This window comes from Pseudomonas sp. G11, from assembly GCF_029457515.1.
In the GTDB taxonomy this organism is placed as follows: Bacteria; Pseudomonadota; Gammaproteobacteria; order Pseudomonadales; family Pseudomonadaceae; genus Aquipseudomonas; species Aquipseudomonas gorinensis.
Window position 1 is genome coordinate 6869385 of sequence record NZ_CP120377.1, and the last position, 230686, is coordinate 7100070.

The 230686-nt window shown below is 60.2% G+C and carries 199 protein-coding genes and 5 pseudogenes; 105 read left to right on the forward strand and 99 right to left on the reverse strand.

Annotated elements, in window-relative coordinates:
* The first annotated feature begins 18 nt into the window (after positions 1 to 18).
* From P2T68_RS31680 to P2T68_RS31695, 4 genes and pseudogenes are all read left to right on the forward strand, one after another.
* Positions 19 to 2385 (forward strand): DEAD/DEAH box helicase family protein, encoded by a 2367-nt coding sequence (locus P2T68_RS31680; protein ID WP_277378758.1) that lies wholly within the window; start codon positions 19 to 21, stop codon positions 2383 to 2385.
* An 88-nt stretch (positions 2386 to 2473) separates the two neighbouring features.
* Positions 2474 to 3943 (forward strand): class I SAM-dependent DNA methyltransferase, encoded by a 1470-nt coding sequence (locus P2T68_RS31685; protein ID WP_277378759.1) that lies wholly within the window; start codon positions 2474 to 2476, stop codon positions 3941 to 3943.
* The gene (locus P2T68_RS31690; RefSeq protein ID WP_277378760.1) at positions 3940 to 6288 is read left to right on the forward strand and encodes a restriction endonuclease subunit S; all 2349 of its coding nucleotides are present in this window, start codon (positions 3940 to 3942) and stop codon (positions 6286 to 6288) included. The genes P2T68_RS31685 and P2T68_RS31690 overlap by 4 nt, the downstream gene beginning before the upstream one ends.
* A 454-nt stretch (positions 6289 to 6742) precedes the next feature.
* Positions 6743 to 6868: pseudogene (locus P2T68_RS31695) on the forward strand (integrase); the annotation flags it as partial.
* Between the two features lie 40 nt (positions 6869 to 6908).
* Here the strand turns inward: P2T68_RS31695 and P2T68_RS31700 are convergent.
* Entirely contained in the window at positions 6909 to 8078 is a 1170-nt protein-coding gene (locus tag P2T68_RS31700; protein WP_277378762.1) for an MFS transporter, read from the reverse strand.
* A 902-nt stretch (positions 8079 to 8980) separates the two neighbouring features.
* Here P2T68_RS31700 and P2T68_RS31705 point away from each other — a divergent pair.
* From P2T68_RS31705 to P2T68_RS31730, 6 genes are all read left to right on the forward strand, one after another.
* Positions 8981 to 9847, forward strand: coding sequence for a transporter (locus P2T68_RS31705; protein WP_102623730.1), 867 nt, complete (start codon positions 8981 to 8983; stop codon positions 9845 to 9847).
* Between the two features lie 164 nt (positions 9848 to 10011).
* Positions 10012 to 10536, forward strand: coding sequence for a group 1 truncated hemoglobin (locus P2T68_RS31710; RefSeq protein ID WP_024077479.1), 525 nt, complete (start codon positions 10012 to 10014; stop codon positions 10534 to 10536).
* 726 nt (positions 10537 to 11262) lie between these two features.
* Positions 11263 to 12195, forward strand: coding sequence for a chemotaxis protein CheV (locus P2T68_RS31715; RefSeq protein WP_024077482.1), 933 nt, complete (start codon positions 11263 to 11265; stop codon positions 12193 to 12195).
* Between the two features lie 75 nt (positions 12196 to 12270).
* Positions 12271 to 13422: an HD-GYP domain-containing protein gene (locus P2T68_RS31720; protein ID WP_277378763.1), complete on the forward strand. Its 1152-nt coding sequence runs from the start codon at positions 12271 to 12273 to the stop codon at positions 13420 to 13422.
* A 131-nt stretch (positions 13423 to 13553) separates the two neighbouring features.
* Positions 13554 to 15716: a methyl-accepting chemotaxis protein gene (locus P2T68_RS31725; RefSeq protein ID WP_024077484.1), complete on the forward strand. Its 2163-nt coding sequence runs from the start codon at positions 13554 to 13556 to the stop codon at positions 15714 to 15716.
* 147 nt (positions 15717 to 15863) lie between these two features.
* Complete coding sequence (locus tag P2T68_RS31730) at positions 15864 to 17303, forward strand: phospholipid carrier-dependent glycosyltransferase (protein ID WP_024077485.1); 1440 nt, start codon at positions 15864 to 15866, stop codon at positions 17301 to 17303.
* A gap of 15 nt (positions 17304 to 17318) precedes the next feature.
* Here the strand turns inward: P2T68_RS31730 and P2T68_RS31735 are convergent, their stop codons facing one another.
* Positions 17319 to 17807, reverse strand: a complete 489-nt coding sequence (locus tag P2T68_RS31735; RefSeq protein WP_024077486.1) for a TIGR00645 family protein — start codon at positions 17805 to 17807, stop codon at positions 17319 to 17321.
* A 163-nt stretch (positions 17808 to 17970) separates the two neighbouring features.
* On the opposite strand from P2T68_RS31735, the gene P2T68_RS31740 reads away from it, so the two are divergent.
* Positions 17971 to 19794, forward strand: coding sequence for a hypothetical protein (locus tag P2T68_RS31740; RefSeq protein ID WP_277378764.1), 1824 nt, complete (start codon positions 17971 to 17973; stop codon positions 19792 to 19794).
* Between the two features lie 6 nt (positions 19795 to 19800).
* Here the strand turns inward: P2T68_RS31740 and P2T68_RS31745 are convergent, their stop codons facing one another.
* Both P2T68_RS31745 and P2T68_RS31750 read right to left on the reverse strand, forming a co-directional pair.
* Complete coding sequence (locus P2T68_RS31745; RefSeq protein WP_041161302.1) at positions 19801 to 20118, reverse strand: hypothetical protein; 318 nt, start codon at positions 20116 to 20118, stop codon at positions 19801 to 19803.
* Between the two features lie 553 nt (positions 20119 to 20671).
* The gene (locus P2T68_RS31750; RefSeq protein ID WP_277378765.1) at positions 20672 to 23110 is read right to left on the reverse strand and encodes an AAA family ATPase; all 2439 of its coding nucleotides are present in this window, start codon (positions 23108 to 23110) and stop codon (positions 20672 to 20674) included.
* A 268-nt stretch (positions 23111 to 23378) separates the two neighbouring features.
* Here P2T68_RS31750 and P2T68_RS31755 point away from each other — a divergent pair, with 268 nt between their 5' ends.
* The 6 genes from P2T68_RS31755 to P2T68_RS31780 all read left to right on the forward strand — a co-directional run bounded on the left by P2T68_RS31755 (position 23379) and on the right by P2T68_RS31780 (position 28822).
* On the forward strand, positions 23379 to 23867 hold the full coding sequence (locus P2T68_RS31755) for a DUF3015 domain-containing protein (RefSeq protein WP_016973832.1): 489 nt from the start codon (positions 23379 to 23381) through the stop codon (positions 23865 to 23867).
* Positions 23868 to 23958: 91 nt separating this feature from the next.
* Complete coding sequence (locus P2T68_RS31760; RefSeq protein ID WP_277378766.1) at positions 23959 to 25812, forward strand: DUF4105 domain-containing protein; 1854 nt, start codon at positions 23959 to 23961, stop codon at positions 25810 to 25812.
* Between the two features lie 91 nt (positions 25813 to 25903).
* On the forward strand, positions 25904 to 26215 hold the full coding sequence (locus P2T68_RS31765; RefSeq protein WP_024077491.1) for a chorismate mutase: 312 nt from the start codon (positions 25904 to 25906) through the stop codon (positions 26213 to 26215).
* 237 nt (positions 26216 to 26452) lie between these two features.
* Positions 26453 to 27538 (forward strand): type I restriction endonuclease, encoded by a 1086-nt coding sequence (locus P2T68_RS31770; protein ID WP_193689860.1) that lies wholly within the window; start codon positions 26453 to 26455, stop codon positions 27536 to 27538.
* 359 nt (positions 27539 to 27897) lie between these two features.
* Positions 27898 to 28254 (forward strand): hypothetical protein, encoded by a 357-nt coding sequence (locus tag P2T68_RS31775; RefSeq protein ID WP_277378767.1) that lies wholly within the window; start codon positions 27898 to 27900, stop codon positions 28252 to 28254.
* A gap of 70 nt (positions 28255 to 28324) precedes the next feature.
* A complete protein-coding gene (locus P2T68_RS31780) occupies positions 28325 to 28822 on the forward strand; it encodes a GreA/GreB family elongation factor (RefSeq protein ID WP_024077493.1) in 498 nt (165 codons plus the stop codon).
* Here the strand turns inward: P2T68_RS31780 and gdhA are convergent.
* Both gdhA and ettA read right to left on the reverse strand, forming a co-directional pair.
* Positions 28819 to 30156: an NADP-specific glutamate dehydrogenase gene (gene gdhA, locus P2T68_RS31785; RefSeq protein ID WP_024077494.1), complete on the reverse strand. Its 1338-nt coding sequence runs from the start codon at positions 30154 to 30156 to the stop codon at positions 28819 to 28821. The two genes, P2T68_RS31780 and gdhA, sit on opposite strands and share 4 nt — an antisense overlap.
* A 459-nt stretch (positions 30157 to 30615) precedes the next feature.
* Positions 30616 to 32280 (reverse strand): energy-dependent translational throttle protein EttA, encoded by a 1665-nt coding sequence (gene ettA / locus P2T68_RS31790; RefSeq protein WP_024077495.1) that lies wholly within the window; start codon positions 32278 to 32280, stop codon positions 30616 to 30618.
* Between the two features lie 285 nt (positions 32281 to 32565).
* Here ettA and P2T68_RS31795 point away from each other — a divergent pair, with 285 nt between their 5' ends.
* The 3 genes from P2T68_RS31795 to P2T68_RS31805 all read left to right on the forward strand — a co-directional run bounded on the left by P2T68_RS31795 (position 32566) and on the right by P2T68_RS31805 (position 39129).
* The gene (locus P2T68_RS31795) at positions 32566 to 36417 is read left to right on the forward strand and encodes a bifunctional diguanylate cyclase/phosphodiesterase (RefSeq protein WP_024077496.1); all 3852 of its coding nucleotides are present in this window, start codon (positions 32566 to 32568) and stop codon (positions 36415 to 36417) included.
* Between the two features lie 224 nt (positions 36418 to 36641).
* Positions 36642 to 37895 (forward strand): serine hydroxymethyltransferase, encoded by a 1254-nt coding sequence (gene glyA, locus P2T68_RS31800; RefSeq protein ID WP_024077497.1) that lies wholly within the window; start codon positions 36642 to 36644, stop codon positions 37893 to 37895.
* A gap of 208 nt (positions 37896 to 38103) precedes the next feature.
* Positions 38104 to 39129 carry an IS110 family transposase gene (locus P2T68_RS31805; RefSeq protein WP_024074122.1) on the forward strand — a complete coding sequence of 342 codons (1026 nt, stop codon included), beginning with the start codon at positions 38104 to 38106 and terminating at the stop codon, positions 39127 to 39129.
* 261 nt (positions 39130 to 39390) lie between these two features.
* Here P2T68_RS31805 and yjiA read toward each other — a convergent pair whose 3' ends face one another.
* The 3 genes from yjiA to P2T68_RS31820 all read right to left on the reverse strand — a co-directional run bounded on the left by yjiA (position 39391) and on the right by P2T68_RS31820 (position 42765).
* Positions 39391 to 40350: a GTPase gene (yjiA, locus tag P2T68_RS31810; RefSeq protein WP_277378768.1), complete on the reverse strand. Its 960-nt coding sequence runs from the start codon at positions 40348 to 40350 to the stop codon at positions 39391 to 39393.
* A gap of 135 nt (positions 40351 to 40485) precedes the next feature.
* Entirely contained in the window at positions 40486 to 40683 is a 198-nt protein-coding gene (locus P2T68_RS31815; RefSeq protein WP_003176208.1) for a YbdD/YjiX family protein, read from the reverse strand.
* 15 nt (positions 40684 to 40698) lie between these two features.
* The gene (locus tag P2T68_RS31820) at positions 40699 to 42765 is read right to left on the reverse strand and encodes a carbon starvation CstA family protein (RefSeq protein WP_024077499.1); all 2067 of its coding nucleotides are present in this window, start codon (positions 42763 to 42765) and stop codon (positions 40699 to 40701) included.
* A 173-nt stretch (positions 42766 to 42938) separates the two neighbouring features.
* On the opposite strand from P2T68_RS31820, the gene P2T68_RS31825 reads away from it, so the two are divergent.
* Positions 42939 to 43307: a PilZ domain-containing protein gene (locus tag P2T68_RS31825; RefSeq protein ID WP_150054042.1), complete on the forward strand. Its 369-nt coding sequence runs from the start codon at positions 42939 to 42941 to the stop codon at positions 43305 to 43307.
* Positions 43308 to 43311: 4 nt separating this feature from the next.
* Here P2T68_RS31825 and P2T68_RS31830 read toward each other — a convergent pair whose 3' ends face one another.
* From P2T68_RS31830 to katB, 4 genes are read right to left on the reverse strand one after another with little or no spacing between them, the layout of a single operon-like run.
* Positions 43312 to 44037: a hypothetical protein gene (locus P2T68_RS31830; protein WP_277378769.1), complete on the reverse strand. Its 726-nt coding sequence runs from the start codon at positions 44035 to 44037 to the stop codon at positions 43312 to 43314.
* Positions 44038 to 44053: 16 nt separating this feature from the next.
* On the reverse strand, positions 44054 to 45421 hold the full coding sequence (gene radA, locus P2T68_RS31835; protein WP_069077072.1) for a DNA repair protein RadA: 1368 nt from the start codon (positions 45419 to 45421) through the stop codon (positions 44054 to 44056).
* 35 nt (positions 45422 to 45456) lie between these two features.
* Positions 45457 to 45996 (reverse strand): ankyrin repeat domain-containing protein, encoded by a 540-nt coding sequence (locus P2T68_RS31840; protein WP_024077503.1) that lies wholly within the window; start codon positions 45994 to 45996, stop codon positions 45457 to 45459.
* Positions 45997 to 46050: 54 nt separating this feature from the next.
* A complete protein-coding gene (gene katB, locus P2T68_RS31845; protein ID WP_024077504.1) occupies positions 46051 to 47592 on the reverse strand; it encodes a catalase KatB in 1542 nt (513 codons plus the stop codon).
* 287 nt (positions 47593 to 47879) lie between these two features.
* Between katB and mscL the strand changes: the two genes are divergently transcribed.
* A complete protein-coding gene (mscL, locus tag P2T68_RS31850) occupies positions 47880 to 48296 on the forward strand; it encodes a large-conductance mechanosensitive channel protein MscL (RefSeq protein ID WP_017737414.1) in 417 nt (138 codons plus the stop codon).
* A gap of 44 nt (positions 48297 to 48340) precedes the next feature.
* On the opposite strand, the gene P2T68_RS31855 is transcribed toward mscL, so the two are convergent.
* Complete coding sequence (locus tag P2T68_RS31855; RefSeq protein WP_024077505.1) at positions 48341 to 49117, reverse strand: ferredoxin--NADP reductase; 777 nt, start codon at positions 49115 to 49117, stop codon at positions 48341 to 48343.
* A gap of 405 nt (positions 49118 to 49522) precedes the next feature.
* Here P2T68_RS31855 and P2T68_RS31860 point away from each other — a divergent pair, with 405 nt between their 5' ends.
* A complete protein-coding gene (locus tag P2T68_RS31860; protein WP_024077506.1) occupies positions 49523 to 50233 on the forward strand; it encodes a LuxR family transcriptional regulator in 711 nt (236 codons plus the stop codon).
* A gap of 173 nt (positions 50234 to 50406) precedes the next feature.
* Positions 50407 to 51531, forward strand: coding sequence for a methyltransferase (locus tag P2T68_RS31865; protein ID WP_069077070.1), 1125 nt, complete (start codon positions 50407 to 50409; stop codon positions 51529 to 51531).
* Positions 51532 to 51601: 70 nt separating this feature from the next.
* Here the strand turns inward: P2T68_RS31865 and P2T68_RS31870 are convergent, their stop codons facing one another.
* Genes P2T68_RS31870 through P2T68_RS31880 form a run of 3 tightly spaced genes read right to left on the reverse strand, consistent with a single transcriptional unit; the run spans position 51602 to position 54230 of the window.
* Positions 51602 to 51769 (reverse strand): DUF2474 domain-containing protein, encoded by a 168-nt coding sequence (locus tag P2T68_RS31870; RefSeq protein WP_069077069.1) that lies wholly within the window; start codon positions 51767 to 51769, stop codon positions 51602 to 51604.
* Positions 51770 to 51781: 12 nt separating this feature from the next.
* On the reverse strand, positions 51782 to 52789 hold the full coding sequence (gene cydB, locus P2T68_RS31875; RefSeq protein WP_024077509.1) for a cytochrome d ubiquinol oxidase subunit II: 1008 nt from the start codon (positions 52787 to 52789) through the stop codon (positions 51782 to 51784).
* A 1-nt stretch (position 52790) separates the two neighbouring features.
* Positions 52791 to 54230, reverse strand: coding sequence for a cytochrome ubiquinol oxidase subunit I (locus P2T68_RS31880; protein WP_024077510.1), 1440 nt, complete (start codon positions 54228 to 54230; stop codon positions 52791 to 52793).
* Positions 54231 to 54548: 318 nt separating this feature from the next.
* On the opposite strand from P2T68_RS31880, the gene P2T68_RS31885 reads away from it, so the two are divergent.
* The gene (locus tag P2T68_RS31885) at positions 54549 to 55799 is read left to right on the forward strand and encodes an MFS transporter (protein ID WP_024077511.1); all 1251 of its coding nucleotides are present in this window, start codon (positions 54549 to 54551) and stop codon (positions 55797 to 55799) included.
* Between the two features lie 174 nt (positions 55800 to 55973).
* Here the strand turns inward: P2T68_RS31885 and P2T68_RS31890 are convergent, their stop codons facing one another.
* The 4 genes from P2T68_RS31890 to P2T68_RS31905 form a co-directional block, all read right to left on the reverse strand.
* Positions 55974 to 58157, reverse strand: a complete 2184-nt coding sequence (locus P2T68_RS31890) for a xanthine dehydrogenase family protein molybdopterin-binding subunit (protein WP_277378771.1) — start codon at positions 58155 to 58157, stop codon at positions 55974 to 55976.
* Positions 58154 to 59143, reverse strand: coding sequence for a xanthine dehydrogenase family protein subunit M (locus P2T68_RS31895; RefSeq protein ID WP_069077067.1), 990 nt, complete (start codon positions 59141 to 59143; stop codon positions 58154 to 58156). Before P2T68_RS31895 ends, P2T68_RS31890 begins: the two co-directional genes overlap by 4 nt.
* Positions 59140 to 59664 carry a (2Fe-2S)-binding protein gene (locus tag P2T68_RS31900; protein ID WP_024077514.1) on the reverse strand — a complete coding sequence of 175 codons (525 nt, stop codon included), beginning with the start codon at positions 59662 to 59664 and terminating at the stop codon, positions 59140 to 59142. Before P2T68_RS31900 ends, P2T68_RS31895 begins: the two co-directional genes overlap by 4 nt.
* 96 nt (positions 59665 to 59760) lie before the next feature.
* The gene (locus P2T68_RS31905) at positions 59761 to 60207 is read right to left on the reverse strand and encodes a DUF4879 domain-containing protein (protein ID WP_069077066.1); all 447 of its coding nucleotides are present in this window, start codon (positions 60205 to 60207) and stop codon (positions 59761 to 59763) included.
* Between the two features lie 188 nt (positions 60208 to 60395).
* On the opposite strand from P2T68_RS31905, the gene P2T68_RS31910 reads away from it, so the two are divergent.
* Positions 60396 to 61691 (forward strand): NCS2 family permease, encoded by a 1296-nt coding sequence (locus tag P2T68_RS31910; protein WP_024077516.1) that lies wholly within the window; start codon positions 60396 to 60398, stop codon positions 61689 to 61691.
* Complete coding sequence (gene trmA, locus P2T68_RS31915) at positions 61688 to 62767, forward strand: tRNA (uridine(54)-C5)-methyltransferase TrmA (protein WP_024077517.1); 1080 nt, start codon at positions 61688 to 61690, stop codon at positions 62765 to 62767. Before P2T68_RS31910 ends, trmA begins: the two co-directional genes overlap by 4 nt.
* Before the next feature lie 142 nt (positions 62768 to 62909).
* On the opposite strand, the gene P2T68_RS31920 is transcribed toward trmA, so the two are convergent.
* The 7 genes from P2T68_RS31920 to P2T68_RS31950 all read right to left on the reverse strand — a co-directional run bounded on the left by P2T68_RS31920 (position 62910) and on the right by P2T68_RS31950 (position 72594).
* Positions 62910 to 64226: a TolC family outer membrane protein gene (locus tag P2T68_RS31920; protein ID WP_193689864.1), complete on the reverse strand. Its 1317-nt coding sequence runs from the start codon at positions 64224 to 64226 to the stop codon at positions 62910 to 62912.
* Positions 64223 to 65548 (reverse strand): HlyD family type I secretion periplasmic adaptor subunit, encoded by a 1326-nt coding sequence (locus P2T68_RS31925; protein WP_277378772.1) that lies wholly within the window; start codon positions 65546 to 65548, stop codon positions 64223 to 64225. Before P2T68_RS31925 ends, P2T68_RS31920 begins: the two co-directional genes overlap by 4 nt.
* The gene (locus P2T68_RS31930; protein ID WP_069077063.1) at positions 65545 to 67281 is read right to left on the reverse strand and encodes a type I secretion system permease/ATPase; all 1737 of its coding nucleotides are present in this window, start codon (positions 67279 to 67281) and stop codon (positions 65545 to 65547) included. Before P2T68_RS31930 ends, P2T68_RS31925 begins: the two co-directional genes overlap by 4 nt.
* A 162-nt stretch (positions 67282 to 67443) precedes the next feature.
* A complete protein-coding gene (locus P2T68_RS31935) occupies positions 67444 to 68064 on the reverse strand; it encodes a heme acquisition protein HasA (protein ID WP_150055899.1) in 621 nt (206 codons plus the stop codon).
* Positions 68065 to 68145: 81 nt separating this feature from the next.
* Positions 68146 to 70803 (reverse strand): TonB-dependent receptor, encoded by a 2658-nt coding sequence (locus P2T68_RS31940; protein WP_277378773.1) that lies wholly within the window; start codon positions 70801 to 70803, stop codon positions 68146 to 68148.
* A gap of 207 nt (positions 70804 to 71010) precedes the next feature.
* Positions 71011 to 72009: a FecR family protein gene (locus P2T68_RS31945; protein ID WP_102624483.1), complete on the reverse strand. Its 999-nt coding sequence runs from the start codon at positions 72007 to 72009 to the stop codon at positions 71011 to 71013.
* A gap of 63 nt (positions 72010 to 72072) precedes the next feature.
* A complete protein-coding gene (locus P2T68_RS31950; RefSeq protein ID WP_024077524.1) occupies positions 72073 to 72594 on the reverse strand; it encodes an RNA polymerase sigma factor in 522 nt (173 codons plus the stop codon).
* 206 nt (positions 72595 to 72800) lie between these two features.
* On the opposite strand from P2T68_RS31950, the gene aroQ reads away from it, so the two are divergent.
* Both aroQ and P2T68_RS31960 read left to right on the forward strand, forming a co-directional pair.
* On the forward strand, positions 72801 to 73250 hold the full coding sequence (gene aroQ, locus P2T68_RS31955) for a type II 3-dehydroquinate dehydratase (protein ID WP_024077525.1): 450 nt from the start codon (positions 72801 to 72803) through the stop codon (positions 73248 to 73250).
* On the forward strand, positions 73247 to 74113 hold the full coding sequence (locus P2T68_RS31960; protein WP_277378774.1) for a shikimate dehydrogenase: 867 nt from the start codon (positions 73247 to 73249) through the stop codon (positions 74111 to 74113). Before aroQ ends, P2T68_RS31960 begins: the two co-directional genes overlap by 4 nt.
* A 161-nt stretch (positions 74114 to 74274) precedes the next feature.
* On the opposite strand, the gene P2T68_RS31965 is transcribed toward P2T68_RS31960, so the two are convergent.
* Positions 74275 to 74940 carry a TetR/AcrR family transcriptional regulator gene (locus P2T68_RS31965; protein WP_041161028.1) on the reverse strand — a complete coding sequence of 222 codons (666 nt, stop codon included), beginning with the start codon at positions 74938 to 74940 and terminating at the stop codon, positions 74275 to 74277.
* An 80-nt stretch (positions 74941 to 75020) separates the two neighbouring features.
* Entirely contained in the window at positions 75021 to 76922 is a 1902-nt protein-coding gene (quiC, locus tag P2T68_RS31970) for a 3-dehydroshikimate dehydratase QuiC (RefSeq protein ID WP_069077060.1), read from the reverse strand.
* 222 nt (positions 76923 to 77144) lie between these two features.
* Between quiC and P2T68_RS31975 the strand changes: the two genes are divergently transcribed.
* A complete protein-coding gene (locus tag P2T68_RS31975; RefSeq protein WP_024077529.1) occupies positions 77145 to 78479 on the forward strand; it encodes an MFS transporter in 1335 nt (444 codons plus the stop codon).
* Here P2T68_RS31975 and P2T68_RS31980 read toward each other — a convergent pair whose 3' ends face one another.
* Positions 78480 to 79358, reverse strand: a complete 879-nt coding sequence (locus tag P2T68_RS31980) for a DMT family transporter (protein ID WP_024077530.1) — start codon at positions 79356 to 79358, stop codon at positions 78480 to 78482. It lies immediately after the preceding gene.
* Between the two features lie 199 nt (positions 79359 to 79557).
* Between P2T68_RS31980 and P2T68_RS31985 the strand changes: the two genes are divergently transcribed.
* From P2T68_RS31985 to P2T68_RS32000, 4 genes and pseudogenes are all read left to right on the forward strand, one after another.
* Entirely contained in the window at positions 79558 to 79971 is a 414-nt protein-coding gene (locus tag P2T68_RS31985) for a lipoprotein (RefSeq protein WP_277378775.1), read from the forward strand.
* 23 nt (positions 79972 to 79994) lie between these two features.
* A pseudogene (locus P2T68_RS31990) lies at positions 79995 to 80099 on the forward strand (outer membrane lipoprotein carrier protein LolA); the annotation flags it as partial.
* Between the two features lie 26 nt (positions 80100 to 80125).
* On the forward strand, positions 80126 to 81013 hold the full coding sequence (locus P2T68_RS31995) for a neutral zinc metallopeptidase (RefSeq protein WP_024077532.1): 888 nt from the start codon (positions 80126 to 80128) through the stop codon (positions 81011 to 81013).
* Positions 81014 to 82000: an alpha/beta hydrolase gene (locus tag P2T68_RS32000; RefSeq protein WP_277378776.1), complete on the forward strand. Its 987-nt coding sequence runs from the start codon at positions 81014 to 81016 to the stop codon at positions 81998 to 82000.
* Positions 82001 to 82144: 144 nt separating this feature from the next.
* Here P2T68_RS32000 and P2T68_RS32005 read toward each other — a convergent pair whose 3' ends face one another.
* Positions 82145 to 82732, reverse strand: a complete 588-nt coding sequence (locus P2T68_RS32005) for an HAD family hydrolase (RefSeq protein WP_069077057.1) — start codon at positions 82730 to 82732, stop codon at positions 82145 to 82147.
* Complete coding sequence (gene tesB, locus P2T68_RS32010) at positions 82729 to 83598, reverse strand: acyl-CoA thioesterase II (protein WP_069077056.1); 870 nt, start codon at positions 83596 to 83598, stop codon at positions 82729 to 82731. The genes P2T68_RS32005 and tesB overlap by 4 nt, the downstream gene beginning before the upstream one ends.
* On the opposite strand from tesB, the pseudogene P2T68_RS32015 reads away from it, so the two are divergent.
* Positions 83597 to 83755, forward strand: a pseudogene (locus tag P2T68_RS32015) (outer membrane lipoprotein carrier protein LolA); the annotation flags it as partial. The gene tesB and the pseudogene P2T68_RS32015 overlap by 2 nt on opposite strands.
* Before the next feature lie 3 nt (positions 83756 to 83758).
* Here the strand turns inward: P2T68_RS32015 and P2T68_RS32020 are convergent.
* Positions 83759 to 84328 carry a GNAT family N-acetyltransferase gene (locus tag P2T68_RS32020; RefSeq protein ID WP_024077536.1) on the reverse strand — a complete coding sequence of 190 codons (570 nt, stop codon included), beginning with the start codon at positions 84326 to 84328 and terminating at the stop codon, positions 83759 to 83761.
* 76 nt (positions 84329 to 84404) lie between these two features.
* Between P2T68_RS32020 and P2T68_RS32025 the strand changes: the two genes are divergently transcribed.
* Both P2T68_RS32025 and P2T68_RS32030 read left to right on the forward strand, forming a co-directional pair.
* Positions 84405 to 85325 carry a histone deacetylase gene (locus P2T68_RS32025; RefSeq protein ID WP_024077537.1) on the forward strand — a complete coding sequence of 307 codons (921 nt, stop codon included), beginning with the start codon at positions 84405 to 84407 and terminating at the stop codon, positions 85323 to 85325.
* 171 nt (positions 85326 to 85496) lie between these two features.
* Positions 85497 to 86723, forward strand: coding sequence for a TIGR03862 family flavoprotein (locus P2T68_RS32030; RefSeq protein ID WP_277378777.1), 1227 nt, complete (start codon positions 85497 to 85499; stop codon positions 86721 to 86723).
* A gap of 122 nt (positions 86724 to 86845) precedes the next feature.
* Here P2T68_RS32030 and P2T68_RS32035 read toward each other — a convergent pair whose 3' ends face one another.
* Complete coding sequence (locus P2T68_RS32035; protein WP_024077539.1) at positions 86846 to 88183, reverse strand: DEAD/DEAH box helicase; 1338 nt, start codon at positions 88181 to 88183, stop codon at positions 86846 to 86848.
* Positions 88184 to 88231: 48 nt separating this feature from the next.
* Positions 88232 to 89128: a drug/metabolite exporter YedA gene (yedA, locus tag P2T68_RS32040; RefSeq protein WP_024077540.1), complete on the reverse strand. Its 897-nt coding sequence runs from the start codon at positions 89126 to 89128 to the stop codon at positions 88232 to 88234.
* 161 nt (positions 89129 to 89289) lie between these two features.
* Between yedA and P2T68_RS32045 the strand changes: the two genes are divergently transcribed.
* Positions 89290 to 89745, forward strand: a complete 456-nt coding sequence (locus tag P2T68_RS32045) for an Lrp/AsnC family transcriptional regulator (protein WP_024077541.1) — start codon at positions 89290 to 89292, stop codon at positions 89743 to 89745.
* On the forward strand, positions 89738 to 90433 hold the full coding sequence (locus tag P2T68_RS32050) for a cyclase family protein (protein WP_277378778.1): 696 nt from the start codon (positions 89738 to 89740) through the stop codon (positions 90431 to 90433). Before P2T68_RS32045 ends, P2T68_RS32050 begins: the two co-directional genes overlap by 8 nt.
* 207 nt (positions 90434 to 90640) lie before the next feature.
* Here P2T68_RS32050 and P2T68_RS32055 read toward each other — a convergent pair whose 3' ends face one another.
* The 3 genes from P2T68_RS32055 to P2T68_RS32065 all read right to left on the reverse strand — a co-directional run bounded on the left by P2T68_RS32055 (position 90641) and on the right by P2T68_RS32065 (position 92665).
* Positions 90641 to 91252, reverse strand: a complete 612-nt coding sequence (locus P2T68_RS32055; protein ID WP_024077543.1) for a 3'-5' exonuclease — start codon at positions 91250 to 91252, stop codon at positions 90641 to 90643.
* Positions 91253 to 91298: 46 nt separating this feature from the next.
* On the reverse strand, positions 91299 to 91775 hold the full coding sequence (locus P2T68_RS32060) for an NYN domain-containing protein (protein WP_024077544.1): 477 nt from the start codon (positions 91773 to 91775) through the stop codon (positions 91299 to 91301).
* 128 nt (positions 91776 to 91903) lie between these two features.
* Positions 91904 to 92665 (reverse strand): DUF2076 domain-containing protein, encoded by a 762-nt coding sequence (locus P2T68_RS32065; protein WP_024077545.1) that lies wholly within the window; start codon positions 92663 to 92665, stop codon positions 91904 to 91906.
* Between the two features lie 181 nt (positions 92666 to 92846).
* Between P2T68_RS32065 and P2T68_RS32070 the strand changes: the two genes are divergently transcribed.
* A complete protein-coding gene (locus P2T68_RS32070) occupies positions 92847 to 93506 on the forward strand; it encodes a YciC family protein (RefSeq protein WP_024077546.1) in 660 nt (219 codons plus the stop codon).
* Positions 93507 to 93546: 40 nt separating this feature from the next.
* Positions 93547 to 94635, forward strand: a complete 1089-nt coding sequence (locus P2T68_RS32075) for an endonuclease/exonuclease/phosphatase family protein (protein WP_024077547.1) — start codon at positions 93547 to 93549, stop codon at positions 94633 to 94635.
* 10 nt (positions 94636 to 94645) lie between these two features.
* Here the strand turns inward: P2T68_RS32075 and hrpB are convergent, their stop codons facing one another.
* The gene (hrpB, locus tag P2T68_RS32080) at positions 94646 to 97153 is read right to left on the reverse strand and encodes an ATP-dependent helicase HrpB (protein WP_277378779.1); all 2508 of its coding nucleotides are present in this window, start codon (positions 97151 to 97153) and stop codon (positions 94646 to 94648) included.
* A gap of 183 nt (positions 97154 to 97336) precedes the next feature.
* Between hrpB and P2T68_RS32085 the strand changes: the two genes are divergently transcribed.
* Positions 97337 to 97756 (forward strand): hypothetical protein, encoded by a 420-nt coding sequence (locus P2T68_RS32085; RefSeq protein WP_024077549.1) that lies wholly within the window; start codon positions 97337 to 97339, stop codon positions 97754 to 97756.
* 15 nt (positions 97757 to 97771) lie between these two features.
* Positions 97772 to 98665 carry a cation diffusion facilitator family transporter gene (locus P2T68_RS32090; RefSeq protein WP_024077550.1) on the forward strand — a complete coding sequence of 298 codons (894 nt, stop codon included), beginning with the start codon at positions 97772 to 97774 and terminating at the stop codon, positions 98663 to 98665.
* On the opposite strand, the gene P2T68_RS32095 is transcribed toward P2T68_RS32090, so the two are convergent.
* Positions 98662 to 99750 (reverse strand): DUF6515 family protein, encoded by a 1089-nt coding sequence (locus tag P2T68_RS32095; RefSeq protein WP_024077551.1) that lies wholly within the window; start codon positions 99748 to 99750, stop codon positions 98662 to 98664. The genes P2T68_RS32090 and P2T68_RS32095 overlap by 4 nt on opposite strands.
* A gap of 430 nt (positions 99751 to 100180) precedes the next feature.
* Between P2T68_RS32095 and P2T68_RS32100 the strand changes: the two genes are divergently transcribed.
* Entirely contained in the window at positions 100181 to 100660 is a 480-nt protein-coding gene (locus P2T68_RS32100) for an Lrp/AsnC family transcriptional regulator (RefSeq protein ID WP_003194418.1), read from the forward strand.
* Positions 100661 to 100884: 224 nt separating this feature from the next.
* Entirely contained in the window at positions 100885 to 101094 is a 210-nt protein-coding gene (locus P2T68_RS32105; RefSeq protein WP_025858220.1) for a DUF2788 domain-containing protein, read from the forward strand.
* Here the strand turns inward: P2T68_RS32105 and P2T68_RS32110 are convergent.
* The 4 genes from P2T68_RS32110 to P2T68_RS32125 all read right to left on the reverse strand — a co-directional run bounded on the left by P2T68_RS32110 (position 101089) and on the right by P2T68_RS32125 (position 107965).
* On the reverse strand, positions 101089 to 101724 hold the full coding sequence (locus P2T68_RS32110) for a pseudouridine synthase (protein ID WP_024077552.1): 636 nt from the start codon (positions 101722 to 101724) through the stop codon (positions 101089 to 101091). The two genes, P2T68_RS32105 and P2T68_RS32110, sit on opposite strands and share 6 nt — an antisense overlap.
* Positions 101725 to 101795: 71 nt before the next feature.
* Positions 101796 to 103268 (reverse strand): AMP nucleosidase, encoded by a 1473-nt coding sequence (gene amn, locus P2T68_RS32115; RefSeq protein WP_024077553.1) that lies wholly within the window; start codon positions 103266 to 103268, stop codon positions 101796 to 101798.
* A gap of 452 nt (positions 103269 to 103720) precedes the next feature.
* Positions 103721 to 105376, reverse strand: a complete 1656-nt coding sequence (locus P2T68_RS32120; RefSeq protein WP_277378780.1) for an acyl-CoA dehydrogenase family protein — start codon at positions 105374 to 105376, stop codon at positions 103721 to 103723.
* A 189-nt stretch (positions 105377 to 105565) separates the two neighbouring features.
* Entirely contained in the window at positions 105566 to 107965 is a 2400-nt protein-coding gene (locus P2T68_RS32125) for a hybrid sensor histidine kinase/response regulator (RefSeq protein WP_277378781.1), read from the reverse strand.
* A gap of 288 nt (positions 107966 to 108253) precedes the next feature.
* On the opposite strand from P2T68_RS32125, the gene P2T68_RS32130 reads away from it, so the two are divergent.
* The 4 genes from P2T68_RS32130 to P2T68_RS32145 all read left to right on the forward strand — a co-directional run bounded on the left by P2T68_RS32130 (position 108254) and on the right by P2T68_RS32145 (position 111773).
* Positions 108254 to 109051, forward strand: a complete 798-nt coding sequence (locus tag P2T68_RS32130) for a hydroxymethylpyrimidine/phosphomethylpyrimidine kinase (RefSeq protein WP_024077557.1) — start codon at positions 108254 to 108256, stop codon at positions 109049 to 109051.
* 18 nt (positions 109052 to 109069) lie between these two features.
* Positions 109070 to 109699: a thiamine phosphate synthase gene (thiE, locus tag P2T68_RS32135; RefSeq protein WP_024077558.1), complete on the forward strand. Its 630-nt coding sequence runs from the start codon at positions 109070 to 109072 to the stop codon at positions 109697 to 109699.
* A gap of 11 nt (positions 109700 to 109710) precedes the next feature.
* On the forward strand, positions 109711 to 110994 hold the full coding sequence (hemL, locus tag P2T68_RS32140) for a glutamate-1-semialdehyde 2,1-aminomutase (protein ID WP_024077559.1): 1284 nt from the start codon (positions 109711 to 109713) through the stop codon (positions 110992 to 110994).
* Between the two features lie 224 nt (positions 110995 to 111218).
* Entirely contained in the window at positions 111219 to 111773 is a 555-nt protein-coding gene (locus tag P2T68_RS32145) for a tetratricopeptide repeat protein (RefSeq protein ID WP_024077560.1), read from the forward strand.
* Between the two features lie 144 nt (positions 111774 to 111917).
* On the opposite strand, the gene P2T68_RS32150 is transcribed toward P2T68_RS32145, so the two are convergent.
* Entirely contained in the window at positions 111918 to 112244 is a 327-nt protein-coding gene (locus P2T68_RS32150) for a DUF1820 family protein (protein WP_003194436.1), read from the reverse strand.
* A 131-nt stretch (positions 112245 to 112375) separates the two neighbouring features.
* On the opposite strand from P2T68_RS32150, the gene miaB reads away from it, so the two are divergent.
* From miaB to lnt, 5 genes are all read left to right on the forward strand, one after another.
* The gene (gene miaB, locus P2T68_RS32155) at positions 112376 to 113704 is read left to right on the forward strand and encodes a tRNA (N6-isopentenyl adenosine(37)-C2)-methylthiotransferase MiaB (RefSeq protein ID WP_024077561.1); all 1329 of its coding nucleotides are present in this window, start codon (positions 112376 to 112378) and stop codon (positions 113702 to 113704) included.
* A 155-nt stretch (positions 113705 to 113859) separates the two neighbouring features.
* Positions 113860 to 114864, forward strand: a complete 1005-nt coding sequence (locus tag P2T68_RS32160) for a PhoH family protein (RefSeq protein WP_024077562.1) — start codon at positions 113860 to 113862, stop codon at positions 114862 to 114864.
* Positions 114857 to 115315 carry an rRNA maturation RNase YbeY gene (gene ybeY, locus P2T68_RS32165; RefSeq protein WP_024077563.1) on the forward strand — a complete coding sequence of 153 codons (459 nt, stop codon included), beginning with the start codon at positions 114857 to 114859 and terminating at the stop codon, positions 115313 to 115315. The genes P2T68_RS32160 and ybeY overlap by 8 nt, the downstream gene beginning before the upstream one ends.
* 42 nt (positions 115316 to 115357) lie before the next feature.
* A complete protein-coding gene (locus tag P2T68_RS32170) occupies positions 115358 to 116197 on the forward strand; it encodes an HlyC/CorC family transporter (RefSeq protein ID WP_010206772.1) in 840 nt (279 codons plus the stop codon).
* Positions 116198 to 116205: 8 nt separating this feature from the next.
* A complete protein-coding gene (lnt, locus tag P2T68_RS32175) occupies positions 116206 to 117729 on the forward strand; it encodes an apolipoprotein N-acyltransferase (protein ID WP_024077564.1) in 1524 nt (507 codons plus the stop codon).
* Between the two features lie 121 nt (positions 117730 to 117850).
* On the opposite strand, the gene P2T68_RS32180 is transcribed toward lnt, so the two are convergent.
* Both P2T68_RS32180 and P2T68_RS32185 read right to left on the reverse strand, forming a co-directional pair.
* Complete coding sequence (locus P2T68_RS32180) at positions 117851 to 118612, reverse strand: YdcF family protein (protein ID WP_277378782.1); 762 nt, start codon at positions 118610 to 118612, stop codon at positions 117851 to 117853.
* 107 nt (positions 118613 to 118719) lie between these two features.
* Positions 118720 to 119037 (reverse strand): hypothetical protein, encoded by a 318-nt coding sequence (locus P2T68_RS32185; protein WP_024077566.1) that lies wholly within the window; start codon positions 119035 to 119037, stop codon positions 118720 to 118722.
* A gap of 262 nt (positions 119038 to 119299) precedes the next feature.
* Here P2T68_RS32185 and leuS point away from each other — a divergent pair, with 262 nt between their 5' ends.
* From leuS to P2T68_RS32210, 5 genes are all read left to right on the forward strand, one after another.
* Complete coding sequence (gene leuS / locus P2T68_RS32190; RefSeq protein WP_024077568.1) at positions 119300 to 121906, forward strand: leucine--tRNA ligase; 2607 nt, start codon at positions 119300 to 119302, stop codon at positions 121904 to 121906.
* 89 nt (positions 121907 to 121995) lie between these two features.
* Complete coding sequence (lptE, locus tag P2T68_RS32195) at positions 121996 to 122601, forward strand: LPS assembly lipoprotein LptE (RefSeq protein WP_024077569.1); 606 nt, start codon at positions 121996 to 121998, stop codon at positions 122599 to 122601.
* A 39-nt stretch (positions 122602 to 122640) separates the two neighbouring features.
* Positions 122641 to 123678: a DNA polymerase III subunit delta gene (gene holA, locus P2T68_RS32200; protein WP_024077570.1), complete on the forward strand. Its 1038-nt coding sequence runs from the start codon at positions 122641 to 122643 to the stop codon at positions 123676 to 123678.
* 226 nt (positions 123679 to 123904) lie between these two features.
* Complete coding sequence (arfA, locus tag P2T68_RS32205; RefSeq protein WP_003176285.1) at positions 123905 to 124069, forward strand: alternative ribosome rescue factor ArfA; 165 nt, start codon at positions 123905 to 123907, stop codon at positions 124067 to 124069.
* A gap of 61 nt (positions 124070 to 124130) precedes the next feature.
* The gene (locus P2T68_RS32210; RefSeq protein WP_024077571.1) at positions 124131 to 125456 is read left to right on the forward strand and encodes a lytic murein transglycosylase; all 1326 of its coding nucleotides are present in this window, start codon (positions 124131 to 124133) and stop codon (positions 125454 to 125456) included.
* Between the two features lie 68 nt (positions 125457 to 125524).
* Here the strand turns inward: P2T68_RS32210 and P2T68_RS32215 are convergent, their stop codons facing one another.
* The 13 genes from P2T68_RS32215 to P2T68_RS32275 form a co-directional block, all read right to left on the reverse strand.
* Positions 125525 to 126445, reverse strand: a complete 921-nt coding sequence (locus P2T68_RS32215) for an LD-carboxypeptidase (protein ID WP_069077078.1) — start codon at positions 126443 to 126445, stop codon at positions 125525 to 125527.
* A gap of 139 nt (positions 126446 to 126584) precedes the next feature.
* Positions 126585 to 127586 (reverse strand): lipoyl synthase, encoded by a 1002-nt coding sequence (gene lipA / locus P2T68_RS32220; protein WP_162163623.1) that lies wholly within the window; start codon positions 127584 to 127586, stop codon positions 126585 to 126587.
* Positions 127587 to 127612: 26 nt separating this feature from the next.
* Positions 127613 to 128260, reverse strand: a complete 648-nt coding sequence (gene lipB, locus P2T68_RS32225) for a lipoyl(octanoyl) transferase LipB (protein ID WP_024077574.1) — start codon at positions 128258 to 128260, stop codon at positions 127613 to 127615.
* Entirely contained in the window at positions 128260 to 128535 is a 276-nt protein-coding gene (locus P2T68_RS32230; protein WP_024077575.1) for a DUF493 domain-containing protein, read from the reverse strand. The genes lipB and P2T68_RS32230 overlap by 1 nt, the downstream gene beginning before the upstream one ends.
* Positions 128536 to 128620: 85 nt before the next feature.
* Positions 128621 to 129778: a D-alanyl-D-alanine carboxypeptidase family protein gene (locus tag P2T68_RS32235; RefSeq protein ID WP_010562459.1), complete on the reverse strand. Its 1158-nt coding sequence runs from the start codon at positions 129776 to 129778 to the stop codon at positions 128621 to 128623.
* Between the two features lie 183 nt (positions 129779 to 129961).
* Entirely contained in the window at positions 129962 to 130960 is a 999-nt protein-coding gene (locus tag P2T68_RS32240; RefSeq protein WP_024077576.1) for a septal ring lytic transglycosylase RlpA family protein, read from the reverse strand.
* Positions 130960 to 131970, reverse strand: coding sequence for a lytic murein transglycosylase B (gene mltB, locus P2T68_RS32245; RefSeq protein ID WP_277378783.1), 1011 nt, complete (start codon positions 131968 to 131970; stop codon positions 130960 to 130962). Before mltB ends, P2T68_RS32240 begins: the two co-directional genes overlap by 1 nt.
* A 17-nt stretch (positions 131971 to 131987) precedes the next feature.
* Positions 131988 to 133091, reverse strand: a complete 1104-nt coding sequence (rodA, locus tag P2T68_RS32250; protein WP_051448934.1) for a rod shape-determining protein RodA — start codon at positions 133089 to 133091, stop codon at positions 131988 to 131990.
* 31 nt (positions 133092 to 133122) lie between these two features.
* Positions 133123 to 135021: a penicillin-binding protein 2 gene (gene mrdA, locus P2T68_RS32255; protein WP_024077579.1), complete on the reverse strand. Its 1899-nt coding sequence runs from the start codon at positions 135019 to 135021 to the stop codon at positions 133123 to 133125.
* Positions 135022 to 135036: 15 nt separating this feature from the next.
* The gene (rlmH, locus tag P2T68_RS32260) at positions 135037 to 135504 is read right to left on the reverse strand and encodes a 23S rRNA (pseudouridine(1915)-N(3))-methyltransferase RlmH (RefSeq protein WP_003176297.1); all 468 of its coding nucleotides are present in this window, start codon (positions 135502 to 135504) and stop codon (positions 135037 to 135039) included.
* 9 nt (positions 135505 to 135513) lie between these two features.
* Positions 135514 to 136008 carry a ribosome silencing factor gene (rsfS, locus tag P2T68_RS32265; RefSeq protein ID WP_003176298.1) on the reverse strand — a complete coding sequence of 165 codons (495 nt, stop codon included), beginning with the start codon at positions 136006 to 136008 and terminating at the stop codon, positions 135514 to 135516.
* 69 nt (positions 136009 to 136077) lie between these two features.
* A complete protein-coding gene (nadD, locus tag P2T68_RS32270) occupies positions 136078 to 136722 on the reverse strand; it encodes a nicotinate-nucleotide adenylyltransferase (RefSeq protein WP_277378785.1) in 645 nt (214 codons plus the stop codon).
* Positions 136722 to 137987, reverse strand: coding sequence for a glutamate-5-semialdehyde dehydrogenase (locus tag P2T68_RS32275; protein ID WP_150295771.1), 1266 nt, complete (start codon positions 137985 to 137987; stop codon positions 136722 to 136724). Before P2T68_RS32275 ends, nadD begins: the two co-directional genes overlap by 1 nt.
* 174 nt (positions 137988 to 138161) lie before the next feature.
* On the opposite strand from P2T68_RS32275, the gene P2T68_RS32280 reads away from it, so the two are divergent.
* On the forward strand, positions 138162 to 138845 hold the full coding sequence (locus P2T68_RS32280; RefSeq protein ID WP_277378786.1) for a DNA-3-methyladenine glycosylase: 684 nt from the start codon (positions 138162 to 138164) through the stop codon (positions 138843 to 138845).
* Between the two features lie 134 nt (positions 138846 to 138979).
* Positions 138980 to 140296: a bifunctional DedA family/phosphatase PAP2 family protein gene (locus P2T68_RS32285; protein ID WP_024077583.1), complete on the forward strand. Its 1317-nt coding sequence runs from the start codon at positions 138980 to 138982 to the stop codon at positions 140294 to 140296.
* On the opposite strand, the gene P2T68_RS32290 is transcribed toward P2T68_RS32285, so the two are convergent.
* Genes P2T68_RS32290 through P2T68_RS32300 form a run of 3 tightly spaced genes read right to left on the reverse strand, consistent with a single transcriptional unit; the run spans position 140290 to position 141980 of the window.
* The gene (locus P2T68_RS32290) at positions 140290 to 140883 is read right to left on the reverse strand and encodes an LON peptidase substrate-binding domain-containing protein (RefSeq protein ID WP_277378787.1); all 594 of its coding nucleotides are present in this window, start codon (positions 140881 to 140883) and stop codon (positions 140290 to 140292) included. The two genes, P2T68_RS32285 and P2T68_RS32290, sit on opposite strands and share 7 nt — an antisense overlap.
* Before the next feature lie 21 nt (positions 140884 to 140904).
* Positions 140905 to 141621 (reverse strand): LrgB family protein, encoded by a 717-nt coding sequence (locus P2T68_RS32295; protein WP_193689873.1) that lies wholly within the window; start codon positions 141619 to 141621, stop codon positions 140905 to 140907.
* Positions 141618 to 141980 (reverse strand): CidA/LrgA family protein, encoded by a 363-nt coding sequence (locus tag P2T68_RS32300; RefSeq protein ID WP_277378788.1) that lies wholly within the window; start codon positions 141978 to 141980, stop codon positions 141618 to 141620. Before P2T68_RS32300 ends, P2T68_RS32295 begins: the two co-directional genes overlap by 4 nt.
* A 288-nt stretch (positions 141981 to 142268) precedes the next feature.
* Between P2T68_RS32300 and P2T68_RS32305 the strand changes: the two genes are divergently transcribed.
* From P2T68_RS32305 to P2T68_RS32315, 3 genes are all read left to right on the forward strand, one after another.
* A complete protein-coding gene (locus P2T68_RS32305) occupies positions 142269 to 142724 on the forward strand; it encodes a MaoC family dehydratase (RefSeq protein ID WP_024077587.1) in 456 nt (151 codons plus the stop codon).
* Between the two features lie 105 nt (positions 142725 to 142829).
* Positions 142830 to 144548, forward strand: a complete 1719-nt coding sequence (locus P2T68_RS32310; protein WP_024077588.1) for a C13 family peptidase — start codon at positions 142830 to 142832, stop codon at positions 144546 to 144548.
* A 31-nt stretch (positions 144549 to 144579) separates the two neighbouring features.
* Positions 144580 to 145221, forward strand: a complete 642-nt coding sequence (locus P2T68_RS32315; protein ID WP_024077589.1) for an oxidoreductase — start codon at positions 144580 to 144582, stop codon at positions 145219 to 145221.
* Between the two features lie 140 nt (positions 145222 to 145361).
* Here P2T68_RS32315 and P2T68_RS32320 read toward each other — a convergent pair whose 3' ends face one another.
* The 4 genes from P2T68_RS32320 to P2T68_RS32335 form a co-directional block, all read right to left on the reverse strand.
* Positions 145362 to 145646, reverse strand: coding sequence for a YceK/YidQ family lipoprotein (locus P2T68_RS32320; RefSeq protein WP_024077590.1), 285 nt, complete (start codon positions 145644 to 145646; stop codon positions 145362 to 145364).
* A complete protein-coding gene (gene ubiX, locus P2T68_RS32325; RefSeq protein WP_010206807.1) occupies positions 145639 to 146268 on the reverse strand; it encodes a flavin prenyltransferase UbiX in 630 nt (209 codons plus the stop codon). The genes P2T68_RS32320 and ubiX overlap by 8 nt, the downstream gene beginning before the upstream one ends.
* Complete coding sequence (gene mpl, locus P2T68_RS32330) at positions 146265 to 147614, reverse strand: UDP-N-acetylmuramate:L-alanyl-gamma-D-glutamyl-meso-diaminopimelate ligase (RefSeq protein ID WP_069077093.1); 1350 nt, start codon at positions 147612 to 147614, stop codon at positions 146265 to 146267. The genes ubiX and mpl overlap by 4 nt, the downstream gene beginning before the upstream one ends.
* A gap of 74 nt (positions 147615 to 147688) precedes the next feature.
* A complete protein-coding gene (locus P2T68_RS32335; protein ID WP_277378789.1) occupies positions 147689 to 149593 on the reverse strand; it encodes a sigma-54-dependent Fis family transcriptional regulator in 1905 nt (634 codons plus the stop codon).
* Positions 149594 to 149866: 273 nt separating this feature from the next.
* Here P2T68_RS32335 and P2T68_RS32340 point away from each other — a divergent pair, with 273 nt between their 5' ends.
* The 9 genes from P2T68_RS32340 to P2T68_RS32380 all read left to right on the forward strand — a co-directional run bounded on the left by P2T68_RS32340 (position 149867) and on the right by P2T68_RS32380 (position 159189).
* Positions 149867 to 151387 (forward strand): aldehyde dehydrogenase family protein, encoded by a 1521-nt coding sequence (locus P2T68_RS32340; RefSeq protein ID WP_024077593.1) that lies wholly within the window; start codon positions 149867 to 149869, stop codon positions 151385 to 151387.
* Between the two features lie 145 nt (positions 151388 to 151532).
* Positions 151533 to 152966 (forward strand): ethanolamine permease, encoded by a 1434-nt coding sequence (gene eat, locus P2T68_RS32345; RefSeq protein ID WP_024077594.1) that lies wholly within the window; start codon positions 151533 to 151535, stop codon positions 152964 to 152966.
* A gap of 52 nt (positions 152967 to 153018) precedes the next feature.
* Positions 153019 to 154413 carry an ethanolamine ammonia-lyase subunit EutB gene (locus tag P2T68_RS32350; RefSeq protein ID WP_024077595.1) on the forward strand — a complete coding sequence of 465 codons (1395 nt, stop codon included), beginning with the start codon at positions 153019 to 153021 and terminating at the stop codon, positions 154411 to 154413.
* Positions 154410 to 155243, forward strand: coding sequence for an ethanolamine ammonia-lyase subunit EutC (gene eutC / locus P2T68_RS32355; protein WP_150095509.1), 834 nt, complete (start codon positions 154410 to 154412; stop codon positions 155241 to 155243). The genes P2T68_RS32350 and eutC overlap by 4 nt, the downstream gene beginning before the upstream one ends.
* A gap of 90 nt (positions 155244 to 155333) precedes the next feature.
* Complete coding sequence (locus tag P2T68_RS32360; protein ID WP_069077089.1) at positions 155334 to 155792, forward strand: GNAT family N-acetyltransferase; 459 nt, start codon at positions 155334 to 155336, stop codon at positions 155790 to 155792.
* Positions 155793 to 156083: 291 nt separating this feature from the next.
* Positions 156084 to 156743, forward strand: coding sequence for a DedA family protein (locus P2T68_RS32365; RefSeq protein WP_069077088.1), 660 nt, complete (start codon positions 156084 to 156086; stop codon positions 156741 to 156743).
* A 6-nt stretch (positions 156744 to 156749) separates the two neighbouring features.
* Positions 156750 to 157565, forward strand: coding sequence for a M90 family metallopeptidase (locus P2T68_RS32370; RefSeq protein ID WP_277378790.1), 816 nt, complete (start codon positions 156750 to 156752; stop codon positions 157563 to 157565).
* 108 nt (positions 157566 to 157673) lie between these two features.
* Positions 157674 to 158201 carry an inorganic diphosphatase gene (gene ppa / locus P2T68_RS32375; RefSeq protein WP_003176323.1) on the forward strand — a complete coding sequence of 176 codons (528 nt, stop codon included), beginning with the start codon at positions 157674 to 157676 and terminating at the stop codon, positions 158199 to 158201.
* Positions 158202 to 158415: 214 nt separating this feature from the next.
* Positions 158416 to 159189, forward strand: a complete 774-nt coding sequence (locus P2T68_RS32380; RefSeq protein WP_081329255.1) for an XRE family transcriptional regulator — start codon at positions 158416 to 158418, stop codon at positions 159187 to 159189.
* Positions 159190 to 159673: 484 nt separating this feature from the next.
* Here the strand turns inward: P2T68_RS32380 and P2T68_RS32385 are convergent, their stop codons facing one another.
* From P2T68_RS32385 to P2T68_RS32420, 8 genes are all read right to left on the reverse strand, one after another.
* Positions 159674 to 160831, reverse strand: a complete 1158-nt coding sequence (locus tag P2T68_RS32385) for a glutathionylspermidine synthase family protein (RefSeq protein WP_024077624.1) — start codon at positions 160829 to 160831, stop codon at positions 159674 to 159676.
* 11 nt (positions 160832 to 160842) lie between these two features.
* Positions 160843 to 161556, reverse strand: coding sequence for a DUF1190 domain-containing protein (locus P2T68_RS32390; RefSeq protein ID WP_024077625.1), 714 nt, complete (start codon positions 161554 to 161556; stop codon positions 160843 to 160845).
* 18 nt (positions 161557 to 161574) lie between these two features.
* The gene (locus tag P2T68_RS32395) at positions 161575 to 162003 is read right to left on the reverse strand and encodes a DUF350 domain-containing protein (RefSeq protein WP_024077626.1); all 429 of its coding nucleotides are present in this window, start codon (positions 162001 to 162003) and stop codon (positions 161575 to 161577) included.
* A 15-nt stretch (positions 162004 to 162018) separates the two neighbouring features.
* Complete coding sequence (locus P2T68_RS32400) at positions 162019 to 162693, reverse strand: DUF2491 family protein (protein WP_168233270.1); 675 nt, start codon at positions 162691 to 162693, stop codon at positions 162019 to 162021.
* Positions 162680 to 163714 (reverse strand): ion channel, encoded by a 1035-nt coding sequence (locus tag P2T68_RS32405; protein WP_277378791.1) that lies wholly within the window; start codon positions 163712 to 163714, stop codon positions 162680 to 162682. Before P2T68_RS32405 ends, P2T68_RS32400 begins: the two co-directional genes overlap by 14 nt.
* A 72-nt stretch (positions 163715 to 163786) precedes the next feature.
* Complete coding sequence (locus tag P2T68_RS32410; RefSeq protein ID WP_069077085.1) at positions 163787 to 164347, reverse strand: rhomboid family intramembrane serine protease; 561 nt, start codon at positions 164345 to 164347, stop codon at positions 163787 to 163789.
* Between the two features lie 56 nt (positions 164348 to 164403).
* On the reverse strand, positions 164404 to 165102 hold the full coding sequence (locus P2T68_RS32415; RefSeq protein ID WP_024077630.1) for a PspA/IM30 family protein: 699 nt from the start codon (positions 165100 to 165102) through the stop codon (positions 164404 to 164406).
* Between the two features lie 17 nt (positions 165103 to 165119).
* Positions 165120 to 165701 (reverse strand): YjfI family protein, encoded by a 582-nt coding sequence (locus tag P2T68_RS32420; RefSeq protein ID WP_081730367.1) that lies wholly within the window; start codon positions 165699 to 165701, stop codon positions 165120 to 165122.
* 369 nt (positions 165702 to 166070) lie between these two features.
* Between P2T68_RS32420 and ycaC the strand changes: the two genes are divergently transcribed.
* The 11 genes and pseudogenes from ycaC to P2T68_RS32475 all read left to right on the forward strand — a co-directional run bounded on the left by ycaC (position 166071) and on the right by P2T68_RS32475 (position 180852).
* Positions 166071 to 166703, forward strand: coding sequence for an isochorismate family cysteine hydrolase YcaC (ycaC, locus tag P2T68_RS32425; protein WP_024077632.1), 633 nt, complete (start codon positions 166071 to 166073; stop codon positions 166701 to 166703).
* Between the two features lie 131 nt (positions 166704 to 166834).
* Positions 166835 to 167479, forward strand: coding sequence for an NAD(P)H-dependent oxidoreductase (locus tag P2T68_RS32430; protein ID WP_150295757.1), 645 nt, complete (start codon positions 166835 to 166837; stop codon positions 167477 to 167479).
* Positions 167418 to 167798 (forward strand): MerR family transcriptional regulator, encoded by a 381-nt coding sequence (locus tag P2T68_RS32435; protein ID WP_024077634.1) that lies wholly within the window; start codon positions 167418 to 167420, stop codon positions 167796 to 167798. Before P2T68_RS32430 ends, P2T68_RS32435 begins: the two co-directional genes overlap by 62 nt.
* A 134-nt stretch (positions 167799 to 167932) precedes the next feature.
* Positions 167933 to 172651, forward strand: a pseudogene (locus P2T68_RS32440) (RHS repeat-associated core domain-containing protein).
* A gap of 361 nt (positions 172652 to 173012) precedes the next feature.
* The gene (locus P2T68_RS32445; RefSeq protein WP_024077637.1) at positions 173013 to 173327 is read left to right on the forward strand and encodes a hypothetical protein; all 315 of its coding nucleotides are present in this window, start codon (positions 173013 to 173015) and stop codon (positions 173325 to 173327) included.
* Between the two features lie 96 nt (positions 173328 to 173423).
* The gene (locus P2T68_RS32450) at positions 173424 to 173867 is read left to right on the forward strand and encodes a hypothetical protein (protein WP_277378792.1); all 444 of its coding nucleotides are present in this window, start codon (positions 173424 to 173426) and stop codon (positions 173865 to 173867) included.
* Positions 173868 to 174464: 597 nt separating this feature from the next.
* The gene (locus P2T68_RS32455) at positions 174465 to 175604 is read left to right on the forward strand and encodes a Fic family protein (RefSeq protein ID WP_277378793.1); all 1140 of its coding nucleotides are present in this window, start codon (positions 174465 to 174467) and stop codon (positions 175602 to 175604) included.
* 74 nt (positions 175605 to 175678) lie between these two features.
* On the forward strand, positions 175679 to 175921 hold the full coding sequence (locus tag P2T68_RS32460) for an exodeoxyribonuclease VII small subunit (protein ID WP_003176346.1): 243 nt from the start codon (positions 175679 to 175681) through the stop codon (positions 175919 to 175921).
* Positions 175918 to 176805, forward strand: coding sequence for a (2E,6E)-farnesyl diphosphate synthase (ispA, locus tag P2T68_RS32465; RefSeq protein WP_069077095.1), 888 nt, complete (start codon positions 175918 to 175920; stop codon positions 176803 to 176805). The genes P2T68_RS32460 and ispA overlap by 4 nt, the downstream gene beginning before the upstream one ends.
* A gap of 110 nt (positions 176806 to 176915) precedes the next feature.
* Positions 176916 to 178814: a 1-deoxy-D-xylulose-5-phosphate synthase gene (gene dxs, locus P2T68_RS32470; RefSeq protein ID WP_024077641.1), complete on the forward strand. Its 1899-nt coding sequence runs from the start codon at positions 176916 to 176918 to the stop codon at positions 178812 to 178814.
* 142 nt (positions 178815 to 178956) lie between these two features.
* On the forward strand, positions 178957 to 180852 hold the full coding sequence (locus tag P2T68_RS32475; protein WP_277378794.1) for a TonB-dependent receptor: 1896 nt from the start codon (positions 178957 to 178959) through the stop codon (positions 180850 to 180852).
* A gap of 21 nt (positions 180853 to 180873) precedes the next feature.
* Here the strand turns inward: P2T68_RS32475 and P2T68_RS32480 are convergent, their stop codons facing one another.
* The 11 genes from P2T68_RS32480 to ltrA all read right to left on the reverse strand — a co-directional run bounded on the left by P2T68_RS32480 (position 180874) and on the right by ltrA (position 190230).
* Positions 180874 to 181674 (reverse strand): cobalamin-binding protein, encoded by an 801-nt coding sequence (locus P2T68_RS32480; RefSeq protein ID WP_277378795.1) that lies wholly within the window; start codon positions 181672 to 181674, stop codon positions 180874 to 180876.
* Positions 181671 to 182090: a nuclear FMR1 interacting 1 family protein gene (locus P2T68_RS32485; protein WP_069077098.1), complete on the reverse strand. Its 420-nt coding sequence runs from the start codon at positions 182088 to 182090 to the stop codon at positions 181671 to 181673. Before P2T68_RS32485 ends, P2T68_RS32480 begins: the two co-directional genes overlap by 4 nt.
* Entirely contained in the window at positions 182087 to 182704 is a 618-nt protein-coding gene (gene ribA, locus P2T68_RS32490) for a GTP cyclohydrolase II (RefSeq protein ID WP_024077645.1), read from the reverse strand. The genes P2T68_RS32485 and ribA overlap by 4 nt, the downstream gene beginning before the upstream one ends.
* A gap of 266 nt (positions 182705 to 182970) precedes the next feature.
* Complete coding sequence (thiL, locus tag P2T68_RS32495; protein ID WP_150295752.1) at positions 182971 to 183936, reverse strand: thiamine-phosphate kinase; 966 nt, start codon at positions 183934 to 183936, stop codon at positions 182971 to 182973.
* 18 nt (positions 183937 to 183954) lie between these two features.
* Positions 183955 to 184455, reverse strand: coding sequence for a transcription antitermination factor NusB (gene nusB, locus P2T68_RS32500; RefSeq protein ID WP_024077647.1), 501 nt, complete (start codon positions 184453 to 184455; stop codon positions 183955 to 183957).
* On the reverse strand, positions 184452 to 184928 hold the full coding sequence (gene ribE / locus P2T68_RS32505) for a 6,7-dimethyl-8-ribityllumazine synthase (protein WP_003194576.1): 477 nt from the start codon (positions 184926 to 184928) through the stop codon (positions 184452 to 184454). The genes nusB and ribE overlap by 4 nt, the downstream gene beginning before the upstream one ends.
* Positions 184929 to 185016: 88 nt before the next feature.
* The gene (gene ribBA / locus P2T68_RS32510; RefSeq protein WP_024077648.1) at positions 185017 to 186108 is read right to left on the reverse strand and encodes a bifunctional 3,4-dihydroxy-2-butanone-4-phosphate synthase/GTP cyclohydrolase II; all 1092 of its coding nucleotides are present in this window, start codon (positions 186106 to 186108) and stop codon (positions 185017 to 185019) included.
* A 15-nt stretch (positions 186109 to 186123) separates the two neighbouring features.
* The gene (locus P2T68_RS32515) at positions 186124 to 186786 is read right to left on the reverse strand and encodes a riboflavin synthase (protein ID WP_024077649.1); all 663 of its coding nucleotides are present in this window, start codon (positions 186784 to 186786) and stop codon (positions 186124 to 186126) included.
* 47 nt (positions 186787 to 186833) lie between these two features.
* Positions 186834 to 187970, reverse strand: a complete 1137-nt coding sequence (gene ribD / locus P2T68_RS32520) for a bifunctional diaminohydroxyphosphoribosylaminopyrimidine deaminase/5-amino-6-(5-phosphoribosylamino)uracil reductase RibD (RefSeq protein ID WP_024077650.1) — start codon at positions 187968 to 187970, stop codon at positions 186834 to 186836.
* A complete protein-coding gene (gene nrdR / locus P2T68_RS32525; RefSeq protein WP_041161032.1) occupies positions 187967 to 188431 on the reverse strand; it encodes a transcriptional regulator NrdR in 465 nt (154 codons plus the stop codon). Before nrdR ends, ribD begins: the two co-directional genes overlap by 4 nt.
* A 92-nt stretch (positions 188432 to 188523) precedes the next feature.
* The gene (gene ltrA, locus P2T68_RS32530; RefSeq protein WP_042853748.1) at positions 188524 to 190230 is read right to left on the reverse strand and encodes a group II intron reverse transcriptase/maturase; all 1707 of its coding nucleotides are present in this window, start codon (positions 190228 to 190230) and stop codon (positions 188524 to 188526) included.
* Between the two features lie 1182 nt (positions 190231 to 191412).
* Here ltrA and P2T68_RS32535 point away from each other — a divergent pair.
* The 3 genes and pseudogenes from P2T68_RS32535 (at position 191413) to trxA (ending at position 193758) form a co-directional block, all read left to right on the forward strand.
* Positions 191413 to 191869 (forward strand): annotated as a pseudogene (locus tag P2T68_RS32535) (YbaY family lipoprotein).
* The gene (locus P2T68_RS32540) at positions 191866 to 192519 is read left to right on the forward strand and encodes a 50S ribosomal protein L11 methyltransferase (RefSeq protein ID WP_024077653.1); all 654 of its coding nucleotides are present in this window, start codon (positions 191866 to 191868) and stop codon (positions 192517 to 192519) included. The pseudogene P2T68_RS32535 and the gene P2T68_RS32540 overlap by 4 nt, the downstream one beginning before the upstream one ends.
* Before the next feature lie 366 nt (positions 192520 to 192885).
* Entirely contained in the window at positions 192886 to 193758 is an 873-nt protein-coding gene (gene trxA / locus P2T68_RS32545) for a thioredoxin (RefSeq protein ID WP_024077654.1), read from the forward strand.
* Between the two features lie 101 nt (positions 193759 to 193859).
* Here trxA and P2T68_RS32550 read toward each other — a convergent pair whose 3' ends face one another.
* Positions 193860 to 194210: a hypothetical protein gene (locus P2T68_RS32550; RefSeq protein ID WP_024077655.1), complete on the reverse strand. Its 351-nt coding sequence runs from the start codon at positions 194208 to 194210 to the stop codon at positions 193860 to 193862.
* A gap of 131 nt (positions 194211 to 194341) precedes the next feature.
* Between P2T68_RS32550 and P2T68_RS32555 the strand changes: the two genes are divergently transcribed.
* The 5 genes from P2T68_RS32555 to P2T68_RS32575 all read left to right on the forward strand — a co-directional run bounded on the left by P2T68_RS32555 (position 194342) and on the right by P2T68_RS32575 (position 198318).
* Complete coding sequence (locus P2T68_RS32555; RefSeq protein ID WP_024077656.1) at positions 194342 to 194941, forward strand: DUF2796 domain-containing protein; 600 nt, start codon at positions 194342 to 194344, stop codon at positions 194939 to 194941.
* A 70-nt stretch (positions 194942 to 195011) separates the two neighbouring features.
* Positions 195012 to 195722, forward strand: coding sequence for an ABC transporter ATP-binding protein (locus P2T68_RS32560; RefSeq protein ID WP_193689878.1), 711 nt, complete (start codon positions 195012 to 195014; stop codon positions 195720 to 195722).
* Between the two features lies 1 nt (position 195723).
* Positions 195724 to 196989, forward strand: coding sequence for an ABC transporter permease (locus tag P2T68_RS32565; protein WP_024077658.1), 1266 nt, complete (start codon positions 195724 to 195726; stop codon positions 196987 to 196989).
* Positions 196990 to 197000: 11 nt separating this feature from the next.
* On the forward strand, positions 197001 to 197522 hold the full coding sequence (locus P2T68_RS32570; protein ID WP_041161033.1) for a DUF3299 domain-containing protein: 522 nt from the start codon (positions 197001 to 197003) through the stop codon (positions 197520 to 197522).
* A 94-nt stretch (positions 197523 to 197616) separates the two neighbouring features.
* Positions 197617 to 198318 (forward strand): OmpW family outer membrane protein, encoded by a 702-nt coding sequence (locus tag P2T68_RS32575; protein ID WP_024077660.1) that lies wholly within the window; start codon positions 197617 to 197619, stop codon positions 198316 to 198318.
* Between the two features lie 137 nt (positions 198319 to 198455).
* On the opposite strand, the gene P2T68_RS32580 is transcribed toward P2T68_RS32575, so the two are convergent.
* The gene (locus P2T68_RS32580) at positions 198456 to 199340 is read right to left on the reverse strand and encodes a sugar nucleotide-binding protein (protein WP_277378796.1); all 885 of its coding nucleotides are present in this window, start codon (positions 199338 to 199340) and stop codon (positions 198456 to 198458) included.
* Between the two features lie 210 nt (positions 199341 to 199550).
* On the opposite strand from P2T68_RS32580, the gene P2T68_RS32585 reads away from it, so the two are divergent.
* Positions 199551 to 203798 carry a DEAD/DEAH box helicase gene (locus P2T68_RS32585; RefSeq protein ID WP_277378797.1) on the forward strand — a complete coding sequence of 1416 codons (4248 nt, stop codon included), beginning with the start codon at positions 199551 to 199553 and terminating at the stop codon, positions 203796 to 203798.
* A 117-nt stretch (positions 203799 to 203915) separates the two neighbouring features.
* Here the strand turns inward: P2T68_RS32585 and P2T68_RS32590 are convergent, their stop codons facing one another.
* Complete coding sequence (locus tag P2T68_RS32590; protein WP_069077103.1) at positions 203916 to 206021, reverse strand: mechanosensitive ion channel domain-containing protein; 2106 nt, start codon at positions 206019 to 206021, stop codon at positions 203916 to 203918.
* Positions 206022 to 206448: 427 nt separating this feature from the next.
* On the opposite strand from P2T68_RS32590, the gene P2T68_RS32595 reads away from it, so the two are divergent.
* The 3 genes from P2T68_RS32595 to P2T68_RS32605 are packed head-to-tail and all read left to right on the forward strand — an operon-like array spanning position 206449 to position 209448.
* Complete coding sequence (locus tag P2T68_RS32595) at positions 206449 to 207225, forward strand: endonuclease/exonuclease/phosphatase family protein (RefSeq protein WP_024077664.1); 777 nt, start codon at positions 206449 to 206451, stop codon at positions 207223 to 207225.
* Positions 207222 to 208502, forward strand: coding sequence for a cardiolipin synthase ClsB (gene clsB / locus P2T68_RS32600; RefSeq protein WP_277378798.1), 1281 nt, complete (start codon positions 207222 to 207224; stop codon positions 208500 to 208502). Before P2T68_RS32595 ends, clsB begins: the two co-directional genes overlap by 4 nt.
* Complete coding sequence (locus P2T68_RS32605) at positions 208492 to 209448, forward strand: lysylphosphatidylglycerol synthase domain-containing protein (RefSeq protein ID WP_277378799.1); 957 nt, start codon at positions 208492 to 208494, stop codon at positions 209446 to 209448. The genes clsB and P2T68_RS32605 overlap by 11 nt, the downstream gene beginning before the upstream one ends.
* A gap of 287 nt (positions 209449 to 209735) precedes the next feature.
* Here P2T68_RS32605 and P2T68_RS32610 read toward each other — a convergent pair whose 3' ends face one another.
* The 3 genes from P2T68_RS32610 to P2T68_RS32620 form a co-directional block, all read right to left on the reverse strand.
* Positions 209736 to 210491: an alpha/beta fold hydrolase gene (locus P2T68_RS32610; RefSeq protein WP_024077667.1), complete on the reverse strand. Its 756-nt coding sequence runs from the start codon at positions 210489 to 210491 to the stop codon at positions 209736 to 209738.
* Positions 210481 to 211590: a DUF3182 family protein gene (locus tag P2T68_RS32615; RefSeq protein ID WP_277378800.1), complete on the reverse strand. Its 1110-nt coding sequence runs from the start codon at positions 211588 to 211590 to the stop codon at positions 210481 to 210483. Before P2T68_RS32615 ends, P2T68_RS32610 begins: the two co-directional genes overlap by 11 nt.
* A 171-nt stretch (positions 211591 to 211761) precedes the next feature.
* Positions 211762 to 212733: a GlxA family transcriptional regulator gene (locus P2T68_RS32620; protein ID WP_041161034.1), complete on the reverse strand. Its 972-nt coding sequence runs from the start codon at positions 212731 to 212733 to the stop codon at positions 211762 to 211764.
* 96 nt (positions 212734 to 212829) lie between these two features.
* Between P2T68_RS32620 and P2T68_RS32625 the strand changes: the two genes are divergently transcribed.
* A complete protein-coding gene (locus P2T68_RS32625; RefSeq protein ID WP_024077670.1) occupies positions 212830 to 213393 on the forward strand; it encodes a cysteine hydrolase family protein in 564 nt (187 codons plus the stop codon).
* A gap of 24 nt (positions 213394 to 213417) precedes the next feature.
* On the opposite strand, the gene tam is transcribed toward P2T68_RS32625, so the two are convergent.
* Complete coding sequence (gene tam, locus P2T68_RS32630; RefSeq protein WP_277378801.1) at positions 213418 to 214179, reverse strand: trans-aconitate 2-methyltransferase; 762 nt, start codon at positions 214177 to 214179, stop codon at positions 213418 to 213420.
* Between the two features lie 117 nt (positions 214180 to 214296).
* On the opposite strand from tam, the gene P2T68_RS32635 reads away from it, so the two are divergent.
* Positions 214297 to 215205 carry a LysR family transcriptional regulator gene (locus tag P2T68_RS32635; RefSeq protein ID WP_277378802.1) on the forward strand — a complete coding sequence of 303 codons (909 nt, stop codon included), beginning with the start codon at positions 214297 to 214299 and terminating at the stop codon, positions 215203 to 215205.
* Positions 215206 to 215755: 550 nt separating this feature from the next.
* On the opposite strand, the gene P2T68_RS32640 is transcribed toward P2T68_RS32635, so the two are convergent.
* Entirely contained in the window at positions 215756 to 217129 is a 1374-nt protein-coding gene (locus P2T68_RS32640; protein WP_042910153.1) for an IS1182 family transposase, read from the reverse strand.
* Between the two features lie 320 nt (positions 217130 to 217449).
* Between P2T68_RS32640 and P2T68_RS32645 the strand changes: the two genes are divergently transcribed.
* Positions 217450 to 218832, forward strand: coding sequence for an AAA family ATPase (locus P2T68_RS32645; RefSeq protein WP_277378803.1), 1383 nt, complete (start codon positions 217450 to 217452; stop codon positions 218830 to 218832).
* Positions 218833 to 219717, forward strand: a complete 885-nt coding sequence (locus P2T68_RS32650; RefSeq protein WP_277378804.1) for a DUF4435 domain-containing protein — start codon at positions 218833 to 218835, stop codon at positions 219715 to 219717.
* 613 nt (positions 219718 to 220330) lie between these two features.
* Here the strand turns inward: P2T68_RS32650 and P2T68_RS32655 are convergent.
* From P2T68_RS32655 to P2T68_RS32670, 4 genes are all read right to left on the reverse strand, one after another.
* On the reverse strand, positions 220331 to 221704 hold the full coding sequence (locus P2T68_RS32655) for an IS1182 family transposase (RefSeq protein ID WP_042910153.1): 1374 nt from the start codon (positions 221702 to 221704) through the stop codon (positions 220331 to 220333).
* Positions 221705 to 221856: 152 nt separating this feature from the next.
* Entirely contained in the window at positions 221857 to 222186 is a 330-nt protein-coding gene (locus P2T68_RS32660) for a hypothetical protein (protein WP_277378805.1), read from the reverse strand.
* 197 nt (positions 222187 to 222383) lie between these two features.
* On the reverse strand, positions 222384 to 223055 hold the full coding sequence (locus tag P2T68_RS32665; protein WP_277378806.1) for a hypothetical protein: 672 nt from the start codon (positions 223053 to 223055) through the stop codon (positions 222384 to 222386).
* Positions 223048 to 223563 carry a hypothetical protein gene (locus P2T68_RS32670; protein WP_277378807.1) on the reverse strand — a complete coding sequence of 172 codons (516 nt, stop codon included), beginning with the start codon at positions 223561 to 223563 and terminating at the stop codon, positions 223048 to 223050. Before P2T68_RS32670 ends, P2T68_RS32665 begins: the two co-directional genes overlap by 8 nt.
* Before the next feature lie 293 nt (positions 223564 to 223856).
* Here P2T68_RS32670 and P2T68_RS32675 point away from each other — a divergent pair, with 293 nt between their 5' ends.
* The 5 genes from P2T68_RS32675 to P2T68_RS32695 all read left to right on the forward strand — a co-directional run bounded on the left by P2T68_RS32675 (position 223857) and on the right by P2T68_RS32695 (position 230652).
* Complete coding sequence (locus P2T68_RS32675) at positions 223857 to 224885, forward strand: IS30 family transposase (protein WP_019818564.1); 1029 nt, start codon at positions 223857 to 223859, stop codon at positions 224883 to 224885.
* Between the two features lie 455 nt (positions 224886 to 225340).
* Positions 225341 to 226372, forward strand: coding sequence for a CBASS cGAMP-activated phospholipase (locus P2T68_RS32680; protein ID WP_277378808.1), 1032 nt, complete (start codon positions 225341 to 225343; stop codon positions 226370 to 226372).
* Positions 226356 to 227525 (forward strand): CBASS cGAMP synthase, encoded by a 1170-nt coding sequence (locus P2T68_RS32685; RefSeq protein ID WP_277378809.1) that lies wholly within the window; start codon positions 226356 to 226358, stop codon positions 227523 to 227525. The genes P2T68_RS32680 and P2T68_RS32685 overlap by 17 nt, the downstream gene beginning before the upstream one ends.
* Positions 227526 to 227533: 8 nt before the next feature.
* The gene (locus P2T68_RS32690; RefSeq protein WP_277378810.1) at positions 227534 to 229201 is read left to right on the forward strand and encodes a ThiF family adenylyltransferase; all 1668 of its coding nucleotides are present in this window, start codon (positions 227534 to 227536) and stop codon (positions 229199 to 229201) included.
* An 827-nt stretch (positions 229202 to 230028) separates the two neighbouring features.
* The gene (locus P2T68_RS32695; protein WP_277378811.1) at positions 230029 to 230652 is read left to right on the forward strand and encodes a hypothetical protein; all 624 of its coding nucleotides are present in this window, start codon (positions 230029 to 230031) and stop codon (positions 230650 to 230652) included.
* Positions 230653 to 230686: the final 34 nt, after the last annotated feature.

Sequence of the window (230686 nt, forward strand, 5' to 3'; positions counted from 1 at the left end):
TGAAAGGGAATTGGGGTTATGGACAAAAAGTCGCTTTCCGAGCGGGACATCTGCAGCAAGTACATTGCCCCAGCCGTTCAGCAAGCTGGATGGGACATGCACAAGCAGGTGCGCGAGGAAGTCAGCTTTACCAAAGGCCGCATTATCGTCCGGGGCAAACTGCACAGCCGTGGTGAAGCACGCCGCGCAGACTTCATCCTCTACCACCAAGCCAACCTGCCTATCGCAGTGATCGAGGCGAAGGACAACAAGCACTCCGTTGGCTCCGGCATGCAGCAAGCCCTGGGATATGCAGAGGCGCTGGACGTACCGTTCGTGTTCTCCAGCAATGGCGATGGCTTCCTGTTTCACGACCGCAGCGGCACAGGCGGCCAGGTAGAAACCGAACTTACCCTTGATCAATTCCCCAGCCCTGCCGAACTTTGGCACCGCTACTGTCAGTGGAAGGGGCTGGATGCAACAGCCCAACACAAGATCGAAGCGCCCTACTACGACGACGGCTCCGGGCGCATGCCTCGCTATTACCAGATGAATGCCATCAACCGCACCGTCGAGGCTGTGGCGCGCGGCCAAGACCGTATCCTGCTGGTGATGGCTACGGGCACCGGTAAGACATACACAGCCTTCCAAATCATCTGGCGGCTGTGGAAATCGAAACAGAAGAAACGCATCCTGTTTCTGGCCGACCGCAACATCCTGGTCGACCAGACCAAAAACAACGACTTCAAGCCCTTCGGCCAGGCGATGACCAAAATTGCCAAACGCCAGATCGATACCTCCTATGAGATCTACCTGTCGCTCTATCAGGCCGTCACCGGCACTGATGAAGAGATGAACATCTACAAGCAGTTCTCCCGCGACTTCTTCGACCTGATCGTGATCGACGAATGCCATCGTGGCAGCGCCTCCGAGGATTCAGCCTGGCGTGAAATCCTCGACTACTTCTCCAGCGCCACCCATGTCGGCCTTACCGCCACACCGAAGGAGACCAAAGAGGTATCCAGCATCACTTACTTCGGTGAACCGATTTACAGCTACACCTTGAAGCAAGGCATCGAAGACGGCTTTCTCGCCCCCTACAAAGTGGTGCGCATCGACTTCGACAAAGACCTGCAAGGCTGGCGGCCCCCCAAAGGCATGCTCGATAAAAATGGCGAACTGATCGAAGACCGCATCTACAACCTCAAGGATATGGACCGCACCCTGGTGATCGAGGCACGCACCCAACTGGTGGCGCAGAAGGTTACCGAACTCCTCAAGGCCACGGATCCGTTTCAGAAAACCATCGTCTTCTGCGACGACATCAACCACGCCGAGCGCATGCGCCAGGCCCTGGTCAACCTTAACCCTGAGCGCGTGGCCGAGAATCGCAAATACGTCATGCGTATCACCGGCGATGATCAGGAAGGCAAGGCTGAGCTGGATAACTTCATCAACCCGGAAGAGCGCTACCCGGTGATTGCCACTACCAGCAAACTGATGACCACCGGGGTGGATGCTCAAACCTGCAAGCTGATAGTGCTCGACCAGCACATCAAATCGATGACCGAGTTCAAGCAAATCATTGGTCGCGGCACTCGCATCAACGAAGACTATGGCAAGTACTGGTTCACCATTATGGACTTCAAAAAGGCCACCGAGCTGTTTGCCGACCCTGCCTTCGACGGCGACCCGGTGGTGATCTACGCCCCAGAAGGTGATGACTCTCCCGTACCACCGGATGACCCGCTTGCCGACGAAGATGGCATCAGCGCAGGCAACGATAACGAGGGCGATGATCTAGATTTTACCGGCGAAGATGAGGGCAAAAAACGCATCAAGTACGTCATCGACAACGTCCCGATTTATGTCATCGCCGAGCGTGTGCAGTACTACGGCCCGGATGGCCGACTGATCACCGAATCGCTGCACGACTACACCCGCACCTGCGTGAAAAAGCAGTTCGCCTCACTGGATGATTTCCTCCGACGCTGGAGTGATTCCGAGCAAAAGAAAGTCATCATCGAGGAAATGGCCGTCCAGGGTGTGATGTGGGAAGCCTTGGCCGAAGAGGTGGAAAAGAAACAGGGCAAGCCGCTCGATCCGTTCGACCTGATCTGTCACGTCGCATTCGATCAGCCTGCCCTATCACGCCGCGAACGAGCCGAGCAGGTGAAAAAGCGCAACTATTTCGCCAAGTATTCTGGCGCAGCACGCCAGGTACTAGAGGCATTGCTGGATAAATACGCCGATACCGGTATCGAACATATTGAGGACATCAAAATCCTCCAGCTCGACCCTTTTAGCCAGTTCGGTGCACCCATCGAGCTGGTCAAGGCCTTTGGCGGTAAGGCTGGCTACAACAAGGCTATCCATGAGCTGGAAGACGAACTTTACGCAAGCTAAGGGCTAAACACTGACGACATGCTAAAGCAGTCGCCCCCACTATCCGGTAGAATTTCGCCCCCCTTGCGGTACGCGTTGAGAGAACTTCATGTCCATTAGCTCCACCATCAAGTCCATTCAGGACATCATGCGCAAAGACGTTGGCGTAGACGGCGACGCCCAGCGCATCGGCCAGTTGGTTTGGCTACTGTTCCTGAAAATCTTCGATGACCGCGAGCTGGAATGGGAGCTGATGGACGACAACTACCGCTCGCCCATTCCCGACAGTTGCCGCTGGCGTACCTGGGCCGCTGATCCGGAAGGCATGACTGGCGATGCGCTGAAGGACTTTATCGACAATAACCTGTTCCCCCAGTTGCAGAGCCTGAACGAGTACAGCAACACACCGTCAGCCTTCGTGGTGCGCAGCGTGTTTGAAGACGCCTACAACTACATGAAGTCCGGGCAGTTGCTGCGCCAGGTGATCAACAAGATTCAGGAAGGCGTGGACTTCAACAAGGCCCAAGAGCGCCATGAGTTCGGTAATCTCTACGAGCAACTGCTGCGCGACCTGCAGAACGCAGGCAACGCTGGCGAGTTCTACACCCCGCGTCCGGTCACCGAGTTTATGGTGCGCATGGTCGATCCGAAGCTGGATGAAAAGGTTATGGACCCGGCCTGCGGCACCGGCGGCTTCCTCACCTGTGCCATCGAACACAAGCGCAGTCGCTATGTAAAAACCGCCGAGGACGAGCGCACACTGCAGGCCAGTATCTTCGGCGTGGAAAAAAAGCCGCTGCCACACCTGCTGGCTACCACCAATATGATCCTGCACGGCATTGAGGTGCCCAACCAGATCCGCCACGACAACACTCTAAGCAAGCCGTTGATCAGTTGGGGGCCGAGCGAACGCGTACATTGCATTGTTGCCAACCCGCCGTTCGGTGGTATGGAGGAGGATGGCATCGAAACCAACTTCCCCGCCGCTTTCCGCACCCGAGAAACCGCCGATTTGTTTTTGGTGCTGATCATGCAGCTACTGAAAGACGGTGGCCGCGCAGCCGTGGTACTGCCCGATGGCTTTCTGTTTGGTGAAGGAATTAAAAGCCGGATCAAGGAAAAGCTGCTGACCGAGTGCAACTTGCACACCATCGTTCGCCTGCCCAACGGCGTTTTCAACCCCTACACCGGCATCAAGACCAACTTGCTGTTCTTCACCAAGGGCACACCGACCAAACAGGTGTGGTTCTACGAGCACCAGTACCCGGCCGGGGTAAAGAACTACTCCAAGACCCGCCCCATGCGCTTCGAAGAATTCGCCGTGGAAGAAGCTTGGTGGGGCAACGAAGCCGATGGCTTTGCTGCGCGGGTGGAGAATGAGTTCGCCTGGAAGATCAGCCTCGAAGAACTGCAGGGACGCAACTGGAACCTCGACTGCAAGAACCCGCATATCGGCGAGCAGATCAGCCACGACCCGGAAGAGCTGCTGCGCAACTACGCCAGCCTGCAAAGCGAAATCAGCGACCTACGCGATCAGCTTAAAGCTGTGCTGACCGCAGCTTTGGAGCGTCAGGTATGACGGCGTTACTCACCGACAACCTACAGCTGCTGGCTGGTGCACCCAGTGGCATCAAAAAACTGCGCGAGCTAATTCTGGAGTTGGCGGTGCGCGGCAAGCTGCTTGAGCAGAAATCCAGTGATGAGCCTGCCAGTGAGCTGCTGAAGAATATTGCGAAAGAGAAAGCATTACTCATTGAAAATAAGACCATTCGAAAGGGCAGGCAGTTACCCGATATCGAACAAAATGAAATGCAGTTCAAGCTACCCATTGGCTGGGAGTGGATACGGCTAGGCCAGATTGGTGACTGGGGAGCTGGGGCAACTCCGGCTAGGGGAAACTCAAGTTACTACGGCGGTGAAATGCCTTGGTTCAAATCGGGCGAGCTGATTGCAGACTTCATTTCAGATTCGGAAGAGTCGGTAACTGAGCTAGCGCTTAAAGAGTGCTCATTGCGTCGAAATAAGCCGGGCGACGTACTCATTGCGATGTACGGCGCGACCATTGGTAAAACAGCAATTTTGAGCGTGGAAGGCACAACAAATCAGGCTGTCTGTGCCTGCACGCCGTTCAATGGTGTATTCAATAGATATTTGCTGCTTACCCTAAAAGCGCTTAAATCGAATTTCATTGGCCAAGGAGCTGGTGGGGCGCAGCCAAACATCTCACGAGAGAAAATTATCGCCACCGTAACGGGGCTTCCACCACTCGCTGAACAACACCGCATCGTCGCCAAAGTCGATGAGCTGATGGTCCTGTGCGACCGCCTGGAAGCCCAGCAGACCGACGCCGAAAACGCCCACGCCAAACTGGTACAAGCGCTGCTCGAAAGCTTGACCCAAGTCAGCGACGCCACCGACTTCGCCACCAACTGGCAACGCCTGGCCGACCACTTCCATACCCTGTTCACCACCGAACCCAGCATCGACGCCCTCAAACAAACCCTGCTGCAACTGGCCGTGATGGGAAAATTGGTGCAGCAAGATCCCAACGATGAGTCGGCGAGTGAGTTTGTAAAACGTATCCAAGCCGAAAAACAAATTTATCTAGCCAAATCGAAGGCTCGTAAACAAAAGGATCTGGCTGCCAATTTGCAACCGGAACCGCCTTTTGACGTCCCTGCCGGCTGGGAATGGCAAACCATTGATGATGTTTTACATGTGACTGGCGGCGTCACCCTTGGACGAAAACTTGGCGACCGCAAGCTGTTATCCAAGCCGTACCTCCGCGTGGCGAATGTCCAGCGTGGACGCTTGGAAATGGAGCAGATTAAGGAAGTCGAAGTTCCAGAAGACGAAGTCGGAAAGTACCTACTTCGGAACGGTGACCTGCTGATTACAGAAGGTGGTGATTGGGACAAAGTCGGTCGTACGGCAATTTGGCGTGATGAGTTGCCAGAGTGCCTTCACCAAAATCATGTTTTCCGGGCTCGTGCAGTAGTTGCGGATTGGGAGCCACGCTGGGCAGAGATGTATCTGAATTCGGCCTCAGCAAGAGAGTATTTTGCGGGTTCATCAAAACAGACCACCAACCTTGCTTCCATCAACATGACCCAACTTCGAGCATGCGCGTTCCCATTACCGCCGCTCGGAGAACAACAACGCATCATCGCCAAAGTCGACCAACTAATGGCCCTCTGCGAGCAACTCAAAACCCGCATAACCCAGGCCTGCCAGTTGAACGAACAGTTGGCCAGTACCCTGGTCGAACGCTCCCTCGCTGAAGATGCCCAGCAGGGCCCCATTGCCACGGACCGGCAAGTAGCCCGTACCCTCCTCGCCGCAGAAATCACTCATCAGCTACATAGCCAACGCACCTTCGGCCAACGCAAGCTGCAGAAGGTAATTTACTTGGCCGAACACACGGCCAGGCTCGCCGCTATCCAAGGTAATTACCTGCGCGACGCCGCCGGCCCCCACGATCGCCAGTTGATGAATAAGGTCGAATGCGAGATGCAGAACCACCAGTGGTATGAGCGCATCGAGCGCGAGACTGTTGGCCATGCCTACCGCCCGCTTTCCCAAGCAGGTCAGCATCGGCAGGCGTATAGCAGCGCCTGGTCGGTCGCTGAGCGCGTCACCATTGAGCAGGTCATTGAGCTTATGCGGGACTGGGATACGGATCGTTGCGAAATGACTGTGACGCTCTATGCCGCCTGGAACGACTTTATTCTCGAAGGCCGCCCGATTTCCGATGAAGCCATCGTGGGCGAAGTCATGCATAGCTGGAACGACACCAAGCTGCGCTTTGGCAAAACCGAATGGTTGGCGGTACTCGCAGAGATGAAAAAACACAAAACCCTAATGCCCACCGGCTTTGGTGAGCGCACCAAGGGCGGCATGCTCAGCTTGCCCGGCTTCGAGTAAACAGGTGATCCTTTTGGTCGTCCTTTTCAAGATACGGAATCGAAGCAAATTGCTCACTCCAGCTTCTCTCGGTATTCCAATCAGTATTCCAAAGAGATTTACAAAATCACATTAATGAATTGAATCAGATACCTAACAATCCAATTCAGATTACCCCGGCCCACTTCATCATCTAAAGACGTCCACGGACGTCTTTTTTTGTGCCTGAAATCCAGTGAATACGGCGGTTTCAGGGCTATTGGGGCTTTCGAAGTTTTTTGAGTTCCAGGCGGTTTGATATTCCCAACGGTATTCCCAACTCCCCAGCGCAAATGCTGGGAATACCAAAAGGTGTCAAGGACTACCTCTCATGTACGCCCCCTCCGACCGCCGCTCAAGGCAGTCAAACCAAAAGACCAGGACTACGCCCTCACCGATGGCAACGGGCTCCAACTGCGAGTCAGGGTCAATCGCTCGATGGGCAGACATCGACGTCAACAAACGCATCTGGACCATCCCTGCGGAGAGAATGAAAAAGCGTCGTCTGCATACCATCCCGTTGACCGAACATGCACTCTCGCTATTGGAAACGCCTAAGCCCCTGCCCGCCTATGCCCTTCAAACAAAGCCCCTGGCGCAATTCACTCTTGTACGGGGGCTCTGCGCAAAACCAACATCGCAATGAAAACCGCACCGACGCCCCCCACCGTGATCATCAATCCATGCTCGCTGATGTAGGACACTGTGGCCCCCGTGGCAATGGGCCCCAACACGCTGCCCAAGGTATAGAACATCGCAATGGCCGTCATGGCGGTGGACACTTGATGTTCTCCAACCCGGTCTCCCGCCTCGATCACTGCCAGGGTGTTCATGCCGCCAATGGCGCCTCCCCACAGGAACACGATAATCGTCGCCAACCACGGAAGCGGCTGGCTGAACGGAATGGCCAGGGTGCCCAACAACAGTATCAAGCCGCAGACTAATTGGCCGACTTTGTACGAACTGCGGTCGGCCATCCAGCCGATCGGCAGTTGCAGGACGGTGCCGCCAATGCCGAACACCGATATCAGCAAGGTGGCGGCGGTCAACAGATAACCGGCCGAGAGGCTGTAGCCTGCCAGGAACGATACGGATGAGGTTTCCGAAAAGCCTGCGATAAACGCGCCACACAACGCCGTGGGGATGACGCTGAACAACTTGCCATGGCGTTTTTCCGCCGGAGTTTGCGGTCGCGTATCGTAGCCCCTGAGGGTAAAGGCCAGCGCACCGGATAACAACACGATCACGGCACAGGCGTAGTAAGGCGCGGCACTCCCGACGCCGAACACAACCAACAGCAGCGGGCCAACCGCAATACCCAGGCCCATCAAGGTCTCATGTATGCCGATCGCCCGGCCGCGCTCGTCTTTCGAGGCGACCGCGACGATCCACGTATCGCAGGCAATCCAGCGCAGGATCAAGCCAATACCGAGCACGAAGTTCAGCAAAAAAATCAGTACCAAATGGGTAGTCAAGGTCATGCCGATCAGCGCAGCAATCGTCAGCGCTGCGCTGAGGATATTCGTCTTGATGAGCCCCAGATGGGCCAGCAAACGCGGAACCCATTTGTAGAGCAACAGGATCGCCAACCATGAGGCACTGACAATCACCCCGATCTTTGCCGGCTCGACGCCTTGCTGTTCCAGCGAAAGCGACAGCAGCGGAGTGACGGTACCAATCTGCACGATCTGCGACAGGGCCGAGAGGATGTTTATCTTGGTGAGCGCAAACCAGCGTTGTTTGTCGGTGTACTCAATACTGGCATTTTCCATTCGTGACCGACCTTGGCTAGACAGCGGTAAAGTGTTCGAACTGCCACGGGCAGAGCTCACCTTCGGGCTTGTGGAATAGAGCATTAATGGTGTCCAGAGGCGTCCAGTCGGTCTGGATGCCTTCGAGACTTCCGAGGAAGGGTAGAGCAATTTCCAGCACCCGACGATGATCCATCTGTTCCGGCTCGACGATCCCGCGGTCGGGGTCCCCTTTCCACTATGGTGACACTCACATTGATGCAACTACTTGAGACAGCTGGGCACTGTTACCAAGATTCTAATAAGTAATAGCTACGCCATGGATGTTTGCGGGCGTTGACCTCTGTGGCCCGTGGCTACGACTTAGTTACGCCAACTCCCGCTGTTAAATACCGCCAACACCCGTCCTCATTTCAGAGCAGAAACTCTCGCTGCTGCTGTGCGACGCACCCACGCGAATCGTGCACAAGCAGGTGTTTGTGCACTGTCTTTTCCAACCAAACGGTTGTCCTTTCGAACAAAGCGACGCTATTCCGTTCTGCCTAACTTTGACCTTACGGCATATCCAGCAAACTGCGCCGATGAGGTAGCCCATGCATCTTGAACAACAGCAAGTGACCGACGACTTCAGGTTGCTGCATATGCGCGACCTGGCACCTGAAGAGTTCGTTTCGTGGCTGCTCGAGTGGGGGGCATGTGCACTTCGGGCTCGGCAGGCGAGTGCCGCAGGTAAACCTGAGCGTGTGCCTGATCCCAAAATAAAGTGTTCGAATACATCAACTTCCATCAGCAGACAGGGATGTTTCGCGACGCACTACCGGCACGAAGCTGAAAGTAACCTGCACCCACTTCATCACATTCAATAAGCCGCAGCCTGTGACCCGAAAAGTTCGCACAGCCGCCCTATGCAAAGGAACTCCATAATGAAAAAGGTACGTCTGCTGACACTCACCACTGTATTACCGGCACTTCAAGCACAAGCTATCGAAGTGGCTCCTGGAGACTACGAGCAATATCCGGTAGGCGCCACCATCGGCGTCATTTACTACCAACACTCCACGACAGACTCGGCGTATGCAAACGGTCACAAAGTCAGTTCGGACTTCAAACTGACCTCCGACGTCGGCATCCTGCGTTTGCTGCATGTGTACGGGTTGACCGACACCGTCACAATCGATCCGCAATTCCTGCTGCCATTCGGGCACGTTTCCAGCGGCGGAGATGCTTCAACGCTTGGCAATACGAATGGCGTTGGCGACCTAACGCTGGCAGCCCCGGTCAGGTTAAGACTCAACGACGCCCGTGACACTCTTAGCTTCACACCCTACCTGTTCGTACCCACTGGCAACTACGACAGAGACGATCCGCTGAACATCGGTGAGAACCGCTGGAAATTCGAGCTACAAGGCGCTTACGTCAAACACTTCACTCAACAATGGGCCATTGACCTGGTTGGCGGAGCTACCTGGTATGGCGATAACAATGACTATGGCGCCAACGCAGACCGGCTCAAGCAGAAGGTTTCTTACGCTACACAGGTGATGGGGCGCTATATGCCCGATGCCACAACGGCGTTCGCCTTAGGCTTCGGGCATCTCTGGGGCGGGGAAACCCGCGTCGATCAAGTCAACCAGAATAACGAAATCGGAACCACAAACTTCCGTGTGACAGCAACTAAGTTCTTCACCGCTAAAGACCAAATCCAACTGCAGCTGGGCAAGGACCTCTCCGTAGATAACGGGACCAAGGAAGACTTTCGAATGAACTTGCGTTACGCGCACGTTTTTTAAGCGCCTGTCCCTCTAGACCAAATGCGTGGCGTTGCTAACCAAGCGTGTGCCCGACGGCAGACCTAACCTCGATACTTCGTAAGCCCTTGCAACCTTATCAACCGCGCCGAATCCGGCATTGAGCCAACAAGAATCGCCCTCACACGAAACGGAGAAATCGCATCATGACCGATCAGCAACCATCTATTGAACAACAACCCTCCCTCTATACACGTCTTGGTGGTTATGACGTTATTTATCAGTTCGCGGGCGCAGTTTTGAGGAAAACAATGGCACATCCTGTCATTGGCCACATTTGGGCGCATATGTCCGAGTCGACTTTCCAAAAGGAACATATCAACTTTGTCGACTTTCTTTCCCAACACTGGGGGGGCAGCGCCAAGTACCGCGGGAGAGACATGGTTACCGCCCATCGAGGCATGGGACTTACCGAGGAGCACTGGCAAGCCACGCTCGATTGTCTGGAGGAGTGCTACAACGACTACGACCTGGCGCCGGAGCTACGCAAGGAGGTCAACGACTTTTTGGTCAAGTTCAAACCCGCCGTGATCGGCAGCCCGTCCTATCGAGACGTGGTTCTCGCTCACCCTGAAATGGACCCGGCCAAGGGCATGAAAAGCGTTGGCGTTATCTGGCCCAAACACGGCAAGTCCGCTGAACAGGAAACCGTCCCCAAGTTGGAACAGTAAGCCTGCTCGGCCACATGAGCATCGATACCCCCTGGGGCGAAGCAGTCCTCCACAACCAAGTGCCGCTCGGTCACTGGCGCCAGCTTAGGACCAGGCCCCGCAGCGGCGAGCCTCTCGAACAGTCAAATGATCAGAAAAAGACGTCCACGGGCGTCTTTTTTTTGCCTGAAATCCAATAAATACGAGGGTTTCAGGGCTACTGGGGGCTTTTCAGATTTTTTGAGTTCCAGGCCGATGGCCGTGTTGAACGGGGCAATCTGCCGCGCCTCGTCGATGCGTAAACCACTCGCAGCTCACGAAAGCCTTTCAATCCATTGTCTCGGTGCCCGTACGGCCTAAGACCTGCGCGAGATGGCCGCGCCGTGGCGGATGGAGGACCTGTTCAACCTCACGCTTCGGCTGACTCATCGATTCATCCAGGATAAGCAGGCGATTTTCCGCGAGCGGATCGCTTCTAAAGGCCGGCTCTAGCGCGGACTTTGTTGTGCCTCGCTTAACCCGACAGGCCGTATAAAATTGTTTTTCTAAATCATTCTCAACAATAAAAATAGCAAGTTAGCCAACTAACTACTTTCAAACACTCGTCCAAATAGACAATCATTCCGCCCCCATCGCTTAAACAGCAAACCCACCCACAATTTTATTTTCACATATATTTTACATTCCCCTACATATGCTAATGTCATTACGACATCAACGCTGTTCAGCCAGGTTCAAGGAGTGTGTATGACCGGCGTATTGGCATCCGTTAACAGCCGCACCCAGCTGGTCGGTCAGAACCGACTTGAACTGCTGCTATTCCGTTTCAACAATCACCAGCTGTATGGGATCAACGTATTTAAAGTCCGGGAAGTTATACGCTGCCCGAAGTTATCATCGATACCAAAGTCTAATAGCAACATTTGTGGCGTCGCCAACATCCGAGGTGTCTGCATTCCTATTCTTGACCTGGCCATGGCCACTGGGTTGCCCGGCGTCGAGGATCAGGAAAGCGCTTTTATAATACTTACGGAGTACAACAACCGCGTTCAGGGTTTTCTGGTCTATGCGGTCGAGCACATCGTCAATTTGAACTGGGAAGACATCCATCCGCCCCCCAAGGGCAGCGGCGAGAACAATTACCTGACTGCCGTTACACGCACGGATGATCGCCTGGTCGAGATCATCGATGTGGAAAAGGTGCTGACAGAAATCTCGCCATCCTCCGAGGAAATCTCCAGCGGCGTGGTGGAACACGAGGTCAGCCAGCGGGCTAAGCACCTGCGGGTGCTGACCGTGGATGACTCGATGGTCGCGCGTAAGCAAGTGACCCGCTGCCTGGAGACCGTGGGCGTCGAGGTGGTGGCCTTGAACGATGGGCGCCAGGCGCTTGATTACCTGCGGGCCATGCTCGACGAGGGGCGCAAGCCGGAGGAGGAGTTCCTGATGATGATCTCCGACATCGAAATGCCAGAGATGGACGGTTACACCCTGACCGCTGAAATCCGCCACGACCCGCGCATGGCCAAGCTGCACATCGTGCTGCACACCTCACTCTCGGGCGGGTTCAACCAGGCGATGGTCAAGAAAGTCGGTGCCGATGACTTCCTCGCCAAGTTCCGCCCCGATGACTTGGCCGGCCGCGTGGTCTCACGAATCAAGGCGGCCACCCCGAACTGACGCTTTACGACAACAACACTCAAGCCAAGGAGGCTGTAGGGAAACGAATAAGAACAAAATGACAGAGGGCTAATCATGTTGAAATGCAATGAGCTCTACCACCTGACCACCGGCAGTGAAGAAAGACCGTTCTGGAAGGACCGCGCGAATGAAGCTCAGCCTGATATCCAGTGCGCCATGGGCTGTGGCGCGCAACCTTCCGATCCGGGGCCGCAACCAGACTCAGGCCTGCCGCAAGAAACGCTGACCGCAGCGATTTCGACCACCCCCACCAGCATGAAAGACGAGCTGGCCGCCGCCCAGGAAATCTGTTCTCGGGCCAAGACCGCCGTTGTCGAGATGTTCAGCCACGCCCGCATGGGCCGCTCCCTGGAGCTCGAACAGGTCGGCGCGTTGGTCGACGACATTTCTGCTTCGATCGCACGCCACCCCAATGCCTTTATCAGCCTCGCACGCCTTAAAAGCATCGACGATTACACCTATATGCACTCGGTCGCCGTGTGTGCCCTGATGATTGCCCTGGGTAATCAATTGGGCCTGCCGGCGCCATTGATTCGCCGGGCGGGGCTGGCCGGGCTGCTGCACGACATCGGCAAAATGGCCATCCCGGGCGCCATCCTCAACAAGCCGGGGCGCTTGAGCGGCGACGAATTGCAGCTGGTTCGCACCCATCCGCTGGAAGGTGAGAAAACCCTGGTGGCGACAGCGCAGATGTGCGAAATGGTCGTGGACGTGTGCCTGCATCATCACGAAAAAGTCGACGGCACGGGCTACCCCCATCAACTGGCGGGAGAACAAATCAGTCTTTTTTCTCGAATGGCCGCGGTGTGTGACGTCTATGACGCGATCACCTCGGACCGTTCCTATAACCAGGGTTGGGACCCTGCGGTCGCCATCCAGCAAATGTCGACCTGGGACGGGCATTTCGATGATGAGGTATTCCGGGCATTCCTGAAGTCCGTGGGTATCTACCCCGTCGGTTCTATCGTGCAATTGAAAAGCGGCAGTATTGGCGTCGTCATCGAACAACATGCCGACTCATTATTGACGCCAAAAATAAAGTTATTCTTTCTTCCGGTTTTAAATATTTACATAACCCCCCGAATAATCGACTTGAGTGATCCGGCACAAACCGACCGAATCATTGCGCGGGTGCCCCCGCAGCGCTATGGCTTTAAAAATACCGAGCGTTTATGGCTCGACGATACCGCTCACGAACAGCACTGAACCAATAAGCTGTACCGCATATATCTATGCGTAAGCAGCCCATGATTAAGCGTTAAGCCTTGCGTGCAAAACAACACTCGAATACCGACATCCCATTATGTTGGTAACTACTAGCACGGGCAGGAAATACCATGAAATTCAACTCATTGCAGACGCGCATATGCTTCACCGCCGGACTCTGCCTGTTTATCTCGTGCGCGAGTCTGGTCTTATATGGGCTTTATTCCTCGAATGCCAACCAGGCCTATGTGGGCACTGAAGTTTCCGCATTGATTGAAAGCGCCACCATCCGTGAAGTGCAAAACCTCGCGGAGTCCCGCGCCAACGTCATTAAGGCAAAGTTGCAGAATGCCTTGAATGCCGCGCGCGCACTGGCTGATGTGCTGGGGGCCAGCAAGGCTGCACAAAGCCCGTTGACGCTGGGCCGGGATCAAATCAATACGATGCTACTGAGCGTGCTCAAGGACAACCCCGACTTCAACGGTACCTATTCGTGCTGGGAACCGGATGCGTTGGACGGCCAGGATCAGGCATTTCGTAACAACGAGGGTGGTAACAACCCGTTGACCGGCCGTTTCACTCCTTATTGGACGCGCAGTTCGGATGGCCACATTGCCGTGCAGCCACTGGTCGAGTATGACTCCGATGCCCGTCATCCCAACGGCGTGCCCAAGGGCGGCTGGTACTCGGGCCCTCGGGATACCCAGAGGGAAAGCGTGCTGGACCCGATCCCCTACGTGGTGCAAGGCAAGAATGTATGGCTGACAACCCTCTCGGTGCCGATCACCGCGAACGGCAAGTTTTACGGGGTGGTGGGCGCTGACTTCGATATCTCGTTCATCCAGAAACTCAGCGAGCAGATGTCCGCCGACCTGTATGGCGGCAACGGCTCCGTATCGATCCTGAGCCATCAAGGGTTGGTGGTGGCTGACAGTAAACGGCCGGAACTGATCGGCCAACCGTTGAAGACGCTGCTGCCCGACACCTGGGACAAGGTGCTGGCCAATGTGCAGAAAGGCCAGGGGGACAGCCGACTCAACCAGGACTCCCAGGAAATCGAAGTGCAGATGCCCATCACCCTGGGCCGCAGCGAAAAACCTTGGGCCATCCTGATCCACTTGCCCAAGGCCGTGGTCATGAGCCAGGCCATAGCCCTGGAAAAGGAACTGCAATCACGCGGCGTCAAGAGCAGCATCTGGCAGGTGTCGGTTGGCGTGGCCATTTCCCTGCTGGCGCTGCTTGCACTGTGGTTTGCCACCGCGAAAATCGTCGGGCCGATTCGTGAAGCCGCCGCCTTGGCGGCCAACATCAGCCTGGGGGACTTCTCGCGTCGTCTGGTGCAAAAATCCGAAGATGAAGTCGGCCAATTGTCCTTTGCCTTGAACGATATGTCGGAAAGCCTGCAACGCCAGGTGCGGGTGGCCGAACGCATCTCCGAAGGAGACCTGGACCTGGAAGTGCGCCTGTCCTCGCCCAACGACACCTTGGGCAAATCCCTGGAGAAAATGGTCGGCAACTTGAACGCCTTGATCTCCCAGGTGCAGGCCAGCGCCACGCAAATCACCGGCAGCTCGGCGCAGGTCACCGAATTGAGCCAGTCACTCTCCGACGGGGCCTCCAACTCGGCGTCATCCATCACCGAAATCAGTGCGGTCATGACCCAAATGGCAGCGCAGACCAGCGACAACGCCGCCAACGCCAAAAAGGCCGATGAGCAATCCCAGGCGTCGCGTGCCGACGCGGGGGAAAGTGACAAGCTGATGAGTGAATTGATTGCAGCCATGGCCGAGATCGACAATTCGGGCAAGGACATCACCGCCATCATCACCACCATCGATAACATCGCCGCCCAGACCAACCTGTTGGCCCTGAACGCTGCGATCGAGGCGGCACGCGCCGGGGAACTGGGCCGCGGTTTCGCCGTGGTCGCCGACGAGGTCAGGAGCCTGGCCGCCCGTAGCGCGGAAGCAGCCCAGCAAACAGCCGCGCTGATTGCCGACTCGTCGACCAAGACCCAGCGCGGCATGGTGATTGCCGGTCGTACCGCCGACTCACTGAGGAACATTGTCAGCGGTACCAGTGCTGTCTCAAGCCTGGTGTCGCTGATCTACCAAGCCTCCAGTGAACAGGCGTCCGGTTTGCAACAGGCCAGTATCGGCCTGGAGCAGATCGATGAAGTCACCCAGCAGAACCAGGTCAACTCCCAGCAATGCGCGGTGGCTGCCAGGAACCTGTCAGAACGGGCCAACTCCATGCAGCAAGGGTTGAGCCGCTTTAAAGTCAAAGCCTCGTAGCACCTGCAACGGCGCCAGGGGGGCACTGTTCCCCTGGCCCGATACAAGAAACTCCTTCCCTATTCATGAAATATTAAGATTTGCCTCCCTATACTCACCGATTGCGCGCCGTTCCCCCGAACGGCCACTGCTCCGGTAGCCCGCCCCATGACGCGTCCCGTTCCTCTGCTACTCCTGCTGGCTGGTCTGTTGTTCTTCTTTGCGCTGGGTAACCATGAATTGCAAGGCTCCACCGAAGCCCGCGTCGCCGGGATCGCCATGGCCATGCATTTGGACAATGATTGGGTGGTGCCCCGGCTGTTTCGCGAGCCCTTCCTGGAAAAACCACCCCTGAGCCTTTGGCTGGACGCCGGGGCGATTCGCCTGTTCGGCGGCACGCCTGGGGCGGTGCGCCTGGCGTCCGCGTTTGCCGGATTGTTCAGCGTGATGCTGCTCTACGGGATGCTGCGCAAGTTCGGGCGGCCGAAAACACTGGCGTTCTGCGCGGCGTTGATCCTGGCGACCATGGCCAGTTACTGGAGCAATGTGCGTGGGGTGGGTGAGGATGCCTTGCTCAGCCTGGGCGTGACCACCGCACTGCTGGCGTTCTACCAGGCGATGCGCCCCGAATCCGAGCGGCCAGGCTCCACAGCCTGGGCTTGGGCGTTGTTTACCGTTGGGATGGCAATCGCCACCCTGAGCAAAGGCGTGCTGGGCCTGGCGATGCCCGGCATTGTGATTTTTGTCTACCTGGCCAGCACCAGCCTGATGGACAAACGCCTGCGCATCGGTGATTGGCTCCGCCCGGCGCTGTTCACCTTGCTGGCATTGGTACCGTTGCTGATCTGGCTGGGCTTCCTGTTCCAGCGCGGCGGCATGCAGGCCGTGGGCGAAGTGCTGTGGACCAACAGCGTCGGGCGGTTCAGCGGCTCGTTCGTCGAAGCCGGGCACTACGAACCCTTCTACTACTACCTGGTGAAACTGCCGGAAGCGTTTTTGCCGTGGAATATCCTAGTGTACCTGGGCCTGTGGCACTTTCGTAAAAGCCTGGTGCGCAACCGTTACCGCCTGTTCTTCAGCGTGTGGCTGGTGGCGCAATTCACGCTGCTGACCCTGGCCTCAAGCAAACGCACGGTTTACCTGATGGCGTTGACGCCGGCCGCCGCGGTGCTGGCGGCGGAATATGCGCGAGTGCTGCTCGAATGGCTGAAGGCTAACAAGCCGGCGCTGTACCAACACCATCGGCGCGTGGTTGGCGGTGCCTTCACGTTGCTCATCGCCTGCTACCTGGGCGCTGCATTCTGGTACGCGCCCAAGGCTGACGAGCGCCAGTCATTCGTGCCGGTGATCAGTCAGATCCAGGCACTGCAAGCCGAGGGTAAAGAGGTGGTGTTGTTCCAGCCCAACGAGCGGATCGACGGGGCGAGTGTGTTCTACCTGCAGGCTTACTTGCCGATCCTGCAAACCGAGCCGCAGCTGCGCAGTTACCTGGCCGCCAAACCCGGCAACGTTGCGTTGCTGGATCGCACCGAGCAACTGAGCGGCAAGGTGACGGTGATCAAGGAGATGGCAATCAATCGCCAGCCTTACTACTTCATCGAGCAGTAAGGCCGGCACGGGGCATCAATGCTTGGTGAGTTTGTCCAGGTAACCCATGGCAAACGCCGAGACCACGAAGGTCATGTGGATGATCACGTACCACATCAGGTGCTGCGGATCGACGTTCTTGGCGTCCATGAAGATGCGCAGCAAGTGAATGGAGGAAATCGCCACGATGGAAGCCGCCACTTTCATCTTCAGCGACGAAGAGTCCATGGTGCCCAACCAGTTGAGCTTTTCCTTGTTGTCATCGATATCCAGCTGCGAGACGAAGTTCTCGTAGCCGGAAATCATCACCATCACCAGCAAGCCGCCGACCAGGGCCATGTCGATCAACGACAGCAGCACCAGGATCAGTTCGGACTCGGCCATCGAGAACACGCTCGGCAGCAGGTGAATCACTTCCTGGAAGAATTTCAGCGCCAGCGCCAGCAACCCCAGGGACAAGCCGAAATAGATCGGCGCCAGCAGCCAACGCGAGGCGTACATAGCATTTTCGATAAAGCGTTCCATTGGTTCTCACACAGCTTGGCTAGAAATGGCGGCGAGTATACCAGCCGCCACCAAGCACCTGTAACCGCGAGAAAACTGACCTGGGCGGCATCTGTAAGAGAATTTTTCTGCTAGTGTCGAGCCCATCAACTCGGCTTCGATGATGTCGGACAGGAAAATTCAAATGATGGATGTGCGATCCCCTTTGGCCCGTTTTGGCCTGTGTGCGGCGTTGCTGATGATCGGCGGCTGCTCACCCAGTGATGAGCAGAAGCAGGCCACCCTCGAAGAGAAAACCGCAAAGTTCGAACAGTCGCTCGACAGTATCCAGGACCCCAAGCTGCGCGACGCCATCGCCGACCTCGGCGGCTCGCTGCTGTTGCTCGAACGGGCGCGCGCCAAGCTCGCCAGCAAGCCCATCGAGACCGAATACGGCGAAGACAGCCTCGCCCTGCTCAAGCACTACCCCACGCCCCAGGCCCTGGTCGACACCTATATCAACGGCTTGTTCGTGCTGCGCAAGACCTCCCACTCCGACTACCTGACCGATCTGCAGCCGATCTTCCCGTTCAATTTCAATACACCGGACCAGTTCCCGTTCCCTCACAGCCTGGAGTGGCAGTCCGTCACCTTGAGCAACAACAAAGTCATCCCGTTCCAGCCGGAATGGTCGGAGACCGATCCCGGCATCCAGTTGAGCCCCAGCAGTTCCAACCTGACCAACCCCGATGACCTGACGGTGACCTACCCGTTCATCGATGGCATCGAGACCGAAAACAAGAGCCAGCCGCAGCCCGTCCGCCTCAAGGGCATGGTGGAAGTGATCGCGCCGGGCAAGGTGTTGACGTTCGATTTGTCGAAGCAGGACGTGGGCCACAAGCGCACTGAAGGCAATATCACCGTCAACCTGATGTTGCTTGAGAAGAACTACGCCGAGATCGAACTGACCAACAGCGAACCGCTGGCGCCACAGGTCGGTGAGGATTCCCCCAACCCCTTGCTGGTGCAAGCACGTGACAGCACCGGGCAATTTCTCACCCGTTCCGGCTCGATCAATGAAAGCAACGCGCAGGTGGCCTTCTACGAGAAACAATTGGCGCAGATGCAAAAGCAGAAGGTCTGGTCGGATGCGTTTGAAAAGCAGCTGACCGAGGAGCAGAAAGCCTTCGAACACAAGCAGAGCAGTCATTACGCCAAGGTGTATTTCAATGGCCTGATCGACAACCTGCAAATCAACGTGCTGGATTTCTCCACCGCCACCGTCACCCGCAAGGACCTCGACCTGCCGGTACTGCGCTTCGACAAGAACAGCCTGCAACAAACCGTACAGGCCCTGCCGATGCCGGTCACCGTGTATGACGACGGCGCCGCCGCCTGGCTCAAAGGCGCGACGATGACCGAGGAGCAACTGAAAAACAGCGTCACCATCAGCCAGTCCGTCGACGACGCCAGCGCCGCGCATATCGTGTTCGATCACCCGTTCACCTTTAATGACGAACTGGTGGGCAACGAGCGCAATAGCAGCGAGTCGCCAGTGACGTTCTTCGCCGCCGATGAGAAAGGCGAACGTGGGGAGCCCATCGAGTTGCCGACCGAAGCGTATGAATTGAACCCGGCGCGCGGCACGCTCACCTACGACCTTAACCTGTTCCCGGAAAACCCGGCCTATGTGGTGGGTTCGATCCCGCTGTTCCTGGCAACGATCGAGAAAGGCGAGATCGATGTGACCAAGCTGCCCAAGGGCCTCTCTCTGAAGGACAACGCGCTGGTTGTCGACCAGAAAGAATTCCCCGCCGACAGCTGGCGCTTCTACGCCAAGGACGCCAGCGGCAATTACCTCAAGGAAATTCTCGGCGTGAGCCACCGCGCCGAGGAATACGGCACGGCGTTGTTCGATGTGCATTACTTCTATGGCCAGCCGACCGCACTGGAAAGCTATCAGCGCACCGACCTGAGCACCGTGCAATACGGCTTCGAGGTCAAGCTGGACAAGCCCGAGGGCAAATGACCGAGCTTACAGGGCCAGACACTCCTGGCTGCCATTGAGCTGGCGTAAATGAGCCTGCATATGCAGACACCATATTTGCGGATCTGGCACCAGCTCATAGCCATGCAGGGTGAGGCTATCCACAATCGATTGCAGCATGTTTTCTGCCACGAAGGGCCCATGGAACGGGCCCTGGGACTTGATGGTGGAAGGCTGCTCGCCGGTCATTCCGGCGGCAAATAGCAAGGTCCACATCCCGTTATCCCCCGCGAGAGGGCGAATGGAACATTCAATACGGGTAACCAGGCCCAGGCACTGGCGGGTAAGGCAAAGGTTGCGCGGCATGGCGGCGACCCTCGGTAGATCGGTGTTCAGCCCCGATGACACGGCGAGACTGTCTCTATCCTGCGACTCCTGTGGATATCCCTAAGCTCAGAATAGAAGAAAACCACGACAAACCAAGGTTGTAGGGACCAACGGCGTTGCGCTCTCAGGCGGAGTCAATTTAGTGACGAACCTGCTTAACCCGTGGCGAGCGGGCCTGCTGTGGCAAGCAGGCTTGTTGCGGCGGTTTTTTGTGGAGGCTTTTTGTGGCGAGCGGGCTTGCCCTAATGCCGTTCAGTTAAGGCTTTTTTGTAGGAGCGAGCTTGCTCGCGAAGAACTTACAGGCGCCGCGTTCATTCAGGAAACACGCGTTATCGTTGACGTTTTTCGCGAGCAAGCTCGCTCCTACAGAAGGCGATGTACGCTTAACTGAATGGCATTAGGGCTTGCCCCGCGTTGGGCTGCGCAGCAGCCCCAGTAAGACCGCCGCGGTGTGCCAGTCAGGTTGCGTCGTTTGGTTTTGGGGCTGCTGCGCAGCCCAACGCGGGGCAAGCCCGCTCGCCACAACAGCCCATTAAGTCGGCTTGGCTTCCGCCAGTGCATGCTGCGCCAGCTCTTTCTCAGCCTCCTTCAAGTCCTCCTCGCTGATCATCTCGGCAATCGCACGCAAACGCTCGACCACCCGCGCATTCACCGAGCCCTCGGGGAATTGCCCTTCAGCGTCCGGCTCGCCAGCCGGCTCGCCCACCAGCAGGCTCAAGGCCTCATCCGCCTGACGCACCGCGTAGATGTGGAATTGCCCGGCACGCACGGCCTGCAACACCTTCTCATCGAGCATCAGCGTGGCGACGTTGGCCTGGGGAATGATCGCCCCTTGCTGGCCGGTCAAACCGCGTGCCTCACACAGGCGGAAGAAGCCTTCGATCTTCTCGTTGACCCCGCCCACCGCCTGCACTTCACCAAACTGGTTGATCGAGCCGGTGATGGCAAAGCACTGCTTGAGCGGCGTCTTCGACAGCGCCGAGATCAAGGTGCACGCCTCGCCCAGGGACGCACTGTCGCCGTCCACGTAACCGTAGGACTGCTCCAGCGCGATACTCGCGGAAATCGCCAGCGGGAATTCCTGCGCATAACGGCTGCCCAGGTACCCGGTCAGGATCATCACGCCCTTGGAGTGAATCGGCTGGCCGAGGTTAACTTCACGCTCGATGTCGACAATGCCGCTGCCGCCTGGGTAGACCGTGGCGGAAATCCGCGCCGGCACGCCAAACGCCGAATCACCGACCTCCAGCACCGTCAACCCGTTGCACTTGCCGACGGCCGCGCCGGCGGTGTCGATCAGGATCACCCCGGCGAGCATGTCGTCGAGAATCCGCGCCGACACCCGCCCGGTGCGCGTGGCCTTGGCCTTCAGCGCGCGTTCGATATGGCCGGCATCGGTCATGTCGTCACCCGCCAGGTGACGAATGAAATCCGCCTCGCTCACCAACTGGAACAAGTCACCAATGCGCGCCGACAAGCGCCCCTGATGCTCCGCCAACCGAGCACTGTAGGTAGCCAGCCGCGCCACCGCGTCCGACGTCAAAGGCGCCATGCCTTCTTCCGAAGTACGGGTTTTGAGCAACTGGGCGAACTGCTCAAGGCTTTCGTCGACCATCGGGATGTCTTCATCGAAATCCACCAGGACGCGGAACATCTCCTGGAAGTCCGGATCGGCGTCCTGCAACGCGTAGTACAGCTGGCGTGAACCGATGATAATCACCTTGACCTGCAACGGGATCATCTGCGGGTTAAGGGTCACGGTCGCCAGGCGGCCCAGCTCACCCAGGGGCGACTCCATCTTCAACTTGCGCGACTGCAGGGAACGCTTGAGGGCGTCCCACACAAACGGCTCGCTGAGCATTTTCTCGGCTTCCAGGATCAGGAACCCGCCGTTGGCCCGATGCAAGGCACCCGGGCGCAACTGGCGATAGGTGGTGTAGAGCGCGCCCTGGTCGGTGCTGTATTCGATACGGCCGAACAGGTTGTCGTAGGTCGGGTGCGGTTCGAACACCACCGGCGCGCCGCCATTGACCGGATGCCCCACCACCAGGCTCGGGCAGTACTGCTCTTCGAGCAGCTTGCGGGCCTGGGCGTCGGTCTTGGCGTCGTCCACCAATTGCTCGACCACGGTCTTCAACAAGTACACCTGCATGGCTTGCAGGTAGCCGCACACAGCGGCGTTCTCCGCGTACTTTTCCGACAACGGCGACAGCAACGGCTGGAGGGCCAGGGTGATGGTTTCTTCGTTGAACTGGCGCAGTTGGTTGTTGGACTCGCGCTTCCATTGCGGCAGGCTGGCCAACTCTTCGTTGAGGCGTTCTTCCAGTTCGGAAATATCGGTGTGGAAACGCTCGCGATCGACTTCCGGCAGCTGCGAGAACTCGGCCTCGTCCAGCGCCTTGCCGTCGAGCATAGGGGTGAAGGCGATGTTGGAGCTGTCGCGGTACAGCGCCACGTCTTTTTCCAGGGCCAGGCGTTCAATCACGTCCAGGGCCTTGTCGTAGCGCTGGTTGAAGGCACGGTCGATCGCGCTTTTGCGCTGCTGGTACGTCGGGTGCTCAAAGACCGCCGGGAAGGTCGCCACCAGGTTGTCGATCAAGCCGTTGATATCGCTGATGAACGCCGCCGCGCCGCCCGCAGGCAGTTCCAGCGCACGCGGTTCGCGGGGCTCATCGAAGTTGTTCACGTAGACCCAGTCTGCCGGGGTCTGCAGGCGTTTGCCTTCGGCCTTCAGGTAGCGTTTGACGAACGAAAAGCGGCCGGTGCCCGGCTCGCCCATGACAAACACGTTGTAACCGGGGCGTGGCATGGCCACGCCAAATTGCAAGGCTTCAACCGCACGTTCCTGGCCAAGCACACCGCGAAAGGGCTCCAAGTCATTGGTGGTCGAGAAGCTGAACTGTTCAGCGGAGAAAGGGCGAGTCAGCGCTTCGGGCGCTAGACGCAGGCTGGCAGCAACAGGATCAGGCATCGGGCTTCCTTACATCAGGCGGGGCAGATGACGGCATTCTGGCTCCCGGTTGCGCGCTCTGGCAAGGCGCGCTTTTTGTGAAAGCCTGGACACGGCATGCGTCCTACAAAAAAAACGCGACAACTCTGATTGTTTTATAAAAAATCACGGAACCCCTGGAACCTGCCTAAACTCCAAACTGCGCGGGCCGGACTAATAACTGGCCCCTAAGGCGCTATGAAGTGCCTGAACCCTTGTCCATTGGTTTGCACACAAAGAGAAAAAAGCTATGAAACGGATCCTTCTCGGTACTCTCTTCACCGTCGTCTCCCTCAATGCAATGGCTGAAGCACCAGGCGGCCCGAACTGCGGTTGGGGCAACATGCTGTTTGAAGGCCAGCGCGGTACTCCAGCGCACTTCCTGGCGTCCACCACCAACGGTACTTCGGGTAACGCCACCTTCGGCATGACCTCGGGCACCAACGGTTGCAGCACCAACAGCGCCCTGACCTACGGCGGCAAGTCCTGGATTGCCATGAATGGCATGATGAACGAGCTGTCCGAAGACATGGCCAAGGGCAATGGTGAAGCACTGACCACCTACGCCGTGGTACTGGGCGTTGCCCCAGAAGATCGCGAACACTTCGCGGCCGTGACCCACGAGCACTTCCAGCAAATCTTCAGCAAGGCTGACGTCACCGCTGACGACGTGCACAACAACACCCTGGCTGTACTGAAAAGTGATGCCCGTCTGGCGAAATACGCTACCCAGGCTTAAGCTCGACCTGCCCGCGCCCTCCAAGGCGCGGGTTTTAATTTTGGACCCGCCCCCCCCTTGGGTCTTACTTTTCCCGACTTAAGTTGCCCCTATGCTCAAACGCTTTGCCTGGATGGCACTCTTCGCCTGCGCCCCGCTGTACGCGGCCCCGCACATTGATGACCAACGTTTGCAGCAACTGGCCAATGATCCGTTCTGGTTGTCCCTGGGCCATTACGAAGCCGGCAAGATCAGCGGCTGGCGCAGCTATGTCAGCGACAAGAAATTCTTCCTCGCATCCGACGGCGCCCACCACCCGGACGCCGAACTCAAGGCCACCGTTGAAGCGCTGTACGCTCCGGCCAGCCTGGGTGAAAAACACGCCCAATGCGTTTACCCCGCACGTACCCGCTGGCTCAAGGATCAGTTGCAACTGACCGACCTGCCCGCGCTGGACTGCACCGAATTCAAGCAATGGTTCAAGGATGTCGCCCCCCACAGCGCGGTGATGATCTTCCCGGCGGCCTACCTCAACAGCCCGTCCTCCATGTTCGGCCACACCTTGCTGCGCATCGACCAGGCGGATGTACAAAGCAACAACACCGCCCTGCTCAGCTACGCGATCAACTTCGGCGCCTATATCGAAGGCTCGGACAACAGCATCCTCTATGCCTGGAAGGGCCTGATGGGCGGCTACCCAGGCCTGTTCGCACTGGTGCCCTACCAGGAAAAACTCTCCGAATACCGCAGCCTGGAAAACCGTGACCTGTGGGAGTACCGCCTGAACCTCACTGAAGTCGAGACCAAGCGCATGGTCGAACACGTGTGGGAACTCAAGCAGATCCAGTTCGACTACTTCTTCTTCGACGAAAACTGCTCTTATCGCCTGCTCGAACTGCTGCAAGTGGCCCGACCCGGCCTGCGCCTGACTGAACAGTTCCCGCTCACCGCGATCCCGACCGACACGGTCAAGGCGGTGAAAGAGGCCGGGCTGGTCGAGAAAATCGACTACCGGCCGTCCCGTGAGCGCGAGCTGCTCGAACGCGCCAAGCCGCTGGACAGCGATGAACAGCAATGGGTACTGAAAGTCAGCGATGACCAGAAGCAATTGCAGGAGCCTGCGTTCAAAGCCCTGCCCCACGAACGCCAGGCCCTGATCATCGACGCCGCCTACCGCCTTGGCCGCTACCGCGCCAACGGCCTGGAGCGCGACACCGAACGCTCCCAGCGCAGCTTCGAATTGCTGCGCGCGATCAACCAGAACCCCGCGCCCGACCTGAAGGTCGAGCGCCCCGGCCTGCCCGAGAACGGCCATGAGTCGCGCACCTGGCAGGCCGGCATCGGTACCCGGGGTGACAAGACCTTCGGCGAATACGGCCTGCGCATGGCCTACCACGACCTCAACGACAACGCAGAAGGTTTCCCTCTCGGCGCGCAGATTGAAATCCTGCAAATGAAACTGCGCCAGTACGAAGGCAACCACTGGCAACTGCAGCAACTGGACCTGGCCACCATCCGCTCGCTGACGCCTCGCAACGCGTTGCTGCAACCGTGGTCATGGCAAGTCACCGGCGGCCTGGAGCGCGTACCGGGCAAACACGACGACGAAACCCTCGTGGCCCACGTCAACGGTGGCGCCGGTGGCACCTGGCAACTGAGCGATGACATGCTCGGCTTTGCCCTTGGCACCGTGCGCGTGGAACACAACAACGACTTCAGCGAAGCCATCTCCCCCGCTGCCGGCTTCAATACTGGCGTGCTGTGGAAAAACCCGCTGGGCAACCTGAGCCTGGAAGCCAAGGGTGATTTCTTCACCAATGGCGAAGTGCGCCGCAGCCTCAGCTTGAACCAACAGTGGGAACTGTCACGCAACCTCGGCCTGCGCCTGAGTGCCCAGCGTGAGTACAGCCACTTATCGACGCCGGTGAATGAAGTGATGCTTGAGGTGAAGTGGTATCACTACTGATTAAAGCCTGGCGATGCTCAAAAATGTGGCAGGGGATTGGCCCCCAGATTTTTTTGTTAGCATGGCCCGCACAATCAGGAGTTCACTCAACATGGCCGTTACCTGCACCACCCTTGAACAAGTCCGCGACAACATCGACCGCCTCGACCAGCAAATCGTCACCCTGCTGGCCGAGCGCGGCCGCTACGTCTCCCAGGCCGCACGCTTCAAAAAAGACACCGATGGCGTCAAGGCCCCGCAGCGGGTGGAACAGGTGATCGCCAAGGTGCGGGACCTGGCGCAGACCGTGGACGCCAATCCCGAGGTGACCGAACAGGTCTATCGCGCGATGATCGCGGCGTTTATACAGCAGGAATTGGCGGAACATGCGGTCCTGACAAAAGCGGCAGAGCCGCACAGCTAATCAATCAATCTGACCTACTCAGAATTTTCAGGCTTTTGCCTGCAAGTACAAATTACAATTCGGCTTCCAACCTATTGATAAATAGGCAAGAAATTTCCGAGATTTTTTTAGCTTTTTTCAGTCGAAACAAACTGCCTCTCACTCCATTCTCTTTGTGAGGATTTGTGTCTAGTATCAAATGGCAGTCAATTTGCCATCACATCTATACACGGATTCGAATAGGGTAAGAGGCTTAATATGGAATTTTTTGAAAAGCTCACCAGTCTGGCAGCAAAAGTCCGGTTGCAAGGCCCCGCCATCCAAACAGAAGAAGCAACAAAGAATGCTTTTGTAATGCCTTTTATCAATACGGTTTTGGGTTACGACGTATTTGATCCACAGGAAGTAACGCCTGAGTTTGTCTGTGACATAGGAACGAAAAAAGGCGAAAAAATCGACTACGCGATTATGAAAAACGGTGAGGTTCAAATACTCATCGAATGCAAAAAAATCGGCGAGTCATTGAGCATTAATCACGCATCGCAGCTGTTTCGATACTTCCACGTCACGAGCGCAAGGATCTCAATTCTCACCAACGGCCAGGTCTACAGATTTTTTACTGACCTGGACGCTCCTAATAAAATGGACGAAAAGCCATTTCTAGAATTGGATCTACTGGACATTGATGAGTACTCCGTGCCCGAGCTGATAAAGCTCACCAAGTCAGCCTTTGACGTTGACTCAATCATCAATGCTGCGGGAGAGTTGAAATACGTCAGCCAGCTAAAAAAGCTCATTGGTGCCCAAGTCGGCAAACCAGAAGATGACTTCGTGAAGTTCTTCGCGTCCCGTGTTTATGAGGGAGCAATCACGCAGAAAGTCCGTGAGCAATTTTTTGATTTGACACGAAAAGCATTAGCTCAATTTCTGAATGACCAAATCAATGATCGGCTCAAGTCGGCTATGAGCGGCGCTATTCCGCCACCCACAGCGTCATTGACTGTCGCGAATAGCGCAGATGCCGCTACTCAGGATCGAGACGAGTCAGAAGATAAGATCCTGACAACCCTTGAGGAATTGGAGGGCTATCACATCGTCCGAGCTGTCGTCCGTTCCGTTGTCGATGCCAAACGGATCGTTCAACGTGATACCCAAAGCTATTTTGGGATATTACTGGACGACAACAATCGCAAGCCCATTTGCCGCCTCCACTTCAATCGCAGCCAAAAATACCTCGGGATATTCGACCAGGAAAAAAATGAGACCCGACACGCCATTTCATCCATTGATGATATTTATGAATACGCTGATCAACTTAAAAAAACAGTGGGTTATTACGAATGAAGACTGCATCCAGACACCGGAATCACCGATAATCCCGTGGCGAGCGGGCTTGCCCCGCGTTGGGCTGCGAAGCAGCCCCAATAAGGCCACCGCATTTATCCAGGCATATTAAATCGCCAGGTTTTGGGGCTGCTGCGCAGCCCAACGCGGGGCAAGCCCGCTCGCCACAGGTTACTTAGTGTTTGCTCGTTCTATCTCTTAACTGACAGGCATTAGGGCTTGCCACACGGGCAGCGCTTCTCGTTGCCATCGACGTCATCCCCTACCGCCAACACATTTCTCACCGCCCTTTCACACCGCCCCGACAAATCCCTATCTAGACTTCCCGTATCAGCCGTGAAACGGCCAGGGAGCAAGCGATGTGGCGGTATGCAGTGATGCTGTGTGCAGTGGTGGTGATGTCGGGTTGCCAATCAACCCATCAGGAGTTGCTGGCCAAGGGGTATCCACCGGCATTTGCCGATGGTTTTGATGACGGTTGCAGCAGCGGTCGCCAGGCTGCCGGGGCGATCACCGGGGAATTTCGCAAGAACGTGCCGCGCTATTTGAAAGACCGTCTGTATGCAGAAGGCTGGGAAGATGGTTTCCGCCAGTGCAAGGCCATGCGCGAAAACGAAGAGTTACGTGACTACAAGGACAATCACTGGGATGACCGCGAGCGCGCCTGGCAGCAGGAGAAAGACCGCGACGCGGGCAGGGCTTATCGCTCGCAATAGGTCGCTTTCAGATATCCATCGAAACTAAAGCGCGGCGACCATGGCCCAAGCTCCATAGAGGGAGAACGTCATGAGCCGAGCTTTTGTAAACGAAGACAACGCAGCCGCCCAGGCCGATCTGCCGGTAGAACGCCAGGTCAGCGCGCAACCCAACCGCCTCACCGCGCAAGGGTTGGCGCAGTTGCAGACCAAGGTCGCGCAGTTGCAGCAGGCATACAGCATCGAATCCGCCAAGGGCGAACAGGCCGACAAGCAGCGCCAGGCTGACCTTGAGAGGGATTTGCGTTATTTCAACCAGCGGGTGCAGAGCGCCCAAGTGGTTGCGCCGGCCACCTCCACCGACAAGGTGCAGATCGGCAGTTGGGTCACCTTCGCCAATGAACAGGACCAACAACAACGCATCCAGCTGGTGGGCGAAGACCAGGCCGATGCCCACGCTGGCTTGATCAACTGGGGTTCGCCCCTGGGCCGCGCCTTGCTCGGCGCCCAGGTGGGCGACGAGGTACTGTGGCAGCGCCCCGTCGGCGACCAGTTGATCGAAGTAGTGCTTATCGAGCCCGAAGCCTAGACGATGCCCTGCGCCAGCATCGCGTCGGCAACTTTCACGAAGCCCGCGATGTTTGCACCCTTCACGTAGTTGACTCGGCCGTTCTCCTCACCGTAATGCACGCAGGCGTGGTGGATCGACTGCATGATGTTGTGCAGCTTGCTGTCCACTTCGCCAGCGGTCCATAGCAGGCGCATGGCATTCTGCGACATTTCCAGGCCACTCACCGCCACGCCACCGGCATTGGACGCCTTGCCAGGGGCGAACAGGATGCCCGCCTCGATAAAGATATCCACAGCCTCCAACGTCGCCGGCATATTGGCGCCTTCGGCCACGCAGATGCAGCCGTTGCGCAGCAGGGTGCGGGCCGCTTCGGCGTCGAGTTCGTTCTGGGTGGCACAAGGCAACGCGATATCGCAGGCCAGCTCCCAAGGGGTTTTGCCTTTGCGGAATTCCAGGCCAAAGCGTTCGGCCAGTTCACTGATACGACCGCGCTGGACGTTTTTCACTTCCAGCAGCGCCAACCATTGTTCCTCGGTCAAACCGCTTTCGGCGTACAGGGTGCCTTCGGAGTCGGACAGGGAGATCACCTTGCCGCCCAGGTCCATGACCTTGCGCGCCGCGTATTGCGCCACGTTGCCAGAGCCAGACACCGCCACACGCTTGCCTTCAACCCGCAGGCCGTCGCGCTTGAGCATTTCTTCAGCAAAGTAGACACAACCGAAACCGGTGGCTTCAGGGCGGATCAGGCTGCCGCCGTAGGTCATGCCCTTGCCGGTCAGCACCGAGGTGAACTGGTTGCTCAGGCGTTTGTACTGGCCGAACAGGAAACCAATCTCGCGAGCGCCCACACCGATGTCGCCAGCCGGAACGTCCACGTCAGCGCCGATATGGCGGTACAGCTCGCTCATGAACGCCTGGCAGAAACGCATGACTTCAGCGTCGCTCTTGCCCTTGGGGTCGAAGTCCGAGCCACCTTTACCGCCGCCCATGGGCAACGAGGTCAGGGAATTCTTGAAGGTCTGCTCGAAGGCGAGGAACTTCAGCACGCCCAGGTTTACCGACGGGTGGAAGCGCAGGCCGCCCTTGTAGGGGCCGATGGCGCTGTTCATCTGGATGCGGAATCCGCGGTTGACCTGGACCTTACCGTGATCATCCACCCACGAAACCCGAAAGGTAATCGCGCGCTCCGGCTCGCAGATGCGCTCCAGGATGCCCGAAGCCAGGTAGTGAGGATTGGCTTCGAGAAACGGCCACAGGCTGCGCAGGACTTCTTCTACCGCCTGGTGGAATTCCGGCTGGTCGGGGTCGCGTTTTTTGAGGCGGGCAAGGAAGGATTCGACGGATTCGATCATGAAAAGTCTCGGCAAATTGATTGTTTTTGAATGAGATTGAGCCGGACTTTATCAATTCATGTCGCACCGCGACAGGGCAAAATGTCGCCTTTGTGAATTTAAATGGTGCATTAGATATAAATAAACCGCGAAAACGGGTTTTTTTCGCACTTAAAAAGGGATTTAAAAGTCCGGTTATGCACCAACAGGAAAACAGCTATCGGGTGGAGGCGTGCCCTAACGCCGGTAGGAGCGAGCTTGCTCGCGAAAAACGTCAACGATAACGCGTACTTCCTGAATCAACGCGGCGCCTGTGCGTTTTTCGCGAGCAAGAACTAGGCGTCCCCCTCGCTCCTACAAAAAAGCCTTAACTGACTGGCACCAGGGCAAGCCCCTGCCACATTTGATCGGTGTGGGTCAGGAAAAATGCGCAAAAAAAAGCGGAGCCCGAGGGGCTCCGCTTTTTTCAAACCAGCCGGATCAGGCCAGTTTTTTGTGCCGTACACGGTGCGGCTGGGCAGCAGCTTCACCCAAACGCTTTTTACGGTCCGCTTCGTACTCGGTGTAGTTGCCTTCGAAGAACACTGCTTGCGAGTCGTCTTCGTACGCCAGGATGTGGGTCGCGACGCGGTCAAGGAACCACCGATCGTGAGAGATCACAATGGCGGCGCCTGGGAAGTCCAGCAGGGCTTCTTCCAGGGAACGCAGGGTTTCAACGTCGAGGTCGTTGGACGGTTCGTCGAGCAGCAGCACGTTGCCGCCCTCTTTCAAAGTCAGGGCCAGGTGCAAGCGACCGCGCTCACCACCGGACAGGTCCTTGACGAACTTCTGCTGGTCGCCGCCCTTGAAGTTGAAACGGCCAACATAGGTACGCGACGGAATTTCATAGTTGCCGATGCGGATCTGGTCGGAACCATCGGAGATTTGCTGGAACACCGTCTTGCTGCCATCCAGGTCTTCACGGCTCTGGTCGACACATGCCAGTTGCACGGTTTCGCCGACTTCGATGGTGCCCGAATCCGGAGTCTCCTTGCCCATCAGCATGCGGAACAGCGTGGATTTACCCGCACCGTTACCACCAATAACGCCGACGATCGCGCCTTTTGGCATGGAGAACGACAGATTGTCGATCAGCACGCGGTCGCCATAGCCTTTGGAAACGTTCTTGAATTCGATGACCTTGTCACCCAGGCGCGGGCCGGCCGGGATGTAGATTTCGTTGGTTTCGCTGCGCTTCTGGAATTCCTGCGACTGCATTTCTTCGAAGCGTTGCAGACGGGCCTTGGATTTGGACTGGCGGGCCTTGGCGCCTTTGCGCACCCACTCCAGTTCTTCCTTCATGGCTTTTTCGTGGGCCGATTGCTGCTTGGATTCGGCGGCCAGACGGTCGGACTTGGCTTCCAGCCAACCGGAATAGTTGCCCTCGTAAGGGATACCGGCGCCACGGTCGAGCTCGAGGATCCAGCCGGCCACGTTGTCCAGGAAGTACCGGTCGTGCGTGATCGCAACCACGGTGCCGGGGAAGTCATGGAGGAAGTGTTCCAGCCAGGCGACAGAATCGGCGTCCAAGTGGTTGGTCGGTTCGTCGAGCAGCAGCATGTCGGGGGCCGACAGCAGCAGGCGGCATAGGGCCACGCGACGTTTTTCACCGCCGGACAGGTGCTCGACCTTGGCGTCCCACGCCGGCAGGCGCAGCGCATCGGCGGCGACTTCCAGCTGGCGCTCCAAATTGTGACCGTCGCCGGCCTGCAGGATGGCTTCGAGCTTGGCCTGTTCGGCAGCCAGCTTGTCGAAGTCGGCATCCGGTTCGGCGTAGGCGGCGTAGACCTCGTCCAGGCGAGCCTGGGCGTCCTTGATCACGCTGACGGCTTCTTCAACCACTTCACGCACGGTCTTGGTCGGGTCCAGGATCGGCTCTTGCGGCAGGTAGCCGATGTTCAGGTCGGGCATCGGGCGGGCTTCGCCCTCGAACTCGGTGTCGACGCCAGCCATGATTTTCAACAGGGTGGACTTACCCGAACCGTTGAGGCCGAGCACGCCGATCTTGGCGCCGGGGAAAAAGGACAGCGAAATATTTTTCAGGATTTCCCGCTTCGGAGGGACAACTTTGCCCAGCCGATGCATGGTGAAGACGTATTGAGCCATGGTGAACCTAGCGTCAGTGACTGATGAATTGAGCGGGCGAAGCCCGTGCCAGGCCATGCGCCGCGCGGGCCGTTGACTATCATCAATGCCAGCGAGCGGAAAAAGCCTGAATATCTGGGGCTGGAACGCCCCCGCGTAACCGGCAAAGCTACCTGAATGCGTCTGGCCAGTCCAGCCAGGCGGGGCTGGCACTTTGCCACAACTCAAGGCATGCTAGCCGCCCTCCGGGCGTCCGGCTTATAGTGCACGTCGCGCGCCAGTCCAGCCAAACCGCAGGATCACAGCTTGTCCAAAGTCACGCCGCCCACTCCTCTGCGCGCCGCTCATATAGCGCCGGGAGCGCCCCTGCACGGCACCCTCAAAGGCGCTTTGGCGACGCTCGTCCTCATGCTGCTTGCGCTATTGTTCTGGCAACTGCTCGACCAACTGCAGCAAAACCAGAAAAACCAGCAGCAATACACCATCGACTACAGTGCCGACCTGGCTGAACAGATCAGCCTGAACATGGCCCTGAGCGCAAAGATCGCCTTGAACCTGCTGCCGATGGTCGAGCCGCCGCGTGACAGCGAACAGCAACAGGTGCTGATGCGCACCTTGCAGCGCTCGTTGCCGGAATTGCGCAGCATCGCCCTCCTCGCCCCCAGCGGTGCACTGATCAGCGACAGTGCCACGGATAGCCAGGACAGCGCCTGGCTGGAGGAACTGGTGCAACGCAGCCACGCCCAGTCCTACTATTTGAGCAACAACAACGACGGCACCCTCATCTATCTGTTGCTGCATCAGCCCAGCGGCGGCTCGAGGATGTACTGGGTCCTGCGCCTGGACCCCAGCTACCTGGTCAACCTGACCCGCCAGGACGGCCAAGGCCAGCGCCCCATGTGGGTCATCGAGAACCGCCTGAACCACCGCGTGGTCGGTCGCGACAGCGGCATGCCGACACAATGGGCCAGCACCCTGACGCCGGATGAGTTGAATAAAAGCGTGCTGGTCACGCCCCTGAGCAAAAGCGACTGGCAATTACGTGGCCTGTTCGACCGCAACGCGGTGCTGGAACAACTGCTGCCCGCGTTTATCGGCAAGTGCCTGCTGGGCCTGGCCTTCTCGCTGGTGCCGGTGATCGTGCTGCTGAACATGCGTCGTCGTCAGCGCCAGGTGCATGAGGGCCGGCGGCGCTACCAGGATATTTTCGAAGGCACCGGCGTGGCCCTCTGCGTGCTCGACTTGTCGGGCCTCTACACGTTTTTTGACAAGGCCAGCGTGCACACCCGCGAGCAGTTGCACGCCTGGCTGCGCGACCATCCCGAGGAGCGCCGGCAACTGCTCAAGGAGCTGCGTATCACCGAGGTCAACCAGGTCGCCGTGCGTCTGCTGAACGTGACCTCGTGCGAGCAAGCCTGGGAACGCCTGATTGACGACTGCCCGCGTAACGCCACGGCCATCGGTTACCAGGTGCTCGAAGCGGTCCTGACCCAGCAAAACCAGCTGGAGCTGGAGATCCAGCTCAGTGATGTCGCAGGCAATGAGCAATACCTGTGGCTGGTGATGCGCTTGCCGGAGCAGCAGGACGACTTCAAGGCGGTGATCCTCAGCATCAGTGATATCACCAGCCGAAAGCTGATCGAATTGTCGTTGGTGGAGCGTGAAAGCTTCTGGTCGGACGTGGTGCGCACCGTGCCGGATCACCTGTATGTGCAGGACGTGATCAGCCAGCGCATGATTTTCAGCAACCACCACTTGGGCCACACCCTCGGCTACAACAAAGCCGAATTGCAGCAAATGGGTGAGTACTTCTGGGAAATCCTGCTGAACCCCGAAGATGCCGAGCATTACCATGACTTGCGCCAACAGCAGCGCCAGGCCGGCTATTCAACGCAGTTGCAATGCCAACTGCGCTTCCGTCACCGCAATAACCAATGGCGGCGTTTCGATATACGTGAACAAGCCTTGGCGCGTGACAAATCCGCACAAGTCACACGCATCATCGGCGTGGCCAAGGACATCACCGACCAGATCGAAGCCAGCGAATCCCTGCGTGACAGCGAACAGCGCTACCGCATGCTGGCTGAAAGCATCAGCGACGTGATCTGCTCCACCGACAGCCAATTGGCGCTCAACTACATCAGCCCCTCGGTCAATGCCGTACTGGGCTATGACGTGGACTGGGTGTTCAAGAACGGCTGGCAGTCGATCATCGCCAACCCGCAGCAACTGGCCGGCATCTATAGCCTGGTCGAACAGGTCAGCCGTGCCTTGGGCGACGCCGAGGCGCTGACCCGCTTGCGTGACGACGTGCAGACCCAACTGTTCCTGTTCGACTGCCTGCGCGCCGATGGGCGCAAAGTGCCCATCGAACTGCGCCTGGTGCTGGTGTGGGACGACCACGGTGCGTTCGAGGGCATCCTCGGCGTGGGCCGTGATATCAGCCAGCAACGCCGCGCCGAGAAAGACCTGCGCATGGCGGCCACGGTCTTCGAACACTCCACGTCGGCGATCCTGATCACCGATCCGGCAGGCTACATCGTGCAAGCCAACGAGGCATTCAGCCGAGTCAGCGGTTATGAGGTGGCGGATGTGCTCGATCAACTGCCGAACATGCTCACCGTCGACGAACAACAGGAAGCGCACCTGCGCTACGTGCTCAAGCAACTGCACCAGCACAGCACCTGGGAAGGCGAGGTGTGGCTCAAGCGCCGCAACGGCGAGCATTACCCGGCCTGGGTGGGCATTACCGCCGTGTTCGACGATGAAGGCGACCTGGCCAGCTATGTGTGCTTCTTCAGCGATATCAGCGAGCGCAAGGCCAGCGAACAACGCATCCACCGCCTGGCGTACTACGACGCCCTGACCCACCTGCCCAACCGCACCCTGTTCCAGGACCGCCTGCACACCGCGCTGCAGTCGGCGGAACGGCAAAAGTCGTGGGTGGTGCTGATGTTCCTCGACCTCGACCGTTTCAAGCCGATCAACGACTCCCTGGGCCATGCCGCTGGCGACCGCATGCTCAAGGAAATGGCCACCCGCCTGCTTGGCTGCGTCGCCGAAGACGACACCGTGGCGCGCATGGGCGGCGACGAGTTCACCTTGCTCCTGCAACCGCGGGTCAGCCGTGAAATGGCGCTGAACCGCGCCATCCATGTCGCCGAACAGATCCTCGCCAGCCTGGTGAAGCCATTTGTGCTGGAGGGTCGCGAGTTCTTTGTGACCGCCAGCATCGGCATCGCCCTCAGCCCCCAGGACGGCAACGAGCTGAGCCAGCTGATGAAAAACGCCGACACCGCGATGTATCACGCCAAGGAACGTGGCAAGAACAACTTCCAGTTCTACCAGGCCGACATGAACGCCAGCGCCCTGGAACGCCTGGAGCTGGAAAGCGACCTGCGCCACGCCCTGGACCAAAACGAATTCGTGCTCTATTACCAGCCGCAGTTCAGCGGCGACGGCAAACGCCTGACCGGGGCCGAAGCCCTGCTGCGTTGGCGCCACCCGCGCCGTGGCCTGGTGCCGCCAGGGGACTTCATTCCGGTGCTCGAAGAGTTGGGCCTGGTAGTGGACGTGGGGGACTGGGTGATCAGCGAAGCCTGTCGCCAGCTCAAGACCTGGCACCAGAACAAGGTGCGCGTGCCGAAAGTCTCGGTGAACATCTCCGCGCGGCAGTTCTCCGACGGCCAACTGGGCACGCGCATCGCCACCATCCTCAAGGACACCGGCCTGCCGCCGGCGTGCCTGGAGCTGGAGCTGACCGAAAGTATCCTGATGCGCGAAGTCAACGAAGCCATGCACATCCTCGACAGCCTGAAAAACCTGGGCCTGAGCATTGCGGTGGACGACTTCGGCACCGGTTATTCGTCACTCAACTACCTCAAGCAATTCCCCATCGATGTGCTGAAGATCGACCGCACCTTCGTCGACGGCCTGCCGTCCGGCGAGCAGGATGCGCAAATCGCCCGGGCAATCATCGCCATGGCCCACAGCCTCAACCTGGCGGTAATCGCCGAGGGCGTGGAAACCCATGAGCAGCTGGACTTCCTGCGTGAGCACGGTTGCGACGAGGTGCAGGGTTACCTGTTCGGGCGGCCGATGCCGGCGAATCGGTTCGAGGCACAGTTCAGCAACGACGCGCTGTTCATGTTCGACTGAAATTTTGTGGTGAAGCCACTGGCCTCATCGGGGGCAAGCCCCCTCCCACAGGGGAATGCGCTCCAGATGTGGGACGGGGCTTGCCCCCGATGAGGCCGGTAATGACACCGCTCATCCCTAAGTGAATCCCACTTGTCCGCGACATGATGTCCTTTCATATGCCATCTAAAACCCATTGGGTTAGAATGCCCTCCTTTTCTGCCCCCCGATCCTTGAGGACCGCCATGTTCAGCCGTGATTTGACTATTGCCAAGTACGACGCCGATCTCTTCGCCGCCATGGAGCAAGAAGCCGTGCGCCAGGAAGAGCACATTGAGCTGATCGCTTCGGAAAACTACACCAGCCCTGCGGTGATGGAGGCTCAAGGTTCGGTTCTGACCAACAAGTACGCCGAAGGCTACCCAGGCAAGCGCTACTACGGTGGCTGCGAGTACGTCGACGTGGTTGAGCAACTGGCCATCGACCGTGCCAAAGAACTGTTCGGCGCCGATTACGCCAACGTCCAGCCACACGCCGGCTCCCAAGCCAACAGCGCCGTGTACCTGGCCCTGCTGCAAGGCGGCGACACTATCCTGGGCATGAGCCTGGCCCACGGCGGTCACCTGACCCACGGCGCCAGCGTTTCCTCCTCCGGCAAGCTGTACAACGCCGTTCAATACGGTATCGATGCCAACGGCCTGATCGACTACGACGAAGTCGAGCGCCTGGCGATCGAGCACAAGCCAAAAATGATCGTCGCCGGTTTCTCTGCTTACTCGCAGATCCTCGACTTCCCACGCTTCCGCGCCATCGCTGACAAAGTCGGCGCGTACCTGTTCGTCGACATGGCCCACGTGGCCGGTCTGGTCGCCGCGGGCGTCTACCCGAACCCGGTACCGTTTGCTGACGTGGTCACCACCACCACCCACAAGACCCTGCGCGGTCCACGTGGCGGCCTGATCCTGGCACGCGCCAACGCCGAGATCGAGAAGAAGCTGAACTCCGCCGTATTCCCAGGCGCCCAGGGTGGCCCGCTGGAGCACGTGATCGCCGCCAAGGCCATCTGCTTCAAGGAAGCGCTGCAGCCTGAGTTCAAGGTCTACCAGCAACAAGTGGTGAAAAACGCCAAGGCCATGGCCGACGTGTTTATCGCACGCGGTTTTGACGTGGTATCCGGCGGTACGGAAAACCACCTGTTCCTGCTGTCGCTGATCAAGCAGGACATTTCCGGTAAAGATGCTGACGCTGCCCTGGGCAAAGCCTTCATCACCGTGAACAAGAACTCCGTGCCGAACGATCCACGTTCGCCGTTCGTCACCTCCGGCCTGCGCTTCGGCACCCCGGCTGTGACCACTCGTGGCTTCAAGGAAGCAGAGTGCAAGGAACTGGCGGGCTGGATCTGCGACATCCTGGCAGACCTGAACAACGAAGCCGTGATCGACGCGGTTCGTGAGAAGGTCAAGGCCATCTGCAAGAAGCTGCCGGTGTACGGCGCTTGATTGCAGTTGCTTGACTGAGAAGCCCGCTGTAGGAGCGAGCTTGCTCGCGAAAAACGTCAACGATAACGCGTGCATCCTGGATACACGCGGTGCCTATGAGTTCTTCGCGAGCAAGCTCGCTCCTACAAGCGGGCTAATGAGATGGTCACCCCCACACCCTGCGAGGGCTACGCTTTCGCAGGGTGTTTTGTTTTTGGAGGCCATCATCATGAGCGAGTCAGCACTGATCGGGATCGATCTCGGCAAACATAATTTCCACCTTCTGGGCCAAGACAAATCGGGCCGCGAGGTGTTTCGCAAAAAGCTCTCGCGAGCGCAGATGATGCGGTTCTTCGGCAACTTGCCGAGCTGCGTCGTGGTAACGGAAGCCTGTGCCGGCTCTCACTTCATCGCCCGTCAGCTTGCGGCGATGGGGCATACGACCAAGTTGATTTCACCGCAGTTTGTCCGCCCTTTCGTCAAGGGCAACAAAAATGACTTTATCGACGCAGAGGCCATTTGCGAGGCGGCTTCCCGTCCGTCCATGCGCTTCGTTACGCCTAAAACCGAGTCTCAGCAAACCCTGTCTGTCCTGCATCGCATGCGCGAGTCGTTGGTGCATGACCGCACCAAGACAGCCAATCAGATGCACGGTTTCCTGCTGGAATTTGGCATCAGCCTGCCCAAAGGCTCAGCCATCATGAAGCGTTTGGCAGCTGTTTTGGCCGAGCATGAGCTGCCTGTGCGGCTGACAGTGCTGTTGCAACGCCTGCACGATCACTTCGTTTACCTGGATGAACAGATCAAGGAACTGGACAAACAACTGGCTTGCCAGCTGGCCGACGATGATCTGGGGAGCCGTTTGCTTAGCATGCCGTGTGTCGGTCCGATCACCGCCAGCCTTCTGGCTGTAGAAATGGGCGATGGCAAGCAATACCGATGCAGTCGCGATTTTGCGGCTTCAGTGGGCTTGGTGCCGCGACAGTACAGCACGGGCGGCAAAGCCAATTTGTTGGGGATCAGCAAGCGGGGTGACAAGCACCTGCGGCAACTGCTGGTGCAATGCTCCAGGGTTTACATGCAGAGGCTGGATCATCAGAAGGGGGCTTTGGCCGACTGGGTGCGAGCGCTGCTGCGCCGACGACACTCGAATGTGGTGGCCTGTGCCCTGGCCAACAAACTGGCGCGTATCGCTTGGGCGATAGCGGCTCACCATGCGCAATATGAAGCAGGGCCAGACGCCTTGAACGCCTGACCCTGCGGTTGTTGCAGTACCACAATTCACCCTTCAGGTTTTGCGATAGCTGAACAACGGATGACGTGAACGGCCTACCGGCCTGGCGAAGATCCTGACATAAAAATCGGCTTCAGAAGCCGACGGGCTTTTAAGGATCGTCAGGCGCGACTCTCATCGTGGCGCTGGGGCAAGCCCCAAACAGACGCCGGATAGATTTAAGCAAGCCAACCACATCGCCCGTTAATCAGTATTGCAAAAATGGGGGGGACCATAGATTTTTTACGCCTGGTAAATCCGCTTAAAGCCTTCGCGGATTTTGTCTTCCGGCAACTCATCGGCAATAAACACAATCACACTCTCCCGCGCCTCACCCTCGGTCCATTCGGTGTCCCAATCGAACCCGTAGAGCTTGAGCACGCCCTGGAACACCATGCGCCGATCCTCCCCGGCGATGTTGAGCACGCCCTTGTAGCGCAGCAGTTGCTTGCCATGGTCTTCCAGCAGTTCGTTCATGAACTCACTGAGGCGGTCGATATCCAGCGGCTGGTCAGTGCGCAGTACCAGGCTGGAAATACGGTCGCTGGACGGCGCCTTGCTCACCGGGCGCAAGCTCATGCCGGCGTTAAGGTTGAAGCCGCGCACATCGAGCAGTTCGGCTAACTCAATCTTGCCGTGCTCGACCACACGGATCGGCGCGCGGCGGTTGATGTGTGTGAGGCGCTCACTGAGAGCCTCGAAGGTGGCGTCGTCCACCAGGTCACGCTTGCTCACCAGCAGGCGGTCGGCGAAACCGATCTGCGCCTGGGCGATGGTCTGGGTCAGGTGGTGCTCGGCGTGGGCCGCGTCCACGAGGGTGATGATGCCGTCAAGGATGTAGCGCTCGCGCAGTTCCTCATCGATGAAAAAGGTTTGGGCCACCGGCGCAGGGTCAGCGAGGCCGGTGCACTCGATCACCAGGCGGTCGAAGGCGATCTCGCCGCTGTCCAGGCGTTCGAGCAGCAGGTAGAGGGCCTTGGTCAGGTCGGTGTGGATAGTGCAGCACACGCAGCCGTTGGACAGGGTCATGACTTGCACCGGTTCTTCGCCCAACAGCTGGGTGTCGATACCGGCATCGCTGAATTCATTTTCGATCACGGCGATTTTCAAGCCGTGCTCGGCCTTGAGCAGGTGGCGCAGCAAGGTGGTCTTGCCGGCGCCGAGGAAGCCGCTGAGGACGGTCACTGGAATGGGAGAGGACAAAAAATTCTCCTTGAAGGAACACTGAAACAAATGTGGGAGGGGGCTCCCCCCCGATAGCAGTGTGTCAGGCACTTATCTGTCACTGACGCACCACTATCGGGGGCAAGCCCCCTCCCACAGGAGAGTTACGTTAAATCAACAGCACTTGGGCCCACCCTTGCCACCGTAACGGGCTTCCTGGCGCTCTCGGAAGAACGCCTTGTAGTCCATCATCGGTTTGTCCGGGTGTTTGGTTTGCATATGCTCGACGTAGGTGTCGTAGTCGGGCATGCCGACCATCAGACGCGCGGCCTGACCGAGGTATTTACCGAGGCGACTGATGTCATTGAACATGGCTGCAATCCTCGATCAAGCGTCCGGTACAGCCTGGAACGGGGCTTCTTTATCCGTACGTTCTTTGTTGCCCCAGGCGGCGACACCGACCTTGAGCGCATAGAACAGGATGCTGAACACCACGAACAGGAACAGCGCCGTCAGCGTTGCGTTGGTGTAGGCGTTCCAGATCACGTGTTGCATCTGGTCGATGCTCTTGGCCGGGGCCAGGATCTGGCCGTTGGCCAGGGCATCGCTGTATTTCTTCGCCAGCGACAGGAAGCCGATCGCCGGGTTGGCGTCGAACAGCTTGATGAAGCCTGCGGTGGTGGTGCAGATCAGCAGCCAGACAGCCGGCAGCATGGTCACCCAGATGTAGCGTTGGCGTTTCATTTTGATCAGCACAACGGTCGCCAGCATCAGCGCGATACCCGCCAGCATCTGGTTGGAGATACCAAACAGCGGCCACAAGGTGTTGATCCCGCCCAGTGGGTCGATCACGCCTTGGTACAGCAGGTAGCCCCACATGGCCACGCAACCGGCAGTCGCGATCAGGTTGGCGGTCCACGATTCGGTGCGTTTGAGCGCCGGTACGAAGGAGCCCAGCAAGTCTTGCAGCATGAAGCGCCCGGCACGGGTGCCGGCGTCGACAGCAGTCAGGATGAACAGCGCTTCGAACAGGATCGCAAAGTGGTACCAGAACGCCATGGTGTTTTCACCAGGCAGCACACTGTGCAGGATCTGTGCGATCCCCACCGCGAGAGTCGGCGCACCACCGGCACGGGCCAGGATGGTGGTTTCACCGATGTCATGGGCGACGGCCGACAACGCCTCGGGGGTAATTGCAAAGCCCCAGCTGCTGACGGTTTGCGCCACGGTGACCACGTCGGTGCCGACAATCGCTGCCGGGCTGTTCATGGCGAAATACACGCCAGGCTCGATCACCGAAGCGGCAACCATCGCCATGATGGCCACGAACGACTCCATCAACATGCCGCCATAACCGATGTAGCGGGCGTGGCTTTCACTGGCAAGCAGCTTGGGCGTAGTGCCCGAGGAGATCAGCGCGTGGAAGCCGGAAACCGCACCGCAGGCAATGGTGATGAACAGGAACGGGAACAGGCCGCCCTTCCATACCGGGCCGGTGCCATCGATGAACTGGGTCAGCGCGGGCATTTTCAGGTCGGGCATGGTCACCAGGATGCCGATCGCCAGGGCGATGATGGTGCCGATTTTCAGGAAGGTGGAGAGGTAGTCACGTGGCGCCAGGATCAGCCACACCGGCAGTACCGCGGCGACGAAACCGTAGCCGATCAGCATCCAGGTGATCTGGATCCCGGTGAAGGTGAAGGCCTTGGCCCAGACCGGGTCAGCGGCAATCTGCCCGCCCAGCCAGATCGACCCCAGCAGCAGCAACACGCCGAGGATCGAAATTTCACCGATGCGGCCCGGGCGGATGTAGCGCATGTAGATGCCCATGAACATCGCGATCGGGATGGTCGCCATCACCGTGAAGATACCCCACGGGCTCTCGGCCAGGGCCTTGACCACGATCAGCGCCAGTACCGCGAGGATGATGATCATGATCAGGAAGCAGCCGAACAGCGCGATGGTCCCGGGAATGCGGCCCATCTCTTCGCGAACCATATCTCCCAGGGAACGGCCGTTGCGACGGGTGGACAGGAACAGGACCATGAAGTCCTGCACCGCACCGGCCAGCACCACACCGGCAATCAGCCACAAGGTGCCAGGCAGGTAGCCCATTTGCGCCGCCAATACCGGACCGACCAACGGGCCTGCACCGGCAATCGCCGCAAAGTGGTGACCGAAAAGGATGTGTTTGTTGGTCGGCACATAGTCCAGACCGTCGTTGTTGACCACTGCGGGGGTGGCCCGCCGAGGATCGAGCTGCATCACATTGTTAGCGATGAACAGACTGTAGTAACGGTAAGCAACCAGATAAATGGCCACAGCGGCGACCACGATCCACAAGGCGTTTATCGCCTCGCCGCGGCGCAAGGCCACTACGCCCAGGGCGCACGCTCCTACGATTGCCAGCACCAGCCAGGGTAAGTGGCGTAGCAGGCTATTATTATTTTTCATTTTTATATTCCAGCCAGGGTGGACAGAAAGGACAGCCACCCGGAGTTTAGCGCTACTGGCCTTAAAGGCCACCCCCCTACGTTGGTCTAGAGCCTTCCCAAGGCAAAAAAGCAGAAAAAACAGCCCAGTGATGGCGTACGGCTACAATCCTTCTATCCACAGAGGGTTTCACCATGACCGAGCAAGCGTCTGATCGCCGCCGTTTTCGCCGGATCGCCTTTGATGCCAAGACCAAACTTCAGCAAAACGGCCAGGAATGGCCGGTGCAATTGGTGGATCTGTCGCTAAAGGGCCTGTTGGCGCAACGGCCTGAAGATTGGAAGGGAAATATAAAGCTGCCGTTCACCGTCGACATACGCCTGGATCCCGAGGCTCATATAAAGATGCAAGTAGAACTGACCCACGAAGCAAATGGCCAACTGGGATTTGTGTGCACAAACATCGACCTGGACTCGATCAAACACTTGCGGCGGCTGATCGAGCTGAACCTGGGCGACCAGGAAGAACTTGAGCGGGAGCTGGGCGCGTTGCTGGAAGTGTGATGGCTCAGGGAAACGCCGTACGTGCGGGAAATGCGCTTTCCATGTCCCAGTAGCCCTTTTTCTGACTTGAGGCGCCGTGCCACTGTCCGTCAACAAACCGATAAGTCTGATAACGCGTGGCAAAGTCATCCTCACCGTCGCCATCCATGAAGGACGACACCTGCAGCAGTTCATCCGCGCCGCCACTGGCTGGCGTCGCTATCATCCACGCAGCCTTGCCCGTCTGTGCCAGAGTCAACGCCTGGGCTTTGCCGTCGGTGCCCTGGTAACTCAGCGGTTTGAGTTGCTGTTTGTCAGGCAGCAACAGTTGCGTGGCAGGCCCGCTGTAACTGCCCATGGGGGCGGTCTGATCGATGGTCAAAAAATACACAGGTTCGGGCAGCCCTTTGAGCGGGGCTTTCTCGACCTGGGCCAACGGGTAGCCGAGGTTTTCGTGAGCTATCACCTCGCCAGAGGCTGATACCAACCGCACCTGGGCTTCGCGCAGCGGGCTGTCGACCAAATCGCCAGGCTCGTCGAACGAGTCTTCATCCAACCCATTGCCCCAACTGTCGCTGTGCAGTTGGGCGCTGATGCGCTGGTCTTCCAGCACCTGCAGCACACTGCCGTCGGGTGTCACCAGCTTCTGCGCCAGCCGATAACCGGCTGGCAGCTCAGCCCACGCCATGGCGGACGAGCCGGCCAAAGCGATAAACAGGGCGAGCGCGCCCCAGCGATTCGATCGTTGCATGGCGTCCATCCCTGAGTTATTCGAAAAGTGCATCCAATGCCTGTTCCAGGCGCGTTACTCCGATCACCTGCAACCCTGGCGGCGCTTCCTTTGGCGCATTGCCCTTCGGCACAATTGCGCGTTTGAAGCCGTGCTTGGCGGCTTCCTTGAGGCGCTCCTGGCCACTGGGCACCGGGCGCACTTCGCCCGACAGGCCGACTTCGCCAAACACCAGCAAGTCATGGGGCAGCGGCCGGTTGCGCAGGCTGGACATCACCGCCGCCATCAACGCCAGGTCGGATGCGGTTTCCAGCACCTTGACCCCGCCCACCACGTTGAGGAACACGTCTTGGTCATGGGTCGGAATGCCACCATGGCGGTGCAATACCGCCAGCAACATCGCCAGGCGGTTCTGATCCAGGCCCAGGGTGACTCGACGCGGGTTGGCCAAATGGCTGTCATCCACCAGCGCCTGGACTTCCACCAGCATCGGCCGGGTGCCTTCCCACGTCGCCATCACCACACTGCCGGGGACTTCTTCCTGGGCACGGGTGAGAAAAATCGCCGATGGATTGGAGACTTCTTTCAGCCCCCGGTCGGTCATGGCGAACACACCCAGCTCGTTCACCGCGCCAAAGCGGTTCTTCACCGCGCGCAGCAAACGCAGGCGGCCATCGGATTCGCCTTCGAAATACAGCACGGTGTCGACCATATGCTCCAGCACGCGTGGCCCGGCCAATGCACCTTCCTTGGTCACGTGGCCAACCAGGAAGATCGCCGTGCCACTCTGCTTGGCATAACGCACCAGCAGCGCCGCACTTTCGCGCACCTGGGACACGCCACCCGGCGCCGATTGCAGTTGTTCGGTGAAAATCGTCTGGATCGAGTCGATCACCATGACCTTGGGTTTTTCGATGCGGGCCGTGGCGATGATGCTTTCGATGCAGGTTTCCGTCATGACCCGCAGTTGATCCTGGGGCAGGCCCAAGCGACGGGCGCGCATGGCCACTTGCTGCTGGGATTCTTCACCCGTGACGTACAGCGCCGGCATGCGGCTGGCGATGCTGCACAGGGTTTGCAGCAGGATCGTCGACTTGCCGATGCCCGGGTCGCCGCCGATCAGCACCACCGAACCATCCACCAGGCCGCCGCCGAGCACACGGTCCAGCTCGCCGGACGCGGTGGAGAAGCGCGGAATCTCTTCGACACTGACTTCAGCCAGGGTCTTGATCTGCGCCTGTTGCCCGGTCCAGCCGGCGCGGCCGGTAGGGGCCGAGGCGCCGCCGCTTTCGATCATGGTTTCCGTGAGGGTATTCCACGCACCGCACTCGGTGCATTGGCCGGCCCACTTGGGAAAGGTCGCGCCGCACTCCGTGCAGCCGTACATGCGCTTGGCCTTTGCCATTCGAGAACCTCCAACCGAAAAACCGCGATGATAGCTCAGCGCGACGCCGGGGTCCGGATTTCACCGCTGGCCAACCGTGAAGCACTGTTGCCGACCGGGTCTTCGGCGTTGAGATCGGCGCCCTTGGCTTTGAGTGCGTCGAGCAACTCGATCCGTTTGAACAGGCCGGCGTACATGGCTGCCGTCTGCCCGGCGCCGTTACGTTGGTCGGGGTTGCAGTCGGTGGCCAGCAGGCGCTGGGCGATTTTCAATTCCCCCTTGAAGATCGCGCCCATCAACGCGGTGTTGCCGCGCTTGTCCTGCACACAGGCGTCGGCGCCGGCGGCGAGCAAACGCTCCACGTAGGCGCTCTCGCCGTGGTAGGCGGCGAGGATCAGCGCGGTGTAGCCCTTGTCGTCCTGGGTGTTGAGGGGGAAACCGGCGTCGATAAAGGTGTTGAGCATGTCGAGGTCGCCACGGCGAGCGGCGTCGAAGTAGTAATCCTGAAGCTGTGCCTTGAGCGCGACCGGGTCGGGGGACTCGGCATGGGCGAAAAAGGCCAGCATGGCCATCAGTAAGCCGATAGAAACACGCATGGGTTCTCTCCTGCCAGAGGTCGACGCCCACAAGGACGTCGACCGAAACCAACGTCAGTCGGTGAGTTTTTCGGCCAGCGCCTTCACGCGAGCCAGGTCACCCTTGGCGACCTTGGCCACGCCGGTACCGTATTCCGGGTCGGCTTTGTAGAGGAACGACAGGATGATGTGCTTGCTCTCGTCATCGGTAGTGGCCAGGGAGCCGCCGAAGTTGTCGATCAAGTCCTGACGCTCTTTCTTGCTGTAGGAGCGATACAGGTCACCCGCTTGTTTGAAGTTCTGCTCACGCTGGATCTTCGCCTGCTGGGTGCTGCCCGACAGTGCCGTCTGGCTGTAGCGCGCGGTTTGCGGCTCTTCACGGTTTTCCAGGCGGCTTGGCTGGTAGTTCACGCCGCTGGTGGTTTTGCCGAAGTTCAGCGCACCGTCCTGGTTCCCGTTGTTGACGGTGACCCGTGGGGCGTTGATCGGCAATTGCAGCGCATTAGCGCCCAGGCGATACATTTGCGTGTCCGCATACGAGAACACCCGGCCTTGCAGCAGGCGGTCTTCCGACGGTTCGATACCCGGTACCAGGTTGGCCGGGGCCATGGCGACTTGCTCGGTTTCCTGGAAGACATTCGCCGGGTTGCGGTTCAGTACCATCTGCCCGACTTTACGCTCGGGCACATTCGGCCAGATCTTGGTGGCGTCCAGTGGGTCGAAATCAAACTTGGCCAACTCTTCCGGCTTGAGTACCTGCACATACAGGTCCCACTTGGGGAAATCGCCCTTATTGATGTGGGTAACCAAGTCATTGGTCATATGACTGTAGTCACGCCCCTGCACCTCGGTAACTTGCTTGGGATCGAGGTTCTTAATGCCCTGCAGGCTCTTCCAGTGGAACTTGACGTAGTGCACTTCGCCCTTGGCGTTAATCAACTTGTAGGCATGTACGCCATTGCCATCCATTTCCCGATAACTTGCCGGGGTACCGGAGTCGGAATACAACTCGGTGAGTGTACGAGTGGCCTCGGGAACATGGGAGAAGAAGTCGAAACGACGGGAGTCATCGTCCAGGTTAGTGCGTGGGTCCGGCTTGAAGGCGTGGACCATGTCGGGGAACTTGATGGCGTCGCGGATAAAGAACGTCGGGAAGTTGTTGCCCACCAGGTCCCAGTTGCCATCAGCGGTGTAGAACTTGGTGGCGAAACCGCGCGGGTCACGCAAGGTTTCCGGGGAGTGGTTGCCGTGCACCACGGCCGAGAAGCGCACGAACACCGGGGTGGCTTCGCCTGCCGCAAAGACCTTGGCCTTGGTCAGGTCGCTGAGGGTGTCGGTGACGGTAAAGGTGCCATGGGCACCAGTGCCACGGGCATGCACCACGCGCTCGGGGATGCGCTCTCGATCGAAACGCTGCAGCTTCTGGATCAGTTGCACGTCTTGCAGCAGCACTGGGCCATTGGCACCCGCGGTTTGCGAGTTCTGGTTGTCGCCGACGGCAGCGCCGTTATCGCGGGTCAGGTTGGCGGCTTGCACAGAAAGGGAAAGCAGGCTGGCGGTCGCCAGTACCACTGCATGTCGCGCCAGGCCTGGGCCGCGCTTAATGGGGTTCTTCATCGAGGTTTCCTCTGGTTTTTTTAGCGCACATTCAGTTGTGCTTGCCAGAGGCTAGTGACCCGCGAGTCAGAAGATAAATAGAAAAACACCACTAGGGCGATTAAGAAATTAATGTGGTAAGCCACTGAAATGGCGCGTATTTCGCGCGCGACTGGTGGCACTTTGCAAACTATTTGCGTTTTAATGTGTCGATAAAAACCAAGAGTGTGAACAGTTGTGTCAGGCAAGCCCTCCACGACTGACTTACACTGAGCAGCACCCTTCTAATCTGTAACAAGGAATAACCTATGGGCGTGATCAGTGAGTTCAAGGCCTTCGCGGTCAAAGGTAATGTGGTCGACATGGCCGTCGGTATCATCATCGGCGCCGCCTTCGGCAAAATTGTTTCCTCGTTCGTAGGCGACGTGGTGATGCCGCCCATTGGTCTGTTGATCGGTGGCGTAGACTTCGGCGACCTGGCGATAACGCTCAAAGCCGCGCAGGGTGACGTGCCCGCGGTTGTGCTGGCGTACGGCAAGTTCATCCAGAGCGTGATCGACTTTGTGATCGTCGCGTTTGCGATCTTCATGGGTGTGAAGGCCATCAACCGCCTCAAGCGCGAAGAAGCCGTGGCGCCGAGCCTGCCACCGACGCCAACCAAGGAAGAAGTGTTGTTGGGTGAGATCCGTGATCTGCTCAAGGCACAGAACGACAAGCCGCTGTAACCCCATCGACTTGCAGAAAGGCGCCTCGAGGGGCGCCTTTTTTGTTACCAGTAATTCTCCACGGCCACCTGGCCAGGGCGCCGGGACAGGCTCAATTGCATGTCGCGCTGTTTGAGCAATTGGCGGGTGTCGTCGATCATCTGGGGGTTGCCGCAAATCATCACGCGCGAATGCTCCGGGCTCAGCTCGACGCCGGCCGCGCGCTCCAACTCGCCATTCTCGATCAAGGTGGTGATACGCCCATTCAACGCGCCCGGATGCTGCTCACGCGTGACGAGCGGCAGGTAGGTCAGTTTGTGCGCATATTCAGCCAGGTACTCGCGCTCGCCCAAGCCCTGGATAAGCGACTGATAGGCCAGCTCCCTGGCTTCCCGCGCGCTGTACACCAGGATGATGCGCTCGAATTTTTCCCACACCTCGAAGTCCTGCAGGATCGACAGGAACGGCGCCACCCCGGTGCCAGTGCCCAGCAGCCAAAGGTCGCGGCCATCGACGAAACGGTTCAGGGTGAGGAACCCCGTAGCCTGGCGCTCGACCAACAGCGTGTCGCCCACACGCAGGCGACTCAGTTCGCTGGTGAACTCGCCGCCGGGCACAACAATCGAGAAAAAATCCAAGTGCTCATCGAACGGTGAAGACACCACAGAGTAAGCGCGCCATACGGTGCTGCCATCCGCCTTGGTGACCCCCAGGCGCACGAACTGGCCGGCGACAAACCGAAAGCCGGGGTCGCGGGTGGTCCGCAAGGTGAAGAGGCTGGGGGTCAGCGATTGCACGTCGAGCAAGGTCTGGCGGGTAAATTTCTCAGCACTGGCCGTCATGGGGAACTCCGTTCTACAGGTGCCCTAGTGTCCCTCAAAGTCACGCGCGGAAACACCTGCAGTCGGTAGTGACATCCTGAATGCCCCTTGGGGGACCAAAGCTAATGGCACTTTAATTGCTCGTCTAATTATTTCGCTATAACACAACACCGCGCCATTACATTGAAGCGCGGCCCATTTGTTAGTTGGGTGTTACAGGTAGTGCACTGCCCTCGTGAAATGGAAGGGGCAACCTCCATCGAACGCTTGATGGCAAATTAATATTACTGCTGAAACTATCTTTCCCCTCTCCCTACCAAGAAAGAAATTTCCGACATTGATGTAGATCATGTCCTACACTCATTTGCGTGCAGCACTGGGGCTCAGGATGTACCCATGCCGCCGACACGTTATGGAGAGTTACCAATGGTTAACTGGCGAAATACACGGATTCCCAAACTGGAAGGCGAGGACAAGATCACCAGCGTATTTGAAATGGTTATCAACAGAACCCTTGAACTCGGCTTCCAATTCTGTTCCTTCACCATGAGTTCTCAACTACCGACAAACTCAACCAAACCGATTCATCTCAACAACTATCCGAATGAATGGAACCTGCAGTATGACCAGGCCCACTACTTCGAAGTAGACCCGGTCGTCAACCATTGCAAACATTGCGTATTACCCATTGTCAGGGAGGAAAAACTCTTCACCGCCGTGCCAAGCCTGTGGGAACTGGCCCGGTCACAGGGTGTGCATCTGGGGTGGACCCAATCGGTCCACGACTTCCAGGGTGTGTTCAGCATGCTGTCCCTGGGACGCAGCGAGGGCGCAGTCAGCCCGGAAGAACTGTATGAAAAGGCCGGCCATGTCTTGTGGCTCTGCCATGCGATGCACGCGGTTGTCGCACAAAAATTTGCCGACAACCCAAGCATTACCCCGCCCTGCAAATTGACCGAGCGGGAAACGGAAGTCCTCAGATGGTCAGCCCTGGGCAAGACCGCCGCCGACATTGCCGGCATCCTCTGCCTGTCGGAGCGTACGGTGGGTTTTCATATCAGCCGTACGTTCAAGAAACTGGGGGTCAATAACAAGATTGCCGCTGTACTGAGGGCATCAAAAGCCGGGCTGTTTTAACCGCCCCGGAAACGCTGCATGTAATCCTTGCAAAAAATAAGTAACATTTACGACCAACTCTGAGTGTTGATGCCGCCGCCAAGGCGCCGCCTCGCAGTTCACTCAGACGGTTCGACCAGCGCGCCTCACGCCCCCTGCCGAACACCCATCGATTACCCAGAGCCTCCCCTGCCATGCCCCTGCTCGACAGTCCATTCGCCCAGCTCGATCTGATCCGCCAGCCAGAGCAACACAATGATCCGCTGCAGGCCTTCGACGCCGCCGACGAGTACCTGCTCAGTCACTTGGCTGAGCAACAGCCGGGCGCAACGACCCGCGTGCTGGTACTCAACGACAGTTTTGGCGCCCTGGCGGCCAGCCTCGAAGGCCGGGTGCAGGTGACGTCCAGTGGTGATTCGTTTCTTGCCGCCCAGGGCCTGGAGAAAAACCTGGTGCGCAACGGCAAGGCGTTCGATGCAGTGAGTTTTGTCCCGGCCAGCCAGGTGCCCATCGGGCCATTCGACCGGGTGCTGATACGCGTCCCGAAAACCCTGGCCTTGCTGGAAGAACAGCTGATTCGCCTGCAAGGCCAACTGGCCCCGGGCGCCGAAGTGGTCGCGGGGGCGATGATCAAGCATCTCCCACGGGCCGCCGGTGAATTGCTGGAACGCTATATCGGACCGATGCACGCTTCATTGGCGGTAAAAAAGGCACGTTTGCTGATCGCAACATTGGCAGACCGCCCGGCAGCGGTGTCGCCCTACCCGACACGCTATACCCTGGAAACACCGCCCATCGAGCTGCTCAACCACGCCAACGTGTTCTGCCGCGAAGGACTGGACATCGGCACCCGTGCGTTCCTGCCCCACTTGCCCAAGGGCCTGGGCGCCGCGCGCGTCGCGGACCTTGGATGCGGCAACGGCGTATTGGCGATTGCCAGCGCCCTGCAAAACCCGCAGGCGCAGTACACCTTGGTGGACGAGTCCTACATGGCCGTGCAATCAGCCGCCGAGAATTGGCAAGCGGCCCTCGGCGCGCGCGCGGTGAGTGTCCATGCCGGCGACGGCCTGGCAGGCCAGGCGCCGGAGTCCCTCGACGTGGTGCTGTGCAACCCGCCGTTCCACCAGCAACAGGTGGTCGGCGACTTCCTCGCCTGGCGCATGTTCCAACAGGCGCGCGAGGCCTTGGTGGCAGGCGGCGCCCTCTATATCGTCGGCAACCGCCATCTGGGCTATCACAGCAAGTTGGCGCGGCTGTTCCGAGGCGTCGAGCAAGTCGCCGCCACACCGAAGTTCGTAATCCTCAAAGCGCGCAAATAAAAAAAGACCCCGCCCCTCCAAAGAGGGAACAGGGTCAAAAAACCGTGCCGCAAGGCAACGGGATGGGATGTCAGTGAGTGGTCAGGCCGGCCGCGCTCATGAACATGCGCATCAGGCTGGCCACGATGAACAGGGCCAGCACGCTGGCGCTCCAGATCATCGCCAACCACCCCAGGCGCCGCCACAACGGCTGTTTCTCGGCCTGTTCAATCTCGTGCAACGAAGGTTTGCCAGACATGGAACGACCCTCCTAGTGATAGCCGTCTTCGTGGGTGACCTTGCCGCGGAACACGTAGTAGCTCCAGAAGGTGTAGCCCAGGATGAACGGAATGATGAACAGCGTACCCACCAGCATGAAGCCCTGGCTTTGCGGCGGTGCAGCCGCATCCCAGATCGATACCGAGGGCGGGATGATATTGGGCCACAGGCTGATCCCCAGGCCGCTGTAGCCAAGGAAGATCAGCACCAGCGTCAGCAGGAACGGCGTGTAGTGCGCATTACGCGCCACGGCGCGGATCAACCCGTACATGGTCACCAGCACCAGGATCGGTACCGGCAGGAACCAGAACAGGTTCGGCAGGGTGAACCAGCGCGAGGCGATTTCCGGGTGCGCCAGCGGCGTCCACAGGCTGACGATCCCAATCACCGCCAGCACCACAAAGGCCAATGGCTGCGCCAGGTTGTGCATCTTCTCCTGCAACGGGCCTTCGGTTTTCATGATCAGCCAGGTGCAGCCGAGCAACGCATAGGCCACGATCAGCGCCACCCCGCAGAACATCGTGAACGGCGTGAGCCAATCCAGCGAGCCGCCGGCAAATTGGCGATTGACCACCGGGATGCCGTCGATAAACGCCCCCAGCGCCACGCCCTGGAAGAAGGTCGCCGCCAGTGAGCCGCCGATAAACGCCTTGTCCCACAGGTGACGCTTGTGGTCCTTGGCCTTGAAGCGAAACTCGAAGGCCACGCCGCGAAAGATCAGCCCGATCAGCATCAGCATCAACGGCAGGTACAGGGCCGACAACACCACCGAGTAGGCCAGCGGGAAGGCGCCGAACAACGCCGCGCCCCCCAGCACCAGCCAGGTTTCGTTACCGTCCCAGACCGGGGCGACGGTGTTCATCATCACGTCACGGTCGGTCTTGCCCGGAATAAACGGGAAGAGGATGCCGATGCCCAGGTCGAAGCCGTCCATGACCACGTACATCATGATGCCGAAGATGATGATCACGGCCCAGATCAGCGGAAGATCAATACCCATCTCAATTCCCCTTGTGCTGGATGTGGGCGTGGTCGTCATCGCCGCCATCATCGGCGGCGGACAATGGACGGGCCGGTGTGCGTTTCTGGCCAGGGCCACCGTGGGTCGGCTCGGTGCTTTCGTGGGTCACAGGGCCTTTGCGTACCAGGCGCATCATGTAGCCCAGGCCTGCGCCGAACAGCGCGAAGTACACCACCACGAACAGCACCAGGGTGATGGTCATCTGCGCCAGGCTATGCCCGGAGGACGCATCCGCCGTGCGCATCAACCCGTAGACGACCCACGGCTGGCGACCGATTTCGGTGGTGAACCAGCCCGCGAGGATCGCGATCAGGCCGGACGGGCCCATCCACAGGGCCAGGTACAGGAACGGCCTGGAGGTGTACATCTTGCCGCCCCGGCGCAGCCAGAGGCTGAACAGCCCGGTGAAGATCATCAGCAAGCCCAGGCCGACCATGACCCGGAACGACCAGAACACAATGGTCGAGTTGGGGCGGTCTTCAGGCGCAAACTCCTTGAGCGCCGGCACCTGTTTGTCCAGGGAGTGGGTCAGGATCAGGCTGCCCAGGTAGGGAATTTCCACCGCGTATTTGGTTTTTTCGGCTTTCATGTCCGGCCAGCCAAACAGGATCAACGGCGTCGGCTCATTGCCGATATTTTCCCAGTGGCCTTCAATCGCGGCGATTTTCGCCGGCTGATGCTTGAGCGTGTTGAGGCCGTGGAAGTCACCGATCACCGCCTGGATAGGCGCCACGATCAGGGCCATCCACATCGCCATCGACAACATGGTGCGGATCGCGGGGGTGTCCTTGCCACGCAACAAATGCCAGGCCGCCGAGGAGCCGACGAAGAAGGCCGTGGCGACAAACGCGGCCGTGGCCATGTGCATCAGGCGGTAGGGGAACGACGGGTTGAAGATCACCGCCAGCCAGTCGGTGGGAATCACGCGGCCGTCGATGATTTCAAAGCCCTGGGGCGTCTGCATCCAGCTGTTGGACGCCAGGATCCAGAAGGTGGAGATCAACGTACCGACTGCCACCATCACCGTGGCGAAGAAGTGCAGCTTGCGCCCCACCTTGTTCCAGCCGAACAGCATCACCCCGAGGAAACCGGCCTCGAGGAAGAAGGCCGTGAGCACTTCGTACGTGAGCAGCGGCCCGGTGACGGAGCCGGCGAAGTCCGAGAAGCGGCTCCAGTTGGTGCCGAACTGGTAGGCCATGACCAAGCCGGAGACCACGCCCATGCCGAAGTTGACGGCAAAGATCTTCGACCAGAAGTGGTAGAGGTCACGGTAGGTGTCGTTATGGGTCTTGAGCCACAGACCTTCCAGCACCGCAAGGTAACTGGCCAGGCCAATGGTGATCGCCGGGAACAGGATGTGAAACGAGATGGTGAACGCAAATTGAATTCGGGCGAGATCTAGCGCCTCCAAACCGAACATAAGTCTTCCTCTGTCAGGTAATACCGAATGCTGGCTGGAGGCCGCATCCACTGCCCCCACGGATATGGAGTGTGGCGAATTTCAATTCGTTTCTTTTTTTAACCAACCACGCAGGGATCCTGGCCTTGCGGCCGCCAGAACAAATTCTGAAATGACTTTGATCTGGATCAATCACAGTCAAAAGAGTAGTCCCATTTTCGCGATTGGCCTGTGTGGTCTTTTGCCGCGTGACAGCTTGCCTCAGCCCTCTTCTCGCAACTAATTGTTACAGCTTGATGCTAATCTCACCCTTCCCTCCGGCCTTGACCAGAATTTCCGATGCCCAGTGAACCCGCGTTGCTGTTACGTCACCACCGCCCTTTCATCGCGTTCTGGCTGGCGCGGATCTTCACCGCCAGCGGCTTCCAGATGCTTACCGTGGCCATCGGCTGGAACCTCTACCAACTGACCGGCAACGTACTCGACCTGGGCCTGGTCGGCCTGGTGGAATTCGTCCCACGCGTGCTGTTCATGCTGCACACCGGGCATGTGGCCGACCGCTATGAGCGGCGTAAAGTCGCGGCCATCTGCCAGACCGTGCAGGCGCTGATCGCCTTGTCCCTGGCCATCGGTGGCCTGACTGGCAACGTAACCCGCGAGATGATCTTTATCCTCGCCTTCGTGCTGGGTGCCGCGCGGTCCTTCGAGATGCCCACCACCCAGGCGCTGCTGCCGAGCATCGTGCCCAGCGCGCTGTTCCCGCGCGCCGTGGCTTCGTCACAATCGGCCCAGCAACTGGCGACTATCGTCGCGCCGGCCCTCGGTGGGTTGCTCTACGCCTTTGGCAGCGTGTGGGTGTATGGCCCGACCGTGGTGCTGTACCTGATTGCCTGCGTCTTGACCCTCAACCTGCCCGCCCGCCAGACCCCGCTCAATACAGGCAAGGCAACGTTGGATTCGCTGCTCGCCGGCATCCGCTTTATCCGCAGCCGCCCGGACATCCTCGGCGCGATTTCCCTCGACCTGTTCGCCGTGCTGCTCGGCGGCGCCACTGCGTTGCTGCCGGTGTTTGCCAAGGACATCCTGCTGACCGGCGCCTGGGGCCTGGGCCTGCTACGCTCGGCACCCGCTGTCGGTGCCTTGCTGATGTCGCTGTGGTTGGCACGGTTTGCGGTGGACCGACAGGTCGGCCGGGTCATGTTTACCGCCGTCGGGGTGTTTGGCGTGGCGACCATTGCCTTCGGCCTCTCCACTTCGTTCTGGTTTTCCCTGGCCGTGCTGGTGGTGCTGGGCGCGGCGGACATGATCAGCATGGTGATCCGCGCCTCCTTTGTGCAACTGGAAACCCCGGATGAAATGCGCGGGCGGGTCAGTGCGGTCAATGGCCTGTTTATTGGTGCCTCGAATCAATTGGGCGAGTTCGAATCCGGGATTACCGCCCACTGGTTCGGCACTGTGCCGGCGGTGGTGATGGGCGGTATCGGCACGTTGGTGGTGACGGGGGTGTGGATCAAACTGTTCCCGACCCTGGCCAATCGCGACCGTATGCATGTGCCGGTGGAAGAGCCCGCTCAAAAAACTACCGCATAACCCATGTGGGAGGGGGCATGGGTATCTACACAACGTTGGCTCAATACTGAGCACCCGACAGACAGGGCAGTTGTGGGTGATTTGTCAGGGGCTGAACAGTCGTGCAGATACCCATGGCTGCCGGGGGCAAGCCCCCTGCCACATCTGGATCGCCATGGGTTTGAAAGAACCGCGTTAGAGCACCTTATCCAGGGTGATCGGAAACTCCCGCACCCGCTTGCCGGTGGCGTGATAAATCGCATTGGCCACTGCCGCCGCCACTCCGACAATGCCAATCTCGCCCACGCCCTTGGACCCGAGGGCGTTGACGATCTCGTCGTGCTCTTCGACAAACAGCACGTCAATCTCGCCAATATCGGCATTCACCGGGATGTGGTACTCCGCCAGGCTGTGGTTCATGCCGCGCCCCAGTTGATGGTCGACCTGGGTCTCTTCATGCAGGGCCATGCCGATGCCCCATACCACCCCGCCGAGGATCTGGCTGCGCGCCATCTTCGGATTGACCACACGCCCAGCGGCAATCGCGCTGACGACACGGCTGACCTTGATCGTGCCCAGGTCCTCATCCACACGCACTTCAACGAACACCGCTGAATGGGTGGCGGTAGCGTAGCCCTCACGTTTTTTATCCGGTTCGCTGTCGACCTGCACCTCCAATGCGTCTTCGCCGCTGTCCTTGACCAACTGCGCCAACGTCACACTCACGTCACCGGTGTGCAACTGGCCGTCTTCAAAGCGTACGGATTCGGCCTCCTTGAATACCGGATAAGTCTGCCGGGCAATGCTCAGCAACTTGCTCGTCAACGCTTCGCAGGCCTGCTGCACGGCGGTGCCGACGGACGAGACGGTAAACGAGCCGCCCTGCAATGGCGCGGTGGGTAACGAAGAGTCGCCGAGCAGAAAACGCACATCCTCCACCGCCACACCGCTGGCCTGCGCCGCGATCTGGGTCATCACCGTGTAAGTCCCGGTGCCGATATCGGTGGTGGCACTGCTCACGGTCAGCTTGCCATCGGCGTCGATCCGCGCTTTGGCGCTGGCCTTCATCTGCATGGCTTCCCATACCCCGCCGGCCATGCCCCAGCCGATCAATTGACGGCCGTCGCGCATGCTGCGCGGTTCCGGGTTGCGCTCGCGCCAGCCGAAGCGCTCGGCGCCGTCGCGGTAGCACTCGCGCAGGGCTTTGCTCGACCAGGGTTTGTCTTCGTTCTGGTTGCGCTCGGCGTAATTGATCAAGCGCAGTTGCACCGGGTCCATGCCTAAGGCGCAGGCGAGTTCGTCCATGGCGCACTCCAGGCCGATCACGCCGAGGGCAGCGCCCGGTGCGCGCATGTCCAAGGGGGTGAACACGTCCAGGGGCACCAATTGGTAGGTCAGTTGGACGTTGTCGCAGTGGTAGAGCATGCCGCTCCACTCCACCACATGCTCGCTGAAGTCCTCGAAGCGCGAGGTCTGGCCAATCGCGGTGTGCCCCAGGGCCAGCAGGCGACCGTTGGCCGCGGCGCCCATCTGCAAACGCTGCAAGGTGCGCGGGCGGTAACCGAAGGTGAACATCTGTTGCCGGGTCAGGGTGACACGTACCGAACGCTTGAGCGCCAGGGACGCCATCACCGCCAACGGCAATTGGTATTGCGGGCGCAGGCCCGAGCCGAAAGCGCCGCCGACGAAGGCGGCAAAGATGCGCACCTGGCTTTTATCCAAGCCGAACACTTTTTGCACATAGGCTTGGCAGTTCTGCGGCCCCTGGGTCTTGTCATGGATATGCAGGGTGCCATCCGGCTGATACAGCACGGTACTGGCGTGGGGCTCCATGGGGTTGTGGTGTTCGATGGGAGTGATGTAGTGCAGGTCGAGGCTGACGGCGGCGGCGCTCCATTGGGCCTGAAAGTTTCCGCGCGGCTCGGGCGGGGTCTGCGGCGAAGGATAAGCGTGTTCCTGCCGGGCCAGCAGGTCGGTGTCGAAGGGTTCGGTTTCGTACTCGATTTCGACCAGGGAACCGGCATGCCGCGCCAGTTCCAGGTTGTCGGCGATCACCAGGGCCAGGGGCTGGCCGTTGTAGAGCACGCGGTCGTTGTACAGCGGGCGAAACGGCGAGCCATCCGCCGCGTCGGCATCGGCGAAGGCGTCATCGTAGCTGGCGATTGTCGGCCGGTTGAGGTGATCGAGCACCCTGACCACGCCCGGCAGCGCCAGGGCTTTGGTCGCATCGATCTTGATGACGCGCCCTTTGGCGATGGTGCTGGAGACCACGCTGCCATGAAGCAGGCCGTCCTCGGGAAACTCACCGGCATATCGTGCCTGGCCGGTGACTTTGAGCAGACCGTCGACACGGTCCAGGGGTTTGCCGATAGCCGTCATGGGCGTTCTCCTGCGACAGCGGCATCACTCAGTGCGCGAATGATTGCGCGGCGCGCCAGTTTGATCTTGAAGCCGTTGTGTTGCAGCGGCTCGGCGTCTTGCAGCAAAGCGTCGGCAGCGTTGCTGAAGGTTTCGCGGCTGACCGCCTGGCCGATCAGCGCGGTTTCCACCGCGCGATCACGCCAGGGTTTATGGGCCACGCCGCCCAGGGCCAGGCGGGCGTCGACGATACGATCGCCGTCCAGTTCCAAGGCCGCAGCGACGGAGACCAGGGCAAAGGCGTACGACGCGCGGTCGCGAATTTTCAGGTAGTGGCTGTGGCGTGCCAGGTGGTCGGCGGGCAACTCGATAGCGGTAATCAGTTCATCGTCGGCCAGCAGGTTGTCGCGCTGCGGCGTATCGCCGGGCAAGCGATGGAAGTCGGCAAACTCGATGACGCGCGCGCCGCCACGCCCTTGCACATGCACCCGCGCCGCCAGGGCGGCGAGGGCCACGCACATGTCCGACGGATGGGTGGCCACGCATTGCTCGCTGGCACCGAGGATCGCATGGATGCGGTTCAACCCGGTGCGCGCCGGGCAACCGCTGCCGGGCAGTCGTTTATTGCAGGGCACGGCGGCGTCATAGAAGTAGTAGCAACGGGTGCGCTGCAACAGGTTGCCGCCGGTGCTGGCCATATTGCGCAATTGCGGCGAAGCGCCGGCGAGGATGGCCTGGGACAGCAGCGGGTAGCGCTGCTCGATCAAGGGGTGCCAGGCCAGGTCGGCATTGCTGACCAGCGCACCGATCCGCACGCCACCCTCGGCCGTTTCTTCAACCGCGTGCAGCGGCAGCCCGGTGATATCGATCAGGTGCTCGGGCCGGCTGATGTTTTCTTTCATCAGGTCGAGCAGGTTGGTACCACCGGCAATAAAGCGCGACGCCGCGCTGCTCAGGTGCACCGCCTCATGCACATCGGCCGGCTTGCTGTAGTGGAAGGGATTCATCGCTGACCTCCCCGGGCACGGCAGGCCGGCAGTGCGTCTTCGATGGCTGCGCGGATGTTGGTATAGGCACCGCAACGGCACAGGTTGCCGCTCATCAGCTCCTGGATCTGCGCGCTGTCGTGGGCGCGGCCTTCATTGGCCAGGCCAACCGCGGAACAAATCTGGCCAGGGGTGCAGTAACCGCACTGGAAGGCATCGTGGGTGATAAAGGCTTGCTGCATCGGGTGCAGTTGCTCCCCGTCGGCCAGGCCCTCGATGGTGGTCAGCTCGGCGCCGTCGCACATCACGGCCAGGGTCAGGCAGGCGTTGACGCGTTTGCCGTCGCGCAACACCGTGCAGGCGCCGCATTGGCCGTGGTCGCAGCCTTTTTTGCTGCCGACCAGGTCCAGTTGTTCGCGCAGCAGGTCCAGCAGCGTGGTCCAGGGCAACACGTCCAGTTGGCGAGCCTGGCCGTTCAGGGTCAAGCGTATCGAGTGGGCGACGAACGGTTGGGTCGCCGCGCCATTGGGGGTCGCGCTCATAAACACCTCACGGGTTGGTGGACATCCGCGGCGTTCAGGAAAGTCGCCGTCTCAGGGGTACGACTTCCCGGGGTTTTGAGCGTTCAAGCTGATTGATCAGCGGATATTGAGCTGTGTCTTCAAGGTGTTCTGCGGGCCGTTGATCGAGGAGTTGCTGTATTCGAACCAGCCTTGGGCTTCGACATTCAGGTCAAATACATAGATGTAGCCCATCAGGGTGCCTGCCCCGTTGCAGGCTTGGCTGATGTTGCCGACCTGGCACACGGGCGTACGTTGCCCGTTCAGCTCGGCACCATTGAAGCGGCCCATGGGGTTGTGGCCCAGGCCGACTTCCATCACCGACACCTTGGTAGGCCCGCGATGCGTGCACATCTGCGTACTTTGCGCGCGTTCCGGGATGGTTTCGCTGCAACCCGCCGACTCAACCTTGAACACGCGCACCTCGCTCAAGGGCGGTGCAGTCGCGCCCCACACCGGTGCCGCGCCCAACCACAGGCCGAGACAAGTGATCAGGGCTAGACTCCACGCGTTGGCTTTTTTCATGCTGTCGATGACCCGCTATTGAACGTCGCCGCAGTATGCCTCAAGGCCATGCGCCACACAGCCTCGGCTGCTGGTATGATGCGCCGCTTTTTCCGATCCTCTCTGGAACCACAGGCGCTTGGCGCAGTTTGTGCTTTGACTTAGAGGTCAACAAATAACGACGCAACATAGCGTCACAGGGAGCAGGCATGCTGGAAAAGCTGTTTCAACTCAAGGCACACAACACCAACGTGCGCACCGAGATTCTCGCGGGCATCACGACATTCCTGGCCATGGCCTACATCTTGTTCGTGAACCCGAGCATCCTCGGCGAGACCGGCATGGACAAGGGCGCCGTCTTCGTCGCGACCTGCCTGGCCGCCGCCATCGGTTCGACCGTCATGGGCCTGATCGCCAACTACCCGATCGCCCTGGCGCCGGGCATGGGCCTCAACGCCTTCTTCACCTACACCGTGGTCCTGCACATGGGCCATACCTGGCAAGTGGCGCTGGGTGCGGTGTTTATTTCGGCGGTGTTGTTCTTCCTGCTGTCGATCTTCCGCATCCGTGAATGGATCATCAACAGCATCCCCCTGCCCCTGCGCTCGGCGATTGCCGCCGGTATCGGCCTGTTCCTGGCGCTGATCGCCCTGCACAACGCCGGGATCGTGGTCAGCAACCCGGCCACCATGGTGGGTCTGGGCGACTTGAAACAACCGGCACCGATTCTCGCCACCCTCGGTTTCGTGCTGATCGTGGCCCTTGAAGCCCTGGCCGTGCGCGGCGCGGTGCTGATCGGCATCCTGGCGGTGACCGTCGTCTCCATCCTGCTGGGTGTCACGCCCTTTGGCGGCGTAACGTCGATGCCACCGTCCCTGGCCCCGACCTTCCTGCAGCTGGATATCAAGGGCGCGCTGGATATCGGCCTGGTCAGCGTGATCTTCGCCTTCCTGTTCGTCGACCTGTTCGACAACTCCGGCACCCTGATCGGCGTGGCCAAGCGCGCCGGCCTGATGGGCAAGGACGGCCACATGCCGAAAATGGGCCGTGCGCTGATCGCCGACAGCACCGCGGCGATGGCCGGTTCGCTGCTCGGCACCTCGACCACCACCAGCTACATCGAATCCGCCGCCGGCGTGAGTGCCGGTGGCCGTACCGGCTTGACCGCCATCGTGGTGGCAATCCTGTTCCTGCTGGCGCTGTTCTTCTCGCCACTGGCCGCCAGCGTTCCGGCCTTCGCCACCGCACCGGCGCTGCTGTTCGTCGCGGTGCTGATGACATCGGGCCTGGCGGAAATCGACTGGGAAGACATTACTGTTGCAGCGCCAGTGGTGATTACCGCCCTGGCGATGCCCTTCACTTACTCCATCGCCAACGGCATTGCCTTCGGTTTCATCGCCTGGACCGCCATCAAGCTGCTTTCGGGCCGCTACCGTGAGCTGAACCCGGCACTGGTGATTCTGTCGATTCTGTTTGTGATCAAGCTGGGCTGGTTCAACGCATGACTTTTGATGCCGCACGCTACACCGTTCAACTGCAAGACAAGGTCACGCGCTTGCGTGACCTGCTGGCACCGTTCGACGCCCCCGAGCCGCAGGTCTTCGACTCGCCGCTGCAGCACTTTCGCCTGCGCGCGGAGTTTCGCCTGTGGCGCGAGGGTGGCGAGCGCCACTATGCGATGTTCTCCCAGGATGACAAACGCACGCCGATCCTGATCGAAGAATTTCCCATCGCCAGCCAACGCATCAACCAGCTGATGCCCCAGCTCAAGGCCGCCTGGCAAGCCAGCGCCGCCCTGAGCCACAAGCTGTTCCAGGTGGAATTCCTCACCACCCTGGCGGGCGACGCGATGATCACCCTGTGCTATCACCGCCCGCTGGACGAGCATTGGCACACGGCCGCGAACCAACTGGCTGCGGATCTGAACGTGAGCATCATCGGCCGCTCCAAGGGCAAGCGCGATGTGATCGGCCATGACTACGTGGTGGAAAAACTCGACGTCGGCGGCCGCACGTTCAGCTACCGCCAACCCGAAGGTGCGTTCACCCAGCCCAACGGCACGGTGAACCAGAAGATGCTCAATTGGGCGTACGAAGCCCTGGGCGATCGCGCCGATGATTTGCTGGAGCTGTATTGCGGCAACGGCAACTTCACCCTGCCGCTGGCTACCCGCGTGCGTAAAGTGCTGGCTACCGAGATCAGCAAGACCTCGGTGAATGCGGCGTTGAGCAACCTCGATGAAAACGCGGTGGATAACGTCACCCTGGTGCGCCTCTCCGCCGAAGAACTCACCGAAGCGCTGAACGAAGTGCGCCCGTTCCGTCGCTTGCAGGGCATCGACCTGAAAAGCTACGAATTCGGCAGCGTCTTCGTCGACCCGCCCCGCGCCGGCATGGACCCGGACACCTGCGAACTGACCCGGCGCTTCGAGAACATCCTGTACATCTCCTGCAACCCGGAGACGCTGGCGGCGAACATTGCGCAACTGCATGACACGCACCGCATTACACAGTGCGCGATGTTTGATCAGTTTCCATGGACCCATCATATGGAGTCCGGGGTGTTGCTGACCCGGCGATAAATCTGCCAGACACCACAGATTCCCTGTAGGAGCTGGCTTGCCAGCGATGACGGTGCATCAGTCAGCACATGTGTTAACTGAACCACCACCCTCGCCGCTAAGCCGCCCCCTACGGGGGCCTGTGTATTGGCAAAGACCCTACTCATGCCGACGGCTGGAAATACCGCGCCAACGCGCGCAAATCCTGCTCGCTCAGCACCCCCGCGTAATACTTCAACTGAATCCTCGCCAGCAGATACGCATGCCGCGCATTCGCCAGGTCGCGGCGAGCGGTGAACAGTTGTTGCTCGGCGTCGAGCACGTCGAGGTTGACCCGCTCACCGCCGGCAACACTTTTTTTCGTCGCAGTAACCAGCGCAGTGGCAGAGCTGACCGCCATTTCATAAGCACGCACTTTGGCCGCGCCGCTGGTATTGAGGTTGAACTGCTTACGCAACTCCACCAGCGTGGCCGAGGTTTGCGCATCCAGTTCGTATTGGGCCTGGGACAGTTGATTGGCCGCCTGGCGCGTAGAGGCCGATACTCCGCCGCCAGCGAACAGCGGCAGGCTGACCTGGATGCCGACCGTGTTGGTGTCGTACTTCTGGTTGTAGCTGCTTTCCGAGTCGGAGTTGGTCTGGCGGCTGGTGGCGTACAGGCTGACCTTGGGCATGTGCCCGGCGCGCTTGCGCTCCACTTCATAGGACGCCACGTCCAAGGCATGGTGCTGGGACTGGAGCTCCGGGTTGTTGGCCATGGCCAGTTCGCGCCAGGTTTCGAAACGGTTGGGTTCCAGCGGCGGGATCTCGAATTGGCGCGTCAACGGCGCCAGTTCTTCGATCTGCAGCGGTTGGCCGACGATGGCTTCCAACTCACGCAGGGCGCTGTCCTGGGCATCCAGGGATTCGATTTCTTCGGCCTGGGCCAGGCTCAGGCGTGCCTGGGTTTCCAGCACATCGGTGCGCGTGCCTTCGCCACCTTTGAGCAGGCGATCATTGAGTTGCAGGCGCTCGGCGTACGCACGTTTCTGCGCACGGCTCAGCTCGATGCGCTCTTGGGCCAACAAGGCCTGGCTGTAGGCGTTGAGAACCCGCACCGCCAGTTCCTGGCTCTTGCCGCGAAAGCGTTCATCGGCCATCAAGGCCTGGGCAGTGCCCTGGCGAAAGCGCGCGTAGGCTTCATAATCCAGCAGCGGTTGTTGCAAGGTCAGGGTCGACGCATAACTGCGGTAGTCACGGTCGCTGGTGACATCACCCGCCGTCACTTCGGACTCATTGCGCGAGTTGTTGTAACTCCACGACAGGTTCGGCAACAACGCCGCTCGGCCGATCAGGCGATTTTCTTCACCGCCTTCACGCGCCTGAATGGCTGCCTGAAAGGTCGGATCATTGCGCAGGGCCAAGTCGTAGGCATCCAGCAAACCCAAGGCCTGGGCCGCCGAGGAACACGCGAAACACAGGGTAAACAACAGCGCCTTCATTCTTCCACCAGGGCCATGTGGGTGCGATCCATCAGGGGTTTGAACAGGTAGTTGAGCATTGAGCGCTCACCGGTCTTGACGAAGGTTTCCACCGGCATGCCTGGGCGGATCTGCACGCCGTCCAGTTGCTGCACGCCCGCCGCACTGACCTGGGCACGCAGCGTGTAATACGGCTCGTCGGTGCGCTCATCGACCTGGCGGTCCGCCGAGACCAGCGTCACCTCGCCGGCGACCCGTGGCGTGGTGGATTGGTTGAACGCCGAGAACATCAATTCCACCGGCAAGCCCGGGTGCACTTTGTCGACCATCTGCACCGGGACCCGCGCTTCAACCAGCAAGGGCTCGCCCTGAGGCACGATATCCATCAACGCCTGGCCGGGCTTGATGACGCCGCCTTCGGTGTACACGTCCAGCCCCACCACCACGCCCGACACCGGCGCTCGCACCAGGCTATTGGCCAGTTCGAACTCGGCCGAGGCCAGCCGATTGCGCAGGTCGTCGCTGCGGGTGCGGGCCTCTGCCAACTGGCCGCGCAGGTCTGTCTGGAAATCTTCGCCAAGCTGGCGGATGCGCAGGCGCAGTTCGAGAACCTGGCGCTGCAATTGGCCGATGCGGCCGTAGTCCTCGGCGATGGCGCCGTCGATCTGTGAATACAGGCGCTCGCTGTCGAGCAGGCGATTGCGCGGGATGTAACCGTCACGAGCCAACTCGCGCAGGCCTTGCAGTTGCTCATTCAACGCCGCGCGCTGCTGGACTTTGCTCGCTTGCGAATCCCGTGTGCCACGCAACTGCGCCTCGGCCCCGGCGATGGTTTCGCGCAGGCCTTGTTGCTCCGTGGCCAGTGCCTGGGCGCGACTCTTGAACAATTGCCGTTGCAGGTCCAGGGTGCCCGCCGCCTCAGGATCGTTGAGCAGTTCAGGACCGAAGTTGATCACCGCTAAACCTTCGCTTTCGGCGCTCAAGCGCGCCTCGCTGGCCAGGGACGCCAGGTACTGGCTGCGCAGGGACTGCATCTGCCCGCGCAACGGGGTTTCCTTCAAGCGCAGCAGCACCTGGCCGGCGTTGACCACATCACCGTCGCGCACCTCGATACGCTCGACGATGCCCCCGGCCGGGTGCTGCACGGTCTTGCGATGGCCCGAGACCATGACCTTGCCCGGCACCGCCACGCCCTTGTCCAGTGGCGCCAACGCTGCCCAGCCGAGGAACCCGGCAAAGCCACCGAGCACCAACAGCCAGCCCAGGCGCGAATACTTTTTGTCATCCAGCGCCAGCACATTGTTCGGCGCATCACTGATCAGCACGGGTTTGCTCTGGCTCATGCCTGTTTTCCTTCACCGAGGCGGTAACTCATGCTCATGGTCGATACCGGCTTGGCCGCAGCCGGTTTCTGCCGCGCTTCCAACACGCGCGCGGTTGGGCCGAAGGCCTGCAACTGGCCTTCCCTGAGGATCAGCAGTTGGTCAGTCAGGGTCAGCAGATTGGGCTTGTGGGTGATCAGGATCACCGTGCGGCGCTGTTGCTTGAGCTGGGTGATGGCCTGGAGCAGAGCCTGCTCGCCCACTTCATCGAGGTTGGCGTTGGGCTCATCCAGCACGATCAGCGCGGGCACGCCGTACAGCGCACGCGCCAGGGCGACACGCTGTTTCTGGCCGCCAGACAACCCGGCGCCGCCCTCCCCCAACTGCGTGTCGTAGCCCTGGGGCAGTTGCAGGATCAACTCATGGACGCCGGCCATTTGTGCGGCGGCGAGGACTTTGTCCGCATCGACCTCGACAAACCGTGCGATGTTATCCGCGATGCTGCCGGCGAACAGTTGAATGTCTTGCGGCAGGTAGCCGATGTGTGGGCCCAATTGCTGTTTGTCCCACAGGGCCAGGTCGGCACCGTCCAGCCGCACCTTGCCGGCCAAGGGCGCCCAGGCACCTACCAGTATTCGAGCCAGGGTGGATTTGCCGCAGCCCGACGGCCCGATCACCCCCAGCACCTCACCCGCGGCCAGAGTAAACCCAAGGTTGGCCAGCGCCGGCCGACGGCTGCCGGGAGCACAGGCACTGATTTGCTCGACGCTCAGTTGGCCTTTGGGCACCGGCAGGCTCATCCTTTCGGGCCGCGCCGGGTTGGCCTCCAGCATCTGTGACAAGCGATCAAACGCCAGGCGCGCCGAGCCCCACTGTTTCCACACACCGATCAACTGGTCGATCGGGCTGAGCACGCGGCCCATGAGGATCGAGCCGGCAATCATCATCCCCGGCGTGATATCGCCCTGCACCGCGAGTAACGCACCCAGGCCCAGCACCAGCGACTGCAACGCCAGGCGCACACCCTTGGACCAGGCGGTGACGGTCGCAGTCTTTTCACTCGCCAGGTTCTGCTGTGCCAGAAAGGCCTGGTGCTGGCCGAACCAACGCGCACGCAAGGTGGCGAGCATGCCCATGGCTTCGATGGCGTCGGCATTGCGCAGGTTGGCCGTGGCCTGCTGGCTGGCGCTGATGGACAGTTGGCTGGCCAGGGACATCGGGACCTGGCTGACGTGATGGTTGACCCACGCCAGCACGATCAGCAGCACTGCGCCAATCAGGGCCAGCAGCCCGAGCCAAGGGTGGAACAGGAAGATCACCAACAGGTACACCGGAAACCATGGCGCGTCGAAGAACGCGAACAACGCCTGCCCGGTGGCGAACTGGCGCAGGGTGGTCAGGTCATGCAGTGCCTGGCCGGCCGCCTGGATGCCGCCCTTGAGTTGCGCTTCGAACGCAGCGTCGTACACCCGCTGGTTCAGGCGCATGTCCATCTGCGTGCCGAGGCGGATCACCACCTGGCTGCGCACCCACTCCAATGCCCCCATCAGGCCGAACAGGCCGAGGATCATAAGCGTCAGCATGAGCAGGGTCATCTGGTTGCCCGAGGCCAGCACCCGGTCGTACACCTGCAGCATGTACAGCGCCGGGGCCAGCATCAGCAGGTTGATCACCGCCGAGAACAGGCCGATGTTGAAGAAGCCACTTTTATAAGCCGTGAGGGCGGCCAGGGTTTCGTTGCCGGCGTGGCGCATCTGGGGATTCTCAAAGGGTTGAGCGGGCAGCGTCGTTGCGTTGACAGGCTGTACGACGCTGCGCAGAATTCGGCACCGCCGTCGCTGAAGAAGTAGAAGGCTTGGGCGACGGCGGTGTGTCACGCGGCGAATGGGAGAGCGATCTTCCATTCGCTTTTTTGCTTAGGCGGCCAGGGCGAAGTCCTGGGGCACGTCTTGCACGCCAACCAGCGCCACATCGGAGGCTGCGACCGAAGCCGAGTCCACATGCGCCACACCGGCAGCGGCCAGTTGGTCGAACGTCGAGTTGATCGACAGGCTTGGGTCAATGTCCTTGAGCAAGGAGTCGATCGCCGAAGCCAGCGCCGAGCTGTCGCCACTCATCAAGCCGTAGACAATTTTGTGCACCTGGCCGTCGCGGCCTTCGGACTGCAGGCTCGACAGGCCCAGGTTGGTGAAGCTGACTTCCTGGCTGGCAATGGTGTAGCCACCGCTGGCTGCGCCACCGGCGAGGGTATCGCCAAAGGTCAGTGCGTCGAGCGAACCCCAGAGCGTATGTGAAGGCGGATTGAACAAGGTGTAATGCAGGTTGCCCTCGGCCACTACCGCTGCATCGCTGACGGTGCTTGATACGCCATATTGAGTGCCGTCGAACGGCCCAGGATTGAAACCACCGGTGTTCACACCCTCTTTGACCGACCCTTCACGGTGGTTCAGGTCACCAAAGTAAGCCGACCAGTCGCTCAAGTACTGGGCAACGGTGTTCGTGGCGTAGCTCGTGCTGTATGAAATAGAAATGCTCATGCAAAACTCCAAGTCATGGGGTGGTAACTCCGCAGCAAGCCGGTGCCCGCTGTGGTTTTGCCCGTCACTGGGCAAAATCGGTCAGAACTGATATTCAACGGTGCCCTGCAAGGTGCGCCCACGGCCCAGGGTGAAGGCCAGCACATCGCCCAGGGGCACCAGGTAGGCGCGGTCGGTGACGTTCTCCATGGCCAGGCGCAAGGTCAATTGGTCGGTAGCGCGGTAGCTGCTGTACAGGTCATAGACGGTGTAAGGCTTCCAGTCGGCGGGGTAGACGCCGGTCTGTGAAGTGGTCACGCCGACGCCGCCTTTCACGTAATAACCAGCGCTATAACGGGCGCGAACCCCCACATCCAACTTGCGCTCCAAGAAACGCGCCCCCAGGGTCGCGGTGCCGCGATCCATCGGCATGTGCTCGGAGGAGCCGAGGATGGCATTGCAGCCCACGGCGGCATTGGCCGCGTCGTCCGGCACCATCGCGTCCACCGGCGTGCGGTTGCCCGGCCGCTTCTGGGTCTTGGTAACGCCCCCCAACCACGCAGTCTTGCTGCAGAACTTGTTGCTGCCGAGCATGCGCGTGTAGTTGACCTGGCCGTAGGCGAAACCCGCGTCGTAATCCAACTGGTATTCGAGGCCGCGAAAACGCGTGGTCTCCAGGTTGTTGACGTAAGCCGCATTGCCGATATTGGCAATGCCATAACCGGGTGGCTGCACGCCCAGGGCCATGTAGGAAAAATCATCGACGCGGGTATTGAAGTAGGACACCTTCATGCCCGCCCGGTCTTCCGCGAACAGCAGGTCTTCCTTGAGCACATTGAAGCCCACCTCCCACGCCGTGGACGTCTCGGGTTTCAAGTAGGGGTTAGGAAGAATCGACTCCGAACCGCCTCCATGGGGCCGGCCGCTGACCAGGCTTTCGGTGACTGCCGGCGGTCGCCAGCCCTTGCCGTACGTGGCGAACAGTTGCAGCCAATCCACGCCTGGCTTGACCGACAGACCGACGGTGGGCGAAAAATGCCCTTCTTCCCGATCCACGTCATAGGTCATGGGCAAGCCGATTTGCCGCGTAGTGCCGATGATGAAGGTGCGCGTGTTCAAGCCCGTTTCGCCGCGTAGCCGATAGCGGTCGTAGCGCAACCCGGCATTGAGGTTCAGCCAGTTGTCGTAGTCGTAATCCAGGCGCGCGAACAGGCTGCCCATCGCCCGATCCCCCCTGGGCGTGATGCTTTCCGCCGCCGAGGCCGTCACCGCCGAATCGGCGGCCACCATCTGGTTGGAGTCCGGCCGCACCTTGTCGTAGAAAAACTCCAGCCCATAGTTGGCCTTGATCACGGACAGCTCGCTCAAGGCAAAGGTCGAGATGTTCTGCGCCTGGAAACCATAGGTGTTGGTCTGATAGGTAACGTCGTAGCCCTTGCTGCTGCCACGGGTCAGCGTGGTTTGGTCATTGCGGGTATCGACGTAGTAAAGCTTGGCCTTGAAATCGATCAGCGGGTTGTCCGGCGTGTAGCTGTAGTCCAGTGCGAAGTTCTGCGCCGTGACGTTGCTGCTGCCGAGTTTTTCCCATAGCTGGGCTTTTTCGGCGGTCATCATGTTGACGTCGTCGTAGTCGACTTCGGTGGTCAGGTAGCTCAGTTGCAGACGCTGATCCACCGGCAGGTTGATACCGAGCTTGAGCAGGCGCGAGCGCATCACCGAGCCGGTGTACTCGACGGTGGAGTTCTTGATCCGATCCTCGCTGGCCGGCAGGAAGGAACTGCCGGTGCGCAGTTCACCGATGCTGCCTTTAGTCCCGGGTTTGTAATCACCGAGATGACGCTCACTGGCGGCCACCAGCATGTCCCACACGTCCGTCCCCACGGCAAACGCCGAACTGCCAATAAAATGCGTGCCGTTGCTGCGCCCGCCCAGCCCCGTGGTCAAGCGGATGCGCCCGCCGATTTCCTTACCGCCCTTGAGCAGGTCGGCCGCTTCCACGGTGCGAAAGTTGGCCACCCCGCCGATCACCCCGGCGCCGCCCATCGTGGAAGTGGCGCCCTTCTCGATCACCACCTCCGACAGCAATTCCGGGTCGACATACAGCGTGCCATTGCGTTGCTGGTGACCACTTTGCTGGTAGTTCTGGCGCATGCCGTCCACCGACATATTGACCCGGCCGTAGTCCTGGATACCGCGAATATTCACCGACAGCCCAGGGTCTTGCTGGCTGACCGCCGAGTAGACGCCCGGCGCCTCCTCGAGCATCTCAGCGGCATGCCGTGGCGGGTTGCGATCCAATTGCTCACGCCCCACCACACTCACCGAACGTGGCGATGAATACACCCAGTCGTTGGGGTGCAGGCCGGTGATTGTGGTGGTCGCCAGCGCCAAAGCGGCGCCGCTCTGCTCTACGCGGGTCAGGGTGACTTGGCGCTCGCCATTGAAGCGATACTCCACGGGCGCATTCCCCAGCAAATACGCCAGGCCTTCCTGCACGCCGTACTGCCCCTTCACCGTAGTGCTTTGCAAACCCGCCAGGCGCTGGCTGTCGAATAGCACTTGCAGACCGGCCTGGTCGGCGAACGCCAGCACCGCACTGCCCAGGGATTGTGCAGGGATATCCAGCATCAGCACCGCCGGTTGCGCAGCACTCGCCTGAGACTGAGCGGCGAATACTGGAGCCACTGCGGCGAACAGGCCAACGTGGATGGCCAGGGCTAACCGGCTTGCGGTGATACGCCCCTTGTTGAGTGCTGACATTTCTGTTGTTCCCTGCGCTGAGCGTTTTTGTTTATGCGAATGCTTCTCACCTAGCAAGACGTGCGACGCGCAGGAAGTCAGTAAGACTTTTTCAAAAGTTTCTAAAGGGCGGGTTTCAAGGCGAGGTATGTGTAGGAGCCGGCTTGCGGGCGATGACGTCAGAAAGACCACCGCACATCGCTCGGCAAACCGGCTCCTACAGGGCAATCAATAGATCAGGCTGAGGCCTGCCAGGTCAAAGCGTTGCACTTGAAGTTCCTGGGTGAGGGTGCCGAGGGCGGTGTCGAGCATGTCGAGGCGGAACACGCCGCTGACTTCGCGATCGCCCAGTGCCGAGTCTGTCAACACCACACGCCCGGGGCGGTAGAGGTTGAGTTGCTCGATGACTTTGGCCAGGGGCTGGTGATCGAAGATCAGTACGCCGCGTCGCCAGCTGGTGGCGCGTTCCACATCGAAGGGGTCCATGGCCACGATGCCTTCCTGGAGGTTGTAGCGTGCGGCCAGGCCTTCCTTGACCACCCTGTCGGCCGGGCCTTTTATCGGGATGGCTTGCAGGGAAACCTCGACACTGTGCTCCAGCACGCCGACCCACGCCTGGCTGTCGCTCTCGCGTGCCACCACAAACCGCGTGCCCAGCGCCCGGGTTTGCCCCCCGGCGCTCTGCACCACAAAAGGCCGGGTTTCCTCGCCCACCATCGGCGCCACGTCGAAGATCGCCGAGCCCTGGAGCAGGCGGATACGGCGTTGCACACCGTCGTAATCCAGGCGAATGGCACTGCCGGAGTCCAGCTCGACCTTGCTGCCATCGGCCAGTTGCACGGTGCGCACCTCGCCTTTCTCGGTGAGGTAATCCGCTTGCATGCGCAGCAACACCTCTGGCCCGCGCACCCAGCCGACACCGGCCACCACCACGACCAGCGCGACGGCCGCCGCACGTTGCCAAGACCTGCGCCGTTTGGCCCGGCGCACGGGCATCGTCGTCGCTGATGAGCGCTGGCGGTTCACCGGCGGTTCCTTGTACACGTCGCCCAGTGCCGCCCACGTCTGTTCGGCAAAGCGCAATGCCGCTTCATGACGGCTGTCGCAGGCAATCCAATGCTGCAGTTCGGCCTGCTCCTGATCGGTCAGGGCACCGGCGTGCAGGCGCACCGCCCACTCGGCGGCCGCCTCGGTAATGCTGTGCTGTTGCGGACCCTGGCTATTCACGTGTGAATCTCGAATTTTTCGTTATGTAACGCTGTGACGTCTGACGTGGCGCATTTCGGTAACTCATTCGTCGGATGGCGCCCTCTCGCCTTCCTGCAAGCGTTGCATCACGTAGGCCAACGCTTTGGCCAGGTGCTTTTGTACGGAACTGTCAGAGATGTCCAGGTGCCTCGCGACCTGAGCGTGGGTCATGCCTTCGATGCGGTTGAGACGGAAAATCTGCTGGGTGCGCTCCGGCAACTCCGCCAGTGCCTGCTTCAATGCCTGTCGCTGTTGCTGCGCCATTGCCTGAGCCTCCAACCCGGCCACTTCATCTTCAATCTCGGCCAACGCCTCATGGGGCACGGAGTCTGTCTTGCGCCGCGCTTCCTGGCGAATATGGTCGATCAGCAGATTGCTCGCCGTTCGATAGAGATAGCCCTGGGAGTTGTCGATGCGCTCGCCGGCCGGCTTTTCCGCCAGGCGCAGGAAGCTCTCCTGCACCAGATCTGCGGCCAACTGCGGGTCCCGTACCTTGCGCGCCAGATACCCGCGCAAGGTATCGGCATGCTTGAGAAACAGGCCTTTGAGATCCACGTCCGACAAACCGACTCCCTGGAATGTTAAGGAAACAGGCAAGCATCTTAAGCGTTGTCGAGAATGATTTTCAATTGATATCTAATCTGATCCAGCCAGGTGAAGGGTCGGATTAACTGTTCGATAATCGAACACATCCTCTGCCGCCAATTGACCAAATTAACCATTCAGTACATTTTATCTCCACAACCAACAATAACTGTGGAGAGACCCTTATGCCGCCCATCGTGCTGGTGCTCAACGGCCCCAACCTCAACCTGCTCGGCACCCGCGAGCCCGCGACCTACGGCCATGAAACCCTGGCCGACGTGGCCGCCCTGTGTGGTCGCAGCGCCGAGCAACTGGGGTTGAAAATCGAGTTTCGCCAGACCAACCACGAAGGTGAATTACTCGACTGGATCCACGGCGCCCGCACCCGTTGCGCCGGTATCGTGATCAACCCGGCGGCCTGGACCCACACTTCAGTGGCGATTCGTGACGCTCTGGTGGCCAGTGAAGTGCCGGTGATCGAAGTGCACCTCTCCAACGTGCATGGCCGTGAAGCCTTCCGCCATCATTCCTTTGTGTCGCCCATCGCCAAGGCGGTGCTCGCGGGTTTCGGCAGCCATGGCTATCACCTGGCCCTGGAACATTTCAGCCAGTTGCTCAAGGGGGCGGCTCGATGAAACCGCGCGTCCTCGCTGGCCTGATCGGCGCCGGTATCCAGGCTTCCCGCACGCCAGCCCTGCATGAACAGGAAGGCGATGCCCTGGGCTTGCGCTACCTCTACCGACTGATCGATCTGGAACCGCTGCAACTGACTCTCGACGCCCTGCCCGACCTGCTGGACGCCGCCGAGCGGATGCACTTCACCGGTTTGAACATTACCTACCCGTGCAAGCAAGCGATCCTGCCGCTGCTTGATGAATTGTCTGACGAAGCGCGGGGCATTGGCGCAGTCAATACCGTGGTGTTCAAGGCTGGCAAACGTATTGGCCACAACACGGATTGCCTGGGGTTTGCCGAGGGCTTTCGCCGTAACCTCAACGATGTGCCGCGTCAGCGCGTGGTGCAGATGGGCGCCGGTGGCGCTGGCGCAGCAGTGGCGCACGCGTTGCTGGCCGAGGGTGTCGAACAATTGAGTGTGTTCGATGTGGACGCCAGCCGCGCCCGGGACCTTGTGGATAACCTGGCGCAACATTTTGGCAGCGGTCGCGCCCAGGTGGGCAGTGACCTGCAAAACGCCATGGCCGAGGCCGACGGCTTGGTCAACACCACGCCAATGGGCATGGCCAAGCTGCCCGGCACGCCGGTGCCCGCTGCTTTGCTGAGAGCCGAACTGTGGGTGGCTGAAATCGTGTATTTCCCGCTGGAAACCGAACTGCTGCGTGATGCCCGCGCCTTGGGCTGCCGCACCCTGGATGGCGGCAATATGGCGGTGTTTCAGGCGGTAAAAGCGTTTGAGCTGTTCAGTGGTGAGGTGGCGGATGCGCAGCGGATGCTGGCGCACTTCCAAAGCATGAATGGCTCAATGAGTGGACTGAACTAACCCCTGTAGGAGCGAGCTTGCTCGCGAAAAACGTCAACGATAACGCGTGCTTCCTGAATCAATGCGGTGCCCGTGAGTTCTTCGCGAGCAAGCTCGCTCCTACAAAAAAAGCCTTAATTGAACGGCATTTAGGGCAAGCCACAACGATTTCTGCGCTGACTTCAGGCCTGCAGGTAACGCAGCACCGAATCACAAATCATGTCCCGATGCCGCTGCTTAACCGCCTCATCCGACAGGTCGATCTGAAAAATCTCACTGAACGTATGGCGGTTGGACACCCGGTAAAAGCTGAACGAGTTGATCAGCAGGTGCACGTCCAGCGGCTCCAACCCGGCCCGGAACACCCCCATCTCAGCCCCACGGCGCAACGTCGCACCCAGCGCTTCCAGGATGTTGCTGTTCATCGCCTTGATCGAGTCGGAACGCTTCACGTACTCGGCATTGTGGATATTTTCGATGCTGACGATGCGCACGAAATCCACGTTCTGGTCATGGTGATCAAAGGTGAACTCCACCAGCCGCCGGATCGCCTCACGGGGTTCCAGGGCGGTGAGGTTCATGCGGGTTTCGGTGTTGCGGATATCACCGTAGAGCTTCTCCAGCACCTCGACGTACAACTGCTCCTTGCTGCCGAAGTAGTAATAGATCATGCGCTTGGAGGTATGGATGCGCTCGGCGATGGCATCCACGCGAGCGCCGGACAGACCCTGCTGAACAAACTCGACAACGGCTTCCTGGAGAATGTTCTCGCGGGTCTTTTCCGGATTGTTCTTGCGACTCTTGCGCGGTGCATCTGACACAGCGGAGAGATCGGGAGTCAGGGTCATGGTGCGCTCACGGCCGGTTTTATTGTGCAGGCCGCGATTATGGGCCGAGGCGCTCCCCGAAGGAAGCACCTGGCCACCGGTTACAACCGAGCCTGGCGTACCGCGCCGCTGCGCGACTTGGCCATCGCCGCCAGGCGCACCGCCACGTTGGCCGCACCGTAGCCGGCATAGCCGTTCTTGCGCTGGATGATTTCGAAGAAGAACCGCCCTTCGAACGGCTCGGTGTACACATGAAACAACTCACCGCCCTGGGCATCGCGGTCATACAGCACGTTGTAGTACGCCAACTCGCTGAGGAACTCATCGTCGAAGTCAAAGCGCGCCGCCAGGTCGTCGTAGTAGTTGAGCGGGATATCCAGCAACGGCACGCCCGCCTCCTTGGCGCGGCGTACCTCGGCGAAAATATCCGCGCAGTCGAAGGCAATGTGATGCACACCCGAGCCGCGATAGCTCGACAGTGCGTGGGAAATGGCGGTGTTGCGATTCTCGGAGATATTGAGCGGCAGGCGAATCGAGCTGCAGCGGCTGCGCAACGCGCGGCTTTTCACCAGGCCGTAAGGGTCGGGCAACACCACTTCATCATCGGCTTCGAAATCCAGCAGGCTCTTGTAGAACAGCACCCAGCTGTCGAGGCTGTCGGCGGGCAAAGCCATGGCCATGTGGTCGATACGCAGCAGGCCACCGCTGGAGGCGCTGACCGGTTGCAGGTTGAAATCGGTGTCGTACAACCCGCCTTCGCTGGGGTCTACCAGGTAGATCAGGCTGCCGTCCGGCGCACGGACAGCCGCCAGTTCCAGCTCATTGGGGCCCACCAGGCCGCGATAAGGTTGGCCCTTGTAGGCCACCGCGCGCTGCAATGCCTTGGCGCTGTCCTTGACCCGAATCGCGGTGGCGCACAACGACGGGCCATGGGCCTCGAAGAAGTTGTGGGCAAAGGAATAGGGTTCGCAATTGAGGATCAGGTTGATATCGCCCTGGCGCAACAGGCTGACGCTCTTGGAGCGGTGCTGGCCGGCCTTGACGAAGCCGAGGCGCTCCAGCCATTGGGTCAGCTTGGCGCCGAGGCTTTCATCCACCGCAAATTCGAGGAACTCGATACCGTCGTACTCGCTGGCGGCAGGGGTTTCGAACAAGATATCGACCGGCGCGGCGGGTTGTTCCCGCGCCAGGCGCTGGCGGGTTTTCTCCTCCAGGTACAGCAACGAGCGCAGGCCATCGGCAGCATTCGCCCGGGTCGGTGCCGCGCGGAACCCGTCGTTGAAAATCTCCAGGGACAGCGGCCCGGTGTAGCCGCTCTGGATGATCGGTGCCAGAAAACCCGCCAGGTCGAATTCACCCTGGCCGGGGAAGCAGCGAAAATGCCGGCTCCACTCCAGCACATCCATGGCCAGGATCGGCGCGTCGGCCATTTGCACAAAGAAGATCTTGTCGCCGGGAATCTCGGCGATGCCACTGGGGTCGCCCTTGAGCGACAAGGTGTGGAAACTGTCGAGCAGCACGCCAAGGCTCGGATGATCGACCTGACGCACCAGGTTCCATACCTGCTGCCAGGTGTTCACGTGCTTGCCCCAGGCCAGCGCTTCATAACCGATACGCAGGCCACGGCGGCCGGCGTGCTCGGCTAGAAGGCTCAGGTCGTCCAGCAGAATCCGTTCATCGCCTACGCAGTCGGCCGAGGCATTGCTGCACACCAGCACCAGGTCGGTGCCCAGTTCCTGCATGAGGTCAAACTTACGCTCGGCGCGCTCCAGGTTGCGGGCCAGGCGGTCACGGCGGCAACCTTCAAAGTCACGAAACGGCTGAAACAAGGTGATAGCAATGCCCAGGTCGGCACACATTTGCCTGACTTCTCGCGGGCTGCCGTCGTAATACAGCAGATCGTTTTCGAAGATTTCAACGCCATCAAACCCGGCAGCCGCGATGGCTTCGAGTTTTTCCGGCAGGGTTCCGCTCAAGGAAACAGTGGCAATAGAGCGTTGCATGGGGCGACTCCCGGCATTTGAGGCTCGTCTTATTTAGGGCAAATTATTGGCTGCTAAACTGCTCACAGCAATTGAAATGTACGAACCGGTTAGTTTTTAGGGCGATTATCGAACACAATGGTGGTTGGCGAATTGACGATTTTTTAGCCACTGCGCACCATCGATCACGCAACAAGACCCAGACCACACCATAAAAATTTCAAAAAAAACGGGTACTCCCTCATGCCTTCGCAAAACTCCGTCCTGGCCGCGCGCCCGGCCACCCCGCACGCCGGTATCGGCGATAAGATCCGCGGCGCACTGGCCGTCGGTAAAACCCGCTGGGGCATGCTGGCCCTGGTGTTCTTCGCCACCACCCTGAACTACATCGACCGCGCCGCCCTTGGCGTGATGCAACCGATCCTGGCCAAAGAGATGAGCTGGACGGCGATGGACTACGCCAACATCAACTTCTGGTTCCAGGTCGGTTATGCGATTGGCTTTGTGCTGCAAGGCCGTCTGATCGACCGCGTAGGCGTCAAGCGCGTGTTCTTCTGCGCGGTACTGTTGTGGAGCCTGGCCACCGGTGCCCACGGCCTGGCCACCTCGGCGCTGGGCTTTATGGTCTGCCGCTTTATCCTCGGGCTGACCGAAGCCGCCAACTACCCGGCCTGCGTCAAGACCACCCGCCTGTGGTTCCCGGCCGGCGAACGCGCAGTAGCCACCGGCATCTTCAACGCCGGCACCAACGTCGGCGCGATGATGACGCCAATGTTGCTGCCATTGATCCTGCACGTGTGGGGCTGGCAGGCGGCGTTCCTGTGCATGTCGGCACTGGGCGCCATCTGGCTGCTGTTCTGGGGCTTGAAGTACTTCAACCCGGAAGACCATCCAACGGTCAAGCAATCCGAATTGGACTACGTGCAACAGGAAGTCGAACCGGAACAACCCCGCGTGCCCTTCAGCCGTATCCTGCGCATGCGCGGCACCTGGGCCTTCGCCCTCGCCTACGCGCTGACGGCGCCGGTGTTCTGGTTCTACTTGTATTGGCTGCCGCCGTTCTTGAACCAGCAATACAACCTGGGCATCAACGTGACCCAGATGGGCATTCCGCTGATCATCATCTACCTGACCGCCGACTTCGGCAGCGTAGGGGGCGGGATTCTGTCGTCGTTCCTGATCGGCCGTGGGATGAACTCGATCAAGGCGCGGCTGCTGTCGATGCTGCTGTTTGCCTGCTGCATCGTCGGCGTGATCATGGCGGCCGGTTCCAGCCAGCTGTGGGTCGCGGTGTTCGCCATCTCCCTGGCCATCGGCGCACACCAGGCCTGGACCGCGAATATCTGGAGCCTGGTGATGGACTACACGCCCAAGCACATGATGAGCACGGTGTTCGGTTTCGGCGGCATGTGCGCGGCCATCGGCGGTATGTTCATGACCCAGATCGTCGGCCACATCCTGACTGTGACCAACAACAACTACACCGTGTTGTTCACCCTGATCCCGGCGATGTACTTCATCGCGCTGACCTGGATGTACTTCATGGCACCGCGCAAGATTCCTACCGTCGCCGTGTAATCAACGCCGCCGCTGCTGCCAGGCAGCGGCCAACCCGCTCATGCAGATCACCCCGATGCCGACCACCGTGGTCATATCGGGGGTATGGTTGAACACCAGCCACCCCAACAACCCCGCGAAGACGATCTGGCAATAGCCGAACGGCGCCAGCAAGGCCGGTGCCGCAAAGCGGAACGCCTGGGTCAGCATCAAGTGTGCAGTCATCCCGCAGGTACCCAGTGCCAGCATCAACGCGCCGTGCCACAGGCTCGGCACCTGCCAGAAGAACGGCACCATCGCACTCATCACCAAGGTATTGCACAGCCCGGCGAAGAAGTTGCTGGTGGTCGGCGTGTCGTATTGGCTGAGAATGCGCGTCAGCAGTTGGTAGAAACAGAAGAACAGCGCCGAGCACAACGGCAGCAGCACCGCAGGCGTGAACAACTCACCGCCGGGGTGGATGATCACCAGCACGCCGACAAACCCGCAGACCACCGCCAGCCATTGGCCGCGGGTCACGTGTTCACCCAGCAGCGGCACCGAGAGCGCGGTCACCAGGATCGGCGCGAGGAAGTTCACGGCCGTGGCTTCGGCCAATGGGATGAAATGCAGCGCCGAGGTGAAAAACAGGCTGGTGCCCAGCAGGCACAAGGCCCTGACGACCTGCATCCCCGGGCGTTTACTGCGCAGCACGCGTAGCCCCGATTGCGGCAGGAAAATCCCGGCCATCAGCAAGGTGTGCACCAGGTAGCGCGCCCACACCACCATCACGATCGGGTAGAACCCGGCCAGGTATTTGGACAGGGCGTCATGGCTGGAGAACAGAAACGTCGCCAGCACAATCAGCAGGATGCCTTTGAAGGGATGGTTGACGCCGGAAAGCGGGGTACTGACAGTCATTGAATTCTCTGGCTTGGCGAGCGGAACGCTGAGCACTGAACGAAGTGGCGCTCAACCCGGTAATCTAGCAGCCGGGCGGGAGTCTGCCCCAAGAGCATAACCAAACAACGTGCGAACAGCGCACTAAATCACGGGAATCGAGTCCAACGCTGCACGCTCGCTCCCGCGTTGCACACTTTTTAACCAAGGCCCTGCCGTCATGAAAAAAAACCTCTTTCTTCTCTGCGCCGTTGCGCTGCTCGCCGCTTGCAACCAGGAAGCCAAGGACGCCCCCAAACCTGCCCCGGCCTCCGTGCAGGCCACGCTGGTGCCGCAAACCCCGCCCACTGACCAGTGGGTCGGCAAGTGGATCGGGGTGGAAGGCTTGAACCTGACCATCGCCAAAGACGACAGCATCGGCCGAGGCCACTACGTTCTAACCATGCAATACGGCCTTGACGCTGGCGACTCCGGCACCTTTAAAGGGGAAGCGGCCGACGGCGGTATTGCCTTCACCCGCCCGGATGGCCCGCAACTGCTGCGCGCCGGAGATGGCGAAGCGACCGGGCTGAAATGGCTGGCGGATAAAAAGGACTGCCTGATCGTCGCCACCGGCGAAGGCTATTGCCGTTAATACCGACCATAATCAGACACTAAATTAGTGTAGGAGCGAGCTTGCTCGCGAAATTCGTTAACGATAACGCGGGCAATCTGGTTAAACGCGGTGTTTGTGCGTTTTTCGCGAGCAAGCTCGCGCCTACAGCAGGTTTATCAAGAGGATTGCTCCCATGCTATGGAAAAAAGGCCGACGCAGCGACAACGTGGTGGACGCCCGCGACGACAGTGGCGGCGGCGGTGGGGGCATGCGTTTTGGCGGCGGCAAGGGCCTGAGCCTCACGGCGATTGTGCTGATCGTCGGCATCGGTTGGCTGACCGGCCAGGACCCGCTGCAGATCCTTGGCCAGTTGACCGGCCAAATGGACCAGGCCCCCTCGGTGAGTACACAGTCGCGCCAGGCGCCACCGGCCAATGACGAGCAAGCCGATTTTGTAAGGGCCGTACTGGGCGATACCGAAGACACCTGGGGCCAGGTGTTCCAGGAAAACGGCCTGGCCTACAAGAACCCGAAATTGATTCTGTTCCGTGGCCGGGTCAATTCCGCCTGCGGTGGGGCGACCTCGGCCAGCGGCCCGTTCTATTGCCCGGCCGACCAGCAGGTGTACCTCGACCTCGACTTCTTCCGGGAGATGTCGCAACGCTTCCAGGCCGCGGGTGATTTCGCCCAGGCCTATGTGATTGCCCATGAAGTCGGGCACCACGTGCAGACCTTGCTCGGCATCTCGGCGAAGATCCAGGCTGCACGCCAGCAAGGCCGACAGATGCAAGGCGACGGCGGCCTGCTGGTCCGCCAGGAACTGCAAGCCGACTGCTTTGCCGGGGTATGGGCCAACCGTGCGCAAAAGCGCCTGAACTGGTTGGAGCCCGGCGATATTGAAGAAGCATTGAATGCGGCCAACGCCATCGGCGATGACCGTTTGCAGCAACAGGGTCAAGGGCGCGTGGTGCCGGACTCGTTTACCCACGGCACCTCGGCACAGCGGGTTCGCTGGTTCAAGACCGGCTTCGCCCAGGGCCAGATCACTCAATGCGACACGTTTACGGCCAAGAGTCTTTAGATGAATAACCGATTGGGATTGCTGCTGGGCGTATGGCTGACCTGCTCCACCACCACTTGGGCGGCCGAGAAAGAGCATGGCGTCAAGGTGGTCAGTCCCGATCGTTTTCACCTGCCGGCCGGCGACCTCAGCCTGGGCCTGAGCCAGGACTGGGCCAGCCCCCTGCCCCAGGTCACCCGAGCCCTGATCATCGTGCATGGTCGGCTGCGCAATGCGCAGACCTACCTGCAAAGTGGCGAAGACGCTGCTGAACACGCCGGGGTTGGAGCCACGACGCTGGTGATCGCGCCGCAGTTTCTCAATGATTCAGACGTAAAACGCAACCATCTGGACAATCAGGTCCTGCGCTGGAGGGGCAACGACTGGATGGCTGGCAAGCCCTCGGTGGGGCCGGGAGCTGTCAGCTCCTTCGGCGCCTTGGACCAGATCATCAAGCACCTGGGCAACCGCACACTGTTCCCGGCGCTCAAAGAGATCGTGGTAGCCGGCCATTCCGGCGGAGGCCAGGTGGTACAGCGCTTCGCCCTCACCGGCCACGACCACCCGGCCCTGCACACCGAAGGCATCCGCCTGCGGTATGTGGTGGCTAACCCGTCGTCCTACGCCTACTTCAGCCCGCAACGCCCGGTGAAATTCAACGTGGCCGACTGCCCTGGATTCAACGACTGGAAATACGGCATGCAACACCTGCCCGCCTATGCTGAAGGCCAAGGCGTCGAGCAGCTTGAGCGGGCCTACGTGTCACGCGACATTACCTACCTGTTGGGCCAGCAGGACACCGACCCGAACCACCCGGCACTGGATAAAAGCTGCGAAGCCGAGACCCAGGGCGCGTATCGGCTGATTCGTGGGCACAACTATTTTGACTACCTCAAGCAACGCCATCCGCAGTTGAGCCAGACGCTGGTGGAAGTGCCGGGGGTTGGGCATGACGGGGATGGGATGTTTACTTCGCCAGAAGGCCAGAAAGTACTGTTTAAGCGATAACTGACGAAACCTGTTCAAAATGTGGGAGGGGGCTTGCCCCCGATAGCGGTGGATCAGTTACAGATGCTGAGACTGACACACCGCTATCGGGGGCAAGTCGAATCGTCGCACCGCCCCTCCCACATTTGATATTCGTCGCTTGGGCTAGATCATCCGGCGCAATGCCGCACAATCCTGCGCATGCCAATCCGCCAACGCGGGCCACGGGTTCTCCAGCAGGTTGACCAACACCGTTCGGGTCCCCGCCGCTCGGCCGCAGTCGAGGTCGAAGCGGTAATCCCCGACCATCACCATCTCGCTCGGCGATACATCCCACGCCGCCGCCAATTTCAATAACCCACCCGGATCCGGCTTGGGCGGCGCATCGTCACGTCCCAGCACATCCTCGACCGCAAAGCAGTCCGCCAGGCCAATAGCCTCCAGGGTGATATGCGCCAACTCCCGCGCATTGCGGGTCAGGATCCCCAGGCGATAACCCCGCCCGGCCAGCTCGCGCACCAGCTCCACCGCACCGTCCGCCGCGACGGAACCCAGCGCCAGCTCGCGCTCATGTTCCAGCAACCAGGCATGTTTGGCTGCGGCGATGTCCGCCGGCAACGCGGCGAGATGGGTGAGGATGTCATCCTCGGGTGGAATCTCCAGGGCCACGCGAATAGCCGCAAAGTCATGCACGGCCACCGTGAGGGTGCCGTCCATGTCGAACACCCAATGCTTAACGTCGGCCAGGCTCATGCCCAGTCCTTGCGGTGGCGAATCAGGCCTTCCTGGGTCACCGACGCCACCAGTTGCCCGGCGCGGTTGTACACACTGCCCCGGGAGAAACCACGGGAGTTGCCGGCCCATGGGCTGTCCATGGCGTAGAGCAACCAGTCATCGGCGCGCAGGTCGGCGTGGAACCACAGCGCATGGTCAAGGCTGGCGACCTGCATGTCTTTCTGCCACACCGTCTTGCCATGGGGCAGCAGCGAGGTGGTCAGCAGGCCGAAGTCCGACGCGTAGGCCAGCAGGTATTTATGCAGCGCCGGCGCGTCGGCGAGCGCCCCGTCGGCGCGGAACCACACGTACTTGACCGGGTCCGACGGCTGCGGGTTGAACGGGTCTTTTTCGGTCACCGGGCGCACTTCGATCGGTTTGGGGCACAGCAACTTTTCGCGCATGTGTTCGGGGATCAGGTGCGCACGCTGCTTGGTCAGCTCCAGCTCCGACGGCAAGTTCTCCGGGCCGACCACCACCGGCATGGTGGTCTGGTGTTCGAAGCCTTCTTCGTCGTACTGGAACGAAGCGCTGCAGGTGAAAATCGGGTGGCCCTTCTGGATCGCCGTGACCCGACGCGTGCTGAAACTGCCGCCATCACGCACGCGGTCCACCGAATACACCACCGGCAAGGCCGCGTCGCCAGGGCGCAGGAAATAACCGTGCAGGGAATGCACGTGGCGCGCTTCTTCTACGGTCTGGCTGGCGGCCGACAGCGACTGGCCGAGCACCTGGCCACCGAACAGTTGGCGAAAACCCAGGTCCTGGCTGCGGCCGCGAAAGAGGTTTTCCTCGATCGGTTCCAGGGTCAGCAAGTCCACCAGATCTTCCAATACTTGGCTCATTCAAACTCTCCTCAGAGCAAAACGGTATCTACCTGTAGGCGCGAGCTTGCTCGCGAAGGTGGTTAACGATAACGCCGCGCTTCTGGTCTACCGCAGCGCTCTTGGGTTCTTCGCGAGCAAGCTCGCGCCTACAGGGGGTCTATTGGGCATTCCGGGCTGCTTATCCGTGCAGCGTGTCCAACCATTGGGCGCGGGTGATGCGGTACAAAACATGATGGCGCAGCGTGTTATCGGCTGCGACCTTGGGGTGTTCGAAATCCGCCTGGGGATCGTAATGCATCCCGATGGCCTGCATGACTTTTTGTGATGGCAGATTGGCTTCGGTGGTGAACGCGACGATTTCATCCAGCTGCAAGCGGTCGAAACCACAGCGCAGCGCCGTCCAGGCCGCTTCACTGGCGTAGCCCAGGCCCCAATGCTCGCGGGCCAGGCGCCAGCCGATTTCCACGGCGGGGGTAAAACCGGCTTCGAAACTGACATTCTGCAACCCGGTCAGGCCGATGAATTCGCCACTGTCCTTGCGCTGCAAGGCCCACAGGCCAAAGCCGTATTCAGCGAAGTGCCCACGAATCCGGCCGATCAGCGCGGCGCTTTCCAGGCGGTCCAGCAGGCCGGGAAAATAGCGCATCACCTGCGGGTCGGCGCACATTTGCGCAAACGCCGGCAGGTCGCTGTCACGCCATTGGCGCAGCACCAGGCGCGCGCTTTCCAATTCCAGTATCGGCTCCACGGGTCCCCTCCCCTTGCCATGTGCGTGAGTGTACAGCGCTGTTAAGATCCCTCGCAGGTTCCCGTCAGAAAATCCCATGCCTTTGCCATTGATCTACCACGATGACTACAGCCCTGAGTTCCCCGCGGATCACCGCTTTCCCATGGACAAGTTCCGCCTGTTACGCGACCACCTGGTGGCCAGCGGCCTGACCGAAGACCGCCAGTTGCTGCGCCCGCAACTGTGCCCGCCAGAGATTCTGGGCCTGGCCCATGAACCTGGGTATATCGAACGCTACATGAGCGGCAAGTTGTCCCGAGAAGACCAACGGCGACTCGGCCTGCCCTGGAGCGAAGCGCTGGCCCGGCGTACCGTGCGCGCGGTCGGCGGCTCGATACTCGCGGCAGAACAGGCGCTGGAACACGGCCTGGCCTGCCACCTGGCGGGGGGTACCCATCACGCCCATTATGATTATCCGGCCGGCTTTTGCATCTTCAACGACCTGGCGGTGATCAGCCATTACCTGCTGGCCAGCGGGCGGGTCAACCGCGTGCTGATCTTCGACTGCGACGTGCACCAGGGCGACGGCACCGCGCGCATCCTCCACGACACGCCGGACGCAATCACCGTGTCGCTGCACTGCGAGAAGAACTTCCCGGCCCGCAAGGCCCAGAGCGACTGGGATATCCCGCTGCCCATGGGCATGGGCGATGCCGAGTACCTCAAGGTGGTGGACGATGCGCTGAACTACCTTTTGCCGTTGTACCAGCCGGACCTGGTGCTATACGACGCCGGCGTCGATGTACACAAGGACGACGCCCTCGGTTACCTCAAGCTGACCGACGAAGGCGTCGCCGCCCGCGATGAAAGCGTGATGCGCCACTGCCTGGGTCGCGACATCCCGGTGATGGGAGTGATCGGCGGCGGCTACAGCAAGGATCGCCCAGCCCTGGCGCGCCGTCATGGCATCCTGCACCACAGCGCGCAACGGGTGTGGACGTCATCAGGTTGTCATTGAACCCTGGGCGTTACCCACAATGCCTGTGGAACGGGCTGTGGATAACTTGAGCGTAAGGGGCTGAAAGCGAGTAGCCGCATGGCCTGTAGGAAAGTGTACGTTTTTTGATCAGGCAGCCACGCTGCCGTCGGGTAGAATGCTCGGCCTATTCAAGCGACCGTAGCCCTGCCCATGCCTCAGACCTCTCCTCAACACGTCACCATCATCGGCGGCGGCCCCACCGGGCTGATGGCCGCTGAAGTCTTGAGCCAGGCGGGGGTGCGGGTCGACCTGTACGACGGCATGCCGTCGGTGGGGCGCAAATTCCTGCTGGCAGGCGTGGGCGGCATGAACATCACCCATTCCGAAGCCTACCCGGCTTTCCTCTCGCGCTATGCCGAACGGGCCCCCCACCTGGCGCCGTTATTGCGGGCATTTGGCGCTGAAGCACTGTGCGAATGGATTCATGGCCTGGGCATCGAGACGTTTGTCGGTACCTCCGGCCGCGTATTTCCTACCGACATGAAAGCCGCCCCGCTGTTGCGTGCCTGGCTCAAGCGCCTGCGCGACCAAGGTGTGGTTATCCACACCCGGCATCGTTGGCAGGGCTGGAATGCGCAGGGGGATTTACTTATCCACAGCCCGGACGGGGAAAAAACCATCCACAGTGCTGCCGTGTTGCTGGCGCTGGGCGGCGGCAGCTGGTCGCGCTTGGGTTCTGACGGCGCCTGGCTCAAATTGCTGGAAGATAAAGGCGTGCCCTGCGCCAGGTTGCAACCGAGCAACTGCGGGTTTGAGGTGTCGGCCTGGAGCCCATTGATGGTCAGCAAATTCGCCGGCGCACCGTTGAAAAATGTCGCCATCGGCCTGGGCGATGACAAACCCCGCCTCGGCGAATGCGTGGTCACCGCCAGCGGTATCGAGGGCAGCTTGATCTACGCGCTGTCGGCGCCGATTCGTGAGGCGATCAACCGGAAAGGTTCGGCCACGGTGCATATCGATTTGCTGCCCAGCAAGCCGTTGGACAAGGTCCATGCCGCGTTGGCCAAGCCACGTGGTTCGCGCTCGATGAGCAAGCACTTGCACAGTCAGTTGGGGTTGGATGGGGTCAAGGCGGCGTTGTTGCGCGAGTTGGCACCCGCCGAACACTTCAATGATCCGGCGCAGTTGGCGGCGGCTATCAAGGCGCTGCCGCTGACCTTGGTGAAGACACGGCCGATGGATGAAGCCATCAGCACGGCCGGTGGTGTGCCGTTTGAAGCGTTGGATGAGCGGTTGATGCTCAAGCAATTGCCAGGGGTGTTTTGTGCGGGGGAGATGCTGGACTGGGAAGCGCCGACCGGCGGGTATTTGCTGACGGGGTGTTTTGCCAGTGGCAGGGCGGCTGGGCGGGGGATGTTGGAGTGGCTCAACCGCTGATATTTGTGGTGAATTCAAAGCCGCCATCGGGGGCAAGCCCCCTCCCACAGTTTGAATGTATTCACACATCAAAATGTGGGAGGGGGCTTGCCCCCGATGAGGCCATCAGCCACACCGCAAAATCACTTTTTCTTACGCGGCCCAGTATTAAACACCGGCACCTTACGCACCGGCTTGATCGAAGGCTCCGACGGCGCCACTTCGCCACTGTCCACCCACTTGCCCAGGTTGCGCTTACCACCGCCACCACCTGACGCCTTGGGCTTCTTCGGTTTTTTCGGTTTCTTCACCACCTGGCCGCTGGCATCGGTGTCGGGCACGCGGTGTTCCGGTTCGAAATCCGGCTCCATCTTGCGGGTCAACGTCTGGCGGGTCAGCATCTCGATGGCCGACAGCATGTTCACTTCATCGGCGCACACCAGGGAAATCGCCTCGCCGGTGTTGCCCGCGCGACCGGTACGGCCGATACGGTGGATGTAGTCCTCGGCCACGATCGGCAGGTCAAAGTTGACCACCAGCGGCAGGTCTTCAATGTCCAGGCCGCGGGCCGCCACATCAGTGGCCACCAGGATCTGCACATCGCTCGATTTGAAACGATCCAGCGCACGTTGGCGCGTGGCCTGCGGCTTGTCGCCGTGGATGCCATCGGCATTGATGCCCAGGCCCTGCAACTTATCCACCAGCGCATCCACGCCGTTACGGGTCTTGGCGAATACCAGCACCTGCTTCCAGCGGCCCTTGCGCATCAGGTGCACAAACAACTCCGCCTTGCGCTTCTTGTCCACCGGCACCACCCATTGCTTGACGGTGTTGGCGGCCACGTTGCGCGGGCTGACTTCGATGCTCAGCGGGTCGTTGAGCATCTGCCCGGCGAGCAGGCGGATGTCATCGGAGAAGGTCGCGGAGAACAGTAGGGTCTGACGCTTTTTCGGCAGCATGCGGTAGATGTTCGCCAGTTCTTCGGAGAAGCCCAGGTCGAGCATACGGTCGGCCTCATCCAGCACCAGGGTTTGCAGCTGATTGAGTTTCAGCGCGTTCTGGCGGAACAGGTCGATCAGCCGGCCAGGGGTGGCGACCAGCACGTCGACCCCCTTGCGCAGCTTCATCATCTGCGGGTTGATGCTCACGCCGCCGTACACCGCGTAGGTGGTGAGCGGCAGGTTCTGGGCGTATTCGGCAACGCTGGCGTGAACCTGCTCGGCCAGTTCGCGGGTCGGGCACAGGATCAGCGCGCGCACCGAGTTGGCGGCGACTTTCGGTCCTTCCATGGTCAGCAGTTGCAACAGCGGCACGGCGAAACCGGCAGTCTTGCCGGTGCCGGTCTGGGCCGCCGCCATCAGGTCGCGGCCAGCCAGCACCGCCGGAATGGCTTGCGCCTGCACCGGCGTCGGGGTCTGGTAGCCAAGCGTCTCAAGGGCGCGCAGCAAGGGTTCGATCAGGCCAAGGGTGGCGAAAGTCATGTAGTTACCGTAGGAAAAATTCAGCGCAAGGGCGTAATGCGCGGCAGTTTACCTTATTTCCGGCTTGGGCTTGCGCCACTGGGGCAGGCTGATCAATAGCACGGCACTGATGATCACCAACATCGCCAAGGCTTCTTCCAGGCCGATGGTCTCGCCGACGAACACAATCCCCAACAACACCGCCACCGCAGGGTTCACATAGGCATAGCTGGTCGCCGCAGCCGGGCGGACGTGCTTGAGCAGGTACATATAGGCGTTGAAGGCGATGATCGAGCCGAACACCGTCAGGTAGGCCAACGCCAGCCAACCCTCCAGTGGCGGCATGGCCTGCAGGTGCTCACCGGAAAGCGCGCTGCCGATCAACAGGGTCACGCCCGCCACCAGCATTTCCGCAGCACTGGCCATGGCGCCCTGGGGCAGCGATAACTGCCGACTCCACACCGACCCGAATGCCCACGATGCCGCCGCGAACAACAACAAGGCGGCGCCCACCGGACTCGATTGCAGGGTGCTGCCCATGTTGAGCATGGCGATGCCGACAATCCCCAGGATCACCCCGGCCCATTCCAGCCGCGTATTGCGCGCGCCCCAGAAATACCCGCACAGCAAGGTGAACAGCGGCACGGTCGCCACCGCCAAGGCGGCCACCCCGGATGACACGCCCGCGTGTTCGGCCAACGTGACGCCGCCATTACCGAAGGTGAGCAGCAAAATGCCGATCATCCCGGCGGCCTTCCATTGTGGCCATGTCGGCGCTGGCACCCCGCGCCATCTGAGGTAGCCATACATCAGCGCACCCGCCGTGCAGAACCGAATCCCCGCCAGCAACAATGGCGGCCAGTAGTCCACGCCGATGCGAATCACCAGGTAGGTAGACCCCCAAATCACATACAGCGCAAAAAAGGCGGCGATCAACGGTAAGGAAAAGCGACGTGGGCCAGGCATTGGGCGGCTCGAAGGCAGATATAAGAGATGCTTATTCTAAAAAGGCATGTGCTTAAACATAAGTTACAAAACCTGTTTAAACCGCCCATACACTTTTCAAAGCATGGTTATGAGGGCTATAAACCATGCTTTCGAAAGCCACCTGGCGTTGGAGCCTTTTCATGGACAAATATGACCGCATGCTCCTCAGCGCCCTGCTCGAAGACGGCCGTGCCTCTTACGCGCAACTGGCCCGCACAGTAAACCTCTCCGCCCCCGCCGTGGCCGAACGCGTGGCCAAGCTTGAGGCCAGCGGCGTGATCACCGGTTATCAGGCCAAGGTAGACCTGTCCAAAGTGGGTTTGCCGATTCAGTGTGTGATCGAACTGCGGCTGACCAACCATGGCAGCCAGAAGGTTTACGACGCCCTGGCGGAAATTCCCGAACTGACCGAGTGCCACCGCGTCACGGGCGATCCGTGCGTGATCATGCAAGCGGCGGTGGGGTCGATGCCGGAGCTGGAGAACCTGATCAACCGGATAGCGAAGTTCGGGTTCAGCAAGACCTCGATTATTTTGTCGAGCGCGATAGAGCGGCGAGTGCCGCTGGCGCAGTTGGAGGGCAAAAACGGTGGTTAAACATAGCCAGGTCGTCAGCCTCAGCCACCCGATCAGCCGGCGTATTCCGCTGTGGCCGGGCGATCCCCCCGTGGTGTTTGAAGACGTCGCGTCGCTGGATAAGGACGGCTATTTCCTGAGGCGTTTCAGCCTGGGCGAACATAGCGCCACCCATATGAATGCGCCGAACAGTTTTTATGCCGGCGGGATGGGAATTGATGGTTATCAACCCGAAGACTTGGTGCGGCCCGCGGTAGTGATCGATGTGCACGGTAAAACCCGGAGCAATCCAGATTACGAAATCAGCCCACAGGATATTGAAGCGTGGGAACGTCAACACGGTCTTATCGAACCTGGCTCGGTGGTGCTGATGTACACCGGCTGGCAACACCTCTGGAACGATCCGATAGCGTTTTTTGGACAGGACGCGCAAGGCTCACACTTCCCTGGGATTGGTGAAGCGGCGATTCGGTTTTTGCTTGAACAGCGCCAGATTGCCGGGGTTGGCATTGATACCCACGGGGTTGATCCAGGGCAAAGCACCGCCTTCGCGACAAACCATGCGGTATTGGCCGGAAATGGGATTGTGCTCGAATGCCTGACCCACCTCGACCGGCTTCCGGCCAAGGGCGCCACGTTAGTGATAGGGATACTAGGGCTGGAAGGCGGTTCGGGATCACCCGCATCGGTAATGGCATTTATTCCCTGACTTGCAGGCAGGCCCTGCCGACGCCATCGCAGGCAAGCCAGCTCCCACAATAGACCGCATGCAGTACGGGCTACTCGGTCAACTGTGGGAGGGGGCTTGCTCCCGATAGCGGAGTGTCAGTCACCAGATGTACCGGCTGACCCGCTGCATCGGGGGCAAGCCCCCTCCCACACTTGGAACTTCGGTGTTCTTGGAGTTGTGGCTGGCTCAAAACCCGCGATGCTTCTTCAAATGCTCATTGATCTTCGCCGCCGGCACTTTCTGCAGGGTGCACAGCAGGTCGTGGGACAGTTCGCGCAAGCCATGGGTGCGCCGCAGTTCCTGGGCCAGGTGCGCCGTGAGGTTGGCGGCCATTTCCGCATCCGCCAGCGCTCGGTGAGCCTGGCCGGTGTGGGGCAGTTGGGCGTAGGCGTTGAGGGTGCCGAGCTTGTGGTTGGGCGCAGACGGCATCAGGCGGCGGGCCAGCAGCAGGGAGCAGGCGAATTTTTGCAGGCGGGTGCGGCGGATCAGGCCGAGTTCGAAGTCCCAGAACTTCTGGTCGAACGCAGCGTTGTGCGCCATCAGCGGCGTGGTACCGACGAACTCGTTGACTTCGTTCATCACCCGCTCGGCCGGCGGGGCACTGCGCAGCATGGCGTTGCTGATGCCGGTCAGTTGTTCGATAAAGCCCGGCACTCTGACGCCGGCGTTCATCAGGCTCTGGTAGCGGTCCACGATCTGCCCGCGCTCGAGGATAACCACCGCGATTTCCGTGGCCCGGCAGTGGCTGCTCGGGGTGATGCCAGTGGTTTCAAAGTCGATGACCGCTATACGTTCCAAACCTGTTCCAACTCCGTCTAACTATTCATTTATTGAGCCGCAGCGCTTATTTGAGTAGCAGCGCGCCTTCGATCGGCACGTAGCGGCTGGCGGCGCGTATCAATGAGTTGGCCGTCAGCCCCGGTACGCCATAGGCCACGGCTTCGACGCCGTGCTTGTGGATGATGCGGTCGAGCAGCATGTCGAAATCACCGTCGCCGGAGGCCAGTACGATTTCGTCGACGTGGTCGGCGGCGTCCATGATGTCGATGGTAATGCCCACGTCCCAGTCGCCCTTGGCCGAGCCGTCGCTGCGCTGGATATACGGCTTGAGCTTTACGGTAAAGCCGAGGTTGCGCAGGATCTGCTGGAACTGCTGCTGTTTGCTGTCGCCACGGTCGATGGCATAGGCGTACGCCTCGACAATCTGCCCGCGAGAGCTGATGTCCGCCCACAAGGCGGCGTAGTTGAAGTGGCAGCCGTACGCCTGGCGCACGGTGTAGTAGAGGTTTTGTACATCGGCGAACACTGCAATTTTCTTCACCGCACTTCCCCATGACTGCCACTTGGACCCCGGACCCAAAGGCCCGGAAAGGTTGCCAGTATGCCAGCCACAGGAAAATTTCCGGGAAAAATCAGACCGGGATGTTCAAGCACCCCGGTCTGGTTGCGTCAGACAAAGGAATCGTCGTCGCCGAAGGAGGAGTCGTCGTCGGAATAATCGTTGTCGGCGAAGCTGTCGGAGTTTCCGCCGCCCCAGCTGTCATTGCCGGCGAACTTCTGGTCATCGTTGCCCCAGTTGCTGTTATCGCTGGCCGGTGCCGGCTCTTCACGGATAATTTCTTCCACGACTTGCGGCTGTTGCGAGTTGTGGTTGAACAGGCTGCTGATCCCTTCGGCCAACATCACACCACCGGCCACGCCTGCGGCGGTTTTCAGCGCGCCACCGAGAAAACCACTGCCAATCGGCGCGGCAGGCTGTTGAGGCTGCTGATAGTTCTGCTGCGGTGCGCCGTAGTTCTGTTGTGGCGCAGGCTGGCCAAACGAAGGCCGTGCCGGTTCACGCCAGCCGCCGCCCGAAGATGCCGGGGCGCTCGGGGCCGGTTGGGCATCCCGGGAACCGCCGCCAAAGATGCTCGACAGGAAGCCACCGCTGCTCGGGGCCGGCTGCGCGGCCTGGGACTTGGCGCGCTGCAACTCATCCTGCAGTTGCTGGATCTGCTGTGCCTGCTGCTTGTTCTGCTCGTCGAGACTCTTGAGTGCGTGTTCCTGTACCAGGATCGACTGGGTCATGTAATACCCGGCGGCCGGTTGGCGAGTCATGTGCTCCTTGATCCGCGCTTCGGCCTGGGCGTCGCGGGGGGCTGAGTCCGTTTCGGCTTGCTGCAACCGTGAAAACAGTCCATCGATCAGGGTTTGCTCTTCGCTATTCATGGCGACCTCGTTAGATTGCCGGTAAAAAACAGGGGCCGGCCTATGATCGGGCCGGTGTATGTCAGTTATGGGGGTGTTACCAGTTGTTTCAATGATCTTTACTCAAGGTTTACGTTTGCTTGCCTACGGCACCTATCGGTTAAAGTGTGCCCCTGCTTTTTTTCGGCCTGTGATGACTCTGATGAATCCGTTAGACGTACTGCGCGACTCTTTCCGTTTTACCCAGCGCAACCTGGGTGCCATCGTCCAACTGTGCCTGCCGTTGGTGATCCTCGAAGCCCTGTTGCAACAGGTACTCGACCACACGCTCGGCCCGGATGCCTTCCCCGGCTATAGCGTGGTGGTGGGGTTACTGGTGTACCCGCTCTACACCGGCGCGCTGATCCTGTTCCTCGACGCCCGCACCCGTGGCGAGTCGCCGCGCACCAAGGATGTATGGGCCATGGCCCTGACCCTGTGGCCGCGCTTCGCCTTGCTGACGGCGATGAGCACCCTGCTGATCTTGCTCGGGCTGTCACTGTATTTCCTGCCGGGCCTGTGGCTGATGGTGGTGCTGGCGTTTGCCGAGTACCTGCTGGTGCTGCGCGGTATGTCGGCGCTGGAGGCGATGAAGGAAAGTTTCCGCCTGACCCGTGGGCATTTCTGGCGAATCCTGGTGTGCCTGCTGTGCGTCATGACGCCACTGTGGCTGCTCAAGGGCGCCAGCGTGGCGGCGTATCCCGAGCCCGCGCCGTTGCTGGGCCTGCTGATCGACAGTGCCCATAGCTTCCTGCAATTGTTTACCAGTGTGGTGCTGTTCCGTTTATTCATGCTGATCGGTGGCGATGCCGACGCGCGGTGATATGCTCCGTGTCACCCCTGAAACGCTATAAGCCGAGCCGATGACCCGTTTATTGCGCATCACCCTGCTGAGCCTGCTGATCCTTGCGGGCCTGCTGACGGCCCTGATCTACAGCCTGACCTGGCGCCCCGCCGACAAGGAAATCCTGCCCGTAAGCTGTGTCGCGCCCCGTGCGCCGACCCTGCTGCCGGGGCAGGCGCTCAAGGTCATGACCTGGAACGTGCAATACCTGGCCGGCAAGAACTACGTGTTCTGGTACGACACCGCTGACGGCAGCGGACCGGACGAGCGCCCCACCGTCGAAGACATGGCTTTCAGCCTCGACGAAGTGGCGCGGGTCATCCGCGACGAGCAACCCGACATCCTGTTGTTGCAGGAACTTGACGAAGGCGCCAAGCCCTCCCACTACCAGGACCAGGTGGCGCTGCTGCAAGAGCGACTCGTCGACCTCTACCCGTGCAGTGCCCAGGCCTTCGACTGGAAAGCCGACTTTATCCCCAACCTGCATATCTTCGGCAGCGTCGGCCGCAAGCTGGTGACATTGAGCCGCTACCAGATCGAACACGCCGAGCGCCTGCAATTGCCGGTACCGCCCGCCAATATCATCAGCCGGCAGTTCCAACCCAAGCCGGCGTTGCTGCTGACCTACCTGCCGCTGAGTGATGGCGGCCAACTGGCGGTACTCAATACCCGCCTGGATGGCGACGCCCCGGGGCGTTCAGCCGTGCTGGAGCAAGTGCAGGCAACGGTGAAGCTGCTGGATAAGTTCGAAAGCCGTGGCACGCCGTGGTTGATTGGTGGGGATTTCAACCTGCTGCCGCTGGGGCAGTTCCTGCGCCTGGACGCCGGCAAGCGCGGCCAGTATTCGCCGGACAGTGAGCTGCATTTGCTGTGGGATAAGTACCCGATGATCCCAAGCAACAGCGAATCCAGCGGGATTGATCGTGAGAAATGGCTGACGCATTTTCCCAATGACCCGAATATCGATGGCCCGGATCGCACCCTGGATTACCTGTTCTACAGCTCGCGGATCAAGCGAGTGGAGGCCAAGGTACGGCAGGAGGATACGTTGCGTATTTCCAACCATCTGCCGGTGATTGCACGGTTCCTGCTGCCGGCCGCGCAATAATCTGCCACGCTTACTTTCGGGGTTTGATCCGCGCGGTCGGCTCGGCTATCAGCGGGTCGTCCGGCCAGTAATGCTTGGGATAGCGCCCCTTCAGATCCTTCTTCACGTCGGCGTAGGTACTGCGCCAGAAGTTCGCCAGATCCTGGGTCACCTGCACCGGCCTGCGCGCTGGGGACAATAGGTGCAACTTCACCGCCTGCCGGCCACCGGCGATGCGCGGCGTGTCCGCCAGCCCGAACAGTTCCTGCAAACGCACCGCCAGGATCGGCGGCTGTTCGCTGTAGTCCAAACGCACCGATGAGCCCGACGGCACTTTCACATGCTGCGGCGCCAGTTCGTCCAGGCGTTGGGGTAGCGGCCAAGGCAACAGGTTGTGCAGGTAGCTGGAGATATCCAGGTTGGCGAAATGGCTCAGGCGCGAGACTTTGCCCAGGTAGGGCATGAGCCAGTGCTCCAGGCTGGCCAGCAGGGCGCTGTCGCTGACATCGGGCCATTCGCTGGTTTTGCCGGCGTCGAGCTGGCGCAGCAACAGGACGCGGGCCTGCCATTGACGCAATTCCGGGGTCCAGGGCAACAGCTCCAGGCCCTTGCGGCGCACCAGGTTGACCAGCGCCTGGTTGCGCGCGGCTTCATCCAGGCCCGTCAGGGGTTCGCGGCTGAGCACCAGCTCGCCGACTTTGCGCTGGCGTTCGGCGCGCAACACGCCTTCTCGCTCATCCCAGTCCAGTTGGTCCACGTTGCGCACTTGCTCGGCGAGCACTGTCTCGAACAGCGCCGGATCAAAGTCGGCCGCCAGGTAGATGCGTTCTTCGCGCTGGCCCTGGCGGCTGCCCAGGTCAGCGATCACCAGCCAGGGTTGTTTCATCAGGCTGTCAGCCTCGGCGAACAAGGCCGCACGGCCGTTGGCCAGGCGGTATTCAGCGCCACCGGGGCGACGTTGTTGGGCAACGCGGTCGGGGTAGGCCAGCGCCAGCAAGGCACCGAGCCAACGCGGGTGGTCGGGATCGGCCACCGGTTGGGTCGCCTGGCCACGTAAATAGCCGCGGTATTGCCGAGCCAGTTGCTTGGCGCGCTGCACCCCGCCTTGGGTACCCCGCGCACGTTCTTCGCCAGACATTAATGCCAGGCGACTGTGCAAATCGGCGCCGCCACCGCGCAGGATATCGCGCTCGCCTAACAGCGCGGCGACGTCACACGCAGTGGCCGCCAACCCCAAATCCTGACCGCGCAACAGCAGATGGGCGATCCGTGGGTGGGCGGGCAACTCGGCCATTTTCTGGCCATGGGCGCTCAGTTTTTCGTCATTCAAGGCGCCCAGCCGTTGCAGCAGGTCCTGGGCCTGGGCATAGGCCGCGGACGGCGGCACATCCAGCCACACCAACTGCGTGGGCGTGACGCCCCAGCGCGCCAGTTGCAGAGCCAGGCCAGCGAGGTCGGCCGCGAGGATTTCCGCACTGCCATAGGCGGCCAGGCCGTCGTGCTGGTCTTCGGACCACAAGCGATAGCACACGCCCGGTTCCAGGCGCCCGGCCCGGCCCGCGCGCTGGGTCGCGCTGGCGCGGGAAATGCGCTGGGTATCGAGACGGGTCATGCCGCTGCCGGGGTCAAAGCGTGGGACCCGCGCCAACCCGGCATCGATCACCACGCGCACGCCGTTGATGGTCAGGCTGGTCTCGGCGATGTTGGTGGCCAGCACCACTTTGCGCTTGCCCGTGGGCGCCGGGTCGATGGCCGCGCGCTGGGCGTTGAGGTCGAGTTCGCCATGCAACGGGCACAGCAGCACGTCACTGCGCTCCCCCAGGGCGTCGGCCAGTTGCTGGTTGACCCGGCGAATCTCCGCCTGCCCCGGCAGAAACACCAGCACGCTGCCGGTTTCGTCATGCAGGGCGTCGAGGATGGTTTGCACCACACGCGGCTCGATAAACTCACCGGCCTGGTACGGCCGCCCCCAGCGCATCTGCACCGGGAACATGCGCCCTTCGCTGCGCAGGATGGGGGCGTTGTCCAACAAGTCGGCCAGGCGCTCGCCTTCGAGGGTCGCGGACATCAACAGGATTTTCAGCGGCTGCTCGTCGCGAAACAGGTCGCGGCCGTTCAGGCTCAAGGCCAGCGCCAGGTCGGCGTCGAGGCTGCGCTCGTGGAATTCATCGAAGATCAGCAAACCCACGCCGTCCAGCGCAGGGTCGTCCTGCAGGCGGCGGGTGAGGATGCCTTCGGTGACGACTTCAATGCGGGTGTTGGGGCCGACCTTACTGTCGAGACGGATGCGGTAGCCGACCGTTTCACCGACCTTTTCCCCCAATTCGCTCGCCAGGCGTTCGGCCGCGGCACGGGCCGCGAGGCGCCGAGGTTCGAGCATCAGGATGGTTTGCCCGGCAAGCCACGGCTCATTCAATAAGGCCAAGGGCACGCGGGTGGTTTTACCGGCGCCGGGGGGCGCTTCCAGCACGGCTTCATGGCGATTCGCCAAGGCGTCACGCAGGGCGGGTAAAACATCATCGATCGGCAACGAATTCATACTGGCTCCAAAGCAGAGCGGCGAGTATAACGGCGAACTGCCGGGTGCCGGTGGTGGTCTCCTATAGGCGCGAGCTTGCTCGCGAAAAACCACAGCGCACCACACACATTCACGCAGTACGCGTTATCGTTAACGTCTTTCGCGAGCACGCTCGCGCCTACAGTGACTGACAGGAGATTTTCCATGCGTATCGCTTCCCGTGTTATCGGCGGTGTCCTCGCCGTCACCCTGCTGAGCCAACTGACGGCCTGCGGCTCGATTTTCTACCCCGACCGCCGTGGCCAGATCGACGGCAAGATCGACCCGACCATCGCCGTACTCGATGCCGTGGGCCTGCTGTTCTACGTCATCCCTGGCCTGATCGCCTTCGGCGTCGACTTTGCCACCGGCGCGATCTACTTCGAACCGGGCAAGACCGCCCAGGTTGCCCCGGAAAAACTGCGCGAAGCCATCGGCGCGGACGGCAAGGTCGACAACGCCAAGTTGCAAACCATCATCCAGAAAGAAACCGGCCGCACCCTCCCGCTGGACGACCCGCGCATGATCCAGTTCAAGGGCAGCGTGCAGCAGTTGGCCGCCCTTGGCCTGCAACCGTCCGCCTAAGGATTTGACCCCCCTATGACCAGCAATCCCGAACACGCCCGGCTGTTGCGCCTGGCCACCCGCGCCTCCGTCGGCGTGGCCAGTGTGCTGATTATCACCAAGGCTATTGCCTGGTGGCTCAGCGGCTCGGTGAGCATGCTCGCCGGCTTGACCGACTCGTTGCTCGATGGGGTGACCTCGCTGCTCAATTTGCTGGCGGTGCACTACGCCCTGCGCCCGGCCGATGACGATCACCGTTACGGCCACGGCAAGGCGGAGTCCCTGGCGGGCATGGCGCAAGCGTTGTTTATCGCCGGCAGTGCGGTGCTGATTGCGTTGCAGGCATTTGAACGGATCAAGCATCCCGAACCGGTGGGCGCGCCGTGGCTGAGCATCGGGGTGATTATTTTGTCCCTGGCGCTGACCGTGGCCCTACTGATCCTGCAACACCGCGTGGTGCGGGAGACCGGGTCCAGTGCCGTGCGTGCCGACTCGCTGCACTACCGCTCGGACCTGCTGCTCAATGGCAGCATCTTGATTGCGTTGGTGTTGGCCGGCTTCGGCTTTCATCAGGTCGACGCCTGGTTCGGCCTGGGCATTGCGGCCTACATTCTGTGGAGCGCGATCCAGATCGCTCGGGAAAGCTTTGCGGTGCTGATGGATGAAGAGCTGCCGCCAGATGTCAGCCAGCACATGCTGGAACTGGCCCGTGGCGTGCCCGGTGTGCTGGGCGCCCACGACCTGCGCACACGTATCTCTGGCAACCACTGGTTTGTGCAATTGCACCTGGAGTTACCGGGGGAGTTGACCCTGACCGTGGCCCATGGCATCAGCGACCAGGCCGCCGATGCCATTCACCAGGCCTACCCGCGCGCCGAAGTGCTGGTGCACGCCGACCCGCTGGAAGTGGTGACCGGCGCCAAGGCCTAGTACTGCACCTGGTAGCCGCGACTGCTCAGGCAGTTGCCCTGGGCCTGGCGGTAGGTCTGCACCACCGCCGGGTCGGGGGCGTACGTAACGGCTTGCGGGTCGAAACCGCTTTGTTGCACCGCCCAGCGATAACAATCGTAGCCGTCCTGTTGCACTTGGGCTGGCGACTGCCCGTTCGCCGGGTAAGCCACCACGTCATAGCCATTCCCCTGCGGTGCCGGTGGAGGCGTGGGCACGGCGGTCGGCGGTTCCACCACCACGTACTGCTGGGTGCTGGTTTCGTAGGTGTAGTAGGCACCCGCGGCGAGGAAGAACAGCGCGCCGCCCACCCACACTTCCCGCGCGTAGTCCGGCAGGTAATGCACGCGGATGCCGTACGGCGGCGTCACCACGACGTAGCGTGGGCCTTGCGGGCGGTACCAGTAGCCACCCGAAAAGAAGTAGTCCTGGCCACGGTAAGGCACGCGGTAGTTGCGGTCGGGGAAACGGTCAACGGTGTAGCCGGGGCGGTACTGTGGGCCCGGGCCCCAACCATTGCCGTGCCCATCGGGACGGCCCGGCCAGCGGATGTCATTGGGATGGCCATTATTGAAGCCACCGCCCGGACGTGGGCCGGGACCATTGCCGGCCTGCCAGTGCGGATTGCCATCGTTGCGGCGTGGGATGTCCTGATAATAGCCTTGGCGCGGTTCCTGGGTCTGGCGGACGGTGTCCGGACGGCCCTGGATCGGCAGGTTATTCGCCGGCTGCGGCTGCGGTGCTGGCCGAGGCTCTTCAGCCCCTTGTGGGCGACCTTGCCACTGCCCACCACCGTGCTGCTGTTGCTCGGCGCGATCAAAATGCTGGTTCTGTGGACGGGGTTGATTGTTTTCTGGCCGAGGCTGGTTGTTTTCCGGCCGTGGTTGATTGTTCTGCGGGCGCGGTTGGTTATTTTGCGGGCGCGGCTGTTCATTACCTTGCCGTCCGCCCTCAGGCCCTCTTTCATGCTGGCCGCCGCCTTCGGGACGCGGGTCTTCTGCCATTACTTGCGTGCCGACGGTCACCATCAGCAAACCTACACCTGCCATACGCCAGATGCGCTTCATGCTATTCCTCACTGCGGATAAGGGCCTGGAACATGCGGCCTCATAGATAAGACTGGAAAAGCCTCGCCCGGTTCTGAGACAGGTTATCAGTCACGAGAACAATTTTCGCAGACAAAGAAAAAGGGGCGACCCGTCGGCCACCCCTTGAGAATTTCGTCCTGGCTCAACGCTTATGACGTTGGCTCACCTCACGCCGTCTTGTGGACAGTGTGCAGCCTGGAGGCCGGCTCAACCCTGCTGGGGTGGCGGCCGCAACGGGCCTGATTGGGCTCGCTGCAGTGGACTGTTGTCCAGGCGGTGATTCTGTTGGTAATCATAGGCGCGCTGCCCCGACAGATGATTGCGAAGATTGCGTCAATAAACAGTGCTTGCGCAATTTTTAACCCTTCATGGATAATTCACCGCAATAGTTACGACAAAGGCCAACCCAATGAGCAAGCTTGACCGATACGACCTGAGTATTTTGGCGGAATTGCAGCGCGACGCGAGGATCTCCAACCAGGAGTTGGCCGAGCGTATCGGCCTGTCGCCTTCGCCCTGCTCACGCCGGGTCAAGCAATTGGAAGATGACGGCTACATCGCCCGCCAGGTCGCCTTGCTCGACCGCAAGATGCTGGGCCTGAGCCTCACGGCGTATGTGCTGATCGGCATGGACCGCCACACCCCTGAGCGTTTCGAGAACTTCGAAGCGGCGATCCGCACCCTGCCACAGGTATTGGAATGCAGCCTGGTCACCGGGATGGATGCGGACTATCAGTTGAAAGTGGTGGTGCCGGACATGGACCACTATCAGAAACTGCTGCTGGGCCACCTCACCCGTATCGAAGGCGTGACCAGCGTGCGGTCGAGCTTTGTGCTCAACCAGGTGCTCAACAGCACCGAATTGCCGCTGACCCACCTGCGTACTTAAGATCAATGAAGGTCAACTGTGGGAGGGGGCTTGCCCCCGATAGCAGTGTGTCAGCCACAGATTAGCTGACTGACCCACCGCCATCGGGGGCAAGCCCCTTCCTACATGGGGTCTGTGTTTCACCCACGAAGTCTGCCTGCGACGCACCGACGCAGGTCAATGTTGCGCCTGTGGCACTGCCGTATACTTGCCGCCTGCCCCCGTCGGAAGAATCCATGAACAACATCGACCCCGCCCTCTTTGAAGAATGGATGATGACCGGCCTGGTCACCCTCCTGATTATTTTCATGGGCTTTATCGTCTGGGACCTGGCGAAGAAGTCCAAGGCCGGGCGCTTTGGCTCGTTCATCCTGTTTTTCGTGCTCGGCCTGGGCGTGGCCGCGTTCATCATCAAGAGCGTGGTGATCGGCCTGATCGAGTCCGGCGCCTTATAAGCGCGCCGGCACTTCCTTCCATTGGCCCTGGTCCAGGCCATCGATCGACCACTCGCCAATGCGCACACGCACCAGGCGTAAGGTCGGCAGCCCCACCGCCGCGGTCATGCGCCGCACCTGGCGGTTTCGCCCCTCACGAATGACCAGCTCCAGCCAGTAAGTCGGCACGCTCTTGCGAAAGCGGACCGGCGGGTTACGCGGCCACAGCTCGGGCTCGTCCAGTTGCCGCGCTTGGGCCGGCAAGGTCTTGCCGTCGTTCAGTTCGACACCCTCACGCAGACGTTGCAGCAGCTCTTCAGTCGGTTCGCCTTCCACCTGTACCCAATAGGTTTTCGCCAGCTTGTGCTTGGGGTCGGCAATTCGCGCCTGCAACTGGCCATCGTTGGTCAGCAGCAACAAGCCTTCGCTGTCGCGATCAAGGCGGCCTGCCGGGTAGATGCCGGGAATGTCGATAAAATCCTTGAGCGTCGCCCGCCCGCCTTCGTCGCTGAACTGGGTCAGCACATCGAAGGGTTTATTGAACAGGATCAACTTCGGCTCGGCCGGTGGCGCCTTGGCAACACGGCGCGCGGCAGAATACGGAGGTTTCGCGCCAGGGCGACGCGAATCGGGACGGTTGGGACGGGACATGGCGAAGGAACATCTAACGGTCAGGACCGACAATGCTAGTGGCCTGACCGCCAAATGACCATCCCAACCGCTTAGCGGAACGGCGGCTCGTCGAAGCTGCGCAGTTTGCGCGAGTGCAGCGAGTTGAGTTCGGTGCGCAACAGGTCGACCGCCTCGATGCCGATCTTCAAGTGCTGGCTGACCGCACGCTCATAGAACGCATTGGCCGAACCCGGCAACTTGATTTCGCTGTGCAGGGGTTTGTCCGACACGCACAGCAAGGTGCCGTACGGCACACGCAAGCGGTAGCCCTGGGCGGCGATGGTGCCGCTCTCCATGTCCACGGCCACGGCGCGGGACAGGTTGATCAGCGGGCGCTCCTGGGCCCAGCGCAGCTCCCAGTTGCGGTCGTCGTAGGTCAGCACGGTGCCGGTGCGCAGGCGTTTTTTCAGCTCTTCGCCCTTTTCGCCGGTGACGTTGGCCGCCGCCTGCTGCAAGGCCATCTGCACTTCGGCCAGGGCTGGAATCGGAATGTTTGGCGGCACTACGCGGTCGAGAATCCCGTCGCGACGCATATAAGCGTGGGCCAGTACGTAGTCGCCGATGGTCTGGGATTGGCGCAGGCCGCCACAGTGGCCAATCATCAGCCAGCAATGCGGGCGCAGCACGGCCAAGTGGTCGGTGATGTTCTTGGCGTTGGACGGGCCGACGCCGATGTTGACCAAGGTCACGCCGTGGCCGTCGCTGGCCTGCAGGTGGTAGGCCGGCATCTGGTAACGGTGCCAGACCACGCCTGCGGCAATTGCCGACGCTTCGCCGTGGTCCATGCTCTTGTCGATGATCACGTTGCCCGGCAGCACCATGCGGATAAAGCGCGGGTCGCTGCGCAATTGCTCCAGGCCATGCAGGATGAACTGGTCAACGTAGCGGTGGTAGTTGGTCAGCAGGATCCACGGCTGCACATGACGCCAGTCGCTGCCGGTGTAGTGCACCAGGCGGCGCAAGGAAAAGTCCACGCGGGCCGCGTCGAACAAGGCCAGGGGCAACGGGTCGGTGTTTTCCCAATCATAGAGGCCGTCGGCGATACCATCGGTGGCGGCCGACAGGTCGGTGCTGGGGAACACACGGGCCAGGGTCGCGGCGGTCACGCCGGAGCCGGCCAGCTCGTCGCCCTGCTCCACCACGTATGGGTACGGGATGTTCTGTTGGCTGACGCCGACTTCGACCGTCACGGTAAAGTCGTGCATCAATGGCACCAGTTGCTCCAGCAAATACTTACGGAAGGCGGCGGGATGGGTGACGGTCACGCTGTAGGTCCCTGGCAACTGGACCTTGGCATACGCCCGGGTGGTCTGTGGGACTTCGCCGTGGCAGTGGTAGGTCAGGCGCAGTTCCGGGTAGCGAAACAGGGCACGTTGCTCGGCGTCCGGTTCGACGCGGTCCTTGAGGTATTGCTTGAGGGCTTGGTTGAGCGCGCCGGTAGCACGCTCATGCAGAGCCGCCAGCCGGTCCACGGCTTCTTCGGCGGTTTGAACGACAACAAAAGCTTCGGTCACGGTAAGCATCCTGTGTGCTGACTTGCAGGCCTTTATCTTGCCTGTATCCCGGCCTCACTGAAACAGTGGAGTTGGAATGCACTCAATAATGTGGGAGGCCTCCCTACCTCTTCGACGTAGTGCTGTCGCACATCAAACTGGAACCCCTGTGGCAAGCAGACTTGTTGTGGCGAGCCCGCTTGTTGTGGCGAGCGGGCTTGTTGTGGCGAGCGGGCTTGTTGTGGCGAGCGGGCTTGCCCCGCGTTGGGCTGCGAAGCAGCCCCAATCAATCGGAATGCGGAGTATCAGGCACTCCTCTGCGGCTGGTTCTGGGGCTGCTGCGCAGCCCAACGCGGGGCAAGCCCGCTCGCCACAACAGCCCGATCGCCACAAAAATCCGGTCGCTTAATAAAAAATAAATCCTTATTAATCGCTAAGTTATTTTATTTTTGGGGCTCGCCCCTCCCACACCTGGACCGCGTTCACAGAGATGAATACGGAGTTGAGCGAGCGACGATCGCTCCAACATCCACCCCACGCGGCAAGGTGCCATACACCCGACCGGACGACTCACCCAACCGGCTGGCGATAAACCCATCGCTGACCGCCGCATTGCCGGCTTCCAGCAGCAACTTGGCCTGCAACGCCACGGCGATGTCCTCGGTCAGTTGCCGCGCGCGGTATTGAATATCCTGGGTATCCATAAACGCCGACTTCAACTGTTCAATATGCCGCGCCAACTGACGGTCGCCATGTCCATCGCCCAATTCGACAAACAGCGTCTCGAGCACACCCGGCTCCTTCGACAGGGCGCGCAGCACGTCCAGGCACTGCACGTTGCCGGAACCTTCCCACGTCGAATTCACCGGAGCCTCACGGTATAGACGCGGCAGGATGCTGTCCTCCACGTAGCCGGCACCGCCCATGCACTCGGCGGCTTCGTTGATCATCGCTGGGGCACGCTTGCAGATCCAATACTTGCCCACCGCCGTCACCAGCCGTGCGAACTTGGCTTCGTGCTCATCGCCCAGATGGTCCAGGGCGCGGCCCATACGCAGGCTCAGCGCCAACGAGGCTTCGCTTTCCAGGGCCAGGTCGGCCAGGACGTTTTGCATCAGCGGCTGTTCGCTGAGCACGCGCCCCCCCACCAGGCGGTGGGCGCAGTGATGGCTGGCCTGGGTCAGCGCCTGGCGCATCAAGGCGCTGGAACCAACCATGCAGTCGAAGCGGGTCATGGCGACCATTTCGATGATGGTCGGGACACCACGGCCTTCTTCGCCGACCATCCAGGCCAGGGCGCCACGAAACTCGACTTCGCTGGACGCGTTGGAGCAGTTGCCCAGCTTGTTTTTCAAGCGCTGGATATAGAACTCATTGCGCGTGTCATCCGGGCGATGCCGGGGTAGCAGGAAACAGGTGAGGCCCTTGTCGGTCTGGGCCAGCGTGAGGAAGGCGTCGCACATCGGCGCCGAACAGAACCACTTATGCCCGACCAACTCATAGGCTTGCCCAGGGCCACCGGCCCCTACGGGGTAAGCGCGGGTGGTGTTGGCGCGCACGTCAGTGCCGCCCTGTTTCTCGGTCATGGCCATGCCGATGGTGGCGCCGGCCTTGTGGGCGATGCCGACGTTGCGGGGATCGTATTGGGTGTTGAGGATTTTTGGCAGCCAGGCCTGCGCCAGGTCCGGTTGCAAGCGCAACGCGGGCACACAGGCGAAGGTCATGGTGAGCGGACAACCCGTGCCCGCTTCGGCCTGGCTGTGCAGGTAAGTCATCGCCGCACGGGCCACATGCGCGCCAGCTTGCGGATGAGCCCAAGGCAGCGAGGGCAGGCCGTGTTCGACGGCGGTGCGCATCAGTTCGTGGTAGGCCGGGTGAAACTCCACCAGGTCGATGCGATGGCCATAACGGTCATGGCTGTTGAACACCGGCTTGTTCTGGTTCGCCAGGAACCCGGCCTCCATCAGCGGCCCACCGGCCAACGCGCCGTAGGCATCGATGCGCGCCTCTGCCCAGCCCGCGTCAAAGCGACGCGACCAGTCTTGCAGGGGCAGGTCGATGCGATACAGGTTGGCACCGTCCAGGGACGGGGGCTGGTTGGTGACGTCGTGGGTTTCGGCGAACTGATGCAGGTTCATGGTGGCCTCCAGGAAAAAGGCCACGTCGATTGTTGCTGTTTGTAGGTGGGCTTGCTCGCGAAGAACGTCAACGATAACGCGTGCATCCTGGATAAACGCGTTGCTCTCAGTTTTTTCGCGAGCAAGCTCGCTCCTACAGGGTACGAATCGATTGAGGCCGGTTTTTTCAGTTAAGCACCGTCAACCGCCTTAAAAAAGTGGCATACGCGCCGAATGTCCGGCGCTTTCGCCCTCTTGCGGGCATAACACGCGACGTTCCAGCACCGCTTGCAACGCCTCGAAACGCACAGGCTTGGCCAGGCGATCAGTGATACCAATGCCATGGCAGCGCTCACGCTCCGACGCATTGAGCGACGAACTCAAGGCGATCACCGGCAACTCACCACAGCCCGGCAACGCCCGTATCTGACAACACAACGAGAACCCACCTTCAGGCACGTCCAGCAAGACCGCGTCGAAGGTGCCCGCCTGCAAGGCCGCCAATGCGGTCGGGCCGCTGTCCACGGTTTTCACCCGATAGCCCAGTTTGAGCAACATGCCGCGTACCACCAACTGGCCGACGCTGTTGTCATCCACCAACAACACCGCACAATCCTGCGGCGCGCGTCGCTGCTCAGGCGCCGGGCTCGTGACTTTGGACGCGGGCGGTACGGCATCGACGTCCATCTCCAACTGGAAGCGGCTGCCCTTGTGCGGCTCGGAATGGTGGGTGAGACGCCCGCCCAGCAGCTCGATCAATTGCCGGCAGATCGCCAGGCCGATACCCAGGCCGCCGTATTCGCGGGTGGTCGAACCATCAAGTTGGAAGAAGCGCTGGTACAGAGTGGCCTCGTCAAGGAAGGCGAAACCAATGCCCGTGTCAGTGACGATAAAGCTCAGGTGCAGGCCACCGTCGCTGCGGGGCACGCCCACCACGCGCAGGCGCACCGTGCCTTGGTGGGTAAACTTGAAGGCGTTGTCCAGCAGGCAATCCAGGCACTGAAGCAGTTTGTCGGCATCGCCGATCACGCGGTCGGGCAGTTCATCGGCCACGTCGATGGAAAACCCCAGGCCCTTGTTCTGCGCACTGGCGCTGAACTGCTGGCGCAAGGCGTCGAGCACGCTGCGCAGGCTGAACACCTCGGGCTTGGCACTCAGGCGTCCGGCCTGCAACTCGGTGAGGGTGAGGATGCCGTTGACCATGCGCATCATGTCTCGCGCCGAGCCAGCGGCCGTTTGCTGGTACTGCGCCAGGTCGCCGTCCAGAGGCACGGTTTGCATCAGTTCCAGGGAGCCGATCACCCCATTCATCGGGGTGCGCAGTTCGTGGGTCAGGGTGGCGAGGAATTCGTCCTTGAGCCGGTTGCTGCGGGCCAACTGCTGGTTGAGCACTTCCAGCTTCTGGCTGGCGTCGAACAGGATTTGCGCCTGTTGCTCGCGCATGCCGTTGATGCGGTCCGCCAGGGCCAGGGACAACAGCGCCACCTCAATGGCCGAGCCAATCTGGCTGGCGTACATGGTGAGGAATACGTTGGGCAAGTAGCCCAGCACCATCATGGTATTGACCACCCCGCCCAGCAGGAACGCGGTCCAGGCAATGATGAAATACCGCGCCATGCGCTGCCCGCAGCACCAGGCCTTGATGGCGGCGACGAAGATGGTCACGGTGAACACCAGCGCCAGGCCGGTGGCCAGGCGCAAGGCCAGCGCGTAACTGGTCATCAGCGAGAGCAGCATCACCACCGCCCCGCAGGCCACCAGTGCCAGCAACAGACGATTGATCCAGCGACTGTGTTGGGCAGTGTGCAGGAAGCTGCGGGCGAACAGGCTGCCAAACAGCGCCGCCGAGCCAATCAGGAACGGCACCGCCGCGTTGGTCCACCACGGGTTGTCCGGCCACAAATATTCCGCCGCCACCCCATTGACCGACAATTGGTACAGGCCGAACGAGGCGATGTAGAGGATGTAATACAGGTAACTGGTGTCACGCACGCTCAGGTAGATGAACAGGTTGTAGATCAACATCCCCAGCAATACGCCGTAAATCGCCCCCAGTACATACAGGCGCAAGGGCTGTTCTTCCAGGTAGGCGGTGCCGGACCACAGCGTCAACGGGGCCTGGATCGAGCCTTGGCTTTGCAGGCGCAGGTAGAGGGTTTCCTGTTGATTGGGCACAAAATTGAGCTTGAACAGGTAATTGCTCTGGCGCACCTCCCGGCTGGAAAAAGGCAGCGCGCTGCCGGTGCGCGCGGTGAGGCGGTAGTTGCCGGTGGGGTCGCGCTGGTACAGGTCCAGGTGGTTCAGTGGCGGGTAGGCCAGTTCCAGGAACCAGGTACGTGGGGAACGCGGGTCTTGGGCCAGGTAATGCAGGTCGACCTTGAGCCAGAACACCGAGCGCGAATAGCCGGCATTGAGGGTGGCTTTGTCATGGGGCTTGAACTGTGCGGCGTAGACGGGGGAACTCACATCGGCGATGGTCAGGGCGTCGGTCGGGTCTTCGAGCACCTGCATGGCGCGGCCCAGTGGCAAGCTTCGCGTGTTCTGAGTGAACTCGATGGCGCTGGCGAACATAGGCAGTCCGCACAACAATAAAATCAGCAAATAGCGCATAGAGCCCCAGCGTGACCTGTCCGGTTATGTCAAAAAGCCCCCCATTCCTTTTGAGAAGACGAATACCGGCGATACAGTAAGTTGTTTGGATCCACTCTAGCATAGCCGCTAGAGGCCATTAGACACCATTGAAATAATTTTTTGAAAGGCTCTAGGACGCGGCTTACAGGGGGTTTTGCAACACGTAACGGATACTAGCAAACAGCCATAAATACCCCTGTATCCGGGCAAAATTCTGCCAGCGCCAGACGGCCACGCCAAAAGCGTTTGGTGGTAAGCTCGCGCTCCATGAATATCTACAGCTCTCGCCCTGTTGTCCTCTGTCTCTCCGGCCATGATCCCAGTGGGGGCGCCGGCTTGCAGGCAGATATCGAAGCCCTGCTCGCCCAGGGCTGCCATGCGGCTCCGACCGTCACCGCCCTGACCGTGCAGAACACCGTCAATGTCAGCGACTTTCGCGTACTCGATCGCGAGTGGGTAATGGCCCAGGCCAATGCCGTGCTCAGCGACTCCGAAGTCGCGGCGGTCAAGCTGGGCATGCTGGGCTCTACCGCGATGGTCGACACCGTGGTCGAACTGCTGCAGGCGCATCCGCACCTGCCGGTGGTGTGCGACCCGGTGCTGCGTGCCGGCGGCGGTGGCAGCCTGGGCAAGGATGAAGTCGGCTACGCGATGCGCGAGCGGCTGTTTCCACTGTCGCTGATCGCCACACCCAACCTGCCCGAAGCCCGCATCCTTGCAGAGCTGCCCGACGGCACCGCGGACGAATGCGCCGAAAAGCTGCTGCCGTATATCAAGCACCTGCTGATCACGGGCGGCCATGGCGACGAACACGAAGTGCACAACCGCCTGTACAGCCGCGACGGCACGCGCCAGACCTTCACCTGCCAGCGCCTGCCCGGCAACTATCACGGATCGGGTTGCACCCTGGCCAGTGCACTGGCCGGGCGGATCGCCCAGGGCGAGGGCCTGGTGAGCGCCGTACAGTCTGCCCTCAACTACACTTGGCGTACCCTGCGTGACGCCGAACAACTCGGCCAGGGCCAGTTCGTGCCTCGCCGACTGCCGCTGGATTTCTGCTCGTAAGACCAAGAGGCCTGCCCGATGAAATTACGTGGCCTTTACGCCATTACCGACGGCCAACTGTTGGCCGGCAAATTCCTCGCCTATGTCGAAGCGGCATTGGACGGTGGCGTGACCTTGTTGCAGTACCGCGATAAAAGCACCGACGAAGCCCGGCGCCTGCGCGAAGCCGAAAAGTTGCGGGAGCTGTGCTCTCGCTACAAGACCCAATTGATCATCAACGACGATGCCGAATTGGCTGCGCGCCTCGGCGTCGGCGTACACCTGGGCCAGACCGACGGCCCACTGACCCCGGCGCGTGCCTTGCTGGGTTCCAAGGCGATCATCGGCGCCACCTGCCACAGCCAGATCGAACTGGCCGAGCAGGCCGCGAAGGAAGGCGCCAGCTATGTCGCCTTCGGCCGCTTCTTCAATTCCAACACCAAGCCTGGCGCGCCCGCCGCCACTGTCGAGATGCTGGCCCAGGCCCGCAAGCGCCTGCAATTGCCGATCTGCGTGATCGGCGGCATCACCCTGGAGAACGCCGAACCGCTGGTGGCCCACGGTGCTGACCTGCTGGCCGTGGTGCATGGCCTGTTCGGCGCCGAGAGCACCCAGGAAGTCACGCGCCGCGCCCGCGCCTTTAACGATCTTCTTAAATATTCCGTTTAGAGAGCCCGACCATGTCCCGTTCCGAAAGCCTGTTTGCCAATGCCCAGAAACACATCCCCGGTGGTGTGAACTCCCCCGTGCGTGCGTTCAAGAGCGTCGGCGGCACGCCATTGTTCTTCAAGCATGCCGAAGGCGCCTACGTCACCGACGAAGATGACAAGCGCTACGTCGACTACGTTGGTTCCTGGGGGCCAATGATCCTCGGCCACAGCCATCCTGAAGTCCTCGACGCCGTCCGCCAGCAATTGCAGCACGGCCTGTCCTACGGCGCGCCGACCGCGATGGAAACCGAGATGGCCGACCTGGTCTGCTCGATCGTGCCGTCGATGGAGATGGTGCGCATGGTCAGTTCCGGCACCGAAGCCACCATGAGCGCAATCCGCCTGGCCCGTGGTTTCACCGGCCGCGACAGCATTATCAAATTCGAAGGCTGCTACCACGGCCACTCCGACAGCCTGCTGGTCAAGGCCGGTTCCGGCGCACTGACCCAGGGCGTTCCGAGTTCGGCCGGCGTACCCGCCGCGTTCGCCAAACACACGCTGACCCTGCCGTTCAACGACATTGCCGCGGTCGAGCAGATGCTCAGCGAAGTCGGCCAGGACGTGGCTTGCATCATCGTCGAGCCGGTCGCTGGCAACATGAACTGCGTACCGCCGGCCCCGGGCTTCCTCGAAGGCTTGCGCGAGCAGTGCGACAAACACGGCGTGGTACTGATTTTCGACGAAGTGATGACCGGTTTCCGTGTCGCCCTCGGCGGCGCCCAAGCGCACTATGGCGTCACGCCAGACCTGAGCACCTTTGGCAAGATCATTGGCGGCGGCATGCCGGTGGGCTGCTTTGGCGGCAAGCGTGAAATCATGCAGCAGATCGCGCCGCTGGGCCCGGTGTACCAGGCGGGCACCCTGTCCGGTAACCCACTGGCCATGGCGGCCGGCCTGACCACCCTGCGCCTGATCAGCCGCCCGGGTTTCCACGCCGAGCTGACCGACTACACCACTCGCCTGCTGGACGGCCTGCAACAGCGCGCCGATGCCGCCGGTATCCCGTTTGTCACCACCCAGGCCGGTGGCATGTTCGGCCTGTATTTCAGCGGTGCCGACGATATCGTCACGTTCGAGGACGTGATGGGCAGCGATGCCGACCTCTTCAAGCGCTTCTTCCACCTGATGCTGGAAGGCGGCGTGTACCTGGCGCCGAGCGCCTTCGAGGCGGGCTTCACCTCGATCGCCCACGGCGACGCCGAGCTGAAACTGACCCTTGACGCCGCCGAGCGCGCCTTCGCCGCCCTGAAATAAACAGGTGCACACTCTGATGCTGCCCTCGGCAGCGTCAGATTTTCTACTTTGCCTACAGCGTTTTCCTTATTTTTTCGAGAATTCACCTGCAATCCGGCAGATAACTTGCCCAACCAGCAGAAAAACGAGTAAAGACTTTGTAAGCAGAGGCCTGCTTATTTCATAATGCGCGCTTATTGGACCCCCGAGGGTCCGCGTGCCCCGTCAGAGGTAAGTCGATTCCCATGAAACGCACCGGCCGCACCCTGGTCCTGGGCTGCCTGTTGCTCCTTCAGCCGCTGCTGGCACATGCACAAGCAGGCGGCAACTCGTTGTTAATCCCAGCGATGGGTCGTTGCACCCTCAATACCCAGCCAGACAGCCAGGCCGAAGCCCTGAGCGCGTGCCAGAAACAGGCCGACGGCGGGGATGCGCAGGCGCAATACGAGTTGGGCGAGTTCTTCTACGACAGCAAAAACCCCGCCCGCGACCTCAACAAGGCCTTGAACTACTTCGAGAAAGCCTCGTTGCAGGGCCACGCCCAGGCGCAATTCCAACTGGGCACCATGTTCTTCCACGGTGAAGGCGTGCCGGCCAATAACGTCCAGGCGTATATCGTGCTGAAAATGGCTGCGGTCAATGGCGCCGAAGACGCGCTGGACACCGCCGACGAAGTGGCCGAGCACATGCAGCGCGATGAGCTGGAAGTGGCGACCCAGGTGCTGGGGCAGATTTTCCGCAATTACCTGCAGGAATTGCAGAGTGCCGATGGGCGTTCGCCGTTCTCACCCCTGCCCTGATCGATCTGCGGCGAGGGCGCGTGCTCCTCGCCAGGCTGCGAAGCGGGTTCACAACCCTTCACTGACTTCTATCTGACGCACCTGTAAATTGCATTGGGGCCGCTTCGAGCCCCGGCGGGAGTAAGCGTCCTCGTCCCAAACGCCTTACTTTTCAGGCATCGGCATCGGAAACGGCATGACATTGCTGGTGCCACGGGCTTCGCTGATCTTCGGTGTTCCCAGGCGCTCGACTTCATCGATGCGCACAATCGAATGCATCGGCACAAAACTACGCACCACGCCTTCGAACTGGGCCTTGAGTTTCTCTTCGCCCGGGTCGACGACCAACTGGGTGCGCTCGCCAAAGACGAACTCTTCCACCTCCAGGAAGCCCCACAGATCGCTCTGATAGATCTGCTTGGCGTACATTTCGAACACCTGGCCCTGGTTCAGGAAAATCACCTTGTAGATTGGAGCTTCACGTTTGGTCATGGTGGGCGAACAACACATCGGGGATATAAAAGAGGGCGCGAACTATAGCATGGCACCCGATGCACAACGCTAGGAACCAATGGACATGCCCCCTATAATGCGCGGTTCTTTACCACCAGTTGACGATTCCCATGGCCAAGAAGCTTTATATCGAAACCCACGGTTGCCAGATGAACGAGTACGACAGCTCGCGCATGGTCGATCTGCTGGGTGAACACCAGGCCCTGGAAGTCACCGCCCGCGCCGAAGATGCCGACGTGATCCTGCTCAATACCTGCTCGATCCGCGAGCGGGCCCAAGACCGCGTGTACTCGCAACTGGGCCGCTGGCGCGAACTGAAACTGGCCAACCCGGACATGGTGATCGCCGTCGGCGGTTGCGTGGCCAGCCAGGAAGGCGCCGCCATCCGCGACCGCGCGCCCTATGTCGATGTGGTGTTCGGCCCGCAGACCCTGCACCGCCTGCCGGAAATGATCGACGCTGCGCGCCTCACCAGGCTGCCTCAGGTCGACGTCTCGTTCCCGGAAATCGAAAAATTCGACCACTTGCCCGAACCACGCATCGACGGGCCGAGTGCCTATGTGTCGGTGATGGAAGGCTGCAGCAAGTACTGCACCTTCTGCGTGGTGCCTTACACCCGTGGCGAAGAAGTCAGCCGGCCGTTTGACGATGTGCTGTCGGAAATCATCCACCTGGCCGAACACGGCGTGCGCGAAGTGACCCTCCTGGGCCAGAACGTCAACGGCTATCGCGGCCAGACCCACGATGGCCGCCTGGCGGACCTGGCGGAGCTGATCCGCGTGGTCGCCGCCGTCGATGGCATCGAGCGCATTCGCTACACCACCTCGCACCCGTTGGAGTTTTCCGACAGCCTGATCCAGGCCCACGCCGAAGTGCCGGAGCTGGTCAAGCACCTGCATTTGCCGGTGCAGTCGGGCTCGGACCGCATCCTGGCGGCCATGAAGCGCAACCACACCGCCCTGGAATACAAATCCAAACTGCGCAAATTGCGCGCGGCGGTGCCGGGTATCTGCATCAGCTCGGACTTTATCGTCGGTTTTCCCGGCGAAACCGAGAAAGACTTCCAGCAGACCATGAAGCTGATCGAAGACGTCGGTTTTGACTTCTCCTATTCGTTTGTCTACAGCCAGCGTCCGGGCACCCCGGCCGCCGACCTGCTGGACGAAACCCCGGAAGAACTGAAAAAAGAGCGCTTGAACGCCCTGCAACATCGCCTGAACCAGCAGGGTTTCGAGATCAGCCGACAAATGGTCGGGTCCACCCAACGCATCCTGGTCACCGACTACTCGAAAAAAGACCCGGGCGAATTGCAGGGGCGCACCGAGAACAACCGCATCGTCAACTTCCGTTGCGACAATCCGACCTTGATCGGCCAGTTTGCCGATGTGCACATCGATGCGGCGCAACCGCATTCGTTGCGCGGGTCTCTGGTGCAATAACCCTCAAATCACCACGGCTCAAAATGTGGGAGGGGGCTTGCCCCCTCCCACATTTGAATTGCATGGCATCAGGGTTAGATAAATGCTTTCGTACCCGAGCCACTGGCGCTATTCTCTCTTTCACCTCCACAGCCAAAGGGCGGCTAAAAGCAACCTTGAACGCACCCATAGCAGAACCCCATCGTTTCCTCCTCGAGCCGTTTGAGGCTCGCCGTTTCGCCAATCTGTGCGGACAGTTCGACGAGCACCTGCGCCTGATCGAACAACGCCTGAGCATCGAGATCCGCAACCGCGGCAATCAATTCGAGCTTATTGGCGAACCCCAGCACACCACGTCTGCAGAAAACCTGCTCCGCCGCCTCTACCGCGAAACCAAGGGTAGTGAGCTGTCGCCGGAAACGGTGCACCTGTACCTGCAGGAATCCGCCGTGGAAGACCTGGCCAACAACCCGGTGGCCGAAGCCAGCGTGGCCCTGCGCACCAAAAAAGGCATGATTCGCCCACGCGGCTTGAATCAGCAGCGCTACGTCAAAGAAATTCTCGGCAACGATATCAACTTCGGCATCGGCCCCGCCGGTACCGGCAAGACCTACCTGGCCGTGGCCTGCGCGGTCGACGCCTTGGAGCGCGAGCAAGTGCGCCGCATCCTGTTGGTGCGCCCAGCGGTCGAGGCGGGTGAAAAACTCGGCTTCCTGCCCGGCGACCTGGCCCAGAAGATCGATCCGTACCTGCGCCCGCTCTACGACGCGCTCTACGAAATGCTCGGCTTTGAATACGTGGCCAAGCTGATCGAACGCCAAGTGATCGAAATCGCCCCGCTGGCCTACATGCGTGGCCGTACGCTGAACAACAGCTTCATCATCCTCGACGAAAGCCAGAACACCACTGTCGAGCAGATGAAGATGTTCCTCACCCGTATCGGTTTCGGCTCCACCGCCGTGATCACCGGTGACGTCACCCAGGTCGACCTGCCCAAGGGCACCAAATCCGGCCTGGCCCAGGTGATCGAGGTGCTCAAGGACGTGCCGGGTATCAGCTTCACGCACTTCATGCCCAAGGACGTGGTCCGCCACCCGCTGGTGCAGCGCATTGTCGAGGCCTACGAGCGCTTCGACCATCGCGACGACGCACCGACCCAGGATGCGCGCCGCGATGCTTGAGCTTGACCTGCAGCTGGCCACCGACGCGCCCGCTCCCAGCGAAGAGCAGTTCCGTCAATGGTGCACCCTGGCCCTGCGCCAGCGCACCGCTGACTCGGAACTGACCATTCGCCTGGTGGACGAGCCCGAGGGCCGCGAACTGAATCACACCTGGCGCCAGAAGGATTACGCGACCAACGTGCTGTCCTTTCCCGCCGACGTACCCGACGAGTTGCTGGATATCCCGCTGCTGGGCGACCTGGTGATCTGCGTCGAAGTGGTCGAACGCGAAGCTCGGGAGCAAGGCAAGGTTCTTGAGGCCCATTGGGCCCATCTGGTCATCCACGGCTGCTTGCATCTGCTGGGCTACGACCATATAGACGATGACGAAGCCGAAGAGATGGAAGCGCTGGAACGAACGTTGCTTGCAGAATTGGGTCATCGCGATCCGTATGCAGACGACGAAAACTGATCGACACTTAACTGAAACAACAAAGGATTTAGAGTAATCGCTATGAGCGAAGACCGATCGAGCAACGGGCAAAAGTCATGGCTGGGTAAACTGACCCAGGCTTTTGCCCACGAGCCGAAAAACCGCCAGGAGCTGCTGGAGCTGCTGCGCGAAGCCCACCAGAACAAGTTGCTGGACAGCGAAGCGCTGGCCATCGTCGAAGGCGCCATCCAGGTGGCTGACCTGCAGGTTCGCGACATCATGGTCCCGCGCTCGCAGATGATCAGCATCAAGGCGACCCAGACCCCACGGGAATTCCTCCCGGCCGTGATCGATTCGGCGCACTCGCGCTACCCGGTGATCGGTGAAAGCCATGACGACGTCATGGGTGTCCTGCTGGCCAAGGACCTGCTGCCGCTGATCCTCAAGGAGAACGGCGACAGCTTCAACATCAAGGACCTGCTGCGTCCCGCCACGTTCGTCCCGGAATCCAAGCGCCTGAATGTGCTGCTGCGTGAATTCCGCGCCAACCACAATCACATGGCCATCGTGATCGACGAATACGGCGGCGTGGCTGGCCTGGTAACCATCGAGGACGTGCTGGAACAAATCGTCGGCGATATCGAAGATGAGCACGACGTCGAAGAAGACAGCTACATCAAGCCACTGCCCAGCGGTGACTTCCTGATCAAGGCGCTGACACCGATCGAGAACTTCAACGAGTTCTTCGACAGCGAGTTCTCCGACGATGAGTTCGATACCGTCGGCGGCCTGGTGATGAGTGCATTTGGTCATTTGCCCAAGCGCAATGAAACCACCGAGATCGGTGCGTATCGCTTCCGCATCCTGAATGCCGACAGCCGTCGCATCCACCTGATCCGTCTGACACCTATTGCCCGCTAAGGACTGACATGCGCCGTTTCATCGCTCCCGGCTGGCCCGGTAACCTGCTGGCCGTGGTGGCCGGCGCCATCACCACCCTGGCGCTGGCGCCGTTCGACCTGTGGCCGTTTGCGCTGCTGGCGGTCGGACTGTTTTATGTCGGGCTGCGGGAATTGTCCCCACGCCAGGCCATGGGCCGTGGCTGGTGTTTCGGTTTCGGCCTGTTTGGCGCTGGCACCAGTTGGATCTACTACAGCATCCACCACTTCGGCGGCGCCTCGGTGCTGTTGGCCGGGCTGCTGATGCTGGCATTCACCGCCGCCATTGCCCTGTTCTTCGCCTTACCCGCGTGGCTGTGGGCACGCTGGCTGCGCCGCAATGAAGCGCCGCTGGCCGACGCCCTGACCTTTGCCGCATTGTGGGTCGGCCAGGAAGCCTTTCGTGGCTGGTTCCTCACCGGTTTCCCCTGGTTGTACTCCGGTTACAGTCAACTCGACGGCCCCCTCACCGGCCTCGCGCCAGTGGGTGGCATGTGGCTGATTTCCTTTGCGCTGGCGCTGACCGCAGCCTTGCTGTGCAACCTGCCACGCCTGCTCGCAACCCGGCGCAACGCCTTTATCGGCACTGGCCTGCTGTTGCTGGTGGCGCCTTGGGCAATCGGCCTGGCCCTCAAGCATCACGACTGGACCTCGCCTTCCGGCGCACCGTTAAGCGTGGCGGCGATCCAGGGCAACGTCGAACAAAGCATGAAGTGGGACCCCGAGCAGCTCAATGCGCAACTGGCGCTGTACCGCGACATGAGCTTCAGCTCCAAGCGCGTCGACCTGCTGGTATGGCCCGAAACAGCGGTGCCGGTGCTCAAGGAGTCGGTCGAGGGTTACCTGGGGATGATGGGCAAGTTCGCCGCCGAGCGGCATACCGCCCTGATCACCGGTGTGCCGATTCGCCAGGAAGTGCATCATCACAAGCGCTACTTCAACGGCATCACGGTGGTGGGTGAAGGGGACGGCACTTACCTGAAGCAGAAACTGGTGCCCTTCGGCGAGTACGTGCCACTGCAGGACATGTTGCGCGGATTGATTGCCTTCTTCGACCTGCCCATGTCGGACTTCGCCCGTGGCCCGTCCGACCAGGCAATGCTGCAAGCCAAGGGCTATCAGATTGCACCGTTCATTTGCTATGAAGTGGTGTACCCGGAATTCGCCGCTGGCCTGTCGGCCCAGAGCGACCTGCTGCTGACCATCAGCAACGACACCTGGTTCGGCACCTCCATCGGCCCCTTGCAGCATCTGCAAATGGCGCAAATGCGTGCGCTGGAAGCCGGCCGCTGGATGATCCGCGCCACCAACAATGGCGTGACCGGCCTGATCAACCCGTATGGTCAGATCACCGCGCAAATCCCGCAGTTCGAGCGCGGCATTCTCTACGGCGACGTGGTGCCGATGCACAACCTGACACCGTATCTGCAATGGCGCTCATGGCCGTTGATCATCCTGTGCCTGGGGCTGTTTGGCTGGGCACTGCTGGCGGGCCGGATGTCCAAAACCGTCTGACCAGGCAACACCAAACCAATGTGGGAGGGCGCGCGCCCCGATGGCAATTGTTCAGACACAGATGTTTTGACTGAAATGCCGCTATCGGGGCAAGCCCCCTCTCACATTTTGATTTGCGGTGCTATCGATAGAACAACCGATACCCCACCTGCCCCACCGCCTCGTTGAGCAACTGCCCGTTCTGCCACACTGACTTGAACTCCGGCATCCAGCCGCCCAGTGGCCGGGCGTTGTCCACGCCCAGGAAACCGACAGGCGCCGGCACCACGGTAAAGCCGGCCTTTTCAAAGCTCCAGACCGAACGCGGCATATGCCAGGCCTGGGTCACCAGCACCACGCGCTTGATGCCCTCGGGTAACAGAATCCCGGCGCTCATCTGCGCGTTTTCCCACGTGGTACGGCTGCGCTCTTCCTTCCAGCGCACCATGACGCCAAAGTCATCTTGCATCGACACCGCCATCAACTCAGCCTCGCTGGGCGGCGTCCCGTAGTGCAAACCACCGCTGGTCAACACCGGCAACCCGGATGCCTTGGCCAAACGCGCGGCATAGCGCTGGCGCTCAAGCCCGATTCCCGTGGGCTGGTCCGAACCCCAGGCCGGATCGCCACGCTCTCGGCCCGAACCCAATATCACAATGGCATCAGCGCGCTCGGCCAGGGTCGACCAGTCCTCGCGAACCAAGGGCGGTTGCGTCTCCAGGGCCCTCGCGCCCCACTCCACCACGACCGGCAAGCTCATCAGCCACATGCCCCCCAGCCCCAGGGCAAAACAGCATCCCGCCAGGCGCGGACGGCTGCGACGAAACCACCAGGCAAGCGCGAGCAACAGCAAAAGAATGCCAGGCGGCAGTAACAGTTGTTTGATGAAGTAACGAATAGGCATCGGGCATCTCCATAGATGCCCGAAGCCTAAGGTGTAACGGGGGTTGAGCGACACTATTTAAGAGCAAAGCTGTGGTTGCGATGATCAGGCAGCAACAGGAGGGTGCATTACTTGAACCGTACGGCCCGACGTTTTTCCGGGCCGCGACCAGCCAACACATCCTTGAGCCACACCACCTTGGCCGACCGCGGGGGTTCACTGTATGGCGGGGAAGCCACACCGCTCGACACCGCGCGTCCATTCCTTTCCAGGTAAGCCGTGATCAGTTCCAACTCTGCGCGGCTCAAGCCTCGCAGTTCCAACTCCACAGGCCGTTCATCACGCAATCGGTCCGCAGTACTTGCCGCATCCAGTGCCCGACCCAAGCGGTCGATCAGTCCTTGGTATACATCCGATTTAGATAACATTCGCTGCGATTCCACCATCCCCTCACCTCATTGAAGATAAGACTCACTCCCCAATAAACAGCGTAGCCCCCATGGCTGCGCCTGCCCGGTGCCGCGACAGACGGCCTCGGTGGCGCAATCAGGGTTTCCCTCGATAGAGTGGGGTCATGTATGCTACGGCGCTTCCTGTAACTCCACTTCCCGCAGGGTTTGGGCACGGACGCGCCGCTTTTTGGTGTCGATCAACCCGGACAGTGCACCGAAGAGGATTAGGCCACCCCTATCCAGTTCAAAAGTAGCCATGCACGAACAATATCAGCCCCGTGAAATAGAAAATGCCGCCCAAACCTTCTGGGACGAGCAAAAGTCCTTTGAAGTCAGTGAACAGCCAGGCAAGGAGACTTTCTACTGCCTATCGATGTTCCCTTACCCCAGCGGCAAGCTACACATGGGGCATGTGCGTAACTACACCATCGGCGACGTGATTTCCCGCTACCAGCGCATGCAAGGCAAGAACGTCCTGCAGCCCATGGGTTGGGACGCCTTCGGCATGCCGGCGGAAAACGCCGCGATGAAAAACAACGTGGCTCCCGCCAAGTGGACCTACGAAAACATCGCCTACATGAAGTCCCAGCTGCGCAGCCTGGGCCTGGCGGTGGACTGGTCTCGCGAAGTGACCACCTGCAAGCCGGACTACTACCGCTGGGAACAATGGCTGTTCACTCGCCTGTTCGAAAAAGGCGTGATCTACAAAAAAAGCGGCACCGTGAACTGGGACCCGATCGACCAGACCGTACTGGCCAACGAGCAGGTCATCGACGGTCGCGGCTGGCGCTCCGGCGCGCTGATCGAAAAGCGCGAAATCCCGATGTACTACTTCAAGATCACCGCCTACGCGGACGAACTCTTGTCGAGCCTCGACGATTTGCCGGGCTGGCCTGAACAGGTCAAGACCATGCAACGCAACTGGATCGGCAAGTCCAAGGGTATGGAAGTTCAGTTCCCGTACAACGTCGACTCCATCGGCGAAGCCGGCGCACTCAAAGTCTTCACCACCCGTCCAGACACCCTGATGGGCGCGACCTACGTCGCCGTGGCTGCCGAGCACCCATTGGCCACCCAGGCTGCCCGCAACAACCCTGAACTGCAGGCGTTCATTGCCGAATGCAAAGGCGGTAGCGTGGCCGAGGCCGACGTCGCCACCCAGGAGAAAAAGGGCCTGCCGACCGGGTTGTTCGTCGAGCACCCGCTGACCGGCGAAAAGCTGCCGGTCTGGGTCGCCAACTACGTGCTGATGCACTACGGCGATGGCGCAGTAATGGCTGTGCCGGCCCACGACGAGCGCGATTTCGAATTCGCCACCAAATACAGCCTGCCGATCAAGTCAGTGGTGCGCACCAGCTCGGGCGATACCAACCCGGCCCCGTGGCAAGACGCCTACGGTGAGCACGGTGAGCTGATCAACTCCGGCGAGTTCGACGGCCTGGACTTCGCCGGCGCCTTCGACGCCATCGAAGTCGCACTGATCAAGAAAAACCTCGGCGCCTCGCGCACCCAGTTCCGCCTGCGCGACTGGGGCATCAGCCGCCAACGCTATTGGGGCTGCCCGATCCCGATCATCCATTGCGAAAGCTGTGGCGACGTGCCGGTGCCGGAAGACCAACTGCCGGTCATCCTGCCGGAAGACGTGGTGCCGGACGGCGCCGGTTCGCCGCTGGCGCGCATGCCCGAGTTCTACGAGTGCAACTGCCCGAAATGCGGCCAGCCTGCCAAGCGTGAAACCGACACCATGGACACCTTCGTCGAGTCCTCGTGGTACTACGCCCGCTACGCCTCGCCGCACTATGAAGGCGGCCTGGTGGAAAAATCCGCGGCCGACCACTGGCTGCCGGTGGATCAGTACATCGGCGGTATCGAACACGCCATTCTCCACCTGCTGTACGCGCGCTTCTTCCACAAGCTGATGCGCGACGAAGGCCTGGTGAGTTCCAATGAACCGTTCAAGAACCTGCTGACCCAGGGCATGGTCGTCGCCGAGACTTACTATCGCCGCGAGGCCAATGGCGCCTACACCTGGTTCAACCCGGCGGACGTCGAACTGGAGCGCGACAGCAAGGCCAAGGTCATCAGCGCCAAGCTGATCGCCGACGGCCTGCCGGTGGAAATCGGCGGCACCGAGAAGATGGCCAAGTCGAAGAACAACGGCGTCGACCCACAGTCGATGATCGACCAGTTCGGCGCAGACACCTGCCGCCTGTTCATGATGTTCGCCTCGCCGCCTGACATGAGCGCCGAATGGTCCGACTCCGGCGTCGAAGGTTCGCACCGTTTCCTCAAGCGCGTCTGGCGCCTGGCCCATGCCCATGTCAGCCAGGGCCTGCCTGGCAAGCTGGATGTAGCGGGCTTGAATGATGAGCAGAAAGCCATTCGCCGCAGCACCCACCTGGCCATCAAGCAAGCGAGCCAGGACGTGGGCCAGCACCACAAGTTCAACACCGCCATCGCCCAGGTGATGACCCTGATGAACGTGCTGGAGAAAGCACCACACGCCACCGAACAGGACCGTGCGCTGGTTCAGGAAGGCCTGGAAACGGTCACCTTGCTGCTGGCCCCGATCACGCCGCACATCAGCCACGAACTGTGGAGCCGCCTGGGCCACAGCGACGCGGTCATCGATGCCCGCTGGCCGGTGCAGGATGACAGCGCGCTGGTACAGGACACGTTGCAACTGGTGATCCAGGTCAACGGTAAACTGCGCGGGCACATCGACATGCCTGCCAGCGCCAGCCGTGAAGACGTCGAAGCGGCCGCCCGCATCAATGAGAACGTGCTGCGCTTTACCGAAGGCCTGACGATCCGCAAAGTGATCGTGGTGCCCGGCAAGCTGGTCAATATCGTCGCGAGCTAAATCGGATCGGGCGCAGGGCTTGGGCCCTGCGCCGAACAAAACCTCCAGGGCCTCGATAAGGCCCACATGGTTTCAAGGGGAGCAACAAAATGATCAAACGCAATTTGCTGGTGATGGGCCTTGCCGTGCTGCTGAGCGCTTGCGGCTTCCAGCTGCGCGGTACTGGCACCAATGAACTGGCGATCAAGGAACTGGACGTCAGCGCCCGCGACGCCTACGGCAATACTGTGACCCAGTTGCGCCAGGTACTGGAAAACAGCGGTGTGCACGTCTACACCGGCGCGCCCTATAAGCTGGTCCTGATAAACGAGAAAGAAACCCAGCGTAACCTCAGTTACGCCAGTGCCGGCCGCGCCTCGGACATCGAACTGAGCAGTGAGCTCAACTTCGAAATCCAGGGCCGCGAACACCTGCCATTGATGGGTGACAAGGTCCAGGTGCAGAAAATCGTCAGCCACGACGGCAACAACCTGGTGGGTTCGGACTCGGAAAGCATCCAGGTGCGCAAGGAAATGCGTCGTGAATTGGTGCAACGCATGGTCGTGCGCCTGCAGATGCTGACCCCACAACAACTCGACACCTTGCAGCAAAACGCCGACAACAAGGCCAAGGCTGACGCCGACGCCCTGAAAGCCGCGCAAGAGTACGAAAACAACACGCCGAAACAATCGCCTGTTGAAGTCCCTGTCGAGTAAGCCATACGGGGCGCCCCAGGCGCCCCGTTCGCCCAGCCTATGAAACTCGCCCCCGCCCAACTCGCCAAACACCTGCAAGGTGGCCTCGCGCCTGTATACATCGTCAGCGGCGATGACCCGCTGCTTTGCCAGGAAGCGGCGGACGCCATCCGCACTGCCGCACGCCAGCACGGCTTCGATGAGCGACAGGTGTTCAGCGCCGACGCCAGTTTCGACTGGGGAACGCTGCTGCAAGCCGGCGCCAGCATGTCGCTGTTTGCGGAAAAGCGCCTGCTGGAGCTGCGCTTGCCGTCGGGCAAGCCCGGAGACAAAGGCGCAGCCGCCTTCATCGAGTACTGTTCACGACCTGCCGAAGACACAGTGCTGCTGATCAGCCTGCCCAAGCTCGACGGCAGTGCGCAGAAAACCAAGTGGGGCAAGGCGCTGGTGGAAGGGGCGCAGACCCAGTTCATCCAGATCTGGCCGGTGGATAGCAGCCAGTTGCCGCAATGGATTCGTCAGCGCCTGTCACAGTCGGGGCTATCGGCGACGCAAGATGCGGTCGAGCTGATCGCCGCCCGGGTCGAAGGCAACTTGCTTGCCGCCGCCCAGGAGATCGAAAAGCTCAAGCTGATGGCTGAAGACGGGCAGATCACCGTCGAGACCGTGCAAGGCGCGGTAGCCGACAGTGCGCGGTTTGACGTGTTCGGGCTGGTGGACGCGATCCTCAATGGCGAACCGGCCCACGCCCTGCGCATGCTCGAAGGGTTACGCGGTGAAGGCGTGGAACCGCCGGTGATCCTCTGGGCCCTGGCCCGGGAACTGCGGGTGCTGGCCAATATCGCGCTGCAATACAGCCAGGGCACGCCGCTCGACAAATGCTTCAGCCAGGCCCGGCCGCCCGTGTGGGACAAACGCAAGCCCTTGATGAGCAAAGCCCTGCAACGGCACTCGGCGCAACGCTGGGCGCAATTGCTGCTGGAAGCGCAGCGCATCGATGCGCAGATCAAGGGCCAGGCTGCCGGTTCGCCGTGGATGAGCCTGAGTCGTTTGTCGCTGTTGATGTCCGGACAGCGCCTGACACTCCCCGCCGAATAGCCCCCCCTTAAAAACACCGAAAAACCAATGTGGGAGGGGGCTTGCCCCCGATAGCGGCGTGTCAGCCACTGCATCTTTAGCTGATCCACCATGATCGGGAGCAAGTCGAATCATCGCACCGCCCTTCCCACATTTTTGACTGCGTTTACAATTCATGGGCTTTACAGCAGCCTGGCTTCGGCAGATGATTTGCACCGCTGCATCCCACCTGAAGAGAGCATCGACCATGAGCAAAAAGCCATCCAAGCATGGCCCCAACAAGGCCAAATCCATCATCGCCCAGCCACTGTTCCGCAGCCGTCAGGAACGCGCCGGCAAGGGCAAAGGCAGCTACCGCCGCGAAGCCTTCCAGTCTAATAGCTGGGAGGCTTCTTACTTTCTGGCTGCCTGAAGGCAAGCGCCCCTCCGGCATGATAAGGTCTGCACCTGATTTGTAATCCCTGGACCTGTGCATGCCCTCTAGTCTTTCCCGTCGTTGGCACCTTCGCCAATTGATCGCTGCCTCCAGCCTCATACTGCTCGTCGCCTGCGCGGAAAAGCCCACCGCCGCGGACGCTCAACCCCTGCCGACATTGCAGACCGCCCCCGTCGCAGCGCCCGCTGTCGTGGCCCCGCTGGCCGTGGACAATCTCGACATCCAGCCCACCCAGACCTTTGCCGAATGGCAGGCCGGTTTCCGCGAGCAAGCCTTGAAGGCCGGGATTACACCCGCCGTCTTCGATAATGCATTTGCCGGTGTTACCCCTGACATGGCGGTGATCCGCGCTGACCGCAGCCAGCCGGAGTTTTCCCGCCCGGTGTGGGAATACCTCGATGGCGCCCTGTCACCGGTGCGCGTGCGTAACGGCCAGTCAATGCTGATCAAGTACGCCGATATCCTGCAAAGCATCGAGCAACGGTATGGCGTCGACCGCCAGGCACTGGTCTCGGTCTGGGGCATGGAAAGCAACTTCGGCCAGTTCCAAGGCAATAACTCGGTGATCCGCTCCTTGGCGACCCTGGCCTACGAAGGCCGTCGCCCGGCCTTTGCCCAGGCGCAATTGCTCGCCGCACTGCAGATCATCCAGCATGGCGATATCCAGGCCGACCAGATGAAAGGCTCCTGGGCCGGCGCCATGGGCCAGACCCAATTTATCCCGACCACCTACAATACCCACGCAGTGGACTTCGATGGCGACGGTCGCCGCGATATCTGGAACAGCCCGGCCGACGCCCTCGCCTCCACCGCTCACTACCTGCAAAGCTCCGGCTGGCAGAAAGGCCAACCGTGGGGCTTCGAGGTGCAACAACTGCCAGCGAACTTCGATTACGCCCTGGCCGACGGCGGTATACGCAAGACCGTGGCCGAATGGCTGAAACTGGGTATCCAGTTGCCACCGGGGGCCAGCATGCCGGCCAACGTTGGGCAACTGTCCGCCGCGCTGCTGCTGCCAGCCGGCTACCGTGGCCCGGCGTTCCTGGTGCTGGATAATTTCCGCGCGATCCTCAAGTACAACAACTCATCGTCCTACGCGCTGGCCGTGGGCCTGCTGTCGGAACGGTTTGGTGGAGGCGGTGTGATCCGTGGGGATTGGCCGAAGGATGAGCTGCCGCTGAGCCGTTCACAGCGCATCGACCTGCAGACGGCGTTGAGCGCCAATGGTTATGACGCGGGCAACCCGGACGGAATTATCGGCGCGAACACGCGCAAGGCGATTCGGGCGGCGCAGCAATCGTTGGGCTGGCCAGCGGATGGGTATCCGACCGTGAAGTTGCTGGAGTCGTTGCAGAACCGTTAGATCTGCTTATGGCGACGACCACTATCGGGGGCAAGCCCTCGATAGCGGTTTAGCAAACGCCAATAGATTCAGGGCCGGACAACCACATCCTGCTCCAACACCACCCGCTGCTCCCCCGCATCCAACCGCACCAACGCGCCCATCGGCAGCGTCAGGTTCGGATCGCAATGCCCGCTGCGCCAGCCGGCCAGCACCGGTATGCACAACGGCTCGAACGTCTGCTTCAGCAGGCGCTCCAGCGCAACGTTATCCACCCCCGCCACATCCCCTACCAGCACACCGGCGACCTGAGCCAACTTGCCCGCCAGACGCAGGTGCGTCAGCAGACGGTCGATGCGGTAGATCGGCTCGTTGACGTCTTCGATAAACAGGATGATGCCCTCGGCATCGATTTCGTAGGGCGTACCCATCACCGCCGCGATCATTGACAGGTTGCCCCCCAATAAGCGCCCACAGGCGATACCAGGCTCGATCGTAGTCAACGGGTAGGCCACCGGGTGCACCAACACACTGCCTGCGCCCAGCTGGCCCCGCAGCAGGTTGAACAGTGATGACTCGGTGGGGGGCTGCTTGCCGCCAAGCAAGTCGGCATTCAGCATCGGGCCGTGGAAGGTCACAAAGCCCGCATAGCGGCTGATCGCAAGGTGCAAAGCGGTGATGTCGCTGTAGCCCACAAAGGGTTTGGGGTTGGCGCGCAGCAGGTCGAAGTCCAGCGCGTCGAGCAGTCGCGGTGTGCCGTAACCACCACGCAAACAGAAGATAGCGTCGATTTCCGGATCGGCAAAAGCGGCGTGCAGGTCACGCAGACGTACTGCATCACTGCCGGCGAGGTAGCCGTCGCGTTCATAGACACCGGGGGAAATTCGCAGATCGTAGCCGCGCGTGCGCATCCATTGGCCAGCCTTTTCAACGTCCAGCACGGCAGGGCCGGCGGGAGCGATCAGGGCGATGGTGCCTTCAGAGCGAAGGGCTGGAACGGCTGCAGTCATACACAACTCTCCCTAACTAACGCGGAACGAAATGTGGGAGGGGGCTTGCCCCCGAAAGCGGTGGATCAGCCAGCACATGGAGTGACTGACATACCGCAATCGGGGGCAAGCCCCCTCCCACACTGGATCTCAACCCCTATCAGGAAACCAGGCTAGCCTTGACCAGCTTGGCTTGCTCATCGGCGTGGTACGAGGAACGTACCAGCGGGCCCGACGCGACGTTCTTGAAGCCCATCTTGTAGCCTTCCTCGGCGAACCAGGCGAAGGTGTCCGGGTGTACGAAGCGCTGTACCGGCAAGTGGCTGCGGGACGGTTGCAGGTACTGGCCCAGGGTCAGCATGTCGATGTCGTGTTCGCGCATGCGCTTCATGACTTCGATCACTTCTTCGTCGGTTTCGCCCAGGCCCAGCATCAAGCCGGATTTGGTCGGAATATGCGGCATCATCTGCTTGAACTTCTGCAGCAGGGTCAGCGACCACTGGTAGTCCGAACCCGGGCGCGCGGCCTTGTACAGGCGCGGCACGGTTTCCAGGTTGTGGTTGAACACATCTGGCGGCTCGGCGGCGGTGATTTCCAGCGCCACGTCCATACGGCCACGGTAGTCCGGGACCAGGGTTTCGAGCATCACGTTCGGTGACAGCTTGCGGATTTCGCGGATGCAGTCGGCGAAATGCTGGGCGCCGCCGTCGCGCAGGTCGTCACGGTCTACCGAGGTGATCACCACGTACTTGAGTTTCAGGTCGGCGATGGCGATGGCCAGGCTTTCCGGTTCGTTGACGTCCAGTGGCTTCGGCCGGCCGTGGCCGACGTCGCAGAACGGGCAACGACGGGTGCAGATGTCACCCATGATCATGAAGGTGGCGGTGCCGCCGGAGAAGCACTCGCCCAGGTTCGGGCACGATGCTTCTTCGCACACGCTGTGCAGCTTGTGCTTGCGCAGCAGGGCCTTGATCCGGTCGACTTCCGGCGAGACCGGAATACGCACGCGAATCCAGTCAGGCTTTTTCGGCAGTTCGGTCGTCGGGATGATCTTGACCGGGATGCGTGCAACCTTTTCGGCGCCGCGCAGCTTGACGCCGGCTTCCACCTTGGCACGCGGGGCCGGGGCCGGACGCTCGGTAACGTCCAGCGTCGGGATCATGGTTTGCACTGCATCAGTAGTCATAATCAGTCGATTCCGCCCGTGAGGGTCGTCTGCTCAGCATAGTCGAGGTGTTTGACGAGCTGCGCACGCAGCCGGGCACTTACCTCGGCAAATTTAATCGGTGTGGCGTGGTCGCTCAGTTGGGTCATCGCCAGCCCGGCATAACCGCACGGGTTGATGCGCCGGAACGGTGCCAGGTCCATGTCCACGTTCAGGGCCAGGCCATGAAAGGAACAACCGTGGCGAATCCGCAAACCGAGGGACGCGATTTTCGCGCCGTCCACATACACACCGGGTGCATCGGGCTTGGCCGCGGCGCTCACGCCATAACTGGCCAACAGCTCGATCAGGCAAGCCTCCATGCGGCTTACCAGGTCGCGCACGCCAAAACCCAGCTTGCGCACGTCCAGCAGCAGGTAAGCCACCAGTTGACCGGGCCCATGGTAAGTCACTTGCCCCCCTCGGTCGACCTGCACCACCGGAATATCCCCCGGCAGCAGCAGATGTTCGGCCTTGCCGGCCTGGCCCTGGGTGAACACCGGCGGGTGCTCCACCAGCCAGATTTCATCGGGCGCCGAAGTGCCGCGCTCATTCGTGAACCGCTGCATGGCGTGCCAGACGGGCTCGTAGTCCATCCGGCCGAGCTCGCGAAAGCCCAGGACCTGTGGCATCACAGCACCATGTGCACGAAGCCGGTGGCCCGCAGTTCGCTGTTGATGTCGTAGAGCTGGTCTTGACCGGTCGCAACGATGTGCAGCTGGATCGTGGTGTATTTACCGTTGGAGCTCAAACGCTCGTCCACCCGGTTGTCATTGATCGTCGCGTGTTTACGCACGATCTGAAGAATCGTGTCTTTGTTGCCTACACCGGTATCGCTGATCACCTTGACGGGATAATCCACGTTTGGGAATTCGATCTTTGGCGCCTTTACTTCTTTATCGGTCATGGCGTAACGGCCTCGTAAGCGTAAGCCGTGGCGACGGGCAAAGCCCCGTGTCGGATCAACACGGGGCTTTGCAGGTGCACACTTATCAGTTGAACAAGCTGTAGAAGAACAGACGGATGCTATCCCACACGCGGCGGAAGATACCACCTTCGTCGACGGCGTCCAGGGCGATCAGGTCGGCGCTGTGCACCACCTTGTCGTCCAGCTTCACTTCGACTTTACCGATCACATCACCCTTGGCGATTGGTGCAACCAGATGCGGGTTCATGGTCATGCTGGCAGCGAGCTTTTTCAGCTGGCCTTTAGGCATGGTCAGGGTCAGGTCTTCAGCCAGGCCAGCCTTGACTTGCGAGGTCGCGCCTTTCCAAACCGGCGCGGTCGCCAGTTCAGCACCCTTCTGGTAGAAGGTCTGGGTTTCGAAGAAGCGGAAGCCGTAGGTCAGCAGTTTTTGCGTCTCGGCGGCACGCGCCTGCTCGCTGTTGGTGCCGAAGACCACGGCGATCAGGCGCTGGCCGTCACGCACGGCGGACGACACCATGCAGTAGCCGGCTTCTTCAGTGTGGCCGGTCTTCAGACCGTCGACAGTCTTGTCGCGCCACAGCAGCAGGTTGCGGTTAGGCTGCTTGATGTTGTTCCAGAAGAATTCCTTCTGGGAGTAGATCGCGTAGTGCACCGGGTCGACACGAATGATCGCGCGCGCCAGGATCGCCATGTCATGTGCCGACGAGTAGTGCTCAGGGTTCGGCAGACCGGTCGGGTTCATGAAGTGGCTATTGGTCATGCCCAGGTCGGCCACGGTTTTGTTCATCATGTCGGCGAACGCGTCTTCGCTGCCGGCGATGTGCTCGGCCAGGGCGACGCTGGCGTCGTTACCGGACTGGATGATGATGCCGTGCAGCAGGTCGCTCACCGTTACTTGGGAGCCAACCTTGATGAACATGCGCGAACCGCCGGTACGCCAGGCGTTTTCGCTGACGGTCACCGGGTCGTTCTCGCCGATCTGGCCGCGACGGATTTCCAGGGTCGCGATGTAGGCAGTCATCAGTTTGGTCAGGCTGGCCGGCGGCAGGCGCTGGTCACCGTTGTTCTCGACCAGCACGTTGCCGCTGGCGGCATCCATGAGGACCCAGGCCTTGGCGGCCAGTTGCGGTGAAGCCGGCACCATTTCAACCGCCCAGGCGGCCGGGGTGATGATCAGCGAGATAAGCAGGCACGTGCGTTTGGCTAAGGTGGTGATGTTCATCCGTCTCTCGAAATTACTTATGGAAACTTGCCCTCGCGGGCAAAACTCATTCAGACAGCCCGTTGCCAGACTGTCACGTGTTCGGTTGCCCGCTCACCCCTTGCCCCTGGGTTTTATTGTTCAACGAGCCAACAACCAGGGTTCGGACCCGCGCACGGGCCCGAACCATCTATCTTTTGGTACTTATTCGGCGGTGACCACACTGGGTTGCCCCAGGTTGGCCAGGCGCACGCTGTTCTGCACTTGCGCAACCTCGCTCGGCGAACCGATCGGGCCCATGCGCACGCGGTGCAGCGTTTGCTGGTTACGCACGATGGAGCTGATGAACACCGGCGCGTTGACCATGCTGCTCAACTTGGACCTTAACAGTTCTGCCGCGTCCGGGTTGGCGAAAGCGCCCACTTGCAGGTATTGGCCGCCGGCGGTAGAAGCCCCCGGCGCGGCATGCGGCACGACGACAGTATCTGGGGCGTGCTGTGCCGGTGGTGGCGTCCACTGCTCGATCTTGCCGGCCGAAGCGGTCACCTGCGGTTGCGGCGTCTGCGGCTCATTGAGCATCAACGGTGCGGGCTTGCCACGCTGGGCCCAGTACTGCGCCGGGTCGATGCCTTCGACCTTGACCCGCGCGGTGCCGGTTTCGGCATAGCCGAGTTTCTTCGCGGCAGCGTAGGACAAGTCGATGATCCGGTCTGAATAGAACGGTCCACGATCGTTGACCCGCAGGATCACCGTACGGTTGTTGTCCAGGTTGGTCACGCGTACATAGCTGGGCAGCGGCAGCGTCTTGTGGGCCGCGCTCATGCCATACAGGTCATACACTTCGCCGTTGGCGGTGTTCTGGCCGTGGAACTTGGTGCCGTACCACGACGCCGTGCCCGACTGCACGTAGGTCTTGGAGTCCTGCAGCGGGAAGTAGGTCTTGCCCAGCACGGTATACGGGTTGGCCTTGTAGGCGCCGGTATGCAGGGTGGGCGTGGCATCCGGGATTTTCGACACGTCGACATCCCACCACGGCGCGCCATCTTTGTGCGCGCGGTTGATGTCCAGGCCCGGCTGGGAACGAATCGCGCTGCCGCCCGACTTCTGCGCCGGACCGCGACTGGTGGAGCAACTGACAACCAGCAAGGACAACGCGGTGAACGCCACCAGCTTGAGCGGTTTATTGAACAGCGATGCCCGCATTACTTGTTGCCCCGTGCTTGGACCAGCATGTCTGACAGCTGATGTACGGCCATGGCGTACATCACACTGCGGTTATAACGCGTGATTGCGTAGAAATTCTTCAGGCCCATCCAGTATTCCGGGCCGTTTTCGCCTTCCAGGCGGAAGGCCGTCACCGGCATGTCATCACGTGGCGCATTCTGACTCGACCAGCCCAGCGCCCGCAACTCCCCGACGGTCTTGACCGGTTCGATACCCTGGGTCAAGCCTTCATCGGCCCGCTCCCCGCTGACCTCGGCGCGAACCACCACGGGTTCGCCCCCGACCCAGCCATGGCGCTTGAAGTAGCTGGCCACGCTGCCAATGGCGTCGTCCGGGTTGCTCCAGATATTGATATGCCCGTCGCCGTCGAAATCCACTGCGTAGGCGCGGAAGCTGCTCGGCATGAATTGCGGCAGGCCCATGGCCCCGGCGTAGGACCCCTTGAGGGTCAGCGGGTCGACTTGCTCTTCGCGGGCCAGCAGCAGGAATTCGCGCAGTTCCTTGCGGAAGAACTCGGCGCGGGGCGGGTAATCGAAGCCCAGGGTCGACAAGGCGTCGATCACCCGGTAGCTGCCAGTATTGCGCCCGTAGAAGGTTTCAATGCCGATGATCGCCACGATGACCTGGGCCGGCACGCCATATTCCTGCTCGGCGCGGGCCAGCACGGCCTCATGCTGGCGCCAGAAGTCCACGCCGCGGGCCACGCGGGCGTCGGTGAGGAACATCGGGCGATAGTCCTTCCATTGCTTCACGCGTTCGGCGGGGCGGGAGATGGCGTCGAGGATCGCCTGCTTGCGCTGGGCTTCGCGGAACACGCCCATCAGCTGTTCACCGGAAAAACCGTAGTCGCGGGTCATTTCACCGACAAATTCGGCGACCTGGGGTGAACCATCGTAGTCACCGGCCTGCGCCTCTTGCGTTGCCCCCAGCAGCCCAATCAGGCTCATCCAGGACGCATGCCGAGTCGCCCAGCCGCGCATTACTTGCATTGACATCTTCACCTTATTCAAACCTGAGCGATCCACTTGCGATGCGTATGAATCGACATCAAAACCCCAAACGCTGACAGCAATGTCACCAGCGAAGTTCCGCCGTAGCTAATAAACGGCAATGGCACCCCAACCACCGGCAGCAGGCCACTGACCATACCGATGTTGACGAAAACGTAAACAAAAAAAGTCATGGTCAGGCTGCCGGCAAGCAATTTGCCGAACAGCGTCTGCGCCTGGGCGGTAATCACCAGGCCGCGACCAATCAGCAACAGGTAGATCAGCAACAGGGCGCAAATGCCGACCAGGCCGAACTCCTCGCCCATCACCGCAATAATGAAGTCGGTGTGGCTCTCAGGCAAAAAGTCCAGGTGCGACTGCGTGCCCAGCAGCCAACCCTTGCCAAATACGCCACCGGAACCGATGGCGGCTTTCGACTGGATAATGTTCCAGCCGGTGCCCAGCGGGTCGCTCTCGGGGTCGAGGAAGGTCAGGATCCGCTGCTTCTGGTAGTCGTGCATAAAGAAGAACCACATGGCCACCGCCACCGGGATGGCAGCCGCCAGCACGCTGAGGATCCAGCGCCAGCGCAACCCCCCCATAAACAGCACGAACGCACCGCCGGCCAGGATCAGCAGCGATGTGCCGAGGTCCGGCTGGCGCACGATCAGGACAAACGGCACGCCGATCAGGATCAGGCTGATCCCCACGTGCTTGAGCTGCGGCGGCAAGGTGCGCTTGGACAGGTACCAGGCGATAGTCGCCGGCATCAGGATCTTCATGAATTCCGACGGCTGGAAGCGAATCACCCCCGGAATGTTGATCCAGCGGGTCGCGCCCATGGCGTTGTGGCCCATCACGTCCACCACCACCAGCAGCAATACGCCAGCGACGTAGCCCAGCGGCACCCAGCGCGCCATGAAACGCGGCTCAAGCTGGGCGATCACCACCATCGACAACAGGCCCAGGCCGAACGAGGATGCCTGCTTGATCAGCAGGTCCCAGTTCTTGCCACTGGCCGAATACAGCACGAACAGGCTGCCGGCGGCCAGGGTCAGCAGCAGAATCAACAGCGGGCCATCAATGTGCATGCGTTGCAGCAACGTCGCGCGACGACGCATCACATCCTCGCTGGAGAGGATGCGATCAAAATTACTCTTCACTGGCCGTAACCTCGGTGCTTGAAGGGGGGCCGCCATATTCCGGCTTGAGCTTGCCGTCGTCGGCCAGTAACCAGGCATCCATGATCTGCCGCACCACAGGCGCGGCGACACCGGAGCCGGACTCACCGTTCTCGACCATCACCGCCACCACGATCTTCGGGTCGTCAGCCGGGGCGAAACCCACAAACAAGGCGTGGTCGCGGTGGCGCTCCTGGACCTTGGAGCGGTCATATTTCTCACCCTGCTTGATTGCCACGACCTGGGCGGTACCGCTCTTGCCGGCAATGCGGTATTGCGCACCGAGGGCCGCCTTGCGTGCGGTCCCCCGGGCGCCGTGCATCACTTGCTGCATGCCGTGGTTGACCTTGGTCCAGTCGGACGGGTCGCGCAGCACAATATCCGGGATCGGGTTTTCATCCACCGGCTTCTCGCCTTCGATGGTCTTGGCCAGGTGCGGACGGTTCCAGATGCCTTTGTTGGCCACCAGCGCGGTGGCTTGGGCCAACTGCAAAGGCGTGGCCTGCATATAGCCCTGGCCGATACCGAGGATCAAGGTTTCGCCAGGGAACCACGCCTGGCGGCGGGTCGCGCGCTTCCATTCCCGCGACGGCATCAGGCCGGGGGACTCTTCAAACATGTCCAGGGAGACTTTCTGACCCAGGCCGAACTTGCCCATGTAGGCGGACAAGCGGTCGATCCCCAGCTTATGGGCCAGGTCGTAGAAATAGGTGTCGTTGGAGCGCATGATCGCGGTATCCAAATCGACATAGCCGTCACCGGTGCGGTTCCAGTTACGGTATTTGTGATCGTAGTTGGGCAGCATGTAGTAGCCGGGGTCGAACACGCGGCTCGACGCTGTCACCACACCCGCATCCAGGCCGGCAATCGCCACCGCCGGCTTGATGGTCGAACCCGGTGGGTACAGGCCACGCAGCACACGGTTGAACAGTGGACGGTCAATGGAGTCACGCAGTTCGGCGTAGGCCTTGAAGCTGATGCCGGTCACAAACAGGTTGGGGTCGAAACTCGGCTGGCTGACCATGGCCAGCACTTCGCCCGTCCTCGGATCCAGTGCCACCACCGCACCGCGACGGCCGCCAAGCGCCATCTCGGCCGCCTCCTGCAACTTGATGTCCAGGCTCAGCACGATGTCCTTGCCCGGTACCGGATCGGTGCGCTTGAGCACCCGCAGCACGCGGCCGCGGGCGTTGGTCTCGACTTCTTCGTAGCCCACCTGGCCGTGCAGCTCGGGCTCGTAGAAACGCTCGATGCCGGTCTTGCCGATATGGTGGGTGCCGCTGTAATTGACCGGATCGAGGCTTTTCAGCTCTTTCTCGTTGATCCGCCCCATGTAGCCGACGGAGTGGGCAAAGTGCGGCCCTTGCGGGTAATGCCGCACCAACTGCGCCACCACCTCCACACCCGGCAGGCGGAACTGGTTCACCGCGATGCGCGCAATCTGCTCTTCGGTCAGCTCGAACAGGATCGGCACCGGCTCGAACGGCCGACGCCCCTGCTTCATGCGCTTCTCAAAGATCACCCGGTCTTCCGGGGTCAGTTGCAGTACTTCGACGATAACGTCGAGGACCTGCTGCCAATCGCCGGAACGCTCGCGGGTCATGCTCAGGCTGAAGCTGGGCCGGTTATCCGCTACCACCACGCCATTGCGGTCGAAGATCAGGCCACGGGTCGGTGGAATCGGTTGCACGTGCACCCGGTTGTTTTCCGACAATGTGGAGTGATAGTCGTACTGGATCACCTGCAGGAAATACAGACGAGCGATCAGCACCCCAATCAGCGTCACCACCATGATCGCGCCAAACACCACGCGCGCGCGTACCAGACGTGCGTCTTTCTCGTGGTCCTTGATGCGGATCGGCTGGGTCATCGGGAGGGGCGCAGATTATTTGTGATAAGGGTGCCCGGACAGGACTGTCCAGGCGCGGTACAGCTGTTCACCGATCAGAATCCTTACCAACGGGTGCGGCAGCGTCAGCGCCGACAGCGACCAGCGCTGGTCCGCCCGCGCGCAGACTTCCGGCGCCAGCCCTTCGGGGCCACCGACCATGAAGTTGACGGTGCGCGAGTCCAGGCGCCAGCGATCCAGTTCCACCGCCAACTGCTCGGTGCTCCAGGGTTTGCCGTGCACTTCGAGGGTGACGATGCGCTCGTTGGGGCCGACTTTGGCCAGCATGGCTTCGCCTTCCTGACGGATAAAGCGCGCCACGTCGGCATTCTTGCCCCGGGTATTGAGCGGTATTTCCACCAGTTCCAGCGACAGCTCGGCGGGCAGACGCTTGGCATACTCGTGCCAGCCTTCCTCCACCCACTTGGGCATGCGTGAACCGACAGCAATCAGACGCAGGCGCACAGCCGTTCCTTATTCCTGGTCTTTGTTGAGCTTGTCGAAGTGCGCGTGGCCCACTTCCGGGCTGTGGTGCTTGCCATCAGCGGCGCGGCTCTGCTCGGCGCCTTTCCACAGACGTTCCAGGTCGTAGAACTGACGGGCGTTGGACGTCATCATGTGAACGATCACGTCGTCCATGTCCAGCAGCACCCAGTCGCTGTCGCCCTTGCCTTCTTCACCCAGCGGCTTGACGCCTTGGGCCTTGACGGCTTCGCGAACCTTGTCGAGCATCGCGCCGATCTGGCGGTTGGAGGTACCCGTGGCGATGATCATGAAGTCGGTGATGCTCTGCTTGTCGCGCACGTCCAGGACCTGGATGTCCTGGGCCTTCACGTCTTCCAGGGCGGCAACGGCGACTTTTACCAGTTCTTCGCCAGCCAGCTCCGGGCCAACATGGGCTTCAACCGGCAGCGGCGCGCTTTTGAACGTGCCTTTGCGTTTTACTTTGCTTACGTCTTTGTTCGTCATAAAAAACTCGTTTTGCTCGTATGTTCGGGCGCTTGCTGCACGACTGTTCGTGCGTTCAAGCGCGCCTTTTCAGTTCGACGCACGGTAAAGCCCGTGCGCATCGATGTAGGCCAGGACCGCGTCAGGCACCAGGAAACGTACCGACTTCCCGCTGGCCAGCAGTTGACGGATCTGGGTGGCAGACACCGCAAGCGGGGTCTGCCAGACGAATGCAATATTCCCGTTCGGCCCGGTCAGGGCCAAGGGGTCACTTACCGACCGCGCGGCCAGCAGGTTGCGCAAGGCATCCGGCGGTTCGCTGTCGGCATCCGGGCGTTGCAGCACCAGGATGTGGCAATGCTGGAGGAGTTCCTCCCAACGATGCCAAGAGGGCAGGCCGCAAAATGCGTCCCAGCCCAAAAGCAGAAACAACTGGTCATCTGCCGCCAGTTCAGCGCGCATCAGTTCCAGGGTGTCGACAGTGTAGGACGGTTTATCGCGCTTGAGCTCACGATCGTCCACCACCAGCGGCGGTATACCGGCAACGGCCAGGCGTACCATCTCCAGGCGTTGCTGCGCAGACACCCGCGGCGTGTCGCGATGCGGCGGCCGGGCATTGGGCGCCAGGCGCAGCTCATCCAGCGCGAGGGCATCCGCGACTTCCAGGGCGCTGCGCAAATGGCCGATGTGTACGGGGTCGAAGGTACCGCCGAGCAGCCCGATGCGTTTAGCCATCAAGTGCGCACATGACCGTCGCCGAACACTACGTACTTCTCGCTGGTCAGGCCTTCCAGGCCAACCGGGCCGCGTGCGTGGAGCTTATCGGTGGAAATACCGATCTCAGCCCCCAGGCCATACTCGAAGCCGTCGGCAAAACGCGTCGAGGCGTTGACCATCACCGAAGCGGAATCCACTTCGTTGAGGAAACGCCGGGCATCGCTGAAATGCTCGGTAACAATGGCGTCGGTATGCTTGGAGCCGTATTGGTTGATGTGTTCGATGGCCTGGTCCAGGTCGTCAACGATGCGGATCGACAGGATCGGTGCCGTGTACTCGGTGTACCAGTCTTGTTCAGTCGCTTCGATCACGTCGCTGCCGAGCAGCGCACGGGTACGCTCGCAGCCACGCAGTTCCACGCCCTTGTCACGGTAGATGGCAGCCAGTGGCGGTAGCACGCGGTCGGCAATGCCGGCGTGCACCAGCAGGGTTTCCATGGTGTTGCACGGGGCGTAGCGGTGGGTCTTGGCGTTATCGGCGATGCGGATTGCCTTGTCGATATCGGCGGCAACGTCGATGAACACGTGGCACACGCCATCCAGGTGCTTGATGACCGGCACCTTGGCATCACGGCTGACGCGCTCGATCAGACTCTTGCCACCGCGCGGCACGATCACGTCGACGAATTCCGGCATGGTGATCAGCGCGCCAACCGCTGCGCGGTCGGTGGTTTCCACCACTTGCACCACTTCGGCCGGCAGTTCGGCCACGGCCAGGCCCTGCTGGATGCAGGCTGCGATGGCGCGGTTGGAATGGATCGCCTCGGAACCGCCCCGCAGGATGGTGGCATTGCCAGACTTGAGGCACAGGCTCGCGGCGTCGATGGTCACGTTCGGGCGCGACTCATAGATGATGCCGATCACGCCCAGGGGCACGCGCATCTTGCCGACCTGGATGCCGGACGGCAGGTAACGCATATCACGGATTTCACCGATGGGATCAGGCAGCTTGGCCACCTGACGCAAGCCTTCGATCATGTCGTCGATACGCGCCGGGGTCAGTGCCAGGCGATCCAGCAGGGCCGGCTCCAAACCATTGGCGCGGCCGTTGGCCAGGTCCAGTTCGTTGGCGGCGGCCAGCTCGGAGCGCGAGGCATCCAGAGCATCGGCGGCGGCCAGCAGGGCACGGTTCTTCTGCGCGGTGCTCGCACGGGCGATCAACCGCGAGGCCTGACGGGCAGCGCGACCCAGGCGGGTCATGTAGTCAAGAACGGACTCAGTCATGGTCAGGGAGTCTTGGCAAAGAGGAAAGCGGCAGATTATAGCTGTGACGCCGCCCGACTGACAGCGGTGTGGGGCGGATGGTCGAAATGAACTGTAAAAACCTGGGGTTCAGCCGTAATTAAGGTGGGAGTTGTTATTATTCCGTCACATTTAGCCGTAATAACCCTGAACGCCATGTCCAGTTTTACCCCCCAACTCCCCGCCAGCGCCCTGCCCGACGGCTTCTTCGACCGCGATGCACAACTGCTTGCACGGGATTTGCTCGGAAAAATCATTCGCCACCGCGTCGGCGATATCTGGCTTTCAGCGCGAATTATTGAAACCGAAGCGTATTACGTGGCCGAAAAAGGCAGCCACGCCTCCCTCGGCTACACAGAAAAGCGTAAGGCTTTGTTTCTGGATGGCGGGCATATCTACATGTACTACGCCCGTGGCGGTGATTCGCTGAACTTCAGCGCCCAGGGGCCGGGCAATGCCGTGCTGATCAAGTCGGCCTATCCCTGGATTGACGAACTCTCAGGTCCCGCCAGCCTGGCGCAGATGCTGTTGAACAACCCGAATGCCGACGGCAGCCCCCGCCCCTCGCAGAAGCTTTGCGCGGGCCAGACCTTGTTGTGCAAGGCGCTGGGTTTGAAAGTCCCGATGTGGGATGCCAAGCGCTTCGATCAGGAACAGCTCTATGTAGAAGACATAGGCCAGGTGCCGACGCAGATTATCCAGACCACCCGCCTGGGCATTCCCAGCGGCCGCGATGAACACCTGATGTATCGCTTCGTCGATGCCGGCTATGCGCCCTACTGCACACGGAACCCGCTGCGTCGCGGCCAGGTCGAAGGCCGCGACTACTTTCTGGTTTGAACACTATCGCCGCAACACAGCGGTGGGTCAGCGACACACCTGCGGCCTGTTACACCATTATCGGGAGCAAGCCCCCTCCCACATTAAATCTTCAGCGTTTCGCGTTATGTATGACATAGAGGGAGTGACGTTTTATGGGCCAATGGCTCGATAGCATTACCGGCTGGCTGACCCTGAACCCGCAATGGCTGGCGGCGGCGGTGCTTATCGTGGCGTGCGTGGAATGCCTGGCCATTGCCGGGCTGATCGTGCCGGGCACCGTGTTGTTGTTTGCCATTGCGGTGCTGGCCGGCAGCGGGGCGCTGTCGTTGAGTGAAACCTTGCTGATGGGCTTCCTCGGCGGACTACTGGGCGATGGGGTTTCCTACTACCTGGGGCGGCATTTCCATCAGAACATTCGCCGTCTACCCGGCCTGCGCCATCATCCGGAATGGATGAACGGTGCCGAGACCTACTTCCACAAGTACGGCATCGCCAGCCTGTTGGTCGGCCGTTTCATCGGCCCGCTGCGGCCGATGCTGCCAATGGTCGCCGGCATGTGCGACATGCCGTTCCCACGTTTCGCCGCCGTGAGCATTCTGGCGGCGGCGGGTTGGTCGGTGGCCTACCTGATACCCGGCTGGGCGACCGGTGCCGCGTTCCGCCTACCCTTGCCGGAAGGGTTCTGGCCAGAGGCGGGCGTGGTCACGGCCTGCCTGGCGGTATTGATCGGACTGTGCTTGAACAGCAGCCTGCGAGGCCATCGTCGTGCAACCTTGTGGATTGGGTGTGCCAGCCTGACGTTGTTGATCGCGCTGTTCATCGGCTACCCCCACCTCAACGATTTCGACCAGGGCCTGAGCGCACTGGTGCAGGAGCACCGCAGCCCATGGCTGGACGAGGTGATGGTGCGCATCACCCAACTGGGTGAGTTCAAGAAGATGTTCGTCGCCAGCGCCGTGTTCACCGGCCTGCTGTTACTGGCGCGACAATGGCGGCATGCGGTGTTTGTCGGTGTCACGCTGGCAGGGGCGGCGCTGATCAATACTGCGACCAAGCTGTTTTTTGCCCGTGGCCGACCGGAAATCCTGACCGACCCACTGACCAGCTTCAGCATGCCCAGCGGCCATGCCTCCGGTGCGTTCGCCTTCTTCCTGGCGCTGGCAGTATTGGCCGGTCGCGGGCAACCCACGCGGATGCGCCTGACCTGGATGCTGCTGGGGTGTATCCCCGCCGCCTTCATTGCGCTGTCACGGGTCTATTTGGGCGCCCATTGGCCCACCGACATCCTGGCCGGTACGTTGCTGGCGATGACAGTGTGTGCCTTCAGCCTGAACGCCAGCCAGTACCGCAGCCCGTTGCCGGCGATGCCCCAAAAAACCTGGTGGCTGCTGCTGCCGGCGCTGGTGGCGGTGCTGAGTTTTATCGCGCTTGCCGGCATGTCCCATGCGCTGCTGCGCTATGCCTATTGAGTGAATAGTTCGCCCTGCAACTCGTCGAGCAGCATCTGGATCGCATCCAGCCGCTGCTGTGGGTCGTCGAGTTGCAGCAGGTCGATCTTGTCGGCCTCGGTGAACGGCAGCAGGTACGCCAGCTGATTGCCCAGCGCCTGCTGGCCATCGGCGTGGGTGCCCATGTCCAGCGAGGCGACCATCGGGTGTTCGGCCAGGGCCTGGAGCAAGGCCAGCAGGTCGGCGTCCTCTTCTTCCAGCGCCTGGTCCGGCAGTTCTTCCAGCCATTGCACCTCGGCCACCAGCAACTGGTCCTTCTGCACCCCGGCGTCACGCACACGGAAACGGCGACCGCCTTCGACACGAATTCCCAGCAGGCCGTTATCCTGCTGCTTGAAGTCGCGGATCAGCGCTTCGCAGCCGATCAGCGCGTAGCCATCCGGGGCCATGCCGACTTCCTGGCCGTCGAGGATGCACACCACGCCGAAGCTTTCGCTCTTTTTCATGCAACGGCTGATCATGTCCAGATAGCGCGCCTCGAACAATTGCAAGTCGAGGGTGCAGCCGGGGAACAGCACGGTATTGAGCGGGAACAGCGCCAGACTCATAAAGGTTTCCTTAAACCCGGTTTAAACAATTACCGACACCGCCAACGGCAGGAACACCGCCGTGGCCACGCCCATCAGACTCATGGCGAGCGCCGCAAAGGCGCCGCACTCTTCGCTTTCCTGCAAGGCCACCGAGGTGCCGACCGCATGCGCGGTCATGCCCAGGGCCATGCCGCGTGCCTCGGGGCTGTGTACGCCCAGTCGCGACAGGTATGCCGGACCGATCATCGCACCGATGACCCCGGTGATCAGCACAAACACCGCGGCCAATGCGGCGACACCGCCGATCTGCTCAGCCACCAGCATGGCGATCGGCGAAGTCACCGATTTGGGCGCCATGGTCATCAGCATCATGTGTTCGGCACCAAACCACCAGCCCAGCAGCACACACAGGCCAGTGGCCAATACGCCACCTATCACCAGCGTAGTAAAAATCGGCCAGAACAACTGCCGAATCCGCCGCAGGTTCAAATAGAGCGGCACTGCCAGGGCCACCGTCGCCGGGCCGAGCAGGATGCTCATGATCTCGGTGCTCTTGCGGTATTCGGCGTAGCTCAGGCCGCAACTGAGCAACACGCCAATCACCAGCAGCATGGAGACCAGCACCGGTTGCAGGAAAATCCAGCGAGTTTTCTCAAAGCCCGCCAGCACCAGTTGATAGGCGCCGAGGGTGATACCGATGCCGAACAGAGGGTGATGAATCACCGCCGCCCACGCGCCCTGCCAGTCGAAGGTCATTGTTCCTCCTCCTGTTGCGCCTGGCGCTTGACCAGCTTTTGCATCAGCACGCCGACAAACCCCATGGCGATCACCAGCGACAGCACCAGTGCGCCGACAATGGCCCAGAAGTCTGCGGCGATGTCCTTGGCATACACCATCACCCCCACCGCCGGCGGCACCAGCAGCAACGGCAGGTAACGCAACAGGCTGCTGGCCGCCAGGCTCAACGGTTCACCGACTTCGCCGTGCCATACCAGGTAGCCCAGCATCAGCAACAGGCCAATGATCGGCCCCGGCAGTACCGGCACCAGCAAATGATTGATCGCGGTGCCGATCAATTGAAACAGCACCAGCCATGTCAGACCGCGTAACAGCATCCGTTCTCCCCCCCTCAAGGCTCGCCCGCATTATAAGCATGCCCGCTCTATGCTCCGGCATTCGCCATAAGCATGGTGGGTTGACCGGGCGGGTAGCCCATGATGATCTACATTGGTTCTCTGTAACCCCAAAAAAACAGCAACTGCCTCCCTCAGGAGCGAGATTGCTCGCGAAAAACTCGAGTGCGCCGCGCCGAACCAGAAAAGCCGGCGTTATCGTTAACGACCTTCGTGAGCAAGCTCGCGCCTGCAGCGGAGGGACAAACCGATGAACCAAGGAGAGACGCAATGCCCTATGTACCCGTAGCGCAGCTCAAAGATTATGTCGGCAAGGAACTGGGACGTTCCGAATGGCTCACCATCGACCAGGCCCGAATCAACCTGTTCGCCGAAGCCACTGGCGACCATCAGTTCATCCACGTCGACCCGGTCAAGGCCGCGCAAACGCCGTTCGGCAGCACCATCGCCCACGGGTTCCTGTCGCTGTCGCTGATGCCCAAGCTGTTGGAAGACATCCTGATCATGCCCGAGGGCCTGAAGATGGCGGTCAACTATGGCCTGGACAGCGTGCGCTTTATCCAGCCAGTGAAGGTCAACTCCAAGGTGCGCCTGAACGTCACCCTCACGGACGTCACCGAGAAAAAACCGGGCCAATGGCTGTTCAAGGCCACCGCCACCCTGGAAATCGAAGGCCAGGAAAAACCCGCTTACATCGCCGAGTCGTTGTCGCTCTGCTTCGTGTAAGCCCTTCCCTGTGGTGAGGCACTGAAACTCGCCACAGGGTATGTAAATTTATGTAAGAAACTCGCAGCTACGGCATACTCGGCGCTCAATTATCCGGATCCCGCTATGCGCCCACTTGCTCCCCTTGCCCTTGCCCTGTTGCTCACCGCTTGCGGAGACGGCGAATCGCTGTTGCCGCCCGATGCGCGCCTGCCCGACGGCGGCCGATACCGGGGTGATGTGGTCAATGGTTTGCTGCAAGGCCAGGGCCGCGTGGACTACCCCAACGGCAGCTGGTACGCCGGCCAGTTCGACCAAGGCCAGTGGCACGGCCAGGGCGAATGGCACGGCAGCAACGGCGAAGTCTATAAAGGCCAGTTCAAGCAAGGCCTGTTCGATGGCCAGGGCAGCTTGAGCACGGCGGGCAGCCACTATGTGGGCGGCTTCAAGAACGGTCGACGCAACGGCGAAGGCACCCTCAAAGAGGGGCAGATGACCTATCGCGGCGAATTCAAGGACGACCAGTACTCCGGCCTCGGTCGCCTGGAGCTGGCCGACGGCAGCCAATACCAGGGCCAGTTCGCCCACGGCAAACCAAATGGCGAAGGCCAGCGCAACGACGACAGCGGCAACCAGTTCAGCGGCCACTTCGTCGATGGCCAACTGGAAGGCAACGGCACGTTCAACAGCGCTGACGGCGACATTTATGTCGGCCAGTTCAAGCAGAACCAGCTCAATGGCAAGGGCCGTTATGAAAACGCCGACGGCGACGTGTGGATCGGCCAGTTCAAGGAAGGCGCCCTGAGCGGCAAGGGCGAATTGATTGGCGTGGACGGTAGCCATTATGTCGGCGAGTTCGCCGACTGGCGCTTCAGCGGCGAAGGCCGCCTGAACCTGACCGATGGCAGCTTCTATATCGGCGGCTTCGACAGCGACAACTACCAGGGGCGTGGCACCCTGGTGCTCACCGACGGCACCGTGCAGGCCGGCACCTGGGTCAATGGCATGCGCGTGCGGGATGCCGACGGCAAGTTGCTGCCCGACCCGCTGGAAATTGGCGTGCTCGCCCAGGGCCGCTTGCTCGAAGCCGCCCTCGCCGCCGTACCCGCCTCCACCCCGGCCGTGGAGCTGTACACCCTGGCCGTGGCCGGTGACGGTAAACAAAGCGTGTTCCTGCGCGAAGCGGACTACGTCAGCAATATGCTCGCCACCCGCTTCGGTGCCCGGGGGCAGATCCGCCTGGTCAACCACCGCGACCATATTGCCGACCGTCCCCTGGCCACCCGCGAAAGCCTGCGCCGCGCGGTGCAGACCCTCGCCGAACGCAGCGGGCCGGAAGACCTGGTGTTTATCTACCTGACAAGCCACGGCACCCACGAACATGAACTGGTGCTGGACCAGCCGCGCATGGAGCTGGCCGACCTGCCTGCCGATGAGCTGGCCGCCGTGCTCGCGCCGCTGAAGAACCGCGACAAGATCATCGTGATCTCCGCCTGCTACTCCGGCGGTTTCATCCCGGCACTGAAAGACGAACACACCCTGATCATGACCGCCTCCCGCGCCGACCGTGTGTCGTTCGGGTGCTCCGAGGAAGCCGATTTCACCTACTTCGGCGACGCCCTCTTCGCCCAGGCCTTCAACCAGACCGACGATTTGCAACAAGCTTTCAAACTGGCGCAACTGCACGTGAGCGAACGCGAACAGGCGGACAACTTCGAGCCTTCCGAACCGCAGATGTGGGCCCCCAAAGGCGTGATCGCCCATTGGCAATTATTACGCAAACAGCAGGCACGAAAGGCGCTCGAAAGCGTCTCAATGAATAGCAAGGAAGCCAAAGGCAACTAAGCTGAACTGTGTAACAAGGGGGGGAAACACCATGTACCTGACACCTCAGCATATCCTGCTCGCGGGCGCCTCCGGGCTTACCGGCGAGCACCTGCTTGACCGCCTGCTCAACGAACCCACCGTAACCCGTGTGCTGGCGCCCAGCCGCAAACCGCTGGCTGAACACCCGCGCCTGGAAAACCCGGTAGGCGACCCGGCGGTGCTCCTGCCGCAACTGAGCGGCCAGGTGGATATTGCCTTCTGCTGCCTGGGCACCACCATCAAGAAAGCCGGATCGGAAGAGGCCTTCCGTGCCGTTGACCTGGATATGGTCGTGGCCTTCGCCAAGCGCGCCCGGGAAATGGGCGCGCGGCACTTGATCGTGATCAGTGCGATTGGCGCCGACCCGAAATCCTCGGTGTTCTACAACCGGGTCAAAGGGGAAATGGAACAGGCGCTCAAGGCCCAGGACTGGCCGCAACTGACCATCGTGCGGCCTTCGCTGCTACTGGGGGAACGTGTTGAGCCGCGCCTGGCCGAGCAATTGGCCGGGCCGTTGTCACGCCTGATTCCAGGCAAGTACCACGGCATTGAAGTGTGCGAACTGGCCCGCGCCATGTGGCGCCTGGCGCTGGAAGAGCAGGACGGCGTGCGGGTGGTGGAGTCGGATGAGTTGCGCAAGCTCGGTAAATAAAGCCGGACACACAGCAAAATGTGGGAGGGGGCAAGCCCCAATGCCCGTCAGTTAAGGAAGAACACTGTAACTGTGGCGAGCTCGTTCTATCCCTATAACTAGCCCCCCACATTGGTTTTGGGGTGCCTTTAAAACCCAGGCTAGAGCCCGCCCGTGGCGTTAAACCCCACACCGAGCACCGTCAACACCGACAGCGGCAACAGCAGCGTATCAAGCAATGCACTGGCTGGCAGGTCGACACCGGGATAGCTCGGCGCCTGCGCACCAAACCGGTCCATGGCGCAGCAGCCGCCATTCATCGCATACAAATCCAGCCGCGTGCCGGCATACACCACCGGCGCGCCGGGCTTGGCCGCATCCAGCGTACGCGCGGTGGCGCAGCCGGCCAGTTGCAACGCCAGGATGACCAGCAGGGCCTTATTCATCGCTGCTCAAATGATGCTCACCCCAGCGCGGCAACATATCCTGGGGAATATTCAGCAGGTTGAGAATCCGGGCCACCACGAAGTCCACCAGGTCATCGATGGTCTGCGGCTGGTGATAGAAACCAGGCGATGCCGGCAAGATGGTCACGCCCATGTTCGACAACTTGAGCATGTGCTCCAGGTGAATGCTCGAATACGGCGCTTCGCGTGGCACCAGGATCAACTGGCGGCGCTCTTTGAGCGTCACATCCGCCGCGCGCTCGATCAGGTTGTTGCAGGCGCCCGTGGCAATCGCCGACAAGGTCCCGGTGGAACACGGCACCACCACCATCGCCGCCGGCGCGCCGGAGCCCGAGGCGACCGGCGACATCCAATCTTCCTTGCCATAGACCTTGATCTGCCCTGCCGCCGCACCGGTGTACTCGGTGAGGAAGGCTTGCATCATCTGCACCTTGGGCGGCAGCGCCACGTCCGTCTCGGTGGCCATCACCAGTTGCGCGGCCTTGGAAATCAGGAAGTGGACCTCACGTTCTTCGCGCACCAGGCAGTCCAGCAGGCGCAGGCCATAGGGCGCGCCGGACGCGCCGGTCATCGCCAGGGTAACGCGTTCCGGGCCGCTCATTTCAGCGCCTCGGCCAACTTGCCATGCAAGCCGCCAAAGCCGCCGTTGCTCATGACCACCACGTGGGTGCCAGGCTTGGCCTGTTGCTTGACGAATTCGATGATGCCTTCAATGGAATCGCAGACCTTCGACGGCACGCTGCAAAGCGCCGCAATCGCGGGCAGGTCCCAACCGAGGTTGGCCGGTGCATACCACACCACCTGGTCGGCGTCGTTGACACTTTCCGGCAAGCCGTCGCGGTGCGCGCCGAGTTTCATGGAGTTGGAGCGCGGCTCGACAATGGCGATGATCGGCGCATCCCCAACCCGCTTGCGCAGGCCATCAAGGGTGGTGGCAATCGCCGTCGGGTGGTGGGCAAAGTCGTCGTAGATGGTAATCCCATTCACGTCGGCGACCTTCTCCATGCGGCGCTTCACGCTTTTGAATGCGCTCAACGCGGCAATGCCCATCGACGGCACCACGCCCACATGGCGCGCGGCTGCCAGGGTCACCAGGGCGTTGGCTACGTTGTGCTGGCCGGTCATATCCCATTCGACGATGCCCTGGGCCTGGCCTTCGAACAGCACTTCAAAGCGTGAGCCGTCCTCGCTGAGCAACTTGACCTGCCACTGCCCGCCCGCACCGGTGGTTTGCACCGGGGTCCAGCAGCCCATGTCGATCACGCGCTGCAAGGCCGGCTCGGTAGTCGGGTGGATAACCAGGCCTTCGCTTGGAATCGTGCGCACCAAGTGGTGGAACTGCCGCTCGATGGCCTGCAAATCGGGGAAGATGTCCGCGTGATCGAACTCAAGGTTATTGAGGATCGCAGTGCGCGGGCGGTAGTGGACGAACTTGGAACGTTTGTCGAAGAAGGCGCTGTCGTACTCATCGGCCTCGATCACGAAGAACGGCGTATCACCCAGGCGCGCCGACACCGAGAAGTTCTGCGGCACGCCGCCGATCAGGAAGCCCGGGCTCATGCCCGCATGCTCCAGGACCCAGGCCAGCATGCTGCTGGTGGTGGTCTTGCCATGGGTGCCGGCGACCGCCAATACCCAGCGGCCTTGCAGCACGTGATCAGCCAGCCATTGCGGGCCGGAGACATAGGGCAAGCCTTTGTTCAGGACGTACTCGACCGCCGGGTTGCCACGAGACATGGCGTTGCCGATCACCACCAGGTCGGGGACCGGATCGAATTGGGATGGGTCGTAGCCCTGCGTCAGCTCAATGCCCTGGGCCTGCAACTGTGTGCTCATGGGCGGGTAAACATTGGCGTCGGAGCCGGTAACGTGATGGCCCAACTCTTTGGCCAGAACCGCCATCGAGCCCATGAACGTGCCGCAGATACCAAGAATATGAATGTGCATAGTCGACCTCGTAAAACATCGAGGCAGGTTAGCGCAGGGGGGCAAAAATCGCACCTTTTAGCTGTGGGACCCGATCATAGGGAGGCGCGGGCAATACCGTGCCGGCGCAGCTTTCTATAGAGGGTGTTACGGCTGACCCCCAGCTGTTCCGCCGTGTGGGTCATGTGCCAGCGCTGTTGCTCCAGCGCCGCGAGCAACGCCAGGCGCTCGGCGTCCTCCAGAGGCGACTCCATGGACAGGGCCTCGGCCACCGGTTGCGCCTGGGCCTGGCGGATCTGCGCGGGCAGGTCCTCAAGGCCGACTCGCCCGTCGTCACACAGCGCCGCCAGCGTACGCAGCACGGTACGCATCTGCCGGACATTGCCGGGCCAGGCAAAGCGAAGCAGCGCCGAACGCGCCGCCAGCTCAAGCAACACGGCCTGCCCGCCCGCCTCTTCTGCCAGCAGGAAATCCAGCAATTGAGATTTATCACTGCGCTCACGCAACGGCGGCAACCCGACTTCCAGGCCGTTGAGCCGGTAATACAGATCTTCGCGGAAACTGCCGTCCGCCACACGCCCGAGCAAATCCCTGTGGGTCGCGCTGATGATCCTGACATCGATCGCCTGGGGCTCACCGCCCAGAGGCACGACCATGCGGTCCTCCAGCACCCTTAATAGCCGCGTCTGCAACGCCAGGGGCATATCGCCGATTTCATCGAGGAACAGCGTACCGCCATCAGCCTGTTGCAACTTGCCCTGCATGCCCTCCTTGCGCGCGCCGGTAAAGCTGCCGCCGCGGTAGCCGAACAGTTCGCTTTCGATCAGGCTTTCCGGGATAGCCGCGCAGTTGAGCGCAACAAAGGCTTTGTCGGCGCGCTGGCTGGCATGGTGCACCGCCTTTGCGAACGCCTCCTTGCCGGAGCCGGTCTCACCATTGATCAGCAACGGCACGTCGCGCTCGAATACCCTCAACGCCTTACGAAAATCGTTTTGCAAGGCCGGGTCACCCAGGCAGATACCGGGCAGCCGTGGTGGCTCCGGCAACTTGGCAATGGGGGCGGGTACGCCTATGCCGCGAGGCTGACCGCGCAGGGCCGCGAACAAATGCCGGCCATCCCGGGTACGCAACGGCCAACTGGCGGTGGCATTTGCGCTGGCGCGACCGAGCAGCTGATCCAGCGAACACTCGAACAACGCCTCTACCGGCTGCCCGAGCAAGCCGCCGCGAACCTGCCCCAGCAGGTTCAACGCGCTCTGGTTGACCGCACAGATACGCCCTTCGCCGTCGAACGCCAGCAACCCCTCGCTGAACAGGCCCACCGATTCCGCCTGTAAATGAAAGCGCAGCAACCATTGGTTCTCGAAATGCCGCAGGAAGTAACAACTCTCGATCATCTTCGCCGAGAGATTGACCAAGGCCATGGTGTGAAACTGGCTCTGGCGCGACACCGCTTCCCTGGCCGAGGACACATCCAGCACCGCCAGTAATTCGCCATGAGGGTCGAACACCGGGCTGGCCGAGCAGGTCAGCCCGGTATGCCGGCCACGGAAGTGTTCATCACGATGAATCGTCAACGACTGGCGCTCCACCAGGCAGGTGCCGATGCCGTTGGTGCCTTCGCAGGCCTCGCTCCAGTCCGCGCCCAGCCACAGCCCGGCGCGCTCGAAAATCTTGCGCTCACTCGACGCGGTGACACAGTTGAGGATCACCCCGCGCGCATCGGTCAACAACACTGCATGGCCGGCGCCCGAGAGCTGTTGATGCAGGCTGTTCATCTCGCTGCCGGCGATGTGCAGCACCTGTTGCAGGCGCTCGCGACTTTCCAGCAGGCGGCCATGTTCGAGCACGGTAGGGGCGATGGTTTGCGCAGGGTCGAGGTGGTAGTCCTCCAGGCACCTCAGCCAGGAGCGGGCGATCGACGGGTCACTGGACGGGTCGCGCCCTTGGGCCACGGTGAGGACTTGCTGGGCATGGCGACTGAAATGATCGTTCTGCATGTTCTTATTATTCTCTCTACGTGAGAGCCCCCAGCATCCCCCAGCCATCCGACCTTTGCAATCCCGAGCCGACCCACTGGTCACAGGCTGTACCGTTTATGGCACAAACTGTCACTGCGCCTGTACCACGGCTGCCACAGCAACGCTTTGCAACAACGACCAAGCCCTTGATTTACCTGGCCCGCAAAGCAGTGGCCCAACCTTTGCTCTACGCTTTAACAAGCGCTTGCCGCGCTGCACTCCAATAAACATAAAAGCCAGGAGATACCCATCATGCGTTACGCACACCCCGGTACTGAAGGCGCGATCGTTTCGTTCAAGGCCAAGTACGGCAACTACATCGGGGGCGAATTCGTTGCGCCGGTCGATGGCAACTATTTCACCAACACCTCGCCGGTCAACGGCAAGCCCATCGCCGAGTTCCCCCGCTCCACTGCCAAAGACATCGACAAAGCGCTGGACGCCGCCCATGCCGCCGCTGACGCCTGGGGCAAGACCTCGGCCCAGGACCGCGCGCTGGTACTGCTGAAAATCGCCGACCGCATCGAACAGAACCTCGAACTGCTGGCCATCACCGAAACCTGGGACAACGGCAAGGCCGTGCGTGAAACCCTCAACGCCGACATTCCGCTGGCCGCCGACCACTTCCGCTACTTCGCCGGCTGCATCCGTGCCCAGGAAGGCAGCACTGCCGAAATCAACGAGCACACCGCCGCCTACCACTTCCATGAGCCCCTGGGCGTGGTTGGCCAGATCATCCCGTGGAACTTCCCGCTGCTGATGGCCGCCTGGAAACTCGCCCCGGCCCTGGCCGCCGGCAACTGCGTGGTGCTCAAGCCCGCCGAGCAAACCCCACTGGGCATCAACGTGCTGATGGAAGTCATTGGCGACCTGCTGCCACCCGGCGTGCTCAACGTGGTGCACGGCTTCGGCAAAGAAGCGGGCGAAGCCCTGGCCACCAGCAAGCGCATCGCCAAGATCGCCTTCACCGGCTCCACCCCGGTGGGCGCGCACATCATGCATTGCGCGGCCGAGAACATCATTCCGTCGACCGTGGAACTGGGCGGCAAGTCGCCGAACATCTTCTTCGCCGACATCATGAAAGCCGAACCGCAGTTCATCGAAAAGGCCGCCGAAGGCCTGGTACTGGCCTTCTTCAACCAGGGCGAAGTGTGCACCTGCCCATCGCGCGCACTGGTGGAAGAGTCGATCTACGACGACTTCATGAAAGTGGTGATGAAGAAGGTTGAGTCGATCAAGCGTGGCGACCCACTCGACACCGACACCATGGTCGGCGCCCAGGCGTCCGAGCAGCAGTTCGACAAGATCCTGTCCTACCTGGAAATCGCCAAGGGCGAAGGCGCCGAGCTGCTGACCGGCGGCAAGGTGGAGAAGCTGACCGGCGATCTGGCCACCGGCTATTACATCCAGCCGACCCTGCTCAAGGGCACCAACAAGATGCGCGTGTTCCAGGAAGAAATCTTTGGCCCGGTGGTGAGCATCACCACCTTCAAGGACGAAGCCGAAGCCCTGGCGATTGCCAACGACACTGAGTTCGGCCTGGGTGCCGGCCTGTGGACCCGCGACATCAACCGCGCTTACCGCATGGGCCGCGCGATCAAGGCCGGCCGCGTGTGGACCAACTGCTACCACCTGTACCCGGCGCATGCCGCGTTTGGCGGTTACAAGAAGTCCGGTGTGGGCCGCGAGACGCACAAGATGATGTTGGATCATTACCAGCAGACCAAGAACTTGCTGGTGAGCTACGACATTAATCCGCTGGGCTTCTTCTAACTAACCCCTCCTCCCACATTTGAAATGCAATCAAATGTGGGAGGCGCGGTACCCCTCCCATCCTTAGCTCTCCACAAGTACTTGCGAATTGCATTCGGCACACAGAGGCCGAGTTAAAAACAATAACAATGAAAGGTACTTCTTCATGCCTAGCGAACCGACTGGATCTTCCGTCGACTTCGAAAAAGTCGACTCCCAATATTTCCAACAACGCGAACTCAAAAAAGGCGCCGCTGGCTGGGTGCTGTTAGTTGGCCTTGGCGTTGCCTACGTGATCTCCGGCGACTACGCCGGCTGGAACTTCGGCCTGGCCCAGGGTGGCTGGGGCGGCATGTTCCTCGCCACATTGCTGATGGCCACCATGTACCTGTGCATGTGCTTTTCCCTGGCTGAACTGTCTTCGATGATTCCCACTGCAGGCGGTGGCTACGGTTTTGCCCGCAGCGCCTTCGGGCCCTGGGGCGGGTTCCTGACGGGCACCGCGATCCTGATCGAATACGCCATCGCGCCCGCCGCCATCGCGGTGTTTATCGGCGCTTATTGCGAGTCGCTGTTCGGCATTGGCGGCTGGATGATCTACCTGGCGTTCTACATCATCTTTATTGGCATCCACATCTTTGGCGTGGGTGAAGCCTTGAAGCTGATGTTCGTGATCACCGCCATCGCCGCGATTGCCCTGGGCGTGTTCCTGGTGTCGATGGTGCCGCACTTCAATGTCGCCAACCTGCTGGATATCCCGGTGACCGAAGCCAAGGGCGCCAGCACCTTCCTGCCCTTCGGCTATGTCGGCGTGTGGGCGGCGATCCCTTATGCGATCTGGTTTTTCCTTGCCGTCGAGGGCGTGCCCCTGGCCGCTGAAGAAACCAAGAACCCCAAACGCGACCTGCCCCGCGGCCTGATCGGCGCCATTGTGGTGCTGACCAGTTTTGCCCTGCTGATCCTGGTGATCGCACCGGGCGGCGCCGGCACCTATGCGCTGGTCAAGTCCGGCAACCCGTTGGTGGAAGCGCTGGCGTTGTCCTATGGCGGCTCGACCTGGATGGGCAGCTTCGTCAACCTGGTCGGCCTGGCCGGCTTGATCGCCAGCTTTTTCTCGATTATCTACGCCTATTCGCGGCAGATCTTCGCCTTGTCCCGCGCCGGCTACCTGCCGCGCAAACTGTCCCAGACCAACAAGAGCAAGGCGCCGGTCCTGGCGTTGGTCATCCCCGGCATTATCGGTTTTGGCCTGTCGCTGACCGGCCAGGGTGACTTGTTGATCCTGGTGGCGGTGTTCGGCGCGACCATTTCCTACGTGCTAATGATGGCCGCGCACATCACGCTGCGCATCCGTCGCCCCAAAATGGACCGTCCGTACCGCACGCCGGGCGGCATCTTCACGTCCGGTGTCGCCCTGGTACTGGCCTGTGTGGCCGTCGTTGCGGGCTTTTTGGTGGATCCAAGGGTGGTGATTGGCGCCGCAATCATCTATGGAGTATTAATTGCTTACTTTGCTTTCTACAGCCGGCATCACTTGGTAGCGGGCACGCCGGAAGAGGAATTCGCGGCGATCCAGGCCGCAGAGGCCGCCCTGCACTAACTGCCGTAAACCTCGACGCGGGTTCCTGCCCGCGTCGTCAAGGAGACACTGTATGGCAAGCTTTTCCCACGCGGTGGGTGCACAAACCTACCGCTTCGACAGCCTCAAGGACGTGATGGCCAAGGCCAGCCCCGCACGCTCCGGGGACTTTCTCGCCGGCGTCGCCGCGCAGAACGACGGCGAGCGGGTGGCGGCGCAAATGGCCTTGGCCAATATCCCGCTGACGCACTTTCTGCAAGAGGCGCTGATCCCTTATGAAAGCGATGAAGTCACCCGACTGATCATCGACACCCATGATAAACAGGCGTTTGCCCCGGTCAGCCACCTGACCGTCGGCGGCCTGCGCGACTGGCTGCTCAGCGATGCGGCCGATGAACAATCCCTACGCGCATTGGCGCCAGGGCTGACACCCGAAATGGCCGCCGCCGTCTCCAAGATCATGCGCGTGCAAGACCTGGTGCTGGTGGCGCAGAAGATCCGCGTGGTCACCCAGTTTCGCGGCACCATGGGCCTGCGCGGGCGCTTATCGACCCGCCTGCAACCCAACCACCCCACGGATGAACCGGCCGGTATCGCGGCCAGCATTCTCGACGGCCTGCTCTACGGCAACGGCGACGCCATGATCGGTATCAACCCGGCCACCGACAGCATCGCCTCGATCTGCGCCATGCTGGAAATGCTCGACGCGATCATCCAGCGCTACGACATTCCCACCCAGGCCTGCGTGCTGACCCACGTCACCACCTCCATCGAAGCCATCAACCGTGGCGTGCCGCTGGACCTGGTATTCCAATCAATTGCCGGTACCGAGGCGGCCAACGCCAGTTTCGGCATCAGCCTGAGTGTGTTGCAGGAAGGCTACGAGGCGGGCTTGAGCCTGAACCGTGGCACCCTGGGCCAGAACCTGATGTATTTCGAAACCGGCCAGGGCAGCGCCTTGTCGGCCAATGCGCACTTTGGCGTCGACCAGCAAACCTGCGAAACCCGCGCCTATGCGGTGGCCCGCCACTTCAAGCCGTTCCTGGTGAATACCGTGGTTGGCTTTATCGGCCCCGAGTACCTGTACAACGGCAAGCAGATCATTCGCGCGGGCCTTGAAGACCATTTCTGCGGCAAGCTGCTGGGGGTGCCGATGGGTTGCGACATCTGCTACACCAACCACGCCGAAGCCGACCAGGACGACATGGACACCCTGTTGACCCTGCTCGGCGTGGCCGGCATCAACTTCATCATGGGCATCCCCGGCTCCGACGACATCATGCTCAACTACCAGACCACCTCATTCCATGACGCCCTGTACGCCCGCCAAACCCTGGGTTTAAAGCCGGCACCGGAATTTGAACAGTGGCTGGCGAAGATGGGCATCTTCACGCAAGCCGACGGCAAGGTGCGCTTCGGCAACAGCCTGCCCCCGGCATTTCGCCACGCCTTGGCGCAATTGGGATGAAGGAGCCACCCGTGCAACTCGACCTTCCTGAAAACCCGTGGCTGGAGCTACGCCGCCTGACCCCGGCGCGCATTGCCCTGGGCCGTACCGGCACGAGCATCCCGACCAGCGCACAGTTGGACTTCCAGTTCGCCCATGCCCAGGCGCGGGACGCAGTGCACCTGCCCTTCGACCATGGGGGCCTCAGCAGCCAACTGGCCGAACGCGGGCGTGACAGCCTGTTGCTGCACAGTGCGGCTGTCGATCGGCATAGCTACCTGCAACGCCCCGACCTGGGGCGGCGCTTGAGTGATGAATCGGCCCAGCGCCTGCGCGACTATGCGGCGGCCAATCCTGGCGGTGTGGACCTGGCGGTGGTGGTGGCCGATGGCCTGTCGGCGCTGGCCGTACATAAACACACCTTGCCGTTTCTCGCACGCATGGAGGAACAGACTCACGCCGAGGGGTGGTCCTTGTCGCCAGTGATCCTGGTGGAACAGGGCCGCGTGGCGGTGGCGGATGAGATCGGGCAATTGCTGGGGGCCAAGATGGTGGTGATCCTGATCGGCGAACGGCCGGGACTCAGTTCGCCGGACAGCCTGGGGCTGTATTTCACCTACAACCCCAAGGTCGGCCTGACCGATGCCTACCGCAACTGCATCTCCAACGTGCGCTTGGAAGGCTTGAGTTATGGCATGGCGGCCCACCGCCTGCTGTACTTGATGCGAGAGGCGTGTCGCCGGCAGTTGTCGGGGGTCAACCTCAAGGATGAGGCGCAGGTGCAGACCATTGAGTCCGACGACCCGGACCTGATGAAAGGCAACTTCCTGCTCAGCCCGCCGTTGGACTGATCGCGGCACGATTGCGCTTTTTTGCGTCTTTAGGCAGCATCGAGTCACGGCCGCTCGCGTGGTCATACCCTTTGGAAGTTGAGGCCTGGCATGCGGATCACTCAAGCGACCCTGGAACACCTGGACCTGTTGACCCCCTTGTTCGTCAAATACCGCGAGTTCTACGGGGCGCTGCCGTTCCCGGATTCGTCGCGGGCCTTCCTGGAAAAGCGCCTGCGCCGCAAGGAGTCGGTGATCTACCTGGCCCTGGCCGACGATGACGACAAGCGGCTGCTGGGGTTCTGTCAGCTGTACCCAAGCTTTTCGTCGTTGTCGCTCAAACGCGTGTGGATACTCAACGACATCTATGTGGCCGAAGACGCGCGTCGGCAACTGGTGGCGGATAACCTGATACGTACAGCGAAGAAGATGGCCAAGGAGACTCATGCGGTGCGGCTGCGGGTGTCGACCAGCAGTAACAATCAAGTGGCGCAGAAGACCTATGAGTCGATCGGGTTTCGCGAGGACACCGAGTTCAAGAACTACACCCTGCCGATCAGCGAAGACTGACGCCCTGACACCTTGTGGGAGGGGGCCTGCCCCGATAGCGGCTTTTCAGTCAGACTATTTATAACTGACCGAATGCTTTCGCGAGGAAACTCGCTCCCACAATGCATTTCTGGCGATCTGTGGACCGTGCATCGCGACATCCCCCGCTACAAAACCAACACGCTTTTCACCTCTCAATCCGTATAATGCGGACCTTTCAGGGTTGTAAGAAACACTACATACACTTGTAGCCTTATTACCCGAGCTTCCGCACAGGCCTGCCGAGCCGGGCCGTCCACACAGGTGCCATCCATGGATTTCAACCCGCTAGACCTTATCCTGCATCTCGACGTCTACCTCGACCTGCTGGTTACCAATTACGGTCCGTGGATCTACGCCATTCTGTTCCTCGTCATCTTTTGCGAAACCGGCCTGGTGGTCATGCCGTTCCTGCCGGGTGATTCGTTGCTGTTTATCGCCGGCGCCGTCGCAGCGGGCGGTGGCATGGACCCGGTATTGCTCGGCGGCCTGTTGATGTTGGCGGCGATCCTCGGTGACAGCACCAACTACGTGATCGGGCGAACGGCCGGGGAACGCCTGTTCAGCAACCCGAACTCGAAAATCTTCCGCCGCGACTACCTGCAAAAAACCCACGATTTCTACGACAAGCACGGCGGCAAAACCGTGACCCTGGCGCGCTTCCTGCCAATCCTGCGGACCTTTGCACCGTTCGTCGCCGGTATCGCGAAAATGCCCTACCCGCGTTTCTTCGGTTTCAGCGTGCTGGGCACCGTCTTCTGGGTCGGCGGCCTGGTGACACTGGGCTACTTCTTCGGCAACGTACCGTTCATCAAGAAAAACCTGTCGTTGCTGGTGGTGTTCATCATTCTGCTGTCGCTGGTGCCGATGATCATTGGTGTAGTCCGCAGCCGCTTTGGTGGTCGCACCTCTTCCGAAGCCAAGCCGCACTGACCGGCCATGTGGTCCCTCAGCGCCTGGCGTCGCCGGCGCCTGCTGGCCAAGCACCCGATTGCCGATGACACCTGGCAACGGGTGCGCCACCACCTGACCTTCCTCGACGGCCTCAGCGCCGAACAGGACCAGTGGCTGCGCGAAGCCTGCGTGGTATTCCTCGCCGAAAAACACCTCACCGCCCTGCCCGGCGTCAACCTGCATCAGGAACAACGTCTGCTGCTCGCCGCCCAGGCGCAACTGCCCTTGATGAACCTCGGCGACCTCGACTGGTACCAGGGCTTCCACGAAATCGTGCTGTACCCAGACGACTTCCTCAGCCCGCAACGCCATCGCGACGCCAGCGGTGTCGAGCATGAGTGGGACGGCGAACACAGCGGCGAAGCCTGGCAGCAGGGTCCGGTGATCCTCGCCTGGCCCGGCGTGCTGGCCAGCGGCAACTGGGAAGGCTACAACCTGGTTATCCACGAACTGGCGCACAAACTCGACATGCTCAATGGCGATGCCAACGGCCTGCCGCCGTTGCACCACGACATGCGCGTGCAGGAGTGGGCCAGCGTGATGCAAAGCGCGTTTGACGACCTCAACCGCCAACTCGATGCCAACCCCGACGCCGAGACGGCCATCGACCCTTACGCCGCCGAAAACCCGGCTGAATTCTTTGCCGTCACCAGCGAATATTTTTTCAGCGCGCCGGATTTACTGACGGAAAGTTATCCACAGGTGTATGCGCAACTGAGCCGCTTTTATCGCCAGGATCCCCTGGCCCGCCTGAACCAACTGCAAGCCAGCGACCCGCGTTATCAGCCACAAGGCGAATGACCGTACGACGTCTGGCGCATGGCATCGGCGTCAGAATATGCCTATAATCGCCGCCACTTTTAGGCCAATCCGGCCATGTTCCATGGCCAACTACGGGGGCAACGCCCAATGAGCTACAGCAAGATTCCGGCTGGCAAAGACCTGCCGAACGACATCTACGTCGCCATCGAAATTCCGGCCAACCACGCGCCGATCAAATACGAAATCGACAAAGACAGCGACTGCCTGTTCGTTGACCGTTTCATGGCCACCCCGATGTTCTACCCGGCCAACTACGGTTTCATCCCCAACACCCTGGCTGACGACGGCGACCCCCTCGACGTGCTGGTTGTAACCCCTTACCCGGTTACCCCAGGTTCGGTCATCCGCGCACGCCCAGTCGGCATCCTGAACATGACTGACGACGGCGGCGGCGATGCCAAAGTGATCGCAGTGCCACACGACAAGCTGTCCCAGCTGTACGTCGACGTGAAGGAATACACCGACCTGCCCCCACTGCTGCTGGAACAGATCAAACACTTCTTCGAGAACTACAAAGACCTCGAAAAAGGCAAATGGGTGAAGATCGACGGTTGGGGCAACGCAGACGCCGCCCGTGCCGAGATCATGAAGTCGGTCGCGGCCTACAAAGGCTGATACCCGCTCCTCATTGCACCGGCAATTAAAAAAGCCCCGATTATTCGGGGCTTTTTTTGTGGGGGAAATTAAACATCAAGTTCAATGTTTAACTCACAGCGTTCAACTAACCAGCAAGTCCGAAAGATAAAGCCACAACTAAGCAAAATCCTACTCGCGCGATTCAACGCATGGTTTATTTGATCTGTTTTTCCGGCCAGTAAACTCTGCGTTTATGAATACATCAGGTGATCGCTTAAAAGCGCTATTACGGGAAGTTAATCTTTCCGCCTCCGACTTCGCCAAGAACCGCGGCGTCACGCCTCAACACGTGAACAACTGGTTCAAACGCGGCGTCCCCATGGGCCGACTCAACGAGATCGCAGAGCTGCTGTGCGTCTCCAGCCGCTGGCTACACGCCGGCCTGGGCCCCAAACATCCGCCGGCCAACTTCCTGCTGGACGGCCCCACTGCAAGGAAAGCACTCCCCTTCCGCGAAGAGAGCGGCAAATACCTCACAGGCCCAGCCTGCCCCCCGGAAAAAATCGACGTGGAGATCCCCCTCCACCCGTCATTCACCTCCACCGAGCGCATCCGCGTCTCCCTGCACACCCTCGAAACCCTCACCGTCAACCCCGACCGCGCGGTAGGCGCCTATATGGTCGACAACAGCATGATCGACATCATCCAACAAGGCGCCACCCTCGCCATCGACCGCGGCCGCACCCAAATCATCGACGGCGAAATCTACGCCGTCGAACACGACGGCATGCTGCGCATCAAATACCTCTACAACCGCCCGGGCGGCGGCCTGCGCATGCGCAGCCACAACGCCAACGAGCACCCGGACGAACACCTCACCTACGAGGAACGCTTCGAACAAAACTTCCAGGTCGTGGGCTGGGTATTCTGGTGGTCCACCCTCAACAACCGCCGCCCACCGGTGCCACTGGATGAACACCTGCTGGGCTGGGAAGGCTCTAAATCGGATCCGGAGGTGGGCATTTGAAGTGAATGTGGGTATCATGCGCCGCACATTTGGCAGGGGGTGGTCTTAGGCTATCCACCTTGCCTGGCGAAGCGGAGACGTTCCCGCGGATGCCCCTACTATTCAGCCAGACGCAATGTTGGCTGAGCGATTTGAAGGCTGGTGAGGTTTGTCAAAAACAAGCTGAGGCGGTCCCCGAGAAGCCGGCCACAAGCCGGCTTTTTAATGCCCACAAGAATCACAAACCCAAATTGTCCAACAGCTGTTGGACGATTGAATAGCTAACGCGGGCAGATTATCGCCTCATATGCCTCTCAGCAGCATTATCTAGGCTGTATGCCCCCAAGAGCGCGATCCGCCACCATCTTCGCGATCTCCACCCAATGCATCACCGCCGTTTGCGGCGCAGCCAGTGACTCACCGAGCACTTGCGAAGTCGCCACCGCCCACTTCAGCAACTCAGCCACGCGCACCCGAGCATCTTTGGCCCCTTTAAGCTCCAGCCTCAATCCAATATCAAATGCGGCAAAAACCGGCTCGAATCCTTGGTAATCAAACTATTATCCTCCCGCACCCCAATCCCCGCCGCCTGGTCCCCAATCACCCAGGACCCAATCAACGTATAGCTGTCCCCAAACCGCGGTAGCGGTGCGAATTCCTGAAGGATAAACGGCGCGTCCGTGTAGGGGCCGTCTTCTTTCACGATCAGTCCGTCAGCAGTTTGCAGCTCGATGTTGGCCCCTTCCCGCGAGAAGAACGGCTTGCGCACCCAGCCCTTTGGCACGGCTTTACCTGGGTCGGTATCCAGGTGGGCCGCGAGCAAATTGGGGTGGCCTTTGTTGAATTCCCACAGCAGCGGCAAGACGCCTTTGTTGGAGAGGATGGCCTTCCAGGCGGGTTCGAAGAACTGCGTGTCACTCTCGGCGATCGCAGCGCCGAAGGGTTCGTGGAAGATGAATTCCCAGGCGTGCAGTTTGAACAGGTGGGGAATCCAGCGATCTTCAAGGTCAACGAAGCGACCTTCTGCGGTCAGGCCGATGTCTTCGATGTCGATGTGGCGCGATTCGATGCCAACTTTTTCTGCGACCAGGCGCAGGTAGTCGGTGGTGCCTTTGTCTTCGACCGAGTCTTTCATGGAGGCGAAGTAGAACGGCTGGTTGACCTGCAGTTGAGCGAAAGCCTGGTGGAGTTTGGTGTCGATGCTGTTGAACTGGTCGGCATGCTTGGGCAGCAAGCCGCGTTCGATGCATTGCTCCAGCCAGCCCCACTGGAATGCCGCGGCCTCGTAGAGGCTGGTCGGTGTGTCGTAGTTGAGTTCCAGCAGCTTGGCGGGCCCGGTGCCGTTGTAGGAGAAGTCCATGCGCCCGTACAGGTGCGGGTGGCCTTCGAGCCATGAGGTTTTGATCATGTCGAAGAAGGGCGCGGGAATGCTCAGGCGCTCGAGCAGCTCTTCGCTCTGGACCACGCGGGCCACGAGGTCCATGCACATGTCATGGATCTCGGTGGTCGGGTCTTCGAGGTCGTTCTCGATTTGCTTGAGCGTGAACTGGTAATACGCGCTCTCGTCCCAGTAGGGTTCGTCGTCGATGGTATGGAACAGAAAGCCAAGGTTTTCAGCCGTCTGTTTCCAGTCATCACGTTCTGCGCAATGGATTTTCTTCATGGCCCGGCTCCTTAACTGCTCGACCCGCCGCCGCCCCAGCCGCTGCGTGCGCTGGCCTTGCTGCCGAAGCCGCCACGGGAGGTGGCCGACGCCACGGAGCTCGACTGGCTGGAAGAGCGCAGCGTGTTGGTGTAATTGCTGCTGCCGTACCTGGCCTGATTCGAGCGGCCAAACGTCGCCCCATTCGAGACCCGCTGATTGAGCGTCGAGGAGCCGTAGTCGCCGCGATCATCGCGATAGCGATACACAGGCTCGGAGCGGTAGCTGTTGCGATTGCTGCTCAGCATGTTGCCGATCAGCAGACCGGTCAGCAGGCTGCTGGTGGAGAAGCCGGAGCCGCCGCTGCTGGCTTGCGAGCCGGGAACCTGGGCCTGGGCAGCGTCTACCTGGGATTGTGTCACCTGGCCTTCGGCGGTCAGTTCGAAACCGCCCAGCTTGGGAATGAACTGGCCATTGGAGTCCAGCTGGCACCAGCCCGCGACAAAGTCGGCATCGCAATCGGCCTGGCTGGCGTATACCGGGGCAATGCGGCGATGCTCGGCCATGGCGGTCATGTAGGCGTCCGAGCAGACGTCCACTGGAAGCTTTTCATCGGCACACTGCTGAACCGACTGGAAGTTGTACTTTTTCTGCAAATCGTAGGTTTTTTCCGTCGGCCCACAACCGGATATCGCCATGGCGACCGACGCTGCCAGCGAAAGCTGGACGTACTTGCTTCGTTTCATCGGGAGCTCCGTGCGCAATCAGTTCTGGGTAGGCGTCATGCACGCGGCATTCAACATGCCCACGCTGATGGCCACGGCGGCCACGTAGATGCCCGCAGCGAGCTCGCCTCTCTTGATGCGCTCGGAAGTGCCTTTGAGCACGAGGCTGGTCAGCAGAAACGCCAACAGTTGGACGACGGCGGCGATCACCGCCCAGACGACGAAGTCGAGGATGCTGATCGAGTAGGCAATCACGTTGCTGGCTGGAATGGCGAAACCGACGATGGCGCCGCCCAGGGCGACTGCCGCGGAAACGTTGCCCGCCCGGATCAGCTCGAACTCCTTGTGCGGGGTAACGCGGGTGTAGATGAACTGGAACAGCGCGAACAGCACCGCCGCCCCCAGAATGTAGGTGACAAAGCCGACGACGGCGGCTTTGTTCAGGGAAATGGAGAGAGCTTCTAGCATGGACTTCTTCCTTTTTTAGAGCGCATTCAAGTCGGTTGTGTACAGCGAAATGCCCAGCGACGTGCTCAGGCTGACGGTGCCTTCAGCGTCTTCTTCGACAGAGAACAACAGAAACTCCCGTCGATCGGTCAGGCCTGTGTCACGGGCATATAGCATCGAGCGGTGCTCGACACTGTAGGAGTCCTCGGGGTTTATCACGTGCTCGCTCATGGCCACCAATTCTGTCTGGCCATCCTCGCTGCCCCACACGCGCGCGTACTCGACGCCATTGTGGGTGTAGGTCGGTAATCCGATCAGACTCTGCGGCCCCGCCAGCCGACGCAATTCAGCCTCGCTGCTGAGGGTGACGTAACTCAGGTAGTTGAACAGGATCACCGACTCGACCTGCCCGGCGATGTCGCCTGTGGTGTGCACCTGCAACCAGTAGTCTTCGTCGTTCATATAATAGCGCGACAGCCAGGTCGACTGCCCGAGGTCCACGGTGCCGTTACTCCAGATTTCCTGGGAGCCGGGGATAACCACTGTGGTTTTCCCGTCGAGCAACAACTTCAGGGTCGCATCGAATATCACGCCTTTGCCCGGTGCCAGGCCCAGAGGCCCGCTGGTCGGCAGCGGTTCGGCGGCGGCGCCTTTCGATTGTGTAGTCGCTTGCGGGGCCTCAAGCCCCATCAACTGTTTAAACCATCCCATTGGAAATTTCCTTGAGGCGGGTGGAGGCGATGTAGAAGAGTTCGCCGCCTTCAACGCGCGTAGCGCTGGGCGGGTTGATCGAGGGTTGCTGGGCACCTTTGGCGCGATAGCCGATGAGGGTGGCGTTGTGGCGCTCTTTCATTTGGGTGTACAGATCGCCGAACGTTGCTTCAAACGCCTCGGGCAATCTCATCAGGTATTGGGTGGCGCCCTGCCCCACGCACAGCAACTCATTGATGACCACCGACGAGCCCGGATCCTGGGAGGCGCGCACCAACATTTCGATGGCCATGCTTGACGTGCATTCCAGGCTGGGGGCGTAGGAACTGGCCAGTGCGGCAATTTCACTTTCATTGAAGTGGGCGACGACATGCCCGACCGGACTCAGTTGATTCACCGCCAGCACGGTGGCCAGCGTCAAATCGTCAGACGGGGTTCGCACCAGCACACGCTCGGCGCCGGGCACACCGGCACGCAGCAACAACGCTGTGGAGGACAGGCTCTCACCACGGATGAACGCCGCTTTGCCCGGCATCGGGTTTTCTTCGAGGGTGCAATCGCAGATGACGATCAGGTTGTCGTTCGAGGTTTCGTCTTGAAGCAATAACTCGATGACCCGCTCACTGGACGCGCCCTCCCAGCCGATGAGCACGGTATGGCCGACCTTGCCGGTGAAATCGCCTTTGCCCTTCATGCCTTTTCTCCATGCATCGATGACAGTGCTGGTGGTTTTGCCGATGGCTGCCGTCAGCAGCGCAATGCCGCCGAGCATGACCCAGGTCGCTACGAACACGCGCCCCGCCGAGGTCTGTGGCGCAAGATCGCCATAGCCGACGGTCAGCGTGGTGGCGAGATAGAAGTAAACAAACGTGGCCGGATCGGTGAGGTGCTGTTCGCCCAGGTACACCAGGCCCAGATAAGCCGTGCTCAGGTGAACGCCCAAGGCAACGACCAGGCCTGCCCAGCCGAAACGGTGAAAGAGGGAGGAGGCGTACATGCGCAGCAAAAGAAAAATCGACATTCCGTCCCTGACTCCCTGGGTACTTGATTCCTGATCACGCCATCGCCTCGACGTCTGGATGCTCAAGTGCGTTCAGCCGGCATTAAACCTGCTGCGTGGTTTGGAGAGAAGTACCTTGGCTGCAATAAATCCGGCGAATGCACCAAACAGATGCCCTTCGAAGGAAACACCCTGACGCGGCAGGAAGCCAAGGATCAGGCCGCCATACAGTACCGCTACGACACCGGCCGTTATCAGGTTGCTCCAGCTCCGGTGGAACCAGGCGCGCGATAACAGGTAGGCCCATAACCCGAAGACCCAGCCGCTGGCCCCCACGTGTATGCCCGCAAAACCGAACAACCAGAGCAGTGAACCGCCCAGCAGGATAATGATCGCGCTGACGGTAACGAACCGATTGAGCCCTTCGATGATCACCAGGGTGCCCAGGATCAAAAAGGCAACCAGGTTGGCGCTCAGGTGGGCAAACGACCCGTGCAAAAACGGTGAGGTGAGGATGCCGGGCAGCCCCTGCAGCGTTCTCGGGATCAGGCCGAACGCCATGAGGCTGTAACCGGTCGCCACATTGAGCAGTTGCAGCGCGACCATGAACAAGGCCAAGCCTGCGATTGTCTTGAAACCCTTCAGGGCATCCATCCTGACCTCGACGTAAAAAAGAAGGGCAGACACTGCCCTCCCTGCGGCGATGCTGCTTACTCCGCCGACTTTTGCTTCAGACGCTCCAGAATCGCATTGGCGCTGCCTTCGTTCGGCGTGATGCCGGCTTCGCGCAGCTTGCGCTCCAGGTCGGTCCCGGTCGATGCATCCGCCAGTTCATCCTGGGCTTGCAGTTCAGCGGCGCGCTGCTGTTGCTTGGCCTGCAAACGATTCAGCGTACCGACGGCGGTTTCCAGCTTGCCGTTGGCACCGCCGCTGGCGATGGAGGCGCTGACCTGGGCCTTCTGTACGCTTTCGCGAGCCTTGGCCATATCCACTTGCTGGCGCAGGCTTTTGATCCGGCTTTCGGCCTTGGTGATGTCCTTGCGCATGCTTTCGGCATAGCCACCGAACTCGGTGGCTTGCTTGTGCTCCACATCCCGCTCGTTGGTCAGGGTCGAGATGGCTTCGGCCACTTCCAGGGCGAGGTCTTCACGATTGGCCTGCAGGGCAGCCACCGCCTTGGACTCCAGGTCCTTGATCTTGGCGTCGTACTCGTTGACGCGATCAGTCGCCAATTTGTGCTTGGCCATGATGCTGACCAGTTCACGCTTGGCGTTGGCCAGCGCGGTGTCGGCGTCGCGAATTTCCTGATCCAGAATGCGCAGGGCCTGTTGGTCGACGATCGATTCGCCGACTTCATTGGCACCGCCACGCAGCGCGGTGAACAATTTGCTCCAGATGGACTGAGTCATTGGATACTCCCGAATACTTAATTGAAGAAACGTTCGAAGGCTTCGCTGGCGCGCTGCACGTTGTCGACCAGGGTTTTCACCTCGGTGACGATGTTTGTCAGGCTGGAGTCGGAACTCAACGCACCGAACATGTTGTAGACAACTTGCCCGTTAGGCATGGACTCGATACCGATCGAGGACAGCGGGAACATTTCCCGGCTGCGCAACACCGCGTCATTGAATTTCGTGACATCGTTGATGGATTCGACATCGACTAGAACGGTGTCAACGATGATCTGCTCGCCCACCACCGCGATGTAAATCGGCAAGCCACCGAAGTCGTTCATTTCCAGCTTGATACTGGACTCGGAGCCTTGGACGAGAGAAAGCGTAATGTCCTTGGACACCACGTCGTCCAGGGCCTGAAGAGCGGTGTAGAGGCGATCGATATTCCAGTTGGTACCTGCGCTCATGTAATTCTCCGACATGAATGAGCCAGCCAGAATCGGCTGGCGAAGCTGTTTCTCCATCTGCTTGAGCAAGCTTCGGTTTTCGGGAAGCACCCAAGTCTCGTGTTTCACGTAGCCGGCGGCCGCCAGGCCTGCACGCATCTGCTTCATGTAAAAGCTCGATGGCTTTTTGGCGGACGGCTTCAAGCGCTCTCCCTGAAGGCTCGTTGAATCGGTATCGGGCCCTTTAGACGGACTCGATGGAGAGCGGCGTTCCATGGTACTGACCTCGCTGTGAAAAACTCACGCGTGAGAAAATCTACAGGCATTTTTTGCCACGCTCAATAGCTCACGCGTGAGATTTTTTGACTTACTTTTCTGACCACTAAAAGGATCAGTCCTACTGACAACTCATGAATTGTCGCTTTTGAGTTGACGGTATTACCCATTCCAGCCGATTTATCCCCCAGCACCCACCCATTAATCTGTGCCCATGTTGAACGCAACGCCCAACCAACCTAAACAAAAAAGGATTCAACCATGAGCACTGCAACCTACAACCGCTTGAACAAAGACGACGCCGTGGTTCTGCTGGTCGACCACCAAACCGGCCTGATCTCCCTGGTGCAGGACTTCTCGCCCAACGAGTTCAAGAACAACGTGCTGGCCCTGGCGGACCTGGCCAAGTTCTTCAACCTGCCGACCATCCTCACCACCAGCTTCGAGCAAGGCCCCAACGGCCCGCTGGTCCCCGAGCTGAAAGAGATGTTCCCGGACGCGCCGTACATCGCTCGCCCAGGCCAGATCAATGCCTGGGACAACGAAGACTTCGTCAAGGCGATCAAGGCTACCGGACGTAAGCAGATCATCATTGCCGGCGTGGTAACGGATGTATGCGTAGCGTTCCCGACCTTGTCGGCACTGGCGGAAGGGTTTGATGTGTTTGTGGTTACCGATGCGTCGGGCACCTTCAACACCACGGTGCAGCAGGCAGCGTGGAGCCGGATGACCCAAGCGGGTGCGCAGATGATGAACTGGTTCTCGGTGGCGTGTGAGCTGCATCGCGACTGGCGCAACGATATCGAAGGCCTGGGGAATTTGTTGTCCCAGCGTATCCCTAACTATCGCAACTTGATGAATGGTTATGCGGCGCTGACGGCCCATCAGAAGTAAGTAAGCCGACGGTTGCGATAAGCCTGCCCTGAAAAGCAGGCTTTCGCTGTTTTGTGCCAGCAGTTGCCCCCTTGACTCTCCCCTATACAGCACACCCTACCCTGAAAGCCCCAACTTTCAGGTCACGCCCCATGGCTCAACGCATCCTGGTCATCCTTGGCCATCCTTCAACCACCAGCTTCTGTTCGGCCCTGGCAGACACCTACAGCCACTCGGCAAAGATCGCCGGCCATGAGGTGCGTGTCCTACGCCTGGGTGATCTGGTTTTCGACCCGATCCTTCACAACGGCTACAGCGAAATCCAGCCCTTGGAACCCGACCTGCTCAGCGCCCAATCCGACATCCTCTGGGCCACTCATCTGACGTTCGTCTTTCCGATTTGGTGGGGCGGCATCCCGGCGCTGTTAAAGGGCTTTATCGACCGCATTTTCCTACCTGGCTTTGCCTTCAAATACCGTGAGGGCAAGCTGTTTCCTGACAAGCTGCTACACGGCCGCACCGCACACTTGCTAGTGACCCTGGATACGCCGCCGTGGTATTACCGCTGGTTCTATCGCATGCCGGGCGTGCATCAGATGCGCAGCACTACATTGGCGTTTTGCGGGATCAAGCCGCTCAAGACGTTACTGCTGGGAGCGGTGCTGGGTTCTACGCCGGGGCAGCGAGCCAAGTGGCTGACACGAGCCAGCGTACTAGCGGGAAAAGGGAGTTTTCATGTACATCGGCAAAGCCGCGCAATTGTCGGGCACGACCATCAAGGCGATTCGGCACTATGAAGCGATTGGCCTGCTGCCGACGCCGCAGCGCCGGGGCCAATACCGGGTCTATTCAGAGCAGAGCGTTGAGCTGCTGATGTTTATCAAGTGTGCGCAGCAGTTGGGTTTCAAGCTCAAGGAGTTGCAGGAAATTTTGCGCGGTTCCCAAGGCGACGCATTGCCTTGGGAGCGGGCAGACCGGGCCATCGCCAGCAAGAAACGCGAGTTGGCCGCACAAATCGCCAAGTTACAGAGCGTACAGGCCGGCTTGCTTGAGTTTGAGAGCCAGCTGAAAGAGGCGCATGGACACTGTTCGTCAATGAGCAGCATCGCTATTTGAAGTAGCCTTTGAAGGTGAACTGACGCGATTTTTTCGCTGCCCACGTAAGCCCATTCTGATTTTCAAAACCGTTCATCCAGCCGCTTTTCGCTGCGGCAGACTCCGACGCCTTGCCTTCTGCCGAGACGTCACGGATGACCAACGCTTCCCACATTGCCCATATCGAACATGAGCTGGATGGCTTCCATCAGAGCCTGGTGACGTATCGCCAGCAACTGGGGGCCTGGTATTCGCGCGCGCTGGATTCGGTGAGCCACGCCGCTGATTTACCGTCGTTGCTGGGGATGGATCGGGTGTTGCGCGCGGGGAATTCGCAACGTTCCGTGAGCCTTTCCGATACCGACTTCTCCACCGTGGCCCGCTGCCCGGCGGGCGGTGTGTTGCAGATCGAAAGCAAGTTCGAGTCGGTGTATGACGTGCCGATCGGCGATATCCCGGTTGAGGTGATCGGCCTGGATGACGGCAGTTCGACCGTGGTCATGCTCGATGAACAGGGTAAAGGCTCGCACCCATGCGTCGCGGGCGCGCGCTACCAGGTACGGGTGCAAGGCGGCGTGTCGGCCCAACAGGTGGACGCGTTGTTTGTGTCCTACGCCGGGTTGACCGCAGACCTGGAGCAATGGCTGCGGTCGCAGTGGGAAGGGTTCAAGCCGCATTGGCAACAGTCGACGGCCAGCGCGATTGGCAGCGGGATATTGGCTGGCAGTTGGGCGGCGATTCGCGAGGTGTGGGACAGCATCCAGCTGGTGCAGGCAATTCTTGAAGATCCTCTGAAATACGTCGAACAACTAGGGGCTGAAGCGGCCAAGCTGGCGGACTTGGCCGCCAGCGCCCCCAAGGTCATGGAACAGGCGATGTTGCTCGCCAGTGATGAAGCAGCGCTGTTCCTGCTGGTGCGCACGGCGATGATCTGGTTGGACGCGTTGCCACCCAGTGAGATTGCGCAAGTGGCGGCTGGGTTTGTGGTGTCGCTGCTGATCGACCTGGTGATGGGTGCGGTGCTGACCATCGCATTGCCCGCGGCAGCAGTGGCGTATTTGAGCCTGCGGCTGGCCAGGTATGGCGCGCAGATGGTTAAGGCGGCTGTAGGTTTTGTCCAGGGCGTGCTGGCGATTCTGACGAAGTTCATGCAGGCGGTGGATCGCTACAAAGCGGTGGCGGTTCGCGGCGCGGTCGGCGGCGTGAAGCAAGGCACGCTGCAGATGCGCTGGCGGGCGCAGCAGAACACGGTGCTGAAGCAAAAAGAGCACGTGGATGATGCGCCTCTTTCGGGGAAAAACCCTGCGGGGGATGCTGCCGCGTCTTCGGATAAAACCGTCACCAACGGCTGCCCGGTGTCGATGGTTACCGGCGAGGAGCTGCTCACCCTCACCGATGGCACGCTGGACGGGATCTTGCCGTTCGAGTGGACCCGGTTGTACCGCACCAGTGCGGTGGAAGTGGATTGCGGGCTGGGCTTTGGCTGGAGTCACGCGCTGGCGCACAGGCTTTCTGTGGTGGGCGATTCAGTCGTCTGGATTGACCATGAAAACCGCACGACTGAGTTCCCGCTGCCCACCGCGGCTCGCCCCGCGATCACCAACAGCCTGGCTGAAGCGGCGATCTATCTGGGCGCTTCGCCGGATGAACTGGTGCTGGCCCAGGCGGCGCGGTTTTATCACTTTCGCGACGGTGTATTGGTCTCGATCAGTGATGCGTATGACAACCGCCTGCGAATTTTCCGCGACGTATTGGGGCGCATCGAACGGTTGGATAACGGCGCGGGCCGGTCGCTGTTTTTGCGCTATGAACGGGGCCGCATTGTGGCGGTGGACTACCAGGTTCAGCGCGCCAACGGGCATGAACCCTACGTCTGGGTGACGGAGCAGCACGTTGTTGCCTACGCCTATGACGACGCTGGACGGCTGGTCTCGGCGACCAATGCCGTCGGCGAAAGCGAGGTTTACCGCTACGACGATAAGCACGTCATTCTCGAGCGGCAATTGGCCGGTGGGGCGAGTTTCTTCTGGGCGTGGGAACGGTCTGGCAAGGCGGCGCGATGTGTCCGGCATTGGGCCAGTTTTTCGCAGATGGACACGCGCTATGTCTGGGGCGAGGACGGCAGTGTTGTCGTTCATAACGCCGATGGCAGCCAGGAAGTGTATGTCCACGATCAGCGTGCGCGCTTGGTGCAGCGGATTGATCCGGACGGTGCTTCGCATTTCAAATCCTACGATGACAAAGGTCGGCTGACGGTCGAGCAGGACCCGCTGGGGGCGGTGACGGCGTATCAGTACGACGAAGCCGGACGCTTGGTCGCGCTGTTTCCGGGGGATGACGAGCCGACGTCCTACGAGCATGACAATGGCTTCGTACGCGTGGTGCGCCGGGGTCAGGCGCTGTGGAAGTACGAGCGCAATGACCAAGGCGACATTACGCGTAAGACCGATCCCGACGGCCATGTCACCGACTACAGCTACGACCAATACGGACAACTGGTTGGGGTTTGGTACCCGGATCACAGTTGTCAGCGACTGGTGTGGAATGAGCGCGGGCAACTGCTGGAGTAGACGCTGCCCAATGGCGGTGTGCGGCGCTATCACTATGACGACTTGGGTCGACAGATTGCCCGCGAGGATGAGCATGTCGCGCTGACCCAGTACCAGTGGGATGCTGCCGGGCGCCTGGTCAAGCTAACCCAACCGGACGGCACCACGCGCGAATACAGCTACAACCCCTACGGAAAAATCACCGCCGAACGCGATGAACTCGGGCGCGTCACCCGCTACGAATACGCCGACGGCTTGCACCTGATCAGCCGCCGTATCAACGCCGATGGCACCCAGGTCCACTACCGCTACGACAACGCCCGGTTACTGCTGACCGAGATCGAAAATGAGGTCGGCGAGACCTACCGGCTCGACTACCACCCCAACGGGCTGATTCAACAGGAAGTCGGGTTTGATGGGCAGCGTACCGCTTACGCCTACGACCTCAACGGCAACCTGCAGGAAAAGACCGAACACGGCGACGATGGCAGTCAGCTCGTTACTCGTTATGAGCGAGACCACGCCGGACGCCTTGTACGAAAAACCCTCCCCGACGGTAACCTTGTTGAATATACCTACGACCGCCAAGGCAACCTCCTTAGCGTCGACGACGGCCACTGGGCCCTCGCCTACGAATACGACCCACAAAACCGCCTGACCGCCGAACACCAAGGCTGGGGCACCTTGCGCTATGGCTACGACGCCTGCGGTCAGCTTCAAAACCTGCGCCTGCCCGACAACAACCGCGTGGTGTTCAACCACAGCAAAGGCGGCCACCTCGCCACCGTCGAGTTAAATGGCGCACTGCTGACCTCTCATCTATTCAAGGCCGGCCAAGAACACCAACGCCAACAGGGCCAGCTCCTCAGCCACTACCACTACGACGAACAACACCGCCTGCACGCCCACACCGTCGCGCAGCAGGACACTCCCCTCTACCAACGCCACTACGACTACGACAAAACCGGCAACCTCACCCGTTTAGTCGACAGCCGCAAAGGCGAACACCACTACCACTACGACCCCCTCGCCCGCCTCACCCGCGCCGACCACACGCAAGACCCGCACGAACGCTTCGCCCACGACCCGGCCGGCAACCTGCTCATGCAAGACCGCCCCGGCCCCGACATCGTCGCCGGCAACCGCCTGATGATCCAGGGCGACCGCCACTACGACTACGACGCCTTCGGCAACCTGATCCGCGAACGGCGCGACAAGGGTCACCAACTCGTCACCGAATACCGCTACGACTGCCAGCATCGGCTGATCGGCATTACCCAACCCGACGGCCAAACCGCGAGCTATCGCTATGACCCGTTTGGGCGGCGCATCAGCAAGACGGTCGACAACATCACCACGGAGTTTTTCTGGCAAGGCGACAAACTGGTTGCCGAACACCACGCCGAAAAGCATCGCAGCTACCTCTACGAACCGGACAGCTTTCGCCCGCTCGCCCTGCTGGAAGGCTTCGGCCCAAAAGACACCAAGCCTTATCACTACCAACTCGACCACCTCGGCACACCCCAAGAACTCACCAATCCCGAGGGCGAAATCGTCTGGTCTGCCCACTACCGCGCCTACGGCGAAATCACCCGGCTCGACATCGGAACAGTCGACAACCCACTGCGTTTTCAGGGTCAGTACTTCGATCAGGAAAGCGGGCTGCACTACAACCGCCATCGCTACTACAATCCGGATGTTGGTCGTTACCTGACACCGGATCCGGTGAAGTTGGCGGGTGGGATCAATGGGTACCAGTACGTGCCTAACCCTACGGGGTGGGTTGACCCGTTGGGACTGAATACTTGTCCCGGTGGAGACAGATGCAAGCCATCTGTCGATGCCAAAAATCCGAAGATAAATGCTAACTCCAATCCGGGCGAACCTGCCCTGCCATCCGCATCAGGAGAGATGGTCAGGGTTAGACACTACACCAATAGGAAGGGATTGAATGGAATAGAGCAAGATGGAGAAATTTTAGCGCTTGACAACAATAGAGTTTACGTAGAACGAGCAAGAAGTAAGATTCTAAGCGCTGCTGATGTACAAAAGCGCTATCAGGTCGATATAAGCCGGGGTCGAGACTACGTAGAAACTGACGTTCCGAAACACATGCTGAAAGAGAAGAAAAACCCAAGGTACGGCTCGTTAGAGCTGACAATTTGGGGAAATCTAAAATTAATAAATCCTACTTTCGTCAGGAGAAAGTTAAATGTTGGATGCAAACAAAAAAATAACCATCTCTGGAGAAGACGCTCTGGAAGCACTGGCAGAAATCGAATTCATGTTAGTTTCACTGCGCAAAATGGGCACCTACTATATTGATAAACCCTGCGAAGACTATCAGCGAGCCACTACGGACTTTATTGACAACGCTCGTATTACATCGAGGCTCGCCAAAGTAAGAGGACTAATCACTGCAGGATTCGACACAACTTTGGGCGACGACGACATGGATGACTTAGAGCGCTACATGCAAGGCTTGGAATTCTGGAAGCCCACATAACACCAAAGCCTTGGCAGAAAGGGGACAGAACTATTTATAGACTAAAGATCCGACTCGCTGTTTACGATCAAATAAATCTGCCCCCAGCCCCCTATCTAGCAATAAAAGTCGTACCACACTCTTACGAAGAAGGGCACGGAACCGGATTTTTACCGGGTGAAAAACATCCAGGAAGCTGATATGAAAAAAATCCCTGTGGCAGATGGAACAATTGAAAAACTGATTTGCAACCGCAATACATTGATAATGGAGTTTACAGACTGGCAGGAAAAACGTTGGAATATAACCTTTAACGACCTAGTTGCCTTTCAAGGCTTAGGCCCTGTCGGCACCGAAATATGCGACATGTACGAAGAGGAAAACACATGGCTTTCGCAAGAAGCCACTAGACTGGAGCCTGGTGAAACTGGAATAACCTACTGCTTTACATCGAGTAATGGCGGAAAAACAATTCTTCTCGTAGTTGCTGGCAGCTATAGCGCACAAGAGATATGACATTGACTGACGCGGAGTAGAAAGGGAGCAATCAAATAATTCCGCCCCCTTTTTCCAAAAACCGTATTACAAATAACTAAAAAGTTCGCAAAAAAAATGAGCTATTTTGATGACGAGCTAATTGCGGAACTGAGATCCCACAACATTGCCTTTAATATTCTTCCTGCCAATGATCACGCTTCCATTGTTAGAGAGATCAATGAAAACATCCCTTTCTCAGGAAGCAAAATTGCCTGGAGCAAATTAAACAACAGCATGAACTTTGGGGGCGACCTTACGGACTCGCCGACCTCACGACTGGCCAAGGAAATCAAAAAAGTCGCCGACGACACAATAATTATTGTGGGTGATTCGGTTTGTGACGACGCTTACTGCATAAACCTCGAACAACTAGAAGAGGCACTCAGCGTTTTCGCCGAAATACCACAGCACACATATATAGTTCAAAAACAGCTAAACTGGATTGCTTGTATTTCATTTGAGGGCGATATCGACTTTACACTATTGAAGCCCTCCATACCACAAACTCCCAGACGTTGAGACGTGAACAGTGATAGCCATATAGAGAAACTAGTAGACGCAGAACGAAACTTATCTTCGCAGCACAAACCTTACTCTAGACCGCAGGCGTTCGCGGACAACACCATTGAAAAAACGCTATACAAACAAATGAAATAAAGCTACGCATTAGTGCCACCTTTAGCACTAGAGATATTTGCGCACGAGTGCTTTTAACAAAAACACACCAGCCATAAATTTTATAGATCAGCAAAACAGTTTATGGAGCGGATCAAACTCAACGATCTAGTTGCCTTACAAATGATAGGCGCCGCCGGGCCTAAAATAGGCGACATGTACAATGAATAAGACTCTAGCCCCTCACAAAAAAGTCATAAAGCTTGAAGCTAGTGAAGCGAGAAAGCTACTGCTTTATGGCGAATAATACCGGAGAGGGCATCTTCCAGTGGTTGCTGATAGTTATATCGCCCAGAAGGTAAAATCAAAACCTCACATCGCCATAGCTACAGAAAATAACGACAGCCTGACTAGACCCTGAGCCGAATCCGCAGCACAATCGGTTCACAAAATGAGCCGAATAACCTCTTTATTCGGCTCACGCACCCCAGGCATTCCACCATGGCTCATCCACACTGGATCTGGCAACACGCCGACTGGCCTCATTTCCACTGGCAACCCGGTCGCCTTGCGGCTTTGCTGCGCGAGTGCGGGCACGCCCAAGGCAAGCTTTTGGGCATGCTCGGCTCCGTCAGCCAAGCAGTCAGCGCACAAAATGAACTGGATGCGCTGCTGCAAAATATCCTGACGTCCTCGGCGATTGAGGGCGAGCTGTTGAATGTCGGCTCGGTGCGCTCGTCCCTGGCAAGGCGGATGGGCCTGGAAGCAATGGAAGACGGTCAGGTAAGCCGCCGTAGCGAAGGCCTCGCCGAGTTGATGATGGATGCCACTCAACAATTCACCCAGCCTTTTACCCTCGCCCGCTTATTGAACTGGCATCACTTATTGTTCCCGGCCCCAGAAGCAGGCTATGCCGCCAGAGCGCTCAATATCGGGGCATTGAGGGGGGATGAGCCGATGCAGGTAGTGTCGGGCCGGCTTGATCGGCCGACCGTGCATTTCGAGGCGCCACCACGTCTGGGGCTGGAGCAGGCACTGGCGGATTTTCTGGAGTGGTTCGAAATCAGCCGCGATCAGCCGGAGCTGGACCCTCTGGTACGCGCCGGCGTCGCGCACTTCTGGTTTGTCACACTGCATCCCTTCGATGACGGCAATGGTCGCCTGACGCGCGCCATCACCGATTTGGCACTGGCCCAGGGTGAACACCAGGCCATCCGTTTCTATGCCATGTCAGCCAACATCCTCGAAGACCGCACCGGCTATTACAACGCGCTGGAATCCAGCCAGAAGGCCTCACTGGATATCACGGACTGGCTGGAGTGGTTCCTTAAAACCCTGTTACGCAGCGTGCAGCAGGCCATGGCGCGGATTGACCGAGTGCTGGAAAAGAGTCGGTTCTGGCAGCAACACCGCGACCTCCCTTTGTCGGCTGAACAGATCAAGGTCCTCAATCGCCTGCTCGACGGTGGTGAGAAGGGCTTCGAACACGGCATCAGCGCTGCGCAGTACCAGGCGGTCGCAAAGGTCTCCAAGGCGACAGCGACGCGACACCTGACCGACCTGCTGGAAAAAAACTGCCTGGTCCGCCTCCCCGGAGGCGGCCGCAGCACGCGATATCAGGTCAATACAGGGGGCGAGTGACACCCCACTCATTTGCCCCCATCCCCCATGTCTGCTAGTGTCGCGCCGGTTTACCGTCTACCGGAATAGCCGCCATGGCCCGCAAAAAAGTTGCACTCGATTTCGAACAATCCCTCGCCGACCTGCAAACATTGGTCGAGCGTCTGGAGAACGGCGAGTTGTCGCTGGAGGACTCGCTGACGGCGTTTGAGCAAGGCATCGGCCTGACCCGTGACTGCCAGAGCGCGTTGGCGCAGGCGGAGCAGAAGGTCCAGGTGTTGCTGGAGCGCGACGGGGAGTTGGCCGAAGAACCTTTCGATGCGGAACAGCCGGAATGATCGACGCGTATCAGGCCAGCAGCCAAGCCCGGGTGAATGCGGCGCTGGAGCCCTTGTTTGTTGCGCCAAGCCCGGAAATGAAGCGTCTCTATGAAGCCATGCGCTACAGCGTGATGAATGGCGGCAAGCGTGTGCGCCCGTTGCTGGCGTATGCGGCCTGTGAAGCCTTGGGCGCACCGGCCGAAGAGGCGAATGGCGCGGCGTGTGCGGTTGAGTTGATTCACGCGTATTCCCTGGTGCATGACGATTTGCCGGCGATGGACGACGACGATCTGCGTCGTGGCCAACCCACCACCCATAAAGCCTTTGATGAAGCCTATGCGATCCTGGCCGGCGACGGTTTGCAGAGCCTGGCGTTCAGCGCCTTGCTGGACCCGGCGCTGAGCAGCGTCAATGCCGAGATCCGCCTGCGTATGGTGACCGCGTTGGCCCTGGCTGCGGGCCCGGCCGGCATGGTCGGCGGGCAGGCGATCGACATGGGGTCGGTCAGCCTCAAGCTGGATCAGCAAGCCCTCGAACATATGCATCGCCACAAGACCGGCGCATTGATAGAAGCTGCCGTGCACCTCGGTGCCCTGGCCAGTGGCCGGGCCGAAGCGCCGCAGTTGGCGGCCTTGCAAACCTATTCCCGGGCCATCGGCCTGGCGTTCCAGGTACAGGACGACATTCTCGACGTGGAAAGTGACACCGCCACCCTGGGCAAACGCCAGGGTGCGGATATCGCACGGGACAAACCGACTTATCCTGCATTGCTCGGGCTTGAAGCTGCCAAGGCGTATGCCATCGAGCTACGCGACCAGGCCCTGGCCGCCCTGCGACCTTTCGACGCGGCAGCCGAGCCGCTGCGGCACCTGGCGCGGTATATCGTCGAACGTCGGCACTGATAACTGCGGCCATTGCAGCCGCATATCAGCCAAGTTCGGCGCTCTGCGTGGGCAGTTTGCGATGCTTGAGGTAAACTGCCGCCTCTTCTATACCTATAACGATTCGCCTGATGCCCACGACGTTTCAAGAGATTCCCCGCAAACGCCCGTCCACGCCCCTGCTCGACCGTGCTGCCACGCCGGACGGCCTGCGTCGTCTGGGTGAAGCCGAGCTGGAAACCCTGGCCGATGAGTTGCGCCTGGAATTGCTCTACACGGTCGGCCAGACCGGTGGGCATTTCGGTGCAGGCCTGGGCGTCATCGAGCTGACCATCGCGCTGCATTACGTGTTCGACACCCCGGACGACCGGCTGGTGTGGGACGTGGGTCACCAGGCGTATCCGCATAAGATCCTCACGGGCCGCCGCGAGCGCATGAGCACCCTGCGCCAGAAGGACGGCATTGCTGCCTTCCCGCGTCGTTCCGAGAGCGAGTACGACACCTTTGGTGTCGGCCACTCGAGCACCTCCATCAGTGCAGCGCTGGGCATGGCGATTGCCGCCCGCCTGCAAGGCAGCGATCGCAAGGCGATTGCCGTGATTGGTGATGGTGCACTGACCGCCGGCATGGCCTTCGAGGCGCTCAACCACGCGCCGGAAGTGGATGCCAATATGTTGGTGATCCTCAACGACAACGACATGTCGATCTCGCGCAATGTCGGTGGCTTGTCCAATTACCTGGCCAAGATCCTCTCCAGCCGTACCTACGCAAGCATGCGCGAAGGCAGCAAGAAAGTGCTGTCACGCCTGCCCGGCGCGTGGGAAATCGCGCGGCGCACCGAGGAATATGCCAAGGGCATGCTGGTGCCCGGCACGCTGTTCGAGGAACTGGGCTGGAACTACATCGGCCCGATCGACGGCCACGACCTGCCGACCCTGATCGCCACGTTGCGCAACATGCGTGACCTCAAGGGCCCGCAATTCCTGCATATCGTTACCAAGAAGGGCAAAGGCTTCGCCCCGGCCGAAGTCGACCCGATTGGCTACCACGCCATCACCAAGCTCGAACCCCTGGACGCCCCCGCCGCCGCACCGAAAAAGGCCAGTGGGCCGAAGTATTCCGGGGTGTTCGGCGAATGGCTGTGCGACATGGCCGCTGCCGACCCGCGCCTGGTAGGGATTACCCCGGCGATGAAGGAAGGCTCCGACCTGGTGGCCTTCAGCGAGCGTTTCCCGCTGCGTTACTTCGACGTCGCGATTGCCGAACAACACGCCGTGACCTTCGCTGCCGGCATGGCCTGTGAAGGCGCCAAGCCGGTGGTGGCGATCTATTCCACCTTCCTGCAACGCGGTTATGACCAGTTGGTGCATGACGTGGCGGTGCAAAACCTCGACGTGCTGTTTGCCATCGACCGCGCTGGCCTGGTCGGCGAAGACGGCCCGACCCACGCCGGCAGTTTCGACCTGTCCTACCTGCGTTGCATCCCCGGCATGCTGGTGATGACGCCGAGCGACGAGAACGAACTGCGCAAGATGCTCAGCACCGGCCACCTGTATAACGGCCCGGCCGCTGTGCGTTACCCGCGAGGCAATGGCCCGAACGCGGTGATCGAGAAAGACCTGGCGCCTATCGAGATCGGCAAAGGGATCCTGCGTCGCCAAGGCAGCAAGGCCGCCTTCCTGGTGTTTGGCGTGCAATTGGCCGAAGCGCTGAAAGTCGCCGAGAAGATCGATGCCACCGTGGTCGACATGCGCTTCGTCAAGCCGCTGGATGAAGCCCTGGTACGCGACATCGCCGCCAGCCATGAATTGCTGGTGACGGTTGAAGAGAACGCCATCATGGGCGGTGCCGGTGCCGCCGTCAGCGAGTTCCTGGCGCGCGAGAATATCCTCAAGTCGGTGTTGCACCTGGGCCTGCCGGATATGTACGTCGAACACGCCAAGCCGGCGCAGATGCTGGCGGAGTGCGGGTTGGACGAAGCAGGAATCGAAGCCTCCGTGCGCGAGCGTATGACCCTGCTGGGGCTGTAGAAACCGGCTCAACATGTGGGAGGGGGCTTGCCCCCGATAGCGGCAGTTCAGTCAACTACGATGCTGACTGACAAGGCGCCATCGGGGGCAAGCCCCCTCCCACATTTGATTTGCGTCACCTTCAAACGCAATGGACAGCACCATGAGACATCTTCGCCTCGCCCTACCCCTGCTGCTTCTGCCCTCCCCTGAATTGCTCGCCGACACCCGCGACGATGCGCTGAAACTCCCCGATGTGGTCATCAGCGCCAACCGCCAGGTCCAGGCGCGCAACGACAGCAGCGCCGCCAACACCGTCTTCACCCGCGACGACATCGACCGCCTGCAACCCACCAGCCTGACCGACCTGCTCAGCCGCGTCCCCGGAGTGCAAGTTGCGCCCACCGGCGGCCGTGGCAGCCTTCCAGGCATTTACCTGCGTGGCACCAAGTCCGCACAAAGCCTGGTGCTGGTGGACGGCCAGCGCATCGCCAATACCACCTCCGGCGACAGTGGCCTGCAGTACCTGAACGTCGATCAGATCGAGCGGGTGGAAGTGCTGCGCGGTTCGCGCTCGGTGATCTACGGCAGCGACGCGATCGGCGGGGTGATCCAGGTGTTTACCCGGCGCAATGCCGAACAGGGCCTGCAACCACGCTTGAACCTGGGCTTGGGCAGCCACCAGTCCTGGGAGCGCAGCCTCGGATTATCCGGCGGTGATGAACACACACGCTTCAACCTGGGCGCGAGCCTGGATGAAACCGCCGGCATCAATTCGACGCACACGTCATTCCCCAGCGATGGCGATCGGGATGCCTACCGCAACCAGTCCGTCAGCCTGAACCTCAGCCATGCCTTCAGTGAGGCGCTGGAGGTGGGTTTCAATCTCCTGGACAGCCGCGGCAAGTCGGAATACGACAACAGCTTCGGGCGCTACGTCGCCGCCACCGGGCAGACCGTCGGCCAGAAACCCTACACCGACTACGCCGTGAGCAGCGCCAGCGGTTATGTCGACGCCGAACTCAATGAGCACTGGCAGTCGCGCCTGGAACTGGGCCATAGCGAGAACCGCGATACCAAGCGCGATACCCTCAGCGAGGATTTCAGCGTGTTCAATACCTACCGCGACTCGGTCAACTGGCAGAACGACCTGACGCTGGATGACCAGAACAGCCTGATCCTCGGCGGCGACTGGTACGAAGACCGCTTCCACGGTTCCACCTCCTTTACCGAAAACAGCCGCTGGAACCGCGCCGCCTTCGTGCAGCACCGCTTCCACGGCCAGGGGTTTTCCACCGAGCTGGGCCTGCGCCGCGACCAGAACCAGCAATTCGGCACCCAGAACAGTTGGAGCGGCACCCTCACCGTGCCGATCAACCCGGACAATGATGTGCTGCTCAGCTACAGCGAGGGCTTTCGCGCGCCGACCTTTAACGACCTTTATTACCCGGACACCCAGTACAGCAACCCCAACCTGCAGCCAGAGACCTCAAAGAGTTACGAGTTGCAATGGCGCAGCCAGCTCAGCGACCGCACACGCCTGGAGGCCTCGCTGTATCGCACCGACTTGAGCGACGCCATCATTCTCGACCGCACCAGCAAGCCGCAGAACGTCGCCGCAGCGCGTATCAACGGCTTTGAGGGCGCACTCAAACAGGAACTGTTTGGCTGGCAAGGCAACCTGGGCGTCTCGGTCATCGACCCACGTGACCGCAACACCGGCCACACCCTGGCCCGCCGTGCACGGCGCACCGTGAGCCTGGACCTGGATCGGCAATTCGATCAATTCGGGGTCGGCGCGAGCTGGCAGGCGATCAGCAGCAGCTATGACGATGAAGACAATCGCCATCGCCTGGGCGGCTATGCCTTGTTGGGATTGCGCGGCAGTTGGGCGGTGAGCCGGGAAGTGTCGCTGTCGCTGAAGGTCGATAACCTGCTGGACAAGGCTTACGCGCGGGCGCGCTACAGCTATAACGATCCGGCATTCCTGAACAACCAGGATTATCGGGAAGAAGGTCGGGTGTGGAGGATTGGGGTGAGCTGGACGCCGGCGCTCTGAGCAAACATTCGAGGCCCGACCTCACAGGTTCGGCGCAATCACCTGGCACAACCGCGCCAGCGCCTCCAACATCTGCCCACTCGGCCGCTCCAGGCCTTTATCCGGCACTAACAACAAGCGCCCCTGCGCAACGGCAGCCACCTGCGGCCAGGCCTTCCAAGCCTCCAGCTGCGGCTGGTCACCCGCCAGGATCACCTCAGGATTACGCTGCAACACCGACTCGATGCTGACCTGCGGCGCGGGCAACTTCAGATCGTCGAACACATTGCGCGCGCCGCACACGCTGAGCGCATCGCTGATGATCTGCCCGCCGCCCACGGTGTACAGCGGCCGGTTCCACACTTGGTAAAACACGCGCAACGGTTCGGCACGCTGGTATCGCTGGCGCAACTGAGCCAAGCGTTGGCGCAACTGGGCGGCCAATTGTCGACCGGTGTCGGCGCGCCCCAACTGCTCGGCGATGGCCTGCACCTGGGTGGTCAACTGTTCAAGGCTATGGGGTTCGGCGACGCACACCGGGATACTCAGGCGTTGCAATTGGTCACGCTGCGCCGAATTGATGCTGCCGGGCCACAGCAAAATCAGGTCGGGCTTGAGGCTGAGCAGGCGCTCCATATTCAACTGCCCGTACTGCCCCACCGACGGCACTGTCGCCAGCGCGGCTGGCCGATCGCCGCCGTCCAGTACGCCCACCAAAAGGTCGGCAGCGCCCAGTTCAACCACGATTTCAGACAGGGATGGGGCCAGGCTGACCACCCGTTCGACCGCCAGGGCTTGGGCGCCGCACGCCAGCAGCAGGAGCGCCAGCCAGTGACGCATCATCCCAACTGACGCGGGATGCGATAGAGGTAAAACAGCACCAGAGTCGACAACGCCAGCAGAAACAGCGGCACCGCTTCCAGGCCGACGAACACCGCCAGTGCGCCAATCCAGGCCGGCACGGCAGCCACCAGCAACGCCGTGCGGCGCCGGGCCGCGAGGGTGATCCAGGCTGCGGGTTCTTCAGGGGTGTCGAGGGCTTTGGCGGTGGCGATCAGCGCGTGTTTATAGCCATGGAAAAAACGCAGGCTGAGAAACATCGAGGCCACACCGGCAATAAAGAACGGCATGGCCAGCACCGGCAGCAGGGATTCAGCGTGGCCAAAGACCAGGTTGATCACGAACAACGGCAGCAGCGCCAGGGCCAGGTACTGCCACCAGCTGAAGGACAGTCGCCGTTTTACCTGGCCTCGGGTCACGCGCGGTCGACCTCGCCCTGATGCTCGTTGCCCATCATGTGGTCGAGCTTGCTGGCCTTGGTGGCCAGGTAGAGTTTGTTGTGCGGGTTGTGCCCGGTGTGCAGCGGCACGCGCTCGGCCACGGTGATGCCCATCTCGGTCAAGGCTTTGACCTTGCGCGGGTTGTTGGTCATCAGGCGCAGGGATTTGACGCCCAGGTGCTCCAGCATCGGCAAGCAGATGCCGTAGTCCCGCTGGTCAGCGGCAAAGCCCAGGCGTTCGTTGGCTTCGACGGTGTCGGCGCCGCCATCCTGCAACTCGTAGGCGCGGATCTTGTTCAGCAGGCCAATGCCACGGCCTTCCTGGCGCAGGTACAGCAGCACGCCCCGGCCTTCACGGGCGATGGCTTGCATCGCGGCCTCCAACTGCGAGCCACAATCGCAGCGCTGGCTGAACAGCGCATCGCCAGTCAGGCACTCGGAGTGCACGCGGCCAAGTACCGGCGCGCCATCGGCGATATCACCCAGGCTGAGCACAACGTGCTCGCGCCCGGTTTCTTCTTCGAGAAAGCCATGCATGGTGAATGTGGCAAAAGGGGTAGGCAGCTTGGAAGCAGCGACGAAAACGACGGGCACCGTGTGCTCCTGATTTCAGATTTCACAGAGGCGGGCATTGTAACAGCACGTTCCTACAGACGCTTAAGCTGAATTATCGCTGATAAAGATCAATCGGTTCGATTGGCCTTCGTATCGGTTCTATGTGCAGGAACGAGGGGCCGCCTGGATCTTGCTCGCGAACCTCGTCAACGCTGACACGCGCAGCCTGAATAAACGCGCTGTGCTTACGTTTTTCGCGAGCAAGCTCGCTCCTACAGGGCGCCTGGGACGGATGAGACGCCTGTTCAGGGCGTCTCGCGAAAGTGCTGATAGCCACGCACGGCTGGGGTGATGTCCTGCCCGTTCGCGTCGAGCAGCGTCACCCCCTGCCCCGCCTCGACCCGGCCGATCACATGCACCGGCCAGCCGCCCGCCAGCAACGGCGCCAGCTCGGTCGGTGGCAGAGTGAACACCAGCACGTAGTCATCGCCACCACTCAAGGCCGCCACTCGCGCGGCATCATCCCCCACAAACGCGAGCAGGGCCTTGGACAAAGGCAGCGCCTGGCGCTCGATCAGCAGGCTGACGGACGACGCCTTGGCGATATGCCCGCAATCGGCCAGGAGCCCGTCGGAAATATCCATGGCTGATGTGGCCTTGCCCCGCAGCGCCAGGCCCAGGGCCAATTGCGGTTGCGGCGACCAGTAATGCGCCAGCAGTGGATCGGCGATGGCCGCCTCGGCGCTGCGCTGGCCCAGCACCAACGGCAAGGCGCCGGCAGCATTGCCCAGTTCACCGCCCACACACAGCAGGTCACCCGGACGCGCACCGCTGCGCGTCAACGCCTGCCCGGCCGGCACCCGGCCAAACACGGTCAGGGTCAGGCTCAGCGGCCCGCGCGTGGTGTCGCCGCCGACCAGGCCCACACCGCAGCTTTGCGCCATGGCGTTCAGCCCCTGGGCATAGCGTTGCAGCCAATCGGCATCGACCGTCGGCGTTGTCAGGGCAAGGGTAAACGCAAGGGGATGGGCGCCCATGGCGGCCAGGTCACTCACCGCCACGGCCAGCGAGCGCTGGCCGAGCAGGAACGGATCACAGGGGTCGGCAAAGTGCACGCCGGCCACTAAGGTATCGGTAGAGATTGCCAGTTGCTCCCCAACGGGGAGCGCCAGCAGGGCGCAGTCGTCGCCGATCCCCAGGGCAATGCCTTCGCCGCCCTGCGCACAGGGCGCGGCGGCGAAGTATTTACGGATCAGCTCAAACTCGCCCATCGGGAACTCAAGCGCGGATCAGCGCTTGTGTTCCTTCACTTCGGCTTCACGCAGGCGCGGAGCCAGTTTATCGAGCACACCGTTGACGAACTTGTGGCCGTCGGTCGAACCGTAGACTTTCGCCAGTTCGATGCCTTCGTTGATCACCACGCGGTACGGCACGTCGACGCGCTTGAGCAGTTCCCAGGTGGACAGGCGCAGTACGGCCAGTTCAACCGGGTCCAGTTCTTCGATGGTCAGGTCCAGGCACGGCGTCAGTGCAGTGTCGATCTCGGTCAGGTTGGCCGGGACACCATGCAGGATGTCGTGGAAGTAGCTCTGGTCGGCGAAGGTGAAATCGTTGTCGACACGAAATTGCGCTTCGATTTCATTCAGCGAGGTACCCGCCATGTGACGCTGGTACAGCGCCTGGGTAGCGAGTTGGCGAGCTGCACGACGCTTTTCGCTTTTCGATGGCTTGCCGGCATCCGCAGGACGCTCGTCGCGCGGGTTGAAACGATCGCTCTCGTCGGAAATCACTTGGCCTCCAACTGCGACAGCAGGCTGACCATTTCCAGGGCGGACAGGGCAGCTTCAGCGCCTTTGTTACCGGCCTTGGTGCCGGAACGCTCGATGGCTTGCTCGATGGAATCCACGGTCAGCACGCCGAAGGCAACCGGCACGCCGAACTCCATGGACACCTGGGCCAGGCCCTTGGTGCATTCGCCGGCGACGTATTCGAAGTGCGGAGTACCGCCACGAATGACCGCGCCCAGGGCGATGATCGCCGCGTATTCGCCCTGCTGCGCAACTTTTTGCGCAACCAGTGGAATTTCGAAGGCGCCAGGGGCGCGGATGAGGGTGATGTCGCTTTCGCTCACACCGTGGCGAACCAGGGCGTCCACGGCACCGCTTACCAGGCTTTCAACCACGAAGCTGTTGAAACGGCCAACCACCAGGGCATAGCGGCCTTTGGGGGCGATGAAGGTACCTTCGATGGTCTTCAGGGTCATTCGACAAATCTCTTAAAGAGCCGGGACGCGAAAAGTGCGTCCCTCAGTGATGATTTAACCGCGAACAAGGGGCGAAAATCGCCGGCCTTTATTCGGAGGGCACGTATTCTACAACTTCCAGGTCGAAACCGGATATCGCATTAAATTTCATCGGTGCGCTCATCAGGCGCATTTTGCGTACGCCGAGGTCGCGCAGGATCTGCGAACCGGCCCCGACGATGCTGTAGGTGGTCGGTGTCTTGACCTGGGTGTTCTCGGCGGTTTCACGAATATGCGCGAGCAATACGTCGCCATCCACCGGGTTGCCCAGCAGCAATACCACACCGCTGCCGGCCTCGGAAACCGCAGCCATGGCGGCGCGCAGGCTCCAACGACCGGGTTGCTTGACCATCAGCAGGTCACGCAGCGGGTCCATGTTGTGCACGCGCACCAAGGTCGGTTCTTCGGCGCAGATGGTGCCCAGGGTCAGCGCCATGTGCACATCGCCCTCAACGGAATCACGGTAGGTCACCAAATTGAATTGGCCCAGTTCGCTGTCCAGCGGCTGCTCGGCAATCCGCTGAACGGTACGTTCGTGGATCATCCGGTAGTGGATCAGGTCGGCGATGGTGCCGATCTTGAGGTTGTGTTCGGCGGCAAACGCCTCGAGCTCGGCGCGGCGGGCCATGGTGCCGTCGTCGTTCATCACTTCGCAGATCACGCCGCTCGGCTCGAACCCGGCCATGCGCGCCAGATCGCACGCGGCTTCGGTGTGGCCGGCGCGCGCGAGGGTGCCGCCCGGTTGAGCCATCAGCGGGAAAATGTGGCCAGGGCTGACGATGTCTTCGGCCTTGGCGTCTTTCGCGGCGGCCGCTTGCACGGTGCGCGCACGGTCGGCGGCGGAAATACCGGTGGTGACGCCGGTGGTCGCTTCAATCGACACGGTGAACTTGGTACCGAAACCCGAACCATTGCGCGGCGCCATCAACGGCAGCTTGAGCAACTCGCAGCGCTCGCGGCTCATGGGCATGCAGATCAGCCCACGGGCGTGCTTGGCCATGAAGTTGATGTGTTCGGCCTGGCACAGTTCGGCGGCCATGATGATATCGCCTTCGTTCTCGCGGTCTTCGTCATCCATCAGGATGACCATCTTGCCTTGGCGGATGTCTTCAACCAGTTCTTCGATGCTATTGAGCGCCACAGGGCACCCCCTTGGTCAGGATTTCAGGTAGCCGTTAGCGGCCAGAAAACTCTCAGTGATGTTCCCGGTTGCAGGCTCTGCGGCCTTATCGCCCAGCAACAGGCGCTCCAGGTAACGGGCAAGCAAGTCGACTTCCAGGTTCACCCGGCGACCCGGCTGGTACGACGCCATGATGGTTTCGCTCAGGGTGTGGGGAATGATGGTCAGTTCAAATTCAGCGCCGTTCACGGCGTTCACGGTCAGGCTGGTGCCGTCGACGGTGATCGAGCCTTTGTGGGCGATGTACTTGGCCAATTCTTTTGGCGCGCGGATGCGAAATTCCACGGCGCGTGCGTTTTCGCTGCGCGATACCACTTCGCCGACACCGTCGACGTGGCCGCTGACCAGGTGGCCGCCCAGGCGGGTGGTCGGGGTCAGGGCTTTTTCCAGGTTGACCGGGCTGCCAGCCTTGAGGTCGTTCATCGCGGTGCAGTCCAGGGTTTCCCGGCTGACGTCGGCGGCAAAACCGTTGCCCGTCAGCTCGATGACCGTCAGGCACACGCCGCTGACCGCGATGCTGTCGCCCAATTTGACGTCGCCGAGGTCGAGCTTGCCGGTTTCAACCAGCAGGCGCACATCGCCGCCCTTGGGGGTCATGGCACGGATGCTGCCGATGGATTCGATAATGCCGGTGAACATGGCCTTCTCCTGGAAAACGGTACGGGCACTTGAGCGCCCGGTCAGAATTATACGCGCGCGGGTGGAAGCGGGATGGCAGTGACTCGCCAGTCGTCGCCTACAGCGCGCATTTCAGTGATCTTGAGTTGGGGGGCATCCGCCAGTTTCTCAAGCGGCCAGTCCAGCAAAGGCCGGGCGGCGGAGCCGAGGAACTTGCCGGCGACGAAAATCACGTATTCGTCGACCAGGCCCTGCTGGGCAAATGCACCCGCCAGGCTTGGGCCGGCTTCCACCAGCACTTCATTGACGCCACGGGCCGCCAGCGCCACCAGCGCCGAGCGTAGGTCAACCTGGCCATCGACGCCGGGCACCACCAGGCATTCGGGGCCACGGGGGAACTGGTTTTCCGCAGTGACGCAGGTAATGACCAGCGCCGGGCCGGCCTTGAAGAACGGCGCATTGAGCGGCACCCGCAGGCGGCCGTCGATCAGCACGCGCAACGGCGGGCGTGACATTGCCAGGGCGGTGGTGGCGTCATCCAGGCCCAATTCGGCGGCGCGCACGGTCAGGCGCGCACCGTCGGCCAATACCGTGTCGGCGCCGGTCAGCACCACACTGGCCTGGGCGCGCAGGCGCTGTACCGCGGCGCGGGCGGCGGGCCCGGTGATCCATTGGCTCTCGCCGCTGGCCATCGCAGTGCGGCCATCCAGGCTCATCGCCAGCTTGACCCGCACAAACGGCAGGCCGTGCTCCATGCGCTTGAGGAAGCCTTTATTGAGGGCGCGGGCTTCCCCTTCCAGCACACCGCTGTAGACCTCGATACCGGCCTGGGCCAGGCGCTGCATGCCGCGCCCGGCAACTTCCGGGTTAGGGTCCTGCATCGCCGCGACCACCCGCGCCAGCCCGGCACTCACCAGTGCGTCGGCGCAAGGCGGGGTATGGCCATAGTGGCTGCAAGGCTCGAGGGTCACATAGGCCGTGGCGCCTCGGGCTTTACCCCCGGCAGCGCGCAAGGCATGCACTTCGGCATGGGGCTCGCCGGTGCGCACATGCCAGCCTTCGCCGACGACCTGCCCATCACGCACAATCACGCAGCCCACTCGCGGGTTGGGATGGGTGGTGTACAGGCCATTACGCGCCAATTCGAGGGCGCGGGCCATGTAGTGAGCGTCGAGGACAGCCTGTTCAGCAGAAGGTGGGTTCATTTCTTGACCGGCTCACGGGCCAGGCGGTCGATCTCTTCGCGGAACTCATTGAGGTCCTGGAAGCGTCGATACACCGAGGCGAAACGGATATAGGCGACTTCGTCGAGCTTTTGCAGCTCGCCCATCACCAGCTCTCCAACCACCAGGCTCTTGACCTCGCGCTCGCCGGTCGCACGCAGCTTGTGCTTGATATGCACCAGCGCCGCCTCCAGCCGCTCGACACTCACCGGGCGTTTTTCCAGGGCGCGCTGCATACCGGCGCGCAATTTGTCTTCATCGAAAGGCTGGCGACTGCCGTCGGACTTGATCAGACGTGGCAATACCAGTTCGGCGGTTTCGAAGGTGGTGAAACGTTCACCGCAGGCCAGGCATTCGCGCCGGCGACGCACTTGATCGCCCTCGGCGACCAGACGTGAGTCAATGACCTTGGTGTCGTTGGCACCGCAGAAGGGACAGTGCATGGTGGCAGGCAACAAAAAAGTCGGGTGGGGATGAGCCATTACTGGCTTATCCCCCCCTAAGAACCGTACGTGCGCCTTTCGACGCATACGGCTCAAGCCGTCATTAAGCCCCCAGAGGGAGCCGGTTTGTCCACGTGCAGACCACGGGTGTGGAGCTGATGGTGGCAGTTGGGGTGCAAGAGTACCCGATTCCCCATTGAGTCACTACCGCCCTGTGTGCGGAAGATTATGTGATGGTCGTGCCATCCCGTCTCTTTGGTGATCGGCTGCTTACACAACAGGCACAAACCTTTTTGACTGGCGTAGAGGCTACCGATTTGTTTCCGGTACTTCAGCTTATTCAGCATCCGGTCCATCCGCAGCTTTTCGCCCATCGTCTCCATGGCAGGGTCGTAGGGGTTGTAATCCCCACTCACCTTCTTGTGCCGCTCGATCGGAGTATCCGCAAGGGAATACAGCCCGATCTCCCGCCTCTTGCCGTTCGCCTCCAGAACCGTGGTTGCGAACATCCAACTTTTCCCTGCGATGGTTCGAAAATACTTCTTCCGGACCCATTCAAGAGATTTGTTGGGATGTCGCCTTTTCGCCCAACGCCAGAGTTTCACAAAAACTCTGTGGTCCATCCAGCTATACACTTGCTTGGCCACTACTGGCTGATGGTAAAACGCCCACCCCCTTAACATCGGGTTCAGCAGTCGGATCAAATCTTCCTGCTTACTCGTCTTATGGGTGTCGATTGCTTCCCTGACCTTGCTATAGAACGCCTTGACGTTCTTTTTACTCGGCTTGATCAGCAACGTTCCTTCGTATTTCCGGAAATTCCATCCAAGGAAGTCGAAGCCTTCGTCGATGTGGACGAGCCGCGTTTTCTTGAGTGACAGCCGTAGTCCTCGTGTTACGAGGAATTGCTCTACCCAAGGTTTCACCTCGTTTTCCAGTACCTCCGGAGAGGTACCCGTGATCACGAAGTCATCTGCGTATCGCACCAAATTCACCTTCAGCTTTTTCGCCCTTGTCACTCCTAGGTGTTGCTTGAGGAGTGTTTCCAGACCATCTAGTGCCAGATTTGCCAACACGGGGGAAATGATCCCCCCTTGTGGCGTACCCGCATCCGTTGCGTGTAACTGCCCCTTGTGGATGACGCCGGCCTTCAACCACTGCCGAAGCATCCGTACATCCGTTGGGACATTCCTTAGCAGCCATTCATGGTTGATGTTGTCGAAAAATCCTTCGATGTCCGCGTCCAGTACCCATTGAGCCGAGACTTTTTGGGATAAGCATACGAACAACTGCGCCATTGCATCCGCCGTGGAACGTTCGATCCTGAAGCCGTAGCTATTGGGATCGCCTCGGGTTTCAGCGACGGGAGACAGAGCCAGCATGTACAGCGCTTGCATGGCTCTATCCGTCATGGTTGGTATGCCCAGCGGGCGCTCCCGACCATCCGACTTCGGGATGTAGACTCGCCGTAGTGGCCGAGCCTTGTAACCCCGCGTTTTCAACAAACCAACCGCACTCCATTTCGCGTTAGGTGTATCCCAGAGTTGCTTATCGACTCCCGCCGTGCGGCTCCCCTGATTTTCCGTGACTCTCCGTACGGCCAAGTATCTAGCCGACTTCGAGCGGGTGAGCATCCGTTGCAGGGATTTGACCCTACGCCATTTGCCCTCCCGACAAGCCTTCGCAATTCGCACCTGCATTTCCCGGACGTTCCGCTGGACCCGACACCAATCGACGTCGTGCCACTGCTGTGGAATGCCGGAAAGCGCAGGCTCACCATGCTGGCTGAGCTCTTTCATGCTGCTTTCCTCTCAAAGTGAAACCACCCGAGCGGAAGGCGCACGTACCCCTTTCGGGGTGCATGCACCCCGAAAGGGTAGGATTATCAAGGGCCGATGAAGCTAAGCCCTGAAGTTGATGAGACGGTCTCAGTCAGAGTCATTGCGACAGAAGACCACGCAGAAGTCTGCCCGGTTTCCCGTGGGGTGATGTTCCAACCCCTGTCCAGACCATTACAGCCTGGCGTTCGCTTTCTCTGCGATCCCATACCCGCACCGCCAACAGTGTTCCTTGCGGTTCACCTGCCCAAAGGGCAGCGATACAGGCTTACCACGTTCCCTATCTGTCACACGACTGGGTTAGGACCCGCCTTTTCGCCGGTGGTCTTGATGACGACGTATCTCCACTCCCTACAGGGATAACCGACCACGTACCTTTTGGTTAGAGCCTGACAGCAGCTTTGGCTCCTTCATGCTCACGGCGTTTATCAGCGGTTCACATTAGTTGTCCCTACCAGTCAGCCTTGCGCCTCAACCCGGTGCAGCTCCGAGTCTCTACAGGCTTCCTCACGGAAGATCTGTACCCATTACGGGGGCTACGTTGTCGGGCGAGCTCCGAACAACACCGTTGCCAGTGATGCACGTCGCCCTAGGCTACCGTTGGTCGCACAACGAGTCCGCTACCATCCAGTGAAAGCGATGGTTGGACAATGACAGACAGAGCTTTCGCTCATGTCTCCGGAGAAATGGAAGCGGGGACGACCTAATAGGTCGCTCGCCTCTGAATTGTAACCTCCTGTTGCAAACGGGCAGGAGGAGACCCCTGCGGGGGTCTGGGCTCCCACAAGGGTTAGATTTAAGAGGCTCTCCAAAACCGGGGGTACCGGTTCTGCGGTCGTGCTACCGAGGGCTAAACGACCTTTGGGCTTGCCTGTCGCCGCAGCGATAAGTCCTTGAAGGCAATGGACTTCCGGGCAGGTTTTGTTTCCTGGGGGTGGCTACCCAAGTATTCGATTTCCTTGCGGAAATCCCATCAAGCTGACCATACAGCTTGATGCTGGAGACACGCTACGCGTGTCGCACAGGGAGGGCCATGGTAGCGCATCCCCGTGGCAAGACAAGCCATAGCCTTTACGGTATATAGGCTGACTATTATGTTTCATACTTTTTAAGCCACGGATTTTGTCCTTTCTGGAGCCGTACATGCAGTTACGACCGCTTGTTTTACTCACCCTGTTCAGTGTTCTGGTCGCCTGCAGCAGCGAAGCCCCGAAACCATCGACGCCACAACCGACGCCGCAGCAAGAGAAAAAAAGTCCCAGGCATTGAAGACGTCGGCCCGCTGCCGGCCTATCAACGGGAAATCAACGGTACCCTCACCAACGTGCCCAGTGGCGCCGAGGTGGAGATGGCGCTGCTGGTGATCGACGACCGCAGCCGCCCGCAACAACTGCTCGCCAGCAGCGTGCTCAGTGGCAACGGCAAGCCCCTGGCCTTCCGCCTGCGCTTCAACCCCGAAGCGTTCCCGGCCGGTGCACGGGTTGAGTTACGCGGCCGTGCCAGCCAGTCCGGCCAGCTGATCCTGCACCTGCCCGCCGTACGCATCACCCAGGCGATCACCCAGACCACCGGCCCCCTGCAACTCGTCAAGGCACCATGACGCCACCGCTGGACCTGCAACGCGCCCTGAGCGAACTGATCGGCGACGCGCACCTGGTGCCCTGCCCCCTGCCGGGCACCGAGCTGTCGTTGTGGCTGCTCGATGCCGACAATATGGACCGCGCCTTCAGCCCCGAAGAAACCCGGCGCATCCTGCATGAACCGCCCTACTGGAGTTTTTGCTGGGCCAGTGGCCTGGCACTGGCGCGGTACCTGGCAGCGAACCCGGAATGGGTGAAGGGCAAGCGCGTGCTGGATTTCGGCGCCGGCTCCGGTGTGGCCGGGATTGCGGCGGTCAAGGCGGGCGCGTTGGAAGTGGTTGCCTGCGACCTGGATCCGCTGGCGTTAGCGTCCTGCCGCGCGAATGCCGAACTCAATGGTGTGGAACTGAGCTACTCGGCGGACTTTTTCGCCGAAGCCGACCGCTTCGACCTGATCCTGGTGGCTGATGTGCTGTACGACCGCGCCAACCTGCCCTTGCTCGACCACTTCCTCAGCCGTGGCCGCGAAGCGCTGGTGGCGGATTCGCGAGTGCGGGACTTCCAGCACCCGGCCTATCGGCGGCTGGAGATACTCGATGCGCTGACGCTGCCGGACTTGGCCGAACCTTGGGAGTTTCGCAAGGTGAGCCTGTACCATTCGCGAAGATAGCCCCCAATCGTCAGGCCATTTCCGACTTTTTTGAGCGTGAGGCTTCCTTCGGCGAAGCCCTTATGCGCAATGGCATCTACTCACTTTTTTATGAGCGCCCCTACTCTCTGTGGCGAGCGGGCTCGCCCCGCGTTGGGCTGCGCAGCAGCCCCAAAAAGAACGCTGCAGTGTGCCAGGCAGCTCCGGGGCTATGTTTGAGGGCTGCTGCGCAGCCCAACGCGGGACAAGCCCGCTCGCCACAGTCACAATGTTTCTCCTTAACTGACTGGCATTAGGGCTTGCGCTTGATCATCAGCACCCTGCTCCTTCCGGTAGCCTTCACCAGCCCTTATAGTTGCGCCATTCCCGCTTTATTCGAGACGCCCCATGAGTGAGCCCACGCCGTACATCTTCGACGTCACCACCGCCAACTTCGACCAGGCGGTGATCCAGAACTCCTTTGAAAAGCCCGTGCTGGTGGACTTCTGGGCCGAGTGGTGCGCGCCGTGCAAGGCGTTGATGCCGCTGCTGGCGCAGATTGCCGAGAGTTATCAGGGCGAGTTGCTGCTGGCCAAGGTCGATTGCGAGGCCGAGCAGGACATCGTCGCGCGTTTCGGTATTCGCAGCCTGCCGACGGTGGTGCTGTTCAAGGACGGCCAGCCGGTGGACGGGTTTGCCGGGGCACAGCCAGAGTCGGCAGTGCGGGCCATGTTGGAGCCTCATGTGCAGATGCCGCCGCCGGCTGCGGCGGACCCGCTGGAGCAGGCCCAGGCGTTGTTTGCCGAGGGCCGTATCAGCGACGCCGAAGCCGTATTGGTGACATTGCTGGGCGAGGACAATACCAACGCCGCCGCGCTGATTCTGTATGCCCGCTGCCTGGCCGAACGCGGTGAATTGGGCGAAGCCCAGACCGTGCTCGACGCCGTGAAGAGCGACGATCACAAGGCCGCCCTCGCCGGGGCCAAGGCGCAGATCACCTTCCTGCGCCAGGCGGGTGACTTGCCGGATGCCGCCGACCTGAAAAGCCGCCTGGCGCAAAACCCGCAGGACGATGAAGCGGCCTATCAGTTGACCATCCAGCAGCTGGCACGCCAGCAGTACGACGCGGCGCTGGAAGGCTTGCTCAAGCTGTTCATCCGTAACCGCAGCTATGGCGAAGGCTTGCCGCACAAGACCTTGCTGCAGGTGTTCGAGTTACTGGGCAATGATCACCCGCTGGTGACCGTGTACCGTCGCAAGTTGTTCGCTGCGTTGTACTAGTCGCTCTGTAGGAGCGAGCTTGCTCGCGAAAAACGCCAGGGCGCCGCGTTCATCCAGAATACCCGCGTTATCGTTAACGACTTTCGCGAGCAAGCTTGCGCCTACAAGGGCTCAATCCAGGTATAGAGCGGCGTATCCCCGCCGCTGCTCACCTTGACCTTGGCGCTATGGCGCAGGCGCACCAGCAGACGCTTGCCCGCCGAGGCATCCCCCGCCAAACCTTCCAACTGGTCGAGCAGCTCCAGGCCATTGAGCTGCCCGGCATGACGCAAGAGGTCCTGGGCGTGTTGCCACAGGTCATCATTGTGCTTGACCGGAGCAACCGGTGCGGCCGCCGCGCTGTTCACTGGCGTCGCCTGTAGCTGCGCGCCGAGTCGCGCCCAATCGCCATCATCCAGCTCCAGGGTCAAATCCACCGGCAGGTCGCCGACGGTTCCACGAATTCGCAACATCGTCCTTACTCCTGCATTTTTCTGACGAGCATGCTCCCATGCGGCTTGCGCAACGCCAAGCGGACGGTCAAACTCTGCCAACTATTGTTATAAGATCACATAACAAAACTTTCATGTTCTGGAGCCTTGTCATGCGCCGTCTGATGCTTGCTTTGCCGTTCGCCTTGTTGCCACTGGCCGTCGCTCACGCCGCGGATGAACACGACCACGATCATGAGCACGGCAGCCTCGGTGCTCATGAACACGGGGTTGGCCGCCTCAACGCAGTCCTCGACGGCCAGGCCCTGGAACTTGAACTGGACAGCCCGGCGATGAACCTGGTGGGCTTCGAACATGCGGCAACCAGCGCCGCCGACAAAGCCAAGGTCGCCGCCGCGCGCAAACAGCTGGAAAACCCGCTGGCCCTGTTCAACCTGCCCAAGGCCGCTGGCTGCGTGATCAGCACCCAGGAACTGAACAGCCCGCTGTTCGGCGACAAGCCGGAAGCGGACCATGATGACGATGACGATCACGACGCCAAAGACGGCGCCCATGAGCATCATCACGACCACAGCGAAATCCACGCCCACTACCAGTTCACCTGCGCCACGCCGACCGCCCTGAGCAATCTCGACCTGACGCAAGTGTTCAAGACCTTCCCCGCCACCCAAAAAATCCAGGTACAACTGATCGGCCCAAGCGGCCAGCAAGGTGTTGAAGCGACGCCGCAGGCAGCTACCCTGAAGTTCTGATTGGAATGCGCCCCCACAGGCGATCGGCGCCATTTTTCGTAACCTCGTTAGCAGGCGATACTGATTTCCCATGACTCAAGCGCTCATCGAACTGTCCGACCTGGGCTTCAACTGGCCCGGTCACCCCCTGTTGCTGGACATCCCCGCGTTCCGCCTGGAAGCGGGTGAAACCCTGTTCCTCAAGGGCCCAAGCGGCAGTGGCAAGACCACCCTGCTCGGCCTGCTGGGCGGTGTGCAGAAGCCCAGCCGAGGCAGCATCCGCCTGCTCGGGCAGGAGCTGACCGACCTTTCGGCCGGTGCCCGTGATCGCTTTCGCGTCGACCACACCGGCTATATCTTCCAGCAGTTCAACCTGCTGCCGTTCCTGTCGGTGCGCGAGAACGTCGAGCTGCCGTGCCACTTTTCCAAGCTGCGCGCGCAACGTGCGATCCAGCGTCACGGCAGCATCGACCAGGCCGCCGCGACCTTGCTGGCGCACCTGGGCCTGAAAGACCTCGACCTGCTGGAACGCCGCGCCGATTCGTTGTCCATCGGCCAGCAACAACGAGTCGCCGCCGCCCGCGCACTGATCGGCCAACCAGAACTGGTGATCGCCGACGAGCCCACCTCGGCCCTCGACTACGACGCCCGCGAAGCCTTCATCCAGCTGTTGTTCGCCGAATGCCGCGAAGCCGGTTCCAGCCTGTTGTTTGTCAGCCATGACCAGAGCCTGGCGCCGTTGTTCGATCGCAACCTGTCGCTGGCCGAACTCAATCGCGCCGCCACGCCCGCAGAGGTTTGAGATGTATTTGTTTCGTCTAGCCATGGCCAGCCTGGCTAACCGTCGCTTTACCGCGATCCTCACCGCCTTCGCCATCGCCCTGTCGGTGTGCCTGCTGCTGGCGGTGGAGCGCGTGCGCGTTGAGGCGCGCAACAGTTTCGCCAGCACCATCAGCGGCACCGACCTGATCGTCGGCGCGCGCTCCGGTTCGGTCAACCTGCTGCTGTATTCGGTGTTCCGCATCGGTAACGCCACCAATAACATCCGCTGGGACAGCTACGAACACTTCGCCGCCAACCCCCAGGTGAAATGGGCGATCCCGATTTCCCTCGGCGACTCCCACCGCGGCTACCGCGTGATGGGCACCAACGAATCGTACTTCGAGCACTATCAGTACGGGCGCAAGCAAAACCTCGAACTGGCCAGCGGCCGTGCCTTCGCCACCGACCCGTTCGAAGTGGTGCTAGGTGCCGAAGTGGCCGATGCACTGCACTACAAGCTGGGCGACAAACTGGTGCTGGCCCATGGCGTGGCAGCGGTCAGCCTGGTCAAGCACGACGACAAACCGTTCACCGTGGTCGGTATTCTCAAGCGCACCGGCACGCCGGTGGACCGCACGCTGCATATCAGCCTCGGCGGCATGGAGGCGATCCATATCGACTGGCACAACGGCGTGCCGGCCCAGGGCAAAGGCCGCATCAGCGCCGACCAGGCACGCAACATGGACCTGACCCCGCAAGCCATCACCGCCTTTATGCTTGGCCTGAACAACAAGATTTCCACCTTTGCGCTGCAACGGGAGATCAATGAATTCCGTGGCGAGCCGATGCTGGCGATCCTGCCCGGCGTGGCGCTGCAAGAGCTATGGAGCATGATGGGCACCGCTGAAAAGGCGCTGTTCGTAATCTCTCTGTTCGTGGTGCTGACCGGTTTGATCGGCATGCTCACAGCGATCCTCACCAGCCTCAACGAACGTCGGCGCGAAATGGCGATCCTGCGTTCGGTGGGCGCGCGGCCCTGGCACATTGCGACGCTGCTGATCTTCGAAGCCTTCGCCCTGGCGCTGTCCGGTGTGATCGCCGGCGTGGGTTTGCTGTATGTATGCATCGCCGCGTCGCGCGGATATCTACAGGCCAATTACGGCCTGGACCTGCCGATGTCCTGGCCGAGCGAATATGAGTGGACGTTACTGGCCGGTATCCTTGCAGCGGCACTGTTGATGGGCAGCGTGCCCGCCTGGCGTGCCTATCGACAATCTTTGGCCGACGGCCTGTCCATACGTTTATGAGGAAGGCTTCGATGCGTCGCGCTCTGTTTGCGTTGTTGCTGCTGGTGGCTGTGCCCGCCTGGGCGGAGGATCAGCCCAGGGATCTATCCTGGCAGGAGATGATCCCGCCGGACGCGCCGCCGGAAATCCCCAACATGAAACCGCTGCACGACCTGTCGAACATGGCCGATGCCTTGTCCGTCGAAGCGGCGCCTGCGGCCAAGCAGGACTTGCCCAATGCGCCGGTGGTGCAAAGCCTCGACGGCCAGCATATTCGCCTGCCCGGTTACATCGTGCCGCTGGAAGTCAGCGAGGAAGGCCGTACCACCGAGTTCTTACTGGTGCCGTATTTCGGCGCGTGCATCCACGTGCCGCCGCCGCCGTCGAACCAGATCGTGCACGTGAAAAGTGAGGTTGGGGTGAAGCTCGATGAGCTGTACCAGCCGTACTGGATCGAAGGGGCGATGCAGGTCAAGCCGTCGTCCAGTGAGCTGGCGGACGCCGGCTACCAGATGGATGCCGAGAAGATTTACCTCTACGAACTGCCGGAATAACGCTTATCACCCTTTCATTGAGCTGAGTCAAAAGTCCGAACGGAACGATCTTTACCATTGGACGTACAACTTTTAAACGTCCCTTGGAGCTCCCATGAACAACAAGTCTCTGCTCGGCGCGTCCCTCTTCGCGCTCGCCCTCGCGGCCCCCGTAGCCCACGCTCACGAAGCGGGCGACATTCTGGTTCGCGCTGGTGCAATTACCGTGAACCCGAAGGCCGACAGCGGCAGTGTCAAGGTAGACCAGGGCCCGCTGGCCGGTACCAACCTGGGCGGCAAGGCGACCATGGACAGCGACACGCAACTGGGTCTGAACTTCGCCTATATGTTCACCAGCCACTGGGGTATCGAACTGCTGGCGGCTACCCCGTTCGAGCATGATGTGAAGCTCAAGAACACGGCTCTCAGCGCCGCCAACGGCAAACTCGGCACCCTGAAACACCTGCCGCCAACCCTGAGCGTTGTGTACTACCCGCTGGACAGCAAGTCGGCGTTCCAACCGTATGTGGGTGCCGGTATCAACTACACCTGGATCTATGACGAACACGTCAGCAGCGGCGCCCAACAAGCTGGCTTCAGCAACTTCAAGGCCGATAACTCCTGGGGCTGGGCCGCGCAAATTGGTGCCGACTACATGATCAACGATAAGTGGATGATCAACGGCCAGGTGCGCTACATCGACATCAGCACCACCGCCACCGTTGAAAACAACGGAGTGGCCCCAGGCACTCGCGCCAAGGTTGATGTCGATGTCGACCCATTGGTCTACATGGTCGGTATCGGCTACAAGTTCTAAGCGAAATCGAACAAACGCCACACAACCAATGTGGGAGGGGGTTTGCTCCCGATAGCGGTGGATCAGTCAATGAATCGGTTGACTGACACCGTGTTATCGGGGGCAAGCCCCCTCCCACATTTTTGCTTTGTGTGGTGTCAGCCGCGGCGGTAGAACCGGTCCAGCAACGCCGGTAACCCGGCCCGCCACGCCCGTGGCTTGATGCCAAAGGTATGCAGGATTTTCTTGCAGGCCAGCACCGCATGTTGCGGTTCGTCGCCCGCATCCGGCCGTGCCGCATGAGCCTGGGCGGTGGGCGATTCGATCGCCAGCGGATGAAAGTGACGCGCTTCGGTAAGAATCGCCTGGCCCAGCGCCAACGGGGTGGTCGCCTCATGGCCGGCATAGTGATAGGTGCCCCATAGCGGCGCCGCGCAATCGAGTTGCTTGAGCACCGAAAGGATCACCCGCGCGGCATCGTCCACCGGGGTCGGATTGCCGCGCCGGTCGTCTGCCATCAGCAATTCCCCCGCTTTCTCCGCACGGGCCAGAAAACGCCCGAGGGTGCCGTCGACGCTGTCGTCCAGCAGCCAGCCGAACCGTAGCAGTACGTGTTGCGGGCAAGTGGCGCGCACGCTTTGTTCGATCCGCCACAACGCCTGGCCACGCAGGCCCAGGGGCACCGGTTCGTCTTTTTCGCTGTAGGCGGTGGCGCGGGAGCCATCGAACACGCGGTAGCTGGACGGTTGCAGCAGGGTAATGGTGTGGTGCTGGCATAGTTCGGCCAGGCGTTCGATCGCATACTCCTGGGACGCCAGGCGGGTTTCGCTGACCGCCTCTGCCTGGAACCAATCGAAATAGTAGGCGAGGTTGATCAACGCATCGGGACGGGTGTCGTCGAGCAATTGGGTGAGGCTTGCGGCATCCCAGCCGTCTTGGGGCGGTTTGGGTGCGAGGAAACCGATGTCTTCCTCTGCACCGAGGCGAATCAGCGCCTGCCCGAGGGCATTCCCGCCGCCCAGTAACATAAGGCGCATTCGCATAGATTGAGCAGGCCCGGTCTGTTTGGAACGATGGTTATTGTCAGCCGCCTTGTGAGCGATGCTGTGGGTAGTTGCCAGAATCGTTGCATTTTGCGGGTTTGTAGCGCAACCGTCACTTATAAAGTGCGGGGTTGCACGTTGTTGGACGGCGGTGAGCAGGCTTGCCCCGCGTTGGTCTGCGCGGCGGCCCCAATGAGGTAGGATTGTTTTATGAACCTTCCTGAATCAACGGACACGGTATTGAACGGTTTCCACCCCGCCGTCAGCGCCTGGTTCCGTAGTACTTTTCCCTCGGTGACCCAGGCCCAGGCCGAGGCGTGGCCGTTAATCCGCCAGCGCCGCTCGACGCTGATCGCCGCGCCCACCGGTTCCGGCAAGACGCTGACCGCCTTCCTGGCCGTACTGGATGACCTGGTGCACCAAGGCCTGGCCAACGGCGGGCAGTTGCCGGATGAAACCCTGGTGGTGTACGTGTCGCCGCTCAAGGCGCTGTCCAACGATATCCAGATCAACCTGCAAAATCCGCTGGCCGGGATCACCGACCATCTGCAGCGCCTGGGCTTGCCACCGCTGGCGATCCGCACCGCCGTGCGCACCGGCGACACCCCGCAAAAAGACCGCGCACTGATGCGCAAGCGCCCGCCGCATATCCTGGTGACGACACCGGAATCGCTGTATGTGCTGCTGGGCTCGGACTCCGGCCGGCAGATGCTCGCCAGCACGCGCACGGTGATTGTCGATGAAATCCACGCCATCGCCGCCGGCAAGCGCGGTAGCCACCTGGCCTTGAGCCTGGAGCGCCTGCAAGGCTTGTGCGCCGAGCCGCTGACCCGCATTGGCCTGTCCGCCACGCAAAAGCCCATCGAGGCCGTGTCGCGCTTTCTGGTGGGCAGCGAGCGCCTGTGCGACATCGTCGATATCGGCCACGCCCGCCCCCGCGACCTGGATATCGAAGTGCCGCCGGTGCCACTGTCGGCGGTGATGGCCAACGATGTGTGGGAGCTGGTCTACGACCGCCTCGCCGCCCTGGCCCGTGAACACCGCACCACGCTGATTTTCGTCAACACCCGGCGCCTGGCCGAACGCCTGGCCCGGCACTTGAGCGAGCGCCTGGGCAAGAGCGCAGTGGCCGCCCACCACGGCAGCCTGGCCAAGGAGCTGCGCCTGGACGCCGAGCAACGCCTCAAGGCCGGCACCCTGCAAGTACTGATCGCCACCGCGTCCCTGGAGCTGGGGATTGATATCGGCGATGTCGACCTGGTGTGCCAGATCGGCTCGCCGGGTTCCATCAACGGGTTTCTGCAACGCGTTGGCCGCTCCGGGCACCAGGTTGGCGGCACACCCAAGGGGCGCCTGTTCGCCACCACCCGCGACGACCTGATCGAATGCGCCGCGCTGCTCGACTGCGTGCGCCGGGGCGAACTCGACACCTTGCATATCCCGATTGCGCCGCTGGACGTACTGGCCCAGCAGATCATCGCCGAGGTCAGCGCCCAGGAATGGTCGGAACAGGCCCTGCTCGACCTGATCCACCGCGCCGCGCCCTACGCCGCGCTGGATAACCACCATTACCAGGCGCTGTTGCAGATGCTCAGCGAGGGCTACAACGGTCGCCAGGGCATTCGCAGCGCCTACCTGCACCGCGACGCCTTGACGCGCACCTTGCGCGGCCGCCGGGGCGCCAGACTCACCGCAGTGACCAGCGGCGGCACCATCCCCGACAACGCCGACTACAGCGTGTTGCTCGAACCCCAGGGCCTGAATATCGGCAGCGTCAACGAAGACTTCGCGGTGGAAAGTATCGCTGGGGATATCTTCCAGCTCGGGAATACGTCCTACCGCATCCTGCGCGTCGAGGCCGGCAAGGTGCGGGTCGAAGACGCCCACGGCCAGCCGCCAAGCATTCCGTTCTGGCTGGGCGAGGCACCGGGGCGCAGCAACGAATTATCCGCCGCGGTGGCGCGCTTGCAGGGGCAATTGGACACGCTGCTCAGCGCCACCCCCGGCGACCTGCAAGGTGCACACGACTGGCTGACCGTCACTCTCGGCCTGAACCGCGCCAGCGCCGAACAAATCCTCGATTATCTGGCGCGCGCACGCCTGGCCCTGAGCGCATTGCCGTCCCAGGACACGTTGATCATGGAGCGCTTTTTCGACGAGTCCGGCGGTACCCAGTTGATCATCCACACTCCGTTCGGTAGCCGCGTCAACCGTGCCTGGGGCCTGGCCTTGCGCAAGCGTTTTTGCCGCACCTTCAACTTCGAACTGCAAGCGGCGGCCAGCGAGAATGCGATTGTGCTGTCGCTGTCCACCAGCCACAGTTTCGAGCTGGACGACGTCTGGCGCTATTTGAACAGCCACAGCGCCGAACACCTGCTGATCCAGGCCGTGCTTGATGCGCCGCTGTTCGGTGTGCGCTGGCGCTGGAACGCCGGCGTGGCCTTGGCGTTGCCGCGTTATACCGGGGGGCGCAAGGTGGCCCCCCAGATCCAGCGCATGAAAAGCGAAGACCTGATCGCCTGCGTGTTTCCCGACCAGATCGCCTGCCTGGAAAACCTCGCAGGCGAACGCGAAGTGCCTGAGCATCCGCTGGTGGAACAGACCCTCGATGACTGCCTGCACGAAGCCATGGACAGCGACGCCTGGCTGGCCCTGTTGCGGCGCATGGAGCGCGGCGAAGTGCGGTTGATCAGCCGCGACTTGCCGGCGCCCTCGCCCATGGCCGCCGAAATTCTCAACGCGCGCCCCTACACCTTTCTCGACGATGCCCCGCTGGAAGAACGCCGCACCCAGGCGGTACTCAACCGGCGCTGGAGCGACCCGCAAAGCACCGACGACCTCGGTGCGCTGGACGCGCAGGCCATCGACGGCGTGCGCGAAGAAGCCTGGCCGGCGCCCCAGGGCGTGGATGAAATGCATGAGGCGTTGATGAGCCTGGCGTGCATCGCCAGCCACGAAGTCACGCCACAGTGGGCGCAGTGGCTGCATGCCTTGGCCAAGGGTGGCCGCGCTTATTGTTTGTCGAACGGTCTTTGGGTGGCCGTGGAGCGCTTGAGTTGCGTGCAGACGATTTATCCCAACCACCTGCCGCTGCTACCGGGGTTCGATGAGCCCTGGACTCACGATGACGCGCTGGTGGAACTGCTGCGTGCGCGCCTGGCTGGCTTCGGCCCGCTGACGCTGATCGAAATTGCCGCGCCCCTCGGCCTGCCGGTGGCCGACATCGCACAGGCCCTGGCACGCCTGGAGCAAGAAGGCTACGTGCTGCGCGGGCACTTCAGTCCCGGCATCGGCGAAGAACAATGGTGCGAACGGCACTTGCTCGCGCGGATTCATCGCTACACGGTCAAGCGCCTGCGCCGGGAAATAGAGCCGGTGGCGTTGCAGGATTTCATGCGCTTTCTGTTCGATTGGCAGCACCTGTCCGACAGCACCCGCGGCCAGGGCAGCGCAGTGTTGCCCCAGATTGTCGGGCAGTTCGAAGGCTACGCGGCGGCCGCCTCGGCCTGGGACAGTGACCTGCTCAGTGCGCGGATCAAGGATTACACTCCCACCTGGCTCGATGACCTCTGCCGCAGCGGCAGGCTGGTGTGGATACGCCTGAGCAATAAACCCGGCGCCATGGCGTTGCGCAGCACCCCGGTAGTGCTGTTGCCGCGCAGCCAGGTACCGCTATGGAGCGGGCTGACCGAACAGACGGACAGCACGACGTTGTCGCCCAAGGCACAAAAAGTCCACTTGGCCCTGCGCGAACACGGCGCGCTGTTTTTCGACGAACTGGTGCACGAAGCCCATCTGCTGCGCAGCGAACTGGAAGGCGCCCTACAGGAATTGGTCGGCGCCGGCCTGGTCAATGCCGACAGTTTTGCCGGGCTGCGCGCGCTGACCACGCCCGCCAGTAAACGCCAGGCGCGCAGCAGCCGACGTGGGCGCGGCGCATTGGTTGGCGGGATGGACGATGCCGGGCGTTGGGCGCTGATTCGGCGCCAGCCGGAAGCGGCCGCACCGCACTCCGCCGAGACGCTGGAACATGTGGCGATGACCCTGCTGCGGCGTTATGGCGTGGTGTTCTGGCGATTGCTGGAGCGCGAGGCGGATTGGTTGCCGAGCTGGCGCGAATTGCTGCGCACGTTCCATCGGCTCGAGGCGCGGGGTGAGATTCGCGGCGGACGGTTTGTCAGTGGCTTGGCCGGGGAACAGTTTGCCTTGCCGGAGGCGATCCCGTTACTGCGCGAAGTGCGGCGGCGGCCCCATGACGGTAGCTTGATCGCAGTGTGCGGCGCCGACCCGTTGAACCTGGTGGGCACGCTGTTGCCGGGCAGCAAGGTGCCGGCGGTGAGTGGGAATCGGCTTGTGTACCGGGACGGGTTGCCAGCGGCGGTGATGGTCGCCGGCAAGCAGCAGGTGTTGTTGGAGGTGGATCAGCAGGCGGTACTGGAGAAGTTGATCAGGCATTGAGTCATAGTGACTTTGAAGCCCTCATCGGGGGCAAGCCCCCTCCCACATTTGATTGCATTCACAGATCAAAGTGTGGGAGGGGGCTTGCCCCCGATGAGGCCAGAACAGTCAACCCCCTCATTGAGACCTGGGCTGCTCCGTCAACACCACCGACGCCGGCACCTCTTCATCCGGCTCATCCACCTGGGATGTACGCTTCGGCAGCAAAACCTGCTGTGGATAAGTTTGCGCGAAGTGCACCTCATCACAGTTATCCACAAGCTTTTTCAAACGCTGGTTGAACGCACGGCTCACCGCATATTGCCCGCCCGACACGGTACGGAACTGCGCCGTGAGCACCACGCCGTTGAGGTCCATCTTGTCGACGCCGAACACCTCCAGCGGCCCTTGCAGGTTGTACTTGAGGAACACGTCATCCCGGATCGACTGCCCGGCTTCGCGGATCAGCTCCACGGCCTTATCCACATCGGTGTCGTAGGTGAACTGCACGGAGAAGAACGCATAGGCAAATTGCCGCGATTGGTTGGTGACCGCCTTGATCTGCCCGAACGGCACCGAGTGCACGAAACCCTTGCCGTCGCGCAGGCGCAGAGTACGGATGGTCAGGCCCTCGACAGTGCCCGCGTGACCGGAGTCGAGCACCACCCAATCGCCAATCGACAGGGTGTCTTCGATGATGATGAACAGGCCGGTGATCACATCCTGCACCAGTTGCTGCGAGCCAAAACCAATCGCCAGCCCCACCACCCCGGCCCCCGCCAGCAGCGGCGCGACGTTGATACCGAGGTTAGCCATGGTGGTGATCGCGCAGATCACCACCAATATGATTTTCACCGCATTGCGCAGCAGGGGCAGGATGGTTTTCACCCGCGTACTGGGCTGGCGGCTGGAGCGTTTGTTTAGCGGCGGTTTCAAGGCTTCCTGGATCGCCGTGTCGAGCACCACCCAGAACAGCCAGGTCATCAGCAGGATCAGGCCGATGCTGCTCAGGGAATCACTGATGGCGCGCCCCACCGAGTTGCGCTGGGCAAATTCGAACAGCGACACACCCCAGATACGCCCGAGGATTTCGATAAACGCGATGGCCATGATGATGCGCAAGATCGCGTGCAACAGGCTGAGGAAGCGCTCCTTGTAGGCGCTGCTGCGCTGGATCGCCACCTGGCTACGGGATTTGAACAGGTGTTGCAGCACGGTGCTGAGGAATACCGTGCCGATCAGCAGGATCGTGGTAAACAGCGCGCAACGCAGGGCTTTTTGATTGTCGTCGCCGGCACCGATCAGGTTGATCGCTGAGACCAACACCATCAACAGGATCGGCCAGTACCACAGCCCGGAAAACACCCGTAGCGACTGCTGCAACGCGGGATGCTTCAGACGCTGGGCCAGGGGCCGATTGCGGATCAGATGCGCGACCGGGCGCCGCAGGCGTATCACCAGCACAGCGAAAATCACTGCCGCCAACAAGCCGGTCAACACCGCAATACTGCTGGTGATATTGCCGCCCAACTGACGGGCGATTTGCGGGCTGGTCAGGGCGTCGCTGAGGGCGGCGAGAAAGCCAATCAGGAACAGCGGCTTGGGGCAGTAGTCGCGAATAATCTGCACCGCCGGGCGCTTGTGGCCGACGTTGAACATGACGATGACGCACAGCAGCATGGAGGTGGAGAAGATGCCGCTACTGGTGGCGTAGGCAAAACACAGCGCCAGCGCGCGGCCTATCGAGGTGGGTAGGAAGTGGCTGAAGTAGAGGGTCAGCGGCAGGCAGATCAGCGCGGGAATCGTATAGGGCAGCACATACCCGAGCACCGCACGCAGCCGCCCACGCTGCTCAAAGAACGTGCGCCGCCCAAGGCGCCGCAGGATAAAACGCCCAAGCAGCGTCAACAACGCGAAGGCGCCGATCCACACCCCGGACAGCAACAGGAAATCCCCGGCCACGCTCCACGGCGAACGCTGCGCCGTCTGGTTCACCAGGCGCCCGACTTCATCCGCGGCCCGGTCGGCACGCAACCGCCACGCATCTATCAGGTTCTGGTTGAGATCGAGCTTCTGCTGCACATCATCCATGCTGGAGCTGATGGCGCCGAGCAATCCGCCTTCGACCAGCAACTCCGGCTTGGCCGGCGCTTCGGCTTCAGGCGCAGTGGCCGCAGCTTGCAGTGCGCCACTGGTGCAAAACAACAGCGCGCCGAGCAGTAATGCAGTCTTGAGATTCAGCAAAACTCCGAGCTCCTTCAGAAGGGTCTGTAAGGAACTGACGGGTTTGAATCCTGATCGTTCCCCTGTGTCGACATCTTTGCCCTATAGGCAAAGATCAAATGCCCTTCCCTGCCTTTTTCCGCACCAGCCGAACCCAGACACTGCACATCTGATTGAAACCCATCGGAGTTGCAGCCATGCCCATGGCTTTGCTCGCGCTGGCAACCCGCGCGCCTTTCCGGGATGGGTACCGCCTGTAGGCCCACGGAAACTTTCGCGCAAATATCGCAGTCATCCCAAAACGGAGGTCACTCGACCCTACATCCACGGGAGCAAACATGGCGGCGATTCATATCGGCATTTCCGGCGGGCACTACAGGCGGCAACGCGCGTGGTTGATTGCGTCACGCAACGCCTCCCGGAGACGACTGATACCTGAGGGATTGGCATGACTCACTCGGAACTGATCCCCCCGACACCCACCACCACCATCACCCGTTTTCGCGTGCTGACGGTCAATACCCACAAGGGCTTCACCGCCCTCAACCGGCGCTTCATCCTGCCGGAATTACGCGAGGCGGTACGCAGTGTGGCGGCCGATATCGTGTTCCTGCAGGAAATCCACGGCACCCACGAACGCCACCCCAAGCGCTATAGCAACTGGCCGGCGATGCCGCAGTACGAGTTCCTCGCCGACAGCATCTGGCCGCAGTACGCCTATGGGCGCAATGCGGTGTACCCCGATGGCGATCACGGTAATGCGCTGCTGTCGAAGTTCCAGATCGTGCGCTACGACAATCTCGACATCTCCCAGAGCGGCCATGAAAGTCGCGGGCTGCTGCATTGCGTGATGCGCTTGCCCGGGCAGGAGAAGGAACTGCATGCCATTTGCGTGCACCTGGGCTTGCAGGAAAAACATCGCCAGCAGCAACTGCGCCTGATCGCCGAGCGCGTGGCGCAGATTCCCGCCGATGCACCGCTGATCGTCGCCGGCGACTTCAACGACTGGCGCCTGCGCGCCGACCTGCGCCATTGCGGCCTGCGCGAAGTGTTTACCGAGGCCCATGGCAAACCACCGCGCACCTTCCCCGCGCGCCTGCCCCTGCTGCGCCTGGATCGAATCTATGTGCGCAATGTGAAGGCGCATGCGCCCCAGGTGTTGAACAGCCGCCCCTGGTCGCATTTGTCAGACCACGCGCCCCTGTCAGTGGAGATCGAGCTATGAACAGTGCCCCACTGGAAAAAGTCGCCGTCGCCCATTTCGCTACCGACCAGCCACCGGACGAAGCCTCGGCGCGGGACCTGGATTACGGCTGGCAGAGCGGCAACCAGATCGAGTTGCTGGAAAACGGCGAGGCCTACTTCCCGAAGGTGTTCGACGCCATGCGCCAGGCCCAGCGGGAAATCCTGCTGGAAACCTTCATCCTGTTCGAAGACAAGGTTGGCCATGAGCTACGGGACATCCTGGTCGATGCGGCACGGCGCGGCGTCAAAGTCGTCGCCAGCCTTGACGGGTTTGGCTGCGGCGAGCTGAGCCCGGCCTTCCTCGCTGAGTTGGCCGAAGCCGGGGTGATAGTGCAGATGTTCGACCCGGCGTCCAAGACCCTCGGCATTCGCACCAATTGGTTCCGCCGCTTGCACCGCAAGATCGTGGTGGTGGATGCGCAAGTAGGGTTTATCGGCGGGATCAACTTCTCTGCCGACCACTTGGGCGACTACGGCCCCGAGGCCAAGCAGGATTACGCGGTGCAGGTGGTCGGCCCGGCGGTCGCCGACCTGCATCACTTTGCCCTGGCCCAAAGCGGCCGAAAAGTACGCAGCCGCCGCGGCTGGCGACGCCGCGACCGGCGCCCCTCACTGTGGACCTCGGCAGACGGCGACGGCCTGGTGCGCCTGATTTATCGCGATAACGTGCAGCACCGCGATGACATCGAAGAGGCTTATATCCACGCCCTGAGTAAAGCCCAGCGCCGCGCGGTGATCGCCAATGCCTACTTCTTCCCCGGCTACCGCTTGCTGCGCGAGATCCGCAACGCCGCGCGGCGGGGCGTGCACGTGCAATTGATCATGCAGGGCCAGCCCGATGTGCTGCTGGCCAAGCTGGCGGCGCGCATGCTCTACGACTACCTGCTCAAGGACGGCGTGGTGATCCACGAGTATTGCCAGCGCCCGCTGCACGGCAAGGTGGCGCTGGTGGATGACGACTGGAGCACCGTGGGTTCCAGCAACCTGGACCCGCTGAGCCTGTCGCTGAACCTGGAAGCCAATGTGCTGATTCGCGACCGGGCATTCAACCAGCAGCTGTACGAACGCCTCGAAGTGCTCAGCAAGCACCATTGCCAGACCATGCCGGAAAACCGCACGCCGCGCCTGTGGCTCTGGCGCTTGACCGTGGGTTTCCTGGTGTTCCATGTGATGCGCCATTTCCCGGCGTTGACGGGCTGGCTGCCGGCGCACAAACCGCGTTTGAAACCCTTTGAGAGTCGGGCCCATGACCGCTGAAGCCAACCGCTCGCGTTTTACACGCTGGAAGAAGCCGCTGACTGTCGCGTTCTTCCTCTTGCTGATCGTGTTGTTCACCCTGCTCGCCCGGCGCATCGACTGGAGCGAAGTGTTCCAGACCTTGGGCGACTTCAAGCTACGCACCTTGCTGATCGCCGGCACGCTGACGTTGTGCAGTTTTATCGTGTACGCCTGCTTCGACCTGATCGGCCGCACCTACATCCGCCAGCCCCTGCGCTGGAAGCAGATCCTACCGGTGGGGATCATCAGCTATGCGTTCAACCTCAACCTGAGTGCGTGGGTCGGCGGTATCGCCATGCGTTACCGCCTGTATTCGCGCCTGGGGGTAAGCACCGGCAATATTGCCAAGATCCTCGGCTTGAGCCTGGCGACCAATTGGTTCGGCTATATGGCACTGGCCGGCGTCGTGTTCAGCAGCGGGTTGGTGACAATGCCACCGGGCTGGAAGCTCAGCAGCGGCGCCCTGCAAGGTGTCGGAGTATTGCTGGTGCTGGCGAGCCTGGGCTACTTGGTGGCCTGCCAGTTTTCGACAAAACGCGCGTGGGCGATTCGCGGTATCGAGATCAACCTGCCGTCGCTGCGCATGGCGTGTTTGCAACTGGCGCTCGGTGCGTTGAATTGGTCATTGATGGCGGCGGTGATTTTCACCCTGCTGCCGGCGAAGCTGGACTACCCGTTGGTGCTGGGGGTGTTGCTGATCAGTGCGATTGCCGGGGTGGTGACCCATATCCCTGCCGGGCTTGGGGTGCTGGAGGCGGTGTTTATTGCGCTGTTGCAGCATGAGGCGTCGCGGGGCAGCTTGCTCGCCGGGTTGATTGCGTATCGGGCGATCTACTTTATCTTGCCGTTGCTGATTGCGCTGGTGATGTACCTCGCGGTGGAAGCCAAGGCCAAGGCGTTGCGGGTGAAGAAGGCAGCGGCTTGACAGGCGGAGGATCAGGCACTCCTCAGCGGCTGGTTTTGGGGCTGCTACGCAGCCCAACGCGGGGCAAGTCCTAATGCCGTTCAGTTAAGCGTACATCGCCTTCTGTAGGAGCGAGGGGGACGCCTAGTTCTTGCTCGCGAAAAACGTCAACGATAACGCGTGTTTCCTGAATGAACGCGGCGCCTGTGAGTGCTTCGCGAGCAAGCTCGCTCCTACAAAAAAGCCTTAACTGAACGGCATTAGGGCAAGCCCGCTGGTTACAGAGCGCCCAATTCGCGGGCGCCAGGTTATTGGGACTGGATGATGCTCAACCGTTCGCCCACCACCATCTCGGTGATCCAGTCCACCAGGATCGAGGTGTAGGCCTGCTGGGAGACTGGGTCACTCAGGGCGTGGTCGGCGCCGTCGATGATGCGGTGGGTCAGGGAGTGTGTCCGCTGGCACGCCGCACGGTAGCTCATGATGGTCGCGTGGGGCACATGGTCGTCGGTTTCCGATTCGACGATCAGCACATCGCCGGTAAATTGCGCGCAGGCATGCAAGGCGCGGTTGGTTTGCGCGTGCACCAGCGTACTGCGGTAATCCATCAGGTCCGCCTTGTCCAAATCGCGCTTGGGCTTGAGCCATTCCTGGTCGCGGTACAGTGCCGGCACGCGCAGCGCCAGCCAGCGCACCGGGCGCAACGACGTCAGAATGGCGGCGAGGTAACCGCCGTAACTGGTGCCCACCACCGCCACCGCCGAGGTGTCGATGGCCGGGTGCGACAGCAGGCGGTCGTAGGCGGCCAACAGGTCGCGCAAGTTGTCTTCGCGGGTCACGCGGGACAACGGAATGCCAGTGCCCGCATGGCCACGCAAGTCGAAGGTCAGGCACACGCAGCCCAGGCCGGCGATGCCCTTGGCCCGTTCCAGATCACGCTCCTGGCTACCGCCCCAGCCGTGCACGAACAACACCCCAGGCACTTTGGACTTGGGGCTCAAGAACGTGCCGCTCATCTGTTCGCCGTCGATGTCGATCGCAATGCTTTCGCTTCTAGCCGTCATAAGGTTTAACCGTCACGTACTTGAGAAGAAAGTCGCTGTTTTCGGCCGGGCCACGGTAAACCTCGATGGCATCCGCCGGCAGTGGCTGGTCCACGTAGGTTTCTACCGAGGACACATGAATGGCTTTAAGGCCCGGGTGGTTGATGAAGCTTTGCAGCGCCGCGACTTCCGCGCTGCTGGCCCCACCCATGCGCCAGGACTGTTCAAGTACACCGCTGCGACGCTGGCCGTTGCTGTCCACGCCCTGGGCGATGTCGTAGTTGCGCCGTGAGGCATAAAAACCAGGGTAGGCCTCAAGGGCGGCGGCGTCGAAGACCTGGGCTTGCCGGATGGCCAGGCGTACGTCGTCGGACAGGTCGAGTTGGAGCAGGTCGTCGTAGTCACCCGGGACCACGATCAGGTTCGAGCCACCGTAGACCTCTTCACCCTGCCCGTCCTGGGTCAAGTATTGCTCGCCGCAATAGCTGAACCGGTGCGCGCCGATAAAACTCTGGCCCACACTATGAGTGACCACATCCTGAAGGTCCTGTTCCAATACCACACCGTCGTCGAACAGCTGTGCCGATCCGGGGCGCGCCAGCAACGCGTCGAACTCATCCAGGCTACGGATCACTTGCTGGCCACGCCCGGCGCTGGCGTGCACAGGCTTCAACCGGATCGGCCCACTGTAGAGCAGGCGTGTCGCAGCTTCCCGCGCATCCTTGAGGGCAAACACGCTCAGGCCGTCCAACACCACATCGCGCACGCGCTCACCAAATAACGTCGACCAGCCCTCCGGGGCGACGGCTTCGGGGCCCAACACGCCGTGACTGATCGCCTTGGTACAGATGAAGTCGTGATCGACATAGCCGCCCCACAGGTCGTCAGGGCCACTAATACCGAATGGGCGCGCCTGGTCCGGGCCGACCAGGGTTTGGGTGGGCAGCACATACAGATCACGCCCAGCGTGCCGGTTGGGGTCGTAGCTGCCGCCAAACTTGAGGCCGAGGATCTGCGCCAGCCAGCGCGCCAGGGCGCGATTGGTTTCGACTTCATGCTGGGGCGCGCCCTCCCGCGTGGAATGGGCAACGACCAGCTTTTTGCGCTGCGTTGGGGTCATGCGTCCCCCTTGATTGTCCCGCCATGTGTGTGCAGACACTGTTGCAGGGATCAAGCCAAGGCCTGGCTCAAGGCGATGGCGTGGAAATCAAGTGGTTAGCTGAAAAGCGATGGCAGTTGGCCTGTTTGATTCTGCACGACAGCCGCGGATGGACGCGGCGTTCTGCACGATTCACACCCCAAACCGGCTGCGGTAATCACTGGGGGCCAGGCCGGTGATTTTCTTGAAGGTGGCGCGAAAGGCACTGGGGTCCTGATAACCCACGGTCCAAGCGATATGGTCGATGGTGCCGTTGGTGAACTCCAGCATCTGCCGAGCCTTGCCGACCCTCAAGTGCTGGCAGTATTCGGTGGGCTTCAACCCTGTTGCGCCGCGAAAGCGCCGCAGGAATGTGCGCTCTTCCAGACCCGCCTCCTGGGCCATTGCCGCCACGCTGACATCCACCGCACCACTGGCCTGCAACCAGTGCTGCACCTTGAGGATCGCGCTGTCGCCGTGCCCGAGGATCGGCGCAAAGTTGCTGCCGCAGTGGCTGGCGCTGTCACTGTGCGCGATCACCAGGAACCGGGCGGTCTGGGCCGCAATGCTCGGGCCCATGGTGCGGTCAACCAGGCGCAGGCCCAGTTCGGACCAGGCCATCAGCCCGGCGGTCGTGATCAGGTCGCCGTCATCGACAATCGGTTTATCCGCTTCCAGGCGTACGGCTGGGTAACGAGCGGCGAAGGATGTGGCGGAGGACCAATGCGTGGTGGCGCTGCGCCCGTCCAGCAGGCCACTACGCGCCAGCATGATCGAACCAATGCACACGCCACCAAGAACCGTGCCCGCCGCGTGTTGCTGGCGAATCCACGCCAGTAACGCGGGCGGCGCTTGCTCGTCGGTGAACTCGCCAATCGAGGGCGGCACCAGCACGGCCATCAGCGGCAGGTCAGGGCCGGGATGGCTGTCGAATACCCGCGCGGGGGTACCCTGGGCATCCACCTGCCAGTGGCTGACCCGCAGCAGCGGCAGTTGCGCGGATTGATGCTCGGCGGCGATCCGGTTGGCCACACCGAACAGGTCGGTCAAGCCATGCACCGCAGCCAATTGCGCCCCTTGATAGATCAATACACCCAGCTCGACGATCGAGCGTTCCACGGCCATTGTCAGTTTTCCCCCTGTTATTGTCGGTGCAGCCAATCCTCGGCAGCGGCGCCAGCTAAGATACTGGCCCCATCAACCCATCACGAGGCAACACCCATGGCCAAGCAAGCACTCATCCTAATCGATATCCAGAACGACTACTTCCCCCAGGGCAAGTGGCCGCTCAGCGGCGTGGAAGCCGCGGCGGACAAGGCTGCACAAGTGCTCCAGGCCTTTCGCCAGGCGGGGGATGCGGTGATACATGTGCGCCATGAGTTCACCTCGCAGGATGCTCCCTTCTTTACACCGAACTCCGAGGGGGCGCACTTGCACCCCAAGGTGTTGAACGAGGGCAATGAGCCAGTGGTACTGAAGCATTTCGTGAATGCGTTCCGTGAAACCAACCTGCGTGAGCTGTTGGAACAACGCAGCATTACCGAACTGGTGGTGGTCGGCAGCATGAGCCACATGTGCATCGATGCGGTGGTGCGAGCGGCGGCGGACCTGGGCTACAAGGTCACGCTGATCCATGACGCCTGCGCCACCCGCGACCTGGAATTCAATGGCAAAGTCATCCCGGCGGCGCAGGTGCATGACGCTTATATGGCATCGCTGGCATTCGGCTATGCAGGCGTGGTGTCGGCGGATGAATACCTCAAGACACAAACGGCGGCCGCGTGACCGCCCCCCCGTATGCTGCTGGCTTCAGCGCGTGGCGATGACGAACAGGCGCGGAAACGGCAGCAGCACGGTGCCATCGCCCAGGGCTGGGTAAGCCTGCGTAATCCGTGCCTGGTATTCCCGTAGGAATGCGGCCTTTTCCCCATCGCTCAACGGCGCAAGAAATGGCCGCAATGCAGAACCTTTAAACCACTCCACCACCGCCGCATGATCCGCCAACGGATGCAGGTAGGTGGTGCGCCACACGTCGACGATGCTGCAGTGTTGGCTGAGTAGCTCGTAGTAGTAGCTCGCGGTGTGCCGCTCATTGTGTTTGACCGCACCGATCTTCGCGGACCAGGGGCCATCTGCCGCTACCTCTCGTGCCAGCCGGTGGGCAGGCTCATCAAGGTTGTCCGGGGTTTGCACCGCCAGCGTGCCACCGGGCGTCAGTTGGTTGACCAGGTGCGGGTAGAGCGTGGCGTGATCGGGCAGCCATTGCAGGGAGGCGTTGGCCAGGATGACGTCGAAGGCATGCTCGGGGCTCCAGGCACCGATATCCGCCCGTTCGAAGTTCAGCCCCGGCAGGCGTTTACGGGCGTCGACCAGCATGTCATCGGAGCTGTCCATACCGGTGACCTGCGCTTGTGGGAAACGCCCGGCCAGCACTTCAGTGGAGTTGCCAGGGCCACAGCCCAAGTCGACAGCGGTGCGCACCTCGGTATTGGGAATGGCCGCGACCAAGTCACGAACCGGGCGAGTGCGCTGTTGTTCAAACATCGTGTATTGCTTGGCAGACCAGGTCATCGCGGCTTTCCTTCTTTTTTAGAGGCGGCTTTTTAAAGGGTGAAGACAGCCTAAATCTTGTGAGCCATGAGAACAAATGCCAGGATTGACGACCTCCCATACCTGAAAAGTATCCCTATGTTGGAGTTGCGCCAACTCAGAGCCTTTGTCGCCATTGCCGAAGAAGGCTATATCACCCGCGCGGCGGAACGTTTGGGGATGCAGCAGCCACCGCTGACGCGACTGCTGCAAAGCCTTGAGGCCGAGCTGGGCGTTGTGCTGATGGAACGCCTGCCCCGTGGCGTGCGCCCAACCCCTGCCGGGCTGGCGTTGCTGGAGGAAGCGCGCGAGGTCTTGGCACGTGTAGACGGTGTGGCGGAGGTCGTGCGTCGCGCTGCCCGAGGTGAGCGCGGACGGCTGGCCATCGGGTTTACCAGTTCGGCCGCCCTGCACCCATTCGTGCCCAGTGTGCTGCGGCTGTTTCGCGAAACCTTCGTGGGCGTCTCGGTGGTGCTGGAGGAAGCAGGTACCGGCGAACTGCTGGATGCGCTGGTGCATGAAAAACTCGACGCAGCCTTTATCCGCTCACCGCTCAGCGGGATTCAATCGCTGCAGGACCAACCGATCCTCGTGGAGCCCATGTTGTTGGCACTGCCCACCGATCATCCCCTGGCACTCGACGCCGCCTCCCCCCTGCCTTTGGCGGCACTGGCTACTGAGTCCTTCGTACTCTATCGACGGCGCGTGGGGTTGGGTTTGTATGACGCGATCCTGGTGGCCTGCCGTGAAGCGGGGTTCAGCCCGCAAGTGGTGCAGGAAGCGCCGCGCATGACAGCAACCTTGAGCCTGGTGGCAGCGGGCCTTGGCGTATCCATCGTGCCGGCGTCGATGCAACGGCTGCGTGGAGACGGCATCGTCTATCGACCACTGACGGATTGCCGGAACCTGGTGGCGCCGCTCCACCTGGCGACGCGAGCCGGTGATGACTCGGCCGTATTGCGGCGCTTCAAGGACATGGTGCTGACCACGGCGGCAACAGACGCCTGATCAACAGCCATAAAAAACCCCCGCGGCCTGCGCCAGCGGGGGGTTCTTGAGTATCGCTCGTTGCGGGTCTGCGACCTTAAAATGGTAGTAAATACCATGCAGGCTATAAACTAGATTAATGACCAGTAAACCTGATGTTTTTTTACAGGAAATGTAAAGAAATACGTAAATTTTCGGAGATGTAGACGGGTTAAACTTAACGAATAGAGAGCACAGGTATATTTTCGCCTCCGCGAAAATTGAGACCAGCCCCGTATCTGCCTAAACCGACAATACTTCCTGAGGCACATGCCCGGTAATCACAAGAAACCGGCGCTAGACTCCATGCGAAACATTTCGCCTAACTGAATAGCACCTCATTTTGTAGAGCATTTAATGACTGCTTTCGGCCGATTCTGTTGAAAAAGTCGGATTTTCAGTTCGCCTGAACTCAGGCACGGCTCCCCCCGGAGAACCTACTCACCACATTGAGTGGTTTCTCGGCCCTTCGTTGACCTTTGCTGCTCTGTTATTGGGTTAATTTGAGGTTTTTTGCTTCGTGCAGGCGCACCTATCCCGTGGCAGGTGGCCCTTGAGATGTGAGTTTGGCCAGTCGACGCAGGTTCTGTACCGCAGCCGCCAGCGTGAACTCATCGGTCGCGCCACTCATGCCACGTAGCCGCAAGCGATCCAATTTCAGGATGCGCTTGAGGTGGGCAAACAACATTTCGACCTTTTTACGTTCGTGGCGAGAGCGCTGATACGCCGGCGTTGCTGCAATGCGCCGAGCCACATCACGAGCGGCTTCATGGACGCTGCGAGCGATCTTGCGGAACGCCGTGTTCGGGCAGCACTTGGCTTTCATCGGACAGGAAACGCAGTCGGTCTGCCGGGATCGGAAGATGATGGTGTTGGCTTTGGTGACGTGCGAACGCTCATTCTTGAAGGCACGCCATTCGCTGCGCAAGGCATTGCCGGCTGGGCAGCGGTATTCCTCAGTCTCCTCATTCCAGTGGAAATCGTTGCTCGATAAACTGTCGTTCTTGCGCTCGGTTTTGTCCCATACCGGCACATGCGGCTCTATGTCTTTTTCCTCCACCATCCAGGCCAGCATCGGCGCGGTTCCGTAAGCGGTGTCGCCAATAAGGCGTTCCGGCTTGATGTCGAACTGCGCCTCGACCCGGTCGATCATGATCTTGGTGCTCTCGACCTCGGCCGTGCGATGAGCCGGTGTGGGTTCCACATCCACGATGACACCGTGCTCGGTATCGATCAGATAATTCGTGGAGTAAGCGTAGAACGCTGGGCCACCTGGAGCTGCGGTCCAGCGGGCTTGAGGATCAGTCAGCGATAGGCGCTTCGGTAGCGTTTCGGCCAGAGCCTCTTCATCGAGTGCCTCAAGATACTCACGCACGGCGCGGGTGCTCAGGGCCGGATCGCTCCAGTTGACCTGTTCATCGCCCGGTACACCGCGCTGCCGGCTGGCATCCGCTTTGATAATGCTGGCGTCCACGGCAAAGCCTTCGCCTTTGACCAACCCTGCATCCATGCAGCGACGCAGTACTTCATTGAACAACCAGCGGAACAGATCACTGTCCCGAAAACGGCCGTGTCGATTTTTGGAAAACGTCGAGTGATTGGGTACTTCATCTTCAAGGCTCAACCGGCAGAACCAGCGATACGCCAGGTTCAAATGGGCCTCTTCGCACAACCGCCGCTCGGAGCGGATGCCATAGCAGTAGCCCACGACCAGCATGCGGATCATCAGTTCAGGATCAATTGAAGGGCGCCCAATCGGGCTATAGAAATCAGCGAGGTAATGGCGCAGGTCGCTCAGATCGAGACACCGATCAATGCTGCGCAGAAGGTGATTGGCTGGGATGTGATCTTCAAGGTTGAAGGAGTAAAACAGTCGCTCCTGCCCACTCGATAACTGTCCCATCATGCTGTGTGATCCCCCTCCGGCCAATGAAGAGATTTTGCCGGAGGTCGGCCAGGGGAGCTACTTTTTCAACAGAATCGGCCAGAAGCGGCCATTCCCAGCGGGCATTAAATCGCTACAGCGATGAACTCGATGGAAGACTTCAGCACTGAGAAGCGGCGAGCTCAGCTACCGTTGCTTAGCATGACGGAATTGCACCGCCAAGTGCGGGCTGTGATTCAGTAAGCCAAAGGAAAAGAGGTTTCCGTCCTGAGATTGGTGGCATTGTGCTACGTGGTCTATCACGTTAAATTATGGGGTTCTCATGTAAAATGGATGCTTTCATGAAGCTTTTACGATTCGAAGCAAAAAATGTACACAATCACTTAGACTTCAATATATCGTTTAATCAGGATGTCAATTTTATTGCAGGTCTTAATGGTGCAGGAAAAACCACTGCCCTAAACATGATGGTTTCTATGCTGAAACCATCTATTGAAGAGCTCGCTGAGTTGAGTTTTTCTGAGGCAAAATTAACTTTGACTGTCTCTGAGAGTCTGAGTTTTGATATTGTTGCCACGCAGGTTGGGGACGTGCTGGAACTCAGCGTCTCTACACTGCCAAGCGAAACGCTTATTGCCAGTCTGCAGGAATTTCGAGGTTCTCGAGAACGAGTTAGTGCCAAAAAATTCAGAAGCAATAAAGTATTTGGCTTCATTAGCTCTCTTCCGCCTCCAATGTTTTTGAGCTTGGATCGACGTTTTATCAAAGCTGCCTCCCCCAGCGACTTTGTTTCGATTTCTCATTTCTGGGGGGAGGAGAAGCAAAAGAAAACAGATGTAGATAGTGGCATGGATGAGGCGCTGCAACTTATTACCAAAAAAAGCTCGAAGGTAAAAGATAGTCAGGCATTAGAAGATAAGAAGCTTAGAGATCGAATTATTCTAGACTCCTTTCATGTTGCTCACGAGAGCTCTGGAGCGTCTCTGCCCAAGAGTAATACGCCTCGAGATCTTAAGCTCAAGCAGAAAACAATTAAGGCTGCACTGCTCGCGCTGGAGTTCAAGTCTGATGACTTTGAACAAATGTATGATAGTTTCTTTGAAAATTTGATCTCTCTCTCCAAAAGCGTTTATGAAGTTTTTGATAAACATAATTCAGATGCTGCTAAATCTAGTGCAACATCAAGAAAAAAAGGTGTAAGCGGCATACCTATTTCGGGGAAGTCTGATGTGTTATCACTTGAATCTTCTAAGATTCTAGGTAAGTGGTTCTCGAATAGCCATCAGATGGCTCGAATTGATCGGCTTCTAAAAATGATCGAGGAGTATGAGCAGGCCAAGACCGCAATTAGTAGTGATCTGGCAAAGCTTGAGCATTTAATAAATTTATTTTTGAAGCAAACTAGTAAAAATATCGAAATTACAAGCGGGGGCGAAGTTTCTATTAGCATCTCAGGAACTGAGCGACCACTGACTATTTTGTCTTCAGGAGAACGGCAAATCCTGATTATGCTGACTCATTTATGCTTAAACGACCTCCTCCCTCAAAGTGGTATATTTATTGTGGATGAGCCAGAGCTATCATTACATATTTCTTGGCAAGACATGTTCCTAGAAGCCGTTCAAGCGGCAGGGCCAGATCTGCAAATAATATTGGCCACGCATTCTCCGGCCATCATCGGAGGTAGAAATAGTTTTTACGTGCCGCTGAATGGAGGCATATGAATGTCAGGCGTATCAATATTGACCTGGTCATCCGCAGCGTCTAAAAGTATAGGATTGCTTTATAGACAGCTTCAGCCTATTGAAGTGTATGTTGAGGATAGTAATTCTGAAGCGTTTTATTTTGAACTGTTAAATCGAATGATTGAGGGCGAAAAGAAGATTCGTAAAATTATCCCTCTAAACGGAAGAAAAAATGTCTTAAACCACTGTGAGGATTTTGATCATAGTACTCCTGCTCTCTTTATTATTGATGGAGATCTTGATCTATTTTTAGGCGTTAGAGAAGTGGGGAAGACTAATTTATTCCAGCATCGAGCATACTGCATTGAGAACTATTTGATTTGTAAGAATGCAACGGTCGAGCTTATCGTTGAGTCTTCTGGCACTGTAATGCGGGAGCAGGCGCTAACGGATCTCGAATGGCATGAAGCACTAGTCTCTGTGGATGCATTAAAAAATTTATTTGTAACCTTTGCTGCTGCAAGAGTTGCTTGTCCTGAATTAAAAACTGTTTCTTATGGTCATAGTTCAGTAATAACTCAACAAGGTCGAAAAAAACCGCCAGTAGTAGATATCGGAAAAATTATGACTTTAGATGAGTTCGTTAAGCAGGCTTGCGTTGCTCAAGTTGGTGAAATTGAATGGCAGAGAATTAGAGGTGAGGTCGAACTCAAATCCGCACAAATTGATGCTGTCGACGGTGTGTCAGGGAAAGATTTTTTGCTTCCTATTTTAGATCATTTTATACGTTCAAAGGGATGCGCCACTGTTAATACAGAAAGCTTGATGTTCAAACTTGCAAAGTATTGCAGGCTTGATCGACTTGCAGACCTGAAGCGCTGTCTGTTGGAAGTTATGGAAGGAAGAAATTTTATTTCCAGCTAAAGCGATTGGCTACTGTTTTTGCCCAGGGACGGGCTCTAAATTATACAAGGAAGACGTATTCACTAATACGTGAGATGGAGAACATATGGGCCCTCAGAGCAATCGTTAAATCGAACCATGAGCAGCTCTAAATCGCACGGGCACTTTCGAACCGACGCTACTCTTAGGGTTTTGCTGTGTTGCTTAATGCTCCAGTTTTCCTGTTGTAGATCTCAAACCCCTCATCGTGCGAGTGAAGTTGGTCTCGCCCCCTCGCTTGATGATCAACGGAACCGTTTCGAAATCGACTTCTTCGTCGAAGTTTCCAAGCTTTGTATTCTGGCATAAGTCATAGCAGTCCGACGCTGACCCCTCCCTCAGCCTCAAGCGCTAACTAAGCGCTCAGCCAAAACTATAGCTTACTCTGTCACTAAATTTTCCGGTAGCGGTCGATTGCAAGTGTCTGCTATTGGCAGATTCTGTTGAAAAAGTCGGATTTTCAGTTCGCCTGAACTCAGGCACGGCTCCCCCCGGAGAACCTACTCACCACATTGAGTGGTTTCTCGGCCCTTCGTTGACCTTTGCTGCTCTGTTATTGGGTTAATTTGAGGTTTTTTGCTTCGTGCAGGCGCACCTATCCCGTGGCAGGTGGCCCTTGAGATGTGAGTTTGGCCAGTCGACGCAGGTTCTGTACCGCAGCCGCCAGCGTGAACTCATCGGTCGCGCCACTCATGCCACGTAGCCGCAAGCGATCCAATTTCAGGATGCGCTTGAGGTGGGCAAACAACATTTCGACCTTTTTACGTTCGTGGCGAGAGCGCTGATACGCCGGCGTTGCTGCAATGCGCCGAGCCACATCACGAGCGGCTTCATGGACGCTGCGAGCGATCTTGCGGAACGCCGTGTTCGGGCAGCACTTGGCTTTCATCGGACAGGAAACGCAGTCGGTCTGCCGGGATCGGAAGATGATGGTGTTGGCTTTGGTGACGTGCGAACGCTCATTCTTGAAGGCACGCCATTCGCTGCGCAAGGCATTGCCGGCTGGGCAGCGGTATTCCTCAGTCTCCTCATTCCAGTGGAAATCGTTGCTCGATAAACTGTCGTTCTTGCGCTCGGTTTTGTCCCATACCGGCACATGCGGCTCTATGTCTTTTTCCTCCACCATCCAGGCCAGCATCGGCGCGGTTCCGTAAGCGGTGTCGCCAATAAGGCGTTCCGGCTTGATGTCGAACTGCGCCTCGACCCGGTCGATCATGATCTTGGTGCTCTCGACCTCGGCCGTGCGATGAGCCGGTGTGGGTTCCACATCCACGATGACACCGTGCTCGGTATCGATCAGATAATTCGTGGAGTAAGCGTAGAACGCTGGGCCACCTGGAGCTGCGGTCCAGCGGGCTTGAGGATCAGTCAGCGATAGGCGCTTCGGTAGCGTTTCGGCCAGAGCCTCTTCATCGAGTGCCTCAAGATACTCACGCACGGCGCGGGTGCTCAGGGCCGGATCGCTCCAGTTGACCTGTTCATCGCCCGGTACACCGCGCTGCCGGCTGGCATCCGCTTTGATAATGCTGGCGTCCACGGCAAAGCCTTCGCCTTTGACCAACCCTGCATCCATGCAGCGACGCAGTACTTCATTGAACAACCAGCGGAACAGATCACTGTCCCGAAAACGGCCGTGTCGATTTTTGGAAAACGTCGAGTGATTGGGTACTTCATCTTCAAGGCTCAACCGGCAGAACCAGCGATACGCCAGGTTCAAATGGGCCTCTTCGCACAACCGCCGCTCGGAGCGGATGCCATAGCAGTAGCCCACGACCAGCATGCGGATCATCAGTTCAGGATCAATTGAAGGGCGCCCAATCGGGCTATAGAAATCAGCGAGGTAATGGCGCAGGTCGCTCAGATCGAGACACCGATCAATGCTGCGCAGAAGGTGATTGGCTGGGATGTGATCTTCAAGGTTGAAGGAGTAAAACAGTCGCTCCTGCCCACTCGATAACTGTCCCATCATGCTGTGTGATCCCCCTCCGGCCAATGAAGAGATTTTGCCGGAGGTCGGCCAGGGGAGCTACTTTTTCAACAGAATCGGCAGAAAACTGCCGTAACAAGCAGATCGCTTTCAGCCAACAGCAGACTGTCTTTTCACCTGCTGGGAAACATGATTTACATCGGCTTGACCGACACCACTTCTACATATCGGAATTTTTTCCTAGCTGCTTTGGTGGCTTCCTGCTCTGCTAGCAGCGTACTCAGAGTATCGGCTTCATGGACGATCTCAAACGTCCTTCCTTCAAACTCATTGCTCACACGGAGCGTCACTACAAGTCTCGAGGTAAAGGTTCTGGAGACCTTATTTTTCGCCACTCTTGATACAGGCACGGCAGCAACGCCCGGTTGGATTTCTTTCACGGAGGCGTTGCTCACCGGCGCAGATATTTCAGCATTGCCGAACAACGCATGGCGCATCTCTTCTTCAGTCCATTCTTTGTTCATGCTGCTTCTCAAGGGTCTGATCACTCGACCAGCGCAATTCTAACAGAGCTGAACATGCCGCTAGCTTGGGCGACTTCTTCAGTTCCACTGACAGCTGGTTGCAACCATAACCGGCAGTGGGCGGCCAAAAGTAGTCACTCGGTGCGTCTACGGAGTTCGAGACGATTCAAGGAATCAGTCAGATAGCACCGAATTATCTAAGCTGAGGTGATATTGATGATAGTAGACGGCCATTTCCGTTCAGCCACCTCGTAACAATCCACACCAGCACATTCACGGGAAATTAGCCCCAGCTGGAGCTCCCCAAAGGTCGGTGAGTTGGTCCAGTAATGACCTCTGAGATTTTTAGAATCATTGATCAGGCGGAGGTCACCTGCCCCAGTGGTAAGCTTGTTTTCACCTTGGTATAACCTTTTAAGTTCGAAAACATAACAAAGACGGGTAGCCTCAGTTCTACCGTTTTGAATCAACGCTTCGAGTTTCGATTCCCCTTCTTGAGACTTCGTGAATGACTCTATCGATATGGTCAAATACGTTTGTCGGATTACGAAGATGATAGGGATCTGTAACGGCGACTTACCGGTCTGTTGAAAGTCTGAGCTAAGTGTACCGCGCCATACTCCATGTACTATAGGTCTTCGCATCCATCGCGCAATCCACGGGAATTTCCACGCCAGCTTGAAAAAAACACCGAATAGGAACGTGATAATAGTTAAACCATATGAAATGGCACGCCACCCGGCGGTAAGCATTTCATATCCTAAAAGTAGCAGGATGAAATAAAGAAAGATCGCGACAGCTAAAACCAGGCTGACGTATACCTTCAATAAGCGTTGCAGTTCGGTTTCTGTGAGGCTTAAGTTATTCATCTTTCTCAATTGCTCGCGTTAGGGTCCTACCATTTTTGTACACAACAACCTCGTTACTCGTACTGAGCACACCTACATATGCAATGCCGGGTATTAGGGATATCAGCAGCGCTGTCATCTGCCTTGCACCATTAGGCAGATCCTCTGGAAGCTGTGCTAAGCCCGTCAATGGAGGCGCTAGAAACTGTGAAAGATGTGTGAGAGATTTTGACGTCACGTCGATCATGTGGAATCCGTCGTGCCAAGGTGACGCGTAGTCTGACACTTTAGCTAATATGCGCGATATGGCCTCGACCCCAAATATCGGAAGATCTGGCTTCATCGCGTTGCTATGTCCCAAGGGCACGCTCGGCAACTCTTCAAGGTGACAGTAGAAGACTAGTCCGACTCCGGAGAACAATTCCGATTTCAACCGTTTGATCTGTTCCAGCACCCTTACTGGAAAGTCTTCATCTTGCAATACCGTATCGTTTTCCACTATGTAATATTCCGTTAACTGGTACTGCATTTGGAGAGGCCCATGAAGCCATGATGCTATCCCGAGGAGGTTATGGTAAAGCTAGAAGGCCATGCACTTCGAACGTTAGTGCCCAATCTCGGCGCAGCGTGCGTGAAAATGCTAGATCCATTTCGATCTCCCAAGCTGCTTGGCTGTCCGGCCCCGTAGCATGATCTGAATGCGACCCTCCCTCATGACCCAAACCGCCCGATCAACGCACCAGATCATCGGGATACGTAAAAACAGGGGCGGCCGCGAAAACTGAGTGCAACACCTGACCTTTCCGGTACGGTGCTGCCCCTATGTCCTATTCCGAACTCAGCGTCGAAGAGCGCGCCATCATTCAACTCAGTCAAGCTCAAGGCTTCAGCCTGCGCGGCATTGCTCGCCTGATTGACAGGTCGCCCTCGACCATCAGCCGAGAGCTGAAGCGCAATCGAGGCAGTAGTGGTGCTTACTCGGCCCGCTGCGCCCAGCAACAGATGAACATTCGGCGCCAGGTTTGTCGCCCCAAGCGCAAGCTTGTGCCGGGCAGCGAGCGCTTCGAACTGGTGGCCCACATGCTGCGTAAGCGTTTGTCTCCCGAGCAGATTGCCGGCAAGCTGCGCAGCATGACCATACCCAACCTCAGAGATGCCTACGTCTGTCGTGAGACGATCTATAACGCGATCTATGCCTTGCCGGTCGGCGAGTTGCGCAAGGAGCTGATCGTCTGCCTGCGCCAAGGCAAGACGACGCGCCGGCCGCGCTCTGGTGGCGTGGATCGGCGCGGCCAGATCCCTGAGATGGTCAGCATTCATGTTCGCCCGCCAGAGATCGAAGACCGGCTGATGCCGGGGCATTGGGAGGGCGACCTGATCAAGGGTAAGGCCAACGCCTCGTCGGTAGGCACGTTGGTGGAGCGCACCAGTGGCTACCTGATGCTGATGAAGATGAACGACGCAACGGCGACCTCGGCGATGGAGGGCTTCAGTGCAGCGCTCAACAGCATGCCGCTGGCGATGCGCAAGAGCATGACCTACGACCAGGGCCGGGAGATGGCGCGGCATGCTGAAATCACCCAGCAGACAGGGGTCGCTATTTACTTCTGCGACCCGCACAGCCCCTGGCAGCGCGGTAGCAACGAAAACATCAACGGCCTGATCCGCCAGTACCTGCCCAAGGGGACTGACTTGTCGGTACACAGTCAAGAGCAATTGAATGCCATCGCCTTGGAGCTGAATATGCGCCCCCGTAAACGCTTCGATTTCAAGTGCCCGATCGAAGTCATGGGCGAGGTGATGCAGGAAGCCATGGCTATGCGGCATCATGCTCCAGCTTCAAATCAATAACCGTGTTGCACTCAGCTTCTGCAACCGCCAGGTCTTTCTTAGGCCGTCATCACTTTCACCAATTAATGGGCATTCGGGCTTAACTGAAACCTCTGCAAAATTAAGATCTCGCCCGTCCGTCTAGTGGTGCAAGGGTCAGCAGGCCATAAGTTATCCACAGCTACCCGTGTCGTTTTTCAGGCGTCAAAAATTATCCACAGCGACGTCCAAAAAAAATTCCGGATACAAAGTTTTTTTCTTGAAGGCCTCAGCCCGTATAGCCTGCGGCTTATAGACTGTATCCATATACATACTAACAAGTTATCCACAGGCCTAGGCCTTGCAAGCCCACTAAAACCACACTATGTTGTGTTTGCATGGAAGGATAAGCCCACATATTGGGGTTTTTGGGGAGTTGAGCATGACGAATCAAAACGATGCTTCTTACCCACTATCCACTAGCTAGGAGAAGTACTGTGGTTGATGCCAAGCAAGAGCGCTTTCAAATTCTAGCGCTATCAGGTGGTGGTTTTAGGGGGCTGTACACAGCCAAGATTCTCGCGGATTTGGAGGAGGAGATTGGGGCGCCCATAGCTACCCGATTTGACTTGATAGCAGGCACCTCTATCGGCGGCATTCTTGCCTTGGCAATCGCTTCCCGTATTCCTGCGAAGACTATGGTTGATCTGTTTGTTGAGCATGGAGAAGAAATCTTCAAACGACGATTCTCTCTGATGGGTATGCTGAGAGCACCGTACTCTGCAAAACCTTTGCAGAGCCTGCTCAGTGCTCCGTCGCTCTTCGGTCAACGTACGCTGGGCGACTGCAAACACCCAGTGCTCATCCCGGCAATCAACTACTCGAGCGGACAGCCTCAAGTTTTCAAGACCTCACACCATCCTAGCTTCAAACGCGACCATCAATTTCGGCTGGTAGACATCGCCTTAGCCACGAGCGCCGCTCCTGCTTATTTCCCTCGGCACACATTCAATAACAACCAGTACGTCGATGGAGGATTGTATGCCAATGCTCCAGGCTTGTTAGCCGACCACGAAGCGCAGACATTCTTCCGTCAATCTTCCGAGACAGTGCACCTGCTTTCCATCGGTACCATGTCTTCGAAGTTCACCGCCAACCCCGGCCGCAATCGTGATGGGGGTACCTATGACTGGGGAGGCATCAACCCCACAAATACGCCCAAGCGTCTCTTTGGACTATCCATATCAGTTCTTGAGTCGCTGAGCGACTTTATGCTTCGTCACCGTCTTCCTGGCCGCTACATCCATATCGACGAAACCTTAACTGACGAGCGCGCTAGCGCAGTCGCGCTCGATAAAGCAGACCGCCCCGCAAAAGAGGCCCTGCTGGGCGCCGCCTCTGAGCAATCTAAGTTTTGGCTGGGTAAGGATGAGTTTCAACCTTTCCTTGCTCACCGGTCATCACCGCCGCAGTTCTTCTATGGCCCTAACGCTACCCAAGGGAGTCGTGAAAATGCTGAAACTGAATAAGCTCTTCCATAAGGGTGGCGCGGACGCCAATGTGTTTGAGGATCGAATTGCACCTACGCGAGAGCAGCGCAAGTTCTTGATGGAATGCAAAAACAAGGTTCGTGAACATTTGAAGCCACGCATTCGTGCAGCTACAAAAACTATTTTAGGCATGGAGCATGTGGTGGAACCACGATTCAGAACTCAAGGGTCCTGGTCCTATAACACGTGCGTCGTGCCTGCCAAGTCCCCAGTTCAAGAAATGGACTGGGATTATGGTGTTTACCTCCCTGTCACTGTATGGGAGGAAAATGGCCCGCCCCACCAGATGGCCAAAGCATACTTTTCTCTGGTCGAAGAGCTGCTGAAAGACCTGTGCAAGGCAGAGAAATGGGACCTGATCACTGGCAAAAAAACATGCATACGTATTCAAATTGCCGACTGGGCCCATATCGACCTTCCCCTGTACGCTGCACCGGAAGAAGAGTTCGAGGCCATTACCGAGCGGGTCTCGCTTGAGAAAGCGATGCTGGATGGCATCGAATACATCGCAAATGCCCGTGCCATGGATGAAAGCTATCAGTCGCAGCAGTGGAAAGATCTTGACCATATTGCAATGGCTACTCGTAGTGGCGAATGGCGTGAGTCTGATCCGGAAGCAGTAGCAAACTGGTTTCGAGACCGCGTCGAAGAGCATGGCGAACAACTGCGTCGAGTATGTCGCTACCTCAAGGCTTGGCGGGACGAGCATTGGGATAACGGCGGCCCAACATCCGTATCGATCATGATTGCAGTTGCCCAGAACTTTGTTTCCCAATCCGGTCGCGATGACCTAGTAACTGAAGCAGCAGCCAAACATTTGGGTGTTGTCTTCAAGGGCGAGATAAGGGAAGCCGGGATAGATGATAAGAAAGAGGATTTCAACCGCCTTGAGGGGCCTGACCGTGCAATTGCTGCGCGTCGTTTTGCCGAACTGGGAACCGCAATCTACGAAAGCCGGATGATGCGAGAGCATCAAAAAGACCAAGCGGTGACTCAAATGAGAGCCCAGTTCGGCAGCCGAATGCCCTGGGACGCCACACTAATAGAGGTGGGTGGTGAAGCGGATGCGATCCGCAACACCGCTCCAGAAAAAGTAGCCCCACCCGTCGTTCTGTCCAGTAGTGCAGGCTGACGAACCCTATGAGCGCTTTAGGCGAAACCTTACGGGCGCTCAGAGCGCGTGGCTTTACACCGGTAGCTGCCAAGCTACCGGTGCGTGCCTTTAAAGGGGTGCTGGCGTGTAAAAAAGGCGACGTGTCAGTCAAACTCACAATCAAAGATTGGGATTTCCTGAGCTATCCGGCGATCTGCATATTGGATCGTCCTGATTTCCTCCCTGAACTGATGCCGCACATCGATGTGTTGGGTAATCTCTGCTACTTCGCACCCGGCTCCGTAACGCTTGATCGATACGATCCCTCGACCGCTGTGTTGCAGTGCCTCAACCAAGCGACTGCGATACTCGATCGAATCGCTACGGACCCCCAGTACCGAGACAGTGACATTCGAGATGAATTTCCCGCTCATTGGGAATATGGCCAGACGAGCGTCCCATGGGACGTCCTCCTGGGCCACACGAACGAAAAAGACCTATACGCGCACTATTTCATCATCGAAAAATCCAACAAGAAGCGTGTGTTCATCTCGAGCGGACGTGAAGAAGCAGAAACCTTAGCATCGTCGTTGGGTGGGACGCTAAAGTCTTCAAGTCTTCGTTGCTGGCTTTTGAAAACCGATATCTCCCCAGCAGTACCAAAGGCCATGCCAGGGACTGTTAAGGAATTGTTTTCTTGGTTACGCATTTGGGATAAGGCTCTTTCAGCAAGCGTCCAGAAGATCCTCTCTGAACCTGACTACCTGAAATTCAAGTATGTTTCTTTTGCCATCAACACGCCTGTCGGCTGGATCGGTTTTGGGTTCAACCTGGACCATTTAAAAAGAAAAGGCTACAGCCGAAGCCCCAATCATTATAGGCAATGGCTTCACAACAAGGGAGGAGAAACACCTCTAATCCGGCTATCCATCGAGCAAGTCAGCAGTCAGTTTGTTCACAGCAGAAACCTGCATTTCCCAGATCTTTATAATAAAAGGGTAACCGTGGTGGGCTGCGGAGCCATCGGCTCATTTGTCGCTCATGCAATGCTGCGCCTAGGTGCAGGCACAGGGAAACTTGGCGGTTTGAAACTGATTGATCCAGACCGGATAGGGCCAGAAAATTTAGGCCGTCACATACTTGGCTACCCGTCACTTTTCGAATTCAAAGCCACTGCACTTGCAGCTGATTTGAATCGTCAGTTTCCCCATAGCAAGATTGAGGCGATCACAGGCAGCGTATTTGCTCATCAGGGGCTATGGGGATCGGAGTTGATAATTGACGCGACCGGCGAGGAAGCTGTCAGCGAACTCCTTAACGGCCTGCGATTACAGCGAAAAAGCCACATACCTGTTTTACATGTGTGGATCCGTGGTAACGGGGAGGCAGTGCAAGCGCTTTGGACTGACGACAAAGGCGGCGGGTGCTATCGCTGCCTTCTCGTTCCCAGTGCCAATGCTCATCGGCAAGAACGCTATCGGGTACTCAAAAACCCGTCTGTTCGCAGAACGGATGGCTGCCGCGCGTACACACCTTACGCGGTATCTGCACCTCTACATGCTGCGGCACTGGCCACAGAGATGGTCTGTGACTGGTTACAGGGATCGCCTACTCCATGCTTCAGAACGCGCGCCACAGCAAACGCCGACGTGTTCAGCTTAAAAAATAAAAACCTCTCGAAGATCAAAGGCTGTCCTGCATGCGAACCGCAATAGTGTGGGAAGCCTCACCACATAATCACAAAATTCTTGTAGAAGACGAGCCTCTCCAGACCATGGATAGGTACCGCCAAGACCGAAGCGACAAATCCGAAGCCGGGGGGATTTTACTGGGATACCGGAAAGGTCCACACCTTCACATCGTCCGAGTTACAGTCCCGCAGTTGACCGATCGACGCCGCCGCTTCCGATTTGACAGGTCTGCTCATCATCAGCAAATCGCCTTGGAGCAATGGCATGTTAGTGAAAAAACGATGGATTATTTGGGCGAATGGCACACACACCCAGAAATCACCCCATCTCCTTCAGGCGTCGATATCAATGAGTGGGTCAAGATCACAAATCGGCTAACCAAGCCTATGGCGTTCATGATTTTAGGCCTGACAGGAACTATATGGCTGGGGCTCTCTGTTAACAACGCGCTAATCAAATGCAGCCCAACAACCACCGAGGGGACCTAGCTACTTCGAGGCGCCTGGTGATTAGGTTTCTTAGGCTAGTGCATGCAGCTATTGGCCGATTGCTGCCCGTAGCATCCGCCAGCTTTTAGCCGGTTAGTGAAGGTCTGACTTCGGCCGTCACTACGCATGGTTGAAACTACAACGTGCCCGTGAGACTGAAACCCTCAAGGATCTGCGCCGAAACACGGACTTTCAACCCCTAGGCCACCGAATTGGAAGCCTACGCCAGAGGCATTAGGCTTCGGCACTGGACCCAAGTCGTACTAAAAAACGTCTGCATGGCGATAGCCATGAAGCTATAGTTTCTAGCCCGGTAGGACCATTGGGTCAGCCACCCGCAAGCAAACACATAAGGAAATCGTCATGCTCGATGATGGGAATTCAGAACTACGCCAGAAGTGGGAAGATCTCGTAAAAGGAGTATTCAACGATGCCATACCGAGCAAGGCCGAATGGACTGACCCGGCTGATATTGTCGTGGTGTTGAACGCCATTTCCAGCTCCGCGAACCATATGTTCTATCCAGATGGCGGTGGTATGGACATGCGCGGTGCGCAGTTAAACAACAACGGCGAGCTTGAATGGGCTGTTGAAGAAGACGGCCTTGGCTCATACGCCCGCATTGCAGCCCCTCTCAAGCTGACCTTTTGGAATCCGGGGAAATTCAACCACGAAGCCAACTTCGTGCTGGAGGTCGGTGCTTTGGAGCTTAAAGGTGAGTATGCTGCCCACAAGGGATATGCGGAAGAACTCACTGAATTAAGCGACGGCACCTTCGACCCACGAAGTACATGGGATGAGGGGCCGCGCGATGGCGCCCGACTTGTGATCCGTTACGTAAAACCCGCACGCTTTGCTATTTTCGGTAAAGGGTCGGTTTACAATTCGTTTCGAGACAAAGGGTTTGACGCGTACAGCGCCTATCACAATGACCCTGCCAAGTTCGAGAATGCTGTAGAGGAAATGGCAAAAATTCAACTCAGCTGACTGGCCCTAATTCCATGAGAAAAAGCCCCGCGCC

Bases quoted from the DNA above. Each gene is read 5' to 3' on its own strand.
- glyA (WP_024077497.1), top strand. From the start codon at position 36,642: ATGTTCAGCCGTGATTTGACTATTGCCAAGTACGACGCCGATCTCTTC.
- ribD (WP_024077650.1), bottom strand. From the start codon at position 187,970: ATGAACCCACCTTCTGCTGAACAGGCTGTCCTCGACGCTCACTACATG.
- P2T68_RS32150 (WP_003194436.1), bottom strand. From the start codon at position 112,244: ATGACCAAACGTGAAGCTCCAATCTACAAGGTGATTTTCCTGAACCAG.
- P2T68_RS31780 (WP_024077493.1), top strand. From the start codon at position 28,325: ATGAGCCGAGCTTTTGTAAACGAAGACAACGCAGCCGCCCAGGCCGAT.
- P2T68_RS31745 (WP_041161302.1), bottom strand. From the start codon at position 20,118: ATGCCGCGCAACCTTTGCCTTACCCGCCAGTGCCTGGGCCTGGTTACC.
- P2T68_RS32540 (WP_024077653.1), top strand. From the start codon at position 191,866: ATGACGCCACCGCTGGACCTGCAACGCGCCCTGAGCGAACTGATCGGC.
- P2T68_RS31895 (WP_069077067.1), bottom strand. From the start codon at position 59,143: ATGAATCCCTTCCACTACAGCAAGCCGGCCGATGTGCATGAGGCGGTG.
- P2T68_RS31710 (WP_024077479.1), top strand. From the start codon at position 10,012: ATGACCGATCAGCAACCATCTATTGAACAACAACCCTCCCTCTATACA.
- ubiX (WP_010206807.1), bottom strand. From the start codon at position 146,268: ATGAGCGGCCCGGAACGCGTTACCCTGGCGATGACCGGCGCGTCCGGC.
- P2T68_RS32455 (WP_277378793.1), top strand. From the start codon at position 174,465: ATGGCTCATCCACACTGGATCTGGCAACACGCCGACTGGCCTCATTTC.
- ltrA (WP_042853748.1), bottom strand. From the start codon at position 190,230: ATGAAAGAGCTCAGCCAGCATGGTGAGCCTGCGCTTTCCGGCATTCCA.
- aroQ (WP_024077525.1), top strand. From the start codon at position 72,801: ATGCCGCCCATCGTGCTGGTGCTCAACGGCCCCAACCTCAACCTGCTC.
- lnt (WP_024077564.1), top strand. From the start codon at position 116,206: ATGCGCCGTTTCATCGCTCCCGGCTGGCCCGGTAACCTGCTGGCCGTG.
- P2T68_RS31760 (WP_277378766.1), top strand. From the start codon at position 23,959: ATGCTCAAACGCTTTGCCTGGATGGCACTCTTCGCCTGCGCCCCGCTG.
- P2T68_RS31705 (WP_102623730.1), top strand. From the start codon at position 8,981: ATGAAAAAGGTACGTCTGCTGACACTCACCACTGTATTACCGGCACTT.
- P2T68_RS32585 (WP_277378797.1), top strand. From the start codon at position 199,551: ATGAACCTTCCTGAATCAACGGACACGGTATTGAACGGTTTCCACCCC.
- P2T68_RS32445 (WP_024077637.1), top strand. From the start codon at position 173,013: ATGAAAAAAATCCCTGTGGCAGATGGAACAATTGAAAAACTGATTTGC.
- P2T68_RS32215 (WP_069077078.1), bottom strand. From the start codon at position 126,445: ATGACTGCAGCCGTTCCAGCCCTTCGCTCTGAAGGCACCATCGCCCTG.
- P2T68_RS32180 (WP_277378782.1), bottom strand. From the start codon at position 118,612: ATGCCTATTCGTTACTTCATCAAACAACTGTTACTGCCGCCTGGCATT.
- P2T68_RS32075 (WP_024077547.1), top strand. From the start codon at position 93,547: ATGACCCGTTTATTGCGCATCACCCTGCTGAGCCTGCTGATCCTTGCG.
- clsB (WP_277378798.1), top strand. From the start codon at position 207,222: ATGAACAGTGCCCCACTGGAAAAAGTCGCCGTCGCCCATTTCGCTACC.
- P2T68_RS32670 (WP_277378807.1), bottom strand. From the start codon at position 223,563: ATGCAGTACCAGTTAACGGAATATTACATAGTGGAAAACGATACGGTA.
- P2T68_RS32030 (WP_277378777.1), top strand. From the start codon at position 85,497: ATGCCTCAGACCTCTCCTCAACACGTCACCATCATCGGCGGCGGCCCC.
- P2T68_RS32045 (WP_024077541.1), top strand. From the start codon at position 89,290: ATGGACAAATATGACCGCATGCTCCTCAGCGCCCTGCTCGAAGACGGC.
- P2T68_RS32280 (WP_277378786.1), top strand. From the start codon at position 138,162: ATGTCCAGTTTTACCCCCCAACTCCCCGCCAGCGCCCTGCCCGACGGC.
- ettA (WP_024077495.1), bottom strand. From the start codon at position 32,280: ATGGCTCAATACGTCTTCACCATGCATCGGCTGGGCAAAGTTGTCCCT.
- gdhA (WP_024077494.1), bottom strand. From the start codon at position 30,156: ATGATCGAATCCGTCGAATCCTTCCTTGCCCGCCTCAAAAAACGCGAC.
- P2T68_RS32085 (WP_024077549.1), top strand. From the start codon at position 97,337: ATGCGTATCGCTTCCCGTGTTATCGGCGGTGTCCTCGCCGTCACCCTG.
- dxs (WP_024077641.1), top strand. From the start codon at position 176,916: ATGCCCACGACGTTTCAAGAGATTCCCCGCAAACGCCCGTCCACGCCC.
- quiC (WP_069077060.1), bottom strand. From the start codon at position 76,922: ATGCAACGCTCTATTGCCACTGTTTCCTTGAGCGGAACCCTGCCGGAA.
- P2T68_RS32300 (WP_277378788.1), bottom strand. From the start codon at position 141,980: ATGCTGTTACGCGGTCTGACATGGCTGGTGCTGTTTCAATTGATCGGC.
- P2T68_RS31865 (WP_069077070.1), top strand. From the start codon at position 50,407: ATGCCCCTGCTCGACAGTCCATTCGCCCAGCTCGATCTGATCCGCCAG.
- holA (WP_024077570.1), top strand. From the start codon at position 122,641: ATGAAACTCGCCCCCGCCCAACTCGCCAAACACCTGCAAGGTGGCCTC.
- P2T68_RS32695 (WP_277378811.1), top strand. From the start codon at position 230,029: ATGCTCGATGATGGGAATTCAGAACTACGCCAGAAGTGGGAAGATCTC.
- P2T68_RS31900 (WP_024077514.1), bottom strand. From the start codon at position 59,664: ATGAGCGCGACCCCCAATGGCGCGGCGACCCAACCGTTCGTCGCCCAC.
- mltB (WP_277378783.1), bottom strand. From the start codon at position 131,970: ATGCAAGTAATGCGCGGCTGGGCGACTCGGCATGCGTCCTGGATGAGC.
- eutC (WP_150095509.1), top strand. From the start codon at position 154,410: ATGAAGGAGCCACCCGTGCAACTCGACCTTCCTGAAAACCCGTGGCTG.
- cydB (WP_024077509.1), bottom strand. From the start codon at position 52,789: ATGGGTATTGATCTTCCGCTGATCTGGGCCGTGATCATCATCTTCGGC.
- P2T68_RS32320 (WP_024077590.1), bottom strand. From the start codon at position 145,646: ATGAATAAGGCCCTGCTGGTCATCCTGGCGTTGCAACTGGCCGGCTGC.
- P2T68_RS31905 (WP_069077066.1), bottom strand. From the start codon at position 60,207: ATGAAAAAAGCCAACGCGTGGAGTCTAGCCCTGATCACTTGTCTCGGC.
- nadD (WP_277378785.1), bottom strand. From the start codon at position 136,722: ATGGCTAAACGCATCGGGCTGCTCGGCGGTACCTTCGACCCCGTACAC.
- P2T68_RS32125 (WP_277378781.1), bottom strand. From the start codon at position 107,965: ATGCGCTATTTGCTGATTTTATTGTTGTGCGGACTGCCTATGTTCGCC.
- P2T68_RS31975 (WP_024077529.1), top strand. From the start codon at position 77,145: ATGCCTTCGCAAAACTCCGTCCTGGCCGCGCGCCCGGCCACCCCGCAC.
- P2T68_RS31770 (WP_193689860.1), top strand. From the start codon at position 26,453: ATGGAATTTTTTGAAAAGCTCACCAGTCTGGCAGCAAAAGTCCGGTTG.
- P2T68_RS32370 (WP_277378790.1), top strand. From the start codon at position 156,750: ATGTGGTCCCTCAGCGCCTGGCGTCGCCGGCGCCTGCTGGCCAAGCAC.
- tesB (WP_069077056.1), bottom strand. From the start codon at position 83,598: ATGAGCCAAGTATTGGAAGATCTGGTGGACTTGCTGACCCTGGAACCG.
- P2T68_RS32070 (WP_024077546.1), top strand. From the start codon at position 92,847: ATGAATCCGTTAGACGTACTGCGCGACTCTTTCCGTTTTACCCAGCGC.
- P2T68_RS32650 (WP_277378804.1), top strand. From the start codon at position 218,833: ATGTCAGGCGTATCAATATTGACCTGGTCATCCGCAGCGTCTAAAAGT.
- P2T68_RS31720 (WP_277378763.1), top strand. From the start codon at position 12,271: ATGTTGAAATGCAATGAGCTCTACCACCTGACCACCGGCAGTGAAGAA.
- hemL (WP_024077559.1), top strand. From the start codon at position 109,711: ATGTCCCGTTCCGAAAGCCTGTTTGCCAATGCCCAGAAACACATCCCC.
- P2T68_RS32620 (WP_041161034.1), bottom strand. From the start codon at position 212,733: ATGGCCGTGGAACGCTCGATCGTCGAGCTGGGTGTATTGATCTATCAA.
- P2T68_RS31985 (WP_277378775.1), top strand. From the start codon at position 79,558: ATGAAAAAAAACCTCTTTCTTCTCTGCGCCGTTGCGCTGCTCGCCGCT.
- P2T68_RS31765 (WP_024077491.1), top strand. From the start codon at position 25,904: ATGGCCGTTACCTGCACCACCCTTGAACAAGTCCGCGACAACATCGAC.
- ybeY (WP_024077563.1), top strand. From the start codon at position 114,857: ATGCTTGAGCTTGACCTGCAGCTGGCCACCGACGCGCCCGCTCCCAGC.
- P2T68_RS32290 (WP_277378787.1), bottom strand. From the start codon at position 140,883: ATGAGTCTGGCGCTGTTCCCGCTCAATACCGTGCTGTTCCCCGGCTGC.
- lipB (WP_024077574.1), bottom strand. From the start codon at position 128,260: ATGCCACAGGTCCTGGGCTTTCGCGAGCTCGGCCGGATGGACTACGAG.
- ycaC (WP_024077632.1), top strand. From the start codon at position 166,071: ATGAGCACTGCAACCTACAACCGCTTGAACAAAGACGACGCCGTGGTT.
- P2T68_RS32460 (WP_003176346.1), top strand. From the start codon at position 175,679: ATGGCCCGCAAAAAAGTTGCACTCGATTTCGAACAATCCCTCGCCGAC.
- arfA (WP_003176285.1), top strand. From the start codon at position 123,905: ATGAGCAAAAAGCCATCCAAGCATGGCCCCAACAAGGCCAAATCCATC.
- amn (WP_024077553.1), bottom strand. From the start codon at position 103,268: ATGCTTACCGTGACCGAAGCTTTTGTTGTCGTTCAAACCGCCGAAGAA.
- P2T68_RS32350 (WP_024077595.1), top strand. From the start codon at position 153,019: ATGGCAAGCTTTTCCCACGCGGTGGGTGCACAAACCTACCGCTTCGAC.
- P2T68_RS32100 (WP_003194418.1), top strand. From the start codon at position 100,181: ATGAGCAAGCTTGACCGATACGACCTGAGTATTTTGGCGGAATTGCAG.
- P2T68_RS31825 (WP_150054042.1), top strand. From the start codon at position 42,939: ATGACCGAGCAAGCGTCTGATCGCCGCCGTTTTCGCCGGATCGCCTTT.
- P2T68_RS32385 (WP_024077624.1), bottom strand. From the start codon at position 160,831: ATGAAGAAAATCCATTGCGCAGAACGTGATGACTGGAAACAGACGGCT.
- P2T68_RS32065 (WP_024077545.1), bottom strand. From the start codon at position 92,665: ATGAATAGCGAAGAGCAAACCCTGATCGATGGACTGTTTTCACGGTTG.
- P2T68_RS31995 (WP_024077532.1), top strand. From the start codon at position 80,126: ATGCTATGGAAAAAAGGCCGACGCAGCGACAACGTGGTGGACGCCCGC.
- P2T68_RS32210 (WP_024077571.1), top strand. From the start codon at position 124,131: ATGCCCTCTAGTCTTTCCCGTCGTTGGCACCTTCGCCAATTGATCGCT.
- P2T68_RS32420 (WP_081730367.1), bottom strand. From the start codon at position 165,701: ATGAAGCAGATGCGTGCAGGCCTGGCGGCCGCCGGCTACGTGAAACAC.
- P2T68_RS31725 (WP_024077484.1), top strand. From the start codon at position 13,554: ATGAAATTCAACTCATTGCAGACGCGCATATGCTTCACCGCCGGACTC.
- P2T68_RS31685 (WP_277378759.1), top strand. From the start codon at position 2,474: ATGTCCATTAGCTCCACCATCAAGTCCATTCAGGACATCATGCGCAAA.
- P2T68_RS31840 (WP_024077503.1), bottom strand. From the start codon at position 45,996: ATGCGTGTTTCTATCGGCTTACTGATGGCCATGCTGGCCTTTTTCGCC.
- miaB (WP_024077561.1), top strand. From the start codon at position 112,376: ATGGCCAAGAAGCTTTATATCGAAACCCACGGTTGCCAGATGAACGAG.
- P2T68_RS31680 (WP_277378758.1), top strand. From the start codon at position 19: ATGGACAAAAAGTCGCTTTCCGAGCGGGACATCTGCAGCAAGTACATT.
- P2T68_RS32555 (WP_024077656.1), top strand. From the start codon at position 194,342: ATGCGCCGTCTGATGCTTGCTTTGCCGTTCGCCTTGTTGCCACTGGCC.
- leuS (WP_024077568.1), top strand. From the start codon at position 119,300: ATGCACGAACAATATCAGCCCCGTGAAATAGAAAATGCCGCCCAAACC.
- P2T68_RS31855 (WP_024077505.1), bottom strand. From the start codon at position 49,117: ATGACGGCCAGTGCTGAGAAATTTACCCGCCAGACCTTGCTCGACGTG.
- P2T68_RS32610 (WP_024077667.1), bottom strand. From the start codon at position 210,491: ATGACGGCTAGAAGCGAAAGCATTGCGATCGACATCGACGGCGAACAG.
- P2T68_RS32390 (WP_024077625.1), bottom strand. From the start codon at position 161,556: ATGAAACGAAGCAAGTACGTCCAGCTTTCGCTGGCAGCGTCGGTCGCC.
- P2T68_RS31870 (WP_069077069.1), bottom strand. From the start codon at position 51,769: ATGTCTGGCAAACCTTCGTTGCACGAGATTGAACAGGCCGAGAAACAG.
- eat (WP_024077594.1), top strand. From the start codon at position 151,533: ATGCCTAGCGAACCGACTGGATCTTCCGTCGACTTCGAAAAAGTCGAC.
- P2T68_RS32275 (WP_150295771.1), bottom strand. From the start codon at position 137,987: ATGACTGAGTCCGTTCTTGACTACATGACCCGCCTGGGTCGCGCTGCC.
- P2T68_RS32000 (WP_277378776.1), top strand. From the start codon at position 81,014: ATGAATAACCGATTGGGATTGCTGCTGGGCGTATGGCTGACCTGCTCC.
- P2T68_RS32575 (WP_024077660.1), top strand. From the start codon at position 197,617: ATGAACAACAAGTCTCTGCTCGGCGCGTCCCTCTTCGCGCTCGCCCTC.
- P2T68_RS32580 (WP_277378796.1), bottom strand. From the start codon at position 199,340: ATGCGAATGCGCCTTATGTTACTGGGCGGCGGGAATGCCCTCGGGCAG.
- P2T68_RS32430 (WP_150295757.1), top strand. From the start codon at position 166,835: ATGGCTCAACGCATCCTGGTCATCCTTGGCCATCCTTCAACCACCAGC.
- mscL (WP_017737414.1), top strand. From the start codon at position 47,880: ATGGGCGTGATCAGTGAGTTCAAGGCCTTCGCGGTCAAAGGTAATGTG.
- P2T68_RS32340 (WP_024077593.1), top strand. From the start codon at position 149,867: ATGCGTTACGCACACCCCGGTACTGAAGGCGCGATCGTTTCGTTCAAG.
- P2T68_RS31930 (WP_069077063.1), bottom strand. From the start codon at position 67,281: ATGCGCCACGCCGGCAACGAAACCCTGGCCGCCCTCACGGCTTATAAA.
- ispA (WP_069077095.1), top strand. From the start codon at position 175,918: ATGATCGACGCGTATCAGGCCAGCAGCCAAGCCCGGGTGAATGCGGCG.
- P2T68_RS32365 (WP_069077088.1), top strand. From the start codon at position 156,084: ATGGATTTCAACCCGCTAGACCTTATCCTGCATCTCGACGTCTACCTC.
- P2T68_RS32655 (WP_042910153.1), bottom strand. From the start codon at position 221,704: ATGATGGGACAGTTATCGAGTGGGCAGGAGCGACTGTTTTACTCCTTC.
- P2T68_RS31805 (WP_024074122.1), top strand. From the start codon at position 38,104: ATGAGCGAGTCAGCACTGATCGGGATCGATCTCGGCAAACATAATTTC.
- P2T68_RS32625 (WP_024077670.1), top strand. From the start codon at position 212,830: ATGGCCAAGCAAGCACTCATCCTAATCGATATCCAGAACGACTACTTC.
- P2T68_RS32570 (WP_041161033.1), top strand. From the start codon at position 197,001: ATGCGTCGCGCTCTGTTTGCGTTGTTGCTGCTGGTGGCTGTGCCCGCC.
- P2T68_RS31775 (WP_277378767.1), top strand. From the start codon at position 27,898: ATGTGGCGGTATGCAGTGATGCTGTGTGCAGTGGTGGTGATGTCGGGT.
- trxA (WP_024077654.1), top strand. From the start codon at position 192,886: ATGAGTGAGCCCACGCCGTACATCTTCGACGTCACCACCGCCAACTTC.
- P2T68_RS31880 (WP_024077510.1), bottom strand. From the start codon at position 54,230: ATGTTCGGTTTGGAGGCGCTAGATCTCGCCCGAATTCAATTTGCGTTC.
- P2T68_RS32515 (WP_024077649.1), bottom strand. From the start codon at position 186,786: ATGTTCACCGGCATTATCGAATCCATCGGCAGCATCCGTGCCATGACC.
- P2T68_RS32130 (WP_024077557.1), top strand. From the start codon at position 108,254: ATGAATATCTACAGCTCTCGCCCTGTTGTCCTCTGTCTCTCCGGCCAT.
- P2T68_RS31860 (WP_024077506.1), top strand. From the start codon at position 49,523: ATGGTTAACTGGCGAAATACACGGATTCCCAAACTGGAAGGCGAGGAC.
- rsfS (WP_003176298.1), bottom strand. From the start codon at position 136,008: ATGACGAACAAAGACGTAAGCAAAGTAAAACGCAAAGGCACGTTCAAA.
- ppa (WP_003176323.1), top strand. From the start codon at position 157,674: ATGAGCTACAGCAAGATTCCGGCTGGCAAAGACCTGCCGAACGACATC.
- P2T68_RS32435 (WP_024077634.1), top strand. From the start codon at position 167,418: ATGTACATCGGCAAAGCCGCGCAATTGTCGGGCACGACCATCAAGGCG.
- P2T68_RS32685 (WP_277378809.1), top strand. From the start codon at position 226,356: ATGCTGAAACTGAATAAGCTCTTCCATAAGGGTGGCGCGGACGCCAAT.
- P2T68_RS32635 (WP_277378802.1), top strand. From the start codon at position 214,297: ATGTTGGAGTTGCGCCAACTCAGAGCCTTTGTCGCCATTGCCGAAGAA.
- radA (WP_069077072.1), bottom strand. From the start codon at position 45,421: ATGGCAAAGGCCAAGCGCATGTACGGCTGCACGGAGTGCGGCGCGACC.
- P2T68_RS31965 (WP_041161028.1), bottom strand. From the start codon at position 74,940: ATGACCCTGACTCCCGATCTCTCCGCTGTGTCAGATGCACCGCGCAAG.
- P2T68_RS32310 (WP_024077588.1), top strand. From the start codon at position 142,830: ATGCGCCCACTTGCTCCCCTTGCCCTTGCCCTGTTGCTCACCGCTTGC.
- P2T68_RS32595 (WP_024077664.1), top strand. From the start codon at position 206,449: ATGACTCACTCGGAACTGATCCCCCCGACACCCACCACCACCATCACC.
- P2T68_RS32005 (WP_069077057.1), bottom strand. From the start codon at position 82,732: ATGAGCCTGGCCGACGTTAAGCATTGGGTGTTCGACATGGACGGCACC.
- P2T68_RS32025 (WP_024077537.1), top strand. From the start codon at position 84,405: ATGCCTTTGCCATTGATCTACCACGATGACTACAGCCCTGAGTTCCCC.
- P2T68_RS32410 (WP_069077085.1), bottom strand. From the start codon at position 164,347: ATGGATGCCCTGAAGGGTTTCAAGACAATCGCAGGCTTGGCCTTGTTC.
- yedA (WP_024077540.1), bottom strand. From the start codon at position 89,128: ATGCCTGGCCCACGTCGCTTTTCCTTACCGTTGATCGCCGCCTTTTTT.
- P2T68_RS32415 (WP_024077630.1), bottom strand. From the start codon at position 165,102: ATGACTCAGTCCATCTGGAGCAAATTGTTCACCGCGCTGCGTGGCGGT.
- P2T68_RS31830 (WP_277378769.1), bottom strand. From the start codon at position 44,037: ATGCAACGATCGAATCGCTGGGGCGCGCTCGCCCTGTTTATCGCTTTG.
- lptE (WP_024077569.1), top strand. From the start codon at position 121,996: ATGATCAAACGCAATTTGCTGGTGATGGGCCTTGCCGTGCTGCTGAGC.
- thiL (WP_150295752.1), bottom strand. From the start codon at position 183,936: ATGGGCGAGTTTGAGCTGATCCGTAAATACTTCGCCGCCGCGCCCTGT.
- P2T68_RS31920 (WP_193689864.1), bottom strand. From the start codon at position 64,226: ATGAAGGCGCTGTTGTTTACCCTGTGTTTCGCGTGTTCCTCGGCGGCC.
- P2T68_RS32675 (WP_019818564.1), top strand. From the start codon at position 223,857: ATGTCCTATTCCGAACTCAGCGTCGAAGAGCGCGCCATCATTCAACTC.
- P2T68_RS32285 (WP_024077583.1), top strand. From the start codon at position 138,980: ATGGGCCAATGGCTCGATAGCATTACCGGCTGGCTGACCCTGAACCCG.
- ribE (WP_003194576.1), bottom strand. From the start codon at position 184,928: ATGACCCTGAAGACCATCGAAGGTACCTTCATCGCCCCCAAAGGCCGC.
- P2T68_RS31940 (WP_277378773.1), bottom strand. From the start codon at position 70,803: ATGTCAGCACTCAACAAGGGGCGTATCACCGCAAGCCGGTTAGCCCTG.
- P2T68_RS32400 (WP_168233270.1), bottom strand. From the start codon at position 162,693: ATGGGATGGTTTAAACAGTTGATGGGGCTTGAGGCCCCGCAAGCGACT.
- P2T68_RS32170 (WP_010206772.1), top strand. From the start codon at position 115,358: ATGAGCGAAGACCGATCGAGCAACGGGCAAAAGTCATGGCTGGGTAAA.
- P2T68_RS32185 (WP_024077566.1), bottom strand. From the start codon at position 119,037: ATGGTGGAATCGCAGCGAATGTTATCTAAATCGGATGTATACCAAGGA.
- P2T68_RS31740 (WP_277378764.1), top strand. From the start codon at position 17,971: ATGATGGATGTGCGATCCCCTTTGGCCCGTTTTGGCCTGTGTGCGGCG.
- P2T68_RS32235 (WP_010562459.1), bottom strand. From the start codon at position 129,778: ATGAACATCACCACCTTAGCCAAACGCACGTGCCTGCTTATCTCGCTG.
- P2T68_RS31690 (WP_277378760.1), top strand. From the start codon at position 3,940: ATGACGGCGTTACTCACCGACAACCTACAGCTGCTGGCTGGTGCACCC.
- P2T68_RS31910 (WP_024077516.1), top strand. From the start codon at position 60,396: ATGCTGGAAAAGCTGTTTCAACTCAAGGCACACAACACCAACGTGCGC.
- trmA (WP_024077517.1), top strand. From the start codon at position 61,688: ATGACTTTTGATGCCGCACGCTACACCGTTCAACTGCAAGACAAGGTC.
- thiE (WP_024077558.1), top strand. From the start codon at position 109,070: ATGAAATTACGTGGCCTTTACGCCATTACCGACGGCCAACTGTTGGCC.
- P2T68_RS31700 (WP_277378762.1), bottom strand. From the start codon at position 8,078: ATGGAAAATGCCAGTATTGAGTACACCGACAAACAACGCTGGTTTGCG.
- P2T68_RS32640 (WP_042910153.1), bottom strand. From the start codon at position 217,129: ATGATGGGACAGTTATCGAGTGGGCAGGAGCGACTGTTTTACTCCTTC.
- tam (WP_277378801.1), bottom strand. From the start codon at position 214,179: ATGACCTGGTCTGCCAAGCAATACACGATGTTTGAACAACAGCGCACT.
- katB (WP_024077504.1), bottom strand. From the start codon at position 47,592: ATGAAGAACCCCATTAAGCGCGGCCCAGGCCTGGCGCGACATGCAGTG.
- P2T68_RS31980 (WP_024077530.1), bottom strand. From the start codon at position 79,358: ATGACTGTCAGTACCCCGCTTTCCGGCGTCAACCATCCCTTCAAAGGC.
- rodA (WP_051448934.1), bottom strand. From the start codon at position 133,091: ATGCGTCGTCGCGCGACGTTGCTGCAACGCATGCACATTGATGGCCCG.
- P2T68_RS32360 (WP_069077089.1), top strand. From the start codon at position 155,334: ATGCGGATCACTCAAGCGACCCTGGAACACCTGGACCTGTTGACCCCC.
- P2T68_RS32090 (WP_024077550.1), top strand. From the start codon at position 97,772: ATGACCAGCAATCCCGAACACGCCCGGCTGTTGCGCCTGGCCACCCGC.
- P2T68_RS32645 (WP_277378803.1), top strand. From the start codon at position 217,450: ATGAAGCTTTTACGATTCGAAGCAAAAAATGTACACAATCACTTAGAC.
- P2T68_RS32605 (WP_277378799.1), top strand. From the start codon at position 208,492: ATGACCGCTGAAGCCAACCGCTCGCGTTTTACACGCTGGAAGAAGCCG.
- P2T68_RS31755 (WP_016973832.1), top strand. From the start codon at position 23,379: ATGAAACGGATCCTTCTCGGTACTCTCTTCACCGTCGTCTCCCTCAAT.
- P2T68_RS31715 (WP_024077482.1), top strand. From the start codon at position 11,263: ATGACCGGCGTATTGGCATCCGTTAACAGCCGCACCCAGCTGGTCGGT.
- P2T68_RS31960 (WP_277378774.1), top strand. From the start codon at position 73,247: ATGAAACCGCGCGTCCTCGCTGGCCTGATCGGCGCCGGTATCCAGGCT.
- P2T68_RS32560 (WP_193689878.1), top strand. From the start codon at position 195,012: ATGACTCAAGCGCTCATCGAACTGTCCGACCTGGGCTTCAACTGGCCC.
- P2T68_RS31885 (WP_024077511.1), top strand. From the start codon at position 54,549: ATGCCCAGTGAACCCGCGTTGCTGTTACGTCACCACCGCCCTTTCATC.
- P2T68_RS31820 (WP_024077499.1), bottom strand. From the start codon at position 42,765: ATGAAAAATAATAATAGCCTGCTACGCCACTTACCCTGGCTGGTGCTG.
- P2T68_RS32475 (WP_277378794.1), top strand. From the start codon at position 178,957: ATGAGACATCTTCGCCTCGCCCTACCCCTGCTGCTTCTGCCCTCCCCT.
- P2T68_RS32450 (WP_277378792.1), top strand. From the start codon at position 173,424: ATGAGCTATTTTGATGACGAGCTAATTGCGGAACTGAGATCCCACAAC.
- P2T68_RS31890 (WP_277378771.1), bottom strand. From the start codon at position 58,157: ATGACGGCTATCGGCAAACCCCTGGACCGTGTCGACGGTCTGCTCAAA.
- P2T68_RS32240 (WP_024077576.1), bottom strand. From the start codon at position 130,960: ATGCGGGCATCGCTGTTCAATAAACCGCTCAAGCTGGTGGCGTTCACC.
- nrdR (WP_041161032.1), bottom strand. From the start codon at position 188,431: ATGCACTGTCCCTTCTGCGGTGCCAACGACACCAAGGTCATTGACTCA.
- P2T68_RS32335 (WP_277378789.1), bottom strand. From the start codon at position 149,593: ATGCAGAACGATCATTTCAGTCGCCATGCCCAGCAAGTCCTCACCGTG.
- P2T68_RS32120 (WP_277378780.1), bottom strand. From the start codon at position 105,376: ATGAACCTGCATCAGTTCGCCGAAACCCACGACGTCACCAACCAGCCC.
- mrdA (WP_024077579.1), bottom strand. From the start codon at position 135,021: ATGACCCAGCCGATCCGCATCAAGGACCACGAGAAAGACGCACGTCTG.
- hrpB (WP_277378779.1), bottom strand. From the start codon at position 97,153: ATGAATTCGTTGCCGATCGATGATGTTTTACCCGCCCTGCGTGACGCC.
- P2T68_RS31735 (WP_024077486.1), bottom strand. From the start codon at position 17,807: ATGGAACGCTTTATCGAAAATGCTATGTACGCCTCGCGTTGGCTGCTG.
- P2T68_RS32480 (WP_277378795.1), bottom strand. From the start codon at position 181,674: ATGATGCGTCACTGGCTGGCGCTCCTGCTGCTGGCGTGCGGCGCCCAA.
- P2T68_RS31925 (WP_277378772.1), bottom strand. From the start codon at position 65,548: ATGAGCCAGAGCAAACCCGTGCTGATCAGTGATGCGCCGAACAATGTG.
- mpl (WP_069077093.1), bottom strand. From the start codon at position 147,614: ATGCACATTCATATTCTTGGTATCTGCGGCACGTTCATGGGCTCGATG.
- P2T68_RS32660 (WP_277378805.1), bottom strand. From the start codon at position 222,186: ATGAACAAAGAATGGACTGAAGAAGAGATGCGCCATGCGTTGTTCGGC.
- P2T68_RS32615 (WP_277378800.1), bottom strand. From the start codon at position 211,590: ATGACCCCAACGCAGCGCAAAAAGCTGGTCGTTGCCCATTCCACGCGG.
- P2T68_RS32095 (WP_024077551.1), bottom strand. From the start codon at position 99,750: ATGAAGCGCATCTGGCGTATGGCAGGTGTAGGTTTGCTGATGGTGACC.
- P2T68_RS32230 (WP_024077575.1), bottom strand. From the start codon at position 128,535: ATGACCGATAAAGAAGTAAAGGCGCCAAAGATCGAATTCCCAAACGTG.
- lipA (WP_162163623.1), bottom strand. From the start codon at position 127,586: ATGATCCCGACGCTGGACGTTACCGAGCGTCCGGCCCCGGCCCCGCGT.
- P2T68_RS31750 (WP_277378765.1), bottom strand. From the start codon at position 23,110: ATGCCTGATCCTGTTGCTGCCAGCCTGCGTCTAGCGCCCGAAGCGCTG.
- P2T68_RS32380 (WP_081329255.1), top strand. From the start codon at position 158,416: ATGAATACATCAGGTGATCGCTTAAAAGCGCTATTACGGGAAGTTAAT.
- P2T68_RS31730 (WP_024077485.1), top strand. From the start codon at position 15,864: ATGACGCGTCCCGTTCCTCTGCTACTCCTGCTGGCTGGTCTGTTGTTC.
- P2T68_RS32395 (WP_024077626.1), bottom strand. From the start codon at position 162,003: ATGCTAGAAGCTCTCTCCATTTCCCTGAACAAAGCCGCCGTCGTCGGC.
- P2T68_RS31935 (WP_150055899.1), bottom strand. From the start codon at position 68,064: ATGAGCATTTCTATTTCATACAGCACGAGCTACGCCACGAACACCGTT.
- P2T68_RS32145 (WP_024077560.1), top strand. From the start codon at position 111,219: ATGAAACGCACCGGCCGCACCCTGGTCCTGGGCTGCCTGTTGCTCCTT.
- P2T68_RS32690 (WP_277378810.1), top strand. From the start codon at position 227,534: ATGAGCGCTTTAGGCGAAACCTTACGGGCGCTCAGAGCGCGTGGCTTT.
- P2T68_RS32295 (WP_193689873.1), bottom strand. From the start codon at position 141,621: ATGACCTTCGACTGGCAGGGCGCGTGGGCGGCGGTGATTCATCACCCT.
- P2T68_RS32315 (WP_024077589.1), top strand. From the start codon at position 144,580: ATGTACCTGACACCTCAGCATATCCTGCTCGCGGGCGCCTCCGGGCTT.
- P2T68_RS32565 (WP_024077658.1), top strand. From the start codon at position 195,724: ATGTATTTGTTTCGTCTAGCCATGGCCAGCCTGGCTAACCGTCGCTTT.
- P2T68_RS32110 (WP_024077552.1), bottom strand. From the start codon at position 101,724: ATGTCCCGTCCCAACCGTCCCGATTCGCGTCGCCCTGGCGCGAAACCT.
- P2T68_RS32405 (WP_277378791.1), bottom strand. From the start codon at position 163,714: ATGTCGATTTTTCTTTTGCTGCGCATGTACGCCTCCTCCCTCTTTCAC.
- P2T68_RS32305 (WP_024077587.1), top strand. From the start codon at position 142,269: ATGCCCTATGTACCCGTAGCGCAGCTCAAAGATTATGTCGGCAAGGAA.
- P2T68_RS31815 (WP_003176208.1), bottom strand. From the start codon at position 40,683: ATGTTCAATGACATCAGTCGCCTCGGTAAATACCTCGGTCAGGCCGCG.
- P2T68_RS32035 (WP_024077539.1), bottom strand. From the start codon at position 88,183: ATGACTTTCGCCACCCTTGGCCTGATCGAACCCTTGCTGCGCGCCCTT.
- P2T68_RS32550 (WP_024077655.1), bottom strand. From the start codon at position 194,210: ATGTTGCGAATTCGTGGAACCGTCGGCGACCTGCCGGTGGATTTGACC.
- P2T68_RS32665 (WP_277378806.1), bottom strand. From the start codon at position 223,055: ATGAATAACTTAAGCCTCACAGAAACCGAACTGCAACGCTTATTGAAG.